Source organism: Pedobacter cryoconitis (genome assembly GCF_014200605.1).
Lineage (GTDB): Bacteria > Bacteroidota > Bacteroidia > Sphingobacteriales > Sphingobacteriaceae > Pedobacter > Pedobacter cryoconitis_B.
The window spans coordinates 519043-749728 of sequence record NZ_JACHCE010000001.1 but is presented as its reverse complement, the minus strand read 5'-3'; the positions used below and the strand labels follow the sequence as shown (position 1 = coordinate 749728).

Below are 230686 nucleotides of genomic sequence, written 5' to 3'. Positions count from 1 at the left end.
TCTTTAAAAACAACCAATGGCAGGAACTTGCTAAAGCCACCAGTATCGGATCAAACAGAATTATCCGGCTTTCACAGACACAGACAGCACAAAAAATCCGCATCCGTATTTATGCCCCGGTAGCTATTGCCTTAAGCGAGATCGGCCTGTACCTGGAACCAGAAATCAAATCAGCAGGCACGAAAGGCACAGCAAATACTTACCCTAAAACAAATTGGAAAGCCACAAGCCCCGCAGCAACCGGTCTAGCGTTAAAAAACGCAGCAGACAACAATGAATCCACAGTTTTTGAAACAAGGACAAGCAATTATATTGATCTTGATTTCTCCAGGCCACTTGTTTTCTCTGCTGTCGGTTATCTGCCTGCGCAGGATGGAATAACTGCAGGAGCCATTGAAAAATATGAATTATTGAGCAGTGAGGATGGTAAAAACTGGAAAACAATAGCCTCAGGTGAATTTTCTAATATCAAAGCTAACCCGATCCTGCAGCGTATTTCATTAGCTAAAAAGATCACAACAAGATATTTAAGACTTCTGGCAAAACAAACAGTGCCGGCGGCCGGAGAGAAAGGATCAGAAAATAACTTATTGAGAATTGCAGAAATAGAGGTTTATTCAAAATAACAGCGAAGCACCTTTACAGCAAGCCTGATTTTAGATTTTACCGTTCCCAGTGGGATATGAAGCTCATCAGAGACTTCTACCTGCGTATAACCCTGAAAATAAATCAGATTAAGAATCTGCTTTTGAGATTCCGATAATACAGCGATCAGTTCACGAATTCCAATAATATCCGTATTGTAGCGGCAATAATGAGAATTATTGACCTGAGTGTAAACACTATCAATATCATCGTTTTTGATACTTTTCGCAAAGTTCTTTCCTTTCAGATAATCCTTTGCAGTATTGCGTGCTAAACAAGACATCCAGGTAAACAGCCGGCCTTTATCCGCATCATACTGATCAATAGATTTCCATATTTTAATAAAAGTTTCCTGTAAAATATCTTCGGCTACTTCTCTGGAAGGTACAAGTTTCAGGATAACCCCTAACAAAAGCGAAGCATAACCCAGATATAACTTATTAAAAGACAGTTCTGTTTGCTTTTTCAGTTCCCCGACAATTTCAAGTTCAGCACACTCTTTCCGGCCCGGACTTTTGTCACCATTGGCAATTACCATAATTTTATGATCGCATGTCCTGTCCATATTATTAATTAATTTAACCTTAGAAACTATTTAAAATTACTCTCTTGAAATAAGACAAGCAAGGGCATGTTACCATTCATTCCGTTCATTTTCTAAAAAGATAATTTAAGATTTCACCGAACTATATTCATTGTATTTTCTACACTAAGGATGTAACAATAATATATAAGTTAAAATAATTTTCCCTTTAGTGTTTAATACCCTGCTTTTAATATACAAATAAAATAATTAAATAACTATTGATTTTACAGAATTAAAACTTTTTAGCAGCAAAATGAACTTACCTTTGTGCTTTAAAACAGGATCAGGACCAGCATGGAAAATCTAAGCAGTAAAACCTTTAAAAATGAGTTCATTACCACATTTGACGGCGATGAAACAGGAAATCTTCAACCTCGCCAGACTCCAGGTTTTTTATACAGCAAAGCCATTCCTACACCTGTTAAAAACCCTGAACTTTTAGCCTGGTCTGATGAACTGGCTGCAGAACTTCACGTGGAAAAACCTAATCGGGAAGACATTTTAATTCTTGGGGGCAATTTAGTCACTCCATCCATGTACCCATATGCAGCCTGTTATGCAGGTCATCAGTTTGGAAACTGGGCGGGGCAACTTGGCGACGGAAGGGCCATTACTCTTGGAGAATGGAATACTCCGGATCATGCAGCTTATGAACTTCAGCTTAAAGGAGCAGGTCCTACCCCCTATTCGCGCAGAGGAGATGGCAGAGCCGTACTCAGATCATCGGTCCGTGAATACCTGATGAGCGAAAGCATGTTTTATCTTGGGGTACCTACTACACGTGCTTTAGCCCTTGTTTCAACAGGAGACCAGGTCATGAGAGACCTCCTTTATGACGGCAACAGTGCTTACGAAAAAGGGGCTATCGTGATGCGTACCGCCCCAAGTTTTCTGCGTTTCGGAAACTTTGAGATGCTTGCTGCCAGACAAGAATTACCACAATTAGAAAAACTAACCTCATGGACTATAGAAAAGTTCTTTCCGCATATCAAAGGAGAAAACAAGGTAATCCAATGGTTTGAAGAGATCGTAGAAAGAACAGCCACATTAATGGTGGAATGGATCAGGGTAGGTTTTGTGCATGGTGTGATGAATACAGATAACATGTCTATCCTCGGCCTGACTATAGATTACGGCCCCTTCTCTTTCCTTGATCAGTATGATCCTGAATTTACGCCAAATACAACAGATCTTCCGGGACGCAGATATGCCTATGGCCGTCAGCCATCCATCGGCTATTGGAATTTAGGATGTCTGGCAAGCGCTATTGCCCCCCTGTTTCAGGATACTGAATCACTGTCCGCAGCACTGGAAAAATACAAGACCATTTACTTCGGAAAATACCACATTATGATGGCTGGTAAATTAGGACTGGATGAGTTTAGAGCGGGTGATCAGGAGCTGATTGAAGCAGTTGAAAAAACCCTTACAATGCTTAAAGCTGACATGACAATATTTTATCAGTTGCTTATAACACTGTCCCCGGAAACTACAACCGAAGAAGCTGTCGCAGCCCATTTTTCCCCTTCTTATTATGAGCTTCCCAACAAAGTAAACACAGAAACACTGCATCAAACAATAAATAATTATCAATTGAGGATCAGCAGGAACCAAACTTCAAGTAAAGCTTCAAAAGAGATAATGAAAATCAGCAATCCCCGCTTCATTTTAAGAAATTATTTACTCCACCAGGCCATACAAGAACTGGAAAAAGGGGAGCAAACACTCTTCTTAAAATTGCAGGAAGCCATCAAAAATCCTTATTCACCTGCACACGATGAATTCTTTAAATTAAGACCGGAATGGGCAAATGATCAGCCAGGAAGTTCTACTTTATCCTGCAGTTCTTAGACTAGTCTGTTCGGGTCAGCACTGCTCTTTTCTGCATCAGAAAATCCGTCTTCTGCATGGCTCAGATTCAGTAAAGTAGTCTGGGCAATTTCAGTTAAAGCCTCTGTTGTGAAGAATCCCTGATGTGCTGTAATGAGTACATTAGAAAAACTCATCAGCCTTAAAATTTGCTCATCTTCAATCAGGCTTTCAGAAAGGTCTCTAAAAAAAAGTTTATCTTCCTGCTCGTAAACATCGATCCCGAGATAGCCTAATTTACCCTGCTTAAGTGCTTCAATAGCTGCATGTGTATCTAATATTGCGCCCCTGCTGGTATTAATCAGCATTGCCCCTTTCTTCATCTGATCAAAACGTTTCCGATTCATCAAATGATGCGTATGCTCATTTAAAGGGCAATGAATTGAGATCAGATCGGCCGTAGTCATCAAAGTATCCAGATCGGCTAATTTGATAAACGAAGGAGTTTTTTCAACTACAGGATCATAAGCAATCACCTCACAACCAAATCCATGCATTATTTTAGCAAAGGCAAGGCCGATTTGCCCCAACCCTATTACTCCGGCTATTTTCCCATGAAGATTAAAACCAATCAGCCTCTCCAATGAGAAATTCCCTTCTCTTACACGATTATAAGCCTTATGTGTTTTACGGTTTAAGGTCATGATCATTGCTGTTGCATGTTCAGCAACAGCTTCAGGAGAATATGAGGGCACTCTATATACCTTTACACCCAGTTTTTTAGCAGCCTCCAGATCTACCTGATTAAAGCCGGCACAGCGTAATACAATGGTATTCACTCCCGATTGATGAAGGATTTCTAAGGTTTTTTCATCCACTTTATCATTCACAAAAGCACAAATACCACCGCATCCTTTAGCGAGAATCGCCGTATCAGCATTTAAAGAGGGCTCCAGAAATACAAATTCATGGTTAAATTTTTCATTAACAAGGTTGAAATACTCTTTATCATAAGACTGTGTGCTAAAAACGGCTACTTTCATATTTAAATTTTAGGCTGAATATAAGGCTTTTATTCTCATCGCAAGGCCGGATTAAATCAGGTATTACCTCCATGTAAAAAGGGCATCTGTAATTACAGATGCCCTTTTCTATTTTAAAAAAACTTGATTTTAACCATTAAAAACCTAGCTCATTTTTAGTTTTTTCTGAATATCAGTCACATAACCTTTGAATTTTTTATCTGTATCGATCAGATCCTCAACAGTCTGACAAGCATAAATTACTGTAGAGTGATCTCTTCCACCATAAAATGCACCAATACTTTTTAAAGAAGACTTGGTCAGACTTTTTGATAAATACATAGAAATCTGACGTGCCTGTACAATTTCACGTTTTCGTGTAGGCGATTTCACCATCTCCACAGGCACTTCAAAATACTCACAAACCAGTTTCTGGATATAATCCATAGAAATCTCTTTCGTCGTATTTTTGATAAAGTTTTTCAGCATTGATTTGGCTAAACCAAGATCAATATCTTTCTTATTCAGAGTAGATTGCGCTAATAAGGAAACCATTGCCCCTTCCAGCTCACGTACATTATTATCAATGTTGTTGGCTACATATTCAACCACATCCGAAGGAAGTTCAATTCCATCAGCATACATTTTCTTTCTCAGAATAGCGATCCTTGTTTCCAGATCAGGGATCTGTAAATCAGCTGAAAGCCCCCATTTGAAACGGCTTAATAAGCGTTCTTCAACACCTGAAAGGTCTTTTGGTGCTTTATCTGAGGTAATAATAATCTGTTTACCTGACTGATGCAGGTGATTGAAAATATGGAAGAAAATATCCTGAGTCTTCTCTTTTCCAGCAAAGTTGTGAACATCATCCATGATGATTACATCCATTGCCTGGTAAAAGTTCACAAAATCATTGATTGTATTGTTTTTTAAAGACTCGACAAATTGCTGACAGAACTTTTCGCAGGATACATATATAACCAGTTTATCTGGTAAAGTACGCCTGATTTCGTTACCTATTGCCTGCACCAGGTGGGTTTTTCCCAAACCTACAGCACCATAAATCATTAATGGGTTAAATGACGTTGCACCTGGTTTGGCTGCTACTGCAAAACCTGCAGAACGGGCCAGACGGTTACAATCGCCCTCAACATAACTTTCAAAAGTATATTGAGAATTTAACTGAGGGTCTACATTTAATTTTTTCAGGCCCGGTATGATAAAAGGATTCTTAATATCCTTATTAATTGATACAGGAACTGGCATTGATTGCGTTTTTGATGCAGATCCATTCCCATTGGACGGCATACTTGTAGTGTATGGAGAACCGCTGTTTGACGATTTATCTACCACAATATTATATTCCAAACGACCTTCTTCTCCCATTTGCTGTTTAACTGTCTTGCGCAATAAACCTACATAATGCTCTTCCAGCCATTCATAAAAGAATAAACTTGGCACCTGTACGGTTAATATGTTGCCTTCCAATTTTAATGCCGAAATCGGTTCGAACCAAGTTTTAAAACTTTGGACCGGGATGTTATCCTTAATAATCTGGAGACAGTTATTCCATACTTCGGTACAAGTTTTTTGCATAGTTATTCTATAAATTAATGGTATTCGACTTAAACAACGACCAAACACTCTGCCGTTTTGGGAGGGCGAAGATCCTAAAAATTACCAACAAAAAATCATAAAATCTCACCTAATTCATAAGTCGCTAACAGGCAAAAAGATAGCCTAAGAAAAAGCGCCTTTTTTGTGGATAACTTATCCACATCGAAAATTCAGTGTTTATAACTATTGCTTTAACAAAAGGGATTCATTCCTAAATACAAGACAATAGTACCAAAAAAAATCTGATAATTCAGACCTGATCAAAAGACATTTTTTTAAATCAAAAAATCAGATGCGACATTTTGTCATTCATTAATTATTAATATAACAGCTATATATATCTGATTTAAAATAAAATATAGCTACCTAAAATTAAGGCTCTACAGGCTTCCTCTATAAAGTGATCATAAAAACTGAACAGAGTGAACAATTAAACCTGCTTAAAAGCCCGTTCCCGATAATTTGAAGAATCGGAAAAATAGAACGGCAGAAAAAAATGGTAAACGTTTTGCACATTCCTGAATAGGGAATATAAAATCATGTTTCATCCAAATGAAATAAACCTTCTGTAACGACCGATTTTCCATCGCCCATTAAGAAGCCTGCACCCAGACAGATCGTCCAGCAGAAAGGAGATAAGAAGGCTTCAGAACGACAAAACCTGACGATTCATAAGACACAAAGATCAGGAGGATCAATAGGTCTTAATCAAAAATATGCGGTTCACCTGTAGAAACTTATTCAAACAGGTACCTGAATACCTATTGAAAGGCCCTTGAAAGGGGGTTGGAAGGACATCGAAAGGACTCCAGTCCTTCTAACCCCCTCCCAATAGCCCTTCAAGGCTGTTTTAATAGGTTTTTCAACTAGAACCAGCCCCTTACAGACTAGTATGAAAACCAATTCAGGCAATTGCCCTGATCATTAGAGAATCAGTCCCGGCCTAAAGCCTGGTTAATTAGCTAAACATTTTCAAGTTCTACCTCGATATTGCCGCGTGTAGCATTCGAATAAGGACATACATGATGTGCTTTTTCAGTTAATGCCTTAGCTACCTCAGCAGTAACATCAGGAATAGAAACTTTTAGTTTAACAGCGAGCTGGAAACCACCAGTGGTATTCTTTCCTATGCTCACCTGCGCTGTCACCCTGGTTTCACCAGTCTGAACCTTCTCCATTTTGATAACCAAATTCAACGCGCTGTCAAAACAAGCGGCATAACCAGCAGCAAAAAGCTGTTCCGGGTTAGTATAGGCCCCTGCCCCACCCCCAAGCTCTTTAGGCATTCTTACTTCAAGGTCTAAAACTCCGTCCGATGATTTTACATTTCCATTTCTACCGCCGGTAGCACTGGCTTCGGCAGTATACAGTTTTTCTATTTTATCCATTTTGTTTGTTTATTGTATTTAAAATTCCTGTTAGTTTTTGTTGTAGGCTGACCATTTCAGTTTCGGTAATATCCAATGCACAAAACAATGCACCCGGTATCCCTGCTGCCGAATATTTCAATTTCTGTCCGCTGCTGGTTAATTCGATCAATACGATACGCTCATCCCCTTCACTTCTTTTTCTGGTCAGGTATTTCTTTTGCTCCAGTCTTTTCAGTAAAGGGGTTAAAGTTCCGGTGTCCAGTAAAAGCTTCTCTCCAATTTCTTTGATACTGATCTTGTTCCTGTCCCAAAGCAACAGCATCACTAAATACTGCGGATAAGTGAGGTCCAGCTTTTCCAGCAAGGGGCGGTACAAAGCGGTGATCTGTCTTGACAGAGCGTAGATCGGGAAGCAGAGCTGCTGCTCCAGTTTTAGCATTTCCATGTCTATTAAACGAATAGTGCACAACTATATTGTATAAAATTATATTTTACACAAAATAAAACCAAACAACTGTAAATCAATAAAAAAGCACACAATATCACATAAAAAAAGAGGGCTCCCAAAAATGGAAACCCTCTTTTAATATCAATAAAATCCAGATTTAAACCAATCCTGGCACTTGTTTCATTTCATCAGATTCAACCTCATAATCCACACCAGCCACATCAAAGCCGAACAGATTAAGGAAGTCATGTTTGTAACCGGCAAGGTCGCCCAATTCCGGCAAACTTTCTGTAGAGATGCCAGCCCATAGTTTGCTGACCTCTGCCTGAACAGCCTCATCCATTTCCCAATCATCCACACGGATTCTTCCGTTAGCATCAGTTGGAATTTCAGCACCAGTGTATAATCTATCCTGGAATAAACGCTGAATCTGTTCAATACAACCTTCATGTGTCCCTTTAGCTTTCATCACTTTATAAAGCAACGAAATATATAATGGGATAACCGGGATAGCAGAACTAGCCTGGGTAACCAGAGCTTTGTTTACAGAAACATATGCTTTTCCATTCAAATCTTTCAACTTTTCAGTAATACTGAAAGCAGTAGCTTCCAGGTTATCTTTAGCACGGCCGATCGTTCCTTTGCGGTAAACCGATTCAGTTACTTCCGGCCCGATATAAGAATAAGCAACAGTAGTAGCTCCTTCTGCTAATAAACCAGCAGCTTTAAGATCTTCGATCCAGAAACCCCAGTCCTCCCCTCCCATCACTTCAACGGTATTTTCAATTTCTTCTTCATTAGCTGGCTGAATCGAGATATCAGAAACTATACCAGTATGAAAGTCTACTGTTTTGTTGGTAAAACTCTGACCAATTGGTTTCAGAACAGAATTATAGACAACCCCTGTTTTAGGATGTGTTCTGCGGGGCGATGCCAGGCTATAGATCACTAAATCAATCTGACCTAAATCAGCTTTGATCAGTTCTAATGTTTTTTGTTTGATTTCATCAGAAAAAGCATCTCCATTGATACTTTTAGCATATAAACCAGCTTCGTGTGCCTTAGCCTCAAAAGCTGCAGTATTATACCAGCCTGGTGAAGCTGTTTTGCCTGGTGCAGGTGGCTTTTCGAAGTACACACCGATAGTAGATGCGTCAGATCCAAAAGCACTGGTAATTCTTGATGCCAATCCAAATCCTGTAGATGCGCCAATAACCAATACACGTTTAGGGCCAGCAATAGCGCCCTTTGATTTCACGTAGTTAATTTGATTGACAACATTTTGCTCACATCCTTCGGGATGAGCAGTCAGGCAGATAAAACCACGTATTCTTGGTGCAATAATCATAAATGTTTCTTTAAAAAAGGTCTAAAGTAAGTAATTCTTTTTTATTTAGTGTTTTTGGGGATTTCTTTTAAAATAGTAAGCAAATAGCCCCAGAATTTTTGAACAGAAGAGATCTGAACTCTTTCATCCGGCGAATGTGCCCCTCTGATAGTAGGTCCGAAAGAAATCATATCCATTCCAGGTAAGTGACCGCCTAAAATACCACATTCCAACCCGGCATGGCAAGCATCAACTTTAGGTTCTTTACCAAAAGCAGTCTGATATAATCCTGTCATCAATCTTAAAATATCAGAATCAGGGTTAGGTTTCCATCCCGGGTAATCCCCTGCCTGTTTAACCTCACAGCCCATATTCTCAAAAGAAGCACGAATTGCATTGGATACATCAGTTTTAGTACTCTCCACACTGCTGCGTTGCAGAGACTGGGTAATAAATGAGCCATCTTTAACAATTACTCTGGCCAGATTACTGGAAGCTTCCACTAAATCCTCAATATCAGGACTCATTCTGAAAACACCATTTGGCATAGCATAAACTGCATTCAGGATCTTCTTGAAATCAGCTTTAACCATTACCTGTGCAGGTAAAACCGTTTCAGCTAACAAAACAGTTAATCCTGGCTCTACAGTCTGATATTCTTCTTGAAGTAATGCTGTGAATGCTTTGACAAATTCTTCGAACACTACTTTTTCGCTATCAGACACCACTACTACCGCAGCTGATTCTCTTGGGATCGCGTTTCTTAAACTGCCACCATTGATTGTACTTAATTGAAGATTTACCGTTTCAACAGCAGTATAAAATAAACGGTTCATCAGTTTGTTGGCATTTCCTCTGCCTTTATGGATATCCATTCCTGAATGTCCGCCCTTCAAACCCTTAATGGTAATTTCAAAAGCTACAGACGAAGCTGCAACATTTTGCTGCTGATACTGATAACTGGTATTGGTATCTATTCCTCCGGCGCAGCCGATAGTTAGTTCATCATCTTCTTCTGTATCCAGGTTCAATAAGATAGAACCAGAGAAGTTAACCGGATCAAGCTCTTTAGCGCCCGTCATGCCAGTTTCTTCATCAATCGTAAACATAGCTTCCAAAGCGGGGTGTGCGATCGTCTCTGAGGCTAATAAAGCCATGATTGCCGCTACACCTATTCCATTGTCAGCCCCCAGTGTAGTCCCTTTTGCTTTAACCCAGTCTTCATCAACAAACATTTCAATGCCCTGCTCGTCAAAATTGAATACGGTATCACTGTTTTTCTGATGTACCATATCCAGGTGAGACTGTAAAACTACTGTTTTACGATCTTCCATACCCGGAGTTGCAGGTTTTTTGATCACTACATTTCCAATAGGGTCTGTCACTGTTTCCAGGCCAAGGTCATTTCCAAAACCGACCATAAATGCAATTACACGTTCTTCTTTTTTTGAAGCACGGGGCACAGCGTTCAGCTTTGCGAAATTGCTCCAGAGTTCCTGAGGTTCTAAATTTTTAACTTCCATTTAAAAGGATATATGGAATCAGCCTGTATGGCAGATTCCCTGATTAAAATTATACGTAAATTAATGACTGGCCAATTTAAACAGGCCCTAAGGACTGCCAAATCAGATCCTTGTTATAGTTTTGCCAAGATACCAGAATATATAGCTAAATACTGGCGCAGCAAGTACATCTGCTGTATAATGCACATGTTGAATTAACAACAAAACACCCAATACCGCGGTGGCAAAGAAAATGATCATTTTTTCAGTTTTATTTTCCAGACATAGCCCTACCAGGCACAGCGTTGCGGTATGCCCCGAAAAGAACAAGTCTTTTGTAATCACATTTGATCCGTAAAAAATGATAGAAAAAGGATCACTGAGATGAACAAGATTCATGGGCGCATCCAGCGGAATCAGCGAAATTGTAATCATTCTGGCCAGACAGAGAAAAATATATCCCCACAGCGCAGTAATACAAATAGAAGAATTCTTGATCAGCCTCCAGATGAAAAAACCTGTTGCCGGATAAAGTATAAGAAAGATATAATGAGAAACATCATGAGCTGGTAAACGGCTCAATACCCAGTCATCCATCAAAACACCGTTCCGGGCTTGTATAAACAAGAAAAAATCCTGCAGGTAAAAAAGTATCAGAAACATCACTAAGAGTCCTAATATAAATTTCACCCTGAAGGCCGGATACTCCCAGGCGAACTGCCAGGTCAGCTGTTTAGTCTGCATTAATATGAATCAGGTTAGATTTTGTCGCAACAAATATAATATTACTTTTCCCGCCTTTATATTTTTGGAGCAAATATTGATGAAATACGACTAAAAACCCTATTTTACCCCAATATTTGACCATATTGTACCCCTTATTAAATACCCTACATCACAAAATACTATGCGTATAAAAGACATATTTCTATTTTCCTGCTGTGTTTTAGTCCTGCTGATCAATGCCTGTCAGGATAAAGTAATTAATTACGGAAACAACAAAAAGACAGGAAAATACTTTGACATCAGAGGCTTTAAAATGTACTATGAGACTTATGGTTCTGGTAAACCTTTATTGATGATTCATGGAAATGGTGGTGATATCAGCTCTTTTACTGGCAATATCCCCTATTTCTCTAAAAAATACAAAGTGATTGTAGCCGACAGCCGTGCGCATGGAAATTCTATAGACACACGTGACTCTTTAAGTTTCGAAATGATGGCTGATGACTATGCCGCTTTACTCGATTCTATGCACCTGGATTCGGCCTATGTGGTTGGCTGGAGTGATGGCGGCATTAATGCACTGATGATGGCTATAAGACATCCTGAAAAAGTAATCAAACTGGCTTCAACCGGTGCAAATCTCTGGCCTGATTCTACTGCACTGAAACCTGAATTCTGGAAATCTGAACAGGAGACTTTTTTAGCAGGTAAGGACAAAAACTATAAAACACCGAAAGAAAAGAATGACTGGAAAGTCTTTTTACTGGATTGGCAACAGCCAAATATTCCTTTAACAGCACTGAGCCAGATTAAATGCCCTGCATTAATTATTGGTGGTGATCATGATCTGATTAACACCGAACATACGGTTTTAATTGCCAAACATATTCCTGAGGGCCAGTTATGGATTGTTCCTAAATCCGGACATGCTACTTTAATTGAACACAGAGATGAATTTAACCGCAAAGTGGACGAATTCTTCCAACCCGTTATCAGGCAATAACATATATTTAATATATTGATCAGATGAAACTAAAACTCCGCTCCATTTTTTCAATTTCAGGATCTCCGTTCTTGTTATTGATCGTCCTGACATCTTTATTCTTAGTACAATGTCAGCGAAAAGAGACTAAAAAAATAGCCAGAGATGTAACTATTACGCCTAAAAATGCAGTGACTAAGCTATTAATTGATAGTATGGAACTGGAGAAATATATTATTGATACTAAACTGGAGGATAGCTCAGCACTCCGTTTGAGGAATTTCTATAACAGCAGGAACTTTCAGTTTGCCTGGTTAACAGAAAAAGGGATTGCAGAACAGACCAGGGTATTTTATGAACTGGATAAAAGTTATGATTCAACTTCCAGGGATAGTACTAAAAATGATATGGTATTGCGTAATCAGCTAAATATATTGGTGAGTAAAGATACCCTGATCCGCGCAGTGAGCCCGGCTCTGGTTAAGCTGGAACTGGAGCTAACCCAGCATTTTTTTAATTTTGTAACTAATGCTTATGCCGGAAAAGTAGATCCTGCAGCTTTACAATGGTATATTCCCAGAAAGAAAATCAATGCAGTTGCTTTACTGGATTCGCTGGTCGCAAAAAAGGGCGCTGGAATAGAACAATGGGAACCTGTAAACAGCTATTATAAAACCTTAAATAAAGAATTAATCCGCTGGTACAGTATTCAGAAAAGAGGTAACTGGCCACAACTTGACCTTGCTGCTGTTAAACAGCTAAAAGAAGGGGATTCAGGATTAGTGGTTTCACAGCTTAAACAAAGACTGATTGATTTTGGTGATTGGAAAGCCGGAGATTCCAGCCACGTTTATACTGCTGAATTTACCGCAGCAATCAAAAATGCACAATTACAATTTGGCTATAGTCAAACCGGGAAACCAGACCGCGCATTACTGACTGCTTTAAACACACCTGTTGAAGCCCGTATCCAGCAAATGCTGATCAACCTGGAAAGAATCCGCTGGTCGCCTCTGATGCCTGATGGGAAACTTATTTTAGTAAATATCCCGGAATATAAGCTGCATGTATTTGAAGCTAAAAAAGAAGTGCTTAACATGGGAATCGTAGTTGGAAAAGCAGCCAGCAAAACGGTAATATTCAGTAATAACTTAAAAAACATTGTTTTTAGCCCCTACTGGAATATCCCGCCAAGTATCGTACGTGCCGAAATACTACCTGCAATGCGTAAAAACCGTAATTTCCTTGCACAAAAAAATATGGAACAGTATGGTTTTAGTGATGGCCTGCCATTGGTACGTCAAAAACCAGGCAATTCAAATTCTTTGGGACGTGTCAAGTTCCTGTTCCCTAACAGTTATAATATTTATCTGCATGATACCCCTGCCAAATCCCTGTTTGCGGAAGATAAACGCGCATTCAGCCACGGTTGTATCCGTCTGGCGAAGCCGAAATCTTTAGCTGAATATTTATTGGCTGACAGACCAGAGTGGACAACAGAAAAAATTGATAAAGCAATGAATTCGAAGACAGAAGTATGGGTGACGATGAAAGTGCCTGTACCTGTAATTATAGCTTACTTTACCAGCTGGGTAGATAAAAACGGACTGATCAATTTCAGAGAAGACATTTATGGTCATGATCAGAAAATGGCTGAACAACTGTTTCCTGCTAAATAAAAAATAAATTAAACTTTTTCACCGACAATGAGTTATGGCTTTTCAAAATCGATAACTTATGGCAACTACAGCAAAAAAAACAGGTACAGCTTCAAAAGCTAATTCAAAAAAAACAACAGGTCTGACTGGCAAAATGGAAGATTCAGAGTTCCATAAATTCTTTGTAGATGAATTGAAGGATATCTACTGGGCAGAAAAACATTTAGTTAAAGCACTTCCAAAGATGTCAAAAGCGGCAACAAGTACTGATCTTGCAGCTGCTTTTGAAAAACACACTCAGGAAACCCAAATGCATATTGACACCTTAGAAGAGGTATTTGCATTGCTGGATGAGAAGCCTGCAGCAAAAAAATGTGATGCAATGGCCGGTTTACTGGAAGAAGCAGATTCTATTATTGCTGATACAGATAAAGGTACACTGACCAGAGATGCAGGTTTAATTCTTGCGGCCCAAAAAGTAGAACATTATGAAATTGCCACTTATGGCACCTTAAAAACTTTCGCCGAAAACATGGGGCATACTGATGCGGCAAATTTATTACAGCAAACGCTGGACAATGAAAAGGCAACGGATGTTGCACTGACTGAAATCGCAACAGGCTATGTGAATGCAGAAGCTGCCGCCGAATAATATCGCAGTAGAAAAGGCAACAGGAAATCCTTAAAAAAATCTCCTGAAACCGCAGGATTTCCAAATTGAAACTGAAATGCCCTCAAAAGATTTTTTGAGGGCATTTTCACGAAACACCTTTTTCAGGAAGGATATTATCCGTTTATAGATAAATATACTTTGATGATATCGTATTATTCTGGCAAAGATCTTTTTCGATTGTGGTATTTTTCCTGATGTTCCTTTTTTTCTTCTTCCTTGTGAGCTGCCGCGTCTATAGAATGAGAATTATGGATATCTTCATCCTTTTCTGAAATATCAGAGAGCTTTTGATAGTATTTACGCAATACATCCAGTTCTTCTTCAGTAAGGTCTTCAATGTCAACCATCCTGTTGCTGGCATGCATACTTGCAGCAATCAATTCATTTAATTTTAGCTGAATAGCTTTAGAATCTTTGTTCTGAGATTTCTGGATTAAAAAGACCATCATAAAAGTGATGATAGTAGTTCCTGTATTAATGACCAGCTGCCAGGTATCAGAATACTTAAAAATAGGCCCGCTGATAGCCCAGACAACAACTACTGCTAATGCAATACCAAATGCTGCCGAAGTACCAGTCCAGCAGGTAATTTTAGTAGCCATTTTCTCAAAAAAGGACTCTTTCTTTTTTTCCATGAGGGATGAAATTATTTTTTCAATGATTATTTGGTGCTATAACAATAAGACCGGCCTTCTGTTTTTACGCTTACAATTAAATTTGAGGTGTGCATTTTACATTTAAGGGTTCAGCTACAAGGATTAAGAGCAGAAAGAATTAAACTCAAAAAGCTGATTTATTGTTATAATATCACAAAATGAGCTCCAGGAAGCTAAAAGGATTATTAATTTGAGATTACAAACTAAACAGGTTAAGTTTATAGCGGAAATTATCATTTCAAATGAAACTTATTTTAAGAAATATATCTATTGTATTGCTGGTTCTGGCAAATGCAGGCTGTGATCAGCTCTCTAAAAATGTCGCCCGCAATAACATAGCTTATCATGAAACTATTAATGTTGTTGGTAATCATTTGATACTAACCAAAGTTGAAAATTCCGGGGCATTTCTAAGCACCGGAGATTCCCTGGCAGATTCTGTTAAGTTTATCTTTTTATCATTAATCCCCTTACTGGCCCTTTGTTATGGGATTTATTACCTGCTAAGGAACAGCGAACTGAATAACCTGTTAGTACTGGGTATTTGTTTTGTAATTGGCGGCGGGTTAGGGAATCTATATGATAGATTGTTATATGGCTCAGTAACAGATTTTGTACATATAGATTTCTATATCCTAAAAACAGGAATCTTCAACCTGGCTGATGTTTCCATTATGATTGGAATGATCATACTTGTTATACACTTATATGTTAAAAGAGCGCTCAAGTTAGCGTAACAAAAACAATTTTATCTGCTATGAGATTAACGGCCCTAACTATTATTTTATCTTTTTTGATTTTCACTGCCCAGGCACAAAGTAATTATGTGCGTTTATCGACTCAAAAAGGCAATATATTGATTATGCTTTATGATAATACCCCAAATCACCGGGATAATTTTATTCGTCTTGTCAGAAAAGGTCTTTTTAAAGATCAGGAATTCAACAGGGTCATTAAAAACTTCGTTAGTCAGGGCGGTGAACTGGATGAAACCATATTAGAGAGAGAAAAACTTAAACCAGGTAATCCTGCTGAGCGTCTGGCAGCAGAAATAAGACCTGACCGCTTTCATAAAAAGGGAGCATTAGGTGCTGGCAGGGATGAAAATCCTGAAAAGAGCTCTTATTTTGACCAGATTTACCTGGTAGAAGGCAAAATACAAACTGATGCTGAACTGGATGAAATCGAAATAAAAAAAGGGATTAAATTTTCAGCAGCACAGCGCCAGGCCTATAAAAAGATAGGCGGTATACCGCGTCTTGATCAGGATTACACTGTATTTGGAGAAATAGTAAAAGGATTGGAGGTTGCCGAAGCAATTAACAAAGCAGATACAGACCAACACGACCGCCCACTTAAAAAGGAGAGTTTCACCCTTACTATCTTAAACAGAAAAGAAGCCGAAAAATTGATCAGGCAATAAGAAACCTGAATATTAATTTACTATTTAAGATTAAGGTTAACTGGCTTTGAGCTCTTAAATTGACAGTAACAGTTTAAGTTCAGCTCTTTCTTCTTCTTCCAGGTCCACAATATTTTCCAGCAGATGGAGCAGGCTACCCCGCTGATCGGATATCAGCAATGCATTGATCAGCGCAATAAATGTTCTTTTCTGATCTATACTCAGATTACTGAAAATTTTAGGCTGTATCTCATAAACTGTTTTTAAAGTACTCAGCAAGATGCTTTTTCTTTCCGGATCGAGCGGTTCTTTATCATTCAGAGAAAGCACACCTTCATTTTCAAAACGCTGAAGCAGTTTGCTGGAATACTCTTTCAGGAAAAGCTTTCTTTTAGCACGAAGCAGTTCATTAACCCTTTTACTCAGGAATTTGTATTCTGAAGAAGATTTTGAACGGTTATATAACTTCACCTGTATATCAAACTCAGTTCCGCTAAAGTCAAAATCAGTAAAAAACTCGCTTTCAATATATACGCTGTGAAAATATTCATCCGCTTTCTTGTTTAGCGTAGTATATTCTTTAAATTTCTCCTCTCCCCTCTCATTGATATAATAAACTTTGGAAAGCTCTTTATGCAAAGATTCTTTCCATTGTACAAACTTTAGCTTAAATACAGTTTTCGAAACTTCATCTTTCAGGATAATATCTTCTTCATAAGACTGGATGTTACCACTATAGTCCAAAGGAATACCATTGATTAGAATTTTATAATTCCTTTTCTTATTCAACTCCAGAAACCAGCAAAACTCCGCCTTTAGGAAAGGGATTATTTCCAGCTCCATGTTCTCTTCTAAGATCTTAATATTAGAGAACAATACCCTTGTGCCTGGTTTATCGCTCAGCGGCATGTCCAGTAAACCTGCCTCATAGTTATTCAATGCAGATACCCCAATCCTGATCCTTCCGCTTTTAAGCGCATTATTTTGCAAAAAAGTAGTTTGCCATTCTGCATCATTGGCAAATTTGAAAAAGGTTAATCTGCCTACCCCATTTTTACCATGCATCACTGATCTGTTTCTGTTAACAGCCAGTTGTAATGCTTTCTCAGATTCGTAAAAAGGATCAAATTTAACTTTCAGATTCTTGAAGTTTATCCCATATCCATTATCATAAATCTCCAGCCTATCCATGAAACCAAGTTCATTGGCGGTATAATTAATTTCAACGGTATCAGCATTAGCATCAAAACCATTCCAGATATACTCTGCAAGCGCTTGCTTTTCATTGTAATTCCGTAAAACCTTTTGTATGCCGCTAGAAGTGATGTTCACGTTATTTGCCATAGAACTGGTAGGATATAATTGCCTTCAAAACTAAGCAATAATTAATTAGTGGTTTTAATTTCTTCTTCGATTCTCAGACTTTCTTTATGAATTGCATTCATCAGCTCTGTAATAAAGCCGGCAGACAAGCCTTCTTTTCCACCAGCTGCAATACTTTTTTCCAGCACTTGTTTAAAGCGGTCTGCCTGCAAAGGGGGAATATTATTTTGAGCCTTATACAGACCAATCTCCTTGACAACCCTTTCACGTTCTCCAATCAGCTCTATCAACTGTTTGTCCAGTGAATCAATTTTTTTCCTGCTGATTTGTAGTAAATCCGGCTTGCCAACGGCGGCTTTCACAGCTGTATGCTGTGCAGAAACCCCGGTATAACTAAACAAAAACACAGTAAATGAAAATAGTATCCGGCTATATAAGTTCATAATGAAAGATTTGAAAAGCTAAATTAGTATTTCCTATGTTACCAGTTATATAAAATGATAACAGATTTTATAGCATAATAAAAAAAATAATCAGGTGCTGATACAATAAAGCGTAAATATAAGCGTCTGTATATATGAGAGCGTTAATTTAGATAGCGGGGATGAGTCGGAGACTTATCCCCGTTTCTTTTTAAAGCCCTTTAATAATTGCTCTTACTACCTGCGGTATATCATCATCAAAGCGGTGAGACCCCGGAATGATAACTTTATGTATCTTATCTGTCGGTTTTATAGCTTTATAAAATTCACTGTCCTCGTCTTTACCGAAGATACATAAAACAGGAATTACAGATTTTACTAATTCAGGATTGACCTTATATTTTTCTTTATCGGTAGAGCCGAAATTCAACAGGTTTTTCAGTTTAACTACATAACCGGTCGAAAAGCCCGGAGAAAGCAGTACTAAAGAATTTTGCTTCTCTGCCAGCGGCTCCGTTAAGCGGGACGGGACAAAAGCGGCAACATCTGCCCCAAAAGAATACCCAATCATAGAAAAAGAATCCTTATTCCATGTTTTCATATAGGAAGTCAAAATTACCTGCATATCTTTTGCAAACTGATCAGGGTTTTTCTGGTTCCAGAAATATTTACGGGTATCGAGGGCTAAAGTAGCATATCCATTTTTAACTAACTCTTTTACAGTTGATTCAGAAAAACTATTCCAACCGCCATCACCAGTCAGAAAAACTACCAGTGGTTTAGTAGAGCGGACATAATGTGCATGTAATGGAAATCCAGACAATTCACTGGGAGACTGTGCATTCACTTTCATCAGGCCGCATGCCATAATCAGCATACAGGAGCTTAAAATGGTTATTATCTTCATCGTTTTGGTTTTGTATGAAAACAAGAGTTCCCCCTCATCGTTTAGATGCAAAGTTAAGAAAAAGCCACATAGATGCGATTAATCTATGTAAAGCCCAGATCATATTTATTAAGCCTGCAATAGTCAATTACAAAATATGTGATTTCAATCATTTTTTAGAATCGGGTGCACTTTTATATTTGAACAGATAATTTATTCCATACCGGTGGATGCCGGTTTCTCATTCAGGGGGTTTTACCGGGAAGTTCAACCCCCTTGATTATAAAAATAACAATTAAATGAGGATAAAAATATCCTTTATTTGGTAAAACCATTTCTTTGGTACAGGGTTTGTCATGAATTATTTTAATAGTGTAAGCTATCGGCCTGCAATTAGCTTTCCAGCTAAAAACGGGCTTATTTCTATTAGAAACCTATTGAATAACGATGAAGCAAATACATGTTGTAGAAGATGATCAGGATATCAGACAGATAATAGAGTTCATTTTGGAAGATGAAGGTTATAAAGTAAGACTTTTCCCGGATATTTCTTCCTTCCATGCGGCCATGTCAGAAAGTATTCCTGATTTGTATTTATTAGATGTGATGCTTCCTGATGGCAACGGGCTTGAACTGTGCAAAGAGATCAGAACTACCCAGAAAACAAAAGATATACCTATTATCGTAATGTCAGCACATGCTTCTGCAGATACTGTTTTTCAGCAATGCAGCGCCAATGATTTTATCAGCAAACCTTTTGACCTGAATGATATCCTGTTCAGAATTAAGAAACAGATAACATTACACTAGATTCTACAATCTCTGCTACTAACTGATCAATCTGATCTTTAGTCACATTTGGCATACAAATAATATGGCACCAGCCATTTTCTAAGGCTAATTGCCATTTAACCCTGACCTGTTCAGCTGGTTCAGGTAAATTAACAGTGATCGCATCAGGATTTCTCCAGGCATTAATGCCTATCTCTTTTAACTTGATTTCTGCATAAGCTGCGACTTCTAAACTGTGCAATGCCCTCTTTTTAAATCCTTCCAGCCCCAGTTTCTTAATCATATACCATAGAAATAATGGCGTATGTCCATTTCTGGAACCGGTTATCGTGGTATCCATACTTCCTGTATAGGAGACCGAACGTGCAATACGGTCACGATTGTTCTTTTTAACCACTACCACACCGCAAGGGATCGGAGAACCTATAAATTTATGACCACTGATTGCTATACTATCTGCCCCATCAGCAAAATCAAATGCCGGACGAGGATTTATAAATGCACTGTAACTTCCGGATAATGCACCATCTGCATGGATATAATAATGCTGAATCGCCAGATCCTGTAAGATCTTTTTGATTTTGCTTACATCATCACGGGCTTCGGTCATGGTAGTTCCGATATTGGCGAAAATAATTACAGGCATATGCCTGTTCATTTTAATGGTATCTCTAAGATCATCATAATCAATTTCACCACTCGCCTGGGTGCGGATTACGATATTAGACATATTTAACAGGTGCAGGTTCTTCTGAACGCTATAATGCGTAGCCTGCGAAAAATAAACCATCCCCTTTGGATGGATTTCTCTGGCCAGATATAACCCGTAAAGATTCCCTTCTGAACCACCATTAGTCACATATCCCCACCAGTTATTTACCGGGGCCCTGAACAATTCTGCAAAAAACTCAAGTACTTCTCTTTCCATTTCACGCGTACCTACATTATAAGTGGAAGCAACAAATGGATCACCAAGATTATTAATTGGAAAATTCAGAAATTCTGAGAGTTCGGAGTAATCAAAATCTTTCGATACCGGGTATCCAAGCATTAATGTTGAATCCGCTGTTAATCTTTCCATTAAGTCCTTGAGTTTTCCTGCATTTTCTGCAGATAAGTTATGCTGTTCCATTTTGCGAATACAATCAGTTTAAATGATTTGTAAAATAAGCTATCCTGATTTTATAAAACTATTATTTGGTATGAATTAGAAAACAAACACTATTATATGGATATTTACAAGTTTTTTAAACCTTTTAAGAGGTATGAAACGAATTGATACAGTAAAAAAAAACTACGATGGACACATTTGACCCTATTGACAAGAAGATTTTAAAAGTTTTACAAGCAGATGCCCGGTTGAACACGAAACAGATTGCAGGTAAAATAGGATTGACTGTTACGCCAACTTACGAACGTCTCAAAAAGATTGAACAGTCGGGGGTAATTAAAGAATATGTCGCCCTGCTGGACCGGGATAAAATTGGAAAAACGATTGTTGCTTTTATTAACGTTTCTCTCCAGTTACATTCCAAACCATTAATTAATGCATTTGAAAAAGCTATTATTAAAGTTCCCGAAGTGATGGAATGTTTTCACGTAGCAGGTAATTTTGATTATTTATTAAAAGTTGTGGTTAAGGATATGAATAGTTATCAGAATTTTCTCTCCAATAAACTAGCCACTATTGAAAATATTGCACATGTACAGAGTTCATTTGTAATGACTGAAATCAAACACCAAACCGCCTACGTACTCGATTAATACCAGGATGGAAACCAGCAGGCTCCTTGAGTATTAACCTGTTTGGTTTGGGCCTGCCCGTTTCTTTCCTCAAATTTTTAATCTGGTGGTTCTTTAATAAGCTGGTTGGAATGGACAATTAACTTCCTCATTGTTATGATAGTTATACAAAACCGATTAATCTCCTATGTTAAAGCCAGAATAACATATATATATGTTAATCTGGCTTTAAATATTTTAAAGATTTATAGAAAATATTAGCAAACAGTACGTTCACTGTTTTCTACATTTAGATATTTTAATTTGCCAGGAAAATAATTAATAATTCCTTGAAATAATTATTTTACATAAAAATAACATTATATATAAATTAAGGTAATTAATAATCATCACCTTGCAACCGTGGCAGAAAACGATAAAAACACATTAAAAGAATACGGTAACCGTGTGAGAACTTTCAGGATAGAGGCAAACATTTCCCAGGAAGCATTAGCTACTTTTGCTCAACTCTATCAATCTTATATTGCTTCCATTGAAAAGGGAGATATCAATATTGGGATATTAGCCCAGCGGACCCTGAGCGATACCTTCGGCGTTAAACATTATCAGTTATCTGATCCTGATTTCCCAATTCCATCTAAAGATATTTTAAGAGAAAACATCAGACTGTACATCACTTCAAAAAACATAGACCCTTCTTATTTAAGAGATAAAATGCCTGATTATGGAAAGTATATGGACCAATTACTAAGGTCAGGTTTTCTAAACGAACCAAGGACAAGTAAACAGATTGCCGAAAAATACAAACAGGAATATGAGCTGGAAATCTCCACTGCACGTATAACCAATATCTTAAGCAGAGGGGTCAGGAGCAGTAAAATTAACACAAGCAAATCAGCTTGTGGCAAATTGAATAAATATCAATTGATTTAAGCGGGCTAGCTGTTTAAATCAATGACGATACAGAACCAGGGATCCTGTTTTTTATAAAATCAGACAGGATCTAAGGTCCGGTTCTTTTGATAAGAATTTTGGACTATCCCTTTTCAGTCAGGGTTTTCCGGTTCAGGAGTTCTTTTATAGCCTCCAGATCTTTAGAAAGGATATCTACAATAGTTTTTACTATCTCTGGATCTTTTGTCAGTTTACTCACTGCTTTTTCTGCCGTTTTGTTTTCCATGATTATTGAATAATATCATTTAAATGACTCGAAATTATTGTTTTACGTGGCTAATATAACAAAATTATATTTCGATATACTTCTTTTATTATCAACCACTTACAAATATTCAAAAAGACAGCACACTATAAAACAATATTATTAGGTTTTGATATGAAAAACACATAAAAACCAAATAATAATAAAAATACTACATCCGGATTATTTTAAAAAAAAACATGCTCTAATAAAAAATTCGCCTTAAGCTTGCGCTTAAGACGAATCCGAGAGGTATTATTAGACTTAGAAGTTAGGCTTGTTTACATCCCACCATAACCTGGTACCACCATTGTCAGGGCCATTCAATAATTGAACAGCTTTTGCAATTTCAGCCCCATTGGTTGAGTATTCATTTTGAGGGAATGCTAATCTGCGGATCTGAATTTTAGTATCAATAGTTCCATTACTATTGTTAGTGACTACAGGAAAAAGTTTAGGATATCCTGTACGACGATATTCTGTCCAGGCTTCCTGACCTTCAGGGAACATCGCAATCCATTTTTGAGTAATGATGCGTTCCAGTTTCTGCTCATTTGCAGCTCCATTATCCCATTGTATGGTGATTGTTGAAACAGCAGGTGAATTGTTCGCTGCATTTCCAGGATCAACATAAGCGATAGGAACACTTGTATTGTCATTGATATAATTACCGCCAGAAAGCCCCCACTGTGCCATGGAAGTCTGAATTCCTGTTGTATAATTAGTCTGTGCATCTCCTGCACCTGTCCATCCGCGTAATGCTGCTTCTGCTTTAAGAAACCAGACTTCAGCAGCAGTCATCATCATCATAGGCGAGGTATTTTTAACAATAGTATTGCTATTTAATACAGAATAACCATTGTAACCAGGCTTAGCAGTAACCAATGATCCGATACGGATACCTTTGTACTGACCAGCAAAACGAGGGTCTGTAGCCGGAGAAGCATAGACAGGTAAACGAGGGTCGTTATAACCAACAAGATAAGATTCTATTGGTGCGCCCAAAGCAATATCAGTCCAGCTTGTTGTAATGACTTCAAGCGGGTTGTGCGTTCCTCCTCCTGAGATACCAGCATTGTCAGCATTTGTTGTCATTACGCCTCCATTAGCCGGATCTAATGCTTTTTGCGCCTGAGTCTGCGCAGTAGCAGCATCTGCTTTCACAATATGCATAGCTAAACGCAAACGCAGTGAATTAGCAAATTTAATCCATTTGGTATAATCACCACCATAAACTAGATCATATTGCTGAAACGGAACTTTACCAGGATTAGCTTTAACAAAAGTATTCAGGTTAGTTACAGCAGTATCCAGTTCAAGGAAGAACTGTTTATAGATATTTTGCTGAGAATCATAAGGTGTATTCATTAAAGTCTGTCCTGCGCCACTATAAGCTGCAGGGCCAAATTTATCGGTCAGCCTGTTCATCGTTTCAACTTTAAGGATCAAGGCAATACCCCAGAAGTCTGGCTGCGAAGTCCTTGTTCCTGATTTCGCAATCGCGTTGATTGCAAAAAATGAGTTGGTATAAGAAGTTACAAAAATATTCTGGTTCCATCCGTCTACCAAACTGTAGTTTAGGTTATTGATATTTCCCCTGAAAGGGTTTGGCGACATCATATAACCTGAATAACAGTCTGCATTTAAATTTTGGTTCAGCTGGTAGTCAGCTTCTCCGCCAAAAATAGCAGCCTGAATACCCGGATAGATCAATCCAACCTGGAAGTTTCCTTTGCCTATACCCGTATTATCAGTATTATAATCTTCAAAATTCTTCTTGCAGCTGGTAAATGTAAGTACTGCTAATGCAAGACAAGCAGACAGTGCATACTTATAACCATTGCGTATCATATATTGAGTTTTCATCTTTTTAATTTTAATGGTGAACATTTTACAAAGTAAGATTCAGGTTGAAACCGAAACCACGCGTAGCTGGCTGACTGAATACATCTACACCTGATAATCCATTACCTGTAGACATGGTAATCTCAGGATCGAAAGGTGCTTTTTTATAGAAGTAAAACAGATTTCTTCCAACAACAGAGAACCTCAGGCTTTTAATCGCTCCCTTTGTAAATGGAACAGTATAACCTAAAGATGCTTCACGCAAACGAACTACAGTTGCACTGTAAATATAGTTTTCAGTAATACCATCACGGCCACCTACAGAAGTGTACCATGTTCTTGGATCAGCACTTGTAATTGCTTTACCAGTAACTGCATCTACTCCATTGATATTTACACCACCTTGATTTCTGGCGTTGCCTGATGCTTCAGAAACACCATATTTATCCAATACTGCTTCTGTTAGAGATAATACCTGTCCGCCAAATTTTCCGTCTACCAGGAAGCTTAGTCTGAATCTTTTGTAATCAAAACTATTGCTCCATCCGATCTGGAATTTAGGATTTGGGTTTCCGATGTAATTATAACCATCATTAACTAATGGCTTACCATCAGCACCGATTAAAATACGTCCCTGATCATCACGTTTGAAAGTAACTCCAAAAATATCCCCGAATGAACCACCGGTTCTTAATTCTGACTGATAAGTGTTGTTACGGTTAGGCGTTAATATAAATGCATTAATACCATCTTTTGAATCTACATCAATTACTTTATTCTTATTGGCTGATCCGTTGAATGAAGAGTTCCAGGTCAGGTTAGTGTTTTTGATGATATCGTAACCCAGCATAAACTCAATACCTGAGTTCTGAACATTTCCGGCATTAACATATCCTTGAGAAAAAGTAGTTGTAAAAGAAGGAATAATCTGAAAATACTGGTTTTTGGTATTAGATTTATAATAAGTAAAACTTACGTTTAATCTGTCTTTCAGGAAACGCAGGTCAGTTCCAAGCTCAAAAGAGTTTGTTTTTTCAGGCTTCAACTCCGGGAAAGGTGCAACAGCATTTAAGCGTACACCACCGCCAGCATTAAAGTGGGTTAAAGGATTGGTTACATAATTTGGCACTGTGTTACCTACCTGCGCATAAGTACCTCTTATTTTGGCATATGAAATAGCTTCAGGTAAAGTAAATATCTGGTTCAGGATAAATGATAAACCTGCCGAAGGATAGAAATAAGAGTTATTCGGGGTAAATGAAAGATTCGATGACCAGTCATTTCTTGCTGTGAGAGTTAAAAAAGCGAAGTTTTTATAGCCAATATTCGCGTTTGCAAATATCGATTGTATCTGATTATGGTTATTTGGCAAAGTGGTTATTGGAGGCCCGCCTACTGCTGTCACTATATTTTCAGGAAGAAATACATTAGGTACAGTTAAACCTTTTCCAGTATAGCTATTGTCGGCATTAGGACCGATAATATTACCGAAAGTATTATTATCAGTTACACTCGTTCCTAATACACCATCGATTTTAAAGTCAGATTTGGTTGGCACCGAAAAGGTAAGTAATAAATCGGCATATTTCTGCTGTGTGGTTTGGTTACTCATCAGCAATTGTCCGTTCTCTTTAGCCAGTACAGCATTTGTACTTGCATATAATTTCTGCTCATACACATCTGTGAAACGATCAATATTTCCACGGGCCTGGATACTTAACCAGCTTGTAAAGTCATATTTAACACTAGCGTTTAATAAAATACGGTTACGTTTCGACTCGTTCAGGTTCCGGTTAAGAATCCACCATGGATTCTGCTGTACATCTTCATTGAAAGGCCAGTTTTGTTTTGGAACAGAAACCCCCTCAATAGTTCCGGGTAATTCAAATTGATTTTTATACTGAGATAAATCTCTTCCTCTTGGGAATAAATACAGACCTGTTAAAGGATTCAGGTAAAAACCCAGACCAGGACTGTTATTAATTTGCTGAGCTATATAATTAACATTTCCGTCTACAGTTAATTTATTATCCAGAAAACGGGCCGTCTCACGGAAGTTAATATTATGACGGGACAATTTATTAGTTGGCTCTATACCCCTTGCAGCAGTATTCGCATAAGAGAAGTAAGATTGCGCAATGTCATTTCCACCAGAAAGACTCAGAGAGTTTGTCAGGTTTGTTCCTGTCTGAAAGAAAGAACTTACATTATCCTGTGCTGATGGTATTTTATCTCCCCAGCTATCTGCTCCGCCAGTGGTCTGACCATAGCTATTTTGAAATTTAGGTTTATAAGCAATTTTATCCAGGGTCAGAGAAGATGAGAAACTGATTACAGCTTTTCCCGCTTTTCCTTTTTTAGTCGTAATTAAAATTACCCCATTTTGTGCCTGGCTACCATATAAAGCAGAAGCCGATGCCCCTTTTAAGACTGTAAGACTCTCAATGTCTTCAGGGTTCAGGTTAGAGATACCATCACCCCCGTCCTGACTTGCACTTAGTGCTGTAGTTCCACCCCCGCCTTGTCCAACATTACTTCCGAAGGTATTATTAGGTTGTCCGTTAGCATTTGAACCGTTAGAAATAGGAACCCCGTCAATTACATATAATGGCTGGTTATTTCCACCTGCCGATTTGTTACCCCTTAAAATAACTTTAGCAGAACCCCCAACTCCCGAAGCACTTGGGGAAATGGTTACACCCGATACTTTACCATTCAGGGAATTCATTAAGTTATCACTTTTTACCCTGGTCAGCTCCGATCCGCTTACCTGCTGTGTAGCATAAGTAATTGTTTTTTCTGATTTTTTAATACCTAAGGCAGTCACAACAACCTCTCCAAGTTGTTTTGAATCTTCCTGAAGTGTGATATTCACTATGCCAGAAGTTACATTTGCCTCCTGACGTACATAACCGATATAAGAGAACACCAATACATCGCCAGTATTTGCCGTGATAGCAAAGTTACCATTTGAATCTGTTTGAGTACTGAGTTTAGTCCCTTTAACCTGTACGCTGACACCAACTAAAGGTAATCCGCTTGCATCTTTTACTGTTCCTTTGATGGTTGCTTTTGTTTTTAACGCACCTAAAGAACCGGCCTGATGCACTGGCCAGCTAATTAATACCGAATTACCTGCGTTGGTGAGATTTGCTCCCATCGCCAGGCCAGGCATTAATAATGTGAATAGTAATAATTTTTTCATGTTTGGTTTTTTAAGTTTAGTTGAATATTGTTTGTTTAATTAGTTTTTCTGGAGTCTTCCCATATCTATTCGTTTAGTGTTTATAGCTAATTGTTCATTGTCAAAGTTTTCCATGACCAGCGCAGCTGCACCAATGATTTCACCGTCAAAACCAAGTTTTGAAATCAGTAATTCTGTATTGGCAGCTAATCGTGGGATACAGTATTTGTTTAAGGCCTGCTGCATGGGGGCCATCATTATTTTACTGGCTTTTGCCCCCCTTCCGCTTAATACAATGGTTTGCGGATTCATAATATGAATAAGAATAGAGAGTGCTTTACCGATTTTATAGCCTGCGTCTGATAGCAGTTCAATCACAAACTGATCACCATGATTAGCAGCCTCAAAAATGGCATCACTCATTATTTTCAGCGGAGAGCCTATATAAGAATGTAAGGTGGATAATCTGCCCTGTTTAATACCTTCTATAGCCTTTTTAACTACAACCAGCATAGAAGCTTCGGCTTCCAGACAGCCTTGCTTACCGCAGATACATAATTCACCATCTTCAAATAAAGGGATATGACTGAATTCACCGGCAAAGCCACTGTAGCCTCTGAAGATATCGCCGTTTACGATCATTCCAAGACCAATTCCCCAGCCCAGGTTAATCACCATGACTTCTTTAAGAGATTTAGCTACTCCGAATCTTTGTTCAGCAAGTGCGATCACACTAGAGTCGTTATCAATATAAGTAGGTAAACCAGTTTCCCTGGAGATATAATCAGTTAATTTTTCTCCGTTTGCATCCAGATAAGAGTAATTCCGGCCGTCTTTTACACTTACAAAACCGGGCATTCCTATACCTATTCCTAATATACTCTCTTTACTGATGCCCGATCTGACAATATAGTTCTCTATATAATCGATCAGTTCGGAAAGCGCACCCGTATTATTATTCAGTATTATTTCTACTGTTTCTATTTCTGCTACTGCCTTATTATTCAGGTCGACAAGGGCAATCCGGCTGGAAAGCTGATCCATTGCAATAGCCATAATATACATTGCATCTGGTTTTACAGCATACATTAAGGGTCTGCGGCCTCCGCTTGACGGTGCATAACCTACTTCGATAACAAATCCTTCTTTAATTAATTCGTTTATTGTTTTAGTTATAATAGGTATGCTCTTATTGAATAAGACACTCATTTCAGCACATGAAAGTGATTTTTCAAGATACAATTGCTTCAAAATCTCACTTTTCAACTCAGTACTTTTGACTAGCTTCTCCGTTACTTCCATTATATATTTGATTACTTCATAAACTTACTAAAACATTTTAATAAGTTTTACAAGTAATTAAAATAAATTTTAAATAAACCAAGCTTTATTATTTAAAATAGATAAGATTCAGTTTAAAGAAATAATCATAATATATGATTCCAATGCTAAAAAACGTTTTAGCAAAATTAACAGAGAATTAATTTTAGAAAGATGCCTGTGCTGAGTTTAAACAAAAATGTTACCTGAATTTATAAGAAAAGCATAGCCTGATTTTAACAGACTATGCATTAATACTTTACCTATTCAGAATAGTTTTATAAGAGTTTAGGCTGTAATGGCTTTTTACCAAAACGGATTCCTACAGAGATTTCATGAGACCCTTTGCTGATTTTACCAATATTGGCCTGACCAAAACCTGTTTGATAGCTATATCCCAATTTCAGACTATGATTAAACATTACTGAGATAATACCAGCAACCTCGCTTGTGGTTCTGTAGTTGACACCAAATCCAAATTTGTCTTTTAAATAAACGGTTGCTGAGATATCTGCCTGGGTATCGTAAGTTCTGCTATAGGCAACCATAGTGGCAGGTTTTAGCTTCACATCTTCGTTTAGCGTAAAAAGATATGCTCCGCTAAAGTAATAAGTATTACTATAATTCCTTTTTTCATCGGCCGATGCCGTGCCTAAACTGCGAAAGCTTAATCTTGGCAATGAAGCGCCGATATAATACTTTTCAGGACTGTATAACATAATCCCTAAACCTACTGTCCCAACGGTTTCTCTGATATCATTGCGGAAACTAACGTCATTCGGATCAACTTCCGAATAACCTGCAATGTAATTTCTGAAACCTGCATTCAAAGATGCAGCAAAGAAGTCCTGATCTGAAAGCTGAACCGCCTTAGAAAAAAAAGCAGAAACCTCAGTCAGTTTTTCGATGTTAAATTTATCGTAGGTCAGTGACAGGCCCGCTGCCCCATTTATTTTTTCGATAGGCAAACTTCCATTCAACTGAAAGGTATATGGCGCACCTTCTATCCCTGCCCATTGTCTTCTGCTATTCAGATTGACTGACCCTGCTTTGTCCAGCAAGGAATAGGCAGAGTTGAAAGGGATCTGGTTATCGTGATATTGCGTAAAAGAGGCAGATTGCTGTGCCTGGCTTAAGCTGAAAACCATGACGAGCGCAATGGTTAATAGTGCCTGTTTAAAGAGTTTCATATAGCTGTTTTATATTTTGATAAGGCCGGATTAAATTCCGGCCTGTTAAGAGTTAGTACTTCAGGATAAAATAACCCGTTTTATGTTTTACATGGCTATCTGTTTGATATTCAATCAGACAGAAATATGTACCCTGAGGCAGGTTTTCTCCCGATTTTGATTTACCCAGAAATACATGCTGATCGTTATCATATCCTTCTATATCAAATACTTTAAGACCATTGCGGTTGATAATCGTCACCTTGTTCAGTGGAAAGTCCTTTATTCCATCGATGGAAAGGAATTCATTGACTCCATCTCCGTTAATGGAAAGTGCCGGATGAATCTTTATAGCTTCACCTGCCGCATCTGTAATCTGTACATCCTGTACGATTATTCTGGCAGCAGCATAGCGGTTATTTCCCGGCTGAATTGCAGTGACCTGCGTTTTACCTATTCTTAACCCTTTAATCTGATTACCTGTTAATGCAACCAAATCTGGACGGGCTATCGTAAATGTTACTGGCAAACCTGAACTCGAAGTGGCTTTCAAAGCATAAGTTCCATTAAGCTGCAGGACTGGTATGTTGTCGAAAGTAATGGTTTGCTCCACTTTACTAACCACCAGTAAACGATTTGCCGATGGTGTGGTCGCATAGTTTGGATTAACCGGAGCAGTGGCTGTGATCATTACATTTCCAGCACCTGCCAAATGAATTTTATTATCCACTATGGTTGCAATTGCAGGGTCAGCACTACTGAATACAGGTGTTTCACCACTGGTCAGTACTGCATCGGGCGTAAAATCAGCATCACCTACAAATTTTGTACTGATGGCATCCAGGGTAATGGTTCTGGTGGTGGAAGTAACCGTCAATACACCGTTTATATAATTAAAGGTATAGTTTGCTGCCGAAGCACCTGATAATACAATCGGATAAGTACCCGCAGCAGAGTTTTTAACTGCAACAGTGGAAGCTAATGGTGGATTCTGTATGACAGATTCTCCTTCGGCATTTACAAAACCGCTGTATTTAAAAGTGAAGACAGGATTATCAATTCCAAAAATCCTTGTTTTATTATCTGCAGTTATATTTAATACCGCTTTATCAACTGATAAGATGCCTGATTCATAACTGATCATATAATTCAGTGCAGAAGCTCCGCTGCCTGAAATTGTATAAGTTCCTGAAGGAGACAAGGGCTGAGCAGTTGTAGTCAGCAAAGCTGGTGCAGATACTGCAGTTGCCAGAGTTTCTCCATTAACAAAACCATCATAAGTAGCTGTTAAGACCGGGTTTGATTGTCCGTATAACCTGGCTTTATTAGCTGCCCTGACAATCAATGTTCTTTTGGCAACGACAAGTGGTCTGGTTAATACAGCAGCGACATAATCAGCCGTTGCTGCAAAAGAAGCGGTAATATTTACTGTTCCCGTACCTGTGATTTTCACCCTGCCATTCTCAATACTGGCAATGGCTGGATTATCTGAGGTATATACCGGCTGCACACCCGAATCGGAAGTAGCTGCAGGATCAAGATTTGAATCTCCATAAGTTACCGCCGGCAAGTTAGCATAAGTGATTACTGGTAAGCCTTTGATAAATAATTGTCCGGGGCTATAGGTAATGGTATAGTTTGCAGCTGCAGCGTTACTTACGGTAATCGGATAAGTTCCTTTACCGGAGGTTGCTGTTGCAGTTGTTGTAGCGATTGGGGCTGCAGTCAGACTGGTAGCCTGGTCTGTGTTAACAAAACCGGTATAAGTAAAGGTAAAAACCGGATTAGCTTGTCCGGCCCCGCGCTCTGCATTATCAGCTTTAATATTTAATGATGCCGGATTGACCGTTAATACCCCCGGCTGGTAACTAACCAGGTAATTTGTAGTCGCTGTCAGACCTGAAACTGTTACCGGATAGGTACCTGCGCCCGAAGCAGCAGTTACAGTCGTCGCGATTACTGTTTGCAGGTTTAAACTGGCTATATTATCCTGAGCGGCCAGACCTGCATAAGTTAAGGTAAGTTCAGGATTAGCCTGCCCGTATGTCTTAGATTTGTCGTCCGCCTGAACTGAAAGCGGAGCTCTTTCGATGGTCAATACACCTTGCTGATAACTGAATTTATAATTCGAAGCTACCGCAGCAACTGCATTAATTGCATAAGTACCCACCGCAGAATTTACGGTTGCCAGCGTTGAGACTTGTGGTTTTACGGTTAAAACACTCTCTGTTTCGCCATAAGCGAGGCCACTGTAATTCACTGTCAGTGCAGGATTAGCCTGTCCGTATATCCGGGTTTGAGGATTGGCTGTAATTACTGCTGTTTTCTGACTTACAGTAAGCGTTGTTGTAGCAATAGCCCCCGAAGTGAATGTTGCTGTTAGCGTAGTAGCGCCTGCACCTTTGATTTCCAGCAGGCCCGCAGAATTAACTATAGCTATAGCCGGATCTGCAACAGTATAGGTTGGCGTACCGCCCGAACTGATCGCTCCCGGATCAAAGGCCGCATCTCCATAGATTTTATTGACAGGGGTAAAAGCAATACTTCCTTCTGTTAGTTTTCCATTTACAAAAGTGATTATATAATTTGCTGAGGTTAAACCTGAAGGGATAATCGAAAATCCGTTTCCGTTTGCTTGTTTGGTAAATACAATTGTACCGGTTAATTTGCCGGCATCATCTGCATTTACAAAACCTTCGTAACGTGCAGTGAACACAGGGTCATTTTCTCCTGTAAGTTTAGATTTATCTTCTGCAATAACCTTTAAAGGTACTTTCGCAATACTGATATGCTGACTGGCTGTTGCCGGTCCATAAGTAGCATCTTCTGCTTGTAAGGCTATAATACCGACCTCTCCTGCACCAATAATTTTCACGGTCCACTCTCCTACTATGTCCTTTTCAACGATTGCAACATCAGGGTTGGAACTCGAAAATGTAATTGGATTAGCAGTGTTACTGGTTGCCTGAAAAATTATCGGCTGATCTCCGTAAGTTGCAGCAGCAGGAAAATTATTCAGGGTAATCACCTGGTTAGCTTTAGCCAGGATAGTCAATTTTCCTTTTACAGGGTTAAAAGTATATTTATCGGAAGTCAGCCCTGCAACATCCACCAGTATATCATATACTCCTGCTACAGAAGTTCCGTCTGCCTGAATCGTTAATAATGGAGTACCTGTTATAGCAGTTGCGTCATCTGTACCTTTAAAAGTACCATAAGTGAATGTAGCTGCCGGATTTACTGCGCCGTATGTTTTGGTTTTGTCTTGTGCAATAACATCAAGCGTAGCCTTTGCAATAGTTAATGTGCTGATTACTTCGGTAGCCGGAGAGTAATTTGCATTTCCCAATTGATTCGCCCTGATGATTACATTACCTGATTTTTTAATAACTAACTGATTACCAGCTGTAATTCCGGCAATCGTGGGATCATCTGAAGTATAGGTTACCGGGTTTCCACTGGCCCCTCCGGTTGCGGACAGCGTTATATTTGCGTCGCCATAAACTGGTGAAAATGTGGCTGGCAAACCCGTAATTGTTTGCGAAGCAGCGGTAACAGTAATACTTTTTGTTGTTATTCCCGGTTCTACAGTTGTATTTCCAGGTTCAGTCAGCGTGATTATTGCCGTTCCTCCTCCAATTATTTTTACAGTGCTGCCTGTAAGCTGAAGAATTCCAGCCGGAGCTACGGTATATTGAAAAGCAGTTAAACCTGCGCTACTATTTGCTGTAAGTGTGAAATCAGGATCTCCGACTTTATAGGTAGCCGGGAAGGTATTGGTAAAAGTTAAGGTTTGAGGTGTTTTCGCCAGTGCAAGTGTGACTTTGGTTCCATCAAGAACCAGTGCCTGGGTTCCATCAGCCCCGGAACCAAGGTTAGACGAAATTGTTGAAACCTGGCCACCTGCGTTTAAACCATTAGCCCAGGAACCATCAGCAGAAGTATTATAGCCTGCCAATGAACCATCTGCTAAATTACGCTGCTCAATACGACGGATTCCTTTCTGGTCATCACTTAAGACCATTGCACCCCATGTGCCGGGGTTACCGTTTACATTTCTAAAATAAAATGGAGAAAGTCCTGAGAAGTCATCTGCTTTTGCTGAAGCTACACCATCATCTTCAATTAAAGTTCCTGCAACAGGACGCCCCGTTCCTTCAACATTGTCATAAAGAAATACCAGGTTTTTAGCAATTCCATTGGCTGCGGCCGTACTGCGGATCGCCGTTCCGGCTCCCGGAAAACCCTGGTCATCAACATCCATACTCAGAATAGTTAAAGGCTCTGTCTGAGGCGAATGCAATTTATAGGCAATCACTGCGGGGTCAGCAGCATCAGGATCATTTAGCGATATTCTCAGAAATAAATTCTGATCAGGATTCATTCCTTCAGTTTTAACAGTCTCCTGGATAAACCATCCTGTATAATTTCCCGCGGCATCAGCTGTCAGGACTCCGTAATCTGAAATAAGCTGTCCTCTTACAGGAGATCCATTTTTGATTTTTGATCTTTCCAATGGCGGCCTGTAGAAGTCTCCGCTTACATGTCCGGATGTACCCGGAATGACATTAGCGGACGGAAGCAGATACAGGTAAAATCCAGCGGCATCAGAAACAGTAGTGGTGGTAACCAGGTTATTTTCATACCTGTAAGTTTTATTTGGCTTGAGCCCGGTTATTTTAGCTCTGTAAACATATGGAATACCATTACGTGCATAAGCCCCCCCTTCAATGTACCTGGGGAATATCAGCATTTCAAGCTTAGGCCCTTGCCCAAATACCTGGGTAGAAAATAAAATAAGTAAAAAGAGTAAAAGATTTTTCATCTATAATAAGTTTAAGATAAGTCGGTTGCAGGAGAGCATTATTTGCTCATTAATAGCGTAGCCCTGATATCAGGCTTGGTAACACCTGTTTTATCTTCCAGATAGAGAAGATATACAGTTGCCGTTTCTACTGGTAAAACCAGGGGAACAGTAAATAATACAGCCTGATCATTTGAATCTTTTATAGTCAGTGTAAATTCTTTTATAGGTTTCAGAAACTGATCTTTTCCGGTCAGCATTGTTTTAAATCCTGAAAATGATCCTGAAACCTTAAGAATTTCACCAACCTTTATTTCCTCTGTTGCAGGAGCTCTATAGGTGGTAGTCGTAATATAAACATTGACCTTGTCTGGCAATGATTTAGAAAAATTAGCCAGGCTGATTTTCACTGAACCTGCTGTGGGAAATGTCTCTTGATTAAATCCATTAAGAGAGTCATCAAATACCCGGAGAACAGATTGATTATTTGGCCTGAGTATAAAATATTTATGTTTTTTGAAAGGTTCAATTTTCAACGAAGTATCTAATAATAACGTTTTGTCATCATAGAACCGAAATCGGTTATTTCCTGAAAGCAGACTGACGGTTTCGCCTAAAACTGGTAATTGATTATTTTCTCCTTCAATAACAGTCACTTTTTTCGAAGTAAAATCACTGATCGATATACTTCCGAATGCCGGGTCTTTTATTAAATCACCTTTAGAGCACGATGAAACTCCAGTGATGATCAGCATAAATAAGATGAAGTAAAAGGTTATTCTCATAGAGTCTGAATAATGAAAAAGCAGTCCCTTATAGAAGGGAAGCTGCTTTTTCTTAGAAATAAAATTTAAATACTAATCCTGAGAAGTCTGAGGAGTGAATTTAGCCCAACCAGAAGTCCATTGACTTAGGTTTGAAGCAAGAACAGCACCTTTAGTAACAGATGCATCTCTTGGCAACAGGTTATTGAAAGTATAAGCACTGGCAAGATCTGTTGTATAGAAAGGACTTAAGTTTCTTGATCCTCTGATACCTAATCCGATAAATGCATCAGCATCAGCAGATACTAAAATAGAATTTGTGCTTCCTGTTAATGAAACGGCAGTTGCAGGGCTGAATACTGTAGTGTATGAGTGTACAATATTATTATTGAAACCACCTGCAGTTGCAGTTGTTGCAGTTTCATTCTGGAATTCAGCACCTGTATTATAACCAGCAATGATTGAATTAGTGATCGAAAGATCAGTATTTCTTCTCCAGCGGTTACCAGCACGTAATCCTGTATTTGCACTTGAATAACCTAGTAAAGTAAAGTTTGAATAAGTAGGTTTTGTTCTGGGTGAAGCTCCTGAACTTGCTCCATCGTTATCTGACTCGATTCCGTTAGAATCAGAAACACCACCACTTGTACTATGTGTTGATTGTGGATCTTTTAAACTGATTGCATAGCTGATAGAACCTGAATAACCGAAATCTGTATCAAAATCGTCATCATCGTTACCAAGAGCTAATAAATAACTTGCATTTACTGTACCACCAAAGAATTCAAAAGCATCATCAGCACCAAAAGAAACCTGTACGTGATCGATAGTTGTACCAGATCCAACTCCACCTAAAGTTAAACCATTGATTTCATTATTCGGGGCTAAAAGGTAACCTGCATACTCAATACGTACATACTGGATTTTACCTGAATTATCAGCAGGAACAGTACCACCATAAGTAAGGTCAACTCCTAATGAAACTCCATTCGCATCATAACCTGGCAATCCTTCAATAACTGTAGTTGATGGTTTGTTGGTAGTTGAATTTCCCAATACAATTACACCACCAAAATCACCTGCAACACGTGAGCCGGATGCTTTTGGAGAAGTAAAGATAATTGGTTGTGATGGAGTACCTACTGCATCAATTGAAGAACCTCTGGTAATTACTAATACTCCGGCAATAGAGTTAATCACTGAAGTAGATGGATCAACTTTGTAATCTACCTTTTCTCCTGTAGTAATAATTGTACCTGGTTTAATGGTTAGTTTTGCTCCGCCAGTCACATAAACTACACCTTTTAATTTGTAAACTTTTCCTGGGCTCAATGTTCTGCTTGCAGAAATGTTTCCGGTAATTACTGAATCCGCTCCTGTAAAAGGCCCGCCAGCCCCATTTGAACGATCAAAATTTCCGTCTGTCCCTTTTTTACAGCCTGCGACTGCGAATGCGGCAATTGCTACAATTGCAAGCGCTTGTTTTGTGAATTTTTTCATTGTTTTCTTTAAAATGGTTTATGGTTTTTATTATATAATAAAGTTAATATTCAAGTGTTTTCATAAAGACTATTATATGTTAAGTTTTCATTAATAATAAATTGATTAAAAGATATTTACAATAATCATATAAATTAATAGTTCATATATTATACAATGATAATAAGCTAGAATTTATAGGTAAATGCCATGCTCACATTCGTACCTGATTTCACCTGATAAGTAATCCTGTCCCCGTCACTTTTTTTATATTTATCGCTATGCCCTTCCTTCAAGACGTATGGTGTATCTCCCCCAGCATTTTCATAATCTGCAAAGTTTTTATAGAAACTGGTTTGCGCATTTAAAAGATTAGAAATGTTTAATTTCAGCTCTCCTTTTTGTTTAAAAACACGGGTGAACACCTGAAAATCAACCAGATCACGCCCCATTTCATATTCAATCTGTAAAGGGCTAAAATGTATCGTATTTGTTCGGTAGCCAGATTTGTTATAGACTACATTCACACCATATTTATCCTGGGTATAAGACATTCCGACATTGATAATCCAGGGAGACTGACCATAAAGTGCTCTTTTAGAATTTGTTTCTTTAACTTCCAGATTATCTTTCCCGCCATAACTCAATGCCACTACATTAGATTTAATGATCGTGCCGTTTCCAAAAACAGAAAGATTGCGCAACCATTGTTTATCAGCAATAAACCCCATGGATTTTCTGATTTCCATTTCCAGCCCGTAGTTAACTGCAGATTTTTGATTTTGGAAAGCATACTGATCTACAGCCATGTCCTGAATAAATACAAGCTCAATCGGCTTATCAAATTTCTTATAGAATCCTGATAAAGAAATAATTTCACCAGCAGAAGGATACCATTCAAATCTTAAATCTGCGTTATTGATTCTGGTACTTTTCACATTCGAACCCCTGATTCTGGCATCCAGAATCGGATCGTATAAATTGAAAACAGAGGTTTCCCTGAAATCGGGTCTTACAACTGTTGTCGCATAAGATCCTCTGACATTTATATTTTCGGTTATGCTGTAAGTTACATTGACCGAAGGAAGAAACTTCTTATTGTCATCTGTATTTGTTTCTCCATCCTTACTTTTCAATTGTGTATTGGAGAGTTTATAAGCATCAAAACGAACTCCATATACCAATCTTAATTTTTTAAAAAGACGCTGATCCAACATCGCATAAGCACTTTGAGAAGTGGATTTACCTGAAAATTGTCCTCCCTGATCATCACGGATACTATAAAAGACCTGTCCGGGGCCACTGCCTATTTTATCGGGCGTCAGACTATATTCATAAGGCGCAACAAATAATTCAGCACTTAGTGTATTATAAATTTCCGCAGTGTAGTTGGAAAGATTTCTTTTCTTATAAAAGCCGTTATAACCTACTTTAGCGAGTGTTTTATCCCCCATAAAATCAAAGGACCTGCTTAAATTAAGTCCCCAGTTATAATCTTTTTCCCTGGTATCAGTATACAAGCGGAAATCAGGATCCCCTTCATTTTGAGTAGGACTGGCTACCAGGTAACGCTGAAAATAAGGCACTCCATTTACAGAGCCAGAACCCAATGCTGTGAACTTACGTCTGTCATTAATCGTTTGAACTACATTTGTATAAGAACCATTCCAGGTTAATCTTATTCCGGTTTCACCTAAAGTATGCTCTCCTTCCAGTTTGTGCTGCAAAACTGTGGTATTCTTTGGGTCCTGAACATTAAACTGCCTTCTGCGATCTGGCGCGGTAACTAATTCATCGTTTGGATCTCTGCCCTGAGAAGTAATAAAATCATTACTATAGACATGAGAATACATGTTTCTAAATCCAATTTTAAATCCTTTCCCCTGAACACCCACATTCAGTAATGCACTGGATGTAGAATTATATTTATAAATTTTCCCATTCTGACGAATGTCCGCACTGTCAATTGCCGACGGTGAATAACCAACTCTCGTGCTTATAAAATCATTGATTTCCTGACTATTACGCAGTGTAGCACCTCCCACAAATCCAAAACTCACTCCATTTTTCAATGGGTAAACCCGGCCAAAAGAAAAACGATAATTTTGATTCGGCTCAAAACCATAACGGTAACGCCTGAAACCTTCTGCATCAAAGGCTTTACTCTGTGTAATGATATAATCAGGTGGCGTATTGTTAAGACTCCAGCTTTTTAAACCTAAGGGTAATTTGTGACTGTTATCCATAAAACCAAAGAATTCAGCTCCACCCCTTTTCCCTGCCTGTAAAAAATCCTGCCCTATTGTATTGGTATTATATCCCGTACCAACCTGAAACTGCATAAAATCCTGAACTGGAATATCCAGGGTATTTACAATTACCTGCCCACCTGCAAATTCAGAAGACAGATCTGGAGTAGCTGTCTTATTAACGACGATATTACTCACCATTTCTGCAGGAATTGCATCAAAGGAGAAATTACGGCGGTTCATATCTGTACTTGGTTGTGTTACCCCGTCAATTTGAGCCTGGTTATAACGCTCACTTAATCCGCGTACAACTACATAACGGTTATCTACAACATTCAAACCACTTACACGCTTAAGGATAGCACCCACATTATTATCGGGGGTACGGGCAATTTGTGCTGCCGAAATACCATCAGTAATTCCAGCCGCAGTTTTTTGCTTTGCATATAACCCAGCCGTTGAAGCTTTCTGATAACCTGAGGTAACCACAACCTCTTTTAATGCATTTGCGGAAGGTTTCATGGAGATATCCAGTTTGGTTATCCCACCTGCTTTAATCTGAACTCCTGTAATTTTTTGTGTATCGTAAGAAATATAACTGATTTCCAGTGTATAGGTCCCCGGAGGGATTGACATTGTATAAGTACCATCAACTGCACTTTGTATACCTGATCCTAATTCGATTATCCGGATACTTGCGCCTGGAAAAGTCTCTCCTTTCTCATCGCTGACTGTGCCGGTAATTTTTCCCGGCTCCGGCTTTTTTACCGGAGGCTTTACAATTAAACGGACCGAGATATTTGAATTTAAAATAGAAAAATTAAGATTTGTCTTCTTTTCCAGGTCTTCGAGTACAAGTTTTATGGGTAAATGATTATAGCTGATATTCTGAAGCTGGACCTTTCCCATCTGCACCGGATCGAACACAAAAGTAAAGGATGATTGTTTGCCCAGTTCCATCAATAGGGTCTGTGCAGTACAATTTTTACAGGTCAGGGTAATTGCCCCGCCTTGCCCCTGAGCAGTAGAAATATTATAAAATGATAATAAAATAAAGAGAAAACTTAGAGTGAATAAGGGTTGAAGAGGATATACTGTATATTTTTTTTTGGACAGTAAATTTATAATCATACTTTTGGAATGGTTTATTGCGCCTGTGAATCGTGATTTATCATTGTTTTTTTGCCGGTTTTACCGGTAATTAAGAGAAGTACTGCCGCCAGCGGTACTTCTCTTTTTTGTTTGGTACATTGTACCTGGTTTACTGAGCGCTCAATTCATAATAACATACCCCTCAGGGATTTTTTTAAACTTTAAATGATGAGTAAATAAAAGTGTACGGATTACATCTTTAACAGGTTCATTTCTGAATTTCCCACTAATTGCGAAACCTTTAAGATCTGCTTTATCAAAAGCTAGTGTAATATTATAATAAGAGGCTACACGGGCCAAAGCTTCTGTCAAACTGGTATTATCAAATTCCAATGAACCATCTTCGGCATAAGGTTTGATTTCTCCATCTCCATCAAAAACTCCTTTTGTACCTGTATCACCGGTCTGCGTATATTGCTGACCAGGGATAAGCTTTAATGGGGAGAACCCTTTTTCTTTACTGCCTATCTGTACTTTCCCCGTATATAAGCATACTTTTTCGAGCTGATAGGCTTTGTAATTTTCTACGGTGAAAGAAGTGCCTAAAGCAGTAGTTGATAACTTAGAAGAATACACGGTAAATGGTCTGCTTTTATCTTTAGCAATCTCAAAAAATCCTTTTCCTTTAATCAAAAACACTTTACGATTATCCGAAGCAAATGAAGCAGGATATTTAAACACAGAACCAGAATTCAGGGTGACTACAGAATGGTCTTTGAGGGTAATAATCCTGACAGATCCTACAGGCACCTTTACAGTTGTAAATAAGAATTGCTGTTTTAAATTTTCTGTTCTGCGATAAGCCAAATATCCTATAGCAGAAATAAGTAACAGGGAAGCTGCTACAGTTAACCTGATTAAAGCCCTGAATAAAGGTCTTATTTTAGTTTGGGGAACATTGACCACTTCTATCGTATGTTCTTCTCTTACAGGCGCTGTAACTATGCCTGATTCTTCGACTACCGGCATGACTTCCTGATAATCAAAATCAAATTCGCCATTTTCTACCAATAGAAAAAACTCATCCAGCTCTGCTGCATTCAATTCCTTTTCAAGAAACCTACGGTATAGATTCTTTTTCTCGCTCGACTTCATACTACTATATACTATCGGGCGGGATGTTTAGGGGGGATGGTAATTAAAAATAATTATCGAGAGAAAAAAACAGGGGTAAAAGAAGATAAATATAATCGGTAGCGTCTGCCAGTTTACTCAGATCTCTCTTGGCTAAACTCATATGTTCTTTGATCGTTTCTTTACTCACTGAAAGCATGTTAGCTGCCTCAGCATAGGTGAACCCATCAATTTTACAGAGTTCAAAAGTCCGCCTCCTTTTTGAAGGAATCTTCCCCATAATCTGACGGAGTAAAGCGAGGTCCATCGCAGCAGTAATTGCAATATGCTGACTTGCATCTTCCTGAGCAGAAAGATAGCGGCCACGAAACACATTCTTCATTTTCTGATCCGTAAGTGTACGCTTAAGCCAGGTAAAGGTTACATTTTTTGTAATTGTAAAAAGATATGGCTTTACTTCCCTTTCCGGATCGAGATTTTCACGCGATTCCCAAAAACGCAGAAATACATCACTGGTAAGTTCATCAGCTAATTCGGCCGAACGTGTATGCTGAAAGCAGTAGGATCTGATATCTTTATAATACAGCCCGTAAATTTGGGTAAAAGCATATTCATTACCATTAATGAAATCCTGAATGATACCTTTTGTCAACACTGTCATACCTTACAAAGCTAAGTTTCAAAATGACGTAGTATATAAACTACAGATTAATAATATGTTAACTTAAATAATATATATTTAATAGGGCCTTGATATGGTCAGACCTGTTTTTAAATCGACCGGAACCCTGGAGTCGAAAATTACACGGGGTCTTTCCAAAGTGGATTCAACTCTGTTTTGGCCTGCAACCATATTAGTTTTTTGCAGACAGCTCTGAATCAGCGGATCTGAAAGATCACCAAAAGGTTTTAGAGGAAGCACGGTGAGCTCATCAGTGATTTGATCAGGTGTCAGTCCATTACTGTAATCCCCTCTGCCAGCAGCATTGTATAACTTAAAAATCATTGGATAGATTTCCCATTTTGGAACAATCTGCGGATTTCTATAATCTTTGATCACAAAACCTGCCATGTCTTTTCCCAGTGTTTGCTGTCCGGAATGAACGACAGTGATGTAAGGTCTGAGTGAATTAATCAGGAGTTCTGCTGCAGATGCAGTGTGGTTCCCTGTTAACACGTAAATTTTATTCAGATTTAACCGGTAACCAGAAAAACCTGCAAAGCCAATATTTAATCCTGATGGCAGTTTACTCAGCTCTGCACCAAAACTACTTTTCCTCACCCCTGCTTTCTGGTTACCTCTGTATTCTACAAAAGTTGCAGCTTCTGTAGTATTCTGAGCGATCATCACTGCCAGGGCAGCAGCCACAGGAACGCTGCCTCCGGGATTATAGCGCATATCCAGAATCAATTCCTGTACCTGCTCCTGTTTAAAATAAGCGAAAGCTCTTTTTAATTGGGACAGCGCAGTATTTTCAAAGGAGTTTAAAAAAAGATAACCATAAGTTTTACCGCCAGATTGAAAAACATGATAGGTATAAACCGGGTCTTCGGAATTGATTAACCGCTGAACCTGGATAATTCCGGTTTTACCCACCAGCTCCAGATCAGTACTTTGCTTTAGAATGCTATTATTGGTCAGCGATGCAATATTAGCTGCAGTGGGAACAGTTCCGTTAATCGTTTGAATGATATCACCCCGGACCAGACCTTTACCGGCCGCCCTGGAACCCGGGACAACCAGACTAATCATCGTTTTTACCTGTCCATCGCTGGTTTGTAAAGTGATCCAGTCAAATCCTAAGGTATGTACTAAAGACGGGGGATAACTCTCAGGTAAATCTGGGTTTACCAAAGCAGAAAAACGGTCAGCACTATTTTTTATACTTTTAAAGAAAGAAGAAGGATCTGTATTCAAAACTGGATTTCCGGGTAAACCCGCATTCCAGTAGTAATATACTTTCATACTATCCAATATCCAGGAATTGATATTTTCCTGGCTGCCCGCTGGATAATCCGGCCTGTTATCTGATTTCTTGCAGCTGTAAAGCGAAAAAATCATCAGGTACAACAGCAGCGTTTTGATAAACAGAGAGCATGTTTTCATAAAAACGTGAATAGATGTATGGTAAAAATAACCGCCCTGTATAAAGTTTATATTAAGATAAAAACATATAATCCCGCGAAACATTATTATACTTATCAGTTAGCACAAAATATTTTATATTCGTCACATTTATTTAACAGAAATCTTAATTGAATTCTTAAACAGATTTAGCATCAAATAAAATTATGATCAGAAGAACCAGTATCACAGCCATTTTTCTTTTAGTATTAAGTACACAGCTTTTCGCACAGCGGCTAATTATCGGAACCTATAATCTTCGTAATGACAACAAAGGTGACATTGGTAACCTATGGGTACAAAGAGCGCCGGTTGTTGCCAGTCTTTTACGTTTTCATCAATTTGACATATTCGGAATTCAGGAAGGATTTAAGAACCAGCTGGATGACATCAATGCTGCTTTACCAGAATATGCCCATTACGGCAAAGGACGTGATGACGGAAAAGATGGTGGTGAGCATTCTTCAATTTTCTACAAAAAGGACAAGCTTAAACTCTTAAAAAAAGGTGACTTTTGGTTATCTGAAACTCCGGACAAACCTGGATTAGGCTGGGATGCCACTTGCTGCAACCGCATTTGTACCTGGGTAGAATTACAGGAGATCAAAACAGGCAGCAAATTTTATTACTTTAATGCGCATTTTGACCATCAGGGAGAGATTGCAAGAGTAGAAAGCAGTAAACTGATAGTCCGCAAAATGAAAGAAATTGCAGGAAACGAACCTGCTGTATTTACAGGTGATTTAAATGGCGGACAGGATAGTGAATGGTACCAGACTTTAGCTAAATCCGGTTATTTGAAAGATACTTATCATCAGGTTGAACACCCTTATATAAATAATCCCTCTTTTAATGAATTCGGTGCACACCTTGATGGATCTGAAATTATTGACCATGTTTTTGTCACTAAAGATTTCAAGGCAGACAGATGGGGTCTGCTGACAGATTCTTATCATGGTAAATATCCTTCAGATCATTTCCCTGTTTTAGTAGAAGTCAACCTCAAAAAGTAACAATTTCGTGAAGTCTTCCTATTAACAATGGCTTAATACGTTTTACCATATTTCCATATACTTTTGCATATGGATTCACGTAGAGATTTTATAAAAAAAGCAGCACTCCTTTCTGGTGGTGCTGCTTTAATCAACACTTTGCCGCCTGTTATCCAAAAGGCAATGGCAATCGACCCGGCTGCAGGCAGTACTTTTTATGATGCTGAACATGTTGTTTTTCTGATGCAGGAGAACCGTTCTTTTGACCATGAATTTGGTATGCTGCAGGGTGTAAGGGGCTTTAATGACCCAAGGGCAATTGACCTGCCTAATAAAAATAAAGTATTTCTTCAATCAAATAAAGAAGGTGAGACCTATGCTCCTTTTCATCTGAGTATCAAAGATACAAAGGTGGCCTGGATGGGCGCTTTACCACATAACTGGACAGATCAGACTGATGCCCGCAACGGAGGAAAATATGATCAGTGGCTGAATGTAAAAAAAGCTTACAATCGTACATATGCCCATATGCCACTGACTATCGGCTATTGCAAAAGAGAAGATTTCCCTTTTTATTATTCGCTGGCGGATGCCTTTACGGTATGCGACCAGAATTTCTGCTCTGTCATTGCCGGCACACATCCAAACCGCTATTACTGGATGACCGGTACCATACGTGAAAAGAACAGTACCGAAGGAATGGCACATCTCTGGAATATCAGTAATTATGACAAACCTACTTTAAATTGGAAGACCTTTCCTGAGCGTCTGGAAGAAAATGATGTCCCCTGGAAAATTTATCAGAACGAACTGACTTTAGGTTTTGGCCTCAACGGTGAATCGAGCGCATGGCTAAGTAATTTCGGCACCAATGTGATGGAATATTTCGAACAGTATAATGTTCGTCATCACCCGGGGGCAATTGCTAATCTAAAAGATAAAAAGAAAGATTTGCTGGCACAGATTGCTGCTGCAGATCATAAAAAGCGGAGTCCGGAAGAACAGACAAAATTTGAGGCACTCAAAAAACTACTCCATAAAACAGAGCTGGAAGAGCAGGAATATTCACAGGCTAATTATGAAGCCTTATCGCAGAAAGCAAAAAACCTGAATGCCAAAGCTTTCGGCATTAATTCAAATGACCCTGATTTCCATCAGCTTAGTCCTTTAAAATACGAGGAGAACGGTGTAGAAAGAGAACTGAACATTCCTAAAGGTGATATCCTTGACCAGTTCAGAAAAGATGTAAATAATGGTTCTTTGCCAATGGTTTCGTGGCTAATGACCCCTGCAAACTTTTCAGATCATCCGGGCGTACCCTGGTTCGGTTCATGGTTTGTCAGTGAGGTTATCGAAATTCTGACTAAAAATCCTGAGATATGGAAAAAAACCATTTTTATTCTTACTTATGATGAGAATGACGGTTACTTTGATCATATCCCTCCTTTTGTACCTCCTGATCCCTATAAAGAACATTCTGGTAAAGTCTCTAAAGGGATTGATCCTAAAATGGATTTCGCAACTAAAGACTACCAGACTAATCCGTCTATGAAAGAGGACCGGATCAGAGAAAGTCAGATAGGCTTAGGTTATCGTGTACCTATGGTGATCGTTTCTCCATGGACAAGGGGCGGTTATGTTTGTTCGGAAATTTTTGACCATACTTCTTCTTTACAATTTCTGGAGACATTTATAGAGAAAAAACTAAATAAAAAGATAGTAGAAGAAAACATTACACCCTGGAGAAGAACGGTTTGCGGAGACTTGACTTCGGCTTTCAGACCTTATCATGGTGAAAAGACTGAACAACCTCAGTTCCTGGAAAAGACACCTTTTATGGAGCGCATTTATTCTTCGAAATTTAAGGAATTACCAGATACATATAAAAAATTAAGTCCTGAAGAGATTGATCTGATTAATAAAAATCATGCTGATTCCCCTTATTTTCCTCAACAGGAAAAAGGCATACGTTCTTCCTGTGCATTACCTTACGAGTTATATGTTCACGGTGAAATGGTACAGGGAAAGTTTAAAATCAGCTTTAACGCTGCTGATAAATCATTTGGCAAAAAATCAGCAGGCTCTCCTTTTACAGTTTATGCTATGAACCCTTATCAGGAAGAAGTATTACGCAGCTGGGATTATACAGTATCTGCTGGTGACACCCTGGAGGATCAGTGGTTATTGAAAGATTTTGAAGGAGGAAAATATCATTTGAGGGTATATGGCCCAAATGGTTTTTTCAGAGAATTTATTGGCGATGACAGAAATCCTTTGATCACCGTGGTCTGTAATTATGAAAAAGACAAATTACATCCATTAAAACTAAGTGGGAATGTAATTGTAACCATCACCAATCACAGTAAACAGCTACAGGAGTTACAGATTAAAGACATCAGTTATAAAACTGGAAATAAAACGTTAAAAGTATCAGCAAATAGTAAAGCAAGTCTTATATTAGATTTGACAAAAAGCTATAACTGGTACGATTTCAGTGTAAACAGCGCAGGAAATACTGGTTTTATAGAAAGATTTGCCGGAAGGGTAGAAAATGGTACAATTACCAAAACAGATCCTTTAATGGGAAATATACTTTAGCAGAAAAAACAAAGAACAGATAACCAGTTAGCAGATGAACAAGTCAAACAGAAGAAAATTTATTGGAACAGCAGCAGTTGTGCTTGCAGGAACAGCAGCAGCGTCTGCAATGCAGGTTATGCCGGCTATATCAGATTTACCCGTATTGAGAAATGCAGAAGAATTTCCTGTAGTACACCATGTTTTCTTCTGGTTGAAAAACCCTGCTTCAAAGACAGACCGTGATCAGCTGATTGCGGGTGTTAAAGCGCTGTCAGTTATAGAAACAGTTCAAAAACTTAAGGTAGGTATCGTAGCCAGTACAGAAAAACGTGAGGTGGTTGACAACAGCTGGGCAGTATCTGAATTGGTTTTCTTTAAAGACCTTGCCGGGCAGGCTACCTATCAAACCCACCCTTTACATCTGGAGTTCATTAAAAATTTCAGTCACCTGTGGGAGAAAGTTATCGTTTATGATGCCCTGGATGTCTGAAAATCAAATTAAACGACCAGCTTATTCTTAAGATTTATCCGGTAAGAACATCTTCTGTCACCCGCCACGATATGGTCTAACCGGTTAATATTAACTTCTTCGCCCAGAACAAATCTGAAAACGTTCAGCTCCCCAGAGCAGAATCCCTGACAGGATGTTGCTGCTGCACAGATCGGACAATGGTTTTCTATAAACAGATAACCATTGTCATCTTTCAGATATTCTGCCATATAGCCTTCCCGGCTCCTGATTTCGGCTAGCTTTGCTACCCTTGCTTCCAGCTCATGAACAGTATCCAATTCTATCATATATCTATCCCTGCCAGATTGTTCGGCAGCATCCATCACACTTTGTAATGCATGATCTCCCAATGTACTTCTGATCATGCTGATCAGTTTCACAGTAAGTTCAGCATGTGTATCCGGAAATTTAGAATGCCCCGCTGCTGTCAGACTAAAAAATTGTTTAGGCCTGCCTACACCACTCGATTCATTCTCCGATTGAATCAATCCTTCTTCTGTATATTTTAACAGTTGCAGCCTCGCTCCCTCTTTTGTCATTCCCAGTTCCTGAGCAATTGCTGAGGCTGTTAATGCACCACGGGTTTTGAGCAACATTAGAAATCTGTTTGTCATCATAAGTTAATAAAACAAGTGTTTAGTTGTTTTATTAACAAAAGTACTAACTTTGCTGAACTTATTAGGATATACCGATCATAATTATAGCTTTTCTAGTGTAGAAACCGGTTTATTTATTCAAATTTTAAATAATAGTTATGTCTTTAAAACTACAAGAAATTATAAAAGCTCCTTATCAGGAAAAACAGATTGTTCTCCCTGTTGCTTACTGGAACGTGCTGCGAAAGATTAGCTAGTTAACATTTCCGGTAAAAAACAGAAAGCCCTTTAAAAGCCTGTTTATTTTCCCCTCCTTAAAAATTTATTTTAAGCGTGACGGGATTTCTATGCCCTAAAATTCAGTTCAGACTGGATTTAAATTACCCTCAAAACAAATAAATCTGTCAATGTAAAAGCAACCTTTCAGTATAAAAAAGGACTGTTAAAAAACAAAATAAATGGAAGAAATCATCAATAAAGTAGATCTGAGCGGGATTATTACGCTTGATCTGATTAACTACAAACCTCTTAAACACGAATATGCTGCCTTCGATCTTGTCCCTTATTTATTCAAAGGTTATCTGCTGAAAGAAAAAGTATTCAGAGTAGATATGATCCAGATTGACTGGAGTCAGTTTACCGCTAAAGAAGTCATTCTTTACTGTTCAAATGATGCTATTGTTCCTTATTGGGCTTATGTATTGATCACCTCTTTACTCAAACAATTTACCGACAGGATACTTTGCGCTGAGCAGGAAAACCACGAAGAACTGATCTGGATAGAAAGGATTAAAAAGATTGACTACAAAGTATTCAATGATAAAAAGGTAGTACTCAAAGCGAGTACAGTAGTCCCTGCCGGATTATATGTATGCGCAACTGGTTACCTGATGGATCAGGTTCAAAGCCTGATGTGGGGAGAAGCAGGCTCACCAATTATGATTTATAAAAAGAAAAAAACAATTATACACTAATGAAAACAACGCTAATTTACTCTTGTCTGTCAGCTTGCCTGATCTTATCTTCTTGTGGTAATTCCAAAAGCCCCGATCAGCAGGAAAGTATACAGGAATTCCCGGTATTATCACTTACACCACAAAAAGCAGCTCTTTTTGAAGAATATCCGACCACACTGCAAGGAGAGCAAACCGTAGAAATCCGTTCTAAAGTAGATGGATATATAGAACAGGTATATGTCTCAGAAGGTACCATAGTCCACAAAGGGCAACCGCTGTTTAAGATAGATGCCAATAGCTTTCAACAGGAAATGAATAATAAAAATGCAGCAGTATTAGCTGCTGTAGCTAATCTGGAAACTGCTGCTATCCAAACTGAAAGAACAAAGGTGCTGGTAGAAAAGAAAATTGTAAACTCTTTTGAGCTGACCTCAGCGAAGAATGCAGAGCAGGTAAAAAAGGCAGAATTAAATCAGGCAAAAGCAGACCTTTCTGCAGCCAGATCTAAACTTGCCTATACCAATATTGTAAGCCCAATCAATGGAGTAGTAGGAAGTTTACCTTATAAAATAGGCAGTCTGGTGAGCAGTACATCCGAAACTGCATTGACGACCATTGCGAATACCAAACAGATCTATGCCTATTTCTCACTCAGCCAGCAGCAACTGAGCTCATTTTTAAATCAATACAGGGGCCAGCAGATCAGTGAAAAATTCAAGAACATGCCAGCTGTATCCCTCATTATGCAGGATGGTGAAATGTATAAGACCAAAGGTAAAATTGAGACTCTGAGCGGAGTACTGAATGCATCCACAGGTGCAGCTAATTTCAAGGCGGTATTCCCTAATCCAGAAGCCAGATTATGGAGTGGTGCCAGTGCTACAATTAGAATTCCGACACAACTGAATGCCGCCATCCTGGTGCCTAAGTCAACAACTTTTGAATTACAGGGAAAGTATTTTGTCTTTAAAATGGATGATCAGAACATCGTTCACAATACTGCTATTGACATTATGGATGCTGTAACTGATAAAGATTATGTAGTTACTAAAGGACTGATTGCAGGCGATAAAATAGTTACCGGGGGCCTGGGTAATTTAAAAGACGGTATGAAAATCAAACCAAATTTCCCAACCTCGAAATAAAGAAAGACATGTTAAAGAAATTTATTGAAAACCCGGTATTGTCTACGGTCATATCGATTATTATCGTCATCCTGGGGATTTTGGGTTTAGTATCCCTGCCGATTTCCCAATATCCGGATATAGCACCCCCTACCGTTTCTGTAACGGCTGCTTACCAGGGGGCCAGTGCTAATGTGGTTATGAAAAGCGTGATTGTTCCCTTAGAAGAACAGATCAACGGTGTAGAAAATATGACTTACATGACCTCTACTGCGAGTAATAACGGAAGTGCCAAAATCACCGTATTCTTTAAACAAGGTACAGATCCGGATCAGGCCGCCATCAATGTACAGAACAGAGTAACTAAAGCGACCAGTTTACTACCAGAAGAAGTCATTAAGGCTGGAATTACAACGAGTAAAGAATTAAGCAGTTCGGCCTACAGTTTCCTGTTATATAGCAGCAACCCTGCCTATGATCAGAAATTCCTGGATAATTACCTGAGAATAAACATCATGCCTCAAATCAAAAGGGTAAATGGCGTGGGCGGTACACAAATTTACGGTATGCAGGAATATTCCATGAGAATCTGGCTAAAACCAGATGCTATGGCCAGCCAGGGCTTAATACCTGATGATATTGTGGCTGCGCTGAAAGAACAGAATATCGAAGCTGCTCCGGGTAAACTGGGAGAAAACAGTAATCAATCGGTACAATACACCTTAAAATATACAGGCCGTTTAGAAGAAGTCAGACAATTTGAAGATATTATCCTTCGCAGTGCTAAACAAGGTGGTTTATTAAGACTTAAAGATGTAGCACAGGTAGAATTTGGCGCACAGGATTATACAACTACCTTAATGACACAAGGGCAGGTTTCTTCTGGTGGGGAAATCAGTCAGACTTCCGGTGCAAATGCCAGGGAATTAATTATTGCCTGTGAAAAGATCTTAGAAGACGCATCAAAAGACTTCCCTCCGGGTGTCACCTACCACCCTTTCTCCAATGCCAACGACTTTCTGGATGCTTCAATTGAAAAGGTAGTCTCTACTTTAGCAGAAGCATTTATTTTGGTTTTTATCGTCGTATTTATATTCCTTCAGGATTTAAGATCGACTTTAATTCCTGCAATTGCAGTACCGGTAGCGATTATTGGTACCTTCTTTTTCCTTAAACTTTTTGGTTTCACTATCAACTTACTTACTTTATTCGCTTTAGTACTTGCAATTGGAATTGTAGTGGATGATGCGATTGTAGTGGTAGAAGCTGTACATGCCAAACTGGATCAGGGCGCAAAATCAGCCAAAAAGGCCACTATACATGCCATGAGCGAAATCAGCGGGGCAATTATATCCATTACCCTGATTATGTCGGCAGTATTTCTTCCTGTTACTTTCATTACGGGTTCTGCTGGTGTGTTTTACAAACAGTTTGGATTAACACTGGCGGTTGCAATTGTAATTTCGGCAGTGAATGCGCTAACCTTAAGTCCCGCTTTATGCGCCATATTTCTTAAACCCCATGGACCGGAAGGTCATCATCAGCCGACAGGTTTTCTACCCGGATTCTATGCCGGTTTTAATACGGCATTCGAAACTCTAACCCATAAATATATTGGAGGGGTCAGGTTTTTAATCCGTAGAAAATGGATAGCCTTAGCTGGTATTGCAGTTTTTGCAGGTATTTTCTATTTCCTGATCAAAACTACACCTACAGGATTTGTTCCTAATGAAGACAGTGGTGCGATATATGGAGATATTATTTTGCCCCCTGCCTCTACCCTGTCCCGCACAGAAGAAATTACTGACATCGTGGATAGTATTGCAAGATCAATACCTGAGGTAGAGCTTTCTTCCAGACTGGCAGGTATGGATTTAATCAATGGATCAGGAGGTTCTTATGGAGCCTTGTTTATCCGTTTAAAACCATGGAAAGACAGGAAAGGGAAAGACCAGGATGTGACCAGTATTGTGAATCAGTTATTTGCAAAAACAAGCCACATTAAAGGAGCTAAAATTATTTTCTTTGCTTCGCCAACCTTACAGGGTTTTGGTAACAACAATGGTTTTGAGGTTCAGCTTCAGGATAAAACAGGCGGCAGCTATGCAAATTTTGCAGCGCATATTGAAAAATTTATGGGGGCTTTGAATAAGCGTCCTGAGATTATGTATGCGGCATCCCCATTTAATATCGGATTTCCGGAACTGGAAGTAAATGTTAATGTAGCTAAATGTAAAGATGCAGGGGTAAACGTGAAAACGGTACTGAATACGCTTCAGGGTTATTATGGTGGATTATATGCTTCTGACTTTAATAAGTTTGGCAAACAGTACCGGGTTATGATGCAGTCCCGTGTCGATTTTAGAGGGAAAGAAGCTGATATCAATAAGGTATTTGTACGAACAGATAAAGGGGTTATGGCGCCAATTACAGAATTTGTAACCCTTAAAAAGACTTATGGCCCTGAATTTATTAACCGTTTTAACTTGTTTACCTCAACTACTGTTACCGGAACTCCCAATAAAGGTTTCAGCTCCGGAGATGCGATTAAAGCAATTAATGAAGTCGCAGAACAAACTTTAGGCCGTGGCTATTCTCATGAGTTTTCCGGATTAACTAAAGAAGAGTTATCCAGTGGCAGCCAGACTACATTAATTTTTGCACTCTGCCTGATCTTTATTTATTTCTTGCTTAGTGCGCAGTATAAGAGTTATATTTTACCTTTTGCAGTCTTATTATCCTTACCCATAGGATTGGCCGGAGCATTTATATTTGCAAAGATATTTGGTGTAGATAACAATATCTTCCTTCAGATCAGCTTAATTATGCTGATTGGATTGTTAGCCAAAAATGCGATTCTGATTGTTGAATTTGCTTTGATGCACAGATTAAGCGGCAGAAGCATCACACAATCGGCTATATACGGAGCAAAGTCCAGGTTAAGGCCTATATTAATGACCTCTTTTGCTTTCATTTTCGGGCTGATCCCCCTGATGCTGGCTACAGGTGCAGGGGCATTGAGTAATAAGTCTATTGGAACAGCGGCTGTCGGCGGTATGCTGATCGGTACAATATTCGGGGTATTTGTAATTCCTGTATTATTTATTCTCTTCCAGGCTTTACACGAGAAGATATCTGGTGTACACCCTCCAAAACATGAACCTTCACCTTTACCAGAAATTATTTTAAACTAAAAAGCCAGAGCCTTTAGCGGCTCCGGCTAAAAAAACACAAATAGATGAAACCAATATATCATCAGTTCCTGATCCCTTTAGCAATCTTTTCGGGCTTATGGAGTTCTTGTAAGGTTACACAGCCTTACCGTAAACCAGCTATTTCCATTGCGCCCGATTACCCGGGCGCAGACAATCCGGACACAACCAATATGGCAGCCTTAAAGTGGTCTGAAGTTTTTACAGATACGGTGTTAAACCAATTGATTATTCAAGGTCTGCAGGCCAATTTTGATTTGAAGATTGCCGTAGAAAGAATCAATGAGGCCAAAGCAAACTTAAAAATGAGTAAAGCGGCTTTTTTACCTGAAGTCAATACCAATCTTTCAGTTAAACAATCTAAACTGGCTTATCCGCAGAGTTTTGGGATTTTTGATAATTCTACGCAGTACGATTTTGGCATTACCACGGCCTGGGAAATTGACGTGTGGGGTAAATTAAGCAGTGCTAAACGTGCCGCTCTGGCAGGTTTACTGACTTCTGATGCAGCAAAAAGAGCGGTGCAGACGCAGCTGGTAGCAAATATTGCGAACTATTATTACGATTTGCTTTCCCTGGATGAACAGCTGACCGTTACCAAAAAAACTGCTTTAAACAGGAAGGCTGACTCGGATGCGATTAAATTGCTTTTTGAAAGTTCTGTATTGAACGGTGTTGCGGTTGTACAAAGTGAAGCCAACTATTATGAAGCTGATCTGGCTATTCCTGATATCGAGCAAAAAATCAAAGAGACCGAATATGCACTGAGTGTGTTACTTGCCAGAGGGCCCGGAAAAATTGAAAGGACCTCTTTAGCCCGGCAAAAACTGGATTATGATTTAAAACCTGGTATCCCTGCGCAGTTACTGGCTAACAGACCGGATGTACAACAGGCAGAATATACATTCAGGGCCGCATTTGAGCGTACCAATGTCGCAAAAACTAATTTCTACCCTGCGCTTACAATCACCGCAGCAGGAGGTTTTTCCAGTCTCACGCTTAAAGACTGGATTAATAGCGCTGGTTTATTTGGTAATATCGCCGGTGGCATCACACAGCCACTTTTTAACAGAGGCCTGAATAAAGCAAAGCTGGCTACTGCTCAGTCCCAGCAAAAACAGGCTTTGTATAATTTTGAATTGTCCTTGTTAAAAGCGAGTCAGGAGGTATCTGATGCCTTATCTGCTTATCAGTTTGCTGCTCAGAAAGCAGGCAAAAGAGAAAAACAACTGACTGCATTGAGCCAGGCTGTATCTTTTAATAAAGAGTTGCTGAATTATAGTAAAAACACAAATTATACGGATGTTTTGACTGCCGAACAAAATCTGCTGACTGCAGAATTGAAAAGCATCAATGATCAGAGTCAGAAACTGCGTGCGGTAGTTAATTTATACCGTGCACTAGGTGGTGGGTGGAATTAAGTTGTTCAGACAGATCTGTAAAAGCTATCTCAGCATAGCTTTTACAATTTGTTTTTTTTATCTTTATCCTATGAATACGAACCTGCCTGCTAACCCTTATTACTCCAGAACAAACGATACGAAACTTGATATTCCCAATGCGGAATGGAAGAAGATTCTGCCTGCTGATTTATATCATGTAGCCAGAGAGCAGGGTACTGAACGTGCATTTGCAGGAAAGTATTGGGACAGTGAAGAAATTGGCACCTATTATTGTGCTGTTTGCGGTAACATCCTGTTTAAATCGGATGCTAAATTTGCCAGCAGCTGCGGATGGCCGAGTTTCTTTGAAACGATTAAACCAGGCAGTGTGATTTATAAAGAAGATATCAGTTATGGCATGCGCAGAATTGAAGTGACTTGCGGCCGTTGTGATTCCCATCTGGGGCATATTTTTAATGATGGCCCTGCGCCAACCTATAAAAGGTTCTGTATGAATTCTGTATCGCTCGAATTTGAGCCGGACCAGCAATAAGCAGAAGACACAATTTTGTTACTTTTCGGGGGATAAAAGCTTTTATGGTTACCTTTCAATTGAAATTGTAATCAACCCTAAATTAATGAAAGCTATCCAAAAACACTCTTATTTAAAGCATAGTACAAAAGCCCTGATGATTTCCCTGCTGCTAACGGGAAATATCGGCTATGCACAAACAAAAAACCAGGTTATTGATAATATAGTCAAAGAAGCTACCGAAAATTCTCAGTTAGAAAATCTTGCCCATGAACTGATGGATGTGGTTGGACCACGCCTGGTTGGGTCCCCACAAATGAAACAGGCAAATGACTGGGCAATTGCCAAATATGCAGGTTGGGGAATTACAGCAAAAAATGAGAAATGGGGCGAATGGCGTGGCTGGGAAAGAGGCGTTTCCCATATCGATATGGTTTATCCGCGTGTTAAATCCTTAGAAGGAATGCAGCTTGCCTGGAGTCCTGGTACTAAAGGGAAATCTGTCATTGGAGAGGTTATCATCTTACCGGAAGTAACTGATTCTATTGCTTTTCAAAAATGGTTACCGGCAGTCAAAGGAAAATTCGTTTTATTCTCTATGAACCAGCCTACCGGCAGACCCGATTATAACTGGACAGAGTTTGCTACTCCAGAGTCTTTTGAAAAAATGAAAAACAGCAGAACTGCACAAACTGCTGCATGGCTTGCTAACCTGAAGAAAACTGGTTTAACCCTAAAAACCCTTCCTGCTGCATTTGAAAAGGCAGGTGCCCTGGGCGTAGTGACCAGTAACTGGTCGGCAGGTTTCGGTGTGAATAAAATCTTCGGTGCAAATACAAAAACAATACCTACCGTAGATATTTCTTTAGAAGATTATGGGCTGTTATACAGACTGTCTGAATCTGGGAACAAACCAAAAATCAGTGTTCGTGCAGACTCAAAAGAGCTTGGCATGGTACCAACCTTCAATACGATTGCTGAAATTAAGGGTACCGAAAAACCAGATGAATATGTGATTTTATCTGCGCATTTTGATTCGTGGGATGGTGGAACCGGTGCAACTGATAACGGTACAGGAACAATCACGATGATGGAAGCGGCAAGGATCTTGAAAAAAATGTACCCTAACCCTAAAAGGACCATTCTGATAGGACACTGGGGCAGTGAAGAACAAGGTTTAAACGGATCAAGAGCTTTTGTAGAAGATCATCCTGAAATCGTGAAAAATATACAGGTTGTATTTAACCAGGACAATGGTACAGGAAGGGTTGTGAATCTTGCAGGACAAGGTTTCCTGAATTCTTATGATTATCTGGGCCGCTGGTTATCAAACGTACCTGAAAGTATCAAAAAACATATCACAACTAATTTCCCCGGTGCTCCGGGTGGTGGCGGTTCTGATTTTGCATCTTTTGTTGCAGCTGGTGCCCCGGCATTTTCATTAAGCTCTAATAGCTGGTCTTACGGTACTTATACCTGGCATACCAACAGAGATACTTATGATAAGATCGTATTTGATGATGTCAGAAATAATGCAACATTAACGGCTGTTTTAGCTTATATGGCTAGTGAAGATCCAGAAAAAACATCAAGAGAGAAAGTGGTCTTACCTGTTAACCCAAAAACCGGTGAACCGGGTACATGGCCTCCTGTTGTAAAACCTACCCGTAAAGGTGGTGTAAACTAAAAGATTAATTTCTTTTGATTAGCATAAATGCCCTCATAATTGCCTAAATTATGGGGGCATTGTATTGGATAGGCCCTGTATCTTTTTACCTGCCCCCTTTATCTGATCATTACTGACATGGATTCTAAAAAACCTCTTTTTCGTCTTTATCTTTTATGTTGTCTGATCCCCCTTCTGGCTATTGCCTGTCGTGCTCAGCTCATCAAAAAACCACCCGTCAAGACCACAAACAGTTCAGAATCATTCAGCATAAACAGTTCAGTTCTTCGGGTTGGTTCTACTGGCGACTATCCACCCCTGACCAGCTTTGATACCCTGACACATCAATTTCAGGGAGATGAAATTGACCTCGCTTTACGCCTGGGTAAAGATCTGGGCAAAAAAGTGATTTTCATCAAAACGACCTGGAAAGATCTTGGTACAGATCTGCTGACCAGCAAATTTGATATCGCAATAGGCGGAATTTCAGTCAATGCAGCCAGAGCAAAGCAATTTAATTTCTCTGTGCCCCTGCTGATGGATCGTAAGGTTGCAGTATTCCGTTTAGCTGACCGTAACAGGTTTAAAGATTTTAACAGTATAGATCAGCCAGCTGTACGCATCATGGAGAATATAGGGGGAACAAATGAAATTTTTGCTCAAAAGCATATTCAGCGGGCAACCATTCATGTCATACCAGATAACCAGCAAGTTTTTAAAGCCTTATTAGACAACAATGCAGATGTTATGTTTACAGATGAAACGGAAGCTAAATATCAGCAGAAAAAGCACCCGGAATTATATTGGATCACACTGAACGATGATATCAGCCCTGCTTATGCCAAAGCAATGATGTTCAATAAAACAGATACTGTATTGCAACGTAAAGTAAATGAGTGGTTAAAGAAAGAGAATAAATAAAACTCCGTAATATGGAAATAAGCAGACTAAAGCATCTAATTTATATATTTAAATAAAATAAAGCATATGAGAAATCGCCTTCTACTTTTTACGGTATTGTCGTCAACAGCATTATACAGTTGCACTCAAAATAACAGTCCTGCCAAACCACCTGAAAAAGCTATCTCTACAACCTGCTATATAGCCATTGATGGAAAAGATACTGCAAGAATGGAACTTGATTCTTTTAGCAAGCAAAAGGTTAAGGGAAATCTGATCATTAGTTATGATCAGAAAGATAATAATAACGGGGAAATTGAGGGAACTTTTAAAGGTGATACTTTAATTGTCAATTATACCTTTAAAATAGGAAAAAAACCTGTGGTCTATAAAAATCCGCTTGCGTTCTTAAAAAAAGATGGCAAACTGATTATGGGTATTGGAAAAATGGAAACTACAATGGGCAGAACTTACTTTAGAAAAGATATACCTATAGATTTTGGGCAGGGAAGATTTACCTATGCACCAGTAGAATGCAAAAAGGAGCCTAAATAGCTCCTTCCTGATTTTGCGGATGGAGGAAATATTTACGCAAAGGCATAAAGCTATCATCCATTTCATAAACCAAAGGAACCCCGGTTGGAACCTCATAGTTCACAATATCCTGGTCCGAAAGCTGATCAAGATATTTGACCAGTCCTCTCAGCGTATTTCCATGAGCAGCAATAAGGATATGTTTACCACTTTTAAGTGCCGGGGATATTTCATTCTGATAATAAGGAATAACCCTTTTCATCATCGTTTCAAGACTCTCTGTTAAAGGTAAAAGAGAGGGGTCTACCCCTGCATAACGTATATCATTAAAGGGTGCACGTATATCATCTTCAGTTACTGCAGGAGGAGGAACCGTAAAACTCCGTCTCCAGATCAATACTTGTTCTGCACTATACTTTGCTATAGTATCGGCTTTATTAAGCCCTTGTAAGGCTCCATAATACCTTTCATTAAGCTGCCATGCTTTGATCTCCGGAATCCAGAGTGCATCCATTTCTTCCAGCACAAGATGCAGAGTTTTGATAGCCCTTTTAAGAACAGAAGTATAAGCCATATCAAAAGTAAAACCCGCTTCTGAGAGTAACCGACCAGCCTGTATAGCTTCGGCCCTGCCCTTTTCACTTAAATCTACATCCTCCCAGCCTGTAAATCTGTTTTCAAGATTCCATTCACTTTGCCCATGTCTGATTAAAACCAACTTATTCATAGCAATAACTTATTTGTAATAACAGAACATCAAAACAAACATTTTGTTTATTTCCAGAGCAGAAAGAAGTATTTACAAGACCCGGCTATTCCGGTTGGTATAAATATCTGAAATCTTTAAATTCATGCGCATAATCTCACGAACAAGATCATGCAGGATTGCCACATTATTATTTGAAGTATCTATAAACTCCAATTCATCAAATCCCTTTCCAAGCAATCCGTCTTCCATCAGAAATTCATGGTCAATTTCTTCCTGAAGCACCAGCTTGCACAAAAAGAAAAACGCATTGGCAGTTGCAAAAGGTAATTCTGTAATTGCTCCTTCCATATCTTCTTCTATCACACCTTCTGTATAATCACAAAGATCAAAATATAAAGCACAAGCCAGTTCATGTATCCGTTCATCAGAATACAATACATCCAGATCCAACCCATATAATAAACAGAAAGTATCCACTGTTGCATCTATATGAGCAATGCAATCCCTGATGGCCACAGATATTTCGTCGTCCGAAGCTTCCAGTAATTCAAAATACATCACTGGGGTAATATCACTCTCATCCAGTCCTTTTAAATGAGTTACCTCATTTTCTACGATCGAGCGATAACCATATTCTGCAAATTTCATCGTAGAAAAACTCAGTATATGAACAACTATAGGAATGATATCTTCTGAATTATATTTAGTTACTGCCATATTTAATAATTTATAAGAAATCAACTCAATCTCTTTCCGTGCATTAATCTGTCTACCGCCTCTTTAAAAGATCCCGCCCTTGTCACTTCTCCCGAATTGATGAAGAATATCTCATCTGCATTTTCAATTGTGTTTAAGCGGTGCGCTATAACTACCAGCGTAGTCTCTTTGGGTAAGTTAGACAGAATCTGTCCAAGCAATTGCTCTGTAATCGTATCGATGTTAGCCGTAGCTTCATCCAGAATTAATAACTCTGGTTTACGCAAAACAGCCCGCATAAATGCAATCAGCTGTTTCTGGCCTATACTCAGGCTATCCCCGCCAGATAAAATTTCAGTATCGAGTCCCTTGTCAAAGGTATTGAGCAAACCTTCCAGTTTAGCCTCCTGTAATACTTTTATAAATTGTTCATTACTGAATTTACGATATAAGGCATTACTATACAAGATATTTTCCCTTACTGTTCCGGTAAATAAAAACGGTTCCTGTAAAATAAAACCTATTTTTTCTGCGCGTTCCTCAGGACTGTAAGTACGTATATCTTTACCTTTTAACAATATCGTCCCTTCTAAAGGATCATATAAACGTGCCATTAAAGAAGCTGTAGTTGTTTTACCCCCACCCGTTGGCCCTACCAGTGCATAAGTTTTGCCTTGTTCCATAGCAAAACTTATATTATGCAGAATCTCATATCCTCCAGGATAACCAAAATGTACGTTTCTGAACTCGAGTACAGCATTAGTTGGATTGACAGTATCGTCATAACCTATTGTTACCAGGTTATTGTTAAGGGATAATATCTGAGAAATCCTGTCCCATCCTGCTAAAGCAAGCTGGAAACTAGTCCATAATGCCGCTAACTGACGCAGCGGATTGTAAAAATTCGTAGCATAAGAAAGATAACTCACTAGCAGACCTATCGTAAAATAGCCTTTGGTAATCAGATAAACACCAAAAGACAATACCGTTAGCTGTGCTATAGAAGAGAAAAAGCCAAATACAGGCAAAAATATATTATTGGCCAGGCCAGCACCAATCGCAGTTTTATAGTTATCCTGATTAGCCTGATGAAATCTTTGCCTGAAATAATCACGCCTGTTAAACGCAATAATAACCTTAAAATTATTCAGGCTTTCCTGGATTTCAGCACTCATAGCCCCCGTACTTTTCAGGTTTAGTGCATTCTTTTTCTTGATCCAGGGAGAAACCACTTTGGTGAAAATTAAGATAAAAGCAGCAGGTACTAAAGCAGCCAGTCCGAGTTCAGGATTAATGACTACCAAAAATATACCCGCACCAGTCATAATCACAATATTACTGATGAATTGCATTAGCGCCTGTGAGAAGAACTGACTCAGTTTATCCGTGTCATTATTTACCCTGGAAATCAGATCACCTGCTTTATTTTCATTAAAAAAAGCAAGAGGAAGCTGCTGGATCTTATTAAAGATTGAGTTCCGCAATTCAAAAATAATACGCTGTCCTAATCCCCCCATTAACTTGGTCTGGAAATAACTGCTTACAAAAGCCGTCACATACATGGCCAAAAGTATTCCTGAAAATACCAGTACGCCATGATATTGTTTGGTCAGAATATATTTATCAATGGTATGTCCAATTAAAAAAGGACCCAATAAATTTAGAAAGGCATTCAGTAATACTGCACACAGGGCTATAATCAGGGTCTTTCTTTCTTGCTCAACCAATTTCAGCAGGCTCTTTACCCCAGACCAGGTAGAACTTCTGGACTCTCCTGCCGGCAGACTATTCAGGTTATAATTCATAATTGGCAGTACTTTGTTGAGAATTAAAGATCTGTACATATTCAGGACAGGTGTCCATCAGTTCGCGGTGAGTTCCGGCAGCGAGTAATTCGCCCTGCATCAGCAGAATAATTTTTTCATAATGCTCTACAGCCGCAATTTTCTGTGTAACTGAAATCAATGTCAGCCCCGGATAATTAGCAGCGATATTGGCCAGTATTTTTTGTTCGGTCTGCGGGTCTACTCTTGCGGTGAAATCATCCAGCAATAAGATCTTAGGGTTTAGTGCTAAAGCACGGGCCAGCATAATCCGTTGTTTTTGTCCTCCCGAAAGACTCAATCCACGCTCTGACACTTTTGTATTTAAACCTTCTGGCATTGCATCTATAAAGTCTTTCAATTCTGCAGTAGCAATCGATTTTTCAAGAGACTCATCTGTTACCAGATCACTGAAAGCAATATTTTCGCGGATACTCATGTTAAACATGATACTATCCTGAAAGACAAAACCAACTTGTGCATGGAAAGCTTCTGACTGATACTCTTCTATTGGTTTTCCGTCATACAATACTTTTCCTGAACTGGCGGATATAAGACCTGTCAAAAGATAAAGTAATTGGGATTTCCCTGCGGCAGTTGGGCCAATAATCGCAATTTTAGCGCCCGGTTCTACTTTAAAAGAAATATCCTTTACCGAAGATTTCTCGCCGTAAGTAATGCTAACATGTTCAACAGCTATTGCACCGGTAAGATTTTGTGTAATTGTACCTTTTTCGGCAGGATCCTTTGCATTCAATACCTGGCTGATCCTTCCAAATGAAGCTGTAGCCTGTGCAATTACATTACTCATAAAACCAATAACCAAAATTGGAAAAATCAATAAAGCAAGATAGCTATTGAAAGCAGCAAAATCACCAATGGTCATACTGCCTTTAATTACATAATGCCCACCCAGAGCCAGGATAGTTAATCCAGCCATATTTGCTGTAAAAACGATAATTGGAATCAGCCATGCAAACAAACGCAGTATAGAAATACCAATAGTTTTTGCCTGTGTACTTGCGTTAAAAAACTTCTCATATTCCAGTTGCTGAGAATTGATTACACGAATTAGTGCAGCCCCAAGAATACTTTCATTAATTACTTTATTTAACCAGTCAATAACTTCCCTGCTCTTTTTAAACAGGACTTTTACTTTACCCAGTACGACATAATAAGCACCACCTATAATTGGAATAATACAAATGGTCGTTAAACCCAGTTTCCAGTTAATACTCAGCAGCAAGATAGTAGCTCCGATAATAATAAATATAGAAGAGACTATAGAGACTATCGCCTGTGAAATAAAAAGCTTAACTGAATCTACATCAGAAGTCAGATTAGTCAGTAATTTTGAAGGACTTGTTTGCTCAATAAAAGCATAACTCTGATTAGAAATCTTTTGAGTAATTCTGGTTCTCAGGTCACGTGCTACCTTCTCAGAAGCATAAGTTTGTACAATCCCCTGCAGATAACTGAATATAAATATAATTACAGATACAACCGTAAATTCTACAATAATAGCTTCATAAGAGAACGTACCTGCATTATAAGCATCAATCCCATGACCAATCATTCTGGGCAGCCATAAGTTTAATCCATTGCTGAATAAAGCAAACAGAATAAGCAGAATAACCATTACCCGATAAGGTTTCAACAGGCTGAAAATTCCCGGAGGGCCTTTTTTATCAGAACTGATTTGTTTCTTCATTTTAAAAATCTATACCTTCAGCCATGATCAATAATGGCTTATTTGAGCTGATGAAGTTATAAATTTTTATTTTAAACAAATACAAAGAATAATAAAGCAGGTATTTAATTATAGATTTCCTGTTCTTCTGTATAGTAAGTCTTTCTGGCTCCTGTTTTCACAATGATTATAGGTACACCCGATGGGCTGTGTGTTTTCTTTGGACTATGGATTTTCAGGAAATCCCGCACTTCTCCGCTAATAATAGCCGGATGTGTTTTGGAGATCTGTTCAACGGCATTTTTTAAGACATGCCTTACTGCTTTGGCCAGATCTTTCAGCTTTTCAACTGGTATTTTATAAGCTGATGAGAAAGGAGAGATTCCTGCTTCCCATAAAATTTCATCTGCATAGGCATTACCTATTCCCCTGATCACATGCTGATCTAATAACACATTTTTAACAGCCGCTTTTTTTGAAGCAAAGATGTTTTTAAAAAAATGTTCATCTATTTCTTTGGCCAGAGCATCCGGAGCAGGATCTTCAGCAGGGTTAAGTGTCGCTTTTGCCATTCCACGAAAGTCAGTTAAACAAAGATGGCTGCCATCTTTAAAATGCATTTCAAGAATACTATGTTTTGGACTTTCTTCTTTTTTAAGGAAATGAAGTTCACCTTTCAGCATCAGGTGGAAACTTAATACAGCTTTATTTTCAAATTCGAAATATAGTTCTTTACCCGAACGGGATACATTAATAAGCTTTTGATTTTCGATAGAAAGATTTAATTCTTTGACAGAAACATTCAGTTTCTTAGGATTTTTCACTACAATTTCTCTCAGCTGCTTTCCTTTTAAATGATGTTCAAGATTACGGCTGAAAATTTCTAAATCTGGTAATTCAGGCATATAGTATCAATTAGGTTTTAATCAGGCTAAAATATACGCGAATTTTTCATGAATAGCAATTTAATGCTTAAAATTAGGAATCATGCAGAAATCCATATAACCCTGTATTTATCTGATTAACCCCTGACAAAAGCATTTTTAAGAAAACAGTAACATTCCTGAAAGGAGTTTGATATTTTATATTTAATCAGTAAAAAAATAATTATATTTAGTTAGTCATCAAATGCTCTCAAACTCATTTTTTGATTATTAATAAAAAAATGAGTCCTGATGAAAAAAGTAATTGTACAGGATACTGACTTCGACCTGCTCGAAACGCTGACTTTCCTTTTAGAGGATGCAAGTTTCGAGGTGTTGCCTATTCTGCATTATAAAGACGTAGCTGCACAGATAAGCAGCTTTAACCCCCACCTGGTTTTACTTGACTTCAGGCTCTCGGGTGTGGAATGTACCTGCTTATGCGAATCCATCAAAAAAGACTTTCCTGAGCTTCCGGTACTTGCCCTGAGTTGTAATTACAATATCCAAAAGGAATATGCCAGCGCTGGCTTTGATGATTATATCTCCAAACCTTTTGATATTGATCACCTCTTAGCTGTATTGGGAAAATATTAAAGATAGCCCATCACAATTTTATGTAAATTCGGCTAAACCATTTATAATAAATTATGAATAAGATATTTATCATGCCGCTTATGGCAATTATTGCTGTTACAGCATCCTGCAGTAACAACAACGATAAATCCGGTAACGGAGAAACCCGTTCATCTTCTGCCAACCCTTTTGCTGATACAAGTAAACTGGCCTATCAGACCCCAGCATTTGATCAGATCAAGGATGATGATTTCCAGCCTGCATTAGAGGAAGGAATGAAAATCCAACTGGATGAAATGCAAAAAATAGCAGATAATACAGCTGCCCCAACCTTTGAAAACACCCTGGTCGCTATGGAAAAAAGCGGTCAGATGTTAACAAGGGCCAATAATGTATTTAACGCACTAACAGGTGCAAATACAAATCCTAAACTACAAAAGATACAAGAAGAAATCGCGCCAAAACAAGCAGCGCACCAGGATGCCATTTACCTGAACTCCAAATTATTTAAACGTGTACAAACAATTTACAATAACCGTGAACAACTCAAACTTGATGACGAAGACAAACGCCTCGTTGAATATTATGAGCAGCAATTTGAACTGGCTGGTGCCAAGTTATCAGATAATGATAAAGACAAACTAAAAAAACTAAATGAAGAAGAAGCTTCTTTAAGTGCAAAATTTTCCAACCTGTTACTTGCAGCAAATAAAGCCGGTGCGCTTGTCGTTGCTGACAAAGCAGAATTGGCAGGACTTTCACCAGGAGAACTCGATGCTGCTGCACAAAATGCAAAAGCAAATAAACAAGATGGAAAATGGCTGATCCCTTTGCAAAATACTACCCAACAACCTTCTTTACAAGCACTGACTAACCGGGCAACACGTGAAAAATTATTTAATGCTTCCTGGGACCGTACAGAGAAACAGGACGCAAATGATACCAGAAGCACCATTGTACGTATTGCAAAAATTCGTGCAGACAAAGCTAAATTAATGGGTTTTCCTGATTATGCAACCTGGAAACTGCAGGATCAGATGGCTAAAACACCTGCTGCTGTTGATGCCTTTTTTGCTAAACTGGTTCCCGCTGCTACTGCGAAAGCGAAACTCGAAGCTGCTGATATTCAGGCTCAGGCAGATCTGGAAAAAGGAGGGTTTAAAATCCAGCCCTGGGATTGGGATTATTATGCAGAAAAGGTGAGAAAACAAAAATATGATCTGGACGAAAACCAGGTAAAGCCCTATTTCGAATTGAATAAAGTATTGGAGAATGGTGTTTTTTACGCTGCAAACCTACTTTATGGAATAACATTTAAAGAACGTCATGATCTTCCTGTGTATCAAAAAGATGTCAGAGTATTTGAGGTCTTCGATCAGGATAAATCAACTATAGGCTTATTCTATTGTGATTATTTTAAGCGTGATAACAAATCGGGTGGCGCATGGATGTCTAACCTGGTTGGCCAGTCTAAATTAATGGGTACTAAACCAGTAATTTATAATGTATGTAATTTCACTAAACCTGCCGATGGGCAACCTGCTTTAATTAGCTTTAGTGATGTAACTACGATGTTTCATGAATTTGGACATGGTTTACATGGTTTATTTGCCAGCCAGAAATATCCAGCCCTATCCGGAACAAATGTGGCACGTGATTTTGTAGAATTCCCCTCTCAGTTCAATGAGCACTGGGCTTTAAATCAGCAGGTATTCAAAAACTATGCTGTTCATTACAAAACCGGCCAGTTAATGCCACAGGTATTGGTAGATAAAATTAAAAAGGCTGCCACCTTTAATCAGGGTTATAACCTGACTGAAATCCTTTCTGCTGCATCTTTAGATATGGCATGGCACAAACTTTCAGCCAAAGCCCCTTTGCAAAATACGGATAAATTTGAGCAGGCCTCTTTACATCAACTGAAACTGGATCTTCCTGAAGTACCATCCCGTTACCGTACTTCTTATTTCTCGCATATCTGGGGCGGCGGATATGCTGCTGGTTATTATGCTTATCTGTGGACAGAGATGCTGGATGATGACGCTTATTCCTGGTTTGAAGAGAATGGTGGTCTAAAAAGGGTTAATGGCCAGCGTTTCCGTGATATGATCCTATCTAAAGGAAATACAGAAGATTATGGAAAGATGTTCCGTGAATTCAGAGGCCATGATCCTAAGATTGGCCCAATGGAGAAAAGCCGTGGTCTGATCGTTAAATAATATGGATTTATTGCCTGTTCAGGTTCAACAGGCTAAGATTTAACAGGATTGCATTGCTCATGCAATCCTGTTTTTTATTCAAGGCAGATCTGTATTCCTAAATATTGTTCTTATTTTAGCCAGACACACAAATAAAATCAGATGAAGCGTAATTCCTTTTTTTTGCTGATTGTCCTGTGCTTTGCCGGTACAACAATCAATGCCCAAACCAATTATCAGAATAGCGGCTGGCTATTCCTGCTGAACAATACGAAGATCAATAAGAAATGGGGTACCCACCTTGATGTTCAGGTCAGATCTGCAGACAACTGGAGTAATGTAAAGAACTTCCTTTTCAGACCAGGTATAACTTATTTTTTAAATGATAAAAATGATATTACACTCGGCTATCTGTTAAGTGAAACCCATAACCAGGCAGATGATCTGGGTGAACATAAACTAACAGAACATAGAATCTGGCAGCAATACATTCATAAGCACAAGATCAGTACAATTAGTGTAAGCCACAGATTCAGACTGGAACAAAGATTTGTAGAGAAAATACGTGATGAAGATGTATTTGCACAAAGACTAAGATACTTTGTCCGTTTGATTATCCCCTTAGAGAAAGAAGTCAAAAACTTTGAAAAAGGATTATTTGCAGCACTGCAAAATGAAATTTTCTTCAATATTCAAAATAAAGAGAAACTGAGTGGTCATTTCTTTGATCAGAACAGAGCCTATGGGGCATTAGGATACCGGTTTAGTAAGAAGTTCGATCTGGAGGCCGGTTATATGAATCAGGCCGTGAAAGGAAGCAGTACTAATTCCATGAATAATATAGTTCAACTGGCAGTATATACCAGGTTCTAATCTCCAATCAGGTTTCAACCAGCCTTTAAGCAAATGGATATGCTGCACAAACAGTGTAGCCCGTTATTCCTGCATTTGCCGGTTGAAACCTGGTTTACTTTTATACAAACTGACTGAGCAGGATCACACCAAGCAATCCAAGCACTGAAACCAGACTTTCCATCACTGTCCAGGTCTTAAAAGTCTCTTTCAAACTCAGGTTAAAATATTCTTTAAACATCCAGAAACCAGTATCATTGACATGAGAGAACATTAAACTGCCTGCTCCAACAGCCAGTACCATTAATTCTGGTGAGGCCCCGGCAGTAATAAATGGAATTACCATGCCCGAGGCTGTAAGTGCTGCTACTGTAGCAGAGCCCAGGGTAACTCTTAGTAAAGCTGCAATCAGCCAGCCCAGCACTAATGGCGAAACGTTCATACCAGCTGTCAGCGTCTTCACCTGATCACCAATTCCACTATCTACAAGAATCTGCTTAAAAGCACCTCCCGCAGCAATAATAAGGATAATCATCGCAATACTCTTCACGCCTTCTACGCAAGAGTCCATCGCCTTTTGCATCGGGATCTGCTGTATAAATATCGTGATGATAATTGCCATTGTCAAAGCAACCGTAGGATTGGCAATAAAGGTAAGTATATGCTGTGCTGCGAGATTATCAGTGATTAAAACGCCTACAGTACCTACTACAATAAAAAATATCGGGGAAAGTGCAATGATGAAACTTTTTAAGGCAGAAGGCAGATTTTCTTCTCCATGCAGGTCAAGCTTTTGATGTTCCCTGTTCCCTTTAGGCAGTTTAATAATTGCTCTTGGAAAAAAGACCCCTGCTATAATAGCTACAGGAATACTGATGATCAAACCGTAAATAAGTGTGCGGCCAATATCTGCGTGAAAAATACTCGCTAAAGCAACGGGCCCGGGATGAGGTGGCAGAAAACCATGGGTAACAGACAGTGCGGCAGCCATTGGAATACCCACATACAGTTTAGGGAGTTTAGCTGCCGAAGCAATCGTAAAGACCAATGGAATTAATACCACAAAACCTGCATTATAAAACAAAGGGATCCCAACCAGTATACCTGTCAGCAATACTGCCCATTGGATGTTCTTAATTCCAAAAATCCGGACCAGTACAAAGACTATTTTCTTCGCAGCACCACTATCTTCTGCCAGTTTACCAACCATAGCCCCCAGAGCCAGCACCATCACCATATCTCCCATGGTATGACCTATACCTTCGCTGACGGAGTTCATTACCTTTTGCACAGGTAAACCCAGCATTAAGCCGGTTACCACCGCTACAATCAGCAGCGCAAGCATCGGGCTTACTTTTTTAAGGATCAGGATCAGCAGGATAATTATCCCAGACAGCACGAGTAATAAGTCCATAGAAGAATGATTTAATAATTCTTGTTTTCAGCTAATGTTTAAAATGTAAGAAGCCGTTTAAAACTTTCATTTTAAACGGCTTCTTAAGATAGTATTTTATGATTAAACTACAGGCTTTAGCTGAATATAATCTGCCATTACTTTTAAAGTTTCATCTTCCAGGAAGTCAAAGCTCTCCTCCTTCTTGATTTTATCACCTTTTTTAACTGGGGCAAGCCCTCTTGTCGCTCTCAGCTTATTGACTTTTTCTAACGATTTTACTTCCAGACTATCTCTTTCTGCTTTCAGTTTATTTTCATTCAGCGTAACCGATGTTTCCAGATTACGTTTTTTCATATCTGCAATATCCTGGATCAGTATTTTATAATCCAGAGAGTTCTCCATTCTCGCCTCATGCAGTTTAGACAGTTCAGTTCTAATAGGAGCAAGATCAGCTACAGCTATAAAATTAGATTTTTGAACCTCATCCCATGGCAATGCCGAAGGTTCGGTATCCTCTCCTATTTTATCCATCGGGTAAAAAGACGGCAAAGTAATATCAGGCATTACCCCTTTATGTTGCGTACTACTGCCATTCACACGGTAAAACTTACCAATAGTTAAATTAATCTGACCTAACTGAACATCAGTATCACCGTTCACTTTTTTCTTACCGGTTGCAGTAGTATTTCTCTTTGCAATACTGGCCAGACGCTCCAGGACAGACGGATTAACCAGCTTATTTAAATCAATTGGCTGCTGTACCGTACCCTTACCATAAGTTTGTGTACCTATAATGATCCCTCTTCCATAATCTTGTATAGCACCAGCAAAAATCTCTGAAGCAGAAGCCGTTGCACGGTCTACCAAGACTCCAAAAGGGCCATTCCAGGCCACTCCGGCATTTTCATCACTATCTACTTCTATCTCGCCTTTCACATCCTTAACCTGAACTACCGGTCCCTTATCAATAAATAACCCCGTCAGGTTAATAGCCTCCAGTAAAGATCCGCCGCCATTGGCACGAAGATCCATGACAATCGCATCTACTTTATCCTTATCTTTGAGTGTATCAATTAATAGTTTTACATCACGGGTTGTACTTTTATAATTAGTTTCTCCAGCAATTGCGGCCTTCGCATCTACATAAAATGCAGGGACACTGATAATACCAATCTTATAAGGCTTACCATTAGACTTAATAGTTTTCACCTCTTTTTTAGCAGACTGATCCTCCATCACAATCTTCTCCCTGGTAATCTCCACAATTACCGGTTTTGAAGACATATCGTGACCTACAGGAATGATTTTCAATCTTACTTTAGTTCCTTTGGGCCCTTTTATTTTAGCTACAGCATTGTCCAGTCTCCAGCCAATAATATCCTCAAAATCTCCTGTTTCCTGTGCTACAGCAATAATACGGTCACCTGCATGCAGTAATTTACTTTTATAAGCCGGTCCCCCAGGGGTAACTTCCGCAATCTTCAACACATCATTTACCGATTGCAGATAGGCACCAATTCCTTCTATTGAACGTGACATCTGTTCATTAAACTCACTTGCATTAGCCGGGTTAAAGTAATTTGTATGCGGGTCTATCGTGCCTGTAAAAGCATCCATAATCACCTGAAATACATCCTGATTATTCAATTTAGAAGACTGCAGTTTAAGGTTCTGATATCTTTTAGTTAAAGATTCTGCATTTTTAGCTTCCGTTGTTCCTCCGGCAAGCCTTAAATTGATCAGTTCATATTTAACCTTTCTTTTCCAGATATCATTCAGCGCAGCAACAGAAGTAACCCAGGGCATATTCGCCCTGTCAAAAACATAAGTATCCTGCTGATTAAAATTATATTTATCTTTAATATGAGCCATCGCATAATTCAGGGTCTCATTATATCTTTTAGAATAAACATTGAAAATATAAAATGGGATACTCAGGTCTCCAACCCTGAAAGCATCATCCAGCATAGTTCTGAATTGTTCAAACTCCTGAATATCCGAAGCCAGAAAATAATTGCGGTAAGGGTCTAATGCTTTGATATATTTATCCAGTATAAGAGATGAAATGGAATCATTGATTGCTACTTTTTTATAGCTATAATTTTCTACCAGCGTGACAATCTGCCTGCAGACTAAACTTTGTTTCTCATCGGGCTTAATATTAGGGATACCTTCAACATGCTGTAGTGGTTTCGGAGTAGCCTGGCAGGCCATTGCAAATGCAGTGAAGATTACCAGTAATATACGTTTCAACATCTCTTTAAATAATTTAAAATCCATTTTTATAACGGCGACTAATATAATGCCAGTTATTTATAAATATCTAATAAAATCCTTATCTATCAAAAAAGGGACAAACTATAAAATCTGCCCCCTGATTACAAAAATAAAATCCCTGTTATTCTACTACAGCGCGGAACATCAATGCGCCTACCGTTAAATTTGTACGCCCGTCAATTAAGATCGCCGAGCCATTAGCTTTGTTATCGGTATATAGATCAAAAGCCAGTTCATCGGCAGTTTTAACCACTACCCGGCCTATATCATTTAATTTAAACTCATGAGTCTGTTCCTTTTCCAGCGTATTGATATTTACTTTATGCAAAATCTCTCTGATTTTACATTTGGTCAGTTTACTGTTATGCTGTAAGAAATAAGTAATAGAATCGTCCATTGGCTTATTATCCATCCAGCACAAATCTGCTTCTATCAATTGAGAACGCTGCGGCAAATAGTTTGAATTAACCAGTACATCTCCCCTGCTGATATCAATATTATCTTTCAGGTGCAGCGTAACTGACATCCCTGCGGTAACCTGGTCTGGTGTCTGATCAAATACCTCAATTCTGTCAATTACAGAACTGCTGCCAGAAGGTAAAACAGTGACCTGATCATTCACTTTAAAGGTACCACTCAGAATTCTGCCTGCATAACCTCTGTAATCATGCAGCGCATCAGTTTGAGGGCGGATAACCCATTGCACAGGCATCCTTGCATAATGCAGATCCCGGTTAGCAGTAACTTCTACAGTTTCCAGAAAATCCAGCAGACTAGTCCCTTTATACCAGGGCATATGCTCAGAAGTATACACAATATTATCCCCTTTCAGAGCGCTTACCGGGATAAACGTAATATCCTGCAGATTCAGCTTCGCAGCCATCTTTTTATAATTCTCAGTGATCGTATTGAATACTTCTTCACTGTAACCTTCCATGTCCATTTTGTTGATACAAATAACCACATGACTTACACCCAGCAAAGAAACCAGGTAAGAATGTCTTATGGTCTGCTCCACCACACCATTTCTCGCATCCACTAAAATGATGGCCAGATTTGCTGTAGAGGCACCTGTAACCATATTACGGGTATATTGTATATGTCCTGGCGTATCTGCAATAATAAACTTCCTTTTCTCCGTCTGAAAGTATTTATAAGCCACATCAATTGTGATTCCCTGCTCTCTTTCTGCCCGCAGCCCATCCGTTAAAATAGCCAGATCAATTGTTCCGTCATCGTTTTTGCGGTTCGACTGCTGCAGAGCTTCCAGCTGATCTGCCAGAATAGAATCTGTATCATATAATAATCTGCCGATCAGGGTACTTTTCCCGTCATCAACACTTCCTGCTGTAAAAAACTTAAGTATATTCATTAAAAGTATCCTCCTTTTTTGCGGTCTTCCATCGCTGCTTCAGACACTTTATCGTCCAGACGGGCACCACGTTCACTTATTTTTGATGCGCTGATTTCATTTATTATATCATCAATCTGATCAGCATCAGATTCCACTGCCGCCGTACAGCTCATATCCCCTACCGTACGGAACCTTACTTTGCGGTGAGTCACTATATCTGCATCATCCATATTCAAAAAAGGAGATGCAGCCATCAGCTGCCCATTTCTGGTGATACAATCCCTGTTATGGGCAAAATAAATAGAAGGCAGACTCATATTTTCTCTGCGGATATAATTCCAGACATCCAGTTCAGTCCAGTTACTGATTGGAAATACCCTTACATTTTCTCCTTTATGGATTTTACCATTATAGATATTCCATAATTCAGGGCGCTGACGCTTAGGGTCCCATTGGCCAAATTCATCTCTGACAGAGAAAATCCTTTCTTTAGCCCTTGCTTTTTCTTCGTCTCTTCTGGCGCCGCCGATACAGGCATCAAAACCATGCTGAGCAATTGTATCCAGTAAAGTAACAGTCTGTAAAGAATTTCTACTCGCATTTTTACCTTTTTGCTCAATCACTTTACCCTGATCAATTGATTCCTGTACATAACCTACAATCAGTTTTTCACCTAAACGCGCTACCATTTCATCGCGGTAGGTAATGGTTTCTTCAAAATTATGCCCGGTATCAATATGTACCAGTGGAAAAGGGAATTTACCCGGGCGGAAAGCCTTTTCAGCAAGTCTGACCAATGTAATAGAATCTTTTCCACCAGAAAACAACAATGCTGGTTTCTCAAATTGCCCCGCTACCTCACGCAGAATATGAATTGCTTCTGCTTCTAATTCGTCTAAATAATCTAAATTATATTTACTCATGTGTTTCTCTTTATTTTGTGGCATGTAAACCACATTCCTTCTTTGACTGATCTTCCCACCACCATCTTCCTGCTCTGAAATCTTCACCTTCCTGAACTGCCCTGGTACAGGGAGCGCAGCCGATGCTGGGAAATCCTTTGTCATGAAGTGTATTGTATACGATATTGTTTTTCCTGATATAGGCTTTGACCTCATCCAGGCTCCAGTAAAAAATAGGATGAAACTTAATCAACTGGTTCTCTTCGTCCCATTCCAGGTTTGACATGTCTGTTCTGTTTAAAGACTGCTCAGCCCTGATTCCTGTAACCCAGCATTTATTACCTTTCAGCGCTCTTTTTAAAGGCACTATTTTCCGGATAAAACAACACTCTTTTCTATTCTCTACAGATTCATAAAAACTGTTTGGCCCCTTTTTAGAAACCATGTCTTCCAGTGCTGACGCATCCGGATGATAGGCATGAATAGGTTTCTGATAATTTTCCAAAGTCCTGTTCCATACATAGTAAGTTTCAGGAAATAATCTGCCAGTTTCCAGTGTAAACACTCTAACAGGCACATCATTAGCAAATATCAGATCAGTAATCACCTGATCTTCCCAGCCAAAGCTGGTAGAAAAAGTAATTTGTCCGGGGAACTTCTGTGCTAAAAAGGACAGTGCTTCAACGGGCCCCAGATCCTTTATTTGCGCAGCTATTTCTTCCAGGTACGCTTTCATTTTATATAACTTTTATAATAAACATAATAATACTCCTTAAGCTCACCGCAATTACGATAATCCCTACAGCGACCATAATACTCTTCACCGAAATACGGTTAGAAACTTTTGCCGCTATCGGGGCTGCTAAGGCACTGCCGATAACCAGTCCGGCTACCGCTTCCCAATGTGCAGATTTCAGCATCGTGATAAAAGTCAGCGAGCTCATCAGCGCAATAAAGAAACGGGTAAGTTTGACTGTTCCTAAAGAGAACCTGGCATTTCTGCCGCCGGCAATCAGGCTGGATAAAACAATAGAACCCCATCCGCCACCACCTACAGCGTCAATAAAGCCACCGAAAAGACCCAATAAAGTAATCTTCTTAATCTTTCCACCCACTCTTTTTTTAGCTACATTAAAAGCTTTGGAAAGGATCACACCACCAAGTATCAAAGTATATAAAGAGATAAATGGTTTGATATAGGTCCCGTAATGTTCTAATGAAGACAATAGATAAGCGCCCGTTACAGCACCCAGAATCCCTGGAATGATCAATAGCTTAAATAGTTTCCAGTTGATATTTCCCATCCGGTAATGCATCCATCCGGCTATTCCATTACTGAGTACTTCAGAAAGATGGACACCCATACTGGCCGAAGCCGGCGGGATACCCATAGATAATGAAAAAGCAGTAGAAGTTACCCCATAAGACATTCCTATCGCGCCATCGACCATTGCGAAAATAAACCCTCCTGCCAGGAACCAGTAGAACATAGGATTAATTTCAGCTACAAAAGTCTGAAACTCTGGTTCCCTTTGCCAGAAAACAGCAATCAGCACTGCAATGGATAATACAATGGTTAACCAGACCAGCAATCTGAATTTTGGAAAAGAATTTTTCTGAGCAACCGGCTCTGTAAGCACGGCACTAACCTCATTCAGTTTCTTAACTTTTGAATTGAAATCTCCTTTTAAAGTATTACGTAATAAACTCATTTGCTGCAAAGTAATATCCAGTTCACCCGGTAGGTTATCATTAAACAATTCTTTTAATCTTTTAGCAATGGTTGGTGATTTACCATTGGTTGAGATAGCTATTTTCAGGTCTCCTTTTTTCACGATAGAACCCAGGTAGAAATCACATAAATCTGGCTTATCAGCCACATTTACCAGTAATTTCAAAGCATGGGCGTCACGTATGATCTCTTCATTTAATACATTATTATTGGTTGCAGCAATGACTATATCAGCTTGTACAAGATCATCTGCTGTATAACTTTTCTTCAAAAGCTTTACTTGCGGCGAGCGTTTCGCCAGGTCATACACCTGTTCAGCAATCTCTTCAGCAATCACCGTAATTCCTGCCTGCTCACTTTGAGCAAGCACTGCATTCAGCTTCTCCAGCCCTACAGGGCCTGCACCGATAATAACCGTATGCAGCTGATTGAGCTTTAAAAACACAGGAAATAGTTGATTGCCTTTAAGTTCTTCCACAGTTTATAACTCTTCTTTTATAGCTGCAAAAAAATCTTTAATCGGCTGAAATTGAGGATGCAGAGAAACCACCTCGCCAAATACTAAAATAGCTGGTGCCCCGATTCCTTTTTCCAGAACGATCTCTTCAATCGTATCTACAATACCAATAGCCAGTTTTTCTTCTTCAGTTGAACCGCTCTGGATTACAGCAACAGGTAAATTCTGTTTTCCTTCCTCTTTATAAAGTCTGACAATCTCTTTCAATTTGTTTAAGCCCATCAGAACAACTACTGTTGCTTTAGTACGCACAGCTTCATAAAGATCATTGGAGATTGCTCCCGAAACTGTTGAGCCGGTAACAACCCAAAAGCTTTCACTTAGTCCGCGGTGTGTAACCGGGATTTGCTGTAAGCCAGGTACCGAAATAGAACTTGACAATCCAGGGACCATTTGTGCCGGGATATTATAACCTGCCGCAAAATTCAATTCTTCATAACCACGGCCAAATACAAATGGGTCGCCACCTTTCAAACGAACGACATGTCCGTAGTTAAGGGCATAATCAACCATTAATTTATTGATCGCTTCCTGCGAATAAGAATGTTCACCAGAACGTTTTCCTACATATACTTTGATCACATCAGCCGAAGCATAATCTAATACTTTCTCATTGACAAGGGCATCATATAAAATCACATCTGCATCTTTCAATGCATTTGCACCTTTCATCGTGATCAGTTCCGGATCTCCCGGACCAGCACCTACCAGTGTAATTCTAGGCTCCCTGATTTTTCTTTTTACTGTTGAATTAATTTCCATTGACCTGCGCCTCCCTCTTCGCTCTCATTGCCGAATAAAACTGTGTTGCCTGCTCCAGATAAGCTGTTGCAAACTCTTCAGTTGGTTCATTTTTATTAATCTGTAAGACCAGTTCGCTAAAAGCCGAAGGTAAAACCACCTCACCTGTTTCAACAAAATTGGCGTCAAATTCTTTGATTACCCCAGTTTGTGTACTGCTGCTGATACTTTTATCTAATAATAAAGCTTTCGCTGTATTCACAAAAACACTGTAAGCATGGTAAATTGCATCAGACCAGGCTTTGCCTTCAAAAGCAGCATTTGCCCATACTAATTTCTCTTCCCCTTCCAGTAAAAGTGTAGCCACAAGATCAATCACCACACCCGCACATTCACCAACACCAATGGCAGTCACAAAAGTTTCCTCATGCCCCCAGTCTACAAATTCTTCGTCTTTTAAAGCCGTAAGATCTGCCAGTGGTTTCAATAACTGGTAAAAGTGATCTTTACCTTTCGCATCATAATACTGGTGGAAACTCTCCTCAGCACCAGAATTACTGCTGTAATCGTCTAAAACTGTACGCAGGATGGCCGGTGCACGTTTAGTTGGCGCTTTAATCACACGCTCAGCTACCCTGCCTTCCCCATCACCTACGGTTCCGCCGCCTATCATTACCTGCACTGCAGGTACAACTTTTCCATTTGCTTTGACCGAACTTCCATGAAACCCAATATGTGCCAGGCCATGCTGACCACATGAATTCATACAGCCGCTTATTTTAATCTTAATGTCTTTATCGTAAATCAGATCAGGATATTCTTCATGAATTACCCCTTCCAGTACCGCTGCAAGAGACATACTGTTTGCAATACCCAAATTACAGGTATCCGTACCCGGGCAGGTCGTAATATCGCCTACACTATCAAATCCCGGAACTGCAAAATCCAGTTCATTTAATACAGTATATAATGGGATCAGCGCTTCTGCTCTGACAAATTTCAGTAACAAGCCCTGATTCTGTGTAATCCTGATTTCGTCAGCTACATAAGGTCTTATTGCCGCAACAAATAACCTGGCTTTATCAGTTTTGATATCACCTACAGGTACTTTGATATATACGCCATAAAAGCCACTCTGTTTTTGAGGGAATACATTCGTATCCAGCCATCTTTGATAATGGATCTCATCTGCAGGACGGATATCAGATACCCCAATTGCTTCAGGTAACTGAGGCAGTGGCACAGTTCCCAGATCAACTTCAAAACTTTTTGACTTATTCGCCGTGACTTCTTCTGCAATTAAACGGGTCACTTCTTCCAGTCCAAGTTTTTGAACCAGATATTTTAACCTTGCTTTATTTCTATTTGTTCTTTCACCATGACGGTCAAAAACCCTCAAAACAGATTCTGTATAAGGAATTAACTGATCTTCGGGAAGAAAATTATGAACCACACTGGCCAGAAAAGGCTGTGCACCCAATCCACCAGCAAACATGACCTTAAAACCACGTTCTCCTTTTTCATTCACTTTAGGAATGAACCCTAAATCATGGATATAGCTGAAAGCAGTATCCTTCTCTGTAGCTGAAAAAGAGATTTTTATTTTCCTGCCCATTTCCTGGCAGATAGGATTACGTAAAAAGTATTTGAATACGGCCTGCGCATAAGGGGAAACATCGAATAATTCATCCGGGTTAATCCCTGCATCAGGCGAAGAAGTCACATTTCTAACGGTATTACCACAGGCTTCACGCAAAGTTATATCATCACGTTCAAGCTCTGCCCACAGTTCGGGTGTACGGTCCAGGCTCACATAATGAATCTGAATATCCTGTCTGGTGGTTAAATGCAGGTTTCCGCTTCCGTATTCATCAGAAACATCAGCAATGCGTAATAATTGTTTAAAGGTGACTTTTCCAAATGGCAGTTTAATACGCACCATTTGCACGCCCGGCTGCCGCTGACCATAGACACCACGTGCCAGTCGCAGACTGCGGAACTTCTCATCGTGTATTTTTCCTTCACGGAAGGCACGGATCTTTTGTTCAAGATCTATGATATCTTTTTCTACTACCGGGTTCTCCAGCTCCGTTCTAAAACTTTGCATGTCAATAAATCTTGGTTAAGGATTGTTTTGTTTTACAGACGCTTTCAGGGTCCATTATTTCAAAGATATATATTCTAGATAGATTTAGTAGTATTAAATGTAAAAAAAGAGTAAAACACTAATCCAAAGAACATTAAACGGATATTTTCAATTTTAACAAAAAAAAGAGCCACCTCTTCTTTGACAAAGAGGTGGCTTATACTGAATTTACAATGTTTAAGCTTATTTGATCATTTGTACAACTTTTCCATTCAGGGAAACCGTTGCACTATCTGATAACAAGTAATTTGTTTTTACAATTTTAGGATCAAGCAGATTCAATTTACTCTCTCCGGGAACATTCAAAGTCGCGTTATTAATTTTGGTATCTTCAGATAAAGTCAGTTCAGAACCCCGGCTTGTTTTAGTCCCAACAGTTGCGTTTAAAGTCTGTATGTCCATCTGGTTCAGAGAAACATCTACGAAGGATGCAATTTGCAGATCCAACTGCCCAAGGTGGTAGCCTTTCAAGCTGATCTCACTGGTACCCGGCCAATAAGATTCATCTTTTTTTAAGATATAATATGGAGTAGTTGTAATGGCGTTCAGTTTTTTAGTAACGATAGTAATCATACCATTAACCCGTTGAGAGCCAATTCTTTTTCCGGTTTCGGATGTACTCAGGTTCAATACGTTCCCTTTGACATCGAACTTTACCAGATCTTTTATATTTTTCGAGATCCATATTCCTTCTTTATCTCCATATTCAATTTGAATAGAAGACAGCTTTTCAGTTTGCAGATTTAGTTTTTCTACTGCAATGAAAGCCGTAAAATCCATTTCTTTAAAGCGGTTTTTATATGCTCCGGTTAGGTAAGCAGCTTTGATTGTATAATTAAAAGCCGCTAAAGATCCCAATATAATCAGGAGGGCGGTGAGGATGAGCATTGTACTTGTCTTCATGGTTGTTCAGGTTGATTATTTGTTTGTATAAAGGTTACATAGCGTGATTGAATTTCTTCTATACTGATATCCAGCATAGAAATATTTCTAAAAAACTCAGGAAGTTCTTGTCCAAGAAACCTTTCCTTCCTATAGTCTTTTAATTTTCCCTTAGCATCCGGAGCAACAAAAAGACCGATCCCCCGTTTATTGATAATTATTTCTTTGACCTGAAGAAATTCATAAGCACGCATAACGGTATTCGGGTTTACCTGAAGATCTCCTGCAAGTTCCCGGACAGAAGGAATTTTCTCAATCCATTTCTCTATCAGTATATTATCTCCCACAAATGCTGCGATTTGAAGATATATAGCTTCGTTTTCTCTAAATTCCATTTTATACTTGTTTTTCTTTCAGTTTGAAAAAGGATGCTGCCCATAGTACCAGCGTAACGACAAAGATCATCGTAATCACTATCGTATAAGAATGATCAGAAGGCCCTATATAAATATGTTCATCTTTACCAGGCCCGTGAAGGGATACTCCAGCAAATAAGGGTTGTACACGTGTACCATTTTTAAAGAAAAAATCCATCAAAGGAATATTCAACAATTGTATGATAATCAACACAATAAAAATAGCAAAGGCAGTTTTAATGAAATGCATTTTCTCAAAAAATATAGCTCCAAGGAAAGTTGCTCCATGCAGCAGAGCAAAGATCAAAAATCCAATCAGCAGCTTATCCTTATGCTCTCCCATATTAATCAATACATTCTTTACATCCGGGTTCAGGTTACCTATATTGATTATAATCAGGTCAACCGTAAAAAAACAGATGATAAAAATTACCTGAAAGATTAAATAAGAATAAACCCAGCCCACTAAAAAACGTTCAAAATGTGATACTGGTAATGTCAATGCAGGGATAGACTTCTTTTTATCACCCAGGCCGGCAAATATAATACTGGTGAAAACTGCACCTGATAAGAATAGAAAAATATAGAAATAGCCAAACTGCGCATTTGTACCTAATTGTCCACCACTTAAATAAGCGGTACACCCCATCATTAAAGATAAAATGCCAATAAAAACCGCAGTCGATATCAGGTAGGATTTGTAGTGTTCTGTTGTATGTTTATTAAATAGCTTAAAAAAGCGCTGAAGATTAAATATGTTGTTCATATAAGTTATTTTAAGCTGTCAATAATCGATTGGTGACCAGATATAATGGCATTAAAAAGCATTTCCATATCTACCCTGCTGAACTTTTGCCCGCTGTTCAAGCTGATTGTATTGATACCAATTGCATTTTCTTCTACATAGAGTATATCTGTTTCATTGGCCAGGGATTTTGTCGTAAAAGACAAACGTTCAGCGATGTTATCCAGTGAATTATTCAATACAATCTCTTTTTCATGGAGAATTACCAGGGTGTCAATCAAACTATCCAGATCTCTCACCTGGTGCGTAGAAATAATCACACACCTTTCTTCTGTCAAAGCAGAAGCGATAATCTTCCTGAATTGTATTTTAGAAGGAATATCCAGCCCGTTGGTAGGCTCATCCATAATTAGCAGTGGCGTATTGGTTGCCAGGCCAAAACCGATCATTACTTTCTTTTGCTGCCCAAAAGACAATTTGTGCAATTGCCTGTCCTGCGGCACATCAAATTGCTTCAGTATCTGAATGAACTGTGCAGCATCAAAATTCGGATAAAAATGTGCTGTACTCTCCATAAACTGTATTGCAGTTAGTGCAGGCATGAAAAGTTCTTCAGGAATAAAAAAAAGATCCTGCAAAAAAGCGGGTAAACGATCTGCCGCATTGTAGTGGTTCAGGGTACAATGCCCGGCTAAAGGATAAACGAGTCCGGCTATGTTTTTCAATAAAGTTGATTTCCCCGCTCCATTCTTACCAAGAAGACCATAAATATGGCCTGCTTCTAATGTTAAATTCAGGTTCTTGAACAATAATGAGTTTTTACTATAGCCAAAGGTTAAGTTTTTTATCTCTATCATGGTTTAGTGTCTAGGTGTATTAGACATCTAATACACTACAAATGTAATAAATAATTTAACCAGTGCAACTTTTATTCAATAATTATACTTAAAAAAATAAGACAAAAAAAAAATACCCGGACATCCACCCGGGTATTTTTTTTATCAACTAAACCTTAACTTGAAAATACTAACCAAATATTTTACTTGCACAAACATACATTCCCTATATAAAGTCAGTGTTAAAATAAAATTTAATCTGTTGATCGTGTTCTTGCTGCTTATTTTTTATCTAAATTTCGCATCTTTTCATATTATCATAACCACAAATGCTGATTCTAGCTTATATCATTCTTGCACTGGTTGCCATATACCTGCTTATTTATCTTTACAAAAAGAACTTCTCTGTTAAAACACAGCTTGAAGAATTTAAACGGGACTGGGGCAGTCCGAAAAATAGCAGGTACATTGATATCGATTTAATAGAGAACTATTTTTTAAACACCATTAACGAATCCTCGCAGAAATTACAACTGATTTCAGACAAAATAGCTGATGATTTATATCTCAATGACATTTTCAAGCTCATTGACAGGACAACATCCAGAATAGGGCAGCAATTTTTATATGCAAGACTGAGAACTATTGATAAAGATCAAACGGACTTAGTCTTTCTGGACAAATTTGCAGATACCATTACAGCAGATGAAAAGCTAAGACTGGACACACAGATGACCCTGCAATTATTAGAGAAAAATGATTCCTACTATTTTCAGGATCTCGTTTATGCGAAAAAAATAGAGGCACCCGAATTTATGCCGATCGTCTATATCCTTTCTTTATTAAACGTGCTGTGCCTGATTGTTTCGATCTTTCACCCTGGCTTTTTATTAGTTTTTTTCGGGATATTCATCATCAATTCAGGTATTCATTACTGGAATAAAAATAAAGTAAGTGTCCATACTTCTTCCCTGGGAGAATTCCTCAAAGCTTTTGAAACTGCTAAAAAATTAGATGCAGATGTAAAGATCAGCAGCTCTTTCCCTGAAACTGCAGCATTACTTAAAGAACTAACTCCTTTAAAGAGAAAAATGCTCGGCGTGAAACTTGATAATATGGCAGAAGCTGATACAGTAATGATTGGCTATATGTTATTTGAATTGCTTAAGATTGCATTTAACGTAGAAATTATACTTTTCTATTCTATTATCGATTCATTAAGATCAAAAAAAGAAGCCTTAAAAAACCTGTTTAAATTTATTGGAACAGTAGATACCGCTATTTCAATTGCCTCCTTAAGACATTCCTGGGAAGGTGAGTATTGCAAGCCTGTTTTCAACCAGGAAAACTGCATGGATATAACTGGCGTAAAACACCCGTTAATCGTCAGCTGCGTCCCGAATGACCTGGATCTGCAACATAAAAATTTATTGCTGACCGGCTCTAATATGTCTGGAAAAACGACATTTATCAGGTCAGTAGGTGTGAATATGGTTTTGGGACAAACACTATTTACCTGTATGGCAAAAAAATTCAGCATGCCTTATTCCAGGATATTTTCTTCTATCACCATTGCGGACAGTTTGCTGGAAGATAAAAGTTATTATTTCGAAGAAATGAGGATCATCAAAAATTTTATTGAAGAATCTGTCAGCGAAGAACCTTGCTTTTTTATCCTCGATGAGATCTTTAAAGGAACAAATACGATTGAAAGAGTCTCTGCTGGAAAAGCAATCCTCTCCTACCTTGCAAAAAACAATAATTTCGTATTTGTATCTACGCATGATACAGAGCTCAACGAATTACTGAAAACAGAATACGATCACTATCATTTTTCTGAAACTATTGCAGAAGAAGAACTCGTTTTTGATCATACCATTAAGAAAGGTCCGTTGAAAACAAGAAATGCAATCAGAATTCTGGAAATCAATAACTATCCGGCATCAGTTATTGCAGATGCCAATGCGACTGTTGATTTAATGATGAAGGATTAATTAAATCCTTCATCATTATCAATGGTTTTATTTTAAAGATGGTGCTAATGGCCAGTCTACGGGAATCTCCGTTACCGCATGCAGATAATTGGTGATTACTTTATCACCTATGATCATGATGATATCAACCAGGTTTCCTTCATTATATCCAGCTTCATAAAATTCTGTCAAAAGCTGTGCATCCGCATGGCCTTTGTTTTCAGTTATACTTTTAGCTAATTGAGCCAATATGGCAAGTTTAGGATCAAAAGTTATCTCTGCTTTACGGATTTCTATAATCTGCTCGTCAGTGAAACCATTTTTCTTCGCAAAAACCGTATGTGCACTTAAGCAATAAGAACAGTCATTGATTTCGCTCACTACCAGATTAAGAACTTCACGTTCTTTAGCATTGATAGAAGTTTTTGAATTTTGCAAAGTTAGAAAATTTCCTAATGCATGGTCAGAATGTGCAAATGTCGCGTACAGATTGGGTACGAAACCGATCATGTTTTTCAAATTATCAAAAATAGCCTGGTTAGCTGGTGTTACTTGTTCTCTTGTTGGAATTGTGAAAGTTTTCATGTGCTTATAATTTAGTGTCCTTTCAGAAACTGTTGTTTAAGTTTCATTTATTGAACACCACAAATATCCAGCTTCATCAGTACCCACCGAATAGAGAAACTTCCCGAAGGTTTGTAACAAATGCCTTAAGCACTTTTGGCACTTCTGAAATCAGAAGGCGAAAAAGAAGTATGTTTCTTAAAGAAATTACTAAAATATGCAGCGTCATCAAAACCCAGATCATAAGCAATCTCTTTAGCAGATTTATCTGTATAAATCAATAAGCGCTTAGCTTCCAGCACTATTCTTTCCTGTATCACAGCCAATGGCGATTTATGATTGTAAATCGCAAACAGATTGGACAGCGTTTTTGGCGAACGATTTAAAAGCTCTGCATAAAACTGTACCTGATGTTGTAAGCGAAAATGTTTCTCCACTAATAAATTATAACGGCGAATAATATCAAGTTTATCATCTGTAAGATTTTTATCGGCTACATATTGTCCCTTTGCCAACCGGGTAGTGATAATGATCAGTCTTTTAAGCAGCATACGCAACATTTCAAGCTGAATATTATCGACTGTATTAAATTCTTCAATAAATATTTCAAAAAGAAGGGTGATCTTTTTTTGCTCCTCTTCATTGAGCCTGATGAACATATTACCTGTCGATCCATAAAATAAAAAGCCTACGCAACTTACTTCCTTATCATGGTCAACAATACAATAGAAACTCCTGTTATATTGCCAGGCCACTATTTGTTCTGGCTTTTCGAACTGGAAAGACTGATTAACCATCAGGGGCAAAACACTCTGCTCCGGAAAATCATATTTTACGCCATCAATGGTAATTTCCTGTTTGGCCCCTTTATTCCAGGCGATGGTCAGGAATTTTTCCAAATGACTATGCTGAAAAAATAAGCGGTCAAAACCGGCTTCATTAATAATCAGATGGACCTCTCCTTTACTAACGGGCTCTAAATACTGGAACTTCATATACAGGTTATTGATAAAATATGTAAATTTAACGCATTCCACTGTCTTTATAAAATATCGCTTATTTCAAGCGGATGAAAACCAAATCCGTGTATACTATCTGTACATCCGACAGCTGGTAAATGCACAATATTTTCAAATATTTTATAAAGAAATCAATGACACAATCTATAAAAGTTGCCTTATTAGGCGCAACAGGAAAAGCTGGTCAATACCTGCTTCAAGAATTACTGAAAGAAAAATATAGCGTAAAATCACTGATCAGGAACCCTGAAACCTATATGATCTCCCATCCCTTATTAGAAATCGTAGCTGGCGATATCAAAGATCTGGATACCGCACGTCAATTACTAAAAGATTGTGATGTGGTGATCAGTACAATCGGCCAAAATAAAGACGAAGAATTGATTTCAAGCCTGGCCACGCTAAATATCATGAAAGCTATGAAAGAGTCTGGTATTACAAGGTATATACTGTTAACCGGGTCAAACCTGGAAGTTCCCGGAGATCAGAAAAGCGCCAAAAACTTAGCAGGTACAGCCTGGATGAAAAGCACCTTCCCGGTGATTGTGGCAGATAAGCAAAAAGTCTATGAAATACTGACTACAAGTCAAATAGACTGGACAGTTGTCAGGTTGCCATGGATTGAACAAACCAATGAAAGACGGGGATTGATTGTTGATTTACAGGACTGCCCGGAAGAACTGATCAGTACGACAGATCTTGCCGACTTTCTGATTACCCAGATTACGGATACAACATATGTGAAAAAGGCTCCTTTTGTGGCAAGTCAAAAAAACAGGTAATCCTTATTAGACAAATAAGAAAGGGGCCTGTATAAAGGCCCCCCTTCTTTATATACTATCAAAAAAGAGCCTCAAAAACTTATTTCAAAGCCTCCACTTTAAAGTCTTCAAAAGTTACCGGAAAACTCAGTTTACCCGGAGCCGCAGCTACCATGCCGATCTGTACTTTTACTCGCGGCGGAAAATAAGCCAGGCGCAGCATCTCATATTTCTTCTGATCAAAAGAATATTTAATCTCTACATAATCACCTTTACGAAGCAGTTTCAACCAAACAGATTCAGGACTATCATGTCTTGGGACAACAGACCAGTCTGAAACTTCTCTAGTCACTACTGCACTGATGTTCTGGACCCCATCTACATATTCAATCCCTGTTTTAATCCAGTTCTTATCATCTATCCTGATCATTAACCCTGCCTGATGAAAAAGTTCCTGATAGTGACCGGTTATTTTTACACTGGCTTCAAAATCCACTTCTATTTCCTGGAAATAAAAAGGTCCGTTATCACGTTTAAAACCATAATGAGTAACCTGCCAGTAATCCGTATCCGGCTCTACAATAAAAGTTAAACTGGCAGCATTTCCTTTCCATGTGCCGGGTTGATTGAACCATTTCATAGTTAATGATTAATTTTGAACAAGCCTGATTTTATCTTGATTTAAAGCTGTAATATAGGAAGAAGCAATTTAAATCAGGAATAACATTTTACCGGCCCCCGCTTGTTTTCCAGGAAGGTTCTTAGTCCGATCATCAATAAGGACAGTATTCCAAAACACATGCCTACCCAGGGCGGAGTTGCGATTCCGCTTGTTGCGATAAACCATCCACTGACAATGGTTCCAACAGAAACCCCAAGATTTCCAAAAGACGTAGCCAGGCTATTCGCAAACTCCAATGCATTTGGCGCGGCAGAAATCATATAAGCAGAAGCATTGAGAAAACATGGGGCATATAAGAACCCCCAGATTGCAATTACCAATATAGTCATCCACGTATTTCCACCCGAATACTGTAAAGCAAAGGGTACGAAAATTGTTCCGGAAAGAAAAACAGCAGTAGTTTTAGAGACACTTTTACTCAGCATTTTGCCAGAGATCCAATTGGAGACGATGCCTGTAACGCCAAACAGGAAAAGCATATAACTAATCATTTTTTCATCCATATGTTTTACTTTTCCAAGGTAATCTGCAAAATAGCTGTAAGTAGAAAACCAGGCAGCAATCATAAAAAAATTCATTGCCGTACTGATCAGAAAAGATGATTGTTTGAGAATCTGTAATTGGCTGCCATAAGATTTTCTGGCTGTAACAGGCATTGGTGGCAGCATCTTCATAATTCCAAAAACCGCCATTGCACTGACTACTGTTTGTACCATAAATGAAGCTTTCCAGTTAAATATACCCGCTAAATAAGTTGCCAGCGGAACTGTAGTCACCATGGCTATCGCAATTCCACCCAATACAATCCCCATCAACTGGTGTTCATGTTTTTTATCACCCGAAGCTACTGCTGCCGCAATAGCTGTAGAAATATAAACAGGTTGCAAAAAAGCAGGTAAAATGCGTACAGTCAGTAATAACCAAAAAGGCGGCCCAAAAGAAGAAACAATCCCTGTAATTAAGAATATAGCAATCGCAGTGAGCATGACCTTTTTACGATCAAATCCCGAAGCCAGAAGTGTCATAAAAGGGCCCGTCAATGCGATAACCAAAGCAAAAGCACTTAATAAAACTCCAGCTTTATCAATAGTAACCTGATAATGGTCAGCAATCTGTGGCAATACACCGATAACACCAAATTCTGTGCTGATAATCCCTATCATACCCAGACAGCCTATATAGGCCGTTTTTTTACGCATTATCATGGATTATTTGCTTTCTATCAGTGAATAAAACACATTTTTGAAAAGATAGCCGAGATCCCAGTAAGAGTCAGGCATATACTCTTGTGTAAAAACAAGACCGATCAGATTTTCTTTCGGATCTACCCAGTAATGCGTGTTATAAGCACCACCCCAAAAGAAAGATCCTGTACTCAAAGGATGAAGATAACTGTTTCGTTTATTGACCAGACCCCAGCCCAGTCCAAACTGAAAATCTTCCCCTTCCCCATTGATGTGCATGCTTTTAGTCAATTGATTTTTCAGCATCAGTTCAATAGTCTTTTGACCGATCAATCTTTTTCCCTTATAAACACCTTTATTTAAGACCAGCTGAAGAAATTTTGAATAATCAGCCGTTGTTGAACTTAAGCCGGCACCGCCAGATAAATAAATATCATTTAATAAAGGATACTGATTCTCGTTCCCTTCGTAAATAAGCCCTTTCTGTTTATTCAGTTTACCATTTACCTTTTGGTGCAAAGCGACCAGTCTTTCACTTTTCTCCTTCGGTAAATGGAAATAAGTATCCTCCATTTCCAGCGGATCAAAAATTCTGGTTTTCAGGAAATCGTTCAGGCTTAACCCGCTCCAGATCTCGATTAACCTTCCCAGCACATCAGTATTCAATCCATAAGTAAAAGCTTCGCCTGGCTGATGTAAGAGTGGTTGCCTGGCCAGTAAGGCTATTCTTTCTTTGAGTACGCCCTTACTACCCAAACCAGTAGAGATACCAGCTTTAGCATAAATTGCATTCATCCGTTCGTCAATAGAAAAGACAGGGTAACTTAAACCTGAAGTATGACGTAATAAATCACGGATAGTAATTTCCCGTAAAACCGGTTTTGTGGTGTAACTGCTGTCTGTCGCATTAAATTGCTTAAGCACCTGGGTATGCTTAAACTCAGGAATATATTTAGATACAGGCTCATCCAGCAAAAAAAGTCCCTGTTCCCAAAGCATCATGGCCGCAATACTGGTTATAGCTTTAGTCTGTGAAGCAATCCTGAAAATACTGTTCGGCTGCATAACTTTCTCCGTTTCAAGATCTGCATAGCCAAATGCCTTATTATAAATTGTATGCCCGTCTTTAAAAAGCAATATACTGACTCCGGCCACTTGTTTTGTTTTGGTCAGCTGTTCTGCCAGGTTATCTATACGATGCAGTTTTTCTGTTGTTATACCTGTTGTTTGTGCTTGTAAATTCAGTCCGGATAAAGCCATAGTTAACACTAAAGGATATTTAGTCATTTCGATTATATTAAAATTGAGCTGGCTAAATTAAAAGGTAACCCCTATTTTTGTATGCTGTACAGCCTGTTGTACGGTACATACAAAAAAGTAAGTAATGGCAAAGATCAAAGAGAATTCGACGAATAACATGAATAGAAAATACATCACAAGTGACTGTGATTTAACCTATTCTGTATGTATGGTAGGTGGCAGATGGAAGCTAATTATTTTATGTAACCTGGAAGATGGGAAACTGCGGTTCGGCGAGCTGAAAAACATAATATGCAACATCACAGAGCGCATGCTGACTTTACATTTGAGAGAATTGGAAAGTGACGGCATTATTAAACGTACCGTATATGCGGAAGTTCCGCCAAGAGTGGAATATGAATTGACAGCAGTAGGAAAAGAACTGATTCCTATCTGGAAACAGCTCAGTGAATGGGGCGCAAGACACCGGAAATTAAATCCCCCGGTCTCTGATCATTTCGCCTAATAATTGTACTAATTCTTCGGACAAATCATCATCCGTAATCCATTTCATACCCGAGTCAATATCTTCTTTCGGATAAATCACGCCCAGAACCAATGGAACAACTACGCCATTCACCGTTTCATCATAAGATACAATATACTGGCTATTATTTGTCGAAGTAACTGTAACTGTATGATGTAAAAACCTTATACTAAATTCGTCCATTATATCTCAAATCATTTACGGAATAACCGCATATTTTTAATCAAACGGGCTGACCTTTACCAAAGAAATCAGCCCGCTTTTTATATTATCCTTTTAAAATTTTACTCTTTTCTACATCGAACTCCTCCTGAGTAAGTATGCCCGCATCAAATAACTCTTTCAAATCCATCAAAGCTTGTTTTTTAGCAACCATATCGTTAGCTGGCGCCGCACTTCCCGTATTGGCCTGTGCCACAGGTTTCACTACAGTGCCCGGATCACTGAATTTAAGAATAAACTCTGTAATCTCATTATATCCTTTGATATTAGAATAATCAATTGCTTTCTGCTCTTTTACATTGATCACATTCACATCAGCATTGTGCTCCAGTAAGAATTTAACAATGTCTTTCTTACCATTGGCTGCTGCATAATGTAAAGCTGTATTCCCTGACTCATCCTGATAATTGATATTGGCATCTTTCTCTGTCAGTAACCTGACCATACTCAGAAAACCTGATTTAACGGCCACATGCAGTAAACTTTCTCCGCTGCAAACCTCGCTGTTCAAACTAAAGGCACTACCCAAAGAAAGGTCTGCCGCCTCTTCTACCCAATCCAGGTAAGAATTCATTGCTCCGTCAGATTTGTTGAATGGTCTCGCATAATTAACATCCAGCCCATTTTCTATAAATGAACTGACTGCTTCTTTCTGATTATGTGCAACAGCATACCAGATTGGCGACATTCTGCTTTTCGAAGAAACAAAAATATCTGCACCTCTTTTGACCAGGAGTTTAACAATCATCTGGTTATTTTCATAACAGGCAATTAATAAAGCACTTTCACCTGCATCGTTAATATGATTGATATCAGCCCCATTATCTAATAATAACTCTGCCATCTGGGTATTTTTAGCCTTTGTAGCCAGCAATAATGCATTATCTCCAAGGTTATTGGTTTTATGAATAGCTGCCCCATGTTCTAAAAGTGTTTTTACAATCTCCCGGTTACCGCATGCTGCTGCATTAAGCAAAGGGGTTTCTGCATCATTATTCTCTGAATCCACTGCCAGGCCGAGATCGATCAGTTTTTTAAGCACTTCAATTTGTGCAGTTCTTGCTGCAATATGTAAAAAGCTATTGCCCTGATTATCATTCAGACTAACCTTAGCATCCTTTTCAATCAAAAAAAGGCCTGTTTGTTTCTGCTTATTGACCATAGCAAAATAAAGCGGGGTTTCTCCATTATGATCTTCATAATCGATATCAGCCCCTTTATCTGCCAATATTTTTACAATATCCAGGTATCCCCTATGTGAAGCATAGTGTAAGGCGGTACGGCCTTTTTCGTCTGTATATTTAACATCTGTTTCATCTGCAGAAAGTAGTAATTCTGCTATTTTTCTATTGCCGTTTTCGCAGGCAATCAGGAATGACATTGACATCTTATGAGCTGATTATTTTGCTGAATTGGACATTAATAATTGTACGGTTTTTATTTTGATATTGTTGTTGGATGCCAGCATCAGCGGGGTTTCTTCCTTACTGCTGATCAGATTAACATCTGCCCCTGCTTCGATCAGTAATTTAACCTTTTTATAGATTTCTTTAGCGATACGTTCATCTAAAACAGTGTTATAGGCACATACTTTATGCAATATGGTTTCACCCTGATCATCCTGGTCATTCACATCGATCTGACCTGTGGCCATAGCGATTTCCAAAGTCTCAAATGATTTTTCAGCCAGCCAGTCCAGGCCAGATTTCTGCTGGTCATAGTACGGTGCTTTCTGATTGATATCAGCACCTGCATCCAGAAGTTTTGGTAGGATACTGATATAAGAATTATTGCTCAAACGGCTCAGATAAGCAGTTAACAGCGTATTTCCTGTCTGATCAGTCCGGTCAAAATCAGGAGAAGTATAAGCCGCTAATTTATCATATAAAGCTTCGCTTGACTGGTCAACTACCGCACGGTAAAAAGCAGTTTTTCCTTGCTGGTCCTGTTCATTTGGATCAGCTCCATTCTGTAATAGTAAATCCAGATAACTAACCTTATTATTGCTTACAGCAACCATCAGAGGTGTTTCTCTGACTACATTACCCTTATTGACATCTAAACCTTCACCAATTAAAACCTCCATATAAGCAATTGCTTTTTCTGGGGCCATCATTCTCTTATTGACCACTTCATAAAGAAAACTTTGTTCTGCATTATTGGTATAGTTCACATCACATCCTGCATCAATCAAACATTTGATAACCGCAACATCAGCACCATTTTCAAGTGCATAGCCCAATAAGGTTACATCACCTATTTCATCATTAATGTTATCCAGTTTTCCCATAAAACTATCCAGCCAGGCAATTGAATCTTCATCAACAGGAAATTCACGAATGATAGTATCAAAAATAGTATCCCGGAAAGAATCGTACTCATAGACATCAGTTTCGATAGTTTTATCAGCGATCCAGAGATCAATAATTTCAAATTCTTTAGCTCTGACTACCTGACTGAAAGGAAGACGGAAATTAGGTTGACTGGTTACTTCTTTAGAAATTTTCTCACCAGACTGGAGTAGTGTTTTTGCCTTTTCAAAGTCTCTGGATTGGATTGCATTTACAATTTCACTTTCGATTCTCATTAATTTACGTTGTTTAGATAACCATCAATGCGGTTTCAAAAGAATTAATTTCCGCTGAATGCCCGAATGGTTTGAAAATACCTATAATTATTTATTATAAGTATAACTCCAAATACGATTTAATGTTTTATCCACCCGATAAAATATTTTAGTAAAACTTATTTAATCGTTGATCAGCTTAAAATGAGCATTTTTATAAACCTCTTTTTGCACATGTACCTTTAGATTTCTAAAAGTTTCCAATGGTCCTTTAGTTGCAAAAAGATTAGTTAACCAGGCAGGTATACTGCCCATAGGATCTACTTCCAGTACATATTCTGCCCTGACCTGATTTTTTCCTATAGGTGTAATTGTCCATTTTCCAACGGTATGGCTGATCCGTACTACATTCTTCTTTTCTGCCATATAACCTGGTATACAAGGAGAATTCACCGTAATTACTTTGGTTTGAGGATGCTGTTCAACTTCTATATGCACTACATAATCCCGGTCCTCAACCGGCCATGGGACGTCTACTCTTGAATAATAAATCAGATCTAAGGGTGAAGTCTGTTTGATCATCACATTTTCTACACTATGATATACCCACTCATTACAGGTTTTTACATCTAAAATGGCAGCAAGTAATTGTGAAGAAGTAGCAGGCATATTACTGACTACTTTAATAGCCTTAATCTTTGAGTTTTCTATAGGGCGGGTATAAACCTGAATCCCTTCTTTATTGACAGACAAAGACCAGTTATCTTGTGCCGATACCGGCTTAAGACCAGTAAAAACCAAAATAAAAGCTAAAAATACAGCGTAAGGATAAGTTGAATAATGCATAAAAAAATCACCGTCTTAAAGGATAATTTAATCGGATTACAAAAATACATAAATCGTATTTCCAAGACTATTTTTGTAGCTTTATATAAGTCATCATCAAGTAATTATACCAGAATTTTGCGCTAACCATTTAGATTTCAGTACATTTGTTTAAATAAACTCTAAAAAACCTCCTCAAAACAAGCATTATCTGAAGAAAATCAATACCTAATTAATCGTATCAAACATAGCACTTAAACCCCATTCTATGAGAAAATACCTTTTAGGCGGAGCAGGAATAACATTTAGCATACTTGCCCTGACCATTATAATTAGCTGGATACCTTGTTCAAACCGGAGTTTACCGGAAAAAGTTGTCACTCAGGATTCCTTGTATAACTTGCACGTCAGCAAGATCTATCATGCAGCACATCTTGAACAATCGGGCCTCAGACCTGAGGTTTTTGAAAAAGCACTCACAGGATTCTATAATCTTAAAAACATTGGTAAGGTTTCCAGTGAAAAATCCATTTTAACTATCGCAGATTTTGATCAGAACAGCACAAAAAAGCGGTTGTGGATAATTGATCTGTCCATAGATTCTCTTTTACTGAATACCTGGGTTGCACATGGTCAGCGTAGCGGGGATGATCTCGCCACACGTTTTTCTGACGCCAGGGATTCTAATGAAAGCAGCCTTGGCTTCTATATCACAGCCGAAGTTTATAAAGGTAAACATGGTCGCTCACTCCGTTTGGATGGAATGGATGAAGGTTATAATTCAAATGCCAGAAGCCGTTCTATTGTTGTCCACGGTGCGCCGTATGTAAGCCAGGGTACAATTAATGAATTAGGCAGATTAGGCCGCAGCCAGGGCTGCCCGGCAGTTCCTGCCGAACTATCAGATAAGGTAATCAATACCATTGAGGGAAAAACTGTTATTTTCATTAACGGCAGCCATCAAACCTACTTTTCAAAGTATCTGAATTCTCATCTTGCAGCAAATATGATTGTCCCAATGCAGGATAGCAGCTCAATAGCACGTATATAGATCCCATAAATAGCTTTTAAGGCCTGATGATTAAAATTTATTTAATCATCAGGCCTTAATACTGTCATGATATTGTCATTGTAATTTTATATAATTATATTCACACCTTATGATGAAAGCTATAAAACATTGTCCTGTACTTTTATTTTTCACTTTTCTGATTTTACTGTTGCTCACAGGAATTGGTTTCTGTGTTTATACTTCAAAACTGGCGGGCTTCACCCTGCTGAATTTTTATCATCCGGCATGGCTTGATTATTTCTTTTCTTATTATACCCTGATGGGAGATGGTATAATAACCGCATTAGCCATTGTCTTGTTATTCTTCTATAAAAAGAAAAAAACTGCATTAATCTTATTGACTGCTTATTTAAGTTCCGGGATAGTGGTTCAAATTTTAAAAAGGATTATCATACAGCCAAGGCCGGGTCTTTATTTTGACCAGATAGGCTTCCATTATGAACATTTTGTCCGTGGAATACATACCCTGCATTCAGGCTCCTTTCCTTCGGGCCATACCGCATCAGCCTTTGCGATGGCTACTGTGCTTGTACTTTGCTTAAAAAGCAGGAAAATAAGCTTATTGTGCTTATCAATGGCAGTATTAGCAGGTTACTCCAGAATATATCTTGCCCAGCACTTTTTACAGGATGTCATCGCTGGTGCCATAACTGGATCTATTTTTGGCTTATTAAGTTTTTATCTGATTCAACAGGCTAAACCCTTTAAACTGGCCGGAATTTACAGAAAAAAACAGCCCGTATATATTCAGGCAGAGCCAGAATACACACAGACAGAGCCAGAATACAAACAAACTATTCGTTAACCTCTATTCTTTCGCCATAGCTAAACAAAGATATTTTACTTGATCCACCAGGCTGTCTGCTCAACTGAATTTGTGTCCCTATCCGCTCTTTAAGCGCTTCGACATGCGAAATAATACCAATACTTTTCCCATTAGCCTGTAGGTTCTCCAAAGCTGTAATGGCTACATCCAGTGTTTCAGCATCCAGTGTTCCGAATCCTTCATCAATAAATAAGGAATTAATCTGTACTTTACGGCTGGCCAGATCTGATAAACCCAAAGCCAGTGAAAGGCTCACCAGAAAGCTCTCCCCACCCGAAAGCGTGGACATTGGCCGGACCACATCTGCCTGATAACCATCAATAATCTGCAGATCCAAATCCTTTTCCGGGCTTTTCAGAATACTATACCGGTCACTTAAACGCAACAGATGCCGGTTAGCGAGTTCTGTTAACCTGGCCAGGGTAAGCCCCTGTGCAAAACGGCTGAATTTCTTACCATCAGCAGAGCCTATCAAAGCAGACAATTTTTGAAAACGATCTGCATCTTTCTGCTGATTTTCGATTTGCAATGCAACTTCACTATGTTTCAATTTCAGCTGATCATCTTCATCAAGCTGATGCCGTAATTTCACCATGCTTTCAACCAGCCCCCTTAATTTCAATCCATTTTCTGCTAACTGAGGACTAATTACCTCACTGGTTTCTGTAGTCAGCGCTTTCTGCTGCTCTGTTTCCAGATCTTTTTGCAGGCTCAGTAAAAGGCTTTGACCAGAGGCGATTTTCTGTGCCGCCTCTTTTTGTAATTCCTCTGCAGCTTTCGCTTCCTGTTCCTCCAGGTAAAGCTGTTGAAGTTCAGCTACATTTTTTAGTCCCTGCGTAGCCAGTTTGCCCATCAGTTTCTCTAAATGCAAATTAAACGACTCTATAGTGGCCAGATATGAAGTATGTAAGGTTGTCTTTCTATCCTCAGCGATACGAACCTTTTGTCGTTTCTCCTGTAATAAATGCTGGAAATCCCCGGTCTCTGTCCTGTATTTCTTTAACGCGTTAACCAGTTGCGATCTTTCCTCAACCGGATCTTTTGAACCAAAAAGCTCAATACGTTCTTCCTGAATTTGTTCTAAGATCTTTTGCTCGTCTTTCAATTGAATATTCAGCTGTTCTATCAACTCCTTTTTCTCCTGAAGCGCAGAAAGACTATTTTTAAGTTCCGTCTCTTTTTGACGAAGATCAGGCTGCAACTGATTGAGTTCCTTTTCAGAAGTTTGATAACGTTCATATCTCACTTTCATCTCAAGGATAATTGTCTCTGCTTTTTCTGCTTCAAAAAGAATTCCGAAGGGTGCTATCAGGTCTTCAGCTTTAGCTGTGAGCAGTTTAAGCTCTGCATCGGCAGCGGCCAGTTCCTGATTGGTAACAGCAATTTGCTGCTCAGCAAAACTAATGGTTAAACCAGTCTGTTCAACCTTATTCTGTGCTGAGGCCAAAACTTCTTTCTGCTGAATAACCTGAGTTTCCAGTCCATTAATCTGCAATTGCATATCCTTTACAGTTTTCAATTGAACCTGTAAATCCTGCTGCTGTATTCTCTTCCTGTTAATTACTGCGCTTATAATTTCTGGTTTATTCAGATCTAAAGGTTTAGGCAATAGCTGATTATTTGCTTCAAACTCTGAAAGACTTTGTGTAAGCGAATCTTTTAAGGATAAAAGAGATTTTTCACCCGTTTGCACCTGGTGATTTAGCGTATTCAGCTCAATCAGCTGTTGATTCAATTTTGATTTTAGCAGATTCACCTTCTCCAGCTGCTGCTTACGCCTCTGGGCAGATTCAGTTAATTTACTTGTATATTTTCCTTCTACAAAAGGATGATGCACTGATCCGCAAAGCGGACAAGGCTTTTCTGGTTCCAATTGCAAACGGTCTGCATCATATTTTTGCACCTTTACTTCCAGCTCATAAATTTGCTGTAAATAATCCAGGTGGGTTGCTCCTTCCTGATTTTCAAGCTCCAGCTTCGTTAGGCCTTCTTCTGCCAGGGATTTTTGGTTACGGTATTGGGCCAGAACCTCAGTTAATGCAGTCTGTTCCTTTAAAAATTTATGATATTGACCAGAGAGCCGTAATTGCTGCTCTGAGGTTTGAATCAATACTGGCAGATTGCTCAGATCTGATTCCAGCTCTTCAACAGATTTCCCTGCCAAAGTCACTTGCAGACCTTGATTATACTGCGTTATTGCTGCATTATAGTCAACTAATTTCTTTTCAAATAAACCGATATTCTTTTGGGTCTCAGCAACTGTCAGTTTAGCTTTTTCTGCTTGTCCGGTATAATCTCTCAGACTTTTTTGCTGCTCGCCAGACTTTTGTTCTAAATTTTTAACTTGCTGTACAAACTGGCCAAATACAATAACCTCCTTATCCAGTTTATTATCTTTAGCATGATCCCTGAGCCACTCCGATAGATTATCAATTCGTTGTTGTACAACTTTCAACTGATCGGCCATTACCATGCGGGCAGTATTCATCGTTTGAAGACTTAAGTTCGCTGTCTCAAATGATTTACTGGTTTTTTCCAGCTCAGTTTTAGCCTGTGCAATTTGTATATCCTTCTTTACAACCGTATCAAAGACAGGCTCTGAATCTGTTAAAGTCTTCTCCGTTTGCACCGATTTATCTTCTGCTTCTTTCAAAGCATTTTTCATCAACTGCTCTTCTTTAACCAGTTCAGGATACTGTAATTCTGCTTCTTGTAAATCGGTTTCATATTTACGCTGCTGGCTTTCTATCAGACTTAACTCAGCCAGTGCAGGGCGATGAACCAAAGCGGCAAGATGTTTTTGAAGTTTTAAAAACCGGGTTTCATGTGAAGCATAAAAAAGCTCATCAGCAGCTAAAGTTTGCTGTAACTCCGATTTTCTGACTTCCAGTTTCACCAGGTTATTCAGCCAGTCAATTTTTGTTCTTAGCAAAGCTTCCTCTGTCTTTAGCTGGCTTTCCTGAGCAGAAAGGTCAATTAACTCCTGCTGATAAATGGCACGTTCATCTGCAGCAAGCAAAACCACATGCTCCAGCTGATTGCGCAGCTGATCTAGTTTTGCCCTTTCCTCTTTTGCTTTTTCGTAGGCATCGATAGAAATCTGCGAATAAATACCAGTATCGGTTATTCTTTCCAGCAGTTCACTTCTCTCATTTTCATCCGCTTTCAAAAAGCGGGTAAAATCGCCCTGCGATAAAATCACAGAACGTAAAAACTGGTTATAATCCAGGCCGCATAACCTGACAATTTCATCTCTCACATCTTGTAAAGGATGCTCAATGATAATCGTACCAGTCACCGCTTCGGCCAGTTCCATCTTCTGCGTTTGCAGCTGACCTTCTGCTTTGCCGCGGCTGCGCCTGATAGACCATTTGGCCCTGTATAGTTTATCTTTAACCTCGAATTCTACTTCCGCAAAAGATTCTCCGGTATGGCGGGTCATAATCTCAAATACGTCTTTAGTATGGCGGTGAACCCTTCCATATAAAGCTACAGTAATTGCATCGAGTATAGTTGTTTTTCCTGCGCCAGTAGGGCCTGTAATAGCAAATATTCCACTTTCAGTAAAAGGAGGCCGGTCAAAACGGATCTCATGCTGACCTTTCAGGGAATTAAGGTTTAAAAATTTAATACTTATAATCTTCATGCCTTATCCTCTTTTTGTGCCATATATTCCAGTACCTCATTAAATGTTTGCAGCAAATCAGTATGGTCTTCTTCCGGGAACTCCGATTCACAGCGTTTCAAAAACACTGTTTTAGGATCAAGATCCGTTAAAGCCATAACCTCCTGAGTCTGCGAATCCAGATTTTGTGCCGCTTTTGTTCTCAATTGTCTTGGAAAAATCCTGTCAATAAAAGGTTTATTGACAATCAGTGTATTCAGCTGTTCTTCCAGATCAAAAATGAAGGTCTCAGTTTCTACCTGCACCTCTACCCAGGCAGGGTATAATGTTCCGGGATCTTCCAGTAAAACCAATTTGGTTTTCACCTTCTCAAAATCCCCTTTAATTCTGATAAGTTTACGATAACCAGGCACTTCAATTTCATTCAGGCTAACCATTTTGCCGGCCTCAAACTCCAGCACAATCACCTGTTTCCTATCATCAGTTTCCGAGAAGCTAAGTGGTATAGGTGACCCTGAATAACGGATATGCTCCATTTTATTAATCACCTGCGGGCGGTGAATATGGCCAAGGGCGACATAATCAAATTCCTCCGGGAACTGATCGCCTCCTACCTGCCCCAGGTTACCTACATGAATTTCCTTTTCGCTATCAGAGGTACTTGACCCTGCAGCAAAAAGATGTCCTGTAGCAATAACCGGAATATGATTGGCTTTATATTCTCCGATATATTCTTTAAACCGATGATAATGATCACAGATCCCCTGTTTAATCCTGGTTTCTCTTTCTTCGGCGGTTTCACCCGATACAGAAAGCCGGATATCACGGTCCCGTAGAAACGGAACTGCACAGACTACCAGTTCCAGCGCACCGGAAGGGTTTTTGATCTCAATAATCTGATCTGTAAATTCTTCTGGAACACCGCCAATAATATGTACATTAAAGTACTTAAGCAGTGAAGAAGGAGCATTTAAGGTACTGATAGAATCGTGATTGCCGCCAATAATAATGACCTCTCTGCAAGCCGTATCTTTTACCTGTCTTAAAAAGCCATAGTACTGTTCAAAAGCCGTATTAGAAGGACTTCCGGTATCAAAGATATCTCCCGCAACAATTAAAACATCAATTTTTTCAGTCTGTAAGGTCAGTATGAGCCAGTTCAGGAAAGCCTGATGCTCATCTGTACGCTCACTTTGTTCCAGTCTTTTTCCGAGGTGCCAGTCGGCGGTATGAAGAATTCTCATCGTTGCCTGCTAAATTAAGCAATTGCCAAGACAATTGCTTAATCCGTGCATAGCCTATTCTACTAGTTTTGCAGATTTACGCCATTTCCAGGTGCAGCAGAAATCAAGCTATCGACAACAAAAACCGATACTCCTCTCCAGGGAAGCGGGCTTTTGTATTCCTTATAATGCACTTCGATATTAGAACCGGCATTTCTGCTTAATTGTTCAGCTACCCGATCATTAGTTACCGAAAACATAAACTCATTGGAAGCTATATTTCCAGGTGCCTGAGAACGTATACCTGTCTGTATCAGACGGCCTTCATTTGTTTTAAATATATATCCCTTTTTCACGAAGTAGTTCAGCTGACCGGCCTTTACCCCTTCGCCAAAAACAAAAAAGTATCTGTAATAAGTAAATCCAGCCACAAATAAAATAACGAATAAGATTAGTATAGTCCAGAATTTCCCTTTAGACTTTTTTTGAGGGACGTTAGCAGATCCCGAGTTTGTATTTTCCATAGAAGAGGTTTTCCTTGTCGGCAATCAACAACTGTTCCACAATCAAAACAAGAGCCACAACACACTCAAAATCAAGCAAACAGCGCAAAACAGAGTTAAATTTATTGTTTTCAACCCGCTATAAAATTTTACTGATCAGTAAATCCATCAATTGATGTCCTAAAAATCAGTTTATTATTCAGCCAACAAAAAAAGGATGTGCTAACCAAATAGCACATCCCTTTAAACATTTTAGCTAAACCTAAGCTCCTGATTAATCAATCAAAAACGATCACAACCAAGGCCACCAACCAGTACACTACACAGGCAGGAAAGCCTATAATTTAAAAAATGGATGCTAACATGATGGCATAGCGTTCCGGGCTTTTTCAGCGAAGGCAATGCCGCCAGAATGCAGCATCCATTTTTTAAATTAGGGTGGACTTACTTCCAACCACCCCCTAAAGCCCTGTACAACTCCACAACAGCATTCAGCTGTGCAGTCTTTACAGTCGCTAAATCAAGCTCACTTTGCAGTGCATTACTTTGCGCATTAATGACCTCTAAGTAATTCGCCATGCCGCTTTTAAATAACATATTTGCATTGCTCAAACCACTTTGTACAGTCTTTACGCGTTTATCAGCTATCACATACTGTTCTTTCAGTTTCTCAATTTTAACCAGTTCATCAGAAACTTCACCAACCGCAGTTAACACTGAGGATCTGAACTGAATTACTGACTTTTCACGGTCAACCAACGCAACCTCATATTGAGTTCTCAACTGTTTACGCTGAAAAATCGGCTGGGTAATCCCACCAGCAACCACACCAAATAATGAACCTGGAATATTAAACCAGTTACTTGCTTTAAAAGAGTTCAAACCACCATTTGCAGTAATCACAAGTGAAGGATATAAACTTGCCTTTGCGATCCCGACTTTAGCATTTGCTTTCACTAACTCCAGTTCCGCGTTTTTAACATCAGGTCTTAAACTCAACATGCGTGAAGGAATACCAGTACTTACCTGATCCTGAACATTGATTGAAGCTAAAGTTCCGATTCTTGCAATAGTTTTAGGGAAAGCACCAGTTAAAATACTCAAAGCATTTTCTTCGAGCGCTATTCTTTGCTCTAACTGAGGTACTAAACCAGCAGCTACCAATTGCTGAGCTTCTGCTTGCTGAATCGCTAATGAAGTTACCTGACCAGCAGAAAACTGCAATCTGATAATATTTAAGGTACTATCATTTAAAGACAAGTTTTTCTTCGCAATTTCAAGCTGTGTATCCAGCATGATCAATCTATAAAAACTTTGTGCAATATTAGATACTAATCTGGTCTGAACAGCTTTTTTAACCTCAGCAGACTGCATAAAAGCTGCACCTGCTGCATTTCTCTGATTCGCAATTTTGCGCCAGATATCAGCCTCCCAGCTTAATCCGCCAGTTACACTATAATCCTCAATATGTTTAGATTGAGAAAACTGACCAATTTGCAAACCATTTAAACTATTGTCCGAAGGGCGGCTTGTATTTGCACCAACTTTTAAATTCAATTCTGGTATATTTCCCAGTTTCGACTGTTGAAACAACAAAGCAGCAGCTTCCATATTTTTCAGGGCAATCTGCATATCGTAATTATTGATAATTGCGGTATCAATCAGACTCCTGATAGTCTGCTCCTTAAAAAATTCTTTATAAGGCAGCGTAGCAATACTCACAGTGTCAGTTGAAACACTGCCCCTGAACTTTTCAGGAGCAGCATTTACTGGTAAAGGAATATCTTTAGATACTTTACAGGCACCCAGAACGAGTACAAGTAAAAGAGCGGTATATATACTTTTATACAGTTTCATATTCATTAATATTAATAGATTCTTCATGTTCTTCTGTAACCGGATCCTGAGGTTTACCTGAAACTTTTTCCTGTAAAAACTGGAAGATTACGAATAAAACAGGAATGATGAACAATCCAAGGATAACTCCGGTAATCATACCTCCGGCAGCACCGATACTAATCGAGTGGTTACCTAAAGCAGAAGGACCAGTTGCACGCATCATTGGAACCAATCCTACCACAAATGCAAGAGAAGTCATGATAATCGGGCGAAGCCTTAATTTAGCTGCTTCCAGAGCTGAAGAAACTAAAGTATTTCCCGCTCTTCTTCGCTGAACCGCGAACTCTACAATCAGAATCGCATTCTTAGCGAGCAGTCCGATCAGCATGACCAGCGCCACCTGCACATAGATGTTATTCTCAATTCCGGTTAAACCGATTGCAACAAACACACCGAATACACCAGTAGGAATTGATAAAATAACAGCTAATGGCAGGATGTAACTTTCGTATTGAGCAGATAAAAGGAAATATACAAACACTAAACACAACCCAAAGATGATTACAGACTGACCACCAGAAGTAATCTCTTCTTTAGTCAAACCAGTAAACTCATAAGAGAAACCTGAAGGTAATTGCTGTGCAGCCACTTCTTCTACCGCTCTGATCGCATCACCAGAACTATAACCTGGTTTAGCCATCGCGTTAATACCAATTGAGTTAAATAAGTTATAACGGGATACTGTTTCCGGGCCATAAACCCTTTGCAATTTCACCAAAGTATTGATTGGCACATTTTCGCCAGCCCTGTTTTTCACAAAGACATTATCCATCGCCGAAGGATCAGCACGGTCAGCTACATCTGCCTGCACCATTACCCTGTAGTACTTTCCAAACCTGTTAAAATCTGAAGCCTGCGCACTACCAAAATAAGCCTGCATGGTCGTTAATACATCCCTAACAGAGACACCCAGCTGTTCAGCTTTAGCTTCATCCAATTGAAGTTCCAACTGCGGATAATCCGCTCTGAAAGTAGTAAAAGCTACTGCAATTTCCGGGCGTTTCATCAGCTCACCGATAAAGTTATAAGCTACCCCGCTAAACTTGCCAATGTTTCCTCCGGTTTTATCCTGCAACACCATATCCAGACCATCCACGTTACTAAAACCAGGAACTGTAGGGAAAGTAAACACGAAGAAATTCGCGCCTTTAACACCTGCAAGTTTACCTCTGATTACATTCATAATCGCATTGATATCTTTCACTTCTCCACGTTCTGCTGTTGGTTTCAATAACACGAACATCGCACCCGCAGATGGACTGTTTGACTGTGTAAGCAGGTTAAAACCTCCCAGTACGTTAAACAGTTTGGTAAAAGCCAGCGGTCTTAATAAAACCTCTGTTTCTTTCAATACCTGTGTACTTCTTTCCAGCGAAGCACCAGCTGGCAATGACATCGAAATCGCGATGAAACCCTGATCTTCTGAAGGAATAAATCCTGTAGGTGTTTTTTTCACCATCCATACCGTAGCAAGGATAACGATTAACAAACCAGCTAAACCTACCCATTTGGTACGGATCAGGAATTTCAAACTACCTACATATCTGTTGGTTAAAGATTCAAAACTAGTGTTAAAACCTTTAAAGAAACGTTGTTTGAAACTAGTTGGAGCTGCAGCCTCATGACCATCAGCATGCGTTTGTTTCAGGAACAGCGCACATAAAGCAGGGCTCAGTGTTAACGCGTTTACAGCAGAAATTACAATCGCAATAGCCAGTGTAAAAGCAAACTGTCTGTAGAAAACCCCTGTTGAACCTTCCATAAAACCAACAGGCAGGAACACCGCACTCATGACCAGGGTAATCGAAATAATCGCACCTGTAATCTCATGCATCGCTGCTGTTGTTGCAGGTTTTGGCCCTATTTTCTTGTGCTCCATCTTCGCATGGACAGCCTCGACTACCACAATCGCATCATCGACTACAATACCAATGGCCAGTACCAGTGCAAATAAGGTTAATAAGTTAATCGAGAAGCCAAAAAGCTTCATGAAGAAGAAAGTTCCTAAAATTGCTACCGGAACAGCAATTGCCGGAATCAGTGTAGAACGGAAATCCTGTAAGAAGATAAATACAACGATAAATACCAGGATAAATGCTTCGATCAGCGTATGAATTACCTGATCAATAGATTGATCCAGAGAAGTTTTAGTACTATAAACCACATCATAACCTACGCCTTTAGGGAATTCCTTTTCGGCTTTTTTCATGAATTTAGTGATCGCAATCTGAATCTCATTCGCATTCGATCCACTCAACTGCTGAATCGCAATGTTCAGACCTGGTTTAGTATTGACACGGGTTAAATTCGAATAAGTATAAGAACCTAATTCTACTCTTGCCACATCTTTAAGACGTAAAAATGAACCATCAGCATTAGAACGGATAATCATGTTCTGATACTCTTCTGGCTTGGTTAATTTACCTTTATATTTCAGTACGTATTCAAAAGCATTCTTACTGCTCTCTCCGAATTTACCCGGGGCAGCCTCTAAGTTTTTATCTTTAATGACCGCCATTACTTCATTTGGCGTCAGGTTATAAGTTGCCATTTGTGCAGGGTTTAACCATACACGCATCGAATAGTCTCTGCTTCCACCAAATATATTTGCCTGACCTACCCCTTGAATCCTTTTTAACTCAGGAATTAAGTTAATCTGCGCATAATTGGCCAGGAATGTCTGATCATAGCTTTTCTCATTATCGGTGTGTAAGTCTACCACCATGATTAAGCTGTTTTGTTGTTTTGCAGTGGTTACCCCTGCCTGTACAACCTCAGCAGGTAACTGACTTGTAGCTTGTGCCACACGATTTTGTACGTTTACTGCCGCCTGATCCGGGTCAGTACCCAGTTTAAAGTAAACTGAGATTACCAGTGAACCATCGTTACTCGCGGTTGAGCTCATGTAGCTCATGTTTTCAACCCCATTGATTGATTCTTCCAGCGAAGGCGCTACAGAACGTAATACAGTTTCGGCATTTGCACCGGGATAAAGCGCAGTTACCTGTACAGCAGGAGGCGCGATATCTGGAAATTGCTGTAAAGGCAATTTTGTAAGTCCCAATACCCCCAGAATCACCAATAATATGGAAATAACAGTGGCTAAGACAGGTCTGTCTATAAATTTCTTAAACATGATATGTTAAATTATCTTAATGCAGTTTTAATAGGTTCTTCTTTTAGTTTTTCAGGTTTGATAACGTCACCTTCTTTCAATTTATCAATACCATCAAAAACAATTTTATCTCCTGCTTTTACGCCTTCTTTAACCAGATAATTAATACCTGTGGTTCCAAGAATTGTAATTGGAGTTTTGCTCACTTTATTTCCGGCATCAACTGTGTAGACAAACATTTTGTCCTGAACTTCTATTGTTGATGATTGTGGAACTAAGATCGCATCCGGGTGATTAATGCTCAGTCTTAATTTACCAGTATTACCAGATCTTAACAGTCCCTGAGTATTTGGGAAAGTAGCTCTTAAAGCAATGGAACCTGTTTGTTTATCAAACTGGCCATCGACCATGTCAATTTTACCTTCTTGAGCGTAAACAGTACGGTCTGCCAGAACTAATTTAACACCAGGCAGTTTTTTAAGTCTTTCTGCAACTGTTTTACCAGGGTAAGTAGCATTGAAATTGATAAAGTCATCCTCTCCTAAAGAGAAGTAAACATGAACTTCGTGTGCATCCGAAAGTTGAGTAAGCGGAGTTGCATCTGCAGTACCTACTAAACTACCTTGTTTTCTTGGTAATCTGCCTACATAACCAGTTACCGGTGCTTTAATTAAAGTGTAACCCAGGTTAATATTTGCAGTCGCTACACCTGCTTTTGCCTGTTCAACACTGGCCTGAGCTGATTGTAAAGTAGCTTTTGCAGTTTTAAGCTGAAAATCGGAAACAACTTTATTTGCTACCAGCGGAGTAAGTTTATCTACTTCAAGCTGTGCATTGGTTACCGCTGCCTGCGCTGCATGTAATAAAGCTTTAGCGTTGTTTACTGCTTCTTTAAATGGAAGTTCATTGATTTTAAAAAGTGGTTGTCCTTTTTGGACAAGGGCGCCTTCGTTCACATAGATTTGATCTAATGAACCAGAAACCTGCGGGCGTATTTCCAAATCAACGGCCCCCTGAATGGAAGCAGGATATTCGGTAAAGGTGGTTTCTGAACTATTATGTAAGGCAATTACCGGAAGGGATTGTATTACAGGAGCAGCTACCTGGACTTTATCGCTGGAACAGCCAATAAATAATGCGGCGAGAAGTAAAATTGAAATTTTCATAACGTTAATCTGTTGTTTAACTTGTTGTGTGTGATGTAGGTAAAATGTATTATTTGGTAACATTGGGGTAATTCTTTTTTAACGTAAATAGGTTATTTAACACTGTTAAGTTATGAGGCAAAAAAAACGAAATAGTGTGTATAGATTTTTTCCTTAGCGGAGAGCTAATTACATATAAATAATCTAACAGTGTTAAGTACTCCATAAAAAAATTTTTAATCGTTGATAGTTTGTATAATCCCATGAATCGCATCTTTTAGAATATGCTGATTCATTTCGTCGTTAGCTCCTCTTCTAAGCAGATTAATTGAAATTAATCCATGTATAACAGACCAGAAAGTATAGTACTTTCTACAGACCCTGTCCTGACAGAGTGCATCGACTTTCATAATCTCTATGATGGTATCGCTAATCAGCTTACGCGAAGCTTCTACTTCTGGTAAAATTTTCTGCTGTTCACAACAGATCATATCCACACCAAACATCACCTGATAAAGATGTGTATGTTCAAATGCAAAATCCCAGTAAGCAATCCACATCGCTGACAACTGTTCTTCAGGAGTATTATATTTTGCTTTCGCTTTTTTCAGATCTATCAGTAATAATATATTGCCTTTTCTGGTCAGTTCCATCAGGATACCTTCCTTATTGGCAAAATATTCATAAATAATCGGCGCAGTGTATTCAATTCTGTCTGCAATTTTACGCATACTTAAGGCCTGCCAACCGTCTTCTTTGACGATATCTAAGGCAGCATCAAGTATATTAGCTCTTGTTTCTTCCTTAACCCTTTGAATTCTTTCTTTACTACCCATGGTAATCTTTGTACTGTGTAAATAATCTAACAGTGTTAAGCAAATGTATAACTAGTTTTAAAAATCTGTATCAGCAAATTGTCACAACTATAAAAATGGCCGGAATAACGATTTAAACCAACATTTTTTTGATGGCAATTTTAAGATTGTCTGTAAGTTCTGATCAGCCGGGCATACTTAAGGATGCTCAGCAAGTTAAAAAGAGAAGCGGGTTAACGTCTGGAAGAGTTCGTAGTTGTAAGGGTGTTGGAAGGGTCCGGTACCCTTTCAACACCCTTACAACTACGAACTCAATACGACCTGTTGCATACTGACATTAGTTACAGGTTCAATAAAATTATAAATTATGACATGAACCTGCCTCAATGCTGACCATTCGGGCAGGTTTTTTTTGTACCATTGTATAATAAATACACCATATTTTGAACTACAAAAAGAGCTCCCTGACACTGCTCCTTATTTTATTGGCTTTTTTTGTCAATGGACAGCAGTTAAAAAAAGGCAGGAATGTTGCGGCATGGAAGATAAGCTATGCACTGGATTTCGGTTCGCAACAACAACAGAAAATAGCTTCTAAGCAAGATCAGGGGCAAACGGCCATGATTGAACTGGCTAAATCTTTATCAGGATCAACAGATGACTCCCCTCCTCTTATTTGTTATGTAAGCCCGGAATATATCAGGGTAGAGCAAAAAGGATTGGGTGGGGGAATAACCCTGGCCGACAAAAGAGATACTGTAAGCTATTTACTGGATACTGCCGGTAAAACAGCGACAAAATATCCTGCAGCTATGCCGAATATACAAACAGCTATGGCAGGAGATTCTATGATGGTGATCAGTTCTGCCGATTTTGTCATGGAACTTAAAACAGGTACCCTAATGATTGCAGGACATTCCTGCAAAAAAGCAGTATTTATTAACCCTCATTCTCCCGAAAACGTGATTACCGTATGGTATGCACCAGAACTGCCCCGCCTGTACTGGCAGCAATATAGTTATTTAAAAAGCATACCTGGCTGTGCCCTGGCCATCGGCACCTTATCCAGAGGACTTAACATCGGCATCAAAGCGAGCCTGATCGAGAAGGTCACTTTAGGGGAAAGCTTCTTCACCCCGCCGCCAGCTTATACCATTAACGAAGAAATGTCTTACTAAAATTATCCAATGCGTAAATTAATCATCTGTATTTTATCAGCTATGCTCTGGAGCATAACTACCCGGGCACAAGAAAATATTCAATTAAAAACCGGAGACCTTATCTTCCAGAATTTAGATTGTGGCCCTCTTTGTGATGCGATCAATGCAGTCACACAGGGCTATCAGGGCAATAAGTTTAGTCACATGGGTATGGTTATGCTTAGAAATGATAGTGTACTGGTCATTGAAGCTTCGGGCAAGAATGTTCATCTGACACCACTCCCGGTATTTTTATCCAAATCAAATCATCCTCATTATGTTGGCAGACTTAAACCAGCTTATCAAAAGATAATACCTACTGCTATTGCATTTTCTATGCAGCAAATGGGTGTCCTTTATGATGATCAGTATCTATATAACAATGGAAAATACTATTGTTCTGAACTGATCTATGATGCATTTAAAGCAGCTAACAAGAACAAACCTTTCTTCAAACTGTTCCCGATGACTTATAAAGAACCAGGGTCGGGCGCCTTTTTTCCAGTATGGAAAGTGTATTTTGAACACTTAAACATGGAAGTTCCGGAAGGGAAACCCGGTTGTAACCCCGGAGGCATATCTTTATCTGATAAAATTGATATCTTAGGGCAATATAAATAACAGCTTAAAGCCCTTATAAAGTCATATAGAAATCAAATTAACCGTCAAATTCTTGTTTAAACAGTATTTATTAAGTTTTTAATCATTTATACCCGATAATTGGACATTCTTGTTCCGTTTCTAGCTTTATATGGCTAGAAATTTGTTAATTTGAATCGTCGAATATTGGTACTCAGACACCAAAAAGCAATATTCATAAAAAAAGAATTATGGCAAGCAAAGAGAAAGAAAAAGAAAGTACCCATATTTTATCAATTGATATTGGTGGCACCGGTATCAAGGCCTGTATCTTAACACAAGAAGGCGAACTATTCTCTGAGTATACCAAGCTTCCTACACCCAAGGATTCTACTCCTGAAAATGTAATTAAAGTTATCCATGAATTGGTTGCACCACTTACACCTTATGGAAGAATCGCAATTGGTTTCCCCGGATATGTAAAATGCGGTATCGTTGAAACAGCTCCTAATCTTGCCAAAAATCAATGGGCAGGTTTTCCGCTTGCACAGCAGATCAGCGATGTTTTAGACAGGCCTGTCAGACTGGTTAATGATGCTGATCAGCAAGCGCTTGGCCTTATAGAAGGTAAAGGTTTTGAAATCGTCCTTACTTTAGGTACAGGTTTCGGCACAGCACTGACTTTTGACGGAGAGTTACTCCCGCATCTTGAACTTTCACACCTTCCTATTTCAAAAAACAAGGATTATGATGATTACATCGGGGAAAAGGCCTTTCAAAAAGAAGGTGAAAAGAAGTGGAATGAAAGACTAAAACGAATTATAGAAATTTATAAAACAGTGTTTAACTATGATGTGCTATATCTTGGAGGAGGAAATTCCAAATACATCAATTTTGAGCTAGATCATAATATCCACCTTGTTTCTAACAGGGATGGTATTAAAGGTGGTGCAAAATTATGGGCCGCTAAGGAAAAATATCATGTTTTCACAACCTATCCAAAATCAAATACAACAAATGGAAAGTAAATTCACATTAGGAATGATAGGCCTTGGTACAATGGGCCGCAATTTATTGCTGAACATGGCCGATAAAGGCTTCGCAGTAACAGGTTATGACAAGGATCCGAAAATGATCCAGAAACTTAAAGAAGATGGTGCAAAACACAATCTTACTGCTTACAGCTCATTGGAAGATTTTATTGGAAGTCTGCAATTACCAAGAAGAATTATGCTTTTGGTACCTGCAGGACCAATTGTTGACAGTGTCATTCAGGAACTTTTACCTTTATTAGATAAAGGTGATATTATCATTGATAGCGGAAACTCTCACTTTACTGATACCAGCAAAAGAGCAGCCGACTTATCAAATGATGGAATCCATTTCTTTGGAATGGGAATTTCAGGCGGTGAAGAAGGTGCGCGTTTCGGCCCTAGTATTATGCCAGGCGGTGATAAAGCTGCTTATGGTGAAATGAAAGAAATCCTTGAAGCTGTTTCTGCAAAAGTAAAAGGTGATCCATGTGTGGCTTATATCGGCCCCGGAGCTTCTGGCCACTTTGTTAAAATGGTGCATAACGGTATCGAATATGCCATGATGCAATTATTGGCAGAGGCTTATGACATTATGAAAAATGCACTTGAATATTCAAATGAGCAGATTCATGGTGTATTTGAGCAATGGAACAATGGTCGTTTACAATCTTTTCTATTAGAAGTAACGAAAGATATATTTGCCTTTAAAGATGAAAAAACCGGTGGTTACCTGGTTGATTACATTAAAGACGAAGCTAAATCGAAAGGTACAGGGAAATGGACATCACAAGTATCAATGGACTTGCAATTGCCTATTCCTACGATTAATGAGGCCGTAAGTACAAGAGACTTATCTAAATTCAAAAGCTTACGTACTGCTTTATCTAAAACTTATACACAGGGAAAATATACTGTTGGAGATAAAGACAAATTTATCGTTGAACTGGAGCAGGCTTTATATTTTGCAGTAATTACTTCGTACGCACAGGGTCTTCACTTATTATGGCAGGCATCTATCACTTATGAATATGAACTGAACCTGCATGAAATTGCGCAAATCTGGCGTGGCGGATGTATTATCAGAGCAGAATTCTTAGAAGATATTTACCAGGCTTATAAAAAACAACCTGATCTGGAGCATCTTTATGCTGATGCAGGTATAGCAAAAAAATTAGAAGAAATTTTACCTGGAATGAGGTCTGTAGTTAGCCATACTGTGTTAACAGGATTAGCCGTTCCTGCATTTGCTTCTGCCCTGACTTACTTTGATTCGTTAAAAACAGAAAGAATGCCTTCTAACTTAATTCAGGCACAAAGAGATTTCTTTGGTGCGCACCAGTTTGAACGTACAGATGCAGAAGGAACTTTCCATGCCATCTGGAACCCTGTAAAATCATAATACAAAAGAAATGAAAACAAGTCAATGCCTTAACCCAACCATTTTTGTCATCTTCGGTGGCACTGGGGATCTAAATATGCGCAAACTTGCGCCAGCACTTTATAACTTGTATTCTGATGGCTATATGCCTAAAGATTATGCAATCATCGGAACAGCGAGAAGTAAACTCACTGATGTACAATTCCGTGAAACTATTATGGGCGGCGTAAATCAATTTTCCCGTGCCGGAAAAGTAAAAAAAGAAAAATGGGATGTTTTTGCAGAAAATGTGTTCTACAATCCTGTAGACGTGTCTGCTCCTGAAACTTTCCAGGATCTTAAAACAAGTATTGAGAAACTTAAAAAGAAATTTGGTCCTAAAACACAGGTAATTTATTACCTGGCAGTAGCACCAAACCTATTCCCGTTAATCGCAGAATGTATTGCAAAATATGATCTTGCAGGAAATGAAGAAAATTGCCGTATTGTAATTGAAAAACCATTTGGCCGTGATTTAGAGACTGCCAAAGAATTAAATAAACTGCTTACAGGTATTTTCACAGAGAAACAGATTTATAGAATTGACCATTATCTGGGTAAGGAAACTGTTCAGAATATTATGGCTTTCCGTTTCGCCAACTCTTTCCTTGAACCACTTTGGAACCGTACTTATATTGACCACGTACAGATTTCTGTAACAGAGCAATTGGGAGTTGGAGATCGTGGAGGTTATTATGATGGAGCAGGTGCATTAAGAGATATGATCCAGAATCATATTTTACAGCTTCTTTGCTTAATCGGTATGGAAACCCCTATCAATTTTGATGCTGATGAAATCAGAAATAAAAAAGTCGATGTATTAAAAGCTATGCGTCCTTTCGGACCTGATGATATCCGTTTAAGCACTGTCCGCGGACAATATTCTAAAGGATGGGTAGAAGGAAAAGAAGTTCCTGGCTACAGATCTGAAAAAGATGTAGATGCACATTCTAACACAGAAACTTTTGCTGCAGCCAAATTCTTTGTAGACAACTGGCGCTGGCAGGGAATTCCTTTTTATGTACGTACCGGTAAACGTCTGTTCCAGACTTCTTCTTTGATTACGATACAGTTTAAGGATGTTCCTCACCAGGTTTTCCCTGCAGGTGTAACTGAACACTGGCAGCAAAACAGACTGATCATTAGTATTCAGCCTGAAATGAGTATCCGTTTACAGGTACAGGCTAAAAGACCCGGACTGGATATGGTACTGAACCCTGTTGATATGGTTTTTGATTACAAAGGAACTTATAGTTCAGAAGCTCCTGAGGCTTATGAGACTTTATTACTGGACGTAATGATTGCAGATCAGACACAATTTATGCGCGCAGATCAGGTAGAAAGTGCATGGGAATTATTAATGCCGGTAATTAATGCATGGGAAAGCAAAACTTCATTAAGCTTCCCTAATTATCCTGCAGACTCATGGGGGCCTGAAGATGCTGAAGCCCTGATTGCAAGAGATGGCTTCCATTGGTTCACATTACCTTTAAAAAACAAAGACTAGTATGAATTTACTTATCTATAAAACAAAAAGTGAGCTGCTGAAAGACTTAGCAGATTATATTATTGCAATTGCTGAAAAAGCGATTGCTGAAAAAGATTGTTTTAATTTTGTGCTTACAGGCGGTAATTCCCCTAAAGAATTATATGAGATGCTGTCTACCACATACCGTGAAAAATTAGACTGGTCAAAAGTATTTTTCTTTATCGGCGATGAACGCAATGTTCCTCCAGGACATGAAAGCTATAACGGCTTAATGGCTAAAAAATCAATTTTAGATCCTTTGAATGTTGCTGCTGATCACATCTTTTTTGTAGATACTACGCTTGCTCCCGAAAAAGCTGCTATTGAATATGCAAAAGCTATCAATACACATTTTGCCGGTGCAGATCTTTCATTTGATCTTATTTTATTAGGCATGGGCGATGACGGGCATACTGCTTCATTATTCCCTGGTACTGATATTCTGGATAGCAAAGAAGTCACTGTGGAAAGCGTATTTGTTGAAAAATTAGATACCTACAGAATCAGTTTCACTGCTCCTTTAATTAATAAGGCAAAAAATGTGGCTTTCCTTGTATTTGGAGAAGCTAAAGCAGAAGCCCTTAAACATGTTATTGAAGGTCAGCCTAAGAATACCAAATTGTATCCATCTGAATTGATTGATCCGATTGATGGTAGCCTTACCTGGTTTTTGGATAGTGATGCGGCGAAATTGCTGGATAACTAAGATCATCATCTTTATAGAAAGCCCTGCTCCATTTAAATGGAGCAGGGCTTTCTATATATGTTTTTTTGAGGGTTTAAGAATAAGAAAAAGAATTGTAACATGTTCTGATTGGCTGGAAACATATTCTCTTATAAAATCAACAAAACATCATTAATCATTCTTAGTCTTGAAACCAATGCGTATTCCTGGCTGTTCATCCTTTTCAATAAATTTACTCAGGTAAGTAAAAAGAACATCAATTTTCTCATCTTGCTTAACAAGCCTTTTCTCTATTTGCTCTACTAATAATGAGATGTCTTTATGTAAAAGAATCGTCTCCCTTAATTTGACGAAAATTTCAATAATACGTATACTCATCTGTATAGGTTTATCACCTTTAAGCACATTGGATAACATCAGAATACCATGTTCTGTAAAAGCATATCCTCTTTTTTTACATCAGAACAAATCAGCCCTGAATCTGTTGTATATTAATAAAACGCCCAACCCCATTTTATGCCCACTCAAACAGATGTCTTAATTATAGGTGGTGGATTAGCAGGATTAACAGCGGCATTACATCTCCAAAAGACAGGAATAGCTGTAATTCTGATTGAAAAAGACACATATCCTCATCATAAAGTCTGCGGCGAATATGTTTCTAATGAGATCCTCCCCTATTTGCAGTGGCTGGATGCTGATCCGGCTATACTTCGGCCTTCCATCATCACCAGGTTACAATTCTCTACAATTCAGGGCAATAGTATTTTTACCAGGTTACCGCTTGGCGGTTTTGGAGTCAGCAGGTATCAACTGGATAACTTCCTTTATGAAAAATTTATAGCTAAAGGCGGACTTGTGATACAGGATACTGTCAATCACGTTATATTCGGGAAAGAGAGCTTCACGGTTTCTACTAAAAATAAGCAGCAATTCATAGTCAGACAGGTTATTGGCGCTTATGGGAAACGTTCTTCACTCGATCTCAAATTAAAAAGAACTTTTATTCAGCAAAAATCTCCATTTCTGGCTGTAAAAGCCCACTATACAGGAGAATTTCAAAATGATCTTATCGCACTGCATAATTTTAAAGGAGGATATTGCGGGGTTTCTAAAGTTGAAGATCAAAAGATAAATATCTGTTATCTGGCAGATTATAATACCTTCAAAACACATAAAAATATCGGGATATATCAGGAAAAGGTACTTTATCAGAATAAACACTTAAAAGATATTTTTGAACGTTGCACACCATTATTCGAGACACCTTTAACTATCAGTCAGTTATCATTCGGTGCAAGAAAAACTGTCACTGATCACATCCTGATGATTGGTGACACTGCTGCTTTAATACATCCTTTATGTGGAAATGGTATGGCCATGGCTATTCACAGTGCGCAGATTTGTGCAACCTTACTGACCGCATTTTTTAAAGGAGATATTTCCAGCAGAACTGAGCTGGAAAAACGCTATATTATATCCTGGAATCAGAATTTTAAATCCAGATTGCGAATGGGCAGTACTTTATCAGCTATTTTGAGCAAAGAATATTTAGCAGAAAAGCTCATCAGCGGGATGGTAAATATCCCTTTTGTCTTACCTATGCTGATCAAAAAAACGCATGGTCATCTTTTAACAGTTCAGGAATAATGTTTATAGACACTACCAACAGAAGTACCGCTCCCGAGATAATGGATAACTTTGATATGGAAGGAGAAATACTCAGGGATGCCCTTGATAAAATTGCCAGTATCAACCGTTTGCTTGGCGGCAATAAAGTGACCCTTGAAGGGATTAAATTTTTAATCAAAACACAACCAAAATCCACTTTAATACGTATTACAGATATAGGATGCGGAAATGGAGATATGTTAAGGGCACTGGCCGATTACGCGCAGCTCAATCAGCTGAATTTCGTACTGACCGGGATTGATGCCAATAATTTTACAGTAGCGCATGCACGGAGTTTATCTGCCGGATATACCAATATAAGTTATGAATGTAAGGATGTATTTAATGAGCTGAATCAACAGGAACCAACAGATATAATCCTTTGCACTTTAACCTTACACCATTTTAAAGATCAGGAGATCATAGCCCTGCTGCAAAGTTTTCAAAAAACAGCAGGACTGGGTTTTGTGATCAATGATTTACAGCGGAGTGCTATTGCTTATTACCTGTTTCTGGGCTTATGTTTTGTATTCCGCCTCAATGCAATGTCCCGTGAAGATGGACTGGTTTCTATTCTTCGGGGGTTTAAAAAGGCCGATCTCTTGTCATTTTCAAAAACACTGGGGCTTAAAAATTATGTTATCAAATGGAAATGGGCGTTTCGTTATCAATGGATAGTTAAAATATAATGAGTGTAACTATAAAAAGCATCAGCAAAGCATTGCCTGAATATACAAGGACCACAGCCGAAATTATCCCCTTTCTGGATGCATGGCTGCATGGACAGGAAGACAGATTTGTCCGCAAGGTTAAAAAGATATTTGAAAATGCGGCAGTAGACAAGCGTTACTCATTGATGTCACCCGAAGAGGTATTCAGTGATCTTGGTTTCCAGGAACGCAATAATATATATATCAGAGAAGGTATAAAACTGGGGACAAAATGTCTGAGCGATGCGATCGCAAAAGCCGGCTGGCAAAATCAGGATATTGATTATATCATTACCGTAAGCTGTACCGGGATTATGATTCCTTCTCTGGACGCTTATCTGATCAATGCCTTAAAATTAAGGCAGGATATTGTACGTCTTCCGGTAACGGAAATGGGCTGTGCTGCAGGGATATCAGGATTAATCTATGCCAGACATTTCTTAAAGGCTAACCCGGGTAAAAGAGCTGCTTTGATCGCCGTAGAATCCCCTACAGCAACTTTTCAGCTAAACGATTTTTCGATGGCCAATATTGTAAGTGCCGCTATTTTTGGCGATGGTGCTGCCTGTGTACTTTTATCTTCACATCCCGATGATCAGGGTCCGGAAATACTGGATGAAGAGATGTATCATTTCTACGATACTCAGGATATAATGGGTTTTAAACTGACCAATACCGGTTTACAAATGATACTGGATATAACCGTTCCTGAAACAATCGGGCAGCATTTCCCTGCGATCATCCATCCGTTTTTAGCTAAAAACGGATTGGAAATTCAAGCTATAGATCACCTCATTTTTCATCCGGGCGGAAAAAAAATCATAGAAGTTGTAGAAGAATTATTTGGTTCTATGGGCAAAGATATTGACGATACAAAAGAGGTGCTGAGATTATATGGAAATATGTCAAGCGTTACAGTACTCTATGTGCTTGAACGGATTATGGATAGAAAACCACAAAAAGGTGAAACAGGTTTGATGCTTAGTTTTGGCCCGGGATTTTCTGCGCAGCGGATCTTATTGCGGTGGTAAAAAACTTTAAACTGTTTCTAAACAATTTTTGTATTTACTTTACATCTTTGAAACAATAAAAAATATAATGATGAACGCACAAGAAATACTAGCTAAATTACCTTACAGCAAGCCCTTTTTATTTGTAGATGAATTATTGCAGATTGATGAAAACGGATCAACCGGAACTTATACTTTTGATAAGGACCTTGATTTCTATAAAGGGCACTTTAAAGATGCACCGGTTACACCAGGAGTAATCTTAACAGAAACTATGGCACAGATTGGCCTGGTTTGCCTGGGTATTTATCTTTCACAAAATACCAATTCAGAGCTGAAAGCACATGTGATGCTGACTTCGACAGCGATGGATTTTATGAAACCAGTATTTCCGGGCGAAAAAGTGACGGTAACAGCCGAAAAAGTATATTTCAGATTTAAAAAACTGAACTGTAATGTCGTGATGAAAAATGAAGCTGGAGAAGTGGTTTGTAAAGGGAATATTTCAGGGATGGTAACGACAAAAATGAATGACTAAACGTGTTGTCATCACCGGTTTAGGGGTTGTTTCACCAAATGGTGCGGACATTGCGCAATTCACACAAGCCATCAGAAATGGTTTGTCTGGTATAAAGCATGATCCGCAGCTGGAACAACTTCTTTTCTCCTGCCAGATCGCAGGAAAACCAGTGATAGATGAATCGCGTATCCTCCAGTACTTCACTCCACTGGAAATCCGGAACCTCGAAAGCACAGGGATTGTTTATGGCGTAATAGCAGGTATGGACGCCTGGAAAGATGCCGGACTGGAACCTGCTGCTGCCGAAACACCGGACTGGGAAAGTGGTACTATTTTCGGGACAGGCACTTCGGGAATTGATAAATTCAGAAATGCTGTTTATAAACTGGATAATCTGCAGATCCGCAAACTGGGCAGTACAGTTGTCGCACAAACTATGGCAAGTGGTATTAGTGCCTATTTAGCCGGAAAGCTTGGTCTGGGTAACCAGGTCACAACAAACTCTTCTGCCTGTGCAACAGGAACCGAAAGCATTTTAATGGCTTATGAACGCATCAAAACAGGTCAGGCAACGATTATGCTTGCCGGTAGTACAAGTGACAGCGGGCCTTATATATGGGCTGGTTTTGATGCCATGAAAGTCTGCACTTATAAGTATAATGATGCACCTGAAAAAGGAAGCCGTCCAATGAGTGAAACTGCAAGTGGTTTTGTGCCTGGCAGTGGTGCAGGGGCTATGGTTTTAGAAAGTCTGGAAAGCGCTTTAGCCAGAGGTGCTAAAGTTTATGGAGAAATACTGGGCGGACATTTAAATTCGGGCGGACAGCGCGGAACAGGTACCATGACTGCCCCTAACCCATTAGCAGTACAACGCTGTATTGCTATGGCTTTAAAGACTTCCGGAATCAGGCCTGATGAAATTGACCTGATCAATGGCCATTTAACAGCCACCTCAAAAGATACGCTCGAAATACAAAACTGGGTTACAGCGCTGGGGCGTTCGGGAAAAGACTTTCCTTATATCAATTCAATTAAAGGAATGATTGGTCATTGTATCAGTGCTGCCGGCAGTATTGAATGTGTGGCTTCCGTTTTACAACTGGACGGAGGATTTATCTTTCCAAACATTAATTGTGAAGACCTGCATCCGGAGATTGCAGCACTGGTAGATCCTGAACGTATTCCAGGGTTTTGCCTCGATAAAAAAATCAATATTCTGGCTAAGGCAAGTTTCGGCTTTGGCGATGTAAATGCCTGTTTGATATTAAAAAAATATGATCATGGATAGAGAAGTATTAATTGCAGCTATCAAAGAAATTGCAGCTCCGTATACCGAAGATAAAACAGCATTGGATACGATTAATGAAGACACAGATTTTATTAAAGATCTGAAAATAAATTCAGCCAATCTTGTCGACATCGTATTGGACCTGGAAGAAAAATTCGGAATCGAAATAGACAATGATTCTATGGCAAAAATGCTGGACGTAAAATCTACTGTAGAAGTTATTGAGGCAAAGCTTGCTGCACATGATCGGAAATGACATCGTTGATCTGAGAAAAGCTGCGCTGGAAAGCAACTGGCAGCGCAAAGGTTATCTGACTAAAATATGTACGTTTAATGAGCAGCAGCTGATCCTGGAAGCTCCCAGTCCTGTTGTGATGCTATGGCTCATCTGGACAATGAAAGAAGCAGCCTGTAAGATTGTACAGCGCAAAACCGGTATCAGAAGTTATGTTCCCTTAAGTTTCAATTGTGAAACGGTACAGACTGATAGTTCAGCGGCATTTGGAAAGATTAATTATCTGGGAGAGGTTTTTCAGATCAGGAGTGAAATTAAAAAAACTTTCATCCATTCTATAGCTGTTTCAGCACCCGAAGATTTTGAACACCTTCAATTACATTATCTCCCCCGTTCAGCTGCTTATAAGGAAGAATTCAATAATTTATCAAAGTTTTATCTTCTGGCCGGCACCCCATCAGGACTCCCTGAGTTAACCCATCAGTTAACCGGCCAGAAACATGCTGTATCCATCAGTCACCACGGTGACTATCTGGCTGTTGTTTATTCAGATTCTCTTCTATTAACAGATTAATAATCCCATCTGCCATTCCTACCCTGGGTACATGGATCTGTTTGATACCTGTCCATTTCATTAAGGTAATAAAAATCTCACAGGCCGGGATAATTACATCTGCACGGTCAGGATTTAAATTAAAAAGCTGAATCCGCTCTTTTAAAGAATGACTGTTCAATTGATTATAAAGAGATTTCAGCTTTAAAAAGGTTAATGGCATCCCCTCCTTTTCATTTGCCATTTTATAAAGCTTATTGATATTTCCGCCTGTACCGATACCTGCCAGGTTTTTATGATATTTGGTCTGATCTTTTACCCAAAGTTTCATTTCTTCCCAGGTCTCTTCTTTATCCTGGTTATCCAGTATCCGGATCGTTCCGATATCAAATGATTTAGAAGCTACAGGAACTTTATTCACGAAAACAGACAATTCTGTGCTACCACCACCAACATCTATATAAAGATAGTTTTTCCTGATATCCAGGTCATCTTCAATATGATTGGCATAAATAATATTTGCTTCTCTCTGGCCTTCAATAATCTCCAGATTTACATTTGCTTTTTCGTTGATTAATTGAATAATATCGAGTCCGTTCTGCGCTTCTCTCATCGAAGATGTAGCACAGGCAAGATATTTAGTAACCTGGTAAACATCCATCAGGTTTTTGAAAGCCTGCATAGTTTTAATCAGATCTTCAATTTTACGTGCTGAGATTTTATGATCCAGAAAGGCATCATCCCCTAACCTTAAAGGAACCCTTACCAGTGTATTCTTTTTAAAACCAAACCCATTTTCACTGTATGTTATATCTGCAATAAGCAGTCTTACGGCATTAGAGCCAACGTCAATTGCTGCATATCTGAGCATAATTTCCTACTGGTGTTTGTTTTTTAAGTAATTATATGTTTGAACCTGCGCCCTCACTTTCGTGCTGATCCGGTTTTTATGGTATTTATTATTGTTTAACCTGGTAATATCCCTTGCTTTCACATTATCCTGTAACTGAAACTCAATGATATCTCTGATTTCTTGTTTTACATCTTCATCAAGTACCGGAAAACCGACCTCTACACGATGCTCAAAATTCCTGCTCATCAGATCGGCCGAAGAAAGAAACATTTCTTCTTTACCGTTATTTCCAAAAATGAACACACGTGCATGTTCTAAAAATTTATCTATAATACTGATCACAGTAATATTCTCACTGAAATCTTTCACTCCGGGAACCAGGCAGCAGATACCACGCACAATCAGCTTGATCTTCACTCCTGCATTGCTCGCTTCGTATAATTTCTCCACGATTCCTTCATCAGCCAGACTGTTTACTTTGAAGATCAGATAAGCAGGTTTGCCAGATTTGGCGATTTTAATTTCCCTGTCTATCAAAGTATAAAACTTTGTTCTTGACTCTAAAGGTGAAACGATCAGGTATTTAAACCCTGTGGCTACGGTACGTTTGTTTAAAGCAGCAAAAAGTTTGATCAGATCGTGTGTGATCTCCTTTTTGGCAGTAAAAATACTATGATCACAATAAAGTTTAGCGGTTTTTTCGTTGAAATTACCTGTAGCCAGGTTAGCATAATAAACAGGACGGCCTTTTTCTATCCGGGTAACCAGGCAGATTTTAGAATGGACTTTATAATCCGTCAGTCCGTAATTTACATGCACCCCTTCTTCTTCCAGTCTGTTAGTCCAGAATATATTTGCACGTTCATCGAAACGGGCTTTAAGCTCTACCAGACAGTTGACCTTCTTCCCATTTTTGGCCGCATTGATTAAAGCATTAATTACTCTTGAATTTTCTGCAAGACGATAAAGTGTAATATTGATTGCAGTAACTTTAGGGTCAATTGCCGCTTCACGCAAAAACAAAATGATATAATCGTATGACTGATAAGGAAGATTAACCAGGTAATCTCTTTCTGCCAGTTTATTAAAGATACTTTGTGTCCGGTGTAAACCGAAAACCTTTAAAGGTACATTGGCAGGATATTCAAGACTTTTGTCACCGACATTCGGGAAGCGGATAAAATCACCAAATTTATGATAACGGTTTCCCGGAATCAGACTTTCAGCTTCAATTTTCATCTTGGCAACCAGCACACCTAACATATCAAAAGGCATTTCCGTATCATAAAGTAAACGCATAGGTTTACCTTTTTTACGCTTATCCAGACTGGTCTTTAATTCATCAATAAATTTGTCACTTACATTTTTATCAATATCCAGTTCGGCATCTCTTGTCAGCTGTATAGAATAAGCATCCATTTCATCGTATTTAAATACGTAAAAGATGTCATCCAAACAGTATTTGATAATATCCTCAGCAAGAATAATAAATTTTAGTCCGTTGGTTTCCGGCAGGACTAAAAACCTCGGCAGATCAGGAGGTAATTCTATCAATGCATATTTTTCATCTTTTTTACCGGTTTTCTTTTTAAGTCTTACAAAGAAATACAGGTACCGGTCTTTAAGTTCCGGAAAAGGTTTTTCCAGATCAATCATGATCGGTACCAGGTTAGAAAGAATCTTATCCCGGAAATGTTCTTTGACGAACTCTCCGCGAGCCACATTGAGTTGGGTATCATTCAGGATAAAAATCCTGTTTTGTGCCAGTTCATTAATCAGGGTAGCTTGAAAAAGCTGTTCAAATTTACGTTCCTGTTTAACAACGATATTTTTAATCTCGTTCAATACTTTCTTCGGATTGAATCCTAGTAACTCCTTAGCCTTGTCGTTTAAATTAGACAGTCTGGTCAGAGTAGCTACACGAACCCGGTAAAATTCTTCCAGGTTTGAAGAGAAAATAGACAAGAATTTAATTCTTTCAATCAGCGGCACAGTCTCATCTGTAGCCTCCTGTAAAACCCGTTCATTGAAATATAACCAGCTGAGTTCTCTATTTAAAAATGGGACCTTCTTCTTTGTCATGGGGCTAATATCAAAAACATCCCTGTTGGGAACGGATGCTCAAAACTGCGAATTCTATTGTTAATTCAATGTTAATTATTCAAGCATTAATCTCAATTAAACAATTTTTAAATTAACCTTCCTCTGTAGGTTTATCCGCAGTTTTTTCAGGAGCAACAGAAGTTTGAGCGGCAGGGACAGTCGTAGCTGGTTTAGCAGAAACAGCTGCAGGTTTTGTAGCAGCAGATTTTGTAGCTGCAGTAGTTTTAACAGTACCAGCAGCAGGCTTAGTGGCAGTTTTCTTTACAGGAGCAACTTTTGCAGCAGCGGTATTTACTATTTTTTTAGCGGTAGCAACTGGTTTAGCGGCAGTTTTAACAGCGCTTTTTACCGGTGCACTTTTAGCGGTTTCCTGAACAGCAGCAGCAGCTTTATCTTTCACAGCTTTAACTTCTTTTTTCAAGGTAGCAGCTTCTTTCTTAACAGCAGGAACGGCTTTTTTAGCTGTATCAGCTGCTTTTTTCGCAGCAGGAACTACTTTTTTCACTGTTTCTTTACCTTTTTTTACATTTTTAGAAATAATATCAGCTGCCTTTTCTTCACTTGCAATTATAGGAACTTTAATACTGTTTCCTGATGTTTTAATATTAGAAACGGCCTTTTTAACCTCTTTTTTAACCTTTTTAGCTCCTTTAACAGTAGCCTTTTTAACTTTTTTAGCCGTCTTTGCTATTTCCTTCTTCGTTGGCTGCACTGTCCTAGCAGCTTCTTCTTTTGCTGCAATGAACTTTTTAGCTAATTTACTGGCAACCGATTTGGCTGCATGAGCTAATTCTTCACCAATTTTCTCGGCATCATGACCCAAATGAGAAACTGCTTCAAAAAATTTTTGCGTAAGACTCTGCTCCAATTCTTTTTTAACTGCTTTTTTAGCATTATTTTTTTGCACTTTTGATTTATTGGTTTTCATAATAATTTTTTTAGCCAGAACGTTAAATAATTAATATCTAAATCTAATATATTTTTTATACTAAAGCTATAATCATGCCCACTTTCGATATCGTAAGTAAAGTTGACGCGCAAACATTGGATAATGCAATGAACAACGCAAAAAAAGAGATCCTTAACCGTTATGATTTCTCTACCTCTCAGAGTACAATTGATCACGACAAAAAGACGAATGTAATCACCATTGTTACGGAAGATGACATGCGTCTGAAAGCAATTGAGGATTCAATTATCTCCCGTATGGTGAAACAAAACCTTGATCCTAAAAGTCTTGATTTTGGCAAAGAACAATACGCATCTGGTAATATGATCAGAAAAGAAGTTTCTATTAAAGAAGGAATTGATAAAGATGTTGCTAAAAAGATAGTTGCAAAAATCAAAGCCAGCGGACTTAAAGTTCAGGCTTCTGTCATGGACGATCAGTTACGTGTACAAAGCAAAAATATTGATGATCTTCAAAAGGTAATTTCACTTTGCAAAAGCGAAGATTTTGGACAGCCATTGCAATACATCAATATGCGTAACTAATGGAAATTGCGGATAATGGCTTTATTTTTTCGGATGATAAAAGTATCATAGACGTTACTGCTGTTCATCTTTTCCTGAGTACTCAGTCTTATTGGGCCGAAGGAATTCCTTTAGAAACAGTCAAAAGATCTATAGAGAACTCTCTTTGTTTTGGTATCTATAAAGAAAACCGGCAAATCGGATTTGCGAGATGGATTACTGACCGTGCTACTTTCGCTTATCTGGCAGATGTATATGTGGAAGATGAATTCCGGGGTTTGGGACTTTCGAAAAAATTAATATCGCTGATGCTTTTTCATCCTGATTTGCAAGGCCTAAGAAGATATATGCTGGCTACAAGAGACGCACATAGCCTCTATAGTCAATATGGTTTTGAGCCATTGGATACGCCGGAAAATATCATGGCAGTCATTGTTAAAGACATTTATAAAAAGCATGAAGATTAATCTTCATGCTTTTTATATTTTCGCATACTTAAACCGCACCGCCGGTAGCAGCATTGAATGTTCTTTGCGTCAGTTCTGAATTGAGCAGATATAATGCTGAAGAGTTATCCCCTATCATTTTCAGCTTACTGATAATCTGAGAAACAGTAGCTTCTTCTTCTACCTGCTCAGTAACAAACCACTGCAGAAAGTTATGAGTTGCAAAATCATTCTCTTCGAATGATGCTTTAATCAGTTCTCCTATACTTTTTGTTACCGCCCTTTCGTGTGCTAAAGTGATCTCAAAAACTTCTAATACCGAAGTAAATTCAGATGCAGGTTTTTGAATAGTATCAATTACCACTTTTCCCCCAACTTCATGGATATAATCAAATTGCTTTTCAGCATGAAAAAGTTCTTCTTTGGCCTGTACTTTAAAATAATTAGCAAACCCATCCAGATCTTTAGCTGTAAACCAGGAGCACATGGCCCAATAAGCGTTAGCCGAATACATTTCTAAATTGATTTGCGCATTCAGCAAATCTTCCATTCTTTTATTGATCATATCATCTTTTTTAATAGTTATACAGCCCTTTTAAAATAATAAAGCTGCAAGCTAAACTCAATTAAGAACAATTCCAAATAAAGATTTATCTTTTAAATTTACAAAGGATTACAACCAATGCCAGTAAAGGGGTAATTGCAAATGCGCCAAATAACCATTGTGCAGCATGTTCTGCACCGGCAATACCGCCCGGGTTTGTTATCCCTGAAAAATTAGCAATCAAACCTGCTGCTGCCGATCCAAAAGCAGTTCCCAAAAGCTGAACAGTAGAGATAGAAGCAGAAGCTTTTTCTTCCTCTCCTTTTGGGGCTGAGGAAAGCACCTGGGTTAAGATATGCGACCAGCCCATCCCTATGCCTGCACCAATAAAAATAAGCAGCAGACAAATCACTATAAACCCTATACCGCCGCCATATTCCACATGAGAGACAAAATAAGATAACCAGGCAAGTCCTGCAAGTACCAGTAAAGGCCCTGCAATGATTACCCCTTTCACATATTTAGCAGGCAGACCAGAAAATGCGACAGAACATAAAGACCAGCCCAGTGCAATTAACACGGTCAGATAACCCGCCTTAAGTGGAGAAAAATCATGGATAATCTGTAAAAAATAAGGGATATAAATCTCCACCGTACCGGCAAGTGTCAGCAGGATAACAACGGCATAAGTAGCTCCCAGAAGCGTTGACAACTTATAGGCCCCATTAGGGAGCAATCTTTCTGATGCCCCTTTTTCACCTTTGATCACCAGACCTAATAAAATAATGGCTCCAATTACACCTGCTGCGTTTGCATAAAGGTTTTCGGCTATACTTCCTGTTGAAATGGCCAGTGCAGCAAAAAGAATCAGCAAAAGTTTTACTACAGGGATCTTCGCCGCTTTAAGTTCTTTATCCTGTTTTTTAGGGAGTACATTTTCTGTTAGAAAAATGAGGGCTGCTGCAATGATCAGCAACGTCACAAAAGCATATCGCCAATGGCTGTATTCGGCAAAGATCCCTCCAAACAAAGGGCCTAAAAATGCCGAAATCCCCCACATTGCCGAGACCAGGGCCATTGCTCTTGACCAGAACCGCTTTTCATAAACTATACTGATCATAGCATAAGATAAGGCAACGAGCAATCCACCCCCAATGCCCTGAACAAACCGGCCGGCCAGTAAAACGGACATTGCAGGAGCGACAGTACAAATCAGCGCTCCAATAGCAAAAAATATAATAGCCAGTCTGTAGGACGCTCTCGGGCCCATTTTTGACAGTACGACCGAAGAAATTACAGAACCAATAATTGCTGCCACAACATATATAGTAGTAGCCCAGGAGTAAAAAGATAAACCGCCGATATCACTGGTTACCGAAGGCATAATGGTCGTAGCCAGATATACGTCCATCGCATGAATCATTACTCCCCCCGCCAGTGCTATTGATTTTAAACCATTTTTGCCCGATAATAATGCTCCCCACCCTGCTTCTTCTTGTATATGTTTCATAATTTATATTATTCACTGCGATATCTCAATCGTTCCGGATTATTAAAATCTACGAATTAAGAAAAGCAAAAGTATCAAAATATAATAAAACAAGTAAATAATTGTTTTATTAATCACCGATAAATTTCATGCCCGAAACCGATAAATGAAATTAATTTGCGTAATTAGACGAAAATTAAGTTGTCATTATGGAACAAATAGTTAAACAAAGGATATCAGACAGCAATATTTTTACCGAAAAGGCTATATATTTTGGTACTTATTTAGGTGGTCCGTTAACATCCGGATATTTGTTTGCAGAAAATTTCAAATTGTTTGGTGAACCAGAAAAGGCAAGGAAAGCTTTGCTCTATGGGATAATTACTACAATCGCCTTAATAACAGCAATCTACTTCTTGCCCATAAAAATGGTCAGCAAGACTCCTTATTTTATTATTCCTATAATTTATACTTCAATTGCCCAATACATCTTCCAGAGAAGTCAAAAAAACAACACCATTGATTATATCAGTAATGGTGGAAAAGCATTCAGTTTGTGGAGAGTCTTTGCAATCAGCCTTATCGGGGCAGCAGTTACAATTATCCCATTTTTAGGTTATAATTATTTATCGGCCCGAACTAATCAAGCGAATGAAATCAGCATAACTAATGGTCCGGCGATCAATCAACTGAACTTTGATAAACGCAATATTCCGGCAACCGAGATTCATCAAATTGCAGAAGGCCTTAATAAAATAGGTTTCTTTGATGCGCAAAGCACAAAGAGTACTTATGTAAAAAAAGTAGGGCTTACTTATGAAATCAGTATTTCCTGTACCCGGGAGATTGAAAAAACCAGTTATTCATTTACCCCGCTGATCAACTGGAGAAATAAATTACAGTCCCTGTTTCCAAAAAACCAAATCGTATTTGTTCTTGTTGTAGATGATCTTGATCATGTAATCAAAAGATTAGAATAAAATATTAGTGTAAAAATGATTCTTAAAAAATTCCAGTTCCATAGTTTAATATTTGCCGGTCTTTTACTGGCCACATCCTGTACACAACATCAATCTGATAACAAAGAAGATACGGTCAAAAAAGATACACTGATTAAAACCGCAGCTGTAAAGAAACCTTTGAATGCCGGCACTATAAAACCTCTTCCTAATAGTTCATGCAGTCAGATCGTTTATCAGATTCTGACCAGTTCAGCAAGTTATAAGCAATTAACTAATGGATTAGCAGAACGGGTCATTAAAAATGGAGGTACCTCTTTTGGCTTTATGCTGGAAGGCAGCCCCTCTGCGAAAATCGATAGTGCAATGAGCTACTCTAAAACTTATGATTATAGCATCCATGAAAGTTATCCCGATCATGATCCGGTAATTGCAAGATATACTTTCGACCCTGCAAAAAGACAGTTATTTGAATATAATACAGCGCAGGATTCGTTAATTCCTATACCCTTTAATAAAAAGCTCTTATCAGAACTGGATAAAGCCTGTAGTGTTAAATAAAGCATCCTGCAAAAAATTAATCAGAAACTATTACTTATCATAGGTTAACACAGCTCTTTGTTTTCCGGGTTAACTTTGTATAAGATTTAAAAACGAGGTAATTATGGAATTAGGTATTAGTATGTTCGGGGATTTACGTGTTGATCCAATAACAAATAAATTTCAACCTGCACAACAAAGACTGGGCGAGATTATTGAAGAAATTAAATTAATGGATGAGCTGGGCCTGGATTATTTCGGGATAGGTGAACACCATCGTCCGGATTACGCAGTCTCAAGTCCTGAAATATTACTGGCAGCCGCTGCTGTTGTAACCAAAAATATTAAACTGGGAAGTGCAGTGAGTGTACTCAGCTCTTCGGACCCGGTAAAACTATATCAGAACTTTGCTATGGTCGATTTACTGTCTAATGGCCGTGCAGAATTAATGGCTGGCCGTGGCAGTTTTATTGAATCATTTCCTTTATTCGGCTATAATCTGGATGATTATAATGGCCTGTTTACAGAAAAACTAGAGTTATTGTTAAAAATCAATCAACAGCAAACGATTACCTGGAATGGAAAATTCAGAGCGCCTCTAAACAATCAGCAGGTATTGCCAAGAGCTGTAAATGATCATTTGCCGATCTGGATCGCCGTAGGTGGCACTCCTGAATCTGTAGTCAGAGCAGGTGTACTGGGTCTTCCTTTAATGATCGCTATTATTGGCGGAAGTCCGGCTCAGTTTAAACCTTTATTTGATTTATACCGCTCCGAATACAAAAAAGCAGGACATGATTTAGCAAAACTTCAGGTGGGTATACATGCACATGCATTTTTTGGTGAAAACAGTGATGAGATAGCTGCCGAATATTATCCTTTGTATGCAGGCCAGATGGATAGAATTGGAAGATCCAGAGGATGGTCTCCTTATACTAAATATCAGTTTGATTACGGCAGACAAAAAGAGGGAGCTTTATTTGTTGGGGATGCAGCACAGGCGATTGACAAGATTTTATATGTACAGGAAATGTTTGGTTTAACCCGCTTTGCTGCACATATGGACATTGGCGCCCCTTCGCATAAAGATATGATGAAATCAATTGAGATCTTTGGAACTAAAATAGCTCCAAAAGTAAGAGAAGCACTAAAGAAATAGTCTTTTCAGATATTAAAAAAGGCAAATCAGTTTAATTTGATTTGCCTTTTTATCAGTTCATTCAGAATGAATTTTACTATACAGTTTTCACGTCAGTTTCACTGTATTCTTTAATATCAGTAATATATCCGTTCAAAATAAGGAAATCGAATAACGGCTTCGCTTCAGGTGTAACGGGCATATTTACGGTCGTAATAACTTTATTTGATTTTTTATCAAGAAAAGGATAAGCGAAAAGCTTTACATTTTTGGTAAACATATCACTTACATAACTTAAAAGCATGCTCGAATAGTTTTCCCCAAAATTATGAGAATTAAATACAAATTTCAGGTTATTGATATTCGTTGAAATCCCTACACTTTTCGGTTTACACCTGTCCAGATATTTAGCCAGTTTATTATGTCTTGCAAAATTGGAAACAATAACCAGGTTACCAGTTTTACATAATTCTTCGGCACGTAAAGCCACCGCTTCAAGATCAATATTTTCCGGGATTTCTTCATCTGCGGTCAGCACATTGGATAACAAGACCTCAATTAAAACACTCAGGTTATCTTTTTTTACATCCTCTGTTCTTTTGAACTGATCCACAGCCTTATTGAACATACTAAAATTCGGCAAAGACTTCTGCGCATATTTTGTCCGCAAAATCATAATGTCTTTTTTGTACAAAAGATCCTTAGGCAAACATGGGTTTCCAAGTGAATCAAAAATAGCTGCATCCGAAAAGTCTTTCACAATCAGATACAGGTTCAGCAGGATATTATTAATATTTTTAAAGGCTGGTCCGCTTACCGAAATCAGGTCTATTTCTACAGAACCTACGGTCAGGTTATCTGCAAGTGACTCCACCATCCTTTTAGGATCTGTATGGTAATAAAAGGCCGCATAAACAAGATTAACACCAATTATGCCCAGTACATTCTGTTGAAGTGCAGCATCAGTATCCAGCAAACGCACATGGAAAAATATCTCATTAGGTTCGCCGCCAGGTTCGGTTTGGAATTTGATACCAATCCATCCGTGAGGATCATTTGATTTATTATAATTCAGGGTAGTTACTGTATCCGCAAAAGCAAAAAAGCTCCTGTTATCGTATTTCTCTCCATGAAGACGCTCTGTCAGTAAACCAAATTCATGGTTCAGCATTTTAGTTAACCTTGACTGACTCACATATCTTCCGGTTTCTTCTACGCCGTAGATCGCATCACTAAAAGTCATATCATAGGCAGACATAGTTTTGGCAACTGTTCCTGAAGCCGCACCTGCAGTAAAAAAATTACGTGCTACTTCCTGTCCTGCCCCGATCTCAGCAAAAGTTCCGTAAATATCAGGGTTTAAATTAATATTCAGGGCTTTACGCTTGGTATCAAGAATTTCTCTTTCCATTTTGCAAAAATAGCAGAAAAACCGAAGAAGCCGTTTAAATTTTTTATCTATATTGTAGCAAAATGTTAAACGTAATTGATCTAAATATCCAATTTTTTAATCAGGAAGATCATTCCTGGAATACTGCAGTCAGCCAAATCAGTTTCAAAGCCGAAAGAGGCCGTGTTTTAGGAATAGTTGGTGAATCAGGCTCTGGAAAATCAGTAACCTCATTTGCAATCATGCGTTTACATGACCCGGCATACACCAGGGTTACAGGAAATATCCTTTTCAACGAGACTAATCTGCTTTCTTTGCCCGACCTGGAAATGAATAATATCAGGGGCAACAAAATTGCCATGATTTTTCAGGAACCCATGACTTCTCTGAATCCGGTATTTACCTGTGGTTTTCAAGTACAGGAAGCGATTATGCTCCATCAGCACTTGAGTAAAAGTGCCGCAAGAGAAAAAGCAATTGAACTTTTTAATGAAGTACAGCTTCCGCGTCCCGAAACTGTTTTCGACACTTATCCGCATCAGCTTTCCGGCGGTCAGAAACAAAGAGTAATGATTGCCATGGCTTTAAGCTGTAATCCGGAGTTTTTAATTGCTGATGAACCAACTACAGCACTGGATGTTACTGTACAGCAAACCATTCTGCAATTATTGTTAAAAATAAAGGAAGAAAGGAATATGGGAATGATTTTCATCTCCCACGATCTGGCAGTAATCAGCGAAATTGCCGATGAGGTTGCGGTGATGTATAAAGGAACCATTGTTGAACAGGGTTCTCTGCTCCAGATTTTCAAAAACCCTCAGCATCCTTATACCAAAGGTTTACTGGCCTGCAGACCTTCACCTTTATACCGGCTCAAAAAACTGCCTGTAATAGCTGATTTCCTTCAACAGGATAAAGATGAACCTATTGCTCATTTACTGGCAGTCAATAGTTATACGCAACAGGAAATTGATAGCAGAAGAGCGGTTTTGTATAATGAGGCCCCACTGCTGGAAGTTAAAAACCTATGTACCTGGTTTCCGGTCAGACAGGGATTATTTGGCAGTGCTAAAAATATCATTAAGGCTGTTGATGATGTAAGTTTCAAATTGTATCCCGGAGAAACTTTAGGCCTTGTCGGGGAATCGGGTTGCGGAAAAACTACTTTGGGCAGAAGTATTCTCAGATTGATAGAACCTACTTCGGGAGCTGTATTTTTTGAAGGACAGGACATCACTCATTTAAAAAATGGCAGTCTTAGAAAATTGAGAAAAGATATACAACTCATTTTTCAGGACCCCTATTCTTCTTTGAATTCACAGCTCACCATAGGGAATGCACTGATGGAACCTTTAATGGTCCATGGGGTATTTGATACGGATAAACAACGTAAAGCCCATGTACAACGTTTGCTGGAGCTGGTAGACCTGAAACCGGAACATTTTGACCGTTATCCCCATGAATTTTCAGGAGGTCAGCGGCAAAGGATAGTCATAGCCCGTGCGCTTGCACTCCAGCCTAAGCTGATTATCTGTGATGAATCAGTATCTGCACTGGATGTTTCTGTACAAGCCCAGGTTTTAAATTTACTAAGAAGGCTACAACAGGAAATGGGCCTGACTTATATCTTCATCTCCCACGACCTTGCTGTAGTTAAACACCTTTCAGACAGAATGATTGTCATGAATAAAGGAAAAATAGAAGAAGAAGATTTTCCCGAAATCATTTATGAGCAGCCCCAAACAGCGTATACGAAAAAACTAATCGCGGCAATTCCAGGAAAATCAGAACTTATAGCATAGCCTGTTCAATTATATTTTTTCTGGTACAGCCAGTTTGATAATAGCTGTATTTAATGCCCTTCTGATTTCTCTTTCTTTCAGCTTATCATAATTATTTAATAGTACCTGAACTTTAAACCTGGCAATATCTTTATTGATTGCCAGTGTTTTTATAGTCAGTCCGCTGGAAACAATATTAGCTTTAAACCCATCTACAACCTGATACAGGTGCTTCTCCAGAAAATCAGGTGTATAGCCAAAATGAAGTGCTATTTCAAATTCCACACTTAATTTCTTAATATTCTGTTTGGACTGGTTGATAATAACCGAACTGAAAACAACTGAATTGGGGATGATCACCATATCATTATCTTCATTCTGAAGAATCATATTAATCAGCGTAATATCCAGAATTTTACCTTCGTTATCATTTACCCGGATATGATCTCCCAGTGATAAGCGATCTGAAAACATAATGATCAGTCCGTTAATCATATTGGTAATATAGTCCTTAAAAGTTACCGCAATGGCAGCTGCAACGATCGTAATACTCGTTAAAAATTGCAGCGGCTGTATCCCCATCCAGATCATGATGGCGATAACCGCGAATACGGTATTGAGGATAGAAACAATTCTGTTAATCCCTAAAATGAAGTTATCCTTGATCGTAGATTTAAAACGATGCTTTTTAATATACCAGTAGATAATAATCAGCCGGAGAAATGAAACAGTAACGCTCGGACCAAGAAATACCCTAAAAGCATGAGCGGTCAATGCGATGAAAGGATAGGCTATAAACATTACCGGTTGGTAAAATTCAAAATAAACCAGTACAAAGAAAATCATAGTCTTGATGATGATCATCAGAAATTCTTTTCTTGTACTCCGCTGTTTTTCTTCTATCATTTTAAAATCTCTCCTGTCTTTGAACCCTTCTTAAATAAATAACAAATATTTGGGCCGCCCCTAAATCTCCGGCTTAAATTACAATTATACAAATCACTAATGCCGTTAAAGGGCCTGAATATTGGATTTATGGCCTCTGAGGCTTCATAAATCATTTCAAAGTGTTACCTTCGGAATATTGACAAATATACTATGGCAAAAAAGAAATCTTCTCAAATAAAACTCGTCTTAACTCAGTTAATCAGTGATGTTTTAGAGAATAGCAATAATGAAGCCTTGAATTACAAACAGGTTTCGGCCAAACTCAACATAAAAGATGATGAAGCAAGAGAAACCATTTTAGAGATTCTGAAAGAACAAGCACATAAAGGTGTTTTTACAGAACCTCAAAAAGGAAAATTCAAGCTTAAAGATTTAAAAACATTTATCACTGGAAAAGTAGATATGACTGCCGATGGTGCAGCTTTTATAGTTCCGGATGATGAGTTTGAAAAGGACGTGTTCGTCTCAGCCCGTAAACTGCACAATGCGCTGAACGGGGATAAAGTAAAAGTTTATATCTACGCTAAAAAAAGGGGCAGAAAAAACGAGGGTGAAGTCGTTGAAATTATACAGCGCTTAAAAACGGATTTTATTGGTGTAATCAAAATATCTGACCGTTTTGCATTTGTGACTGTCGATGACAAGAAAATGCTGCATGATATTTTTGTACCGTTAAGCGATCTTGATGGTGCTAAAAACGGGCAAAAGGTACAGGTAGCAATTACCGACTGGCCGGAAGGCGCAAAAAACCCTATTGGTAAAATCATTAACATTCTGGGCACGCAGGGAGAGAATAATACAGAAATGAATGCAATCCTTGCACAATATGGTTTTCCATTATCTTTCCCTCCTGAGGTAGAAAAAGAAGCCAATGAAATTCCGGAGCAGATCACAGCAGAAGACCTGAAAGATCGCCGGGATTTCCGCGAAACGGTAACTTTCACCATTGACCCTGCAGATGCAAAAGACTTTGATGATGCGATATCCTTCAAAAAACTGCCAAACGGCAATTATGAAGTTGGTGTACACATTGCCGACGTTTCTCATTATGTACAGCCTAAATCGTATCTGGACAAAGAAGCTTATTCAAGAGCTACCTCTGTTTACCTGGTAGACAGGGTAATCCCAATGCTCCCTGAAAGATTAAGTAACGGGGTTTGTTCCCTACGTCCAAATGAAGATAAACTTTGCTTTGCAGCTGTCTTTGAATTGGATGAGCAGGCTAATGTTATAGAAGAATGGTTCGGAAGAACAGTCATCCACTCTGACAGACGTTTCAGCTACGAGCAGGCACAGGAAGTTATAGAAAATAAGGAAGGTGACTATGCTGAAGAAATCCTTAAATTAAATGAGCTTGCTTATATTTTAAGGGACAGAAAGTTTAAAAATGGCGCCATAAGTTTTGAAAGTACCGAGGTAAAATTCAAGCTGGATGACCATGGAAAACCTATTGGGGTTTACGTGAAGGAGCGTAAGGACGCGCATAAACTGATTGAAGATTTTATGTTGCTTGCCAATAAAAAGGTAGCTGAATTTATTGCTAAAAAAGGAAAAGGAAAGGCTAAATATACTTTTGTCTATCGTTCCCATGATTCTCCAAATCTTGAAAACCTGGGTAACTTTGCTTTATTTGCTGCCCGTTTTGGTTACAAGATCAACATGAAATCGGATAAGGATATTGCAAAATCCCTGAATTTTCTGATGGAAGATGTAGAAGGTAAAAAAGAACAGAATGTGCTGACTCAATTGGCTATCCGTTCTATGGCAAAGGCAGTTTATACGACTAAAAAAACCAGTCACTATGGCTTGGCTTTTGATCATTATACACATTTCACCTCTCCTATCCGCCGTTACCCTGATGTGATGGTTCATCGCCTGCTGGCCGCTTATCTTAACGGAGAACGCTCTGCTAATGAGGATGAATATGAAACTGCGGCATCTCATTCTTCTGCGATGGAAAAACGTGCTGCTGATGCGGAACGTGCTTCTATTAAATACAAACAGGTAGAATATCTGGAAGACAATGTCGGCAAGTTATACATGGGAATAATTTCTGGTGTAACTGAATGGGGGATGTATGTCGAGCTGATTGAGAATAAATGTGAAGGAATGATCAGACTGAAAGATATCGCTGATGATTTCTATGTACTGGACGAAAAGAATTACTGTATTGTAGGTCAGCGCAAGAAAAAGAAATATCAGTTAGGTGATGAAGTCAAAGTCAAGGTAAAACGGGTAGATCTGTCTAAACGCCAGATTGATTTTGCACTGGTACAGGACTAGATCATAAGATGTATAAACCGGGCGCTTTTCTCTTATTGCTTTTGTTTTCTTCAGTATGCGTTTTAGCGCAGCAAAAGATTTCGGGTATTGTGGTAGAAAAAAACACAGGTAATCCTGTCGTTTTTGCCACTGTACAGGTGAAAGATGAGAAAAGTACTTTAACGAATGCAAATGGTGAGTTTGAACTGACTGTTTCTGCATTACCTGCCCATCTGCTGATTACCCATTTGAATTATGCAGGCGGTAGCTTTGAAGTTAAAACTACCGGTGAGAAACTAAAAATAGCACTTGATCCCCGGGTCATGACTTTAAAAGAGGTAATTGTCGGTAATCCGGCAGTTACCATCATGCAGAATGCTGCTGATAAAGCTTTAAAAGCTTACAATAAATCTAATTTTGGTAAAGCTTTCTTAAGACAAATCGCTTATGAAGCCAACGAACCAGTTTACCTGAATGAGATATGGCTGGATGCCCAGTGGAAACCTTATGGATTGACTGGCTGGTATCCGACAGAAGCACGTCATCTGCAGGGTACAAAGGGTATTTCATATACCAATACAAGTTTTATTACCTTCATTTTGTCGGGCTATCTGGCAAATTCATTCCATCAAAAACCGCTGCTGAGAAAAGCAGATTCTCTTTATACTTTTAAACTTGCCGGTACTTACCTGCAGGATGGAGAAGAAATTGCAAAGATTAACTGTACGCCTAAACGGGAATTAAAGGATAAAAGGTTTGAAGGTGCTTATTATATAAATACCGTTACCAATAATGTCCTTAAAATCGAAGGGGTAATTAAGGGGATGTCTTTTAAGAGCAGTGGACAGGTAAGCATAAAAAATAAGGAAACAGAGTTTATAGCACAGTACAGACTGAACAAACAAGGAGATAATGTGCTGGATTATGCTGTTTTCAACTCGATAAACAGGTTAAAAATGCCAGGTGCCGGGGTTCAGAATACGGATCTTTACACTACCCTTTACATGATAGACGATGACAGCATCAATAAAAACAACCTGGAAAAAGTAAGTTCAAATATCAATGACAGTAACCTGGTCAGCGCAATGACTTATAATAAAGATTTCTGGAAGAAAAACCCGGGGATCAAAAGAACTGAAAAGGAACAGGCAGCAATAGAAATTTTAGAAAAAACACCACATTAAGAAAATAATGCATACCATTTTTGAGTTACAACAATTAATTGAAAAAGCGATCGAAAAGGTCGAATATCCAGCCCTTCCATCAAAATTATACGAGCCGATCAGCTATATTATGCGTCTTGGCGGTAAACGGATCAGGCCGGTATTGCTGCTGCTTTCGAGTGAATTGTTTAATACTGATGCGACAAAAGCAATAGAAGCAGCATTGGCCATTGAAACATTTCACAATTTTACGCTGATCCACGATGATATTATGGACAATGCACCTTTACGCAGGGGACAGGATACTGTTCATATTAAATGGGGCGTAAATAATGCGATTCTAAGTGGTGATGTGATGATGGTTGAAGCCAACAAACACCTGACTAACCTGGATGCTGGTATTCTTAAAAATGCCCTGCATTGTTTTAACTCGACAGCTCAGGGAGTTTGTGAGGGTCAGCAGCTTGACATGGAATTTGAACAGCGGACAGATGTCAGCATTGTAGAGTATATCAATATGATCCGTTTAAAAACGGCAGTACTGGTAGGTGGTGCAATGAAACTCGGTGCAATTGTAGGCGGAGCAGGCGATGAAGATGCCAATCATCTTTATGATTTTGGTGAAAATTTCGGAATTGCATTCCAGCTGCAGGATGATATACTTGATGTCTATGGTGATCCGGTTAAATTTGGCAAACAGGTTGGCGGTGATATTATCTCCAATAAACAGACTTTCTTATTGCTTAAGCTCAAAGAACTTGCGCAACAGGATGACCTGACCTTGCTGGAGTCACAATATCCAAATACTGATTACCCTGCCAAAATAGAAGCAATTACGCTGTTATATAACAAGTACAAAATAAGAGAGCTTGCAGTTACGGAAATGAAACGCAGCCTTGATATCGCTTTTACAGCATTAGAAAAAGTGAGTATTGAGGCCGGTAGAAAACAGGAACTTATCCAGCTTGCAGAATCATTGCTCGACAGAGAGCAATAAGCTTGAAAATTATCGTACTAGTTATCTACCAGATGTTTAATTTTGTCGTAGGTTAAGGGTTTTGTAAGGAAATCCTTAACTGACCTATAGGACTGCGCTCTGGTCCGCTCTGCCGGATCAATTGTAGATGAGATGATAACTACATCAACATCAGGTTTTTGTTCCTCCAGGAGCTTTAAAAAAGTCCATCCGTCTATTTCCGGCATATTCAGATCCAGCAGAATCAGATCCGGCTTATTTTCTTTCAGATAATCCAGGGCATGTGTTGAACTGCCAAACTGAACTACCCTTCTGTTCTTATTATATTTGGTAATTATCATATGATGCAATCTGTTAGTCAGCGAGTCATCATCAATCAGCATAATATGTTTGGAATCTGTTTTGGTAGGATCTGCTACAAAACCATCTGCGCCCTGCTCCTTGTTGATCAGGTTATTTAGCATTTTAATGATATCATCCAGTTTTTCTGCCTGGTAATTGATATCCCTTAACAGGTCTTTTATCCTGCTTGTATCAAATGATTCCATATCAGGAAAGTTCATCAGGCTTGATAAACTTAGTATATTCGTTATCGGGGCACGGAGATCATGCGAAGCAAGATGTGAATATTCATCCAGCAGCTTCATCTGGTTCGATTTCCTGTTACTGTCAATAATTGTACAGGCAACCTGAGGATTTTCCAGGTCTGCTAATACCGGTGTCAAAACAATCTGCAAGAGCACATCGTCCATATCTTTTACTTTTAGCCGCTTTTCTATACTAAAAGATTTCCCTTCAAAGCACTCAGCAACCAGTTCTGAAAAAGCCCGTTCATACTTTTGTGAAATGATTTCCACAAAGGATTCCCCAATAGTGGGATTTTTGACTAAAAAATACCCTATTTTTTCTATGGAATGGATGTTGAAAAAAGTAATGTGATTTTTTTTATTAAAAAGGAAATAAGAGTTATCGGTATAACAATCACAATAAGCACTAAGCTTCATAGTTGATTTCCTTTAGTATGACACAAATACAAGCACTCATTTATTTTTTTTTTAACATTTAACTACCTAATTAAATCTCCAGATCGCCCTATAAAGATAACTAATTTATACTCGCGGATGTAATGGTTCGATAATTGTCTTTTTACACCAATAGAATAAAGTCACAAACCAACAAAAAAAATATTATTTATGCAAGAAATTCTATCAAAGAAAATATTAGGGAAGAGGATTAAGTCACTTAGACTAGAAAGAGCTTATGCTCAGGTTGATGTAGCTAATTTATTGAATTTGTCAAGGAGTAATTATTCTCAAATTGAACTCGGTAATCAATATCCTTCATTCCATACGCTTTACGCCCTTTCCAGACATTACAACAAAAGTTATGAGTGGCTTTTACACGGACAAGATGACAGCACTGCAAAACAGTCTGTTATTCCTGTAACAAATTTGATGAATGAACTGGAGGCAAATCTTAAAAATTTTTCTTTGTGTTTAGAAAAACTGGAAAACGAACTTCAAAATATAAAAACAAGAATAGCCGTTTCTTAAAGAACCATAAAAAGGCTAATAAAAAAGCCGCAACGAAAACGTTGCGGCTTTTTTATTGTAATATATTCTAAAGATTATTCTGCTGGAGCAGCGTCAGCTTTAGCAGCTTTTTTAGCTGGTGCTTTTTTAGCAGGTGCTTCAGCTACAGGAGCAGCAGCTTCTTCTACTTTTTTAGTAGATGCAGCTTTTTCAACAACTTCGCTAATTACACTTGCAGGTAAGATAGAAACGTAAGATTTGTTATCTTGTTTCTTTCTGAAAACTACAGTACCAGCAACAAGAGCGAATAAAGTATGGTCTTTACCAATACCTACGCCTTTATCAGGATGGTGTTTAGTTCCGCGTTGACGTACTAAGATGTTTCCTGCAATTGCTTCCTGACCACCAAAAATTTTGATACCTAAGCGTTTACTATGAGACTCACGTCCGTTTCTCGAACTACCGGCTCCTTTTTTATGTGCCATTTTGTTTTATATTTTATCAACTAACAGTTATAAAACTGATAATTTTTGTTTAACAACTAATTATAAACTGATACCAGAGATCTGGATTTTTGTGAAATACTGGCGATGGCCATTTTTCTTTTTGTAACCTTTTCTACGTTTCTTTTTGAAAACGATTACTTTATCGCCTTTTAAATGAGACACGATTTTAGCTGAAACTTTTGCTCCTGATAATAAAGGGGCGCCAACAGAGATATTACCTCCGTCTTCAACCAACAATACATTGTCAAATTCAATACTAGCGCCTTCATCTCCTTGCAAACGGTGTACAAAAAGGTGCTGGTCTTTTGCAACTTTGAATTGCTGTCCTGCTATATTTACTATTGCGTACATTGTTAAATAATTAGTAATTTAAATTGTTTATTTTTTTTATCGAGGTGCAAATATAGAATATATATTTATAAATTCATAATGAATTACTATTTCTTACTATATCTTTCTTGGGCATCATTAATACTCTGCTCTAAAAGGGTCTTCATTTGCTTGGCAACATCCCTTAATTTAGCGATATCGTTATAATCAGTCACAAAAATCACCTTTTTAGTTTTGCGTTTATAATTGAATTGCATCACATAACGCAGCACTTTAGACTTGTTCAGGTCAGTACCTGCATTGGAAATTACATCCGGAAAATTCCAGAAACCAAGTTCACTTGCTTTATTATGCAGATAAATGATATCGTTATCCCTTAACTTCACATTGGTTTTGATCAGGGAATCTTTTGAATTCAGATACTGATAATCACCAGTAGCAGAATCATAAGAATTGATCAGGTTATTACCTTCACCCCATTTGAACTGAAAAGAGACAAACTCATCCGATCTGAAAGGTGCATTTTTAATAATAGGCATATAATAAAACACACAGTAGGCCAGAAAAGGAACTACTATAGTGAGCAGTAAAAATATTTTTTTCGCGTTGGTACTCATCATTTTTAATGTATATTAATTGTATCCGGTAATCTCAAATTCTAATCCAGAGGTTCTGTAAGCTCTCCCTCCCACTTGCTGACCACAGCAGTAGCCAGACTATTACCGATTACGTTAGTCGCTGATCTGCCCATATCAAGTAATGGATCGATACCTATTAATAATGCTAATCCAGCCTCAGGAATATTAAAAGTAGCTATAGTACCTGCAATCACTACCAATGAAGCTCTTGGGACACCCGCAATACCTTTACTGGTTAACATCAGGATTAACAGCATTGTAATTTGCTGCTGAAACGACAGATGAATACCATAAGACTGTGCAATAAATAGTGACGCAAAGGTCATATATAACATTGAACCATCCAAGTTAAATGAGTAACCCAATGGTAATACGAAACTCACAATTTTATCTTTACAGCCAAATTGTTCCAGCTGCTGCATAGTTTTTGGATAAGCCGCTTCACTGCTCGCTGTACTGAATGCGACAATTACCGGCTCTTTCATCCTGTTCATCAGGTTGAATACTCTTCCTTTCAGAATCATATAACCGATCAGAATCAGCAATAACCATAAGAGCAGCATAGTAGAATAAAATTCACCAATAAACAACGCATAAGTAGACAATACACTTAATCCCTGTTTCGCTATAATAGCTGCCATAGCACCGAAAACTGCGAATGGGGCAAAATTCATGACATAGCCGGTTACTTTTAAGATCACATGCGCAACAGCATCAAAAAACTCAATAATGATTTTACCTTTTTCACCAATTGCCGCAGTGGCTACACCAAAGAACAGCGAGAAAGCTACAATCTGAAGGATTTCGTTGGTCGCCATGGCCTCAGTCATACTTTTAGGTATAATATGGGCTATAAAGTCCTTCATAGATAAAGCTACTTTATGAATACCTGTATCTTCATGACTGCTTGGAAGTGGTAAATGCATAGCTTCACCAGGTCTGAATATATTGACCATGATCATTCCCAGAAAAAGTGATAATAAAGAAGCACTCATAAACCAGAGCATCGTTTTACCACCAATTCTTCCTACGGCTTTAATATCCCCTACTTTAGCTACACCGACTACCAGCGTAGTAAAAACCAAAGGCGCAACAATCATTTTAATTAATCTTAGAAAAATATCACTTAATAAAGTAAGCGGTTCCAGCTTTTTCTCTCTTACAGTTTCATTTTCCCTTCTGATTTTAACGTTTTCTGCTTTTTGTGTTTTCAGCTGCAGGTACTGTACGGAAGCGGTATCTGTTCTTCCACCCATCTTTACATCTAATGCTTTGATCTGCGCATCTGCATTCGTAATCTTGTCGTTATATTCCTGAAACGAGTTTACATTTAATACATAACCCAAGACAACGCCCAGTATCAGTGCTAAAAATATAAAGAATGTTAATCTGTTGTTTTTTGACATTATATTTGGTTGTGTGTTTTTTCCGAGCGTAAAACTACAATAATAAACTTATTTTCAGAATGGGCTAATCCATTTATGTATCATTGCAGGGATCTCAAAACGATTTTTTGCTGTAACAATTCAGTATTAACCTCGTCAAACAACAAAAAGAACAACGCAATTGGATCAGAAAGACATCTTATTTAAGCAAATCTTCGATACGAACTCCAAGAAAATATTCCATTTGTGCTATGGTTATACGGGAGATGCCGAATCAGCAAATGACTTATTACAGGAGACCTTCCTCAAGGTTTGGCAAAATCTGGATAAATTCAGACAGAAATCACTGATTTCTACCTGGATCTATCGTATCGCAGTAAACACTTGTCTTACTTATCTCCGTTCAGAGAAAAGACAGGCTAAAGACGAACTAACGGAAAATATTATTGAGAACAGAGTGGAAGAATTCTCTGAGAAAAACGAGCAGGTGGCTCTGTTATATAAATCAATATCCAAATTAGAAGAAAACGACCGTTTAATTATTACCATGGTTCTTGATGAGCTTCCCTATCATGAGATAGCCGAAATTTCAGGAATCAGTGAAGGGAATCTTAGAGTTAAGATTCACCGGATAAAACAAAAACTCACCGAATTATACAATCATCATGCAAGAATTTGAAAATATACAGTCTCTTTGGCAATCTCATTCTGTGGAGGTAAAAATCACCTCAGACGAGATGCTGAATCAGGCAAAAAAAGAGGTGAATTCCATTCGTACCAAATCGCTGTTTAATATTGGAGGAATGTTTATTTCTTTCCTGGCTATTAGTTCCTTACTGATCTGCTTTGATTTCAGCTCATGGGCTACCTTTTTGGGAATAGGAATCATTGTACTGGCAGTAGCCATTTATACCTTAATATTATACAGGGAACACCGCCTGATTTCGCGTAACGATTTTACAGAACATCCGGGTGCATTTCTGAAAAAACTCCATGAATATCAATTGAGCCGTTTCAATCTGTACAATAAACTTTACTGGTTTTATGCTGCTGCAATCTCAGTAGGTTTCATTCTGTTTTTCTTTGAAACACTAAACCAACTGAATACCTGGGTGCAAATAGCAATCGTTCTTTTTACGGTGCTCTGGATGGCTTTTTGCGCTACGATTCTGCGCAAGTCTTATATGAATAAAGAAAAAGAGCGCATTGACCTTTTAATTGAGAAATTTGAAAGGATCAGTGCGCAGTTTAAAGAACAGGAGTAATTACTTCTGTTCTTTAACTTCATCTACAGAGAAGCTATTTCCCCGCAAGCTGTAATGCAGCGTTTTTAAAGCTCCGTTTTTTTGTGTGGAATCAGAAGAGTTAACAATCGGAAATGTTCTGAATAATTCTCCGTTCTTTTGGATGAACTGATCATTTCCATCATAAATCTTTTTCATTTTAGCACTTAATGGCGGGAAACTGATTTTATTAAAGCTGCCATTGTACTCATAAACATTCAGATCTTTCACATTCTTTTTGCTCTGCAATTCTATATACAATTCCGGATTTCCGTCATTGTCCATATCCATATTCCAGGCATCAGTAATCACACCGCTGCGTTCTACAGAAAAAGATTTATAATTATTTTTTGTGGAATCTGACATCAGGATCAGATAACCTCCAAGACTGTCTACCCCTTTCCCCCAGCTTAAAATTTCAAAATGGAGTCCTGGTTTGATGACTATATCTTTATGAAAAGGAAAAGCTCCGGCTGTTTTTTTAACCACTGCTGTGGTATCTTCCGGCGGAGAAATTTTAACCGGCTGATTACGGTTACAGGCAAACACAAACAAGAGTCCTGCGCATAGTGCAGACTGCTGTAAAATATATGGAAGTCGTTTCATCTGGTGCATTTTATTCCAGCAATTTATGCTAAAAAAGCATTTGAACCAAATTTAAAGCCTGTTTAAAATTCAACTAATGAATTTCAAACAGGCTCTGAATAAACCGGGATACGAAAAAATTACTTCGCCCCGTTATTTAAAGGAGTTTCTGAAATTACGCTGCGTTTTCCTTTAGGCGTAATCACAATAGTCTTCAACAAAAGTTTAGTGCCTTTAGGTACATTAACTTTTAGCGGAGAACGATACTGATTAGAAACATCAGAAGGGGTTGTGTTATCTAAAGTATAATAAATTTTAGCACCCTTAACCGGCACTTTCAAATCGATTGTAATGTTCTCTCCGTCAATCTCTTTATCAGACTGTCCTACCGGAACAGGAACCCAGTAATTGGTATTGGTTTTATCTAAACGTGCTAAGTGCAATGGGATTCTATCTTCAGAGAAGTTTTTAAAGTTCTTCCTGTCCAGGGGTGTCCATGCAATTTCAGCTAAGGCGAACATTCTTGGCAAAATCATATACTCTGCTTTTTCAGGGCTTTCAATATATTCTGTCCAGAGATTGGCCTGTACGCCTTTGATAAATTTCTTTTGATCTGCTGATAAAACTTCAGGGACAGGATCATAAGCATAAGCGACAGAATAAGGAGAATTTCCACCAATGTTAACCGGTTCACCACTTGATTTAGACTGTGCATGATCAAAGTATAAACCTTGATTTCCAGGAGTCATAATCACATCATGGTTTAGTTTTGCAGCTGCGATACCACCTTCTACACCACGCCATGACATCACTGTCGCATTTGGAGCTAAACCACCTTCTAGGATTTCGTCCCATCCAATAATAGATCTTCCTTTAGAATTGATATATTTCTCTATACGCTGTATGAAATAGCTTTGCAGTTCATGCTCGTCTTTTAACCCTTTTTCTTTAATCAGCTGCTGACAGAAAGGCGATTGTTTCCAGTATTCCTTTGGACTTTCATCACCACCGATATGAATGTATTTTGAAGGAAATAATACCATGACCTCATCCAGCACATCTTCTAAGAATTTAAAAGTATATTCTGTTGGCGCAAATACATCATCAAAAACACCCCATTGCTGTTGAACCTGTTTTCCTTTTCTTGATCCTGCCCAGGGTGTTTTAGGATCTACAAAAGTATCTCTGTCCGGGAAACAGCTCAACTGAGGATAAGCAGCAATTGCTGCAGAACTATGTCCTGGCAATTCAATTTCAGGAATTACAGTCACAAATTTTCTTGTGGCATAAGCTACAACCTCTTTGACTTCATCCTGCGTATAAAAACCTTTATAAGGAGTATTATCGGTCGTAACACCAGGGTGATGACCTACTACACTACCATTTCTTTCTGAACCAACAGTAGTCAGCTTAGGATATTTTTTTATCTCTATTCTCCAGCCCTGATCTTCTGTTAAATGCCAGTGAAAGTTATTCAGTTTATAAGCAGCCATTAAATCAATATATTTCTTGATAAAAGAAACAGGGAAAGTATGTCTTCCTACGTCAAGGTGCATACCTCTGTACTGAAATCTTGGGTAATCTTTGATGGTACTGGCAGGTACATCAATTTCCTGACCTTTTTTCTCAGGCATCATCTGCATCAGTGACTGTACTCCGTAAAATAAACCGGCACCTTTACCAGTCACCGTAATATTTCTTGCAGTAACCTGTAACTGATATCCTTCGGCAGGTAACTTTTCAGCTCCCACAGAGCTCAATACAATTGCACGCTCATTAGTTGCTGCCGCTTTAGATGTTCTCAATGCAAAACCACCCTGACTGGCGATATAAGAGTTAAGAATATCAGCGGTCGCTGCATTGGATGTTTCATTAGAAACCAGTACCACAGTTTTATCCAGCTTAAAAACGCCAGACTTTTTCTCTATGGACACCGGTGCAGGTATAATACCTAAGTTTTCATCTGTCTGCGCCTTTACACTTAAAGTTACACAGGCCAGAATAAGCCCTGAAATGATTTTCTTCATGATTTTGATTCAAGTTTATATTTGGTTCATTGTTGGTTAGCTCAGTAAATGCGGTTTAGCCAGGAATACTTCCCATAAAAACTCGCCGAAAATGGTATTTGTCCATGCAAACCATGGTCTTGTAAAGATCTCAGGATGATCTTTCTGAAAGGACTCATGCATAAAACCTGTACCGGCATGTGTCTTTTTCAAAGCGGCAATACATTGTTTAATCTCTTCATCGTCCGTACTGGTCAGTCCTCTGCAGATAATACTCAATGGCCAGATCATATCCTGCTGCTGCACGTGCGGGCCACCAATTCCCTCAATTTCCTTACCCTTATAAAAATATGGATTATGTTCTGAGAGTGCAAACTTGCGGGTATTCTGATAAATAGGATCTGTTACAGGCACTGCATTCAGATAAGGCAGCGAAAGCAGGCTTGGAACATTAGAGTCATCCATCAGGTTTACATTTCCAAATCCATCAACTTCAAAAGCATAAATCTTTCCATAAACAGGATGCTCAACAATAGCATGTTTCTGAATCGCTTCTTCCACCTCTGTTGCCAGCGCACTCAGTTCTGCTGCAAAAGTCAGCTCTTTAAAAATGGCGATGAACATTTGTGACATCTGTTTTAAACTGACTACAGCAAAAAAGTTAGAAGGGATCAGGAAAGGAAAAATTGTCGCATCATCACTCGGTCTGAACATTGAACAGATTAATCCGACTGGTTTTACCGGGAACCCATAACCTGCCATTGGCAAACTATCTGTAGGTTTTGCGGTATCACGCTGAAAGTGATAAGGGCCTAATCCCGTTTTACGCTGCTGCTCTTTGAATGTTTTCAGGATAGTATGAATAGATGTTTTCCATTCTTCATCGAAAGGGGTTACATCACCGGTTATCTTCCAGTAATTATAAGCCAGACGCATAGGGTAACATAGTGAATCTATTTCCCATTTACGTTCATGGACACCAGGCTGCATATCTGTATGATCTCCCGCCCACTCACTTTTTTGTTCTCCATCCTTATAAAATGCATTTGCATAAGGATCTTTAATGACATAATGCGCCTGACGGTGGATAATACCTGCTACTAACTGCTGTAACTTTTTATCCTCTTTCATAAAAGCCAGATAGGGCCAGACCTGTGCGGAACTATCTCTAAGCCACATTGCATCAATATCTCCGGTGATCACATAAGTATCAGGCTTTCCGTCTCTTGTAGAAAATGAAACGGTCGTATCCAGCGTATTTGGTAAACAGTTATTAAATAACCATCCTAATTCTTTATCCGAAACCTTCTGCTGGAATTTTAAAATTGCTTTTTCTACCGCCGGACTGCTGAATTTTCTTTTGTTCAACGGTACCCTCACATTAGGATAAGCTAATTCAAACGCGCTTAAATCTTTGCTCAAAAACAAACCAGCAGTAAGTAAGCCTGTACTGGTAATGAAATCTTTTCTGTTCATCTATATTTGGTGTTATTACGCCTGCCAGAGGCAGGCGCTTATTATAATTTAATATGTTTTACTCTTCACTTTATATCCCGCAGCCGCATAATAAAATATAAATGCATAACAAGGGACCATAATCCAGTAAGCTTGCTGCGCATTTAATTTATCGGCTAATGCCCCATAACAAAGTGGAATTATTGCTCCCCCGGCGATACCCATGATTAATAAAGAAGAAGCTATTTTGGTAAACCTGCCCAGACCTGAAAGAGCCAGCGGCCAGATTGCAGGCCACACCAGCGAATTGGCAAGACCAAGCAAAGCGATAAATAAAACCGAGGTATAACCTGTAGTGAAAATAGCAATCACAGTAAGTAAAATCCCTAAAGCGGCAAACCATTTCATAGCATTTTCCTGGCTGATATATTTAGGAATACAGATGATACCGATCAGGTAACCAAGAATCATCCCTAATAAGGTAAAAGTAGTAAAAAACTTAGCTGTAGAAAGTGGAATACCCTGATAATGCGCATAACTGATAATCGTATCTCCGGCCATTACCTCTACCCCTACGTATAAAAACACCGTTAATACACCCAGTAATAAATGAGGAAATTGAAGGATACTTGTTTTACCGGCAGTAGCCTGCGAAACTGTTTCATCTTCCTTATCCGTATCAATTTCCGGTAAAGTAGAGAAATAGATCAGTACAGCTAAAATGACAAGCACAATAATGATGATCACATAAGGTAAAATAACTCTTGATGCCAGGGCATTCAGTTCAGCGATCTTCTCGGCAGGATTCATTAAAAGTAACCTGTCATGAAAACCATCTGCATCTTTTAAAGCAATTGCACCTAAAACAATAGGAGCGATAGCCCCCGCAACCTTATTACAAATCCCCATGATACTTATTCTTTTCGCTGCACTTTCTGCAGGCCCCAGAATAGTAATATAAGGGTTAGAAGCTGTTTGCAATAAAGCAAGCCCTGTTCCCTGGATAAATAATCCCAGTAAAAACAATCCGTAAGTACGTGTCAGTGCTGCCGGAATAAAAACCAGCGCACCTATTCCCATCACAACCAAGCCCAGGGCCATACCCTTTTTATAACCAGTAACTTTAAGTACACTGGCAGATGGAATAGCCATTACCAGGTAACTGATATAAAATGCGAAAGCGACTAAGTAAGACTCAAAATTATTGAGCTCACAAGCCAGTTTCAAATAAGGGATCAGTACTGAATTTAACCAGGTTACAAATCCGAATATAAAGAATAAAGCACCAATGATAATGATAGGCGGCATTCCCTTTTTAGCTGTTGCTGTCATTTAATATAAAATTAGAGATGAATCAATTAAGATTAGAACTTCCACTTCACAAATGCTTCCATAGCTTCATATTCAGCCAGCCCAAGCTGGTCATAAGCCCTTGCAGTTTCCTGCGTACGTGCTTCTGCCCTTACCCAGAATTCTCTTGAATCTTCACCCGGAAAAACAGGGAGATCCTTTTGGGACTGGTGTTTAAATATTGCCAGTTTCTTGCGCTCAACTTCCTGAGGTGAAAGTGGTACGGCCATCTCAATTTCATGGGTTTCAAACTCATGCCATGCCCCTCTGTACAACCATAACCAGCAATCTTCTGTCCAGCTTTCAGTCTTTCTCAAACGGTTCATTGCTTCCACTAAAATATTGAAACATACTTTATGCGTGCCATGCGGATCTGCAAAATCACCGGCAGCAAAAACCTGATGTGGTTTTACCTGCTGCAATAATTCCATTGTCTGCAGGATGTCATCTTCAAAACTTACATTTTTCTCAAACTTGCTTCTGTCATAAAAAGGAAGATCCATAAAATGAATGCGTTCATCTGTTACCCCTGCAAATCTTGCTCCGGCAATAGCTTCCCCTTTACGGATCAGTTTCTTTACCGTACGGATTTCTTCCGGGTCTGTCTGATTAGGTAATTTTGTACTGACAAAACTACGCATGTCATTATAGGTATTTTTTAAAGCTTTGGCGTCTTCCCCTCTTGATTCTATAAAATCTATATTGAATTCCATGAAACGCAATACATCATCATCCCATACCGCAGTGTTACCTGAGGTTTGATAAGCAACATGTACCTGGTGACCCTGATCTGCCAGACGGATAAAAGTACCCCCCATAGAAATCACATCATCATCAGGATGCGGTGAGAAAACAATCACACGTTTTAATGCAGGTTCTGCACGTTCAGGGCGCTGACTGTCATCTGCATTAGGCTTACCGCCCGGCCATCCCGTAATCGTATGCTGCAGTTTATTAAATATCTGGATATTAATCTGGTAAACAGGCCCGCGCTGTGTAGCCAGCTGTGCCATACCGTTGTTATTGTAATTGTCTTCAGTTAATTTAAGGATAGGTTTGTTTAGCGTTTTTGCTAACCAGATAACCGCCTTAGTCACCTGCTGATCGGTCCATGCACAGTCCTTAACTAACCAAGGTGTATCAAAACGTGTCAGTGACGATGCAGCATCCTGATCCAGAATAAATTCTACATGAGGCGATAATTGCAAATAAGTTGCCGGTACATCAGCAGACATCTCCCCCTCTACTGCTTTCTTTACAATTGAAGCTTTCTTTTCATTCCAGGCCATCAGAATAATTTCTTTGGCTTTGAAGATCGTACCAATTCCCATAGTGATCGCTTTGGTAGGCACATTAGCTACCCCTCCAAAGTCACGTGAAGCATCTCTTCTGGTTAATTCGTCCAGCGTAACCAGTCTGGTACCAGAATTAGGTGCAGATCCCGGCTCATTAAATCCAATGTGACCAGTTCTACCAATACCAAGCAGCTGTAAATCAATTCCACCAAAACCGCTGATCTTCTGCTCATATTTTAAACAGAAATCTTCAATGTCTTCTCTTTTCAATTCACCATCCGGGATATTGATATTAGCCCGGTTAATATCAATATGATCAAAAAGATTCTCATTCATAAAACGAACATAACTTTGGTTCGATCCAGGTTTCATCGGATAGTATTCATCCAGATTAAAGGTGACAACATTGCTGAAGCTTAACCCTTCTTCTTTGTGCAAACGGATCAGCTCTTTGTACACTTTAACAGGTGTGGCTCCGGTAGCAAGGCCTAAGATAGCCTGCTCTCCTTTTTCCTGTTTCGAGATAATAAGAGATGAAATTCTTTTTGCGACTTCAATACTTGCTGTTTGTTCATCGGCGTAAACACTGACCGGCAACTTTTCGTATCTCGTCTCTTCTAATAAATTTAATCTTGACATGTTTATATTAGGTTTGGGTTTTAAGGATTTATCTCAATCGTTTGTTCCTGTCCAACATAATTGGTCAAGGTTACTACTGGCAGCGCAGCACCCTTTTCAGGATAATAATCGATAATAATCTTTTTATCTGCTCCAGGAAGGATAGAGAAATAGTTATCATCATAAAATACCGGTAAAACTCTTTTTTTAGTTTTTGAATCTACCAGCGAAACACGGTTAAAGAAACTCACCGGACCATTCGCAGGGTTCGTGATTGAAACTTCTACCTGTCCTGTTTTCAGCAGTTTTGCATTCATTTTCACCGCCGAACCCTTTAATTCGTTCAAGCCCGAATAGGTGCCTTTGTCATCTGCCAGCCAGTATAAGTTGTTACTCAATAAGTTCTTATTTTCATCCAGCAGCTGCAGAGAAAGAAATGCTCCTTTTTTAGCCGAGAGTTCATCTACAATCTTTTTAACAGACATCACTTTTTTAGTGCTTGCCGGGTCAAGGAAGCAGAATACTTTAGTTAAAGAAGTCTCTTTTCCATTCATATCAAATACCCTTGCATCCAGCATGATATTTTGCCTCCCTTTAAAGCCATTGTTAACCACCATCAGCATCCCGTCCACAGGATTATACATCGCATGTAAAGGCTCACTTCCAGAACGCAAACCAAATAAACAGGCATTCGGATCCAGGTAATAATCGTACATCTGTCCACGCATAGAGGTCCATGGGTTCTGTGTTTTCCAGATGATTACACCAGTATACCATTCCCACATATGTGCGCTAAAACCTTCCATTAACCCTCTGTACTGATCATAATTTACCAATTGTGCTTTCTTGGCAAAATCAGCTACATCAGCAGGTTTTCCATAAGGCAGAATATGCTGTTCATAACCCACACCTAAATAGTTGTGGTAATCCCATACTGAATCTACTTTTTCAGAAGGCCCTTTAGCTTCACGTTTTTCGGGAGCAATATAAACAGGGGCAATCAGATTGGCTTTAGGGATAAATCTTTCCAGAGACTCCATATCTCCGACACCAACAGAACCTACTTCCGAATTGAAAGGGAAAGTTCTGTCTTTCCAGAAAGTACTTACATTCTGAATGGTATAAGGTCCGTCACCATTTCCACCAATTGTATTCAGCGACATGCTGTCAGAATTTGAATAATCAATAAACCAGCGGGTACCATCCAGTTTTGGTAAAATAGAATCACGCAGAGGGATTAAGATATCATCCGGAGGAGTAATTTCGTTTCCACCACACCAGATAGCTAATGAAGCATGATTTCTTACCATTTTGATCATATCTGTAGCAGACTCCAGAAATAAATGGTGATCATCAGGATATTTTCTGCGTTTCCACTGATCTTCCAGTTTCATCGGATCTTCCCATCTACCGTTACAATCACCCGACATCCAGAAATCCTGTAAAACCAGCATTCCATATTTATCACAGGCTTCATAAAATTCGGGACGCTCAATTAATGCACCACCCCAGATCCTGATCAGGTTCAGGTTCATATCACGGTGGTACCTGATCTCTGTATCATATCTTTCGTTGGTAAAACGAAGCATAGCATCCGAAATGATCCAGTTACCACCTTTAATAAATATCTTTTGCCCGTTTACCAGGATCTCTTTACTTTTGGTAGTCACATTCCATTCTGTCTGAATTTCTCTGATTCCTACATTTACAGTCTGACTATCACAAAGCTTAGTTCCTTTTTCTAAAAAGCTGATCTTTAAAGCATACAAATCCTGTTTACCATAGCCAGCAGGCCACCATAGTTTAGGATTAGCAAAACTTAATTCAGGGAAGTCAATTTCATTGGTACTGTTAGCTTTTAAAGTAACTGATTTTGTCACTTTCTGCCCACCCATGGTATAAACCAGGTTTCCTGTAACAGGTTTGCCAGTTGTATTTTTCAGTTCAGCAGAAACCTTAATAATAGCAGGTTGCTGTTGTCCTGAAGTCTGACGTTTTCCAGGAACCAGTGTAACTACATGTGGATTATCCAGGCTTACCCCACCAGTTCTCTCAATATATACTTTGTCCCAGATTCCTGTATTTCTATCTCTGACAGGCTGAATCCAGTCCCAGCCAGCAGTATATTGATGTGCTACACCTTTAGCAATAGTTCCATCACCACCCTGACCGCCATTAGGATTACCTACTTCGTCAGGGGGATAAACAATTACAGCTAATCTGTTGGTTCCGCTTTTTGAAAGCAATGCAGTGATATTAAATGTTTTTCTCAGATACATTCCTTTAAAAGGCTTATCATTTACCTTTTTACCATTCAAAAAGATATCACAACTGTAGTTAATCCCTCTGAATTTTAACCAGACCTGGCCATCAGCCGCAGGAATTGCTTCTTTAAATTCTTTAGTGAACCAATAGGTATAGTAATCCCTTCCTGTGTTATAAATATCAGGGATCAGTTTATTATTCATTCCAAAAAACGGATCTGGTACTTCTTTATTTTCCAGCATTGTAGTTAATACTGTTCCCGGAACTACGGCTTTTTTCCAGCCTGAGAGTGAAAAAGAGGAATTGGAGATTTCAGTGCCTTTTGCTTTAACCTTTGCAGACGGCATACATAGCCAGCCCGAATTAAGTTCGTATTGATCTTGAGCTGATGACTGATTGAATGTTGCGAGCATGACCAGTAAAGAAAACAGCGTTTTGAGCAATCGGAATTTGGTAATTTTTAACATTATGAATTTGTGTATTTATTTGGTTTTGAATATAATAGTTAAGTATGTTCAATTTATTTCATCTCACGTTTATCGTCTTTTTCGTAAGATGGATCATTTGCTGCGAAACCAGATTCAGCACAGCACAAAGAACGTAACCAGGGCAGAAAATCATCCGAAGAATGAAAAAGCTGGTCTTTAAATGAATTATATTTTATACTGATTTATATTAACAGTAAATTAAGTACCGTAATACCCTAAAATTATTTGAAAATCCAATAGCATCTGCAATGTTAAATTGCTTTGTCCTATTAAATTGATGAAATTATAACAAAATACGGAGAATACAAAACACAATAACTCATTTTTAAGCCAGGTAATATGATTATAACAATTAACTCCGTCAATTCTTAACATAAATTTAATTTCAAACAAAAAAAAAGCCCGTTAGTAAACTAACGGGCTCTGTATGATGGAAAATATATTCTTTAAGAAACAGCCTTTACGTCATGTTCTTTAGCAGCCAGATAACGTTCTGCATCCAATGCTGCCATACAGCCTGAACCCGCAGCAGTTACCGCCTGACGGTAATAATGATCCTGTACATCACCAGCAGCAAAAACACCTTCGATATTAGTTTTCGTAGTTCCGGGAATAGTTTTAAGGTAACCAGTATCATCCATTTCCAACCAGCCTTTAAAGATATCCGTATTGGGTTTATGACCAATAGCTACAAAGAATCCCTCTACTTCAAGATCTTTCTCTTCGCCAGTCTGGTTATTCTGAATTTTCAGACCTGTTACATTTTTACCATTTCCTAAAACCTCTTTAGCTTCAGAATTATAGATCACTTCAATATTTGGGGTATTCAATACGCGGTGAACCATTGCTTTAGAAGCTCTGAATTCGTCACGACGTACTAACATATATACTTTTTTACATAATTTAGCCAGATAAGTAGCTTCTTCTGCTGCTGTATCACCTGCTCCAACGATAGCTACATCCTGATTTTTGAAAAAGAAACCATCACAAACAGCACATGCCGAAACACCAAAACCGTTGTAATGCTGCTCACTAGGTAAACCTAACCATTTCGCAGTAGCACCAGTAGAGATAATCACTGTATCAGCAGTAATCGTTTTGATTTCATCCACTACAACTTTATGGGGTGTAGAAGAAAAATCAACTGAACTTACATAACCAAAACGGATATCTGCTCCAAAACGTTCAGCCTGCTTACGGAAATCTTCCATCATTTCAGGTCCCATAATTCCATTGGGATAACCTGGGAAATTGTCTACATCAGTAGTCTGTGTCAGTTGACCTCCAGCTTCCATACCTGTATACAATACAGGTTTTAAATCTGCTCTGGCAGCATAAATCGCAGCAGTATAACCTGCAGGACCCGAACCTATAATCAGACACTGAACGTGTTCTATTTCTTGAGAAGTATTCATCTATTTATATATTATTGTTATACACCTATAATATATAGGTGGTATTATTCTTTGAATGTACAAAATTAAGCTTTAAAGCGGGATGCACAAAACGTTATAAGCTGTTAATCTGCTTTTTTACTTTCGGCTTGTTTTTCACGGAGCTTTTTGCCCTTTAGAGTGGATACGAGCTTATCGTCAACATATTCATTTTCCTGTCTGCCGCCATCTAATGTCCAGGTACCTTCTTTTTTTCCAGACTTATACAAACCGGATACCTCTTGCTGACCAGCACTATCAAAAGACATATAAGACCCATGAATGATCCCTTCAGAAAAAGTAACAATCTGTTTCATTTTTCCATCCGGATAAAAAGTGATCCACCGGCCGTTGCGTCTTCCATTCTCATAAGAGCCAACAAGCTCAACATACCTTTCTCTGCCATTAATTTCAAAGCCGTCGTTCCTGTTATTATTTTCAGGGGTAATCCAGTTATAATAAACGAATTTACCAACAGGTATCTCCATGTCATCATCTCTGAATGAACCCGAAGCTAATAATACACCGCTAAAATCAAACTTTTTGAAAGTGTAAAGACTATCTCCGCTCAGCTTACCCAGTACACCATAAGTAACCGCAAGTGTAGAATCCGGGGTCAGCTGATCTTTAGCATCCAGAAAAACCGTTTTAATTTGAGCATGACTGCTTAAACCTGCGAAAAGAAAGAAAAAACAAACAAGTATCCGTTTCATTGTAGCTCAAAGTTAGGAACTAGGTCTGAATAATTCCAACATTGAATTGTCTTTTTATTGGAGATTGATTCGCCGCTTCAATTCCCATAGAAATAACCTTACGTGTTTCCAATGGATTAATGATTCCATCTACCCATAATCTTGACGCCGCATAAAACGGAGTGGTCTGACTATCATACTTATCCGTGATTTCTTTCAGCAATTCAGCTTCCTTTTCGGGGGTGATTGTTTCTCCCTTTGCCTTCAGCGAAGCAGCCTGGATTTGTAACAAAGTTTTTGCTGCCTGAGAGCCGCCCATCACGGCAATTTTAGCCGTTGGCCATGCATAAATTAATCTTGGATCATAAGCTTTACCACACATCGCATAGTTTCCGGCCCCATAAGAATTACCAATCACAATTGTAATTTTTGGAACCACCGAATTAGCTACAGCATTGACCATTTTAGCACCATCTTTAATGATACCACCCTGTTCAGATCTGCTTCCCACCATAAAACCAGTTACATCCTGCAAAAATACAAGCGGAATCTTCTTCTGATTACAGTTCATGATAAAACGCGCCGCTTTATCTGCACTGTCAGAATAGATCACTCCGCCAAACTGCATCTCCCCTTTTTTTGACTTCACCACTTTACGCTGATTCGCCACAATACCAACAGCCCAGCCATCTACTCTCCCTAAGCCACAAATAATACTTTGTCCGTATTCCTTTTTATATTCTTCAAATTCCGAATTATCTACCAGGCGGTAAATAATCTCGTGCATATCATATTGTTTCTCTCTGTTTTCAGGTAAAATTCCGAATATATCTTCAGGATTTAATTTTGGTTCCTGAGGTTTTACACGGCTAAAGCCAGCCGATTGCGGCTCGCCAAGCATACTCATAATATTACGGATACTATCCAGCGCAGCCTGGTCATTAGGCTGTTTATAGTCAGTCACACCAGATATTTCACAATGTGTGGTTGCACCACCCAGAGTTTCATTATCCACATCTTCACCAATCGCAGATTTCACCAGATAAGATCCGGCAAGAAAGACAGAACCAGTACCTTCAACAATCATGGCTTCATCACTCATAATCGGCAAATAAGCGCCACCGGCAACACAAGACCCCATAATTGCCGAAATCTGTACAATTCCATCTGCAGACATCATTGCATTATTTCTGAACATCCTTCCAAAATGTTCTTTATCAGGAAAGATCTCATCCTGCATCGGCAGATAAACACCGGCACTGTCTACCAGGTAAATCACAGGTAATCTGTTTTCCATGGCAATTTCCTGAGCACGAAGGTTTTTCTTCGCAGTCATCGGAAACCATGCCCCTGCCTTAACAGTTGCATCATTAGCTACAATCATACACTGACGGCCAGAAACATAACCAATACCGCAAATTACTCCTGCCGAAGGACAGCCGCCCTGTTCAGCATACATACCATCTGCCGCAAAAGCACCGATTTCTAAAAACTCAGTTTCCTGATCAATCAGGTAAGCGATTCTTTCCCTCGCCAGCATTTTACCTTTTTCTTTTTGCTTCGCCGCACTCTTTTCCCCTCCGCCAGCAAATATTTTCTTCAGCTTTGTTTTAAGTTCATATACCAGCTGCTTATTGATATCTTCGTTTTTGTTGAATTCGATGTCCATTGGAGCAAGATAAATCATTCTACCAAATAATAGAAAGAGAAATAGAAATTTTACAAGATAAAATCACTCTTATTGTCAGTATGACACATTATATATTGGGCAATTAACTCAGATTCCTATCCTCAAACCAAACTGAATCAGGCTTTGCTACAAAGGCCAGCATCTTTTGTAATAACTCAGCTGGTTCAGCAGCATTAATTACTAAATCCCTGTTATTAGGTTTCAATAATTTATGTTCAACCATTACATCCAGCTGCGCAAACAAATGATCATAAAACCCGCCAACGTTCAATACCCCGATAGCTTTATTATGCAAACCAAGCTGTAACCAGGTCAAAACCTCAAAAAACTCTTCTAAAGTACCAAATCCACCAGGCAGAATGATAAAACCATCCGAAAGATCAGCCATCTTCTGTTTACGCTGATGCATATTCTCGGTAACAATCAACTCAGTAACTTCTAAATTTCCTACTTCTTTATCTAACAGAAACTGAGGAATAACTCCCGTCACCAAACCATTACGCTTCAATACTTCTTCTGAGATAATTCCCATTACACCTACACTCCCGCCACCGTAAATCAGTCGGATATCATGATCTACAAATGTCTGTGCAAGATTCTCTACAGCTGTTCTTAAAACAGGGTCACCATTAAAATTGGCACCACAATAAACACAAATTGATTTCATTCAAAAATTATTTAATAATTGACAATAGGGCTTCAGACTTTCTTATTATTCGCTGTAAACTCATTTCTTAAATTCTCCAGGTCAGCAATCAACTGTTCTTTAATAGCCAGGAAATCAAACTCCAGGTTATTAAAAGAATAATTTTTAAAGGTTAACCTGTAATTTAATACCAGAGGGCCTAATTCGTAAGTTGAGTCTTTAATAGCTTCTTCCAGCTCCAGGCCGTTCTCTGTGAAGGTGATATTTTCAATCAGGTTATTCAGAATTTGTTTTTTATCCTCTCTATGTCCTTCCCTGTCATAAATAAAAGTAAATAAAGCTTCTGCATAAGCCCTGATCGAGTCCATAACCCCCAAATGCTCTGAGATTGCTTTTTTTAATTCTTTCTTGATTTTAGCCCGTATCTCATTCCGCTGCTCAAATCCTGCAGCCTCATCAGCAACTAATAATTCTGCCTGATAATTTTTCAGGGATTCTATGCCCAGGAATGATAACTTAACACCATCTTCTATCTCTTCATAAAAAGCAGGAACTGCTATCTGGTCAAAATCTTTTATATCAATGCCCGAAACAGGTACTTCAATCTCTATTCTCATAAAACTTCTTCATATATATATAATAAAAAAAATCACTTCAACTCTTTAGTAAAAGCATTGAAGTGATTTCAAAAACCGTGTAAATCTAGCAGATATTACCTACTAAATAACACAGTTAAAAAAAGATAAAATCTTAGCGTGAATAATTTGGAGCTTCTTTAGTAATAGAAATATCATGTGGATGGCTCTCTCTCATACCAGCAGCAGTGATTCTTACAAATTTGGCTTCCTGTAATTCTTCAATGGTTGCAGCACCGCAATAATGCATTCCTGCTCTCAAACCACCAACATATTGATAAATAACTTCGGCAAGCGTACCTTTATAAGGAACCCTTCCAACAATACCTTCAGGAACTAATTTAGTAACAACATCTTCATCATCCTGGAAATAGCGGTCTTTAGAACCATGCTGCATAGCCTCAACAGAACCCATACCCCGGTAAGACTTGAACTTACGTCCTTCATATATAATCGTCTCACCCGGTGACTCCTCAACACCTGCAAACAATGAACCAGCCATAATTGAACTCGCACCTGCGGCAAGAGCTTTAACGATATCCCCTGTTTGTTTGATACCACCATCTGCAATAACAGGTATTCCTGTGCCTTTTAAAGCTTTTGCACATTCATAAACTGCATATAACTGAGGTACTCCCACACCTGCAATGATTCTTGTTGTACAGATTGAACCTGGTCCGATACCCACTTTAACTGCATCTGCACCAGCTTCTGCAAGTGCTAAAGCAGCTTCTGCAGTAGCGATATTACCAGCAATAACCTGTAAATCAGGGAAACGCTCTTTAATAGCCTTCACCATGTCAATTACTCCTTTTGAATGGCCATGAGCCGTATCAACAGTAACGACATCTACTCCAGCTTTAACCAAAGCAGCAACGCGGTCAATATTATCAGCAGCCACACCAACAGCAGCACCAACCCTAAGGCGGCCACGTTCATCTTTACAGGCTTTAGGATAATTTTTATATTTCTGAATGTCTTTAAAGGTGATTAAACCTGCAAGATGCCCTTCTTTATTAATTACGGGTAATTTTTCGATTTTATAATCCTGCAGAATTTCTTCAGCCTGGATCAGTGTAGTACCCTCAGCAGCAGTAATCAGATTTTCAGAAGTCATTACTTCAGAAATAGGACGCTGCATATCTTTTTGGAAACGAAGGTCACGGTTAGTGATAATACCAACCAGTTTATTGTCATTGTCAATAATAGGAATACCACCTATTTTATATTTAGTCATGATCTGGAAAGCATCTGAGACGATTGCATCAGCACGCAGTGTTACCGGATCTTGTATCATGCCGCTTTCAGAACGCTTAACCTTGCTAACTTCTTCAGCCTGGCGTTCTATGCTCATGTTTTTGTGCAGCATACCAATACCACCTGCCTGTGCAATTGCAATTGCAAGTCCGGATTCAGTAACGGTATCCATTGCAGCAGAAACTACAGGGACATTAATACGAATTTTTTTTGTTAAATAACTTCCGGTGTTTACATCACGTGGAAGGACTTCAGAGTATGCTGGAACTAATAATACGTCATCGTATGTTAGTCCTTCGGCAATAAATTTTTGGGGATCGAGTTGCATAGCAAATAATTAGGAGTTATTACTTGCCGGGCAAATCTACATAAATTATTTGGAATGCGAAATGATTCTCTCTAATAAGATGAAATTAGAGAGAAATTGACAATCAGATTAAATCTCTGTCCCTTCTTCGGGCTCACAGTGTTGTCTCAATTGTTTTGGTCCCTGTGGCCAGATATAAGAAGTAGTCTGTTTTTTCCAGCCAAGCTTCTGGTAAAAGTCCCCTTTTCCAGGCGCAGCCGTCAGGTTCACAAAATGATAGTTATCCAGCTGACCATTTAAAGTACTGATGATTTTTTTACCCAGACCATTTCCCTGAAAATCAGGATCTACAACGATATCTGCCATTACGGCATAATAACGCCCGTCTCCTACTACTCTCCCAAAAGCAATGATCTGATCTTCATGGTAAACAAATAAAGTCCATGTACTTTTTCTGAAAGCAGATTCAATTTCATTTTCAATCCTTGTTCTCCAGTCAATCTTTGAAAAAAGTTCACAAACATAAGTCCAGTCAACCGTAGATAAATCAGGGTTTATCTTAAAAACGAAATTACTGATATCGATTTTTTTTAGCGTCATAAATATATTTTACAACCATTTCAGTTCCAAGAAATGGTCCTTATCGGGCGCAAATATGAGCAAATATTTCAGCTAAAAAAAAGGCTGAAAAGAAAACAACTTTTTTTTTACTATTCCCGGTTTATTTTCTGAAAAAAGAATGATAACCGGAATTTTTTTCAGCATTTAAATTTTCACAGTTTTACTAATTAAAAAAATTAAAGCGTAATTTGCGCAACCAAAATAACGCTCGTGATTAAAAAAATAAACCTGTTTTTAATAGCCCTGCTATTCTTAAAATCAGAGGTTTCCGCTCAAAAAACTCAAAAACAGCTCCCTGTATTTAAATATGGAAAGGTTGAGCTTAACGAATTCGATGTAAAACCAAAAGGAGCCGATTCGGCTGCTGCAGCTGTCAAACTCTTCGATATAGGAAATGGCTATTTCGAGATAGGCCCTTCCGGTAGCTTTATCTATGTATTTGAGCGTCATGCCCGATACAAGATCATCAATAAAAACGGTTATGATCTGGCAGATCAGGAAGTAAGGCTATACCGTGACGGGCAGGGCAGCGAAGAAAAGATGGAATATATTAATGGTGCCACCTACAATCTGAATAACGGTAAAATTGAGGTTAGTAAAATGGCCAGTGATGCAAAATTCACCAATCGTCTGGATAACAAACATATTGTTAAAAAATACACACTTCCAAATATAAAAGAAGGTTCAATTATAGAGTATCGCTATAAAACCAAATCTGATTTTACTTTTAAACTGGATGACTGGTATTTTCAGGGCGGTTACCCGACTAATTACTCTTATTTCAGTTTGACAATTCCGGAATATTATATCTATAAAATTGATGCAGGTGGTTTTTATGAACTCAACCGGCTTAGTCCTATTGAGAATACACAGAATATGACCATGTCCAATGGAGCAACTAAGTCTGAGAATTACACAGTCAAGACTGTGAAAACACAATACTATCTGGAGAATATCCCGGCAATTAAAGACGAAAATTACATTACTACACTCGATGATTATGTGAGTAAAATAGGATTTGAACTCACTGCCACCAATTATCCGCAAAGCGGCTATAAAGCATTGACTTCTACCTGGCCAAAAATCGTCAAAGAAATGATGAATAGTGATAATTTTGGTGGTTTTATTCAGAAAAAGAATCCTGGAAAGGAATTAATCAAAGAGATCATCAAAGACGAAACAACCCCTGAAGGTAAAATGAATCTTGTTTTCAACTATGTAAAAAATAAGATTAAATGGGATGATAAGTATCGTTTATATACAGATGCAGGCAGTCCAAAAACTATCCTGGAAAAGAAATCAGGGAGTTCATCAGAAATCAATTTGCTCTTACTTAATTTACTGGATGCTGCAGGACTGGAAAGCTATCCGGTAATCATTAGTACAAGGGGAAACGGCACACATCCGGGTTATCCGCTGGCCAGCAAGTTTAACAGTGTTATTGTGATGACAGTGACCGGAGATAGCAAACACTTACTGGATGCAGTAGATAAGAATAACAACCCTGATCTTTTAAGTTATGCGAATTTAAATCACAGGGGGTTAAAAATTAACCGTACAACCAATGAAGGAGAATGGATTTCCATTGATAGCATCCCCCCTAGCAGAAGCAGTATTTTTTACAATCTCAAATTAGATACAGAAAATAAACTGACAGGCACATTATCTATTTCAAGCAGTAATTACGATGGGGTAAACAGGAGAAACTCGTATCAGCAGGCAGCCAATCAGGAAGAATTTGTTAAAAACTATAAACGCAATAAACCTGGTCTGGAAATCAGCGATTACGTTATTGAAAACTTGAATGAGACTGAAAAACCACTCATTGAAAGTATGAACGTTACCATTGAAGATAATATAGAAAGCGCTGGTAACCTCTCTTATTTTATGCCTCTGTTGTTTGAGCGCACCAAAGAAAACCCATTCAGTCTGGAAGAACGGAATTACCCGGTAGACTTTGCCTATCCTAAAGAAGAAAATTATCATCTCTCACTCGAGTTCCCTGAAGGCTACAAACCAGATCAGCTCCCTAAGAACGAGAAATTTAAACTACCAGAAAATGGAGGGTCATTTACGATCATGTATACGATGAACGAGAATAAGTTAAGTATGGTGAGTAAGATCTCCTTACTCAAATCGGCTTACAGTCCTGACGAATATTATACACTGAAAGAATTATTTAAAAATATTGTCCGTAAACAAGCGGAACAAATAGTACTTAAAAAAATATGATATTAAGGAACTCCCTGTTTGCCATTTTATTTTGCTGCACAGCTACGGCCAGTACACAGGAAATCTATGATGTTTCCCGTATTCCTGCTCCACTATTAAATAAATCAACTTCAGTTGTTCGTAATGAAGAGCATAGCCTGATCATTAAAAATCGGACAAACGCTACGCTGATTTATAAAAAAGCAATCACAATTCTCAGTAAAAGCGGAGAAGATGTTGCGCAGATGGCAGAATATTATGATAATTTCTCTTCCGTCTCCAATCTTAAAGCTGTGATGTATGATGCTAAAGGGGTAAAAATCAGAACTTATAAAAGTGCTGATTTCAAAGACGAAAGTATTACAGAAGGCAATATGTTTGATTCATACCGGATAAAAAAGCTTACCTTTCTAAATACCACTTTCCCTTATACCATTGAGTATAGCTATGAGAAAAATTATAATGGCTATATTAGTTTTCCTGAATGGAGCCCGGTAGATAATTATGATAGCGCTATAGAAAAATCTGTCTATACCTTACAGGTTCCAAAAACAGTAGCTTTCAGATATTTAAAAAGTCCGGCCCTTCGAACAGATTCTATACAGAATAATGACAGGATCGTCTATGAGTGGACTTGTCAGAATCTTCCCGCATTTGAATATGAGCCTATGTCTGCAGGTATCAGGGATATTACTCCCTGGGTAATGGTCGCACCTAATGATTTCGAATATGATAATTCTAAAGGTAATGTAGAAAACTGGAAAAACCTGGGTGAATGGAACTACAGGTTGTCTAATACGCCACAAACGCTGCCAGAGCATATTAAAGCTAAAGTTCAGCAATTGATTGCTTCAGCTAAAACTGATAAAGAAAAGATTGCTATCCTGTACCAGTTCTTACAATCAAATACCAGATATGTGAGCGTACAATTAGGAATCGGAGGGTTTAAACCTATAGCTGCAGAGAAAGTTGCTACCGTATCTTATGGGGATTGTAAAGGGCTGTCCAATTACATGAAGACACTTTTATCCGAAGCAGGTATCCAGTCAACACTGGTTATATTGGGTTCAGGCCGCCCATCGCTGAACACCAGTTATGCCAGTTTCGGACAAACTAATCACATGATTCTATGTGTTCCTGCTGCTAAAGATACTACCTGGCTGGAATGCACCAGCCAATATACTCCTATGGGTTATATTGGTAATGATAATTCTGCGAGAACTGTAGTATTGATTACAGCAGATGGTGGAAAGCTGGTCAGGACTCCTGTTTATAAACCAGAAGACAATTTCCAGAACCGTGTCACTACAGTAGCACTGGCAGCAGACAGATCTGCTGATGTGCATATCAAAACTTCCTATGGCAGCTCCCAATATGAGGATCATTTAGGAATGATGTTACTGGAGCCCGTAGAACAGCGCAAAAGAATCATGAAGAACCTGGGTATCCCTAATATGGAAATCTCATCAGCCAGCTTCTTGCAACCGGATAAAACTGCACCAAAAATAGAAGAAGATATCGTCTTAAAAAGTTCCCAGATGATCAATCAGGGAGGAGACAAACTATTTGTGACACTAAATCTATTGAACAGAAGGGAAAGTGTACCTGCAAAAGTAGAAAACAGAAAAACATCTTTCTCAGTTCCTTATGGATTCAAGGATACCGATATCACTACATTTACCTTACCGCAGGGTTATAAAGTAGAATTCATCCCTCAGGATATTTCACTCGAATCAGAATTCGGAAAGTATACTGCTAAAGTAACCGTGAAAGATAATATGATTGTCTATACCCGCAATCAAATGATGAACAGCAAAAAATATGCACCGGAAAAATATAAAGACCTGGTAGATTTTTACAAGAAAATATATCTGGCTGACAAACAAAAAGCAATACTGGCTAAGGTTAATTAACCTTAACCAGTATTCTTCTTACTTCTTCCCTACCACAACTTTAGTAAAGTCTTCAGTATTCAGATATTTATTAGCCAGAGTTTTTAACTCTTCGGCCGTAATCGATTTTACAGTTTGAATATAATTATCATAATAGTCATACCCAAGGCCTGAGAAATAGATGTTTTTGAATTTATCAGCATGAGAGAAAGCATTTTCCAGACTTCCAAGCATTGAACCTAGCATATAATTACGCACAAGGCTCAGCTCTTCTTCGGCAACTAAATCTGATTTCAGTAAAGAAATTTCCTTCTCTATTTCATTTAGTGCACTGGTACAAACATCTGCTCCAACCTCTGTTGCGATGAAAAAGTATCCCGCATCTTTTAAAGAAACAATAGCAGAACCAATCCCATAAGTATAACCTTTATCTTCACGGATATTTGCCATCAGTCTTGAACCAAAATACCCTCCCAAAAGACAGTTCATCACCTGAAAACCTGCAAAATCAGCATGAGATCTGTTGATACTTAAAGTCCCCATTCTGATAGCAGACTGAATAGCATCAGGACGTTCAATAAAAACTTCGCCTTTTATAGTACTATCAAAAGAGAACTCATTAATTTTTGACTCCGCCTGATTATTCCATCCTTTACCAAAATTTGCGTTTAGCAAATCAAATTCAGCTGCTTCAAATTTTCCGGCAACAAATATGGTACAGTTTTCAGGCTTATAGGCAGCACTGAAATATGCAACCAGATCAGCTCTTTCGATTTTCTGGTAATCTTCTACATTAATATCAGAACCATAAGTTGAAGTCCCGAAAATAGCATGGGCAAAGTTCTTTCTGGCCACAAAATCATTCTTCTGCAAGCTTACCTTAAGTGACTGCTGCTGATTTTGTTTAAAGATATCCAGTTCTTGCTGAGGAAAAATACTCTCATTCAATACAGACCACAAAATAGGCAATACCGATCCCAGGTGTTTATTCAGTGTATATATCTTGATACTCGATTGATCAGCACCATAATCAGTTTGCAGAAATGCACCATAATAATCTACCTGATCAGCAATTTCCCTTGCTGTAAGCTTATCTGTACCATTATTAATCAAATGGTTTACAGCGATTGCCTGTAATGGTTTAGACTGGTCCCAGTTTACATTTTCAAATACAAATTCTATACGGACAAGCTCCTGTTTTCCGGCATTCACCGTAAACACCTTAATTCCGTTAGCTAATTCCTGTTTTTGCGGAGCAATAAAATTGATATCATTTACCTGTCTTGATTCAGGTATAAGGGTTCGGTTAAGCATTCTCTGAAGTTAAATAGTATAAAGTTGAACATTGCTCTCTAACGAAAGTCTTTTTGGCAGCCTGAAGTATTCTTGCCGCATCAACAGCAAGATATTTCTGAATTTCAGTGTTTAACCCTTCAGCATCACCCAATAACTCATAATAAGCAAGATTCATTGCTTTATCAAGGAGGCTCATTTCAGCAAATACCATGATAGACTCCGACTTATTTTTCACTTTTGTCAATTCGATCTGGCTCACCTCTTCCGTAGCAATCTTATCCAATTCTGCCCAAACAGCTTTCTCAGCAGTTTCTATCTCTACACCCTCACTCAGTTTTCCTTCTACGATAAACAATCCCTCATCCAGGCTACTGGTAATATAAGCATGAATATCACTGAACAATTGCTGTTCTTTCAACAAGCTATTATATAATCTCGAAGATTGTCCCTGAGAAAGCACATCAGATAAAAGGTCATAAACCTGGTAATCAGCATCTCTGCGTGCAGGCATCTTAAAAGCCATGTAAAATGCATTTAAAGGCACATTAGCATGAACAGTTTCTTTACGTGCATCTTTCTGAACAGGTTCCTGAGGTAAATTTCTCACATATTTATCACCAGCAGGAATAGGACTAAACCATTTCTCTGCCAATAACTTAATCTCTTCAGTTTTCACATTTCCACCCACTACCATAATGGCATTCTGCGGATTATAATGCTTTTTAAAGAAGGCCTTTACATCATCCATCGAAGCATTTTCGATTTGCGCAAGATCCTGTCCTATGGTTGCCCAGCGATAGGCATGTTTTTTATAGGCGAGCGGTCTTAATTTCAACCATACATCGCCATAAGGCTGATTTAAATATCTTTGCTTAAATTCTTCACAAACCACATTACGTTGTGTTTCCAGACTTTTCTCAGAAAAAGCAAGACTTAACATCCGGTCACTTTCCAACCAGAAAGCCGTTTCAATATTAGTAGCCGGTAAAGTGACATAATAATTTGTAATATCATTACTCGTGAAAGCATTATTTTCTCCTCCCACTCTTTGCAAAGGCTCATCATAGCTTGGTATATTCACTGATCCTCCAAACATAAGATGCTCAAAAAGATGCGCAAAACCGGTTTTACCCTCTTCCTCATCTCTTGCACCTACATCATATAAGATATTCAATACAGCCATAGGAGTTGTATCATCTTCGTGCACCAGAACACGTAACCCATTAGCTAGTGTAAAACGATTAAAATCTACCATAAAAATATATATACTGCCAAATATAGGAATAATGATTTTGGCTAAATGTGATAATTTCGTGAAATAAAAACAGCAGAACAAATGGTATATTTGCTGTATGAATACTGCCGAATTATTACAAAGGGCCCTGCAATTCGACTTTTTAACTAAAGAAGAAGGCGTGTTTTTGTACCACAATGCATCTACAGCTGATTTAGCTTTTGTTGCCAATGAGCTGAGAAAAAAGCAAGTGCCAAGCGGAAAAGTTACCTGGCAAATTGATAGAAATGTCAATACAACCAATGTTTGTATTGCCAACTGTAAGTTTTGCAATTTTTTCAGAAGACCGGGACATGACGAAAGTTATATCACAGATATAGAGACCTATAAAGTTAAAATTGAAGAAACTTTCCGTCTTGGCGGTGATCAGTTATTGCTTCAGGGCGGCCATCACCCTGATCTTGGACTTAAATTTTACGCTGATCTGTTCAGAAAATTAAAAGAGCTTTACCCTGATCTAAAATTACACGCTTTAGGCCCACCAGAAATTGCACATGTTGCGAAACTGGAGAAACTTACCCATACAGAAGTTTTAAGTGCTTTGAAAGAGGCAGGTATGGATTCTTTACCTGGTGCAGGTGCAGAAATTCTGAATGACAGGGTTCGCAGATTGATCTCCAAAGGAAAATGTGGCGGCCAGGAATGGCTGGATGTAATGCGTGCAGCTCACCAGCTGGATATCACGACTTCTGCAACCATGATGTTTGGTCATGTGGAAACTATAGATGAACGTTTTGAACATCTGGTATGGATCAGAGAAGTACAAAGTGAAAAACCAGCACATGCCAAAGGGTTTTTAGCCTTTATTCCATGGCCATTTCAGGATGACGGTACTCTATTAAAACGTTTAAGAGGAATTACCAATGATGTTTCGGGAGATGAATACGTAAGAATGCTTGCATTGAGCAGAATTATGCTTCCAAACGTAAAAAATATACAAGCTTCATGGCTGACAGTAGGTAAAAATGTAGCGCAGCTCTGTTTACATGCAGGTGCCAATGATTTTGGCTCTATCATGATTGAAGAAAACGTAGTTTCTGCTGCAGGTGCACCACACCGTTTTACAGCAAAAGGAATACAGGATGCTATCAGAGAAGCTGGTTTTGAGCCTCAATTAAGAGGTCAGCAGTATAATTATCGTGATCTTCCAGAACATTTAGAAGAACAGGTGATTAACTATTAGTCATTCCATAAAAAAAGGAAGGGAGTTTTACACTCTCTTCCTTCACATTATATCCCCATTCAAAAAATATTATTTGATAAACAGACTTGCAATTGCAAGTACCTGAGGCATTGTTAATGGCTCATCAAATGCTTCAGTAGAAGCATTCACCGAGAATCCAAGACCTGGAATATTAATATCTAATTGAGTTACATTATCTTCACCTGCATAACTTGCAGCTGCAGCAGCAACACCACTATCATTTGCACCAGTGATCCATGGTTTTAAAGCAGTCAATCCACCGCCGGCAGGTGCTTTACGCATTTGACGGATATGAGAAGCATGACGCGCTTCAACCGAGTGAATTTGTAAAGCAGTTTGCAATACACTAGGGCTACTCATCAGTGCAGTAGCCTGACCTTTATAAGCTCTTACACCAGTATCTTCAAATACCTGGGCTACTGCTAAGAAAGTTGGATAATCTGTAAATACAGCTGGAAAATTACCTTTTGCAGTAAAATCAAAAGATGCAGCAGTATAAGATACAGGAGTACCTCCAGAACCAGTAATTGCACCTTTCAATAAATTAACGTGTGCTAATTCATGATCACGGATATTATTAATTGCTGCTACAGCAGGTGTTCCGGCAGGAATTAATCCAGCGGTATTGATACCTGTCTGATAAAAATTATATTCAATATATTCTAAAGTTAAAGCGAAGTTCAATACATCGATTACACTTGTAGTAGTTTGTCCATAAGCTTTTTTGAACATAGAACCCAGAGCCATTGGAAGCGCAGCCAAAGCTACTTTTGATCCAAATCCATAAAATGATTTCATGGCCTCTCTGCGTGGATTCAGACGTTCATACACTTCTGCATCCACTTTTTCAATTTCTTCTAATATGTTAATGATATTCATGATTTCCAGAATTAAGAAGTAGGTAAATTAGATGCGTTAATTTGAGTTTTAAGGTAAGCCTTAGCTATGGTTAAAACCTGGATAGGTGTTCTTGCACCATCAAGTCCATTGGCATCAACGGCGGTTGAGTCAGCAAAACTTCCATTGGAAATTAAATCACGGATTAATGCGGCGTGACGTGCTTCTACAGAAACAATTTTACCTGCAACCTCCAGATATTTTGCCGTTTTGATCAGTTTACCAGCTCCGTTATAAGCTGAAACCCCAAGATCTTCAAATGCTTTGGCAGTTGTTAATACACTCGTTCTGTCTGCAAAGTTGATACTAGAGAAATTCACATCCAGACCAACAATTGCCCCTGCACCTAAAGCTTTTTTGAAAAACTCTCTATGTGCAAGCTCATGATCCCTGATATCAGTCAGTAATGAAAGTTCTGCAGTAGAAATACCAGTATAAGGACTTGCAATCACAGCAGCATAAAATGCCCCCTCTAATTGTTCCAGTGCATAAGCATAGTTTAATATACCAATATCACCGCTACCTAAATCTACACCAGTATCGAGCCCTGGAGTATTATTATGATCTTTTTTACAGCCAGCAGCTATTAAAGCCACACCTGCCACCCCCGCTCCTGCATATTGCAGAAAAGATCTGCGTTGCAGTTTGGCAGTCAGAATACCGCTTTCCTGATGCAGTAATTCTGTCTCTTGTTCTTGTAAACTTTTCATAAGAAATATTTTTATAATATGGTTCAACAATGTGAGGGCCCCCATGATTATACTGTGACATACGGTAGATAAAACGCTTTGGTTTTCGACTTTGCAAGAAAAATTCTTGACTCCCCTATTTTTTTGATAATTTCACCTTATAAAATATCAGCTTGTGTTCAATGTAATTATAGTAGATGATGAAGAATTTGCGCGCTCTTCACTTTATTTTCTCTTACAGGAAAACTGTGAAAATGTGCATATTTCAGGGATAGCAAAATCAGTAGATGAGGCACGCGAACTGCTCTCTTTACACGAGGTGGATTTGATCTTCCTGGACATTGCTATGCCTGGTAAAAACGGGTTTGAACTCATACCAGACGCTAAATTAAACAATACACAAGTGGTTTTCACGACTGCCTATGACCAGTATGCACTCCGGGCAATTAAAGCCAATGCACTAGACTATTTACTCAAGCCAATAGACATTGATGAGCTGAAAGAAACCGTAGAAAAAGCTTCCAGGCTAATACGTTTGATTGACCAGGAAACTGACCGGAATGAGCGTTTAAAAAATTTAGCAATTAATTTAGCGGACCGGACAGAAATTCGAAAATTAAGTTTACCAAATGGACAGGGATATACATTAATTGACCTCAATGAAATTATTCATATCGAGGCAGATAGTAATTATTCCATCTTTCATCTGGATAACAGGGATAAAATCACCGTCTCCAAAGTTTTGAAAGATTATGAAGAGATTCTGCCAGAAAATCAATTCATTCGTATCCATAAATCAAGCATCGTCAACTTAAATTACCTGAAAGAATACAATTCCAGAAATGGCCTCGAAGTTTTGCTGAAAAATGGAGAGAAAATTGCCGTATCGAGGCGCAGGGCAAGCATTTTTGCAGAAAAAGTCAAACAATACACCAATTTCACCAGTGATAAATAAAGTAAAAGCTTTCCCTGTTAAAGGAATAACTCTTTTAGTTATTTTACTTGTTTCAAGTGTATACTGCTATGCCCAGACTACTTTTATCAAACATTACAGTACCAAAGATGGTCTGCCAAGTAACAGCTGTTATTTTATCCTGCAAGACAAAAAAGGATATATATGGGTAGCTTCAGATGCTGGGGTAAGCCGTTTTGACGGAAAAGTATTTGAAACGTTTTCAATTGATGATGGATTGCCAGACAACCAGATTATCCGTTTAAATGAAGATCGTTCCGGCAGAATCTGGTTCTCCGCACTAAATGGTCAGCTTAGTTATTTTCAGAACGGGGTCATTTACAATGAAAACAATAATAAATTACTTAAATTTTTAAAATTCAATGGTGTTGTCACTTCATTTTTTGAAGACAGCAAAGGGAATATCTGGTTTGGAACCAACAAAAACCTCCTGGCCAGATGGGATGGAAAATCATTAACAAAATACACCTCTGCCGATCCTTCCAGCCAGTTTATCAATACTTTCATTTACGAAGATCAAACGGGCAGAATATGGGCATTAAGTGCACATTGCCTACGCGTTTTTGACGGAAAAGAATTTAGCAAAACCAAAATAAGTGCCAACTCGCTATCCTATAAAACTGCCAAAAATCTGCCGGACAGAACGATGTATTTTCTGGATAAAAAAGGATTAAACTTCAAAAACGGGGCAAGTCAAATATTAACCATGAAGATTGATAGTTCTTTACTGGCCGATAATCCAGGATATTTCTATGCAGAAAGCCAAAAGGAATTGTGGTTAACAACCAATTCAGGAGTCTATCATCTCGAAGCAGATGGCACAAAAACACATTATCTTCATAACCTCACTACTAACCAGGTCATCAGGGACAACAGAGAGAACATGTGGTTTGCCACAAGCAACGGGATCTACATGCTGCCTAAAAAATCAAAAAGAATTTATACTATAGATAATCACTATGGCCTGAGTAATAATATCGTCAAAAGCGTCATCAGGGATTATCAGGGCAGATTGTGGTTAGGACTGGATAATGGGAAGATCAATATGCTGAGTAAACCTGCCCGCAAAGTCATCACCATTGATATTCCTGATAAGAAGAAATTCAACAGCATTAAACAGATCAGCACTGACTCCAGTGGAAAAACAATCTTTTTCAGTTCTGATTACGGCCTGGGAATGTTCAATACAAATCAGCAGAGCCAGGCAAAAGACATCAGATATCTTCAGGAAACCCACAACTCAGGTTATGTACTCAAAAGTTTTGGTATCAGCAGTAAAAACCAGCTTTCCATGGCACTGTCATCTGGTGTAGTCATGTTAAATGATCCCTTTCATAAACTATCATTTACCTCATCAAATTATAAAGAAGGAGAAAACTTCTTTAGCAACCGGGCTTACCGCGTTTATTATGACAAAGACGATAATCTTTGGTTTTCCAACGTCAATGGCCTCGCTGAATTATCATCAGGAAAACTGATCAGACACTATCAGCGCCACCCCCTGCTCACTAAAAGGATTAGTGATATTGCGCAGTTGCCGGACGGAACCATAGTATTGGCCACAGACGGATATGGACTTCTTTTCTTCAAAGACAATCTGCTGATCAGACAGATCACCAGAGAAGACGGGCTGGCCAACAATATCTGCAAAAAAATATTTATTCAAAAAGACCACGTCTGGGTAATTACCAATGGCGGTATCAACAGGATTTTCCTGAACGGAAAAAACCCGGTCGAATCATTCGAATATACCAACAACCTGCTGGACAATGATATCAACGATTTGTATATCAACAGGGATACAGCCTATTTTGCTACCAATCATGGTTTGGTTTTCTTAGCCAATACCCCTTTTGACAGAAATAAAGAAGTTCCAAAAGTCTTGATTTCTGCAATCATCAATAACAGGAAACCACTAAGTATCAACTCCGACTCCTTCAATTTAGCACCAGCAGACAACAATATTACCTTTTATTACAGTGCCCTGGATTTTCAAAACAACTATATTCTATACCGGTACAGACTAAAAGAAAACAATGCATGGACAGAAACCAGGAACAGAAGACTGGAATTCTCCTCTCTGGAACCTGGTATTTATAAATTTGAACTCAGTGCAAGGACCAATAATAGTCAGTGGAGCAAACCAGTAGCTGTAAGTTTCGTTTTAAAAGCACACTTCTGGCAAACCTGGTGGTTTATATTCCTTATCCTTTTAATCGCAAGCATAAGCTTCTATAAAATTGCCGTTATTGTAACCCAACAGCAAAAAGATAAAGAACAGCAGCGGTTATTATTGAAAAATAAAATACTGATGCTGGAGCAACAGGCATTGCAGGCGATGATGAATCCGCATTTCGTTTTTAACGTGATGAATTCAATCCAGCATTATATCAATACTAAAGATACTTCATCAGCTAATAAGATCTTAACAGGTTTTGCAAGGCTGATCAGAAAAAACCTGGACATCTGTACCAAAAGTTTTATATCCATAGAAGAAGAAATTGAATACCTCTCTCTTTACCTTACACTTGAAAAGAAACGATTTGGAGAAAAGTTCAATTATACCATTCATATTTCAGAAGAAATCGATCAGGATGAGACCATGATTCCGTCCATGATTTTACAGCCTTATATAGAAAATGCGATCTGGCATGGCCTGATGCCTAAAGAAGATGGAGGAAAAATATCCATTGTTATTCAGCCAGAAGGAGATGATAACTTACTGATACAAATCATTGATGACGGTATAGGTATAGACAATTCACTCCTTGTAAAAAGAGACAAACATGAGAGTAAAGGCATGAGCCTGACCCAGGAAAGGATCAATCTGATCAACCAGATTGAAGCAAATCCTATACAAATCAGCATTAAACAGAACGGTAATTCGGGTACAACTATCTCTATTTTAGTCCCAAACAGGTAGAATTTACCGTTTACTCAATGATACCTACCACTTACTAACTATTATTCGTTTGAAATGAAAATTGCATTAAACTTGTTATAGATATTAAAACAAACAAAGTTTGTAAAACGCGTTCTTATAGAATTGGCAAAAGATATTTTTAACCTAACCTAAAACTTATCTCAATTCAGGTTTCATTTGTGTGTTAAAAGTGGTAAAGTTAAAGCTTTACCACTTTTTTTTTGGGCCCGACTATCGATCTGATCAGCAAGGCCTTGAAAAACTTCCACCAAAATTTGAAAAAAGTTCTTTTTTTGAAAAGCTTTTTATGTTAAATTTGGGTGAGCAATAAATGATAAAAAAACAGCTTCGATGCTATTTAAAAAGATTTATTGTAAATTTAACGTATCAACAACCTCTGGTAATTTTATTTAAGACAAATGACAACTCCAAAAAAATCTGTTAAGAAAAGTTCATTAGATGATCAGGCACAGGACAAAGAGATGAATGATGAGAATTCTTATGACTCCATCGAGAAGAAGAAAACTTTTGACGACGATGATGATGACTTTGATCTTCCATTAGATGATCTTGATACCTTCGACGACTTTGATTCAGATGATGACGATGATACTTACTAAGTAAGTATCCCTGTTAACCCATATAGAGCATCTTATAAAAAAGATGCTTTTTTTTTATTTGTGGATATCCGCATACAGACAACCCTTTAAACCCGATTGAATACATGCAGTTAATTTCCGTTTCCAGTTCACAGACAAAAAAAGAATTTCTCCAGGTACCTCATTATATCTATCAGGATGATCAGAGCTGGATTTGTCCGCTGGACCAGGATGTAGAAAAAACATTTGATCCTGAAAAGAATGTATTCTTTAAGCATGGCGAATGTACCCGATGGATATTGAAAGATGAGCAGGGAAAGACAATTGGAAGAATTGCAGCTTTTATCAATACCAAAAAAGCATTTAACTATGAGCAGCCAACAGGCGGAATGGGCTTTTTTGAATGTATTAATAATATAGAGGCCGCATTTAAACTATTTGAAGCTGCAGAGCAGTGGTTAAAAGAAAAAGGAATGCAGGCTATGGACGGTCCGATTAACTTCGGTGAAAACGATACCTTCTGGGGTCTGCTTGTCGAAGGTTTTACTTCTCCGTCCTACGGTATGAATTATAATCCTCCCTATTACCAGGCATTTTTTGAAAAATACGGATTTGTAACCTCTTATCAGCAAATCACCAATCACCTGGCTGTCAGAAATCCTTTTCCGGAACGTTTTACTAAAATTGCAACCTGGGTAGCCAATAAACCAGGTTATACTTTTGAGCACTTCTCTAAAAAGAATTCAGAAAAGTATGTACAGGATCTGATGGAAATCTATAACGATGGCTGGAAAGACTTTGAGAATTTTGTCCCGATCAAAAAAGAGACGCTACAAGAGAGTTTCAAACAGATGGAGGCTATAATGGATGAGAAACTGATTTGGTTCGCATACCTAAACGGAGAACCGGCTTCTTTCGTTGTTATCATACCCGATGCTAATCAAATGATTAAGGATTTCAAAGGGAAGCTGGGTTTGATAGAAAAACTAAAATTTGTATACAGGAGATGGAAAGGTGTAAATAGAATGAGAGCAATTGTAATGGGTACAAAAACTGCTTATCAGAAACACGGATTAGAATCCGCCCTGTTTATTAAATTAAAAGAATATGTTTTGCCTTTGGACCAGTACGATGAACTCGAATTATCCTGGGTGGGCGACTTCAATGATAAAATGCTTTCTATTCATGAAGCTACCGGTGCTGTGTTTGGAAAGCGTCACCTGACAATGAGGAAGATCTTTTCTTAGATCTCTTTAAATATAAAAGCCTGCTTAGATCTAAGCAGGCTTTTAAGATTTGTCTATTTTTCTCTGATTTCTTCGTAAAGATCAATAACCTTCTTTTGAAGTTTGATGATCTCTTCTTCTCTCAGTGATAGCTTCGCTTTCAGATTATTGATCTCTTCAAAATTAACTGACTGAGGATTTTCGCCCTCTTTAGAGATAATGTCCATTGTTGAGACTTCAAAAAGATTAGCAATCTGAGCCAGCCTTGAGATATTAATATCTGTAATACCTGTTTCAATTTTTGAAAATGCAGGAATTGAGATGTTAAGTCTTTTAGCGACTTCGCCCTGACTCCATCCATTTTTCTGACGGAGCTGTCTGATGTTCTTACCGATGATGTTCATTGTTATAAATTTAGGTGTGTTTTGTTCTTTAAGTATTCAACTCACGTGCCAGTTTGACTAAATCCATCCCTCCAAAATTCCCTGAGCTCATTAACAGCAGGTTGGTGTGACTAAAATTTAACCCTCTTAAGTATTGCTCAAGAGTAGAGGCATTGTCAAAAAAAGTAAGCTTATCGTTTCTAAATGCTGTTTGAACATCTATTTCCGTGAAAGGCTTAATTTTTTTTTGTTGAAATGTTTTTATATCTATATATACGATAGGATTGTCAGCCCGGATCATCGTATCTGCATATTGCAGTAAAAAATTTTTATTTAAACTACTAAATGTGTGTAATTCTATACAAGCAACTAACTTTCTTTCCTCAAATTGTGACTTTACCGCCTCAATGGTGGCTTTCAATTTTGAAGGAGAATGTGCGAAATCCTTATAAATATTAGTATTATTTTCCGTATTTAACAATTCAAGACGTTTTGCAGCCCCTTTAAATGAAGTAATTGCATTATTGAAATCATCTTCACTAATTCCTATCTCTTTACAAACCAGTTTCGCTGCACTTAAATTCATTAGGTTATGGTCACCAAAAATTTTCAGTGGCAGATTTTCGGGCATTAAATAGGTTATACCATTGTTAACGCAGTGTGCAGGTATTTCGTATCCGGTCTTAACAATTTCTTTACGAGAATTTACCACAAGGGTGTGTAATTCCTTGTCATTCTCACAATAGAATAATTTGCCTCCGGGCTCAATGGTGTCAATAAAAAGGTCAAATTGATGAAGATAATTTTCAAAGGTAGGAAATACATTCACATGATCCCAGGCTACACCGCTGATTACAGCGATATTAGCTTTATATAAATGAAATTTTGGTCTTCTGTCAATTGGAGAAGCTAAATATTCATCTCCCTCGATAATAATTAACGGTGCCGAATCAGTCACCTTTACCATCGTATCAAATCCTTCCAGCTGTGCACCTACGAGGTAATCAAAATCCTTTTTATAATAATTAAGTACATGCAGAATCATCGACGTAATGGTTGTTTTACCATGACTGCCGCCAATAACTACCCTAAGCTTATCTTTTGTCTGTTCATAGATATATTCAGGATAAGAATAGACCTTAATTCCCAGTTCCTGAGCTTTGAGTAATTCAGGATTATCAGTAAGTGCGTGCATTCCTAAAATAACAGCATCCAGATCGGGCGTAATTAATTCTTCATGCCAGCCCAGTTGTTCAGGAAAAATTCCAAATCTGGAAAGTCTGCTTGCGGATGGCTCAAAGATCAAGTCATCAGAACCACTTACGATAAAGCCTTTCTTATGCAAAGCTATTGCAAGATTGTGCATTGCACTGCCCCCGATAGCTATAAAATGTATTCGCATTCTCAAATATTAAAAAAAATAAAGTAATTAAAATACTTTTTTTTATTACGCCTTTATAAACCTGGCGGCTACCCAGTCTCCTATTTTCTTATGATTCAGATAATTCATGCCCAGTTGCGCACAAGCGTCCTTTATCATTTCAAGATCAGGAGATTCATAAAATCCACTAAAGAAGATTTCTCCCCCGCTTTTTAATACATCCGCATATACAGGAATCTGATCCAATAAAATATTACGGTTTATATTTGCCAGGATAATATCGTAGACATCAGCAGGAATAGTTTCTTTTCCACCGCATAAAGCAGTGATATTATGAATATTGTTCAGTGCAGAGTTTTCTATGGCGCTAAGATAACAAACATCGTCATTATCAATTGCAACTAATTTCTCAGCACCCTTTTTAGCAGCAAGAATAGCTAAGATACCTGTTCCGCATCCCATGTCCAGAATATGCTTTCCTGCAACATCTGTTTCAAGGATATAACGCATCATCATGGTTGTAGTCTGATGATGACCAGTTCCAAAAGCCATTTTAGGATCTATAACAATCTCGTACTTATAAGCTGGCTGCGCCGGATGAAAAGTAGCTCTCACATAACAGGTTTCATCTATAATAAGGGGTTCGAAATTCTTCTCCCATTCCTCATTCCAGTTTTCCGCTGCAATTTCTGTTACTGTATAATTATATTCGAACTCTCCTTCAAACTGAAAGAGAGCTTCGGTTAAGTTTTCTTTATTATAACTATCGAAGTCAATAAATGCAGAGAAACCATTAACTGTATCCTCAAATGTATTGAACCCAATCTCAGCCAGTTCACTAATTAATAAGTCTTGTTGGTACTCCTCAATAAGTGTGAAGCTGAATGTGACCTGAATGTACTGCATTAAGAGTTAAACGTTTTAACAATGTCAGCGAAATCACGTGATTTAAGAGATGCTCCTCCTATTAATCCGCCATCAATATCTTTCTGTGCAAACAATTCCGGTGCATTTTTAGGCGTACAGCTACCACCATATAAAATAGAAGTTTCTTCGGCTGCAGCTTCACCAAATTTACCGGCAACCTCTGCACGTATAAATTCATGTACTTCCTGAGCTTGCTCAGCAGTAGCAGTTAATCCTGTTCCAATAGCCCAAACTGGCTCATAAGCGATAACTACTTTTGAAAACTCTCCGGCAGATAAATGGAAAAGACCATTTTCTAATTGTCCTTTAAGGATCTCAAAGAAATTACCATTATTTCTTTCATCCAATGTTTCACCAATACAGAAAATAGGCAGTAAGTTATTTGCTAAAGCAATATTAGTTTTATCAGCAAGTAAAGCATCACTTTCAGCAAAATACTGACGACGCTCTGAATGGCCAATAATTACATATTCACAACCAACTGACTTGATCATTTTAGCCGAGATCTCACCTGTGAAAGCACCGCTCTCTTTTTGGTGACAGTTCTGAGCACCAATTTTAACGGTATCTCCGCCTAATTTTGACAAGCTGTTTAAATGAATAAACGGAGCGCATATGATAGCAATCTGATCGCCTTTTTTTTCATCTCTTACGATGTTAACGATTTCTGAGAACAATGAAATACCTTCTGCATAGTCCGTATTCATTTTCCAATTTCCTGCTACTATTTTCTTTCTCATAATTAAATCTAATATTATTTTAACTGTAATCCTATTTTCTAATACTTAAAGTTATATTTTGACTCCAAAACAACCAATTCGTTTTTGCAATTACATATATAGGTGATAAAAATACACAAACTCTCTTAAAAAGATCTATAAATCGAAGTTAATTCAAAAATTGATGCCAATATATCTTTTTCTATTTGATTAAATTCAACATTTTTACGTTCGAAGACCTTTTCTGTGGTTGCGAACATTTTTTCAAGTGCATAAACATCAAATCCCTGCGGTCCTCCCCAGGCAAAATCAGGAATAAAGTTTCTTGGATACCCGGAACCGAATACATTTGCACTTACACCGGCCACAGTCCCTGTATTAAACATTGTATTTATACCACATTTCACATGGTCAGCCATAATTAAACCGCAGAACTGTAAACCTGTCTTTCTAAAAGATAATTGTTCATAGTCCCACAACTTAACTTCTGCATAGTTATTCTTAAGATTAGAGTTATTCGAATCAGCCCCGATATTACACCACTGGCCCATCACAGAATTCCCCAGGTAACCTTCATGACCTTTAGAGGAATATCCCCAGATCACTGCGTTATTAAGCTCTCCGCCTACCGTACTGAACGGTCCGACAGTCGTTTGTCCATAAATCTTGGTGCCCATTTTCACTCTTGAACCTTCTCCCAAAGAGAAAGAGCCCCTGATATGACTGCCTTCCCATACCTGCGAATTTTTCCCGAGGTAAACAGGCCCGGTCAAAGTATTGAAAGTAGCACATTCTGCCTCCACACCTTCTTCCAGAAAGATCTGATCTCCAAGCACAGTGTTCGTTGCACTTAATTTCGCTGAAACCCTGCCCTTTGTTAAAAGCGCAAAGTCAGCACGCAGCTGTACGTCATTATTTTTAAAAATATCTTCAGGAAATACGATTTGGGTGAAAGTCCCGCTATAGTGAACAGGGCGTAATAAAGCGCCTTCTGCTAAACTGAGTAGTTCGCCCGGATTAACTTTATAAGCTATTATAATTGTATCCTGAGAGAGTACTTCCCCGCTTTGCAATGCAGCAATAGCATCAAAAAGATGCAAATCAGGGCAGATAGAACCATTGATATAGGTATCCGCATCAGGACGGATTTTATATTTGACAGCAAGATAGCCAGAAGTACAGAAACCAACTGCAGCAGATGAATATTTTTCCCATTTTTCAGCTATGGTCAATATTCCGATCCGCAGATCGGCCACAGGCCGGGTAAACGTAAGCGGTCTTAAAGATAAAGCACTGTGATCATCAAATAAATTAATGTTCATTTATTGTTGTTATTATGTTTTTCGGTGGCTTGTTTTTCAGATTTTTTAATTGCTCTCTGAAACATGTTACCAGTCTATAATATATGCAAAAATAAAAAAAGTCCCGAAGCTTAGCATCGGGACTTTAAAATAATTTCTTATAACTGTAGAATTATTTCTTAGCGTAACGAGTTTTAAATTTATCGATACGACCAGCTGTATCTACCAGTTTCATTTTACCAGTATAGAAAGGGTGAGATGTATGTGAGATCTCTAATTTATAAAGAGGGTACTCGTTACCATCTTCCCAAGTCACAGATTCTTTAGTCTCAACACAAGATTTAGTTAAAAAAGAGTATTCGTTAGACATATCTTTAAATACTACGAATCTATAGTTTGAAGGGTGAAGATCTTTTTTCATAATGAATATATACTTATTTGTACTTATTTGTCGCTTATTTTGAAGGTTGCAAATATCCTAATTATATTTTTTAATTACAAGCATTATTAAAAAATTATGTACTATACTTTTTTCTCGTTTCTACTTTCTGCATCTGCCTCCTAATATATTCATCTGCAATCACTTCTGCCGAAGGCAGTTGAGAGCGGCCGATCAATAAAGATTTTAATCTTTCCTCGTCCACATCCGTGCGATATAATATATTCATCATTTTAGAGATGTCATTATCCAGTAACCAGGAAAAAGCATGTACCATTTTTTCTCTCAGTTGTTCTGCAGACAGCTCATTTTCAAGCTCAAAATCATTTCCTATAATTCTGCTGAGTGCTTTAAGATCGTCCATTAAATATATATTTTATTTCCTGATACCCTTCAATCAGTACTCCATTTATCCCTTCAGGATATGTAAAGCAGATGAATTTATTACCGGCACCAAATTTAGGTTCTTCATTCAACAGTACAAAGCCTTCGTTCTTTAATCTTTTCATTCTGCATGAATATTATCCATGTCATTTGTATAAACGTTAAACGAATGTAAAAATGCATATATACAGTTCATCTTCACAGGCATTAATTACATTCTTTGGCAATCTTTTTTCGTACATTTGTATATTAAAAGAATAAATTATATACAATGGAACTTCCTATTTATCTAGATAATAACGCAACAACTCCCCTTGATCCAAGAGTGCTTGAAGCAATGTTGCCTTACTTCACCACCAAATTTGGTAATGCCGCAAGCCGTAACCATGCCTTTGGCTGGGTTGCAGAAGAGGGTGTTGACTATGCACGTGAGCAGGCTGCTAAACTAATTGGCTGTACTGAAAAAGAAATCATCTTCACTTCAGGAGCTACAGAAGCAGACAACCTTGGTATTAAAGGTGTGTTTGAGATGTATCAGGATAAAGGTAATCATATTATTACTGCAACTACTGAGCACAAAGCGGTTCTGGATACTTGTAAACACCTGGAGAAATTAGGTGCAAAAGTTACTTATCTGAAGGTCCAGGAAGATGGTTTAATCAACCTTGCTGAATTAGAAGCTGCAATGACTGAGCAAACTATCCTGGTTACGATCATGTATGGTAACAATGAGATCGGTGTTGTTCAGCCAATCAAAGAAATTTCTGCAATTGCACATAAATATGGTGCTTTGTTTATGACTGATGCGACACAGGCTGTAGGTAAAATACCTGTAGATGTAAATGCAGATGGCATTGACTTATTAGCATTCAGCGCACACAAAATGTACGGGCCTAAAGGTGTTGGTGTATTATATGTACGCCGTAAAAACCCAAGGGTTAAAGTAACAGCACAAATGGACGGTGGTGGTCATGAGCGCGGTATGCGTTCAGGAACATTAAACGTACCTGGTATTGTTGGTTTAGGTAAAGCATGTGAATTATGCCGTTTAGAAATGGACGCAGAAGCAGCACGTCTATCTGCATTGAGAGATAAACTGGAAAGCGCATTATCAGTAATGGAAGAAAGTTATGTGAATGGTAATACACAACACCGTTTACCGCATGTAGCAAATATCTCTTTCAAATATGTTGAAGGTGAAGGATTGATGATGGCGATGAAAGATTTAGCTGTTTCTTCAGGTTCTGCCTGTACTTCGGCTTCATTAGAGCCTTCTTATGTATTAAAAAGCTTAGGCCTTTCTGATGATCTTGCGCATTCTTCTATTCGTTTCGGTTTAGGCCGTTTCACTACAGAAGAAGAAATTGATTACGCGATCGAAAATACAAAGAAAGCAGTGAATCACTTAAGAGACCTTTCTCCATTATGGGAAATGTTTAAAGAAGGAATTGATTTAAGCAAAATTGAGTGGGCTGAGCACTAGTCTCAATCACATTCATCTATAAATAAAACATTTAGAAATAAGCTCTTTAACAGGAGTTTTAGCGAAAAATAAAATGGCATACTCAGAAAAAGTAATGGAACACTATACCAACCCCCGTAACGTTGGTACATTAGATAAAGATAGCAAATCAGTTGGTACAGGATTAGTAGGCGCGCCAGAATGCGGTGACGTGATGCGTCTTCAGATTGAGGTTGATGAAAACAATGTAATCACTGATGCGAAATTTAAAACTTTCGGTTGTGGTTCAGCAATTGCATCTTCATCTTTAGCAACTGAATGGTTAAAAGGTAAAACTGTTGATGAAGCAATGACGATTGACAACATGGATATCGTTGAAGAATTAGCTTTGCCACCAGTAAAAATTCACTGTTCGGTATTAGCAGAGGATGCGATTAAATCAGCAATCAACGATTACCGTGTTAAAAATGGCATGGAACCAATCGCATTGCCTAAATCACACCACTAAAAAATAATACCAGGTCAGCAAATTTAAATAATTAAGCATATGATCACCATAACAGATAAAGCGAAGAGCAAGATTGATAACTTAATGCAGGAGTCTCAAATGGATACTACGTACTTTTTACGTGTTTCAGTAAAAGGTGGTGGTTGTTCAGGTTTATCCTACAATTTAGATTTCGATAATGAGGAGAAAACAGGAGATCAGTTTTTTGAAGATAAAGGAATCCGCATTGCACTGGATATGAAATCATTTTTATATCTGGCCGGCACAGAACTTGACTTCACAGACGGAATAAACGGGAAAGGGTTTAACTTTAATAACCCTAATGCAAGCCGTACATGCGGTTGCGGAGAAAGTTTCTCAGTTTAACACTGAATCATAATATAAGAGGGAGTTCAGGCTTCTTTTAAAAGCAGTAGTTGTAAATAAACTACTGCTTTTTTTTGGTAGTGTAAATTGAACTGTCGTACGTTTGTATAAATAAAAAACGCATGGAATAAAGCCGATGAACTGTTGGTAATAAATACCGGTTGACACTTTCTGCTCCCATGCGTTTTTACATCTCAAAACTGAATAGTTCGGTAGGCTATGAGCCTGTGTATGTGACGATAGTTTATAAGATGTATTATTGTTTATTCAATATTAAAGTTATGAAGTTTATTGGAATTGACATTTCAAAAGACACATTTGTAGCTGCTTATCCTCAATTAATGTCTACCTAACCCACACTTACACTAATGACTTAAAAGGAGTTAAAAAGTTCATTAACTCTTTTAAAAATACAGATCATCATTGTGTTTTGGAAGCAACAGGTAATTACATAGCAACCTGCGGAAAAGAAAGATTATCATAACCGATACAACTATGCTATTCTTTGCTCCCAAAGTACCTCCTGAGCATTGACAGTTCCCTGTAAAGCATCTCTGTCACTATTTCCTGTACACAAACCAGAACTTACCACCCGCCCAAAAGCATCATACTTGGTAAATGTCCACCGACCTGCCAACTGGTTCGCATCATGACTTAAAACCAACTGATCGAGTTTATTATAAATCATAGTTTTCAGACCTTTACCAGGAATCTTCTTTGAAACTACTCTTTTACGACCATCATATTGATAACCATAAATGAACTGGTTATACACATCATCTGTTTCGGTAAAACTACTGTTTGCACCAACTCCCGGAGGTAATACATAACGTAAATTACCCAGGTCATCATAAACATAATAGGTAGAAAGACTTTGCGTATTACTTTCCCAGATACGCTTTAAAACCACTCTGCCTTCCAGATCCTTATATTCATCCGTAGTACCTGCTTTTAAATCTGTCGTTTTCCAGTTCTCGTCTTTAGTCGTGGTTTTATATAATTTCCCTGCTAAATAATTAGCCGCAGCAGAGGCACCATTTGTATTGATCACCCGAAGTTTTACCTCATCGCCATTAGTCCCATACTCGATTTTCTGCGTATGTCCGGAAGCAGGCTGCCACGGTTCACCAGGAGCCCCCTGTTCTACCACCCGATTTAAAGATGAAGGTTCAAAAACTATCTGGCTAAAAGGATAAGCTGTGGTAGCAAGCCCAGGATGCACACTATTATAAAAAGTCCCTTGTTTACTTACCGCATCTGTACGGTAAGTACCGCCAGTACTGGCAGTAGCATAAGGCAAATATTTTGTAGCCTCACGACCAAAAGCATCATAGACAACCGGCTGTACAACATCGGCAAAACCAGGACTTCTCTGAACTATAACGGTCTGTACAGGCCGCCCTAATCCATCAAAATACTGTATAGTCTGGTTAACCTCACTGGTCGTATAACTATTCGAACGGGCAGCCGCATCATCTTTGATATCCGGTATTTTGAATACCCTGGTCAGGATATAATTCTGATCAGTACTTGGGCTACTGGAAATATTTACCCATTTCTCAAAACTTGCAGCGGTATAAATTCTTAATTTTTTCCTGCAGGAATATGAAATCCAGGCTTAAGTGTAATACTTCTTTTGGCTGTTATTTAGTTTTGACCTGTATAAGCAATCAGTGACGTGTCTTGAGGAACCTGCGCAGAAGCAATACTTCTAACTAAAAATAGGGCTAACAAAATTGAACCAAAATATCTTAATCTCATGAGGCGTTAATTCTTAAAAGGCAGTTATTATTTCTAATAATATTTTTATAATTACTTTGAAACTATTGATAGTTATAATATATAGAGATCAGTTTGGGTAGCAAACTCAATAATTAACCCAAGAACACACAAATCAGCATTTACCACCACCTAAAGTAAACATGACACTAATATAGATTAATTTATTATTTCAAAGAAACAATATTATTTCACAATAAATTAACCAGCAAAAAAAAAACAAGATCAGCAAATTATCATGTAAAAGACCAGAAAGGCAATATGGTGATTGCCTAATCTTATCACTATAAACCCTAAATAATACTTACTGATTTTTTGACAACCTAAAAAAACATTTTGAATAAATAGCTCAACCCTCTACCTCAAACATTTCCTGTATTTCAGTTGTTTATAACTCACCTATTGTGTTATTAGTCTAAAAAACTTTATTATTGCCCTCGCAAAAAAAATAATATGGTCTCATTTAACGAATCTTCTACGGTTCCCAGCTTATTAAGAAACGTAGTAGAAAACATTCACAAACCTGAAGAAACTTTCTTAATCCACAAAAAAAACAACGAGTGGGAGAATATTTCATTTAAGCAAACTCTTGACAAAGCAGATGCAGTAGCTGCATTTTTTTTATCAAAAGGAATAGCTAAAGGTGACAGAATGGGATTGATGATAGAAAACGGTCCGGATTACGTTTACTATGATCAGGGTATTCAGCAAGTTGGTGCAATTAACGTATCCATATACCCTACGCTGTCCGAACAGGAAGTTGAATACATTATCAATGATTCAGGAATAAAATCACTGCTGGTTGGTAATCCTTTTTTATATAAAAAGATACTTAAAATCGCAGATAACTGCAGACAATTACAATATATAATACCAGCTTTCGCTGAATATGCCAAAACAACTGTTCCAGAAGAACTGGATAAAACTATTCTCAGTTTCGAAGACCTTTTAAACCAGGGAAAAGAACTCGTTTCAACCTACCAGGCTAAAATCAGAGAAATCAGATCAATATTACGTCCTTCAGATACTTCCTCTTTAATCTATACCTCAGGCACTACAGGTACACCTAAAGGAGTGATGCTGTCTCACAGCAACTTCGTAGAAAACGTAAAAGTATGTCTGCAGCAGATCCCGGTTATTGACGAAACTGACGTATTCTTATCATTCCTGCCATTATCCCATGTTTTTGAGCGGACAGCAACCTATCATGTGTGCTGTGCCCAGGGCTGTAAAATTGCCTATGCACAAAGCCTGGAATTACTGGCAAAAAACATGGCCGAAATCAAGCCTACAGTCATGAGCTGTGTGCCCCGTTTATTAGAACGTATCCACGATAAAGCCATTAAAAGTGGTACTGCCGAAGGTGGTTTAAAAGCCAAAATATTCCTTTGGGCATTAGAGACAGGACAGAACTATCGTCATAAAATCGAAGCAGGTAAAAATCCAGGTTTGATCTTAGGCGTAGAAAAAAGAGTCGCAGAGAAATTAGTATTCAGCAAAATCAAAGAAAAAACCGGCGGGAGATTAAAGTTTATGATCTCAGGCGGGGCTGCCCTTCCTAAAAACGTAGGGGAGTTTTTCGGTAACCTGGGTATCAAGATCCTCGAAGGATTTGGTCTGACAGAAACCTCTCCTGTTATGTCTGTAACAGAATACGACAGACAGGTTTATGGAACCGTAGGCCGCATTATTCCGGGCATAGAGGTCGCTATACAGAATATTGAAACCAAAGAAATGATCAGCATTCAAACCCACGAATCTTTTAAAGAAGATTTTGAATGTGCAGAAGGTGAAATTATAGTACGTGGCCATTGCGTGATGCAGGGTTATTTCAATAAACCAGCAGAAACTGCTGAAGCCATTGATAAAAACAACTGGTTCCATACTGGTGATATCGGTCGTTTCTATAAAGGTAACCTGCAGATCACAGACCGTCTGAAAAACATGATCGTTAATGCTTATGGAAAAAATGTTTATCCTACACCAGTAGAGAACATATATCTGAAAAGTCTTAAGATAGATTCCCTGTTTTTAATAGGCGATAAAAGAGAATATCTGACTGCAATCATTATCCCAAACAGAGAAAGTCTGCAGGAGAAATTCAACTTACCGGATGCTTTCTTTTTACAGCCTGATATCTTTATCAATGAGCCAGAAATTATAGACTGGATCGGACAGGATATCAGAAAGCTATCCAATGAGTTATCAAAATTTGAGCGTATCAAAAGCTTCAAAGTCAAAAGAAACCCATTCAGTATCGAAGACGGAGAGATCACCCCTACTATGAAAATAAAGCGTAAAGTAGTAGAGAAAATCTATGCAGAGGCGATTAACGAGTTATATACTGAATCAGTAGAAGCCGAATAACAAGCTTTGAATTTACAGAATAACCACATCCTTTTATTTTTCTAAAAAACAGGCTCTAATTTACTATTTTTGCAAAGCAATTGAATATAGCATTCCATTGCTTTGCAAATTTGAGCTTATCCGGCAACAGCCGAATATAATAACATATATGAGTACAGGACTATCAGAATTAGAAATACTGCGCAGAAATGCGCTCACTCAGTTGCGTGAACTGGGAATTGACCCATATCCACCTGAAGGATATGAAATCAATACAAATGCAGCCGATATACTGGCTAATTACGAAAGTAATAAGGACGCTTATCAAAAGGTAAGTTTTGCAGGTAGAATCATGACCCGCCGTATTATGGGCAGTGCAGCATTTGTAGAAATACAGGATGCTTCAGGTCGTATCCAGGTTTATTTAAAGAGAGACGAACTTTGTCCTGATGAGGATAAGACACTTTACAATACAGTTTTCAAAAAACTGCTTGATCTTGGTGATTTCATCGGGATTAAAGGTTATGTCTTTACCACACAAACTGGCGAAATATCAGTACACGTTACTGAATTCAAATTACTGTCCAAATCATTAAAACCTCTTCCAATTGTAAAACGTGACGAAGACGGAAACATTTTTGACGGTTTTACTGATCCTGAATTAAGATACAGACAGCGTTATGTAGATCTGACCGTAAATCCTGACTTTAAACAGATCTTCATCACCCGTTCTAAGGTAATCAATACCATGAGAGCTTATTTCGATGAGCAGGGCTGGATGGAAGTGGAAACACCAATCCTTCAGGCCATTCATGGTGGAGCAGCAGCACGTCCGTTCCAGACGCATCACAATACATTAGATATGCCTTTATATCTGAGAATTGCAAATGAGCTGTATTTAAAAAGACTGATCGTTGCTGGTTTTGACGGTGTATATGAGTTCGGAAAAATGTTCAGAAATGAAGGAATGGACCGTACGCATAACCCGGAATTCACTTCGATGGAAATCTATGTAGCTTACAAAGATTATATCTGGATGATGGGCATGGTAGAAGCTTGTCTGGAAAAAGTAGCTTTGGCTACACATGGTTCTGCGATTGTTAAAGTTGGCGAACATGAGATTAACTTTGCAGGCCCGTACGAAAAACTGACCATGTATGAATCTATTCAGAAATATACAGGGATCGATGTTTCGGCCATGACCGAAGAGCAGCTGAGAGAGACCTGCAAAAGTCTGAATATAGAGATTGATGCCTCAATGGGCCGCGGTAAACTGGTTGACGAATTATTCAGTGAAAAAGTAGAAGCTAATTTAATCCAGCCTACCTACATTACGGATTACCCGATAGAGATGACTCCGCTGGCTAAAAAACACCGTACTTCAGCAGGTTTGGTAGAGCGATTTGAGCTATTTGTGATGGGTAAGGAAATCGGGAATGCCTATACAGAGCTGAATGACCCTATCGATCAGAAAGAACGTTTTGAAGATCAGTTGAAACTGGCTGCAAGGGGTGATGATGAAGCAATGGCAATGGACGATGACTTTATCCGTGCGCTGGAATACGGTATGCCTCCAACCTCAGGTTTAGGTATTGGTATTGACCGTCTGGTGATGCTGATGACTAACCAGTCTACTATTCAGGAAGTTCTTTTCTTCCCGCAGATGAGACCTGAGAAGAAAGCTAAAATCACTACTGATGAAGATTTCGTGAATGCAGGTATCCCTGCTGAATGGGTTCAGGTGATCAGAAAGATGGGTTTCAATACGGTTGAAGATTTAGCAGGGGCCAATCCAAACAAAGTATTCAATGATTTAGGCGGTATGCGTAAAAAGTTAAAACTGGAGCTGACTATGCCTTCGAAAGAAGACGTAACCGCCTGGTTCTCTTAACATAATAATAACAAAAACTTAAAGGGTTGCTATGATAATATCTGGCGACCCTTTTCTATTTTTAACAAACAATAAAATTGAATGTTATGAATAATTCAAGTCTTGAGATAACTGAAAACGAATACTGCATAAAATTAAGCAAAGATGCCTTTGATCTGTCCCTGATCCGTCAGCTTATCAAAAGAATTCAATCTGAACAATTGTTTTTCAGCAAAAAGAAAGAATACATGGAAGATGATATTATCAGCCGTGGCGCACTCGGAACAGTTGATACTTTCGACAGTCTGAGCGATAAATAAAAAAAGCCACGTGATGCGGCTTTTTTTATATTCTTTTATACGGACTATCTATATCTTACCTGCTGTTGCTTATCAAGCATACCCAGCTGATCTTTCATTTGTTTGATCTGATCGGCAAGTAATTTATTTTTATCAGCTTTCTTAGCCTCTGTCAGATACATCTGAGCTTCTCTTTTGTTACGCTTACCCATTGAAATACCAGCTAAGCTTAATTTTGCAAGGGCGATATTGTGATCCATCTGCATTCCTAAGGCTAAAGCTTTCTTAAAATACTTTTCAGACTGCATTGGTGCTTTTCTTGATTCAATCAGACCGATTAACAATTGATAGTAACCATGCTGAGGTCTGATCAGCTGAGTTTCATAATTTGTTATTCTATTTAAAAAGCGCTCAGCTTTAGGCATATCATCTTTACGTAAAAACCATTGTGCAAGCAGCATGTTTTCGTTGTAGAAAAAAGTAGCAACGATCAGGATACTAATCAATACAGCTAAAACTCCCCAACCCCAAAAACCGAAAATCATAAGTGCTACCGCACCCCCCAGTATCACAAAAGCTGCGATAAGTCTTACTATGTTTGGCATATCTATTTTTAATTATTTCGTGCAAATATCGTGTTTATATACCAAAAATCAGACAAGCAATAAACAATTTTATCATCTAAATTTAAACAGGTACTAAAAAATTTTATCTCATTCTGTTGCTTATCTTTGCCCTGTGCCCCGAAGCTGAAAGAATAATGCTTAAGACAGGTTCAGCAAAGGCTTAAAATCTAAAATTAAAGGTAAAATAAAGATATGTCCGATATAGCTGCAAGAGAGAAACTGCTGGAATCTCCCGAAATGAAAGAGAAGTACGATCTGGAATACCCTTTTTATCAACCCGATCCTGCTGCCATACAACAGCTAAAAACATTACTCATTGATAAAAACATAATTATCGTCATGGGTACCTGGTGCGGTGACAGCAGATTACAAGTGCCTCATTTTTATAAAGTCCTTGATGAATCAGGAGTAAGCGAAAAACAAATCACCCTGATCTTTGTTGACGCTTCAAAAAAAGCAGCACATGGTTTAACCGACAACCTGAATATTGACCGGGTGCCTACCTTCATCATCACTGCCCATCAAAAAGAAATAGGCAGGATTACAGAATGGCCGCTGGATACCCTGGAAAACGATATAATTGAAATACTTAACAAAAAACAATAAAGAATGTCAGCAGCACTAGAACCGGGCTGGTTAAATGTCCTGGAACCTGAATTTGAAAAGGAATACATGAAAAACCTGAAAGCTTTCCTTTTACAAGAGAAAGAAACAGGGAAAAAAGTATTTCCTAAAGGCGCAGATATATTCAATGCCTTTAATCATACCCCATTTGACAAAGTCGAAGTCGTAATCTTAGGTCAGGACCCCTACCATGGAGATGGCCAGGCGCATGGTCTTTCTTTCTCTGTTCAGAAAGGAGTAGCGACTCCCCCATCCCTAAAGAATATTTATAAGGAACTGGAAACAGACATAGAAGGCTTCAAAACCCCAAATCATGGGAACCTTACCCAATGGGCCGATGAAGGTGTTTTATTACTTAACGCATCACTTACTGTAAGAGCGCATGAGCCAGGCTCTCATCAGGGCAAAGGCTGGGAAGCATTTACAGATCAGGCTATCAGTCAGCTATCTGAAAAGAAAACGGGATTGGTATTTCTGTTATGGGGTAAATTTGCACAGCAAAAAGCTATACTGATTGATGAGAAGAAACATACAGTTTTAAAATCTGCACATCCCTCTCCATTTTCTGCTTATACCGGATTTTTCGGCTGTAAACATTTCTCTAAAACAAATGAGATCTTAATTGCTGAAGGTAAAAAACCAATTAACTGGCAGATCAGCTGATCCGCCAGTTAATTTATTAGTATTCTAATGGAACTATCGGTTCCTTCTTAGTCGTCGACATAATCATCATCGTCTGAAAAGTCTTCACGACGCTGATCTTACTGATTTTGTCCATAATTAAACGCTCGTAAGCCTTAATATCGCTTACATATACTTTCAAAAGAAAATCTGCCTGTCCCGTTACGTGGTGACATTCTGTAATTTCTTTAATCTGATTGACCTCATCAAGGAATATCTGAATCGTATTATTCTTATGAAAATCCAGTTGTACCTGGATAAACGTTTTAATTCCCAATCCCAGTTTCTCTTCATCTACCAATGCATGGTAACTTTTAATGAAACCTGACATCTCCAGTTTTCTTACTCTTTCCAGAGTAGGCGCTGGTGATAAACCAATTTCCTGCGATAAAAGCAAATTGGTGATTCTGCCGTTTTCCTGTAAAAGTTTAAGTATTTTAAAATCTATCTTATCTAATTCTGCTGCCATTTTTGCGATCTTGAACCCAAAGGTAGAATAAGAACACCTTATTTACCAAATTTAATTCTAAAAATAAACATAAAAATTATGCTTTATTTTATCTAAAAATTTTTAGATTTATCTAAAACTATTATTAGGTCAATACAATGCATTCATTCACCGAAGAAAATTACCTCAAAGTCATTTATCACCTGTCCCAGGCGGATACCGGTACGGTACAAACCAATGCCATTGCCAATGGGATGAACACCAAAGCGGCTTCAGTTACAGACATGCTTAAAAAGCTGTCAGACAAAAAGTTAATAGATTATATTAAATACCAGGGAGTAACTTTAACTGAAAAAGGAAGAGCTGCTGCGATTAAAGTTATCCGGAAACACCGTTTATGGGAAGTCTTTTTAGTAGACAAACTCAAATTCAGATGGGATGAAGTGCATGATATTGCCGAAGAGCTGGAACACATTAATTCTCCGGTTTTGGTAGAAAGATTAGACGATTTTCTGGGTTTTCCCAAGAGAGATCCTCATGGTGATCCCATTCCTGACAAAGATGGAAACTTCGAACCCTCAGAAAACGTACATCTTCATCATATGACCAGCGGAAAAAGCGGAATTATCATTGGTGTAAGCGAACATTCCTCCCCTTTTTTAATTCATCTCGAAAAACTGGGTTTAACGATAGGCGTTCCCCTGACGGTTCTGGAAATTACAGACTATGACGGCTCCGTAGAATTAATGGTCGGTACGCAAAGGATTAATGTCAGCAGAAAAGTAGCCGAGCATATCCTTATTAAATTATAGAATAACAAATCAGAACCTGCAGCATAATTATTAAAAGAGCTAATGAAGAATTCAGAATCATTAAGTGAAGTACATCAAAGCGTAGATACCGGTAAGCGTAAAGGATGGAGAAAGATATTATCATTTATTGGCCCCGCCTACCTGGTCAGTGTCGGTTATATGGACCCCGGAAACTGGGCCACAGATCTTGCCGGAGGCAGCAAGTTCGGCTATCAGTTAATCTGGGTATTACTGATGTCAAATTTAATCGCCTTACTTTTACAGTCACTCAGTGCAAGACTGGGTATCGTAAGAGGCCTGGATCTGGCGCAAGCCTCCAGAAATGCTTATCCCAAATGGGTTAATATCCCACTATTTGGTTTGGCCCAGACCGCAATTGTAGCCTGTGACCTTGCCGAAATCATAGGAATGGCCATCGGTTTAAACTTGCTTTTCGGTCTGCCGCTCATCTGGGGGATCAGTATTACTATTTTTGACACCGTACTCCTGCTCTTCCTGATGAATAAAGGAATGCGTAAAATGGAAGTTTTCATTGTCTCTATGGTTTTTATTGTCGGCATCTCCTTTTTAGTAGAGATGTTTATCGTTGAGCCCTCCTTAAAAGAGATCGTCAAAGGCTTACAGCCTTCCGTATTGTCAGGGCAGGCCTTATATATTGCGATTGGAATTATCGGGGCAACAGTCATGCCTCATAATCTTTACCTGCACTCTTCACTGGTGCAGACCAGGAAATTCGAGAGAGATGATAAGGGGATCAAAGAAGCGATAAAATTCAACTTCATTGATACAGCAGTTGCATTGAACCTTGCTTTTTTTGTCAATGCAGCCATTTTGATTCTTGCCGCTGCCGCTTTTTATAAAAACGGAATGCATGAAGTTGCAGAAATACAGGATGCCTATAAATTGCTGGGAAATATTTTTGGCGGTGTTGCCCCAAGTCTTTTTGCCATTGCGTTAATCGCTGCCGGTCAAAGCTCCACAATTACAGGTACACTTGCCGGGCAGATTGTAATGGAAGGTCATTTAAACCTTAGAATCCAACCCTGGTTGCGCCGTCTGATTACCCGTTTACTAGCCATCATCCCCGCCTTTTTCACTATTTTATATTTCGGTAATGATGCATTAAGCGGTTTACTGATTTTAAGTCAGGTGGTATTGAGTTTACAGCTAGGCTTCGCTGTGATCCCGCTGATCCACTTCACTTCGGACAAAAAAGAAATGAAAGGTTTTGCCATTAAACTATGGGTCAAAATACTCGCATGGATCAGTGCCGCATTAATTGTAGTACTGAATATTAAACTCGTTATCGAAGAAATTTCAGGCTGGGCAAATACTTCAAACGGATGGTATATTTATGTTCTGATTATACCAGTAGCCATTCTGATTGGTCTGTTGCTGTTATATGTTTTTATCTATCCTATATTCGGTTCTAAAGCCCGTGCAGAGAAAAACATTCCTCATGGCAGTGCATTGGATATCGATACCATTGCACAGATTCACTACCTCAGAATTGGTATTACAGTTGACTTTTCTAAAAATGATTTAAATACGATCAGACATGCACTGATACAGGGGGGAAAAAAAGCAGATTATCATTTGATACATATTGTTGAAACTGCCGGCGCAAGATATCATGGAGAAGCAGCACTTGATCATGAGACACTGAGTGATGCAGAGAACCTTAAAAAATACTGTCAGAACCTTGCTGATCTGGGGTATCACGGCATACCGCATATAGGGTTTGGAGGTGCCCCGCGTGCAATTGCAGAGATCACTAAAACCAACGATTTACAACTGCTGGTGATGGGCGCTCATGGTCACAAAGGATTAAAAGATCTGATATTTGGTACTACCGTAGATGCGGTAAGACATAAAATCACTATTCCGGTACTGGTAGTCAGATAATCTTCTGTAACTGGTTAAAGAATCCTATATACATTGTAAAATTCAGAAAGAATTGCAGTAAATCGGCAATTCTTTCTGATATTAGCTGATTCTATGACGAACGACATTCAAATAAAAAATAAAAGAGCATACTTCGATTACCATGTTGTTGATAAATACAATGCTGGCCTGGCTTTATTAGGAACAGAAATTAAAGCAATCAGACAAGGAAAAGCTAATATGACAGACGCCTTCTGTATGTTTATTGGTAATATACTATACGTTAGAAATCTTCATATCTCAGAATACAGCCACAGTTCATTTCATCATCATGATATTAAACGTGACCGTGTGTTATTATTGCAAAAAAAGGAACTTAAAAAGCTGAAGTTCAGAAGTGAAGAAAAAGGATATACCATTGTTCCACTTCGTATTTTCACAAATGAAAGAGGTTTTGCTAAAATAGAAATTGCTTTAGCACAAGGAAAGAAAGACTTTGATAAAAGAGACAGCATCAAAGACCGTGAATCTAAACGTGAAATGGACCGGGCTATGAAAGGCTAAATTACCAGGCCTGGTCTCCTACTAAGGGTACAAATCTGAAAGTATCCAGTTCAAACTTCTCATATTCAGTTTCACTGACGCGGATCACAGTAACCATCACTTGCGAATGCTCATTTCCTACCGGAATAACCAGCATTCCGCCAATTTTAAGCTGTTTCAATAAGATCTCGGGAACAAAAGGGGCTCCAGCTGTGACAATAATTTTATGATAAGGTGCATGTTCTGCGATGCCCATTGAGCCATCACCATAAAAGAAATTTGCGTTATAGCCCATTCCAGGTAATACCTTAAGTGTATGCTTATAAATGCTTTCCTGTCTTTCAATGGTAAATACCTCAGCGCCCAGTTCCATCAGAATACAGGTCTGATAACCTGAGCCTGTTCCTATTTCCAGTACTCTATCACCTTTACTGATATGAAGCAGTTCACTCTGATAAGCTACTGTATAGGGCTGAGAAATGGTTTGTCCATCGCCAATTGGAAAAGCAATGTCTTTATAGGCCTGGTTCCAGAACGTTTCATCAAAGAAAAAATGTCTTGGTACGACTCCGATTGCCTGAAGAACGCGATCATCTGTGATGCCTCTTGATTTAAGATGCTCAACCAATTTCTTCCTCGCTCCCCTTTCCCGGTAATTATCTACAAACTTATACGCCATTGATTTCAAAAATACTTCTTTGAAACCGATTTTTCAGGTTTTAATTGAATGAATTTAACCTGACAAGCGTAAAGTCCAACAAATCAAATCCTAAACAAAATATAGGGGCATTAAGAAAAAGAAAAAATATTTGACCTGTTAAAGATAAAACACCAGGATTATTTCAATAATAACATAAAAATTACTTATAAATACATTAAAAAAAATCTGGGGCATATTTGCAGATCTGCTACAAAATATTATATATTTTTATATATCTAAATGATAATTAACACCTTATGAAACAGGGATTGCTCTCAACCTGCTTGTTTTTATTTCTTTCTTTGCATGCATTCTCTCAGGCAAACAGTATTTACAGTTTGGGATTGAGTGCTTTCAGTATCCTGCAGCTGCCAAGGATAGCTGACCAGAACCCACTGAAATATATCCATACCTCTATCAATGGTGGCATATTTAAAATTGATGACAGACAGATTAATTACCGGCTGAGTGGAAGATTTCTCAATCAATCCATAGACTTTCAAAACGACTGTAACAATTGCAATATTGATCAGGGAAAAGTCACAGATTATGAAGTTAAACTGGGATTTGAGAAAAGCATCAGTTATTCGTGGATACAACCTTATTTCGCCTTTGACATTGGATACCGCTATAATCGTTTTCAGGGGATACAGAACACGGTAAACCTGCAAAGGGTTACCGCTTCAGTATCTCAGTTGGAAACTACAAAAAGCGGTTTGGTATTAGTTCCCTCACTGGGTATAAGGATCACCCCTATAGAAATGCTTTCCCTTTTTGCAGAAGGCAGCCTGGAATTCTATTATTCCAGTTTACATACCCGTCTGATTACACAAAACTCTTCAGCCCTGATGACAGAAAATTCCGAAGCTAAAAAAGAGTTTCTGTTTAGCCCGCTAACTGTAGGTATACAGATACATCTGGGAAGCAGAAATTAATTTAATAAGGGTCTACATCAATTTGTATGATTACACCTTTAAAAGTGTTCTCTGCATTAAAGTCCGTGATTGTTTGTTTAAGCACAGCTTTAACTTTCTGAATAGCTGTTGTTTTATCCGATTTGATAATCAGCTGTTTGATATAATAATTTCTGATCCGTGAAACCAAAGGTTGTTCCGGCCCCAGTACCCTGCTTCCAAGCTGTACCCTCAGCATAGTGGCAAACCTGGCAGCGGCGGCATTCAGCAAATTGGAATCTTTATGTTTTATATTGATAAATATCAGTCTGGTAAAAGGCGGATAATGAAACTGTTTACGTTCAGCAATTTCATCCTTATACATTTCCAGATAATTATTATCAACTACTTGTTTAATAATGCGGTGATCAGCATCATAAGCCTGGATACATACCTTACCCTGTTTATCCCTTCTGCCTGCACGGCCTGCTACTTGTGCCAGTAGTTGAAAACTACGCTCAAAAGCCCTGAAATCAGGATAATTCAATAAAGTATCCGCATTAATGACACCAATTAAAGTGACATTTTCAAAATCTAGTCCCTTAGCGACCATTTGTGTACCAATCAGGATATCCGTTTTCTTCTCCTGGAAATCACCAATAATCTTCTGGAGACTATTTTTTGTTCTTGTACTGTCTACATCCAGCCTGGCAATTTTGACATCCGGGAAGATCAGGCTCAGCTCTTCTTCTACTCTTTCAGTCCCGAATCCCTTTTGTTCAATATGTACAGAACCACAGGCCGGACAAATATTCATACTGCTTTCATGATAACCGCAATAGTGACAATGTAATTTGCCGCTGCTTTTATGAAAAGTCAGACTTACATCACAGTTCACACATTTCGGTGCAAAACCGCAGGTCTTACAAATCAATATGGTTGCATAGCCCCGGCGGTTCTGAAAAAGAATAACCTGTTCTTTTCTTTCCAGCGTAGCTGTAATATCATCAATCAATACACTGGAGAAATAAGAAACCATTTTCTTTTTCTTGGTTTCTTCAGCAATCCCGACAACTTCCTGAACCGGAAGTTCTACGCCGCCAAAACGCTCATTCAGCGTCACTAAACCATATTTATTATTTAAAGCATTATAATAACTTTCAATAGATGGCGTGGCCGATCCGAGGATAATTTTTGACTGATGCAGATGTGCCAGGTAAACAGCGGCATCCCTTGCCTGGTATCTCGGAGCAGGTTCATTTTGTTTATAAGAAGACTCATGTTCTTCATCAACGACAATCAGTTTTAAATCTTTAAAAGGCAAAAACACAGCAGAACGGGCTCCCAGAACGATCTTATATTTACCGTTCATCACGCTGTTCCAGATTTCTACACGTTCATTGTCATTAAATTTTGAATGATACACCCCGATAGCATCTCCAAAATAGCGCTTTATTCTTTCAACAATCTGTGTAGTCAATGCAATTTCCGGTAATAAAAACAACACCTGTCCACCTTTTTCAATGGCCTGTTCAATCAGTTTGATATAAACCTGGGTTTTACCAGAGGCAGTTATTCCATGCAATAAAACAACATCTTTGGTCTGAAATTCAGTTTCGATCCTTTGCAGGGCGACACTTTGAGCAGCACTGAGCTTAAAATTGAGAATCATATCATCAGATTCATCATTCAAACGGCTTACCACTTTCTTTTTCAGGAAAAAGATCTCCTTATCCAGTAAGGATTTCAATGCTGGCTGACCACAGCTGCTGTCTTCCAGTAACTGCTGTCTTGATATTTCAATTCCGGATTTGGAGAGTTTAATATAAGTCAGCAATGCATCCAGTTGTTTTGGGGCACGCTCCAGTATTTCAAAAAGATGTTTAAAATTCTCTTCTTCCGAATAAAATGGATTCAGAGTAATATATGATTTTAATAAAGGTTTGTATTTTTCTACAACTTCTTCAGCGATATAAATGACCTCTTTATCTAAAAGAGATCTGATCAGCGGAAAAACAGTTTTCTGCCCTAATAATTTTGAAATCTGGTCTACTGTAAGCCGTTTTTGCTTCTCCAGTGCAGTAATCAGTATATGTTCTTTATCCGTAATTTCAAGGTCTGTTAAAGAAACTTCTTCCCGGATGATAATGATAGTTTCACTGGCCAGCTTTAATCCTGCAGGCAGTGCAGCAGACATCACTTCACCCTCATTACACAAATAATAAGCTGTCATCCAGTCCCAGAACTGCAACTGCATGTGATTGACAACAGGATGTTCGTCTATCACATCAATGATATATTTAGCCTGGTATAAAGCTGGTGCAGTCTGACTGATACTCTTGATCAGTGCAGTATAAATTTTATTTTTCCCAAACTGTACGATTACCCTTTTACCGACAGCGGTATGCTCATTCAGGTCAAACGGAACACGATAGATATAGTTTTTTGGAAGAGATAACGGTAAAATAACTTCTATGAACAGCGTATCTCTCTCCGTAAAATCAATATCATTAAATTCCTGCATTTATCTGTTTTTTAAGGCGGCGAAAAATAGAAAAATCCAGCCTGTAACTAATAATAATCCTCCTAAAGGCGTAATCGGCCCAACTATATTTATCCAGCTTAACTGCAGTACCTCACGGGTAGCCAGCAGATAAAGTGATCCGGAGAAAAACAGAATCCCGATGGTAAAACAGTAATAGGCAAAATCAACCAGTTTATTTCTAAACCTGGCAAATGTAGACAGGAATAACAGCGCAAAAGTATGATAAAACTGATACTCGACCCCTTTAGCCCAAATGGTCAGCTGATCAGCAGAAAGAACATTTTTCAATCCATGTGCACCAAACGCACCTAATATTACCGCCAATGCTCCAAAAAAAGAAGCTGTTAAAATTATCCTTCTATTCATTCGTTTAGTCTTAATTCCAGCCTTACAAAATTACGCAACCTAAATGCATTTTAGTTAATTCTATCTGTAAATTATTTATTTTTGACCTTTATTCCATCAAAGTCATTTTTATTCTTTGTGGTATAACCAGCAGATCTGCTTGTAGATGAACAGTTCTTCATCACCCGAAAACCGGATTTTTAATCCCTTGAAAAATATCTTTTTTTTAAAACAGCAAAATATGGGGCTGACCTTAAGAAAGTGATTAACAAAGAGATGAAAAAGTACACTGAAACCTATTGAAAGGCCCTTGGAAGGGCATTGGAATGACGTTGGAAGGACCTTGCAAGGACTCTGGTCCTTCCAACGTCCTTCTAATATCGCTGCAGTGCTGTTTTAATACAATTTCGACTATTTGTTCATCACTTCCTCTCTATTTCCATTTCAATACACTGAAAGCCGCTCATTTAAAGCATCAGTAAGACCTCCGGTCAGGTTATCCCTGTTTAAGAAAGAAAATATCACCTAATGACCAACAATTAGCTTAAATTTGCATAGAGCCTGCTTAATTTAAGTTTTAAGCAGATGCTCAAACACAAATGAAGAAGATATACCTCACTCTTTTTACTCTATTCGCAGCAATTGTGGGTATGGCATACCTGTATTTCTCAAAATTGAACCAGGAAACCACCTATAAGGAGACCAGTTTATATGCTGCAACAGCAAATTCCGGTCTGATCTTCTGTATGCAGAATGATAAAAGCATATTCGACATTCTAAAAGGACAGGACTTTTTTCAAAAACTGCTGGGACAAGAGAAATTCAATCAGCTGAGCCTGTTGAAAAACAAACTGATTACTAATCCTGCAGTCAATAATCTGATTGGTAATAGAAAAGTTTTTATCAGCTTTTCTGCAGGAAAAAACAAAGAAATAGATTATCTGATCAGTACGCAGTTAAACGACGAACTTGAAAAACCAAAATTGTATGCTGCACTGAAATCGGCCGGGATCAATGTTAACCAGGAAAACGGAATGCTTCATTTAATATTAAATGATAGTGCCAGTTTTTATCTGAATATTGAAAAGAACCTGATTTTACTATCCAACAGTGCAGCACCGGTAAAAGCTGCAGCAACAAGCGTATCAAATGAAGAGAATAACCAGTTTGTAACTTATATCAAATCCAGCAATAAGTTTAGCAGAAACAGCCTGGGAAACCTTTACATTGACTTTAACAAAATACCTGCGCTGCTTAAATCAATGTTACCCGGTAACCTGAACGGTCCGCTGTCTGCTCTTAATCATCAAAACTCATTTGCTGTCCTGAATTACAATTTCAGTAAAGAAAGAGTTTTCTTTAACGGAGGGACACAGCTCAATGATAAGAAAAGTTATCTGACCCTTTTTGCCGCACTGGCCCCTCAGAAAAACAGCATTGATAACTTACTGCCTGAAAACACCGCAAATTTCCAATTATATGCCTTAACCAGCTATACAGCCTGGAGAAAAGAACTGGCTAACTGGTTTACCCTTCACAAAGAAGATCAGAAGATTAAAAATACGATCAATAGTTTTAATAAAGAATATCATCTGGATGCAGAAAAGATATTCCCCGTGTATTTTCAAAATCAGTTGATTTCTTTCCAGCTTAAATCAGCAGAAAATATGGCAGCTATTAACCTGACCAATGGCGATAAAGTAGAACAGTTGCTGCTGGATATGAGTGACGATTATAACCAGGATATCAAAAGATTTAAAAAATCAGGTCTTTTATATTGTTATTTCGGTGAACCTTTTAAATCCTTTAGCAGACCATATTATACGATAATAGATAATTATATGGTATTTTCAAATCAGCCGGGTGCATTGCAATCCTTTTTGAATGACTATCACCACAATAAATTACTGATCAATACACCCGATTATATTAATGTATATAGTCAGATCTCGAAAACGGCAAATATTACTTATTATGTGAACCGCAAAAATTCCGAAAACCTGGTAAGGAAAGCTATATATACCCCATATTATAATCACTATATCAAAAAACAGGGACTAGAACAATTTACCTCCTTTGTTTATCAGCTTAGTGGTGATCAAGGAGCCTTTCAAACTAATCTTCTGCTCAACACAATGCCTGCAGCAATTCCGGATACACTTGAAAATTTAACAAATTAATAGTCATTATCTAATATATTAATTCCCATATTTATCAGAGTTTTCAGCTTATGGCAAAAAGATACCTTCTACTAAGTCTTTTTTTTATTCTATCTACCCAAATTAAAGCACAGCAGTATGGGCTGTTTAATACCAAGACATTATTCGATGCTTTTGAGAACCCTGCTCAAAAAGCATTTGTACTCGATTCTTCCCGTCAGTATGCATCCAATTTTCTACTTCCTTATTTCGGCCTGAATGCAGCAAATAAAGGAGATGCAAACTTCGGTTTGCGATCTTATATCCATGACCGCAGTTACAATACTTCTGGCATTCCCATTGGCAATAACGCCAGGAACCAGGGCTATCAGGGTTCCAATATCTACCTATTTACATTCAGAATTTTTAAATCTTATAAAGATCATCAGGAATTAGGTTTTTCGTGGCAGATGCGCTCAGATGCCTATGCCGATTATACCAATGAAACCCTGGTTGCTTTTGACGATTACAGAAGATTTAATAAAAGTCAGGATTCTCCATTTAATGGAAATGGATATGGCCAGTCTTACCATCAGTTCAGTATGAACTACAGAGAAAACGTAGATAAACAACTTGCCTTTGGTGTAAAGTTGAGTTTACTCAGCGGAATAACCTATAATAAAATTAACATTACACAATCAGATATTCAGTTTAATGGTAATCCTGGAGCTAATGACCAGCTTACCATTGGGTTTAAGGGCACTTACCAATCCAACTTTCTACGGGCAAAAGAACTGGACTTTAACACCTTGATTCCCGATTTTAAAAACCCGGGTTTATCTGTCGGTTTTGGTACGACCTATACTTCAAAAACAGGTTTCTTCCTGATGGGAAGCGTCAAGGATTTAGGTTTTATCAGGTGGAATAAGAACTCACATTCTATTTTTGTACCTAATGGGGAAGTCGTTGTAAATAACCTTTCTTCGGGTAAAGAATTACAGCAAAAATTTGAGGATCAATTCATTGACCGTGATGAGCAGCATGCATTTTATACGGCTACAAATGCGAAAACAGACTTTCTTATTTCCAAAAAATTCGACTTTTATACGCCAAATTTCATCATTTCTAAAAATCTCTGGAATAAAGGCGGTGACATCGCACTGGTCAATAATTTCTCCTATGATGAATTTTCAGTGAGCTTATCCCCTATCTATAACTTAAATGGGTTTATGATGTTAGGGACTCAGGCAAAATACCAGACCCCAAATTTTGAATTTTTCCTGGGTAGTGATAACGTATTGAAATCTGCAGCTTATAACCAGCAGCCCGGCACCACAAACAATAGTTATGCGGGCGCTTCTGTCTATATGGGCGTTGGTATAAAATTCGGATATACGGTAGAGCATCCACAAAACAGCAGTTATATGCCAGGAGTTGGAGATGATGCCGATAGAAGAGGGTTCTTCAGTAAATTATTCGGGATATTCAAAAAGAAATAAGCACTGTTTAATTACAGTGCTGCTGATCAGACCTTCTTTTTCGCTTGTGTAATGACAAAATCTTTCAGATAATAAGGCTCAAAATATGCTACATCTTCAAAATCATTCGTTTTAAAAGCCTCAAAAGCCAATTGGCTCATATGAGTCGCAGAGTTAAAATTAAGGTCAGAGAACCTCGCATTCGGAGACAATATAGTCTCACTGCATTTCATCGCCCCATCGCCAATAAAAGTAATCAGCTGATCGCTTAATTGCTCCTGGTAGGAAGTTTCATCAATGATTTTCGCTTCAACCGCTAACACCTCAGCCAGCCTGCTATCATACAATCCGGTAAATACTTCCATCCTGCGGGCATCAATCATTGGACAAACCAGGCCTGTATAGTTTTCATCTGTCAGTAAATACCCTTTAGTCATCATTTTCAGCGTATCAACTCCGATCAGAGGTTTATCGAGCGCAAAACAAAGACCTTTAGCTGTAGATACACCAATTCTCAGTCCTGTATAAGAACCTGGCCCTTTACTTACCGCAATCGCATCAAGATCAGCAAAAGATAGTCCTGCTTTTTCCATCACTGCCTGAATAAATAAAGTCAGACTGCCTGCATGAATATTCTGAGCAGCAAGTTCTTTTAGCGCAATTGTCTCTCCGTTGACAGATAATGCAGCAGAGCATACCTGTGTAGCTGTTTCTAGTTGAAGTATGGTAACCATTAAGGCAAATATAGTAGATTAAAATTTAAGAGAAATCTGATAATTGTCATGGAACAGGATCATGTCCGTGTTTACCCCAGGGATGACAACGTCCGATACGTTTTAACGTTAACCAGCCGCCTTTAAAAGGACCATGCTTTTTTATCGCTTCTACGCCGTATTGAGAACAGGTAGGTGTAAAACGACAGCTTGCACCCAGCAAAGGAGATAAAAACAACTGATAGAACCTGATCAGTGCTAAAAAGAACCAGCCGATAATTTGCTTAATCAGTTTCATTTTTTTGAGCAGGGGGATTTACAGTCAGTACCAGTTTTTTAAGCGTAACAGCTAATTTTTTCTCGAAGAATGTAAAATCATAATGTTCCTTTCCAACAAATTGGAGAGAAAGCAATAACAATTGATCAGGATGATTCAATAAGGGATACAGGGCTGATGATTTAAGTAACCGGTAAGCTTCACGCGTCCTGCGCTTGATCAGATTTCTGTCATGTGCACGCTTGAATCTTTTTTTAGATACATTAACCACTACCTGAACAGGAGAAGCATTTTTCTCCGGTATAAACAGATAAGAAACCCGAAAGGGATATACTAAAAAAGAAGAACCGTTCTTAAATAGCAGGTCTAATAATTTCCTGCTGCATAACCGTTCTTCTTTGGTAAAATTTTTCATGTTTTTGATCGCAGATTTTGCAGACTAAATGACCTGCCAGCAATAATTTGCTGCAATCAAAATTATGCTTTGTGACGACGTTCGTCAGAAACTGATAATTTTTTTCTTCCTTTTGCACGACGAGAAGCTAATACTCTTCTACCGTTTGCTGTAGCCATTCTTTCGCGGAAGCCGTGTTTGTTTCTTCTCTTTCTTTGCGAAGGTTGGAATGTTCTTTTCATAACTGTATGATATCTTAACTATTATTTTTTAATTGAGAGGTGCAAATATAATGCGATTTTTTCTTAAATGCAAATACATACAACATGTGTTTGCATTTTTATTTAAACAGTACCTATAAACCCAGTGCTGCTTTAAGTTTAATATAGCCTGTTTTGCTGACAGGCAGCCAGATATCTGACTTCAAAAGTACGATATAACTATCTTTTTCTTTCAGTTCAATTTTAGTGACCTGACCCAGATTGATTAAATAAGAACGGTGAATTCTTATAAATTGTTCGCTATCGAGTGTTTTTTCAAAGAAACTCATTGTCTTATTCTTATAGAAAATCCCCTCTGTTGTACTTAGTTTAACATGGTCATCATCCGCTTCCAGATAATGAATGTCAGTGACCGCAATAATCTTGATCACTCCATTGCTTTTAACCACTACCCTATTGTGCTGTGCCGGACTTATTGAAGCAGTTTCCAGTAGTTCGGAGGTTACATCCGGTTGTTTTAGTTTAGAAGGCAGCCTTTGTATAGCCTGCTCAAACCTATCCTGTTCTATCGGCTTCAATAAATAATCAATCGCATTCACTTCAAAAGCTTTGATGGCAAATTCATCAAATGCAGTAGTAAATATCACCGCCGGTGGATTCTCTACCAGTTCCAGCATCTCAAAACCATTAATCTTAGGCATTTGTATATCCAGAAAAATAAAGTCCGGACGAAAAGCTGCAATTGCCTTAAGCCCTTCAAAGCCATCGCTGCATTCGGCCACAATTTCTATTTCAGGAAAACTTTTCAGGTAATGTTTTACAACATCTCTGGCTAAAGGCTCATCGTCAATAAGAATAGTACGTATCATATTTTCTGTGGTATTTTAAGCGTAGTTATATAAATATTATCGGCTGTTGAGGCCGTTTGTAAAAGTGTATGGTCTGCAAACAGCAGATATAATCTTCTGCGGATTGCACTCAGCCCGAAGCCAGTTCCCTCTACCGCCTTCATTTCTGGCTCAAAAGGGTTCTGTACACTAATTTTAAGCATATTATTTTCAATTTCCACAGTTATAGAGATTAATATAGGTGCAGAAGTATTATATAGCCCGAATTTGATTGCATTTTCAACAATGGGCTGTAATAGCGTTCCCGGTAAGCAGAGCGCCAGGGTATCCTCATCGATCCGGATATCCAGATTTAGCCGGTGGCTGAATCTTACTTTTTCAATATCCAGGTACAACTGGATATATTCCATTTCTTCTGCCACACTGACCCAAACCTCATCATCCCTTTTTAGCGTCCCTCTTAAAAAAGAAGCCAGTTTCATAATCATGGTTCCTGCTTCTTTTGGATTCACTATTGTGAGCGCATAGACAGAGTTCAGGCTATTGAATAAAAAATGAGGCTGTAGCTGATGCCTCAGCTTGTTCAATTCGGCTTCTTTAGCCAGATTCTGTGTGGCAAACAAACGTTCCTGTGTATCGGATTGTTCCTCTAGCCGATACCAGAGTACATTCACAAATGCACACCAGGCCAGAAAAACAAAAATGACGATAAACCTGAATATCAATGAAAAATTCAGGAAGTTCACATAAGTATGGTCCTGAACAAAAATGTGGCTCAATAACAGTCTGCAGACAAAAGCAATCAGAACAGAAAGTGCAATGGTCAATACAAGCACAAAAAGTACAATTTCATCCTTTGGCTGATAAAATCGCAGTACCATATTGAGAACCACACAGGCAATAGCTAAAAGCGTATTGGTAATTAAACTATCGGCGACAGATACATACCAGTTAAAATTCAGCGTATAAACGAACAGCAATATAAACGCCGCTGTCCAGGACAGAAAGAGTATTACTGCTGTTCTCTGTGCTTTTTTTGTTAACAGGGGATTATCGGTCACAACTTCTTTTTTAATAATTACTTATACTAACTCCACCAAATAAAGCTACTCCATTTATCGTAATTATTTTAGGTGGTTCACTGGCAACCTGGTTAACTGAACGCTTATCGTCAAGACCGCCAAAAATTGGTGTTAATTCTGACTTCACTATCCATGTCGGCGGAATAATCAATTTAACTCCGCCAAATATCGCTACGACCTCAATCGCCACTGTATTCTCAAAATCAGCCTGTCTTAAATCAAGTTCACATCCGCCAAAAACAGAGACTATATCTCCCCCTTTGAAATTTTTCGAATAGACCTGTCTTTTACTTCCTCCAAACACATTGACAGAATCTATAAAATCAGTTTCATTGCCATGAGCCCTATGGTAAGGGTCGAAAGCCTGGTTATACCCAGAATCTCCCTGCGGTTGGTGCGGATCAGTCTGTGAGCCTGCAGGGTTATTTTGCGGATCAGCAGCATTACCTAGCGTATCAGCAGTATTAGCCATCGGATCTGTGGGTTGATACCTCCAATCTGTCCGGCTGTAAGCGCGGTATTTTCTACTATGCCAGTCATACCTGGTACCATACCAGTCTTTTCTGGGTTTCCTGGGCTTCAGTATTAAATACAAGCCTAAAATGATGAAGCCAGCACCTATATAATACTGTGTCAGGTTAAAATCAGCTATACTTTGCAGGGTAAAATACCCTCCGACTAAAACCATAATCAGCCAGCCCCCTCCGTTAAATCTGCGCTTGGCCCCGATGACCAGACCGATTACGATTAATAGCATAGGCCAGTTAAATACCCAGTAAGGAATATCGAAACCAAAATTCCTTAATAAAAAGACAGCCCCTATAATTAAAAGGATCAGGCCGCTCCATATTCTGTTAGGACTATTTTTATATTTATTGTTTTCCATGATCTTTGTATTCATTTGTTGTAACCAAAATTAAGTCTTAAATCATAATTGCTAAACAGCTATTGCCTGTATGGCTGTAAAACCCCGGTGAACATCATTTTTTTGCCGGTAAACAGGATGAGTTTAAATTCAGTCTAATTATACGTTACTTTGAAAAATAATTTAAATCACCATGAAACAGAAACTCTTTCTCCTTGCGTGGGTCTTGATCCCCACAGTTTTATTTGCTCAGAATACGGATCAGTCTTACAAGATATTCGAAACTAAAACCAAAAAAAATATCAGCGTAGAAGAACTGGTCAAAAACATGAAAAATGTGGACGTACTTTTCTTTGGTGAAGAGCATAACGACTCTATAGGACATTTACTGGAAGCTGATATTTTCAATAAAATGATACAAACTTATCCCGGTACAGCCTTATCATTAGAAATGTTTTCGACAGATGTACAGCCTGTGATCAATGAATATCTTGCTGCACTGATTTCTGAAAAAAACTTCATCAAAGAAGCACGTGCATGGAACAATTACAAGGATTATAAACCATTAATTGAACTGGCAAAACAAAATAAAGCAGAGGTTATAGGTGCTAATGCAGCGACAAGATACAGCAATGCGGTTACGTTTTTAGGATTAGGAAAACTAAACGATTTTCCTGCAGTTTCAAAAGCATTTCTTCCGCCGCTGCCAATCGATACAGCCACAGGAAGATACCATGAGAAATTTATAGAGACTCTGGGCGGGCATGATATGGGAGGAATGAAAATCTTTCAGACACAGAATCTGTGGGATGCTTCTATGGCCTGGTCAATTGCTAAATATACAAAACTGAACCCTAAGAAAAAGATCTTCCAAGTCAATGGCAGATTCCATAGTGATGAGCACCTGGGTACATTTGCCCAGCTAAAAAAATACGGACCAAAACTTAATCTGGTCAATATTTCATGTTTTGCAGGTCAAACAGATGTGCAGCCAGACTGGAACAAACAGGCAGAATTGGGAGATTATATCATCATCACAAGTATTGTAACAAAATAAATACGTCATCAGATTTTTGGGCTGATTAATTCTTTCTGCTCAGTCTAAAACAAAAAGAGGCTGCCCCGTAAAACAATTACAGGCCAGCCTCTTTTACTCAATAACAAAACCTGCGAACAGGTATTTATCTATTTTCTAAAGACTTTTATTTTTCAACAGGTCTCTGATTTCTCCTAATAGAACTTCTTCTTTTGTTGGAACCGGCTCAACAACAGGAACTTCCTCTTGTTTACGTTTCAACTGATTAATAGCTTTAACCATGAGAAAAATAATGAAAGCAAGAATAACAAAGTTAATCACCTCAGTAGCAAAATTACCCCATGCAAACACAGGACCCGCCTTTTTTGTATCTTCAAGAGAAGCAGTTGGATTAGCAGCAACAAACGCCCTCACTTTATCGCTTAATGGTATATAATAATTCACAAATCCTTTATCCCCAATCAGTAAACTGATAGGAGGCATGATTAAATCATTAACCATTGAGGTAACAATCTTGCCGAATGCACCTCCAATAATCACACCGACTGCCAGATCGACTACATTTCCTTTAATGGCAAATTCCTTAAATTCTTTTACAAAACTCATAATTTTAATTTTTCATGGTGTTCAACTATCAATAAAAATATAAACTTTATAACAAAAACAAAGCTTTTTTGTTGGAAAAACACATTCTAAAGCAATATTTAGCTAAACACTATAGCTGATATATAAACCAAATGCTTATTTTTGAAACGGGTCACAATACCTTTTCTACAAAACATGCTTAAACAACATTTACAACAAAAATTACTTCAAAAGTTATCTCCTCAGCAGATTCAATTTATAAAGCTGCTGCAGGTTCCTACTGTTTCCCTTGATACCAGAATAAAAGAAGAATTAGAAGAAAATCCAGCGCTTGAAGACCCAAGTTTAATGATCGCGGAAGAACCTAAAAGTGAATATGATGATCTGAATGATTCACCTGATGATTTCGATGGGGGTTCAAAGGAAGAAAGTACCGATGAATTTAATGTAGATGACTATTTACAGGATGATGGTGGAAATGATTACAGCACATCTTACAACAATAATGATGATGATGAAGAAAAGAAAGAAACTCCGATAGCCATTGAGAGTACTTTCTTTGAAAGCCTGCAGGAACAGCTTGACCTTGTTCCTTTATCCGACCAGGATTTTATCATTGGTAAACAGATCATTGGTAGTCTTGATGATGATGGTTACCTGCGCAGACCAATTACTTCGATGATCGATGACCTTGCCTTTTCACAAAATGCCATGGTCGAAGAAGAAGATGTACTGGAAATGCTCAAAGTTATTCAGAGTTTCGATCCTCCGGGAATTGCTGCCAGAGACCTTCAGGAATGTCTGACCTTACAACTGCGCAGAAAAGACCCGAACAATCCGATTATCCAGAAAGCGATTATGATCGTAGAAAACTATCTGGATGAATTTACAAGAAAACATTACGACAAACTTGAAAAATCACTGGGTTTAAACAGTGAAGATTTAAAGGAAATCATTGCAGAGATCCTTCGTCTGAACCCTAAACCAGGTGACTCAAACCAGGTAACAACCAAACAATTACAGGTTATCCCTGATTTTCATATTTCAAACAATGACTCTGTTTTGATTTTGACTTTAAACTCAAAAAATGCACCGGAGTTAAGGGTAAGCCGTTCTTATATCGATATGTTCCAGCACTATGATAAGGCTGCTCAAAAAGATAAAAAGCTCAAAGAAGCTGTACAGTTTGTGAAGCAAAAACTGGATTCAGCAAAATGGTTTATCGATGCCATTAAACAGCGTCAGCAGACTTTGCTCAAAACCATGAATGCGATTATGCAGTATCAGTATGAATATTTACTGACAGGAGACGAACGCAAAATGCGTCCAATGATCCTGAAAGATATCGCAGATAAAATTGACATGGATATTTCTACCGTATCCAGGGTAGCAAACTCTAAGTATGTACAAACTGAATTTGGTACTTTCTTATTGAAATCTTTCTTCTCAGAAGCCATTCAAACAGAAAATGGCGAAGAAGTCTCTAATAAAGAAGTGAAAAAGATATTGGAAGACTGCATCGGTAATGAAGATAAGCGCAAACCGCTTGCAGATGAGAAACTAACAGAAATATTAAAAGAACAAGGATATAATATTGCCCGCAGGACTGTGGCGAAATATAGGGAACAAATGAATATTCCTGTCGCCAGATTAAGAAAAGAACTTTAACGGAATTATATTTATTTATAAAAAAAATGGAACCTAAAAGGTTCCATTTGCATTTTGTGATTAAGAAAGCAGATTCTGTCTTAATAAAAACTCCAGCTGTTTGTTAGCTACCAGCAATGCTTCTGTCAATTCTTTATTCTCTTTTCTCAAGGCATAAATTTCATATGCTTTTTCGATGTTGATCCTCAGATCTTCATCCATCCAGGGCTTTTGAATATATTTATAAACCTGACCTTTGTTGATGGCATCAATTACAGCATTAATATCTGCGTAGCCTGTCAGCAATATCCTGATTGGATCAGGAAAATCAGGAATTATTGACTCCAGAAATTCTATACCAGTAGTAACCGGCATGCGTTGATCTGTGATAATTACATGAATAAGTTCAGTTTCTAATATTTTCCGTCCCTCTACTGCAGATTCTGCTGTAAAAATGTTGAATTTCCTTCTAAAGCCGGCTTTAAAAGAGTTAAGATTATGAACTTCATCATCCACATAAAGCACATTAATTGGGGTGTCGGAATTCATTGTTTTTTATTGGATTTTTTTGTTAAATATATTGCTTTTATAAATTCTAAAAAACTAATTTCGGATAAAAATTATTTCTAAATAATAATTGATCAATTTTACACAAAAGCTCACACAATAAAGCAAAAATGGATAAGATTAATTCTAGTGTTAATGCTCCCGGCCATTCAACAATATACCGTCCTGTTTATTTCAGATTAATCAACCCGGAAGAAGGAGAAAAGCTAAAAGCTTTAATTGACAGCAACACCAGCCTGATCATTTATGACACTATTTTAAGCCAGCTTGCAGAATTGATTAAACTCAATAATCCGCAAAAAAAACTGACTGCAGCAGAATCTGCTGAGCTGATCGCTCTGCATATGAACGCAGAGGCAGATCAGTATGGCGTATGGGTTTATTATCCATGGTCCAATAAACTGGTGCATACGCTGGATGAAGAGGAATTTGCACAGGTAAGAACCAGCAGAAATGTTTATAAGGTTACACCCGAAGAAATAGCTATCCTGAAGCAAAAAAAGATAGGGATTATTGGTCTGTCAGTTGGACAGAGCATTGCTTTAACACTGGCTATGGAACGTACCTGTGGTGAGATCCGTCTTGCTGATTTTGATGAAATTGAGCTGAGCAATATGAACAGGATCAGGGTCAATGTACAAGACCTTGGTCAGAATAAAGCGATTGTAGCTGCAAGACAGATTGCTGAACTTGATCCATTCATCCATGTGATCTGCTTTACAGAAGGTATTACACTGGATACAATTGATGGATTTTTCACTGGTAATGGTAAACTGGATATCCTGGTGGAAGAGTGTGATGGGATTGACATTAAAATCCTTGCGCGGATTAAAGCCAAAGCACTCGGTATACCGGTTGTGATGGATACCAATGACAAAGGAATGCTGGATGTAGAACGTTTCGATCTGGAACCGCAGCGACCAATCTTTCATGGAAAAGTAGCTGAACTGGAAGCTTTAACTGCAGATCAGCTGACTGAAACGCTGAATAAACTGACTATTCCGGAGAAAATAGGTTATCTGGCCAAAATTATTGGATTTGAAAATCTTTCAGAGGCAATGATGAAATCTGTGGGTGAAATGAACAAAACAATTGTAGGCTGGCCGCAGCTCGCCTCTGCAGTAACACTGGGCGGGGCAATGATTACTGATATCAGCCGCAGAATTCTGCTTAAACAATTTACCAGTTCTGGAAGATACTTCGTAGATTTCGACAATTTGTTTAAAGATGAATTCAATACTATTACTAATATAAACGGGGACAATGATACACATTAGAACATTCAGAGCTCCGGATGATCCGGAAGCATGCTCAAAATTTATTGTCGGCCACAAAAGATTACTGGAGCTTTATGGAATAACGCAGATTACTTCAAATAAACAGGATTGGGTAGAAGATCCAAAAACTATGGTGATCCTGGTGGAAGACAAAGAAACAAAATTTGTCTATGGCGGCGCAAGAATTCAGATCAAGACAGATCAATACGAACTTCCCATTGCTTCGGCTATAGGAAAGTATGATTCCAAAATATATGACATGATTAATGCCGATGAAGATCGTGGCGGAACCTGTGAATTATGTGGTTTATGGAATTCAAGAGAGGTTGCTGGTATGGGTATTGGAAGCCATGTACTGGCCAGGGTGGGCTCAGTTCTGGCAGCAAAATTACCTATCGTTAGTTTATTCGTACTTTGTGCGCCGGTAACTGTCAGAATGGGAAAAAGAGTGGGTTGCGTGATTGAAACTTCTCTTGGAAACAATGGACTTTTCTATTATCCGAAAGACGACCTTGTAGCAACTGCGATGAGATTAAGAAATCCTTTTGACCTGAGTAATGCAGATGATGCTGAACGTGAAAAAATCCTTTCTCTGCGTGATAATCCACATCAGCTTTTTGAAGAAAGAGGCCCAAAAGGTATGTACCAGTTAGAATATAATTTAGACATTCCAAACCTCCATGACCCTGTTTAAAAAAGTATTTTTTTTATTAATAGCGCTTTCAATCCATACTGTGCTAACCTGTTCAGCGGCTCAGGATAGCACGCTGGTCTTTAAAGACGACAACAAAATCCTCAGAGTTGAAAATGGAATTTCCGTTTTCAAAGATCCTTCTAAAACATTAACCATCAATGAGATTATTCACCGAAAGTTTGAATACCTCAATCAAAAGGTCCCGAATCTGGGGATAACCTCCGATAAGATATGGATTAAATTCACTGTAGAAAATCAAAGTCAGGTAGAAAGCCTGATGCTGGTGGTTGCACAGCCCGCAATTGATAGTATTACACTCTACAGACTGGAACAGCATAAACTTTATGCCTCATCAAAACTAGGAAAATTCAAGTCTTTCCATGAAAGGCTGGTCAATAACCCCAATTACATCTTCCCGATAAAGATTCCAAAAAGCGGGAAAGAAACTTTTTATATCAGTATCAACTCTACAGATCAGATCCAGCTGCCAATTTCCCTGGGAACTCCAAAAGTGGTATTGGTTAATGACAACAACAAAAATATATTATTCGGTATCTACGCAGGTATTATCATTATTATGATTTTATATAACCTGTTTATATCATTTACGATCAAAGATCCGAGTTATATCTATTACATTATTTACATCTTCTTTGTCGGGCTTACACAGGCTACTTTTCAGGGTTATGCTTTTAAATTCCTCTGGCCGGATAGTCCATGGTTAGCCATAAACAGTTCATTTCTGGTCCCGTTTTTCTCTGGGATTACTACTGCCCTGTTTTTAAAGAGGTTTTTACAGACCAAAGTACAAACCCCAAAACTACATATAGGAATAGATATATTTGTAGCCTGCTATTTTATAGCGATGGGCTTATGGTTTTCGGGCCGTCATATCGACAGCATTAAATGTTTACAGACACTAGCCTTATTTGGCTCCCTGTATTTCCTTTATGTGGCCAATGTGATCAGAAGAAAAGGCTCCCGCCCTGCCCTGTTCTTCCTTATCGCTTATACCATATTTTTATTGTGTGTCGTAATTTTTGTCTTAAGGAACTTCAACTTAATTGAATACAATCTTTTTACTTCTTATATTTTAGAAATCGGCTCTGTGATACAAATCACCCTGCTTTCTTTTGCATTGGCCGATAAAATAAACGTTTATAGAAGGGACAAAGAACAATCACAGGAACAGGCGCTTCAAATTTCCAAAGAGAATGAAAGACTGATCCGGGAACAAAATATTGAACTGGAAATCCAGGTCAACAGACGTACTGAAGAATTACAGAATTCGAACGCCACTTTAAACCTTACGCTTAAAGAATTAAAAGAAGCACAGTCACAACTGGTGGATGCAGAAAAAATGGCCGGACTGGGTCAGTTAACTGCCGGTATCGCTCATGAAATAAATAATCCTATTAATTTTGTAACTTCAAATATCAAACCTCTGGGCTTAGATATTAACGATCTGTACGATGTTATCCAGAAATATGAAGAACTGGACCCATCCAGTGACATACCTGAACAGATCGCCGCTATAGACAGATTTAAGAAACAAATTGATATTGATTTTATCAAAACAGAAATTAATTCATTACTTTCAGGAATTGGTGAGGGTGCAAAAAGAACAGCAGAAATTATCAGAAGTCTGAAAAATTTCAGCAGGCTGGATGAGAGTGATACTAAACCTGTAGACCTGAATGAAGGGTTAGAATCCACGTTGGTTTTAGTCAGAAGTACGCTTCCTCCATATATAAATATTGTGAAAGATCTGCAGCCGCTGCCTTTAGTAGAATGTCTGCCCGGCAAGATTAATCAGGTATTTATGAACCTGATTACCAACGCAATACATGCACTAAAAGTAAAAGAAAACCCGGCATCCGAAGAATATATTTATATTTCAACAACTGCCGGAGATAATCATGTAAAAATTAGTATCAAGGATACTGGTTCGGGAATGACAGACGAAATTAAACAGAAAATATTCGAACCTTTCTTCACCACAAAACAGGTTGGAGAAGGGACCGGATTAGGCCTTTCGATAGTTTTTAGCATCATAGAAAAACATAAAGGCCATATTGATGTTGTTACAAAAGTAAATCTAGGTACAGAATTTATTATTACCTTGCCTCTAAACATACAATAATATGACTCGCTCGCCTGTTAAAGTTCTATATATTGATGATGAAGAGAACAACCTCCTCGCATTCAAAGCAAGTTTTAGGAGACAATATGAAATTTATACAGCAATTTCTGCTGCAGAAGGTTTAAAGGTATTAGAAAACCTATCTGTAGAAGTAATTATTGCCGATCAGAAAATGCCGGAGACCACTGGTGTGGAATTTTTCAAGAGCATTGCGACTACTTATCCTGATCCTATCCGTATACTTCTTACTGGTTACACTGATATTGCAGCACTGGCTGATGCAATTAATCATGGAGATATATACAGATATATCACTAAACCCTGGAATGATCTGGAATTGCATAATTCTATCAAAAACGCACATGACGCTTACCGGTCTAAAATTGATCTAAGGAACAAAATTAAAGAGCTGGAAAAGACAAATGACGAGCTTAACAGATTTATTTATAGCATCTCTCATGAGTTAAGGGCCCCGCTTGTTTCTGTGATTGGCATTGTCAACCTGGTCAAAATGGAAGGCCTGTACAATTCGAGCGGTGAATATTGGGAACTGATAGAATCCTGTTCAAATAAGCTGGACTATTATATCCAGAAGACGCTTCAATATTATAAAAACAACAAAAACGTATCAGAAAATTCAGATATTGATTTCAAAAAACTGGTTGATGAGATGATTGACCTGTATGCCTATAGTGACAGGGATACTCAGTTTAATCTGAATATTAATCAGACTCATCCATTTAAAGGTGACTCTTTCAGGATTGAAGTGATATTAGGCAACCTGATTTCCAATGCCATCAAATATCAAAAAGAGAGCGGTCATCATAAGGTGGTGGATATTACGATAGAAGCTAATCTTTTATCAGCAGAAATATCAATTACAGACAATGGGCTGGGTATTTTGAATGAACATCTGGAAAAAATATTTACCCAGTTCTTTAAAGCTAAAAATAACAAAGGAAGTGGATTAGGACTGTTTATTGTCAAAGAAGCACTAAACAAAATTGATGGAACAATAGCTGTCAGTTCATCACTAAACCAAGGTACTACGTTTAAAATTACTATTCCCAATGCCAAATAAACTGGAGAGACCCCTAAAAGTGATGCTGGTTGATGACAATATCATCGACCTGAAGATCAACTCTAAAATCATTTTTATCTCTAAATTATTCGACGAAATCATTCAGTGTCAATCTGGAGAAGAGGCACTGAGTTATTTCAATACACATTCAAATCAGCTTGATAAATTACCGAATCTGATTCTTTTAGATATTCAGATGCCTGAAATGGATGGATTTGAATTCCTTGAAAACTACAAAAGATTTCCTCCGGAATTAAAAGAAAATTGTGTGGTAGCGATGTTATCTTCAACACTTGATTTTGGTGATATACGCAAAGCTGAGGCTAACCCTTATGTGATTAAACTGCTAAAGAAACCACTATACCCGGTACACCTGGAAGAATTGTTCAAAGCAAATTTTCTAATTGTAGGATAGGATTTACCTTCAACACTTCATAAATACAAAATGGCATCATTAATGTCTTATGTATGTTATGAATACATTAAGAATCACTACACTAATCTTTTGCCTTTGCCTCCTTTTTACAGGTTGTAAAAAAGATTCCGGCTATGATTCATTATCGAATGTTGTGTTTTCAAAGGATGGCGTAATCAGGGTTGAATGTTCAGATTGCCTGCTCAAATATACCGTTCTCCAGGACAACTATGCTGTAGATGTAAAGAACAGCAGCGATATAAAATTCAGCTATGTATCTGATTTTGAATTAAAAACAACAATAAATTCTGCAAAACCACAAACAATCAGATTGGTAGTCATTGATTCCTATGGCAGATTAATTTCCAATCAGCTTACTGCTATAGATCCGGGAGCGCCAAAGACAGATAGCTTTAAAATCAAAATCCAGTAATATCAGCCCATCATATAATTTTGAAAACAAAGGGCCCCTGAAATTCAATTCCGGGGGCCCTTTGTTTTCATAGAAATGTAGAATATTGTGGAATATTATCCACGACATATTAAAAACTATAAATCAACACTTTAGCTTTTATACTCACCTGATCTTGCAGCTTTGCATGCGCTTGCCATTTCAAGAAAAGAATCTTGTGCAGCTTTCACATTTTCAGTTTTTCCTTTCCAGATTTCCAGTGCCGGCTGATGCAGTGCCCGGGAAAACGAATAAGTTACAGGCCATGGTAATTCAGCTTTATAATCCAGATTAATTGCATTTAAATTCCGGCAAGCTGTAACCGGGTCCTGACCACCTGAAAGAAAAGCAATTCCGGCAACCGTAGCGGGAACAGCATTTCTTAAACAGTTAACCGTTAATTTGGCTACCAATTCAGGATCTGCTTTCTGAGCTGAATCCTTACCTGGGAGAATCATGTTGGGTTTTAAAATTAATCCGCCCAGTTCTACCTTAAGCAAGTATAACTGCTCAAATAAAGAGCTTAAGACCTTTTCTGTAACTTCAGCACAGCGCTCTATACTATGTTTCCCATCCATAATCACTTCAGGCTCAACAATAGGGACAATACCTGCACGCTGACAGGCAGCAGCATAACGCGCAAGTGCATGGGTATTACTCAAAATACATGCGGTTGAAGGCAGTTCACCATCAATCAGGATCACTCCTCTCCATTTGGCAAACTTCAGGCCGGACTTTGCATACGCTGTCAGTCTCTCTGCAAGATCATCTAATCCTTTGGTTATTTTTTCTTTGGGGAAGCCAGCCAGATCTTCAGTCCCTTCGTCCAGCTTTATTCCCGGTATCACCCCTGCTTTTTTCAGTTCATCCAGAAAAGAGACACCAGCCAGCGTCTGCTGATGAACGGTTTCATCAAATAATATTGCTCCATTGATATAATTCCCTATACCCGGCGTTGTAATTAAGACTTCACGGTAAGCTCTTCTGTATTCTTCTGTTTGCGGTATGCCGGCAAGTTCAAAACGTTTGTTTAAGGTAGAAACACTTTCATCTATAGCAACAAGGCCTTTATGATCGGCTACCATAGCATTTGCAATGCTGATTAATTGTTTGACGTGATCTGTATGTTCCATATTTTATTATCCGCTAATCCTGAGCTGGTCAGGTTGAATAAAGAACATTTTGATAAATGATAATGTTTGATTTGAGTATTAATAATGTTTGCCTGGTCTGGTCATACAGAAATCTTTACCTGCTATGTTTTTAATAAACTTCCGTGGGGTGGTACCCAGGAAGTGGTTAAAATCCTTAATCAGGTGACTCTGGTCATGATAACCATGTGTTTCTATCAGTTCAAACAGATCTATTATTTTATCTTCCTGATTGATGATTTGATAAATCACTTTTTTAAAACGGATAAAACGGAGTATTTCTTTGGGAGAATAACCCGTGAATTTTTGAAAACGCTGTTGTATTGTTCTTTCTGATAAAGCTTCATTTTCAGCGATAGCTTTTACAGGATGTATGACTGGATTTTGAAAATATGCAGCGCCCGATAACAAAGGGATAGCTGAGGGTTCGTTTACAGAGATAAAAGAAGCCGCGTATTCCTCGATCAACCGGAATCTAAGCTGAATATCATTTAATACAGCTAACTGCTCCCATAACTCAGCAAAACACTTCTTATCAATTAATATATCCGGATCAGTCAGTTCATTTAAATATAAAGAACTCATTGGGATTTTGAATAACCTGTAAAAACCGTTCAGGGTAAAGTTGACAATGATTGCATCTGTTCCCGGCTGTAATTCATAATTCAGCATTTTTCTTAATGGCCCGATCACTGAAGTACGTTTAATTAAAATGTTGCTCAGGGGTTCATCATTAAATGAAAAACGCATAGGAGCACCAAAATTAAAAATCATCAGCATATCAAAATTGGGCGACAGATGTTTTAAAACTGTATTGGAACCCGCAGCAGTATGAAGATGATAAAAATGACTCACTACCTCATCTAAAGGAGGCCGAACATCATAAAATTGCCCATCGGCTTCTAAATTCTCCATAACACCTTCGTTTTCTTACAATTCTGAGCAAGTTAATTGCTGCTACTTTGTCCTAACAAATTTAAAGAAACCATGAACAATTTAATCATTTATTGTCACCCAAATTCAGAGAGTTTAAACCATGAGATTATGGTAAAAGTACAAGAACAGGCATTACAGGATGGCCACCTCACCCGTGTGCGTGATCTCTATACATTAAACTTCAATCCTGTATTATCAGCAAAAGATATTGTAGCTTTTAAAACCGGAAATATTGCTGAAGATATTCTTCAGGAACAGGAACATATCAAATGGGCCGATATCATTACACTTATTCATCCAATATGGTGGACAGGAATGCCGGGGCTGCTCAAAGGTTATTTTGACAGGGTACTGAGTTATGGATTCGCCTATCGTTATGGACAGCATGGAATAGAACAAATGCTTGCAGGCAAAAAGATGTATATCATCAACACAGTAGGCTCAGAAGAACAGAATTACAATGATAAAGGGATTTTCAAAGCGATGCGTATCGTGGCAGAGAACACATTTGGATTTACAGGATTACAAATCGAAGAACACCGTTTTTTTTCTTCAGTAATTACTGCAGGTGAAGAAACTATCAATGAATATTTAACTTCTTTAAAAAGCTTGTTTCCCAAAACACTGTCTGTATAAAATTTTTCCCGCCAAAATTGAATCCGGTTATTAGAACCATTCGATAAAAACGTTTGAATTTTGCAATTATCGGTTTGAATCTCGCAGGTGCTGTGTGACAGATCTCCGTAAATTTACATTAGAAATAAATGTAAACCCACCATTTAAGATTACCTTATGAAAACTCAGAACAATTTACTTCAACCACCACACTCATTCAGTCAATTCTCCTGTAAAAAACCTGTAAACCACATTACTAATCATCAATCGGCTGCTAAAATGCAGGAGATCTACGCTTCCTTAGGGGAAGAACGTGAACTGGCCCTTTTATTTCTGGATATCCGCAATTTCACTTCAGCCATGGAGTTAAGATCCTCTTACGAGGTTATCTATATGATCAGAAAACTATTTGTTTTATTTAATCACTCTATTACTGAGGCCGGAGGACAAATCATTGAGACCAGCGGAGATAGCATATATGCAGTTTTTGGCTTAGACAGTACCCTAAAAAAAGCAGCTCAATCTGCTGTAGATGCTGCTTACGCTTTATTACATGATGTTGAAATCTTCAATTCTGCTTACGCACAGCCTTATTTCAATCTAAGCTATGAAATTGGCATTGGTGTACATCAGGGTAAAGTAGTTGTTGGCCAATATGATCTGGTCAGCAAAGAACAAATGACAGTGATGGGCCTGCCAGTAAATATTGCCTCACGCCTGCAGGGAGAGACTAAAGAATTAAACAACAGCCTGATCGTTTCTGAAAGTGTTTATTATTTATTGACTGAGCCTAAAGAAGCAGAGGTCAGATCAGTAACACTAAAAGGCATCAGCACCCCGATGAATGTCATGCTGCTGGGTAACCACTTTCACACTAAAACTGTGATTAATGATATGGACCTGAACTATTACCTGGGCATATCCGGGTAATAGTTTCTATAGTTTATACCCATCTTTGTTTGTTGAAACGGCTTATCTTTATATCCGCGGATTTTCACAGACATTAATCTAAAAAGATCATGAACAAAGTGGTATTAATCACCGGCGCATCGGCCGGAATGGGTAAAGAAACTGCAAAACTACTTTTGCAGCATGGATTTACCGTTTATGGTGCAGCCCGCAGAATAGAAAACATGAAAGACTTAGCTATGCTGGGTGTGAAAATCCTCCGCATGGATGTGACTGATGAAGAGTCTATAGTGAATGGTATCCATCAGCTTATCGCTACCGAAGGCCGGATTGATATCTTAATTAATAACGCTGGTTTTGGTTCCTATGGGGCATTAGAGGATGTTCCAATTCCTGACGCAAGATATCAGATGGAGGTAAATGTATTTGGTCCGGCACGTCTGAGTCAGCTTGTAATCCCATATATGCGCAAAAATCAATATGGAAAAATCCTGAATATTTCTTCTATAGGCGGGAAGTTCGCCATGCCGCTTGGTGGATGGTACCATGCCAGTAAATTTGCTTTAGAGGGCTTAAGTGATAGCCTGCGTAACGAATTAAAGCCTTTTGGCATCGATGTCATTGTGATAGAACCCGGGGGTGTAAAAACAGAATGGGCAGGAGTTGCCATGGATAACCTGATGAAAACATCAGGCAAAGGTTTTTATCAGTCAATAGCCAGAAAATTCGTGGAGCAGACAGGTATAATAGAACCTAAAAGTGCGGAACCAATGGTTATTGCTCAATTAATACTCAAAGCAATTCTGGCCAAAAAACCTAAAATAAGATATGCAGGGGGATACCTGGCTACGCCTTTATTACTGTTAAAAAAGTTATTACCTGACCGTATCTTTGACTACTTCATGATGAACCAAATTGGATAAACCAAATTTAGCCAGGTGATGAGCCATGGTACTTAAACCAACCTTTGCTCTTCTTTCCTCTACATGTTCAGGATCTGCTAAAGGGGCTAAAATATATTTTCCTGTTTTATAATCCATATGCATCTGTGTACCATAGCGCTGCTTTTTATGCTGCTCTAGTAAAATTCTATCTTCCATAGTGGCCAGGTCTGAAGCTAAAGCATGATTTCTTTTGACCGCATCTCTCATTACAGGTAAGTACTTAGCTCTTGTCGCTGCATCAGCGTGCTGAATAACAAGATATATGGCCGAGTTACCGTCCCGGCCTACAAGATCCTGACCTAACCATCCATACTGGTCCAATATAGCTTTGATCTTAATCAGGTTCACTGAATCCATCTGGTTTATCTGATTCCAGAGTGCATGAACTTCATTAGAGTTTATCCCATATTTGATAAAATTTCCCTCAAATTGCTGCCTGTATTTTTGGTCATCTTCATAAATCCCAAGTAATTTCCTGGTCATCGAATTCTTCAAAGAGGTATCAGATTTTAACGCCTGTACATTGGCAGCAATAGTATTTACTATTTTTTGTTCTTTCTTTTTTTGCTGTCCGCAGGAAGTTATCGTCACAAAGGCAGCAAAAGAAATCAAAGTTATAGCTAGAAGGCGCATCAGTTAATTTTTTATCAAGATAGGTATTTTTATCCCATCAATTGCCTTTGATTATCCTGAACAGCCCAATCTGCCATCGCATTCATTAATGGGATCAGTTCTACCCCCGAATCACTCAAAAAATAAGTCACAAACGGAGGTACAACAGGCTCCGCTTTCCGGATAACCAGGTGATCAGCTTCCAGCTGTTTCAAACTCTGAATCAGCATTTTTTCAGTAATGATAGGGATAGCACGTCTTAATTCACTATAACGCTTTGGGCCTGTTCTCATCTGATAAATAATAATTGACTTCCAGTGTCCGCCAATTTTATTCATTACATAAGTAACCGGACAGGTCAGCTCCGCTAATCCCTTATTCTGGTTCAGGGTTGAGTTCTCTTTAATTTTAGTCATGGTACACACTCTGGGGTAAGTACTTGTAGAAAAGTAAGTACAAATATACCTTTGTCCTATTCACAATAACAAATTAAGATTATGAAATTTACAATAACAGGTTCTTTAGGAAATATAAGTAAGCCATTGGTACAAAAGCTGGTTAGTGCAGGTCATCAGGTAACTGTGATCAGCAGCAGTGCTGACAAAATAAAAGCAATTGAAGAGCTTGGAGCAATAGCTGCCATCGGTTCAATTGATGATATTGATTTTTTAACTAAAGCTTTTACAGGGGCAGATGCTGTTTACACCATGTGTCCGCCAAGTTTCAGTGCTCAGGATTACAGAGCCTATATTACCGGAACAGGAAGTAATTATGCCGCAGCTATCCAGGCATCCGGCGTTAAACAGGTCGTAAACTTAAGCAGTATTGGCGCACATTTATCAGATGGGACAGGTCCGATCAAAGGTTTACATGATGTAGAACAATTATTCAATAAGCTTGAAGGGGTTGCTGTTAAACATATGCGCCCGGCCTATTTCTATATTAACCTTTACGGCAATACAGATATGATTAAACATGCAGGAATTATAGGGGCCAACTATAGCGAATCGGCTTCTTTAGTACTGGTACATCCTCAGGATATTGCGGCAGCAATAGCTGAAGAAATTCAGCAATCTTTTACCGGGAAAAGTGTGCGTTATGTAACCAGTGACGTACGTAAGACTGCCGAAGTAGCTACTGCATTAGGTACAGCAGTGGGTAAACCTGAATTAAAATGGGTAGAATTTACTGATGAACAAGCCTTAGGCGGAATGATTGATGCTGGCTTACCAGAAGAAATAGCTAAAAATTATGTGGAAATGGGTACTGCCATCAGAAGCGGTGTTTTATGGGAAGATTTCTATGCAAACAAACCTGTTTACGCTGCAATAAAACTGGAAGACTTTGCTAAAGAATTTGCAGGTAATTTTTAATTATCAGGTCCTTTTTTAAGGAAAGCGAAGATGGTAATACCTCTTCGCTTTCTTTTATCAACCTGCTTATAAAGCAGGCTCCATACCTGTAGCAATTCCAATTCTGTTCCATGCATTAATAGTAATAATTGCCATTATCAGCTCAGCCAGATAAGTCCGGTCGAAGACCTTTGCAGCCTGGTTATAAGTTACATCCGACACATGGTTACTGATTAAGGTGACCTCTTCTGTAAGGGCTAACAAAGCACGCTCCTGTTCATCAAAAAATGGCGTATCCCGCCATGCAGAAAGTGCATAAATCCTTTGTTCTGTCTCGCCAGCTTTGCGGGCATCTATAGTATGCATATTGATGCAGTATGCACATCCATTAATTTGAGAAGCTCTGATTTTGATCAGTTCTTTGTGTTTTTTTGTTAAACTGGTACTTTCAATATAATTTTCCAGTGAAAGCATTGCCTGATATCCTGCTGGCGATACTTCATTAATTTTAATTCTGTTGCTCATCTCTTTATTGTTTTAAAAATCCTGTTTGTCTTGTCATGACAAATTTCAGCAATAAAAGAGCCCGGAAAAATGAACTGCAGTTAAGAAATATAATCTCAATCAGATTTTTATTTTTTAGCCCTTAAACGACTCAAAAATTGTGGTGTAAAACCAAGATAAGAGGCAAGCATGTATTGAGGCACCCGCTGCACAAAACCAGGAAAGAGTTTTGCAAAATGCCGGTAACGCTCTTCTTCGGTCATATTAAAAATATAACCTATTCTGCGCTGAGAAGCTACAAATGAGATTTGCATCATGATCCTGAAATAAGTTTCCAGAAGCGGGATTTCCTTAAAAAGAATAATACGGTCTTTCTCCTTTAACAGGAGAAGTTCAGTTTCTTCTATAGCCTGAATAGAACAGGTAGAAGGCTGATTATTTAATAAACTATCCTGATCGGCTATCCACCAATTCTCAATACCAAACTGAATGATTTGTTCACCGAGTTTCTTATTGATAAAGAATTGACGTACACATCCTTTAATTACAAAATAGTTCCCCTTACACAGCTTACCAGGTTCAAGCAGAAACTCTTTCTTTTTCAACTTCCTGAACTCAAGTCTTTGTACTAAAACCTGTTCTTCATGAGGTACTAATTGTACATATTTTTTGATATGGTCTAAAAGCTCCTGATACATCATTATACAATGATAATGATTAACAAAGAAAATTAGCTATTCATATAAATTAATTGATTGTCATGCAACATTTCATACCAATGATAGTCTAAACATAAAGAACCTGAATACAGAGTTCATCAAGAACATTTTAAACCTAACCAAATGAAAACAAACTCTTTCTACACAAAAATCTTAGTCTTTTTACTATGCCCTGGTTTTATTTATAGCGGATGCAAAAATTTTAGCGGCAACCGTACAGTTATTGTCAGCGAAACAAGTGATAAATACCAGCTTGCTATCGATTACAATAAAGATAAGACTGATTCTGTTGAGCACTATATTTCCTCATTTGTTGGTCAGGATGCTATTTTCAAACCTGAACATCCTTCGGCAATTAATATAACTATGGCAGATAAAACTACTTTCAATGTGAAATCTACACCGGGCGAATTCAGGTTAACATTTGATAAGTCTAAAAATAGTAAAACTGCTCTTGACCGTGTAAAAAGAATCAATGAAGATTTAAAGCCAATTATTAATTAAGCTTTAGGGTTTCTGTGTTTTCCTCTCCAGAATTTATACCAGTTTTTATTTGCCGGATAGTTGCGGTGCGGGGTTGCATTGTTACAAATGACTGCCACAATAAACAGGATCAGCACACCGGTAAATATAGGGCTTAACACATAAAAATAACCCAAAGCGTTAATTTTTGCCGTACCTGTAGTTGCAATTAAAGCTGTTGCCCCACCCGGAGGATGAAGTGTTTTGGTAATCTGCATCACGACAATAGAAAGTGAGACAGCAAGCGCAGAACTCAACCAGACTTCTCCGGGAATTAATTTATGCATTGTCACTCCTACGATAGCACTCAGTACATGGCCGCCAATTAAATTTCTGGGTTGCGCCAGAGGACTATTAATAATCCCATAGATCAGCACGGAAGATGCCCCAAAAGAACCGATCATAAATAGGTTTTCGTAGGCCGTGAAATATTTACTGTTTATAAAACCGATAATTCCAATGCCTAAAAATGCACCGATAAAAGTCCAGATATGTTCTCTGAAATCTACCAGGGTTTCTTTGTAAAAGATATATTTCGCCTTCCTGACGTGCCTTCTTATTTGATGTCTCATAGTATCTGCCGCAAAAATAACCCTTTGTCAGCTAAGAACAGTTTAAATCCACAAAATTTAAACTGTTCCTATATTTTTTAGTACTAATAAAATTCAGGTTTCAACAGATTTTATAGGGTTAATGAAAATGGTTTATCCGCGGCAGCCAGTCCACGGGTTAATGCTGGCTGAGCTGTCATTTCCAGTTTTAAGATTCCCCCATTCACCAGATCGCTATGTCTGATAAAATTGGCCGTATAGGTTTTACCATTTAAAACAGCAGATTTAATATATAGGTTTTTAGGACTATTTGCTGCGGCATCGATGATAAACTTTTTACCATTATCCAGGTTTAGGGTAATCTTTTTAAACATAGGGCTGCCCAGTACATACTGATCTGTACCCGGGGTCACGCTATAAATTCCCATTGCACTCAATACATACCACGAAGAAGTTTGCCCCTGATCTTCATCTCCGGGATAACCATTCTCTGTTGCGTTATATAATTTTGACATAATATTACGTGTATGGAATTGAGATTTCCAGGGCTGGCCAGCATAATTATACAGATAAGGCATATGCTGTATCGGCTGGTTACCATGTGCATACTGCCCCATATTGGCCATAACCATCTCTGTCATTTCATGGATCATCCCGCCATAACTACCTGTATTTACCCTGTTCGGTACCGAAAATACAGAGTCCAGTTTTTTGGTAAAATTCTCCTTTCCCCCGGTTAACCGGATCAAACCTTCTATATCATGGAAAACTGACCATTCCCAATGCCAGGCATTCCCTTCGGTAAATGGCCCGCCCCATTCTGCAGGATCAAAATTGGGGCTCCACTTCCCGTTATGGTCTTTCCCCCGCATAAAACCAGTTGAGGGATCATAAACATTTTTATAATTAAACATTTGTCTTTCAAAGATGCCGGCATAAAAATCATTACCGGTCATTTTTGCCAGCTCATAACCACAAAAATCATCATAGGCGTATTCCAGTGTCTTTGCTGTGGCTTCTCTGTACTGCGGATAAGGAACATAACCCAGCTGGAAATATTCCTTCCAGCCGTCTCTCCCATTTGCCGGGCCCCACGGACCTTTTTGGGTAGCTTCATGTAAATAAGCTTTTAAAGCCAGTGCCGGGTCAAAAGTTCTGATTCCCTTTACCCAGGCATCTGTGAGCAATGAAATCGCATGATTACCAATCATACTGCCTGCTTCACCGGGGAAAGACCAGGAAGGCAACCATCCGCACTGCTCCCATGATGAAATCAGTGATTGCATATAGCGGCCATGCATTTGTGGATGAAGCAGCGTATTTAAAGGAAACTGGGCTCTGAAAGTATCCCAAAAACCAGTATCTGTGAACAGATAACCCGGATGCACCTTGCCGTCATAAGGACTAAAATAATAAGGCTTACCTTCTTTATCCATTTCATAAAACTTTCTGGAGAATAGGCTTGCCCTGAATAAACAGGAATAAAAAGTAGCTTTATCTACTTCAGAGCCCCCCTCGACTACAACTTTTCCTAAAGTTTCATTCCAGATCTTAGCCGCTTTCTCTTTAGTTTGTTCCAGTGTACGGTCTGTCCCGAGTTCTGTTTCTAAATTTAATTCTGCCTGTTCCTGACTGATATAAGAGGAAGCCACTTTGACCTGTACTTTTGCTCCGGGACTAAACTCCAAATAGGCACCCTTTCCCTCTCCTTCTGCATCTTTAGCATTGGCCTGTATGGTATTCTGTTTATTCTCCCAGGTGCCATATGCTTTGAAGGGCTGATTAAAGAGGAGGACAAAAAAGCTTTTGAAACCTTCTTTAAATCCTTCGCCATTATTGACATAACCAGTTATTTTCCGCTGTTCGGGAAAGATTTCTAAGCTGCTGATATGCGTATAACCATCTAACACCAGAAAGCTTTTTTTATTTCCAGGATAACTGAACCTCAAATGTGCGCCACGCTCAACAGGTGAAATTTCTGTTGTTATCTTATTTTCAAAACTGACCTTATAGTAATTAGGTTTAGCGATTTCATCTTTGTGGCTGAATTTAGCTTCCCGCCGATTTTCATCAACCACCAGCTGACCGCTTACCGGCATCAAAGAGAAAACCGCATAATCCCTTGTCCAGGAACTGCATTGATGCGCTTGCTGGAAACCTCTGATATGACTTTTCTGATATTGATATTTCCATCCATCACCATTTTTCCCGGTCTGCGGTGTCCAGGTATGCATGCCAAAAGGTAAGGCTGTAGTGGGATAGGTATTCCCCCTGGTCAGTTCATGACTTGAATTGGTTCCCTGTAAAGTATTGACATACTGCACCAGGTTCTTTTGCTGCGCATAAACTTCCTGTGCAAAGGTTAAAATGCACAGGAAGCTGAATATTAAGTTTTTAAGTTTCATTGGTTTGTTTTTTTACCAGCCTGGGTTCTGCACCAGGTTTTCATCCACATTTACATCATTTGAAGGAATAGGAAACAGATAATGTCTTTTGTTAAACACCCTGGTTTCAAAAGTAACTACCTGTAAAAAGTCAGGTAAGTTCTTACTGATATTTAAACCATATATAGGTCCGTTATCTGTTGTCTCTGCAATTTTCCATCTCCTGGTATCAAAAAACCTGACGTTCTCAAAAGCAAGCTCTACCCTTCTTTCTTTTCTCAAAGCAGCAGACATTTCGCTTTGTCCGGAAGGCAGGGGTAAGTCTGCTGATCCATAAAGTGGTACACCTGCCCGTTCTCTGATCAGGTTCAGATATCGCAAAATATCAGGATCACCAGGGTTCGCTTCATTTAAGGCTTCAGCATAATCCAGAAAAACATTA

Annotated in this window: 209 protein-coding genes (2 of these 209 running past the window's edge); 88 read left to right on the top strand and 121 right to left on the bottom strand. The window is 38.5% G+C overall.

Translation table 11 applies throughout. The features are described 5' to 3' along the window. A protein-coding gene (locus HDE68_RS03460) for an alpha-L-fucosidase (protein WP_183878934.1) crosses the window boundary here: on the top strand, positions 1–626 show its final stretch. The gene continues 1315 nt to the left of window position 1, outside the view; the window shows 626 of its 1941 coding nt (coding positions 1316–1941); its start codon lies off the left edge, out of view; its stop codon occupies positions 624–626. Here the strand turns inward: HDE68_RS03460 and HDE68_RS03455 are convergent. After that, on the bottom strand, positions 614–1210 hold the full coding sequence (locus tag HDE68_RS03455) for an RNA polymerase sigma factor (protein WP_183878932.1): 597 nt from the start codon (positions 1208–1210) through the stop codon (positions 614–616). The genes HDE68_RS03460 and HDE68_RS03455 overlap by 13 nt on opposite strands. A gap of 315 nt (positions 1211–1525) precedes the next feature. Here HDE68_RS03455 and HDE68_RS03450 point away from each other — a divergent pair, with 315 nt between their 5' ends. Continuing rightward, complete coding sequence (locus tag HDE68_RS03450) at positions 1526–3082, top strand: protein adenylyltransferase SelO (RefSeq protein WP_183878930.1); 1557 nt, start codon at positions 1526–1528, stop codon at positions 3080–3082. On the opposite strand, the gene HDE68_RS03445 is transcribed toward HDE68_RS03450, so the two are convergent. The 7 genes from HDE68_RS03445 to HDE68_RS03415 form a co-directional block, all read right to left on the bottom strand. Beyond that, positions 3079–4083 (bottom strand): 2-hydroxyacid dehydrogenase, encoded by a 1005-nt coding sequence (locus HDE68_RS03445; RefSeq protein ID WP_183878928.1) that lies wholly within the window; start codon positions 4081–4083, stop codon positions 3079–3081. The genes HDE68_RS03450 and HDE68_RS03445 overlap by 4 nt on opposite strands. A gap of 144 nt (positions 4084–4227) precedes the next feature. Continuing rightward, a complete protein-coding gene (gene dnaA / locus HDE68_RS03440; RefSeq protein WP_183878926.1) occupies positions 4228–5658 on the bottom strand; it encodes a chromosomal replication initiator protein DnaA in 1431 nt (476 codons plus the stop codon). A gap of 983 nt (positions 5659–6641) precedes the next feature. Further along, the gene (locus tag HDE68_RS03435; RefSeq protein WP_221300653.1) at positions 6642–7067 is read right to left on the bottom strand and encodes an organic hydroperoxide resistance protein; all 426 of its coding nucleotides are present in this window, start codon (positions 7065–7067) and stop codon (positions 6642–6644) included. After that, positions 7060–7494, bottom strand: a complete 435-nt coding sequence (locus HDE68_RS03430; protein ID WP_183878924.1) for a MarR family winged helix-turn-helix transcriptional regulator — start codon at positions 7492–7494, stop codon at positions 7060–7062. The genes HDE68_RS03435 and HDE68_RS03430 overlap by 8 nt, the downstream gene beginning before the upstream one ends. A gap of 160 nt (positions 7495–7654) precedes the next feature. Then, a complete protein-coding gene (fabV, locus tag HDE68_RS03425; protein ID WP_183878922.1) occupies positions 7655–8845 on the bottom strand; it encodes an enoyl-ACP reductase FabV in 1191 nt (396 codons plus the stop codon). Positions 8846–8886: 41 nt separating this feature from the next. Further along, positions 8887–10347, bottom strand: a complete 1461-nt coding sequence (locus HDE68_RS03420; RefSeq protein ID WP_183878920.1) for an aminoacyl-histidine dipeptidase — start codon at positions 10345–10347, stop codon at positions 8887–8889. Between the two features lie 102 nt (positions 10348–10449). Then, positions 10450–11070: a phosphatase PAP2-related protein gene (locus tag HDE68_RS03415; RefSeq protein WP_183878918.1), complete on the bottom strand. Its 621-nt coding sequence runs from the start codon at positions 11068–11070 to the stop codon at positions 10450–10452. Positions 11071–11233: 163 nt separating this feature from the next. On the opposite strand from HDE68_RS03415, the gene HDE68_RS03410 reads away from it, so the two are divergent. Genes HDE68_RS03410 through HDE68_RS03400 form a run of 3 tightly spaced genes read left to right on the top strand, consistent with a single transcriptional unit; the run spans position 11234 to position 14344 of the window. Continuing rightward, positions 11234–12055, top strand: coding sequence for an alpha/beta fold hydrolase (locus tag HDE68_RS03410; protein ID WP_183878916.1), 822 nt, complete (start codon positions 11234–11236; stop codon positions 12053–12055). A gap of 23 nt (positions 12056–12078) precedes the next feature. Then, the gene (locus tag HDE68_RS03405; protein WP_183878914.1) at positions 12079–13713 is read left to right on the top strand and encodes a murein L,D-transpeptidase; all 1635 of its coding nucleotides are present in this window, start codon (positions 12079–12081) and stop codon (positions 13711–13713) included. A 58-nt stretch (positions 13714–13771) separates the two neighbouring features. Further along, positions 13772–14344, top strand: coding sequence for a ferritin-like domain-containing protein (locus HDE68_RS03400; RefSeq protein ID WP_183878912.1), 573 nt, complete (start codon positions 13772–13774; stop codon positions 14342–14344). A gap of 173 nt (positions 14345–14517) precedes the next feature. On the opposite strand, the gene HDE68_RS03395 is transcribed toward HDE68_RS03400, so the two are convergent. Continuing rightward, a complete protein-coding gene (locus tag HDE68_RS03395; protein WP_183878910.1) occupies positions 14518–15000 on the bottom strand; it encodes a low affinity iron permease family protein in 483 nt (160 codons plus the stop codon). Positions 15001–15263: 263 nt separating this feature from the next. Between HDE68_RS03395 and lspA the strand changes: the two genes are divergently transcribed. Both lspA and HDE68_RS03385 read left to right on the top strand, forming a co-directional pair. Next, on the top strand, positions 15264–15758 hold the full coding sequence (lspA, locus tag HDE68_RS03390; RefSeq protein ID WP_183878908.1) for a signal peptidase II: 495 nt from the start codon (positions 15264–15266) through the stop codon (positions 15756–15758). Between the two features lie 20 nt (positions 15759–15778). Next, a complete protein-coding gene (locus HDE68_RS03385) occupies positions 15779–16444 on the top strand; it encodes a peptidylprolyl isomerase (RefSeq protein WP_183878906.1) in 666 nt (221 codons plus the stop codon). 54 nt (positions 16445–16498) lie between these two features. Here the strand turns inward: HDE68_RS03385 and HDE68_RS03380 are convergent, their stop codons facing one another. The 3 genes from HDE68_RS03380 to HDE68_RS03370 all read right to left on the bottom strand — a co-directional run bounded on the left by HDE68_RS03380 (position 16499) and on the right by HDE68_RS03370 (position 19075). Further along, positions 16499–17767, bottom strand: a complete 1269-nt coding sequence (locus HDE68_RS03380; protein WP_183878904.1) for an ATP-binding protein — start codon at positions 17765–17767, stop codon at positions 16499–16501. A 41-nt stretch (positions 17768–17808) separates the two neighbouring features. Then, positions 17809–18189 carry a chorismate mutase gene (locus HDE68_RS03375; RefSeq protein WP_183878902.1) on the bottom strand — a complete coding sequence of 127 codons (381 nt, stop codon included), beginning with the start codon at positions 18187–18189 and terminating at the stop codon, positions 17809–17811. A 190-nt stretch (positions 18190–18379) separates the two neighbouring features. Further along, on the bottom strand, positions 18380–19075 hold the full coding sequence (locus HDE68_RS03370) for an AcvB/VirJ family lysyl-phosphatidylglycerol hydrolase (protein WP_183878900.1): 696 nt from the start codon (positions 19073–19075) through the stop codon (positions 18380–18382). 426 nt (positions 19076–19501) lie between these two features. Between HDE68_RS03370 and HDE68_RS03365 the strand changes: the two genes are divergently transcribed. Next, a complete protein-coding gene (locus tag HDE68_RS03365) occupies positions 19502–19864 on the top strand; it encodes a response regulator transcription factor (RefSeq protein WP_183878898.1) in 363 nt (120 codons plus the stop codon). Here HDE68_RS03365 and HDE68_RS03360 read toward each other — a convergent pair. Then, positions 19839–20978: a histidine decarboxylase gene (locus tag HDE68_RS03360; RefSeq protein ID WP_183878896.1), complete on the bottom strand. Its 1140-nt coding sequence runs from the start codon at positions 20976–20978 to the stop codon at positions 19839–19841. The two genes, HDE68_RS03365 and HDE68_RS03360, sit on opposite strands and share 26 nt — an antisense overlap. Positions 20979–21145: 167 nt before the next feature. Here HDE68_RS03360 and HDE68_RS03355 point away from each other — a divergent pair, with 167 nt between their 5' ends. Both HDE68_RS03355 and HDE68_RS03350 read left to right on the top strand, forming a co-directional pair. Then, positions 21146–21610, top strand: coding sequence for an Lrp/AsnC family transcriptional regulator (locus HDE68_RS03355; RefSeq protein ID WP_183878894.1), 465 nt, complete (start codon positions 21146–21148; stop codon positions 21608–21610). A gap of 381 nt (positions 21611–21991) precedes the next feature. Then, positions 21992–22522: a multiprotein-bridging factor 1 family protein gene (locus HDE68_RS03350; RefSeq protein WP_183878892.1), complete on the top strand. Its 531-nt coding sequence runs from the start codon at positions 21992–21994 to the stop codon at positions 22520–22522. A 103-nt stretch (positions 22523–22625) separates the two neighbouring features. Here the strand turns inward: HDE68_RS03350 and HDE68_RS03345 are convergent, their stop codons facing one another. The 12 genes from HDE68_RS03345 to HDE68_RS03290 all read right to left on the bottom strand — a co-directional run bounded on the left by HDE68_RS03345 (position 22626) and on the right by HDE68_RS03290 (position 43934). After that, on the bottom strand, positions 22626–22769 hold the full coding sequence (locus HDE68_RS03345; protein WP_183878890.1) for a hypothetical protein: 144 nt from the start codon (positions 22767–22769) through the stop codon (positions 22626–22628). A 282-nt stretch (positions 22770–23051) separates the two neighbouring features. Beyond that, on the bottom strand, positions 23052–24653 hold the full coding sequence (locus HDE68_RS03340; RefSeq protein ID WP_260171600.1) for a SusD/RagB family nutrient-binding outer membrane lipoprotein: 1602 nt from the start codon (positions 24651–24653) through the stop codon (positions 23052–23054). 25 nt (positions 24654–24678) lie between these two features. Further along, positions 24679–27837 carry a SusC/RagA family TonB-linked outer membrane protein gene (locus HDE68_RS03335; protein WP_183878888.1) on the bottom strand — a complete coding sequence of 1053 codons (3159 nt, stop codon included), beginning with the start codon at positions 27835–27837 and terminating at the stop codon, positions 24679–24681. A 39-nt stretch (positions 27838–27876) separates the two neighbouring features. Next, positions 27877–29118, bottom strand: coding sequence for an ROK family protein (locus tag HDE68_RS03330; protein WP_183878886.1), 1242 nt, complete (start codon positions 29116–29118; stop codon positions 27877–27879). 296 nt (positions 29119–29414) lie between these two features. Further along, positions 29415–30326: a PorP/SprF family type IX secretion system membrane protein gene (locus HDE68_RS03325; protein ID WP_183878884.1), complete on the bottom strand. Its 912-nt coding sequence runs from the start codon at positions 30324–30326 to the stop codon at positions 29415–29417. 52 nt (positions 30327–30378) lie between these two features. After that, the gene (locus HDE68_RS03320) at positions 30379–35130 is read right to left on the bottom strand and encodes an MBG domain-containing protein (protein ID WP_183878882.1); all 4752 of its coding nucleotides are present in this window, start codon (positions 35128–35130) and stop codon (positions 30379–30381) included. A gap of 38 nt (positions 35131–35168) precedes the next feature. After that, positions 35169–35894, bottom strand: coding sequence for a hypothetical protein (locus HDE68_RS03315; protein WP_183878880.1), 726 nt, complete (start codon positions 35892–35894; stop codon positions 35169–35171). Positions 35895–35966: 72 nt separating this feature from the next. Next, positions 35967–37373 (bottom strand): hypothetical protein, encoded by a 1407-nt coding sequence (locus HDE68_RS03310; protein WP_183878878.1) that lies wholly within the window; start codon positions 37371–37373, stop codon positions 35967–35969. A gap of 167 nt (positions 37374–37540) precedes the next feature. Then, positions 37541–40732 carry a TonB-dependent receptor gene (locus HDE68_RS03305; RefSeq protein ID WP_183878876.1) on the bottom strand — a complete coding sequence of 1064 codons (3192 nt, stop codon included), beginning with the start codon at positions 40730–40732 and terminating at the stop codon, positions 37541–37543. A 141-nt stretch (positions 40733–40873) separates the two neighbouring features. Then, positions 40874–41848 (bottom strand): FecR family protein, encoded by a 975-nt coding sequence (locus HDE68_RS03300; protein ID WP_183878874.1) that lies wholly within the window; start codon positions 41846–41848, stop codon positions 40874–40876. Positions 41849–41891: 43 nt separating this feature from the next. Continuing rightward, the gene (locus HDE68_RS03295; RefSeq protein WP_183878872.1) at positions 41892–42488 is read right to left on the bottom strand and encodes an RNA polymerase sigma factor; all 597 of its coding nucleotides are present in this window, start codon (positions 42486–42488) and stop codon (positions 41892–41894) included. A 78-nt stretch (positions 42489–42566) separates the two neighbouring features. After that, positions 42567–43934, bottom strand: coding sequence for a S41 family peptidase (locus HDE68_RS03290; protein WP_183878870.1), 1368 nt, complete (start codon positions 43932–43934; stop codon positions 42567–42569). A 185-nt stretch (positions 43935–44119) separates the two neighbouring features. On the opposite strand from HDE68_RS03290, the gene HDE68_RS03285 reads away from it, so the two are divergent. From HDE68_RS03285 to HDE68_RS03275, 3 genes are all read left to right on the top strand, one after another. Next, complete coding sequence (locus tag HDE68_RS03285; protein ID WP_183878868.1) at positions 44120–44965, top strand: endonuclease/exonuclease/phosphatase family protein; 846 nt, start codon at positions 44120–44122, stop codon at positions 44963–44965. A gap of 69 nt (positions 44966–45034) precedes the next feature. After that, positions 45035–47542 carry a phosphocholine-specific phospholipase C gene (locus HDE68_RS03280; RefSeq protein ID WP_183878866.1) on the top strand — a complete coding sequence of 836 codons (2508 nt, stop codon included), beginning with the start codon at positions 45035–45037 and terminating at the stop codon, positions 47540–47542. 34 nt (positions 47543–47576) lie between these two features. Continuing rightward, positions 47577–48014, top strand: coding sequence for a Dabb family protein (locus HDE68_RS03275; protein WP_183878864.1), 438 nt, complete (start codon positions 47577–47579; stop codon positions 48012–48014). An 8-nt stretch (positions 48015–48022) separates the two neighbouring features. Here HDE68_RS03275 and HDE68_RS03270 read toward each other — a convergent pair whose 3' ends face one another. Next, the gene (locus tag HDE68_RS03270; RefSeq protein ID WP_260171599.1) at positions 48023–48631 is read right to left on the bottom strand and encodes a helix-turn-helix transcriptional regulator; all 609 of its coding nucleotides are present in this window, start codon (positions 48629–48631) and stop codon (positions 48023–48025) included. Between the two features lie 458 nt (positions 48632–49089). Between HDE68_RS03270 and HDE68_RS03265 the strand changes: the two genes are divergently transcribed. From HDE68_RS03265 to HDE68_RS03230, 8 genes are all read left to right on the top strand, one after another. Further along, on the top strand, positions 49090–49605 hold the full coding sequence (locus tag HDE68_RS03265; protein WP_183878860.1) for a DUF2480 family protein: 516 nt from the start codon (positions 49090–49092) through the stop codon (positions 49603–49605). Further along, the gene (locus HDE68_RS03260; RefSeq protein ID WP_183878858.1) at positions 49605–50732 is read left to right on the top strand and encodes an efflux RND transporter periplasmic adaptor subunit; all 1128 of its coding nucleotides are present in this window, start codon (positions 49605–49607) and stop codon (positions 50730–50732) included. Before HDE68_RS03265 ends, HDE68_RS03260 begins: the two co-directional genes overlap by 1 nt. Before the next feature lie 8 nt (positions 50733–50740). Continuing rightward, the gene (locus tag HDE68_RS03255) at positions 50741–53905 is read left to right on the top strand and encodes an efflux RND transporter permease subunit (RefSeq protein ID WP_183878856.1); all 3165 of its coding nucleotides are present in this window, start codon (positions 50741–50743) and stop codon (positions 53903–53905) included. A 44-nt stretch (positions 53906–53949) separates the two neighbouring features. Next, entirely contained in the window at positions 53950–55344 is a 1395-nt protein-coding gene (locus HDE68_RS03250) for a TolC family protein (protein WP_183878854.1), read from the top strand. Positions 55345–55414: 70 nt separating this feature from the next. After that, positions 55415–55858, top strand: a complete 444-nt coding sequence (gene msrB / locus HDE68_RS03245; RefSeq protein WP_183878852.1) for a peptide-methionine (R)-S-oxide reductase MsrB — start codon at positions 55415–55417, stop codon at positions 55856–55858. Between the two features lie 85 nt (positions 55859–55943). Further along, the gene (locus HDE68_RS03240) at positions 55944–57524 is read left to right on the top strand and encodes a M20/M25/M40 family metallo-hydrolase (protein ID WP_260171598.1); all 1581 of its coding nucleotides are present in this window, start codon (positions 55944–55946) and stop codon (positions 57522–57524) included. A gap of 117 nt (positions 57525–57641) precedes the next feature. Continuing rightward, complete coding sequence (locus HDE68_RS03235; RefSeq protein ID WP_183878850.1) at positions 57642–58424, top strand: transporter substrate-binding domain-containing protein; 783 nt, start codon at positions 57642–57644, stop codon at positions 58422–58424. 66 nt (positions 58425–58490) lie between these two features. After that, positions 58491–58958 (top strand): hypothetical protein, encoded by a 468-nt coding sequence (locus tag HDE68_RS03230; RefSeq protein WP_183878848.1) that lies wholly within the window; start codon positions 58491–58493, stop codon positions 58956–58958. Here the strand turns inward: HDE68_RS03230 and gpmA are convergent. From gpmA to HDE68_RS03205, 5 genes are all read right to left on the bottom strand, one after another. Then, positions 58951–59664, bottom strand: a complete 714-nt coding sequence (gene gpmA, locus HDE68_RS03225) for a 2,3-diphosphoglycerate-dependent phosphoglycerate mutase (protein WP_183878846.1) — start codon at positions 59662–59664, stop codon at positions 58951–58953. The two genes, HDE68_RS03230 and gpmA, sit on opposite strands and share 8 nt — an antisense overlap. A gap of 72 nt (positions 59665–59736) precedes the next feature. Further along, positions 59737–60363: a hypothetical protein gene (locus tag HDE68_RS03220; protein ID WP_183878844.1), complete on the bottom strand. Its 627-nt coding sequence runs from the start codon at positions 60361–60363 to the stop codon at positions 59737–59739. 20 nt (positions 60364–60383) lie between these two features. Then, the gene (locus HDE68_RS03215) at positions 60384–62147 is read right to left on the bottom strand and encodes an ABC transporter ATP-binding protein (RefSeq protein WP_183878842.1); all 1764 of its coding nucleotides are present in this window, start codon (positions 62145–62147) and stop codon (positions 60384–60386) included. Beyond that, entirely contained in the window at positions 62137–63876 is a 1740-nt protein-coding gene (locus HDE68_RS03210) for an ABC transporter ATP-binding protein (protein ID WP_183878840.1), read from the bottom strand. Before HDE68_RS03210 ends, HDE68_RS03215 begins: the two co-directional genes overlap by 11 nt. A 104-nt stretch (positions 63877–63980) precedes the next feature. After that, positions 63981–64760 (bottom strand): Fpg/Nei family DNA glycosylase, encoded by a 780-nt coding sequence (locus HDE68_RS03205; protein ID WP_183878838.1) that lies wholly within the window; start codon positions 64758–64760, stop codon positions 63981–63983. 270 nt (positions 64761–65030) lie between these two features. On the opposite strand from HDE68_RS03205, the gene HDE68_RS03200 reads away from it, so the two are divergent. The 3 genes from HDE68_RS03200 (at position 65031) to HDE68_RS03190 (ending at position 68425) form a co-directional block, all read left to right on the top strand. Further along, positions 65031–65375 carry a response regulator gene (locus HDE68_RS03200; protein ID WP_183878836.1) on the top strand — a complete coding sequence of 115 codons (345 nt, stop codon included), beginning with the start codon at positions 65031–65033 and terminating at the stop codon, positions 65373–65375. Between the two features lie 53 nt (positions 65376–65428). After that, positions 65429–67573, top strand: coding sequence for a peptidyl-dipeptidase Dcp (gene dcp / locus HDE68_RS03195; RefSeq protein WP_183878833.1), 2145 nt, complete (start codon positions 65429–65431; stop codon positions 67571–67573). Between the two features lie 141 nt (positions 67574–67714). After that, positions 67715–68425, top strand: coding sequence for a DUF2490 domain-containing protein (locus tag HDE68_RS03190; RefSeq protein ID WP_183878831.1), 711 nt, complete (start codon positions 67715–67717; stop codon positions 68423–68425). Between the two features lie 100 nt (positions 68426–68525). Here the strand turns inward: HDE68_RS03190 and HDE68_RS03185 are convergent, their stop codons facing one another. The 12 genes from HDE68_RS03185 to HDE68_RS03130 all read right to left on the bottom strand — a co-directional run bounded on the left by HDE68_RS03185 (position 68526) and on the right by HDE68_RS03130 (position 82369). Next, on the bottom strand, positions 68526–69818 hold the full coding sequence (locus HDE68_RS03185) for a gluconate:H+ symporter (protein ID WP_183878829.1): 1293 nt from the start codon (positions 69816–69818) through the stop codon (positions 68526–68528). A 102-nt stretch (positions 69819–69920) separates the two neighbouring features. After that, on the bottom strand, positions 69921–72080 hold the full coding sequence (locus HDE68_RS03180) for a carboxy terminal-processing peptidase (RefSeq protein WP_183878827.1): 2160 nt from the start codon (positions 72078–72080) through the stop codon (positions 69921–69923). A 118-nt stretch (positions 72081–72198) separates the two neighbouring features. Then, positions 72199–73449, bottom strand: a complete 1251-nt coding sequence (locus HDE68_RS03175; RefSeq protein ID WP_183878826.1) for a sulfate adenylyltransferase subunit 1 — start codon at positions 73447–73449, stop codon at positions 72199–72201. After that, positions 73449–74354: a sulfate adenylyltransferase subunit CysD gene (gene cysD, locus HDE68_RS03170; RefSeq protein ID WP_183879931.1), complete on the bottom strand. Its 906-nt coding sequence runs from the start codon at positions 74352–74354 to the stop codon at positions 73449–73451. Before cysD ends, HDE68_RS03175 begins: the two co-directional genes overlap by 1 nt. 10 nt (positions 74355–74364) lie before the next feature. After that, a complete protein-coding gene (locus HDE68_RS03165) occupies positions 74365–75069 on the bottom strand; it encodes a phosphoadenylyl-sulfate reductase (RefSeq protein WP_183878825.1) in 705 nt (234 codons plus the stop codon). A gap of 1 nt (position 75070) precedes the next feature. Further along, entirely contained in the window at positions 75071–76543 is a 1473-nt protein-coding gene (locus HDE68_RS26620; RefSeq protein WP_183878824.1) for a TSUP family transporter, read from the bottom strand. A 3-nt stretch (positions 76544–76546) separates the two neighbouring features. Further along, a complete protein-coding gene (gene cobA / locus HDE68_RS03155) occupies positions 76547–77344 on the bottom strand; it encodes a uroporphyrinogen-III C-methyltransferase (protein WP_183878823.1) in 798 nt (265 codons plus the stop codon). After that, positions 77334–79430: a HEPN domain-containing protein gene (locus tag HDE68_RS03150; protein WP_183878822.1), complete on the bottom strand. Its 2097-nt coding sequence runs from the start codon at positions 79428–79430 to the stop codon at positions 77334–77336. The genes cobA and HDE68_RS03150 overlap by 11 nt, the downstream gene beginning before the upstream one ends. Positions 79431–79652: 222 nt before the next feature. After that, positions 79653–80372: a hypothetical protein gene (locus HDE68_RS03145; protein ID WP_183878821.1), complete on the bottom strand. Its 720-nt coding sequence runs from the start codon at positions 80370–80372 to the stop codon at positions 79653–79655. Next, entirely contained in the window at positions 80369–80746 is a 378-nt protein-coding gene (locus HDE68_RS03140) for a GntR family transcriptional regulator (RefSeq protein WP_183878819.1), read from the bottom strand. Before HDE68_RS03140 ends, HDE68_RS03145 begins: the two co-directional genes overlap by 4 nt. A gap of 1 nt (position 80747) precedes the next feature. Next, positions 80748–81533, bottom strand: a complete 786-nt coding sequence (locus HDE68_RS03135) for a hypothetical protein (RefSeq protein WP_183878817.1) — start codon at positions 81531–81533, stop codon at positions 80748–80750. Positions 81534–81538: 5 nt separating this feature from the next. Further along, on the bottom strand, positions 81539–82369 hold the full coding sequence (locus HDE68_RS03130; protein ID WP_183878815.1) for an ATP-binding cassette domain-containing protein: 831 nt from the start codon (positions 82367–82369) through the stop codon (positions 81539–81541). A gap of 308 nt (positions 82370–82677) precedes the next feature. Here HDE68_RS03130 and HDE68_RS03125 point away from each other — a divergent pair, with 308 nt between their 5' ends. Beyond that, on the top strand, positions 82678–84342 hold the full coding sequence (locus HDE68_RS03125) for a MutS-related protein (RefSeq protein WP_183878813.1): 1665 nt from the start codon (positions 82678–82680) through the stop codon (positions 84340–84342). Positions 84343–84369: 27 nt separating this feature from the next. On the opposite strand, the gene HDE68_RS03120 is transcribed toward HDE68_RS03125, so the two are convergent. Further along, a complete protein-coding gene (locus tag HDE68_RS03120; RefSeq protein ID WP_183878811.1) occupies positions 84370–84906 on the bottom strand; it encodes a carboxymuconolactone decarboxylase family protein in 537 nt (178 codons plus the stop codon). A 125-nt stretch (positions 84907–85031) separates the two neighbouring features. Then, complete coding sequence (locus tag HDE68_RS03115) at positions 85032–85880, bottom strand: helix-turn-helix domain-containing protein (protein WP_183878809.1); 849 nt, start codon at positions 85878–85880, stop codon at positions 85032–85034. Positions 85881–86038: 158 nt separating this feature from the next. On the opposite strand from HDE68_RS03115, the gene HDE68_RS03110 reads away from it, so the two are divergent. Beyond that, positions 86039–86686, top strand: coding sequence for an NAD(P)-dependent oxidoreductase (locus tag HDE68_RS03110; protein ID WP_183878807.1), 648 nt, complete (start codon positions 86039–86041; stop codon positions 86684–86686). Positions 86687–86765: 79 nt separating this feature from the next. Here HDE68_RS03110 and HDE68_RS03105 read toward each other — a convergent pair whose 3' ends face one another. The 3 genes from HDE68_RS03105 to HDE68_RS03095 form a co-directional block, all read right to left on the bottom strand. Then, positions 86766–87305, bottom strand: coding sequence for a DUF1349 domain-containing protein (locus HDE68_RS03105; RefSeq protein ID WP_183878805.1), 540 nt, complete (start codon positions 87303–87305; stop codon positions 86766–86768). Between the two features lie 74 nt (positions 87306–87379). Then, positions 87380–88546 (bottom strand): MFS transporter, encoded by a 1167-nt coding sequence (locus tag HDE68_RS03100; protein WP_183878803.1) that lies wholly within the window; start codon positions 88544–88546, stop codon positions 87380–87382. 9 nt (positions 88547–88555) lie between these two features. After that, on the bottom strand, positions 88556–89818 hold the full coding sequence (locus HDE68_RS03095) for a serine hydrolase domain-containing protein (RefSeq protein ID WP_183878800.1): 1263 nt from the start codon (positions 89816–89818) through the stop codon (positions 88556–88558). 97 nt (positions 89819–89915) lie between these two features. On the opposite strand from HDE68_RS03095, the gene HDE68_RS03090 reads away from it, so the two are divergent. Next, a complete protein-coding gene (locus tag HDE68_RS03090; protein ID WP_183878798.1) occupies positions 89916–90296 on the top strand; it encodes a winged helix-turn-helix transcriptional regulator in 381 nt (126 codons plus the stop codon). On the opposite strand, the gene HDE68_RS03085 is transcribed toward HDE68_RS03090, so the two are convergent. The 4 genes from HDE68_RS03085 to HDE68_RS03070 form a co-directional block, all read right to left on the bottom strand. Beyond that, positions 90264–90500, bottom strand: a complete 237-nt coding sequence (locus HDE68_RS03085; protein ID WP_183878796.1) for a hypothetical protein — start codon at positions 90498–90500, stop codon at positions 90264–90266. The genes HDE68_RS03090 and HDE68_RS03085 overlap by 33 nt on opposite strands. A gap of 85 nt (positions 90501–90585) precedes the next feature. Next, positions 90586–91926: an ankyrin repeat domain-containing protein gene (locus HDE68_RS03080; protein WP_183878794.1), complete on the bottom strand. Its 1341-nt coding sequence runs from the start codon at positions 91924–91926 to the stop codon at positions 90586–90588. Positions 91927–91938: 12 nt separating this feature from the next. After that, on the bottom strand, positions 91939–93126 hold the full coding sequence (locus HDE68_RS03075) for an ankyrin repeat domain-containing protein (RefSeq protein ID WP_183878792.1): 1188 nt from the start codon (positions 93124–93126) through the stop codon (positions 91939–91941). Positions 93127–93288: 162 nt separating this feature from the next. Continuing rightward, entirely contained in the window at positions 93289–93951 is a 663-nt protein-coding gene (locus tag HDE68_RS03070; protein ID WP_183878790.1) for an START domain-containing protein, read from the bottom strand. Positions 93952–94198: 247 nt separating this feature from the next. Here HDE68_RS03070 and HDE68_RS03065 point away from each other — a divergent pair, with 247 nt between their 5' ends. Both HDE68_RS03065 and HDE68_RS03060 read left to right on the top strand, forming a co-directional pair. Next, positions 94199–94981 carry a murein L,D-transpeptidase catalytic domain family protein gene (locus tag HDE68_RS03065; RefSeq protein ID WP_183878788.1) on the top strand — a complete coding sequence of 261 codons (783 nt, stop codon included), beginning with the start codon at positions 94199–94201 and terminating at the stop codon, positions 94979–94981. A 109-nt stretch (positions 94982–95090) separates the two neighbouring features. Beyond that, positions 95091–95807 carry a phosphatase PAP2 family protein gene (locus HDE68_RS03060; RefSeq protein ID WP_183878785.1) on the top strand — a complete coding sequence of 239 codons (717 nt, stop codon included), beginning with the start codon at positions 95091–95093 and terminating at the stop codon, positions 95805–95807. On the opposite strand, the gene HDE68_RS03055 is transcribed toward HDE68_RS03060, so the two are convergent. The 7 genes from HDE68_RS03055 to HDE68_RS03025 form a co-directional block, all read right to left on the bottom strand. Beyond that, positions 95797–99474 (bottom strand): AAA family ATPase, encoded by a 3678-nt coding sequence (locus tag HDE68_RS03055; RefSeq protein WP_183878783.1) that lies wholly within the window; start codon positions 99472–99474, stop codon positions 95797–95799. The two genes, HDE68_RS03060 and HDE68_RS03055, sit on opposite strands and share 11 nt — an antisense overlap. Then, positions 99471–100697, bottom strand: a complete 1227-nt coding sequence (locus tag HDE68_RS03050; RefSeq protein WP_183878781.1) for an exonuclease SbcCD subunit D C-terminal domain-containing protein — start codon at positions 100695–100697, stop codon at positions 99471–99473. Before HDE68_RS03050 ends, HDE68_RS03055 begins: the two co-directional genes overlap by 4 nt. Positions 100698–100759: 62 nt before the next feature. Further along, positions 100760–101200 carry a hypothetical protein gene (locus HDE68_RS03045; protein ID WP_221300652.1) on the bottom strand — a complete coding sequence of 147 codons (441 nt, stop codon included), beginning with the start codon at positions 101198–101200 and terminating at the stop codon, positions 100760–100762. 423 nt (positions 101201–101623) lie between these two features. Further along, positions 101624–103036, bottom strand: a complete 1413-nt coding sequence (locus HDE68_RS03040) for a TolC family protein (RefSeq protein ID WP_183878779.1) — start codon at positions 103034–103036, stop codon at positions 101624–101626. Further along, positions 103023–106214, bottom strand: a complete 3192-nt coding sequence (locus tag HDE68_RS03035) for an efflux RND transporter permease subunit (protein WP_183878777.1) — start codon at positions 106212–106214, stop codon at positions 103023–103025. The genes HDE68_RS03040 and HDE68_RS03035 overlap by 14 nt, the downstream gene beginning before the upstream one ends. A gap of 11 nt (positions 106215–106225) precedes the next feature. Beyond that, complete coding sequence (locus tag HDE68_RS03030) at positions 106226–107359, bottom strand: efflux RND transporter periplasmic adaptor subunit (RefSeq protein ID WP_183878775.1); 1134 nt, start codon at positions 107357–107359, stop codon at positions 106226–106228. 215 nt (positions 107360–107574) lie between these two features. Next, a complete protein-coding gene (locus HDE68_RS03025) occupies positions 107575–108174 on the bottom strand; it encodes a TetR/AcrR family transcriptional regulator (protein WP_183878773.1) in 600 nt (199 codons plus the stop codon). A gap of 422 nt (positions 108175–108596) precedes the next feature. Between HDE68_RS03025 and HDE68_RS03020 the strand changes: the two genes are divergently transcribed. From HDE68_RS03020 to pgl, 6 genes are all read left to right on the top strand, one after another. Beyond that, positions 108597–109331, top strand: coding sequence for a hypothetical protein (locus tag HDE68_RS03020; protein ID WP_183878772.1), 735 nt, complete (start codon positions 108597–108599; stop codon positions 109329–109331). Between the two features lie 9 nt (positions 109332–109340). Beyond that, positions 109341–109973 carry a YiiX/YebB-like N1pC/P60 family cysteine hydrolase gene (locus HDE68_RS03015; RefSeq protein WP_183878770.1) on the top strand — a complete coding sequence of 211 codons (633 nt, stop codon included), beginning with the start codon at positions 109341–109343 and terminating at the stop codon, positions 109971–109973. 209 nt (positions 109974–110182) lie between these two features. Continuing rightward, on the top strand, positions 110183–110959 hold the full coding sequence (locus tag HDE68_RS03010) for an ROK family protein (protein ID WP_183878768.1): 777 nt from the start codon (positions 110183–110185) through the stop codon (positions 110957–110959). Continuing rightward, the gene (gndA, locus tag HDE68_RS03005; protein WP_183878766.1) at positions 110949–112364 is read left to right on the top strand and encodes an NADP-dependent phosphogluconate dehydrogenase; all 1416 of its coding nucleotides are present in this window, start codon (positions 110949–110951) and stop codon (positions 112362–112364) included. The genes HDE68_RS03010 and gndA overlap by 11 nt, the downstream gene beginning before the upstream one ends. A 10-nt stretch (positions 112365–112374) precedes the next feature. Continuing rightward, complete coding sequence (zwf, locus tag HDE68_RS03000) at positions 112375–113889, top strand: glucose-6-phosphate dehydrogenase (protein ID WP_183878764.1); 1515 nt, start codon at positions 112375–112377, stop codon at positions 113887–113889. Between the two features lies 1 nt (position 113890). Beyond that, positions 113891–114616: a 6-phosphogluconolactonase gene (pgl, locus tag HDE68_RS02995; RefSeq protein ID WP_183878762.1), complete on the top strand. Its 726-nt coding sequence runs from the start codon at positions 113891–113893 to the stop codon at positions 114614–114616. 150 nt (positions 114617–114766) lie between these two features. Here the strand turns inward: pgl and HDE68_RS02990 are convergent, their stop codons facing one another. Beyond that, on the bottom strand, positions 114767–114973 hold the full coding sequence (locus HDE68_RS02990; protein WP_183878760.1) for a hypothetical protein: 207 nt from the start codon (positions 114971–114973) through the stop codon (positions 114767–114769). 138 nt (positions 114974–115111) lie between these two features. Between HDE68_RS02990 and HDE68_RS02985 the strand changes: the two genes are divergently transcribed. The 7 genes from HDE68_RS02985 (at position 115112) to HDE68_RS02955 (ending at position 120603) form a co-directional block, all read left to right on the top strand. Further along, positions 115112–116245: an NAD(P)/FAD-dependent oxidoreductase gene (locus HDE68_RS02985; RefSeq protein WP_183878758.1), complete on the top strand. Its 1134-nt coding sequence runs from the start codon at positions 115112–115114 to the stop codon at positions 116243–116245. Next, positions 116245–116955 (top strand): methyltransferase domain-containing protein, encoded by a 711-nt coding sequence (locus tag HDE68_RS02980; protein WP_183878756.1) that lies wholly within the window; start codon positions 116245–116247, stop codon positions 116953–116955. Before HDE68_RS02985 ends, HDE68_RS02980 begins: the two co-directional genes overlap by 1 nt. Further along, entirely contained in the window at positions 116955–118007 is a 1053-nt protein-coding gene (locus HDE68_RS02975) for a type III polyketide synthase (protein WP_183878754.1), read from the top strand. Before HDE68_RS02980 ends, HDE68_RS02975 begins: the two co-directional genes overlap by 1 nt. A 67-nt stretch (positions 118008–118074) precedes the next feature. After that, positions 118075–118524, top strand: a complete 450-nt coding sequence (locus HDE68_RS02970) for a 3-hydroxyacyl-ACP dehydratase FabZ family protein (RefSeq protein ID WP_260171596.1) — start codon at positions 118075–118077, stop codon at positions 118522–118524. Then, the gene (locus HDE68_RS02965; protein WP_183878752.1) at positions 118517–119794 is read left to right on the top strand and encodes a beta-ketoacyl-[acyl-carrier-protein] synthase family protein; all 1278 of its coding nucleotides are present in this window, start codon (positions 118517–118519) and stop codon (positions 119792–119794) included. Before HDE68_RS02970 ends, HDE68_RS02965 begins: the two co-directional genes overlap by 8 nt. Continuing rightward, a complete protein-coding gene (locus HDE68_RS02960; protein WP_183878750.1) occupies positions 119787–120050 on the top strand; it encodes an acyl carrier protein in 264 nt (87 codons plus the stop codon). The genes HDE68_RS02965 and HDE68_RS02960 overlap by 8 nt, the downstream gene beginning before the upstream one ends. After that, a complete protein-coding gene (locus HDE68_RS02955) occupies positions 120037–120603 on the top strand; it encodes a 4'-phosphopantetheinyl transferase superfamily protein (RefSeq protein WP_183878748.1) in 567 nt (188 codons plus the stop codon). Before HDE68_RS02960 ends, HDE68_RS02955 begins: the two co-directional genes overlap by 14 nt. On the opposite strand, the gene HDE68_RS02950 is transcribed toward HDE68_RS02955, so the two are convergent. From HDE68_RS02950 to HDE68_RS02940, 3 genes are all read right to left on the bottom strand, one after another. Next, positions 120542–121453, bottom strand: a complete 912-nt coding sequence (locus HDE68_RS02950) for an exopolyphosphatase (protein WP_183878745.1) — start codon at positions 121451–121453, stop codon at positions 120542–120544. The two genes, HDE68_RS02955 and HDE68_RS02950, sit on opposite strands and share 62 nt — an antisense overlap. A 6-nt stretch (positions 121454–121459) precedes the next feature. After that, positions 121460–123517, bottom strand: coding sequence for a polyphosphate kinase 1 (ppk1, locus tag HDE68_RS02945; RefSeq protein ID WP_183878743.1), 2058 nt, complete (start codon positions 123515–123517; stop codon positions 121460–121462). A 112-nt stretch (positions 123518–123629) separates the two neighbouring features. Beyond that, positions 123630–124466: a hypothetical protein gene (locus HDE68_RS02940; protein WP_183878733.1), complete on the bottom strand. Its 837-nt coding sequence runs from the start codon at positions 124464–124466 to the stop codon at positions 123630–123632. Positions 124467–124540: 74 nt separating this feature from the next. On the opposite strand from HDE68_RS02940, the gene HDE68_RS02935 reads away from it, so the two are divergent. Together HDE68_RS02935 and HDE68_RS02930 are read left to right on the top strand one after the other, a co-directional pair. Further along, positions 124541–125032: a YajQ family cyclic di-GMP-binding protein gene (locus HDE68_RS02935; protein ID WP_183878731.1), complete on the top strand. Its 492-nt coding sequence runs from the start codon at positions 124541–124543 to the stop codon at positions 125030–125032. Continuing rightward, positions 125032–125478 (top strand): GNAT family N-acetyltransferase, encoded by a 447-nt coding sequence (locus HDE68_RS02930; protein ID WP_183878729.1) that lies wholly within the window; start codon positions 125032–125034, stop codon positions 125476–125478. The genes HDE68_RS02935 and HDE68_RS02930 overlap by 1 nt, the downstream gene beginning before the upstream one ends. 28 nt (positions 125479–125506) lie before the next feature. Here HDE68_RS02930 and HDE68_RS02925 read toward each other — a convergent pair whose 3' ends face one another. Together HDE68_RS02925 and HDE68_RS02920 are read right to left on the bottom strand one after the other, a co-directional pair. Then, positions 125507–126022, bottom strand: a complete 516-nt coding sequence (locus HDE68_RS02925) for a ferritin (RefSeq protein WP_183878727.1) — start codon at positions 126020–126022, stop codon at positions 125507–125509. An 85-nt stretch (positions 126023–126107) separates the two neighbouring features. After that, the gene (locus HDE68_RS02920) at positions 126108–127511 is read right to left on the bottom strand and encodes an MFS transporter (protein ID WP_183878725.1); all 1404 of its coding nucleotides are present in this window, start codon (positions 127509–127511) and stop codon (positions 126108–126110) included. Positions 127512–127699: 188 nt separating this feature from the next. Between HDE68_RS02920 and HDE68_RS02915 the strand changes: the two genes are divergently transcribed. From HDE68_RS02915 to HDE68_RS02905, 3 genes are all read left to right on the top strand, one after another. After that, positions 127700–128470: a hypothetical protein gene (locus HDE68_RS02915; RefSeq protein WP_183878723.1), complete on the top strand. Its 771-nt coding sequence runs from the start codon at positions 127700–127702 to the stop codon at positions 128468–128470. 15 nt (positions 128471–128485) lie between these two features. Continuing rightward, positions 128486–129010, top strand: a complete 525-nt coding sequence (locus HDE68_RS02910) for a hypothetical protein (protein WP_183878721.1) — start codon at positions 128486–128488, stop codon at positions 129008–129010. A gap of 103 nt (positions 129011–129113) precedes the next feature. Next, positions 129114–130148 (top strand): LLM class flavin-dependent oxidoreductase, encoded by a 1035-nt coding sequence (locus HDE68_RS02905; protein WP_183878719.1) that lies wholly within the window; start codon positions 129114–129116, stop codon positions 130146–130148. 76 nt (positions 130149–130224) lie between these two features. Here the strand turns inward: HDE68_RS02905 and HDE68_RS02900 are convergent, their stop codons facing one another. Continuing rightward, entirely contained in the window at positions 130225–131538 is a 1314-nt protein-coding gene (locus HDE68_RS02900) for a nicotinamide mononucleotide adenylyltransferase (RefSeq protein ID WP_183878717.1), read from the bottom strand. A 62-nt stretch (positions 131539–131600) separates the two neighbouring features. On the opposite strand from HDE68_RS02900, the gene HDE68_RS02895 reads away from it, so the two are divergent. After that, positions 131601–133319 carry an ABC transporter ATP-binding protein gene (locus tag HDE68_RS02895; protein ID WP_183878715.1) on the top strand — a complete coding sequence of 573 codons (1719 nt, stop codon included), beginning with the start codon at positions 131601–131603 and terminating at the stop codon, positions 133317–133319. A gap of 9 nt (positions 133320–133328) precedes the next feature. Here the strand turns inward: HDE68_RS02895 and HDE68_RS02890 are convergent, their stop codons facing one another. After that, positions 133329–134204: a mechanosensitive ion channel family protein gene (locus HDE68_RS02890; RefSeq protein ID WP_183878713.1), complete on the bottom strand. Its 876-nt coding sequence runs from the start codon at positions 134202–134204 to the stop codon at positions 133329–133331. A 192-nt stretch (positions 134205–134396) separates the two neighbouring features. Between HDE68_RS02890 and rnr the strand changes: the two genes are divergently transcribed. The 3 genes from rnr to HDE68_RS02875 are packed head-to-tail and all read left to right on the top strand — an operon-like array spanning position 134397 to position 138668. Beyond that, positions 134397–136529 carry a ribonuclease R gene (gene rnr / locus HDE68_RS02885; protein ID WP_183878711.1) on the top strand — a complete coding sequence of 711 codons (2133 nt, stop codon included), beginning with the start codon at positions 134397–134399 and terminating at the stop codon, positions 136527–136529. Positions 136530–136537: 8 nt separating this feature from the next. Beyond that, positions 136538–137692, top strand: a complete 1155-nt coding sequence (locus HDE68_RS02880; RefSeq protein WP_183878709.1) for a carboxypeptidase-like regulatory domain-containing protein — start codon at positions 136538–136540, stop codon at positions 137690–137692. 7 nt (positions 137693–137699) lie between these two features. Then, positions 137700–138668 carry a polyprenyl synthetase family protein gene (locus tag HDE68_RS02875; RefSeq protein ID WP_183878707.1) on the top strand — a complete coding sequence of 323 codons (969 nt, stop codon included), beginning with the start codon at positions 137700–137702 and terminating at the stop codon, positions 138666–138668. Between the two features lie 17 nt (positions 138669–138685). On the opposite strand, the gene HDE68_RS02870 is transcribed toward HDE68_RS02875, so the two are convergent. Next, the gene (locus tag HDE68_RS02870) at positions 138686–139651 is read right to left on the bottom strand and encodes a response regulator (RefSeq protein WP_183878705.1); all 966 of its coding nucleotides are present in this window, start codon (positions 139649–139651) and stop codon (positions 138686–138688) included. Positions 139652–139840: 189 nt separating this feature from the next. Here HDE68_RS02870 and HDE68_RS02865 point away from each other — a divergent pair, with 189 nt between their 5' ends. After that, positions 139841–140200: a helix-turn-helix domain-containing protein gene (locus HDE68_RS02865; protein WP_183878703.1), complete on the top strand. Its 360-nt coding sequence runs from the start codon at positions 139841–139843 to the stop codon at positions 140198–140200. Positions 140201–140274: 74 nt separating this feature from the next. Here the strand turns inward: HDE68_RS02865 and rpmA are convergent, their stop codons facing one another. From rpmA to HDE68_RS02845, 4 genes are all read right to left on the bottom strand, one after another. After that, positions 140275–140664 (bottom strand): 50S ribosomal protein L27, encoded by a 390-nt coding sequence (gene rpmA / locus HDE68_RS02860; RefSeq protein WP_183878701.1) that lies wholly within the window; start codon positions 140662–140664, stop codon positions 140275–140277. A 60-nt stretch (positions 140665–140724) separates the two neighbouring features. Continuing rightward, positions 140725–141036 carry a 50S ribosomal protein L21 gene (gene rplU, locus HDE68_RS02855; RefSeq protein ID WP_183878699.1) on the bottom strand — a complete coding sequence of 104 codons (312 nt, stop codon included), beginning with the start codon at positions 141034–141036 and terminating at the stop codon, positions 140725–140727. A gap of 86 nt (positions 141037–141122) precedes the next feature. After that, positions 141123–141635, bottom strand: a complete 513-nt coding sequence (locus HDE68_RS02850; protein ID WP_260171593.1) for a hypothetical protein — start codon at positions 141633–141635, stop codon at positions 141123–141125. 38 nt (positions 141636–141673) lie between these two features. Then, positions 141674–143059, bottom strand: coding sequence for a dicarboxylate/amino acid:cation symporter (locus tag HDE68_RS02845; protein WP_183878697.1), 1386 nt, complete (start codon positions 143057–143059; stop codon positions 141674–141676). Positions 143060–143219: 160 nt separating this feature from the next. Between HDE68_RS02845 and HDE68_RS02840 the strand changes: the two genes are divergently transcribed. After that, a complete protein-coding gene (locus tag HDE68_RS02840; RefSeq protein WP_041884888.1) occupies positions 143220–143717 on the top strand; it encodes an RNA polymerase sigma factor in 498 nt (165 codons plus the stop codon). Then, on the top strand, positions 143704–144303 hold the full coding sequence (locus HDE68_RS02835; RefSeq protein WP_183878695.1) for a hypothetical protein: 600 nt from the start codon (positions 143704–143706) through the stop codon (positions 144301–144303). Before HDE68_RS02840 ends, HDE68_RS02835 begins: the two co-directional genes overlap by 14 nt. On the opposite strand, the gene HDE68_RS02830 is transcribed toward HDE68_RS02835, so the two are convergent. From HDE68_RS02830 to HDE68_RS02770, 13 genes are all read right to left on the bottom strand, one after another. Further along, positions 144304–144927: a hypothetical protein gene (locus HDE68_RS02830; protein WP_183878693.1), complete on the bottom strand. Its 624-nt coding sequence runs from the start codon at positions 144925–144927 to the stop codon at positions 144304–144306. 119 nt (positions 144928–145046) lie between these two features. After that, positions 145047–146933, bottom strand: coding sequence for a beta-N-acetylhexosaminidase (locus tag HDE68_RS02825; RefSeq protein WP_183878691.1), 1887 nt, complete (start codon positions 146931–146933; stop codon positions 145047–145049). A 36-nt stretch (positions 146934–146969) separates the two neighbouring features. After that, positions 146970–148388, bottom strand: coding sequence for a glycoside hydrolase family 125 protein (locus HDE68_RS02820; protein ID WP_183878689.1), 1419 nt, complete (start codon positions 148386–148388; stop codon positions 146970–146972). A 48-nt stretch (positions 148389–148436) separates the two neighbouring features. Then, positions 148437–149699, bottom strand: a complete 1263-nt coding sequence (locus HDE68_RS02815) for a sugar MFS transporter (RefSeq protein WP_183878687.1) — start codon at positions 149697–149699, stop codon at positions 148437–148439. A 32-nt stretch (positions 149700–149731) separates the two neighbouring features. Continuing rightward, positions 149732–151651: a glucosamine-6-phosphate deaminase gene (gene nagB, locus HDE68_RS02810; RefSeq protein ID WP_221300651.1), complete on the bottom strand. Its 1920-nt coding sequence runs from the start codon at positions 151649–151651 to the stop codon at positions 149732–149734. 20 nt (positions 151652–151671) lie between these two features. Further along, positions 151672–154362 (bottom strand): glycoside hydrolase family 2 protein, encoded by a 2691-nt coding sequence (locus HDE68_RS02805; RefSeq protein WP_183878685.1) that lies wholly within the window; start codon positions 154360–154362, stop codon positions 151672–151674. 467 nt (positions 154363–154829) lie between these two features. After that, complete coding sequence (gene trxB, locus HDE68_RS02800; RefSeq protein WP_183878683.1) at positions 154830–155798, bottom strand: thioredoxin-disulfide reductase; 969 nt, start codon at positions 155796–155798, stop codon at positions 154830–154832. A gap of 104 nt (positions 155799–155902) precedes the next feature. Further along, positions 155903–156529, bottom strand: a complete 627-nt coding sequence (locus tag HDE68_RS02795) for a toxin-antitoxin system YwqK family antitoxin (protein WP_183878681.1) — start codon at positions 156527–156529, stop codon at positions 155903–155905. 19 nt (positions 156530–156548) lie between these two features. Then, on the bottom strand, positions 156549–158177 hold the full coding sequence (locus HDE68_RS02790; RefSeq protein ID WP_183878679.1) for an acyl-CoA carboxylase subunit beta: 1629 nt from the start codon (positions 158175–158177) through the stop codon (positions 156549–156551). 103 nt (positions 158178–158280) lie between these two features. Then, positions 158281–158865, bottom strand: a complete 585-nt coding sequence (locus HDE68_RS02785) for a TIGR00730 family Rossman fold protein (RefSeq protein ID WP_183878677.1) — start codon at positions 158863–158865, stop codon at positions 158281–158283. 32 nt (positions 158866–158897) lie between these two features. After that, positions 158898–159461 (bottom strand): hypothetical protein, encoded by a 564-nt coding sequence (locus HDE68_RS02780; protein WP_183878675.1) that lies wholly within the window; start codon positions 159459–159461, stop codon positions 158898–158900. A 133-nt stretch (positions 159462–159594) separates the two neighbouring features. Next, positions 159595–161064 (bottom strand): IMP dehydrogenase, encoded by a 1470-nt coding sequence (gene guaB / locus HDE68_RS02775; RefSeq protein WP_183878673.1) that lies wholly within the window; start codon positions 161062–161064, stop codon positions 159595–159597. 108 nt (positions 161065–161172) lie between these two features. Further along, the gene (locus tag HDE68_RS02770; protein ID WP_183878671.1) at positions 161173–161643 is read right to left on the bottom strand and encodes a GNAT family N-acetyltransferase; all 471 of its coding nucleotides are present in this window, start codon (positions 161641–161643) and stop codon (positions 161173–161175) included. A gap of 231 nt (positions 161644–161874) precedes the next feature. Here HDE68_RS02770 and HDE68_RS02765 point away from each other — a divergent pair, with 231 nt between their 5' ends. Both HDE68_RS02765 and HDE68_RS02760 read left to right on the top strand, forming a co-directional pair. Beyond that, positions 161875–163896, top strand: a complete 2022-nt coding sequence (locus HDE68_RS02765; RefSeq protein ID WP_317617680.1) for a DUF3858 domain-containing protein — start codon at positions 161875–161877, stop codon at positions 163894–163896. Next, entirely contained in the window at positions 163893–165788 is a 1896-nt protein-coding gene (locus HDE68_RS02760; RefSeq protein WP_183878669.1) for a DUF3857 domain-containing protein, read from the top strand. Before HDE68_RS02765 ends, HDE68_RS02760 begins: the two co-directional genes overlap by 4 nt. Before the next feature lie 18 nt (positions 165789–165806). On the opposite strand, the gene HDE68_RS02755 is transcribed toward HDE68_RS02760, so the two are convergent. Next, positions 165807–167081: a M16 family metallopeptidase gene (locus tag HDE68_RS02755; protein ID WP_183878667.1), complete on the bottom strand. Its 1275-nt coding sequence runs from the start codon at positions 167079–167081 to the stop codon at positions 165807–165809. Beyond that, positions 167074–168318 (bottom strand): M16 family metallopeptidase, encoded by a 1245-nt coding sequence (locus tag HDE68_RS02750; RefSeq protein WP_183878665.1) that lies wholly within the window; start codon positions 168316–168318, stop codon positions 167074–167076. Before HDE68_RS02750 ends, HDE68_RS02755 begins: the two co-directional genes overlap by 8 nt. 97 nt (positions 168319–168415) lie before the next feature. On the opposite strand from HDE68_RS02750, the gene mqnC reads away from it, so the two are divergent. Further along, positions 168416–169540, top strand: a complete 1125-nt coding sequence (mqnC, locus tag HDE68_RS02745) for a cyclic dehypoxanthinyl futalosine synthase (RefSeq protein WP_183878663.1) — start codon at positions 168416–168418, stop codon at positions 169538–169540. A 69-nt stretch (positions 169541–169609) separates the two neighbouring features. Here mqnC and HDE68_RS02740 read toward each other — a convergent pair whose 3' ends face one another. Continuing rightward, positions 169610–170440 carry a ferritin-like domain-containing protein gene (locus HDE68_RS02740; RefSeq protein WP_183878661.1) on the bottom strand — a complete coding sequence of 277 codons (831 nt, stop codon included), beginning with the start codon at positions 170438–170440 and terminating at the stop codon, positions 169610–169612. Between the two features lie 11 nt (positions 170441–170451). Next, a complete protein-coding gene (locus HDE68_RS02735; RefSeq protein ID WP_183878659.1) occupies positions 170452–171168 on the bottom strand; it encodes a ferritin-like domain-containing protein in 717 nt (238 codons plus the stop codon). A gap of 154 nt (positions 171169–171322) precedes the next feature. Here HDE68_RS02735 and HDE68_RS26615 point away from each other — a divergent pair, with 154 nt between their 5' ends. From HDE68_RS26615 to HDE68_RS02715, 4 genes are all read left to right on the top strand, one after another. Then, the gene (locus HDE68_RS26615; RefSeq protein WP_183878657.1) at positions 171323–172102 is read left to right on the top strand and encodes a LytR/AlgR family response regulator transcription factor; all 780 of its coding nucleotides are present in this window, start codon (positions 171323–171325) and stop codon (positions 172100–172102) included. Next, complete coding sequence (locus HDE68_RS02725) at positions 172092–175043, top strand: two-component regulator propeller domain-containing protein (RefSeq protein WP_317617679.1); 2952 nt, start codon at positions 172092–172094, stop codon at positions 175041–175043. The genes HDE68_RS26615 and HDE68_RS02725 overlap by 11 nt, the downstream gene beginning before the upstream one ends. Before the next feature lie 419 nt (positions 175044–175462). Beyond that, complete coding sequence (locus HDE68_RS02720) at positions 175463–175663, top strand: hypothetical protein (RefSeq protein WP_183878653.1); 201 nt, start codon at positions 175463–175465, stop codon at positions 175661–175663. A 104-nt stretch (positions 175664–175767) separates the two neighbouring features. Further along, the gene (locus HDE68_RS02715; RefSeq protein WP_183878651.1) at positions 175768–176889 is read left to right on the top strand and encodes a GNAT family N-acetyltransferase; all 1122 of its coding nucleotides are present in this window, start codon (positions 175768–175770) and stop codon (positions 176887–176889) included. Positions 176890–176942: 53 nt separating this feature from the next. On the opposite strand, the gene HDE68_RS02710 is transcribed toward HDE68_RS02715, so the two are convergent. The 8 genes from HDE68_RS02710 to HDE68_RS02675 form a co-directional block, all read right to left on the bottom strand. After that, positions 176943–177272, bottom strand: a complete 330-nt coding sequence (locus HDE68_RS02710) for a helix-turn-helix domain-containing protein (RefSeq protein WP_041884843.1) — start codon at positions 177270–177272, stop codon at positions 176943–176945. Positions 177273–177300: 28 nt separating this feature from the next. Continuing rightward, complete coding sequence (locus HDE68_RS02705; RefSeq protein ID WP_183878649.1) at positions 177301–178653, bottom strand: UDP-N-acetylmuramate--L-alanine ligase; 1353 nt, start codon at positions 178651–178653, stop codon at positions 177301–177303. A 45-nt stretch (positions 178654–178698) separates the two neighbouring features. Then, positions 178699–179538: a 50S ribosomal protein L11 methyltransferase gene (prmA, locus tag HDE68_RS02700; RefSeq protein ID WP_183878647.1), complete on the bottom strand. Its 840-nt coding sequence runs from the start codon at positions 179536–179538 to the stop codon at positions 178699–178701. Then, a complete protein-coding gene (gene tpiA / locus HDE68_RS02695) occupies positions 179538–180299 on the bottom strand; it encodes a triose-phosphate isomerase (protein WP_183878645.1) in 762 nt (253 codons plus the stop codon). Before tpiA ends, prmA begins: the two co-directional genes overlap by 1 nt. Before the next feature lie 125 nt (positions 180300–180424). Continuing rightward, positions 180425–181600, bottom strand: coding sequence for a putative sugar nucleotidyl transferase (locus HDE68_RS02690; protein WP_183878643.1), 1176 nt, complete (start codon positions 181598–181600; stop codon positions 180425–180427). A gap of 151 nt (positions 181601–181751) precedes the next feature. Next, positions 181752–182000 (bottom strand): type B 50S ribosomal protein L31, encoded by a 249-nt coding sequence (locus HDE68_RS02685; protein ID WP_041884831.1) that lies wholly within the window; start codon positions 181998–182000, stop codon positions 181752–181754. 94 nt (positions 182001–182094) lie between these two features. Continuing rightward, on the bottom strand, positions 182095–182382 hold the full coding sequence (locus HDE68_RS02680) for a hypothetical protein (protein ID WP_183878641.1): 288 nt from the start codon (positions 182380–182382) through the stop codon (positions 182095–182097). Further along, positions 182369–182527 carry a hypothetical protein gene (locus tag HDE68_RS02675; RefSeq protein WP_183878639.1) on the bottom strand — a complete coding sequence of 53 codons (159 nt, stop codon included), beginning with the start codon at positions 182525–182527 and terminating at the stop codon, positions 182369–182371. Before HDE68_RS02675 ends, HDE68_RS02680 begins: the two co-directional genes overlap by 14 nt. A gap of 146 nt (positions 182528–182673) precedes the next feature. Here HDE68_RS02675 and HDE68_RS02670 point away from each other — a divergent pair, with 146 nt between their 5' ends. The 3 genes from HDE68_RS02670 to HDE68_RS02660 all read left to right on the top strand — a co-directional run bounded on the left by HDE68_RS02670 (position 182674) and on the right by HDE68_RS02660 (position 184738). Next, the gene (locus tag HDE68_RS02670; RefSeq protein WP_183878637.1) at positions 182674–183885 is read left to right on the top strand and encodes an IscS subfamily cysteine desulfurase; all 1212 of its coding nucleotides are present in this window, start codon (positions 182674–182676) and stop codon (positions 183883–183885) included. Between the two features lie 73 nt (positions 183886–183958). Then, positions 183959–184372 (top strand): Fe-S cluster assembly scaffold IscU, encoded by a 414-nt coding sequence (iscU, locus tag HDE68_RS02665; RefSeq protein WP_183878635.1) that lies wholly within the window; start codon positions 183959–183961, stop codon positions 184370–184372. Positions 184373–184411: 39 nt separating this feature from the next. After that, a complete protein-coding gene (locus tag HDE68_RS02660; RefSeq protein ID WP_041884819.1) occupies positions 184412–184738 on the top strand; it encodes a HesB/IscA family protein in 327 nt (108 codons plus the stop codon). A gap of 493 nt (positions 184739–185231) precedes the next feature. On the opposite strand, the gene HDE68_RS02655 is transcribed toward HDE68_RS02660, so the two are convergent. Continuing rightward, positions 185232–186161: a DUF6443 domain-containing protein gene (locus tag HDE68_RS02655; RefSeq protein WP_317617686.1), complete on the bottom strand. Its 930-nt coding sequence runs from the start codon at positions 186159–186161 to the stop codon at positions 185232–185234. Positions 186162–186970: 809 nt separating this feature from the next. Between HDE68_RS02655 and HDE68_RS02650 the strand changes: the two genes are divergently transcribed. The 3 genes from HDE68_RS02650 (at position 186971) to HDE68_RS02640 (ending at position 191053) form a co-directional block, all read left to right on the top strand. Beyond that, positions 186971–188884 carry an AMP-dependent synthetase/ligase gene (locus HDE68_RS02650; protein ID WP_183878631.1) on the top strand — a complete coding sequence of 638 codons (1914 nt, stop codon included), beginning with the start codon at positions 186971–186973 and terminating at the stop codon, positions 188882–188884. 148 nt (positions 188885–189032) lie between these two features. Continuing rightward, positions 189033–190754, top strand: a complete 1722-nt coding sequence (lysS, locus tag HDE68_RS02645; RefSeq protein WP_183878629.1) for a lysine--tRNA ligase — start codon at positions 189033–189035, stop codon at positions 190752–190754. 86 nt (positions 190755–190840) lie between these two features. Next, complete coding sequence (locus tag HDE68_RS02640; RefSeq protein ID WP_183878627.1) at positions 190841–191053, top strand: hypothetical protein; 213 nt, start codon at positions 190841–190843, stop codon at positions 191051–191053. 44 nt (positions 191054–191097) lie between these two features. Here HDE68_RS02640 and HDE68_RS02635 read toward each other — a convergent pair whose 3' ends face one another. Then, a complete protein-coding gene (locus tag HDE68_RS02635) occupies positions 191098–191637 on the bottom strand; it encodes a DUF2892 domain-containing protein (RefSeq protein ID WP_183878625.1) in 540 nt (179 codons plus the stop codon). 213 nt (positions 191638–191850) lie between these two features. On the opposite strand from HDE68_RS02635, the gene HDE68_RS02630 reads away from it, so the two are divergent. Further along, a complete protein-coding gene (locus HDE68_RS02630; protein ID WP_183878623.1) occupies positions 191851–192264 on the top strand; it encodes a thioredoxin family protein in 414 nt (137 codons plus the stop codon). 3 nt (positions 192265–192267) lie between these two features. Continuing rightward, on the top strand, positions 192268–192945 hold the full coding sequence (gene ung / locus HDE68_RS02625) for a uracil-DNA glycosylase (protein WP_183878621.1): 678 nt from the start codon (positions 192268–192270) through the stop codon (positions 192943–192945). 16 nt (positions 192946–192961) lie between these two features. On the opposite strand, the gene HDE68_RS02620 is transcribed toward ung, so the two are convergent. Continuing rightward, the gene (locus HDE68_RS02620; RefSeq protein WP_041884810.1) at positions 192962–193432 is read right to left on the bottom strand and encodes an Lrp/AsnC family transcriptional regulator; all 471 of its coding nucleotides are present in this window, start codon (positions 193430–193432) and stop codon (positions 192962–192964) included. A 137-nt stretch (positions 193433–193569) separates the two neighbouring features. Here HDE68_RS02620 and HDE68_RS02615 point away from each other — a divergent pair, with 137 nt between their 5' ends. The 3 genes from HDE68_RS02615 (at position 193570) to smpB (ending at position 196671) form a co-directional block, all read left to right on the top strand. Beyond that, positions 193570–194223, top strand: a complete 654-nt coding sequence (locus HDE68_RS02615; protein WP_183878619.1) for a metal-dependent transcriptional regulator — start codon at positions 193570–193572, stop codon at positions 194221–194223. Positions 194224–194265: 42 nt separating this feature from the next. After that, positions 194266–196128, top strand: a complete 1863-nt coding sequence (locus HDE68_RS02610) for an Nramp family divalent metal transporter (RefSeq protein WP_183878617.1) — start codon at positions 194266–194268, stop codon at positions 196126–196128. A gap of 93 nt (positions 196129–196221) precedes the next feature. Continuing rightward, positions 196222–196671: an SsrA-binding protein SmpB gene (gene smpB, locus HDE68_RS02605; RefSeq protein WP_183878615.1), complete on the top strand. Its 450-nt coding sequence runs from the start codon at positions 196222–196224 to the stop codon at positions 196669–196671. A 1-nt stretch (position 196672) separates the two neighbouring features. Here smpB and HDE68_RS02600 read toward each other — a convergent pair whose 3' ends face one another. Continuing rightward, complete coding sequence (locus HDE68_RS02600) at positions 196673–197329, bottom strand: protein-L-isoaspartate(D-aspartate) O-methyltransferase (protein WP_183878613.1); 657 nt, start codon at positions 197327–197329, stop codon at positions 196673–196675. 278 nt (positions 197330–197607) lie between these two features. Here HDE68_RS02600 and HDE68_RS02595 point away from each other — a divergent pair, with 278 nt between their 5' ends. Beyond that, positions 197608–198285, top strand: coding sequence for a hypothetical protein (locus HDE68_RS02595; protein WP_183878612.1), 678 nt, complete (start codon positions 197608–197610; stop codon positions 198283–198285). 1 nt (position 198286) lies between these two features. Here HDE68_RS02595 and priA read toward each other — a convergent pair whose 3' ends face one another. Both priA and HDE68_RS02585 read right to left on the bottom strand, forming a co-directional pair. Next, entirely contained in the window at positions 198287–200767 is a 2481-nt protein-coding gene (gene priA / locus HDE68_RS02590; RefSeq protein ID WP_183878610.1) for a primosomal protein N', read from the bottom strand. Further along, the gene (locus HDE68_RS02585) at positions 200768–201154 is read right to left on the bottom strand and encodes a DUF423 domain-containing protein (protein ID WP_183878608.1); all 387 of its coding nucleotides are present in this window, start codon (positions 201152–201154) and stop codon (positions 200768–200770) included. A gap of 578 nt (positions 201155–201732) precedes the next feature. Here HDE68_RS02585 and HDE68_RS02580 point away from each other — a divergent pair. After that, positions 201733–203313: a hypothetical protein gene (locus tag HDE68_RS02580; protein ID WP_183878606.1), complete on the top strand. Its 1581-nt coding sequence runs from the start codon at positions 201733–201735 to the stop codon at positions 203311–203313. Between the two features lie 50 nt (positions 203314–203363). Next, positions 203364–204770, top strand: coding sequence for a DUF5723 family protein (locus tag HDE68_RS02575; RefSeq protein WP_183878604.1), 1407 nt, complete (start codon positions 203364–203366; stop codon positions 204768–204770). Between the two features lie 26 nt (positions 204771–204796). On the opposite strand, the gene tsaB is transcribed toward HDE68_RS02575, so the two are convergent. The 7 genes from tsaB to HDE68_RS02540 all read right to left on the bottom strand — a co-directional run bounded on the left by tsaB (position 204797) and on the right by HDE68_RS02540 (position 209185). Beyond that, a complete protein-coding gene (gene tsaB / locus HDE68_RS02570; protein WP_183878602.1) occupies positions 204797–205483 on the bottom strand; it encodes a tRNA (adenosine(37)-N6)-threonylcarbamoyltransferase complex dimerization subunit type 1 TsaB in 687 nt (228 codons plus the stop codon). A gap of 46 nt (positions 205484–205529) precedes the next feature. Continuing rightward, positions 205530–205760, bottom strand: coding sequence for a membrane protein insertion efficiency factor YidD (gene yidD / locus HDE68_RS02565; RefSeq protein WP_041884785.1), 231 nt, complete (start codon positions 205758–205760; stop codon positions 205530–205532). Next, positions 205747–206154, bottom strand: a complete 408-nt coding sequence (locus HDE68_RS02560; RefSeq protein ID WP_183878600.1) for a ribonuclease P protein component — start codon at positions 206152–206154, stop codon at positions 205747–205749. The genes yidD and HDE68_RS02560 overlap by 14 nt, the downstream gene beginning before the upstream one ends. Positions 206155–206216: 62 nt before the next feature. Further along, positions 206217–206375 carry a 50S ribosomal protein L34 gene (rpmH, locus tag HDE68_RS02555; protein ID WP_008241331.1) on the bottom strand — a complete coding sequence of 53 codons (159 nt, stop codon included), beginning with the start codon at positions 206373–206375 and terminating at the stop codon, positions 206217–206219. Positions 206376–206488: 113 nt separating this feature from the next. After that, positions 206489–207223, bottom strand: coding sequence for a LytR/AlgR family response regulator transcription factor (locus HDE68_RS02550; RefSeq protein ID WP_183878598.1), 735 nt, complete (start codon positions 207221–207223; stop codon positions 206489–206491). Further along, positions 207220–208263: a sensor histidine kinase gene (locus HDE68_RS02545; protein WP_317617678.1), complete on the bottom strand. Its 1044-nt coding sequence runs from the start codon at positions 208261–208263 to the stop codon at positions 207220–207222. The genes HDE68_RS02550 and HDE68_RS02545 overlap by 4 nt, the downstream gene beginning before the upstream one ends. A gap of 10 nt (positions 208264–208273) precedes the next feature. Next, positions 208274–209185 carry a cell wall-active antibiotics response protein gene (locus HDE68_RS02540; RefSeq protein WP_260171588.1) on the bottom strand — a complete coding sequence of 304 codons (912 nt, stop codon included), beginning with the start codon at positions 209183–209185 and terminating at the stop codon, positions 208274–208276. 157 nt (positions 209186–209342) lie between these two features. On the opposite strand from HDE68_RS02540, the gene HDE68_RS02535 reads away from it, so the two are divergent. Continuing rightward, entirely contained in the window at positions 209343–210206 is an 864-nt protein-coding gene (locus tag HDE68_RS02535; RefSeq protein ID WP_183878596.1) for a ChaN family lipoprotein, read from the top strand. Between the two features lie 135 nt (positions 210207–210341). Here the strand turns inward: HDE68_RS02535 and mscL are convergent, their stop codons facing one another. Then, complete coding sequence (gene mscL, locus HDE68_RS02530) at positions 210342–210791, bottom strand: large conductance mechanosensitive channel protein MscL (protein ID WP_183878594.1); 450 nt, start codon at positions 210789–210791, stop codon at positions 210342–210344. A 174-nt stretch (positions 210792–210965) separates the two neighbouring features. Here mscL and rpoN point away from each other — a divergent pair, with 174 nt between their 5' ends. After that, entirely contained in the window at positions 210966–212438 is a 1473-nt protein-coding gene (gene rpoN, locus HDE68_RS02525) for an RNA polymerase factor sigma-54 (RefSeq protein ID WP_183878592.1), read from the top strand. Positions 212439–212498: 60 nt separating this feature from the next. Here rpoN and HDE68_RS02520 read toward each other — a convergent pair whose 3' ends face one another. Further along, positions 212499–212966 (bottom strand): response regulator, encoded by a 468-nt coding sequence (locus HDE68_RS02520; protein ID WP_183878590.1) that lies wholly within the window; start codon positions 212964–212966, stop codon positions 212499–212501. A 128-nt stretch (positions 212967–213094) separates the two neighbouring features. On the opposite strand from HDE68_RS02520, the gene HDE68_RS02515 reads away from it, so the two are divergent. The 6 genes from HDE68_RS02515 to HDE68_RS02490 are packed head-to-tail and all read left to right on the top strand — an operon-like array spanning position 213095 to position 219027. After that, entirely contained in the window at positions 213095–214261 is a 1167-nt protein-coding gene (locus tag HDE68_RS02515; protein WP_183878588.1) for a ThiF family adenylyltransferase, read from the top strand. Continuing rightward, complete coding sequence (locus HDE68_RS02510; RefSeq protein WP_183878586.1) at positions 214248–214955, top strand: hypothetical protein; 708 nt, start codon at positions 214248–214250, stop codon at positions 214953–214955. The genes HDE68_RS02515 and HDE68_RS02510 overlap by 14 nt, the downstream gene beginning before the upstream one ends. Continuing rightward, complete coding sequence (locus HDE68_RS02505) at positions 214942–217098, top strand: 7TM diverse intracellular signaling domain-containing protein (protein ID WP_183878584.1); 2157 nt, start codon at positions 214942–214944, stop codon at positions 217096–217098. Before HDE68_RS02510 ends, HDE68_RS02505 begins: the two co-directional genes overlap by 14 nt. A 1-nt stretch (position 217099) precedes the next feature. Further along, a complete protein-coding gene (locus tag HDE68_RS02500; RefSeq protein WP_183878582.1) occupies positions 217100–218179 on the top strand; it encodes a hybrid sensor histidine kinase/response regulator in 1080 nt (359 codons plus the stop codon). Continuing rightward, on the top strand, positions 218169–218594 hold the full coding sequence (locus tag HDE68_RS02495) for a response regulator (protein ID WP_183878579.1): 426 nt from the start codon (positions 218169–218171) through the stop codon (positions 218592–218594). The genes HDE68_RS02500 and HDE68_RS02495 overlap by 11 nt, the downstream gene beginning before the upstream one ends. 58 nt (positions 218595–218652) lie before the next feature. Next, positions 218653–219027, top strand: coding sequence for a hypothetical protein (locus HDE68_RS02490; RefSeq protein WP_183878577.1), 375 nt, complete (start codon positions 218653–218655; stop codon positions 219025–219027). Positions 219028–219158: 131 nt separating this feature from the next. Here the strand turns inward: HDE68_RS02490 and HDE68_RS02485 are convergent, their stop codons facing one another. Together HDE68_RS02485 and HDE68_RS02480 are read right to left on the bottom strand one after the other, a co-directional pair. Continuing rightward, positions 219159–220178, bottom strand: a complete 1020-nt coding sequence (locus HDE68_RS02485; RefSeq protein ID WP_183878575.1) for a class I fructose-bisphosphate aldolase — start codon at positions 220176–220178, stop codon at positions 219159–219161. Between the two features lie 78 nt (positions 220179–220256). Next, entirely contained in the window at positions 220257–221111 is an 855-nt protein-coding gene (locus HDE68_RS02480) for a helix-turn-helix domain-containing protein (RefSeq protein ID WP_183878573.1), read from the bottom strand. Between the two features lie 72 nt (positions 221112–221183). On the opposite strand from HDE68_RS02480, the gene HDE68_RS02475 reads away from it, so the two are divergent. The 3 genes from HDE68_RS02475 (at position 221184) to HDE68_RS02465 (ending at position 223579) form a co-directional block, all read left to right on the top strand. Next, positions 221184–221768 carry an NAD(P)H-dependent oxidoreductase gene (locus tag HDE68_RS02475; RefSeq protein ID WP_183878571.1) on the top strand — a complete coding sequence of 195 codons (585 nt, stop codon included), beginning with the start codon at positions 221184–221186 and terminating at the stop codon, positions 221766–221768. A gap of 156 nt (positions 221769–221924) precedes the next feature. Next, entirely contained in the window at positions 221925–222677 is a 753-nt protein-coding gene (locus HDE68_RS02470) for an adenylate/guanylate cyclase domain-containing protein (protein WP_183878569.1), read from the top strand. A gap of 89 nt (positions 222678–222766) precedes the next feature. Then, entirely contained in the window at positions 222767–223579 is an 813-nt protein-coding gene (locus tag HDE68_RS02465; RefSeq protein WP_183878567.1) for an oxidoreductase, read from the top strand. Here HDE68_RS02465 and HDE68_RS02460 read toward each other — a convergent pair. Beyond that, positions 223532–224233: a DUF6624 domain-containing protein gene (locus tag HDE68_RS02460; RefSeq protein ID WP_183878565.1), complete on the bottom strand. Its 702-nt coding sequence runs from the start codon at positions 224231–224233 to the stop codon at positions 223532–223534. The genes HDE68_RS02465 and HDE68_RS02460 overlap by 48 nt on opposite strands. A gap of 29 nt (positions 224234–224262) precedes the next feature. Beyond that, on the bottom strand, positions 224263–224628 hold the full coding sequence (locus HDE68_RS02455) for a winged helix-turn-helix transcriptional regulator (protein ID WP_183878563.1): 366 nt from the start codon (positions 224626–224628) through the stop codon (positions 224263–224265). An 81-nt stretch (positions 224629–224709) separates the two neighbouring features. Between HDE68_RS02455 and HDE68_RS02450 the strand changes: the two genes are divergently transcribed. Further along, on the top strand, positions 224710–225585 hold the full coding sequence (locus HDE68_RS02450; RefSeq protein ID WP_183878561.1) for an NAD(P)H-binding protein: 876 nt from the start codon (positions 224710–224712) through the stop codon (positions 225583–225585). Positions 225586–225651: 66 nt separating this feature from the next. Here HDE68_RS02450 and HDE68_RS02445 read toward each other — a convergent pair whose 3' ends face one another. Both HDE68_RS02445 and HDE68_RS02440 read right to left on the bottom strand, forming a co-directional pair. Beyond that, a complete protein-coding gene (locus tag HDE68_RS02445) occupies positions 225652–226089 on the bottom strand; it encodes a carboxymuconolactone decarboxylase family protein (protein WP_183878559.1) in 438 nt (145 codons plus the stop codon). Positions 226090–226196: 107 nt separating this feature from the next. Continuing rightward, entirely contained in the window at positions 226197–226769 is a 573-nt protein-coding gene (locus HDE68_RS02440) for a Crp/Fnr family transcriptional regulator (RefSeq protein ID WP_260171587.1), read from the bottom strand. Between the two features lie 141 nt (positions 226770–226910). Here HDE68_RS02440 and HDE68_RS02435 point away from each other — a divergent pair, with 141 nt between their 5' ends. Continuing rightward, on the top strand, positions 226911–227291 hold the full coding sequence (locus HDE68_RS02435; protein WP_183878557.1) for a hypothetical protein: 381 nt from the start codon (positions 226911–226913) through the stop codon (positions 227289–227291). Here HDE68_RS02435 and HDE68_RS02430 read toward each other — a convergent pair. The 3 genes from HDE68_RS02430 to HDE68_RS02420 all read right to left on the bottom strand — a co-directional run. Continuing rightward, positions 227288–227881, bottom strand: coding sequence for an HPP family protein (locus HDE68_RS02430; protein ID WP_183878555.1), 594 nt, complete (start codon positions 227879–227881; stop codon positions 227288–227290). The genes HDE68_RS02435 and HDE68_RS02430 overlap by 4 nt on opposite strands. A gap of 110 nt (positions 227882–227991) precedes the next feature. Next, positions 227992–230265, bottom strand: a complete 2274-nt coding sequence (locus tag HDE68_RS02425) for a GH92 family glycosyl hydrolase (RefSeq protein ID WP_183878553.1) — start codon at positions 230263–230265, stop codon at positions 227992–227994. Between the two features lie 12 nt (positions 230266–230277). After that, positions 230278–230686: the end of a RagB/SusD family nutrient uptake outer membrane protein gene (locus HDE68_RS02420; RefSeq protein WP_183878551.1), read on the bottom strand. The gene runs 1400 nt beyond the window's last position; 409 of the gene's 1809 nt are visible here — the last part of the coding sequence; the start codon falls outside the window, past its right edge; the stop codon is at positions 230278–230280.

Bases quoted from the DNA above. Each gene is read 5' to 3' on its own strand.
- pgl (WP_183878762.1), top strand. From the start codon at position 113,891: ATGAATTTACTTATCTATAAAACAAAAAGTGAGCTGCTGAAAGACTTA.
- HDE68_RS03315 (WP_183878880.1), bottom strand. From the start codon at position 35,894: ATGAGAATAACCTTTTACTTCATCTTATTTATGCTGATCATCACTGGA.
- HDE68_RS02870 (WP_183878705.1), bottom strand. From the start codon at position 139,651: ATGAAGCTTAGTGCTTATTGTGATTGTTATACCGATAACTCTTATTTC.
- HDE68_RS02550 (WP_183878598.1), bottom strand. From the start codon at position 207,223: ATGATACGTACTATTCTTATTGACGATGAGCCTTTAGCCAGAGATGTT.
- HDE68_RS02690 (WP_183878643.1), bottom strand. From the start codon at position 181,600: ATGAACATTAATTTATTTGATGATCACAGTGCTTTATCTTTAAGACCG.
- HDE68_RS03065 (WP_183878788.1), top strand. From the start codon at position 94,199: ATGAGAAAATACCTTTTAGGCGGAGCAGGAATAACATTTAGCATACTT.
- HDE68_RS02600 (WP_183878613.1), bottom strand. From the start codon at position 197,329: ATGGCGTATAAGTTTGTAGATAATTACCGGGAAAGGGGAGCGAGGAAG.
- HDE68_RS03110 (WP_183878807.1), top strand. From the start codon at position 86,039: ATGACACAATCTATAAAAGTTGCCTTATTAGGCGCAACAGGAAAAGCT.
- HDE68_RS03200 (WP_183878836.1), top strand. From the start codon at position 65,031: ATGAAAAAAGTAATTGTACAGGATACTGACTTCGACCTGCTCGAAACG.
- yidD (WP_041884785.1), bottom strand. From the start codon at position 205,760: ATGAAACTGATTAAGCAAATTATCGGCTGGTTCTTTTTAGCACTGATC.
- HDE68_RS03120 (WP_183878811.1), bottom strand. From the start codon at position 84,906: ATGAAAACTTTCACAATTCCAACAAGAGAACAAGTAACACCAGCTAAC.
- HDE68_RS03210 (WP_183878840.1), bottom strand. From the start codon at position 63,876: ATGAAGAAACAAATCAGTTCTGATAAAAAAGGCCCTCCGGGAATTTTC.
- HDE68_RS02785 (WP_183878677.1), bottom strand. From the start codon at position 158,865: ATGAAATCAATTTGTGTTTATTGTGGTGCCAATTTTAATGGTGACCCT.
- HDE68_RS03150 (WP_183878822.1), bottom strand. From the start codon at position 79,430: ATGCAAAGTTTTAGAACGGAGCTGGAGAACCCGGTAGTAGAAAAAGAT.
- HDE68_RS02595 (WP_183878612.1), top strand. From the start codon at position 197,608: ATGAAACAGGGATTGCTCTCAACCTGCTTGTTTTTATTTCTTTCTTTG.
- HDE68_RS02865 (WP_183878703.1), top strand. From the start codon at position 139,841: ATGCAAGAAATTCTATCAAAGAAAATATTAGGGAAGAGGATTAAGTCA.
- HDE68_RS02975 (WP_183878754.1), top strand. From the start codon at position 116,955: ATGAGTGTAACTATAAAAAGCATCAGCAAAGCATTGCCTGAATATACA.
- HDE68_RS03015 (WP_183878770.1), top strand. From the start codon at position 109,341: ATGCGTAAATTAATCATCTGTATTTTATCAGCTATGCTCTGGAGCATA.
- ppk1 (WP_183878743.1), bottom strand. From the start codon at position 123,517: ATGACAAAGAAGAAGGTCCCATTTTTAAATAGAGAACTCAGCTGGTTA.
- HDE68_RS03090 (WP_183878798.1), top strand. From the start codon at position 89,916: ATGGCAAAGATCAAAGAGAATTCGACGAATAACATGAATAGAAAATAC.
- HDE68_RS03045 (WP_221300652.1), bottom strand. From the start codon at position 101,200: ATGGAAAATACAAACTCGGGATCTGCTAACGTCCCTCAAAAAAAGTCT.
- trxB (WP_183878683.1), bottom strand. From the start codon at position 155,798: ATGAATACTTCTCAAGAAATAGAACACGTTCAGTGTCTGATTATAGGT.
- HDE68_RS03115 (WP_183878809.1), bottom strand. From the start codon at position 85,880: ATGAAGTTCCAGTATTTAGAGCCCGTTAGTAAAGGAGAGGTCCATCTG.
- HDE68_RS02795 (WP_183878681.1), bottom strand. From the start codon at position 156,529: ATGAAACGGATACTTGTTTGTTTTTTCTTTCTTTTCGCAGGTTTAAGC.
- HDE68_RS02925 (WP_183878727.1), bottom strand. From the start codon at position 126,022: ATGATCAATAAAAGAATGGAAGATTTGCTGAATGCGCAAATCAATTTA.
- HDE68_RS02960 (WP_183878750.1), top strand. From the start codon at position 119,787: ATGGATAGAGAAGTATTAATTGCAGCTATCAAAGAAATTGCAGCTCCG.
- prmA (WP_183878647.1), bottom strand. From the start codon at position 179,538: ATGCAGTACATTCAGGTCACATTCAGCTTCACACTTATTGAGGAGTAC.
- HDE68_RS03400 (WP_183878912.1), top strand. From the start codon at position 13,772: ATGGCAACTACAGCAAAAAAAACAGGTACAGCTTCAAAAGCTAATTCA.
- HDE68_RS02980 (WP_183878756.1), top strand. From the start codon at position 116,245: ATGTTTATAGACACTACCAACAGAAGTACCGCTCCCGAGATAATGGAT.
- HDE68_RS02450 (WP_183878561.1), top strand. From the start codon at position 224,710: ATGAAATTTACAATAACAGGTTCTTTAGGAAATATAAGTAAGCCATTG.
- HDE68_RS03395 (WP_183878910.1), bottom strand. From the start codon at position 15,000: ATGGAAAAAAAGAAAGAGTCCTTTTTTGAGAAAATGGCTACTAAAATT.
- rplU (WP_183878699.1), bottom strand. From the start codon at position 141,036: ATGTACGCAATAGTAAATATAGCAGGACAGCAATTCAAAGTTGCAAAA.
- HDE68_RS02540 (WP_260171588.1), bottom strand. From the start codon at position 209,185: ATGAATACAAAGATCATGGAAAACAATAAATATAAAAATAGTCCTAAC.
- dcp (WP_183878833.1), top strand. From the start codon at position 65,429: ATGAATAAGATATTTATCATGCCGCTTATGGCAATTATTGCTGTTACA.
- HDE68_RS03165 (WP_183878825.1), bottom strand. From the start codon at position 75,069: ATGAAAGCGTACCTGGAAGAAATAGCTGCGCAAATAAAGGATCTGGGG.
- HDE68_RS02470 (WP_183878569.1), top strand. From the start codon at position 221,925: ATGAAAACTCAGAACAATTTACTTCAACCACCACACTCATTCAGTCAA.
- HDE68_RS02440 (WP_260171587.1), bottom strand. From the start codon at position 226,769: ATGATGTATCAGGAGCTTTTAGACCATATCAAAAAATATGTACAATTA.
- HDE68_RS03100 (WP_183878803.1), bottom strand. From the start codon at position 88,546: ATGCGTAAAAAAACGGCCTATATAGGCTGTCTGGGTATGATAGGGATT.
- HDE68_RS02575 (WP_183878604.1), top strand. From the start codon at position 203,364: ATGGCAAAAAGATACCTTCTACTAAGTCTTTTTTTTATTCTATCTACC.
- HDE68_RS03290 (WP_183878870.1), bottom strand. From the start codon at position 43,934: ATGAAAACATGCTCTCTGTTTATCAAAACGCTGCTGTTGTACCTGATG.
- HDE68_RS02875 (WP_183878707.1), top strand. From the start codon at position 137,700: ATGCATACCATTTTTGAGTTACAACAATTAATTGAAAAAGCGATCGAA.
- HDE68_RS02710 (WP_041884843.1), bottom strand. From the start codon at position 177,272: ATGAACATCATCGGTAAGAACATCAGACAGCTCCGTCAGAAAAATGGA.
- msrB (WP_183878852.1), top strand. From the start codon at position 55,415: ATGAATACGAACCTGCCTGCTAACCCTTATTACTCCAGAACAAACGAT.
- HDE68_RS03355 (WP_183878894.1), top strand. From the start codon at position 21,146: ATGGACACATTTGACCCTATTGACAAGAAGATTTTAAAAGTTTTACAA.
- HDE68_RS03385 (WP_183878906.1), top strand. From the start codon at position 15,779: ATGAGATTAACGGCCCTAACTATTATTTTATCTTTTTTGATTTTCACT.
- HDE68_RS02490 (WP_183878577.1), top strand. From the start codon at position 218,653: ATGAATACATTAAGAATCACTACACTAATCTTTTGCCTTTGCCTCCTT.
- HDE68_RS03270 (WP_260171599.1), bottom strand. From the start codon at position 48,631: ATGTTGCTCAAAACCCGTGGTGCATTAACAGCCTCAGCAATTGCTCAG.
- HDE68_RS03040 (WP_183878779.1), bottom strand. From the start codon at position 103,036: ATGAAACTGTATAAAAGTATATATACCGCTCTTTTACTTGTACTCGTT.
- HDE68_RS03130 (WP_183878815.1), bottom strand. From the start codon at position 82,369: ATGATAGAGATAAAAAACTTAACCTTTGGCTATAGTAAAAACTCATTA.
- smpB (WP_183878615.1), top strand. From the start codon at position 196,222: ATGACGAACGACATTCAAATAAAAAATAAAAGAGCATACTTCGATTAC.
- gpmA (WP_183878846.1), bottom strand. From the start codon at position 59,664: ATGAATAAGTTGGTTTTAATCAGACATGGGCAAAGTGAATGGAATCTT.
- HDE68_RS02790 (WP_183878679.1), bottom strand. From the start codon at position 158,177: ATGGACATCGAATTCAACAAAAACGAAGATATCAATAAGCAGCTGGTA.
- HDE68_RS03320 (WP_183878882.1), bottom strand. From the start codon at position 35,130: ATGAAAAATCTTTTACTCTTTTTACTTATTTTATTTTCTACCCAGGTA.
- HDE68_RS02715 (WP_183878651.1), top strand. From the start codon at position 175,768: ATGCAGTTAATTTCCGTTTCCAGTTCACAGACAAAAAAAGAATTTCTC.
- HDE68_RS02895 (WP_183878715.1), top strand. From the start codon at position 131,601: ATGTTAAACGTAATTGATCTAAATATCCAATTTTTTAATCAGGAAGAT.
- HDE68_RS02720 (WP_183878653.1), top strand. From the start codon at position 175,463: ATGACAACTCCAAAAAAATCTGTTAAGAAAAGTTCATTAGATGATCAG.
- HDE68_RS02890 (WP_183878713.1), bottom strand. From the start codon at position 134,204: ATGATAGAAGAAAAACAGCGGAGTACAAGAAAAGAATTTCTGATGATC.
- HDE68_RS03215 (WP_183878842.1), bottom strand. From the start codon at position 62,147: ATGAATTATAACCTGAATAGTCTGCCGGCAGGAGAGTCCAGAAGTTCT.
- HDE68_RS03175 (WP_183878826.1), bottom strand. From the start codon at position 73,449: ATGAATATACTTAAGTTTTTTACAGCAGGAAGTGTTGATGACGGGAAA.
- HDE68_RS03050 (WP_183878781.1), bottom strand. From the start codon at position 100,697: ATGAGAATTCTTCATACCGCCGACTGGCACCTCGGAAAAAGACTGGAA.
- cysD (WP_183879931.1), bottom strand. From the start codon at position 74,354: ATGAGTAAATATAATTTAGATTATTTAGACGAATTAGAAGCAGAAGCA.
- HDE68_RS03035 (WP_183878777.1), bottom strand. From the start codon at position 106,214: ATGTTTAAGAAATTTATAGACAGACCTGTCTTAGCCACTGTTATTTCC.
- HDE68_RS03295 (WP_183878872.1), bottom strand. From the start codon at position 42,488: ATGACAGTGTTGACAAAAGGTATCATTCAGGATTTCATTAATGGTAAT.
- HDE68_RS02905 (WP_183878719.1), top strand. From the start codon at position 129,114: ATGGAATTAGGTATTAGTATGTTCGGGGATTTACGTGTTGATCCAATA.
- HDE68_RS02835 (WP_183878695.1), top strand. From the start codon at position 143,704: ATGCAAGAATTTGAAAATATACAGTCTCTTTGGCAATCTCATTCTGTG.
- HDE68_RS03255 (WP_183878856.1), top strand. From the start codon at position 50,741: ATGTTAAAGAAATTTATTGAAAACCCGGTATTGTCTACGGTCATATCG.
- cobA (WP_183878823.1), bottom strand. From the start codon at position 77,344: ATGGAAATTAATTCAACAGTAAAAAGAAAAATCAGGGAGCCTAGAATT.
- HDE68_RS03420 (WP_183878920.1), bottom strand. From the start codon at position 10,347: ATGGAAGTTAAAAATTTAGAACCTCAGGAACTCTGGAGCAATTTCGCA.
- mqnC (WP_183878663.1), top strand. From the start codon at position 168,416: ATGAATACTGCCGAATTATTACAAAGGGCCCTGCAATTCGACTTTTTA.
- ung (WP_183878621.1), top strand. From the start codon at position 192,268: ATGTCAGCAGCACTAGAACCGGGCTGGTTAAATGTCCTGGAACCTGAA.
- rnr (WP_183878711.1), top strand. From the start codon at position 134,397: ATGGCAAAAAAGAAATCTTCTCAAATAAAACTCGTCTTAACTCAGTTA.
- HDE68_RS02610 (WP_183878617.1), top strand. From the start codon at position 194,266: ATGAAGAATTCAGAATCATTAAGTGAAGTACATCAAAGCGTAGATACC.
- HDE68_RS03310 (WP_183878878.1), bottom strand. From the start codon at position 37,373: ATGAAAAAATTCACAAAACAAGCGCTTGCAATTGTAGCAATTGCCGCA.
- HDE68_RS03275 (WP_183878864.1), top strand. From the start codon at position 47,577: ATGAACAAGTCAAACAGAAGAAAATTTATTGGAACAGCAGCAGTTGTG.
- HDE68_RS02515 (WP_183878588.1), top strand. From the start codon at position 213,095: ATGGATAAGATTAATTCTAGTGTTAATGCTCCCGGCCATTCAACAATA.
- HDE68_RS03330 (WP_183878886.1), bottom strand. From the start codon at position 29,118: ATGGAAGTAACGGAGAAGCTAGTCAAAAGTACTGAGTTGAAAAGTGAG.
- HDE68_RS02465 (WP_183878567.1), top strand. From the start codon at position 222,767: ATGAACAAAGTGGTATTAATCACCGGCGCATCGGCCGGAATGGGTAAA.
- HDE68_RS02935 (WP_183878731.1), top strand. From the start codon at position 124,541: ATGCCCACTTTCGATATCGTAAGTAAAGTTGACGCGCAAACATTGGAT.
- HDE68_RS03410 (WP_183878916.1), top strand. From the start codon at position 11,234: ATGCGTATAAAAGACATATTTCTATTTTCCTGCTGTGTTTTAGTCCTG.
- HDE68_RS03340 (WP_260171600.1), bottom strand. From the start codon at position 24,653: ATGAAAACTCAATATATGATACGCAATGGTTATAAGTATGCACTGTCT.
- HDE68_RS02780 (WP_183878675.1), bottom strand. From the start codon at position 159,461: ATGAGAATAGAGATTGAAGTACCTGTTTCGGGCATTGATATAAAAGAT.
- HDE68_RS02985 (WP_183878758.1), top strand. From the start codon at position 115,112: ATGCCCACTCAAACAGATGTCTTAATTATAGGTGGTGGATTAGCAGGA.
- lspA (WP_183878908.1), top strand. From the start codon at position 15,264: ATGAAACTTATTTTAAGAAATATATCTATTGTATTGCTGGTTCTGGCA.
- HDE68_RS02990 (WP_183878760.1), bottom strand. From the start codon at position 114,973: ATGAGTATACGTATTATTGAAATTTTCGTCAAATTAAGGGAGACGATT.
- HDE68_RS03280 (WP_183878866.1), top strand. From the start codon at position 45,035: ATGGATTCACGTAGAGATTTTATAAAAAAAGCAGCACTCCTTTCTGGT.
- HDE68_RS03145 (WP_183878821.1), bottom strand. From the start codon at position 80,372: ATGAAGACAAGTACAATGCTCATCCTCACCGCCCTCCTGATTATATTG.
- HDE68_RS03185 (WP_183878829.1), bottom strand. From the start codon at position 69,818: ATGGACTTATTACTCGTGCTGTCTGGGATAATTATCCTGCTGATCCTG.
- HDE68_RS02510 (WP_183878586.1), top strand. From the start codon at position 214,248: ATGATACACATTAGAACATTCAGAGCTCCGGATGATCCGGAAGCATGC.
- HDE68_RS02435 (WP_183878557.1), top strand. From the start codon at position 226,911: ATGAAAACAAACTCTTTCTACACAAAAATCTTAGTCTTTTTACTATGC.
- HDE68_RS02740 (WP_183878661.1), bottom strand. From the start codon at position 170,440: ATGAATATCATTAACATATTAGAAGAAATTGAAAAAGTGGATGCAGAA.
- dnaA (WP_183878926.1), bottom strand. From the start codon at position 5,658: ATGCAAAAAACTTGTACCGAAGTATGGAATAACTGTCTCCAGATTATT.
- HDE68_RS02735 (WP_183878659.1), bottom strand. From the start codon at position 171,168: ATGAAAAGTTTACAAGAACAAGAGACAGAATTACTGCATCAGGAAAGC.
- nagB (WP_221300651.1), bottom strand. From the start codon at position 151,651: ATGTCAAGATTAAATTTATTAGAAGAGACGAGATACGAAAAGTTGCCG.
- HDE68_RS02480 (WP_183878573.1), bottom strand. From the start codon at position 221,111: ATGGAGAATTTAGAAGCCGATGGGCAATTTTATGATGTTCGGCCTCCT.
- HDE68_RS03365 (WP_183878898.1), top strand. From the start codon at position 19,502: ATGAAGCAAATACATGTTGTAGAAGATGATCAGGATATCAGACAGATA.
- HDE68_RS03455 (WP_183878932.1), bottom strand. From the start codon at position 1,210: ATGGACAGGACATGCGATCATAAAATTATGGTAATTGCCAATGGTGAC.
- HDE68_RS02455 (WP_183878563.1), bottom strand. From the start codon at position 224,628: ATGACTAAAATTAAAGAGAACTCAACCCTGAACCAGAATAAGGGATTA.
- HDE68_RS03220 (WP_183878844.1), bottom strand. From the start codon at position 60,363: ATGGCAGTAACTAAATATAATTCAGAAGATATCATTCCTATAGTTGTT.
- iscU (WP_183878635.1), top strand. From the start codon at position 183,959: ATGGCATACTCAGAAAAAGTAATGGAACACTATACCAACCCCCGTAAC.
- HDE68_RS02485 (WP_183878575.1), bottom strand. From the start codon at position 220,178: ATGGAACATACAGATCACGTCAAACAATTAATCAGCATTGCAAATGCT.
- HDE68_RS02650 (WP_183878631.1), top strand. From the start codon at position 186,971: ATGGTCTCATTTAACGAATCTTCTACGGTTCCCAGCTTATTAAGAAAC.
- HDE68_RS02620 (WP_041884810.1), bottom strand. From the start codon at position 193,432: ATGGCAGCAGAATTAGATAAGATAGATTTTAAAATACTTAAACTTTTA.
- lysS (WP_183878629.1), top strand. From the start codon at position 189,033: ATGAGTACAGGACTATCAGAATTAGAAATACTGCGCAGAAATGCGCTC.
- HDE68_RS03450 (WP_183878930.1), top strand. From the start codon at position 1,526: ATGGAAAATCTAAGCAGTAAAACCTTTAAAAATGAGTTCATTACCACA.
- HDE68_RS03055 (WP_183878783.1), bottom strand. From the start codon at position 99,474: ATGAAGATTATAAGTATTAAATTTTTAAACCTTAATTCCCTGAAAGGT.
- HDE68_RS02425 (WP_183878553.1), bottom strand. From the start codon at position 230,265: ATGAAACTTAAAAACTTAATATTCAGCTTCCTGTGCATTTTAACCTTT.
- HDE68_RS03240 (WP_260171598.1), top strand. From the start codon at position 55,944: ATGAAAGCTATCCAAAAACACTCTTATTTAAAGCATAGTACAAAAGCC.
- rpoN (WP_183878592.1), top strand. From the start codon at position 210,966: ATGCTTAAACAACATTTACAACAAAAATTACTTCAAAAGTTATCTCCT.
- HDE68_RS03205 (WP_183878838.1), bottom strand. From the start codon at position 64,760: ATGCCTGAATTACCAGATTTAGAAATTTTCAGCCGTAATCTTGAACAT.
- HDE68_RS03095 (WP_183878800.1), bottom strand. From the start codon at position 89,818: ATGACTAAATATCCTTTAGTGTTAACTATGGCTTTATCCGGACTGAAT.
- HDE68_RS03180 (WP_183878827.1), bottom strand. From the start codon at position 72,080: ATGGATTTTAAATTATTTAAAGAGATGTTGAAACGTATATTACTGGTA.
- HDE68_RS02880 (WP_183878709.1), top strand. From the start codon at position 136,538: ATGTATAAACCGGGCGCTTTTCTCTTATTGCTTTTGTTTTCTTCAGTA.
- HDE68_RS02915 (WP_183878723.1), top strand. From the start codon at position 127,700: ATGGAACAAATAGTTAAACAAAGGATATCAGACAGCAATATTTTTACC.
- HDE68_RS02535 (WP_183878596.1), top strand. From the start codon at position 209,343: ATGAAACAGAAACTCTTTCTCCTTGCGTGGGTCTTGATCCCCACAGTT.
- HDE68_RS02675 (WP_183878639.1), bottom strand. From the start codon at position 182,527: ATGAAAAGATTAAAGAACGAAGGCTTTGTACTGTTGAATGAAGAACCT.
- HDE68_RS02560 (WP_183878600.1), bottom strand. From the start codon at position 206,154: ATGAAAAATTTTACCAAAGAAGAACGGTTATGCAGCAGGAAATTATTA.
- HDE68_RS02825 (WP_183878691.1), bottom strand. From the start codon at position 146,933: ATGAAGAAAATCATTTCAGGGCTTATTCTGGCCTGTGTAACTTTAAGT.
- HDE68_RS03265 (WP_183878860.1), top strand. From the start codon at position 49,090: ATGGAAGAAATCATCAATAAAGTAGATCTGAGCGGGATTATTACGCTT.
- HDE68_RS03250 (WP_183878854.1), top strand. From the start codon at position 53,950: ATGAAACCAATATATCATCAGTTCCTGATCCCTTTAGCAATCTTTTCG.
- HDE68_RS02820 (WP_183878689.1), bottom strand. From the start codon at position 148,388: ATGAACAGAAAAGATTTCATTACCAGTACAGGCTTACTTACTGCTGGT.
- HDE68_RS02940 (WP_183878733.1), bottom strand. From the start codon at position 124,466: ATGAAAACCAATAAATCAAAAGTGCAAAAAAATAATGCTAAAAAAGCA.
- HDE68_RS02760 (WP_183878669.1), top strand. From the start codon at position 163,893: ATGATATTAAGGAACTCCCTGTTTGCCATTTTATTTTGCTGCACAGCT.
- HDE68_RS03230 (WP_183878848.1), top strand. From the start codon at position 58,491: ATGAGAAATCGCCTTCTACTTTTTACGGTATTGTCGTCAACAGCATTA.
- HDE68_RS03260 (WP_183878858.1), top strand. From the start codon at position 49,605: ATGAAAACAACGCTAATTTACTCTTGTCTGTCAGCTTGCCTGATCTTA.
- HDE68_RS03135 (WP_183878817.1), bottom strand. From the start codon at position 81,533: ATGAACAACATATTTAATCTTCAGCGCTTTTTTAAGCTATTTAATAAA.
- HDE68_RS03305 (WP_183878876.1), bottom strand. From the start codon at position 40,732: ATGATTATAAATTTACTGTCCAAAAAAAAATATACAGTATATCCTCTT.
- HDE68_RS03360 (WP_183878896.1), bottom strand. From the start codon at position 20,978: ATGGAACAGCATAACTTATCTGCAGAAAATGCAGGAAAACTCAAGGAC.
- HDE68_RS03405 (WP_183878914.1), top strand. From the start codon at position 12,079: ATGAAACTAAAACTCCGCTCCATTTTTTCAATTTCAGGATCTCCGTTC.
- HDE68_RS02910 (WP_183878721.1), top strand. From the start codon at position 128,486: ATGATTCTTAAAAAATTCCAGTTCCATAGTTTAATATTTGCCGGTCTT.
- HDE68_RS02705 (WP_183878649.1), bottom strand. From the start codon at position 178,653: ATGCGAATACATTTTATAGCTATCGGGGGCAGTGCAATGCACAATCTT.
- HDE68_RS03370 (WP_183878900.1), bottom strand. From the start codon at position 19,075: ATGAAGATAATAACCATTTTAAGCTCCTGTATGCTGATTATGGCATGC.
- rpmH (WP_008241331.1), bottom strand. From the start codon at position 206,375: ATGAAAAGAACATTCCAACCTTCGCAAAGAAAGAGAAGAAACAAACAC.
- HDE68_RS02445 (WP_183878559.1), bottom strand. From the start codon at position 226,089: ATGAGCAACAGAATTAAAATTAATGAAGTATCGCCAGCAGGATATCAG.
- HDE68_RS02755 (WP_183878667.1), bottom strand. From the start codon at position 167,081: ATGCTTAACCGAACCCTTATACCTGAATCAAGACAGGTAAATGATATC.
- HDE68_RS03335 (WP_183878888.1), bottom strand. From the start codon at position 27,837: ATGAAAAAATTATTACTATTCACATTATTAATGCCTGGCCTGGCGATG.
- fabV (WP_183878922.1), bottom strand. From the start codon at position 8,845: ATGATTATTGCACCAAGAATACGTGGTTTTATCTGCCTGACTGCTCAT.
- tpiA (WP_183878645.1), bottom strand. From the start codon at position 180,299: ATGAGAAAGAAAATAGTAGCAGGAAATTGGAAAATGAATACGGACTAT.
- HDE68_RS02430 (WP_183878555.1), bottom strand. From the start codon at position 227,881: ATGAGACATCAAATAAGAAGGCACGTCAGGAAGGCGAAATATATCTTT.
- HDE68_RS03085 (WP_183878796.1), bottom strand. From the start codon at position 90,500: ATGGACGAATTTAGTATAAGGTTTTTACATCATACAGTTACAGTTACT.
- HDE68_RS02585 (WP_183878608.1), bottom strand. From the start codon at position 201,154: ATGAATAGAAGGATAATTTTAACAGCTTCTTTTTTTGGAGCATTGGCG.
- HDE68_RS03075 (WP_183878792.1), bottom strand. From the start codon at position 93,126: ATGAGAATCGAAAGTGAAATTGTAAATGCAATCCAATCCAGAGACTTT.
- HDE68_RS02500 (WP_183878582.1), top strand. From the start codon at position 217,100: ATGACTCGCTCGCCTGTTAAAGTTCTATATATTGATGATGAAGAGAAC.
- rpmA (WP_183878701.1), bottom strand. From the start codon at position 140,664: ATGGCACATAAAAAAGGAGCCGGTAGTTCGAGAAACGGACGTGAGTCT.
- zwf (WP_183878764.1), top strand. From the start codon at position 112,375: ATGAAAACAAGTCAATGCCTTAACCCAACCATTTTTGTCATCTTCGGT.
- HDE68_RS02660 (WP_041884819.1), top strand. From the start codon at position 184,412: ATGATCACCATAACAGATAAAGCGAAGAGCAAGATTGATAACTTAATG.
- HDE68_RS02670 (WP_183878637.1), top strand. From the start codon at position 182,674: ATGGAACTTCCTATTTATCTAGATAATAACGCAACAACTCCCCTTGAT.
- HDE68_RS03325 (WP_183878884.1), bottom strand. From the start codon at position 30,326: ATGAAACTCTTTAAACAGGCACTATTAACCATTGCGCTCGTCATGGTT.
- HDE68_RS02920 (WP_183878725.1), bottom strand. From the start codon at position 127,511: ATGAAACATATACAAGAAGAAGCAGGGTGGGGAGCATTATTATCGGGC.
- HDE68_RS03380 (WP_183878904.1), bottom strand. From the start codon at position 17,767: ATGGCAAATAACGTGAACATCACTTCTAGCGGCATACAAAAGGTTTTA.
- gndA (WP_183878766.1), top strand. From the start codon at position 110,949: ATGGAAAGTAAATTCACATTAGGAATGATAGGCCTTGGTACAATGGGC.
- HDE68_RS02845 (WP_183878697.1), bottom strand. From the start codon at position 143,059: ATGTCAAAAAACAACAGATTAACATTCTTTATATTTTTAGCACTGATA.
- HDE68_RS02615 (WP_183878619.1), top strand. From the start codon at position 193,570: ATGCATTCATTCACCGAAGAAAATTACCTCAAAGTCATTTATCACCTG.
- HDE68_RS02900 (WP_183878717.1), bottom strand. From the start codon at position 131,538: ATGGAAAGAGAAATTCTTGATACCAAGCGTAAAGCCCTGAATATTAAT.
- tsaB (WP_183878602.1), bottom strand. From the start codon at position 205,483: ATGGTTACCATACTTCAACTAGAAACAGCTACACAGGTATGCTCTGCT.
- HDE68_RS03070 (WP_183878790.1), bottom strand. From the start codon at position 93,951: ATGCATTATTCAACTTATCCTTACGCTGTATTTTTAGCTTTTATTTTG.
- HDE68_RS03105 (WP_183878805.1), bottom strand. From the start codon at position 87,305: ATGAAATGGTTCAATCAACCCGGCACATGGAAAGGAAATGCTGCCAGT.
- HDE68_RS03345 (WP_183878890.1), bottom strand. From the start codon at position 22,769: ATGGAAAACAAAACGGCAGAAAAAGCAGTGAGTAAACTGACAAAAGAT.
- HDE68_RS02815 (WP_183878687.1), bottom strand. From the start codon at position 149,699: ATGACAGCAACAGCTAAAAAGGGAATGCCGCCTATCATTATCATTGGT.
- HDE68_RS03415 (WP_183878918.1), bottom strand. From the start codon at position 11,070: ATGCAGACTAAACAGCTGACCTGGCAGTTCGCCTGGGAGTATCCGGCC.
- HDE68_RS03140 (WP_183878819.1), bottom strand. From the start codon at position 80,746: ATGGAATTTAGAGAAAACGAAGCTATATATCTTCAAATCGCAGCATTT.
- HDE68_RS02685 (WP_041884831.1), bottom strand. From the start codon at position 182,000: ATGAAAAAAGATCTTCACCCTTCAAACTATAGATTCGTAGTATTTAAA.
- HDE68_RS02805 (WP_183878685.1), bottom strand. From the start codon at position 154,362: ATGTTAAAAATTACCAAATTCCGATTGCTCAAAACGCTGTTTTCTTTA.
- HDE68_RS02970 (WP_260171596.1), top strand. From the start codon at position 118,075: ATGATGAACGCACAAGAAATACTAGCTAAATTACCTTACAGCAAGCCC.
- HDE68_RS02580 (WP_183878606.1), top strand. From the start codon at position 201,733: ATGAAGAAGATATACCTCACTCTTTTTACTCTATTCGCAGCAATTGTG.
- HDE68_RS03010 (WP_183878768.1), top strand. From the start codon at position 110,183: ATGGCAAGCAAAGAGAAAGAAAAAGAAAGTACCCATATTTTATCAATT.
- HDE68_RS03060 (WP_183878785.1), top strand. From the start codon at position 95,091: ATGATGAAAGCTATAAAACATTGTCCTGTACTTTTATTTTTCACTTTT.
- HDE68_RS02750 (WP_183878665.1), bottom strand. From the start codon at position 168,318: ATGGTAGATTTTAATCGTTTTACACTAGCTAATGGGTTACGTGTTCTG.
- mscL (WP_183878594.1), bottom strand. From the start codon at position 210,791: ATGAGTTTTGTAAAAGAATTTAAGGAATTTGCCATTAAAGGAAATGTA.
- HDE68_RS03190 (WP_183878831.1), top strand. From the start codon at position 67,715: ATGAAGCGTAATTCCTTTTTTTTGCTGATTGTCCTGTGCTTTGCCGGT.
- HDE68_RS03445 (WP_183878928.1), bottom strand. From the start codon at position 4,083: ATGAAAGTAGCCGTTTTTAGCACACAGTCTTATGATAAAGAGTATTTC.
- guaB (WP_183878673.1), bottom strand. From the start codon at position 161,064: ATGCAACTCGATCCCCAAAAATTTATTGCCGAAGGACTAACATACGAT.
- HDE68_RS03285 (WP_183878868.1), top strand. From the start codon at position 44,120: ATGATCAGAAGAACCAGTATCACAGCCATTTTTCTTTTAGTATTAAGT.
- priA (WP_183878610.1), bottom strand. From the start codon at position 200,767: ATGCAGGAATTTAATGATATTGATTTTACGGAGAGAGATACGCTGTTC.
- HDE68_RS02930 (WP_183878729.1), top strand. From the start codon at position 125,032: ATGGAAATTGCGGATAATGGCTTTATTTTTTCGGATGATAAAAGTATC.
- HDE68_RS02520 (WP_183878590.1), bottom strand. From the start codon at position 212,966: ATGAATTCCGACACCCCAATTAATGTGCTTTATGTGGATGATGAAGTT.
- HDE68_RS02850 (WP_260171593.1), bottom strand. From the start codon at position 141,635: ATGATGAGTACCAACGCGAAAAAAATATTTTTACTGCTCACTATAGTA.
- HDE68_RS02630 (WP_183878623.1), top strand. From the start codon at position 191,851: ATGTCCGATATAGCTGCAAGAGAGAAACTGCTGGAATCTCCCGAAATG.
- HDE68_RS02475 (WP_183878571.1), top strand. From the start codon at position 221,184: ATGAACAATTTAATCATTTATTGTCACCCAAATTCAGAGAGTTTAAAC.
- HDE68_RS03080 (WP_183878794.1), bottom strand. From the start codon at position 91,926: ATGTCAATGTCATTCCTGATTGCCTGCGAAAACGGCAATAGAAAAATA.
- HDE68_RS03125 (WP_183878813.1), top strand. From the start codon at position 82,678: ATGCTGATTCTAGCTTATATCATTCTTGCACTGGTTGCCATATACCTG.
- HDE68_RS02495 (WP_183878579.1), top strand. From the start codon at position 218,169: ATGCCAAATAAACTGGAGAGACCCCTAAAAGTGATGCTGGTTGATGAC.
- HDE68_RS03025 (WP_183878773.1), bottom strand. From the start codon at position 108,174: ATGGGTAGTAAAGAAAGAATTCAAAGGGTTAAGGAAGAAACAAGAGCT.
- HDE68_RS03235 (WP_183878850.1), top strand. From the start codon at position 57,642: ATGGATTCTAAAAAACCTCTTTTTCGTCTTTATCTTTTATGTTGTCTG.
- HDE68_RS02965 (WP_183878752.1), top strand. From the start codon at position 118,517: ATGACTAAACGTGTTGTCATCACCGGTTTAGGGGTTGTTTCACCAAAT.
- HDE68_RS02635 (WP_183878625.1), bottom strand. From the start codon at position 191,637: ATGCCAAACATAGTAAGACTTATCGCAGCTTTTGTGATACTGGGGGGT.
- HDE68_RS02770 (WP_183878671.1), bottom strand. From the start codon at position 161,643: ATGACGCTAAAAAAAATCGATATCAGTAATTTCGTTTTTAAGATAAAC.
- HDE68_RS03030 (WP_183878775.1), bottom strand. From the start codon at position 107,359: ATGAAAATTTCAATTTTACTTCTCGCCGCATTATTTATTGGCTGTTCC.
- HDE68_RS02955 (WP_183878748.1), top strand. From the start codon at position 120,037: ATGATCGGAAATGACATCGTTGATCTGAGAAAAGCTGCGCTGGAAAGC.
- HDE68_RS02950 (WP_183878745.1), bottom strand. From the start codon at position 121,453: ATGCTCAGATATGCAGCAATTGACGTTGGCTCTAATGCCGTAAGACTG.
- HDE68_RS03430 (WP_183878924.1), bottom strand. From the start codon at position 7,494: ATGGAAATGCTAAAACTGGAGCAGCAGCTCTGCTTCCCGATCTACGCT.
- HDE68_RS02680 (WP_183878641.1), bottom strand. From the start codon at position 182,382: ATGGACGATCTTAAAGCACTCAGCAGAATTATAGGAAATGATTTTGAG.
- HDE68_RS02640 (WP_183878627.1), top strand. From the start codon at position 190,841: ATGAATAATTCAAGTCTTGAGATAACTGAAAACGAATACTGCATAAAA.
- HDE68_RS03300 (WP_183878874.1), bottom strand. From the start codon at position 41,848: ATGAAGTCGAGCGAGAAAAAGAATCTATACCGTAGGTTTCTTGAAAAG.
- HDE68_RS02505 (WP_183878584.1), top strand. From the start codon at position 214,942: ATGACCCTGTTTAAAAAAGTATTTTTTTTATTAATAGCGCTTTCAATC.
- HDE68_RS03375 (WP_183878902.1), bottom strand. From the start codon at position 18,189: ATGAACTTATATAGCCGGATACTATTTTCATTTACTGTGTTTTTGTTT.
- HDE68_RS03435 (WP_221300653.1), bottom strand. From the start codon at position 7,067: ATGGATAAAATAGAAAAACTGTATACTGCCGAAGCCAGTGCTACCGGC.
- HDE68_RS02830 (WP_183878693.1), bottom strand. From the start codon at position 144,927: ATGAAACGACTTCCATATATTTTACAGCAGTCTGCACTATGCGCAGGA.
- HDE68_RS02460 (WP_183878565.1), bottom strand. From the start codon at position 224,233: ATGCGCCTTCTAGCTATAACTTTGATTTCTTTTGCTGCCTTTGTGACG.